206 protein-coding genes, 1 tRNA gene, 1 other RNA gene and 1 riboswitch are annotated in these 230,686 nt (G+C 38.0%); of the genes, 116 read left to right on the plus strand and 92 right to left on the minus strand.

Features of this window, described 5'->3' with window-relative positions; translation table 11 throughout:
• The first annotated feature begins 338 nt into the window (after positions 1-338).
• Genes cobW through cobJ form a run of 7 tightly spaced genes read left to right on the plus strand, consistent with a single transcriptional unit; the run spans position 339 to position 8,606 of the window.
• Positions 339-1,370, plus strand: a complete 1,032-nt coding sequence (cobW, locus tag CIN_RS00375) for a cobalamin biosynthesis protein CobW (protein WP_008853064.1) — start codon at positions 339-341, stop codon at positions 1,368-1,370.
• Positions 1,371-1,418: 48 nt separating this feature from the next.
• A complete protein-coding gene (locus CIN_RS00380) occupies positions 1,419-1,895 on the plus strand; it encodes a hypothetical protein (protein ID WP_040363631.1) in 477 nt (158 codons plus the stop codon).
• 33 nt (positions 1,896-1,928) lie between these two features.
• The gene (cobN, locus tag CIN_RS00385; RefSeq protein WP_008853066.1) at positions 1,929-5,270 is read left to right on the plus strand and encodes a cobaltochelatase subunit CobN; all 3,342 of its coding nucleotides are present in this window, start codon (positions 1,929-1,931) and stop codon (positions 5,268-5,270) included.
• 3 nt (positions 5,271-5,273) lie between these two features.
• Entirely contained in the window at positions 5,274-6,479 is a 1,206-nt protein-coding gene (gene cobG / locus CIN_RS00390) for a precorrin-3B synthase (RefSeq protein WP_008853067.1), read from the plus strand.
• 15 nt (positions 6,480-6,494) lie between these two features.
• Entirely contained in the window at positions 6,495-7,130 is a 636-nt protein-coding gene (locus CIN_RS00395; protein ID WP_008853068.1) for a precorrin-8X methylmutase, read from the plus strand.
• Positions 7,131-7,134: 4 nt separating this feature from the next.
• Entirely contained in the window at positions 7,135-7,848 is a 714-nt protein-coding gene (locus CIN_RS00400; protein ID WP_008853069.1) for a precorrin-2 C(20)-methyltransferase, read from the plus strand.
• Between the two features lie 5 nt (positions 7,849-7,853).
• The gene (gene cobJ / locus CIN_RS00405; RefSeq protein WP_008853070.1) at positions 7,854-8,606 is read left to right on the plus strand and encodes a precorrin-3B C(17)-methyltransferase; all 753 of its coding nucleotides are present in this window, start codon (positions 7,854-7,856) and stop codon (positions 8,604-8,606) included.
• A 52-nt stretch (positions 8,607-8,658) separates the two neighbouring features.
• Here the strand turns inward: cobJ and CIN_RS00410 are convergent, their stop codons facing one another.
• A complete protein-coding gene (locus CIN_RS00410) occupies positions 8,659-9,693 on the minus strand; it encodes a HoxN/HupN/NixA family nickel/cobalt transporter (RefSeq protein WP_040363632.1) in 1,035 nt (344 codons plus the stop codon).
• A gap of 101 nt (positions 9,694-9,794) precedes the next feature.
• A riboswitch (cobalamin riboswitch) is annotated at positions 9,795-9,976 on the minus strand.
• A gap of 209 nt (positions 9,977-10,185) precedes the next feature.
• On the opposite strand from CIN_RS00410, the gene CIN_RS00415 reads away from it, so the two are divergent.
• The 3 genes from CIN_RS00415 to yiaY all read left to right on the plus strand — a co-directional run bounded on the left by CIN_RS00415 (position 10,186) and on the right by yiaY (position 13,800).
• Positions 10,186-10,734, plus strand: a complete 549-nt coding sequence (locus CIN_RS00415; RefSeq protein WP_008853073.1) for a hypothetical protein — start codon at positions 10,186-10,188, stop codon at positions 10,732-10,734.
• Positions 10,735-11,116: 382 nt separating this feature from the next.
• Positions 11,117-12,565 carry a catalase gene (locus CIN_RS00420; protein ID WP_008853074.1) on the plus strand — a complete coding sequence of 483 codons (1,449 nt, stop codon included), beginning with the start codon at positions 11,117-11,119 and terminating at the stop codon, positions 12,563-12,565.
• An 86-nt stretch (positions 12,566-12,651) separates the two neighbouring features.
• A complete protein-coding gene (yiaY, locus tag CIN_RS00425; RefSeq protein ID WP_008853075.1) occupies positions 12,652-13,800 on the plus strand; it encodes an L-threonine dehydrogenase in 1,149 nt (382 codons plus the stop codon).
• A 577-nt stretch (positions 13,801-14,377) separates the two neighbouring features.
• On the opposite strand, the gene ligA is transcribed toward yiaY, so the two are convergent.
• The 21 genes from ligA to rnpB all read right to left on the minus strand — a co-directional run bounded on the left by ligA (position 14,378) and on the right by rnpB (position 40,705).
• On the minus strand, positions 14,378-16,492 hold the full coding sequence (gene ligA, locus CIN_RS00435; protein ID WP_008853076.1) for an NAD-dependent DNA ligase LigA: 2,115 nt from the start codon (positions 16,490-16,492) through the stop codon (positions 14,378-14,380).
• Positions 16,492-18,213, minus strand: coding sequence for a DNA repair protein RecN (gene recN, locus CIN_RS00440; RefSeq protein ID WP_008853077.1), 1,722 nt, complete (start codon positions 18,211-18,213; stop codon positions 16,492-16,494). The genes ligA and recN overlap by 1 nt, the downstream gene beginning before the upstream one ends.
• A gap of 37 nt (positions 18,214-18,250) precedes the next feature.
• Positions 18,251-19,117, minus strand: coding sequence for an outer membrane protein assembly factor BamD (locus tag CIN_RS00445; RefSeq protein WP_083813327.1), 867 nt, complete (start codon positions 19,115-19,117; stop codon positions 18,251-18,253).
• 162 nt (positions 19,118-19,279) lie between these two features.
• Positions 19,280-20,305, minus strand: coding sequence for a UDP-3-O-acyl-N-acetylglucosamine deacetylase (lpxC, locus tag CIN_RS00450; protein WP_008853079.1), 1,026 nt, complete (start codon positions 20,303-20,305; stop codon positions 19,280-19,282).
• Between the two features lie 180 nt (positions 20,306-20,485).
• The gene (gene ftsZ / locus CIN_RS00455; RefSeq protein ID WP_008853080.1) at positions 20,486-22,024 is read right to left on the minus strand and encodes a cell division protein FtsZ; all 1,539 of its coding nucleotides are present in this window, start codon (positions 22,022-22,024) and stop codon (positions 20,486-20,488) included.
• A 94-nt stretch (positions 22,025-22,118) separates the two neighbouring features.
• Positions 22,119-23,501: a cell division protein FtsA gene (ftsA, locus tag CIN_RS00460; RefSeq protein ID WP_008853081.1), complete on the minus strand. Its 1,383-nt coding sequence runs from the start codon at positions 23,499-23,501 to the stop codon at positions 22,119-22,121.
• A 38-nt stretch (positions 23,502-23,539) separates the two neighbouring features.
• A complete protein-coding gene (locus CIN_RS00465) occupies positions 23,540-24,445 on the minus strand; it encodes a cell division protein FtsQ/DivIB (RefSeq protein WP_050798293.1) in 906 nt (301 codons plus the stop codon).
• Positions 24,433-25,386 (minus strand): D-alanine--D-alanine ligase, encoded by a 954-nt coding sequence (locus CIN_RS00470; RefSeq protein ID WP_008853083.1) that lies wholly within the window; start codon positions 25,384-25,386, stop codon positions 24,433-24,435. The genes CIN_RS00465 and CIN_RS00470 overlap by 13 nt, the downstream gene beginning before the upstream one ends.
• Positions 25,387-25,398: 12 nt before the next feature.
• Positions 25,399-26,337: a UDP-N-acetylmuramate dehydrogenase gene (murB, locus tag CIN_RS00475; protein WP_008853084.1), complete on the minus strand. Its 939-nt coding sequence runs from the start codon at positions 26,335-26,337 to the stop codon at positions 25,399-25,401.
• Positions 26,338-26,348: 11 nt separating this feature from the next.
• Entirely contained in the window at positions 26,349-27,767 is a 1,419-nt protein-coding gene (gene murC, locus CIN_RS00480; RefSeq protein WP_008853085.1) for a UDP-N-acetylmuramate--L-alanine ligase, read from the minus strand.
• Positions 27,768-27,806: 39 nt separating this feature from the next.
• Complete coding sequence (gene murG / locus CIN_RS00485) at positions 27,807-28,904, minus strand: undecaprenyldiphospho-muramoylpentapeptide beta-N-acetylglucosaminyltransferase (RefSeq protein WP_008853086.1); 1,098 nt, start codon at positions 28,902-28,904, stop codon at positions 27,807-27,809.
• The gene (locus tag CIN_RS00490) at positions 28,901-30,067 is read right to left on the minus strand and encodes an FtsW/RodA/SpoVE family cell cycle protein (RefSeq protein WP_008853087.1); all 1,167 of its coding nucleotides are present in this window, start codon (positions 30,065-30,067) and stop codon (positions 28,901-28,903) included. The genes murG and CIN_RS00490 overlap by 4 nt, the downstream gene beginning before the upstream one ends.
• A gap of 12 nt (positions 30,068-30,079) precedes the next feature.
• A complete protein-coding gene (murD, locus tag CIN_RS00495; protein WP_008853088.1) occupies positions 30,080-31,474 on the minus strand; it encodes a UDP-N-acetylmuramoyl-L-alanine--D-glutamate ligase in 1,395 nt (464 codons plus the stop codon).
• Position 31,475: 1 nt separating this feature from the next.
• Positions 31,476-32,567 (minus strand): phospho-N-acetylmuramoyl-pentapeptide-transferase, encoded by a 1,092-nt coding sequence (mraY, locus tag CIN_RS00500; protein WP_008853089.1) that lies wholly within the window; start codon positions 32,565-32,567, stop codon positions 31,476-31,478.
• A complete protein-coding gene (locus CIN_RS00505; protein WP_008853090.1) occupies positions 32,567-33,955 on the minus strand; it encodes a UDP-N-acetylmuramoyl-tripeptide--D-alanyl-D-alanine ligase in 1,389 nt (462 codons plus the stop codon). The genes mraY and CIN_RS00505 overlap by 1 nt, the downstream gene beginning before the upstream one ends.
• Positions 33,952-35,418: a UDP-N-acetylmuramoyl-L-alanyl-D-glutamate--2,6-diaminopimelate ligase gene (locus CIN_RS00510; RefSeq protein WP_008853091.1), complete on the minus strand. Its 1,467-nt coding sequence runs from the start codon at positions 35,416-35,418 to the stop codon at positions 33,952-33,954. The genes CIN_RS00505 and CIN_RS00510 overlap by 4 nt, the downstream gene beginning before the upstream one ends.
• Before the next feature lie 21 nt (positions 35,419-35,439).
• Entirely contained in the window at positions 35,440-37,413 is a 1,974-nt protein-coding gene (locus tag CIN_RS00515; protein ID WP_008853092.1) for a peptidoglycan D,D-transpeptidase FtsI family protein, read from the minus strand.
• Between the two features lie 23 nt (positions 37,414-37,436).
• Complete coding sequence (ftsL, locus tag CIN_RS11270; protein WP_008853093.1) at positions 37,437-38,564, minus strand: cell division protein FtsL; 1,128 nt, start codon at positions 38,562-38,564, stop codon at positions 37,437-37,439.
• Between the two features lie 23 nt (positions 38,565-38,587).
• The gene (gene rsmH, locus CIN_RS00525; RefSeq protein WP_008853094.1) at positions 38,588-39,538 is read right to left on the minus strand and encodes a 16S rRNA (cytosine(1402)-N(4))-methyltransferase RsmH; all 951 of its coding nucleotides are present in this window, start codon (positions 39,536-39,538) and stop codon (positions 38,588-38,590) included.
• Entirely contained in the window at positions 39,535-40,014 is a 480-nt protein-coding gene (mraZ, locus tag CIN_RS00530; protein ID WP_008853095.1) for a division/cell wall cluster transcriptional repressor MraZ, read from the minus strand. Before mraZ ends, rsmH begins: the two co-directional genes overlap by 4 nt.
• A gap of 283 nt (positions 40,015-40,297) precedes the next feature.
• An RNA gene (rnpB, locus tag CIN_RS11365) (RNase P RNA component class A) lies at positions 40,298-40,705 on the minus strand.
• Positions 40,706-40,817: 112 nt separating this feature from the next.
• Here rnpB and CIN_RS00535 point away from each other — a divergent pair.
• A complete protein-coding gene (locus CIN_RS00535; RefSeq protein WP_008853096.1) occupies positions 40,818-41,594 on the plus strand; it encodes a PhzF family phenazine biosynthesis protein in 777 nt (258 codons plus the stop codon).
• A gap of 12 nt (positions 41,595-41,606) precedes the next feature.
• Here CIN_RS00535 and petA read toward each other — a convergent pair whose 3' ends face one another.
• From petA to zwf, 3 genes are read right to left on the minus strand one after another with little or no spacing between them, the layout of a single operon-like run.
• Positions 41,607-42,218, minus strand: a complete 612-nt coding sequence (gene petA / locus CIN_RS00540) for a ubiquinol-cytochrome c reductase iron-sulfur subunit (RefSeq protein WP_008853097.1) — start codon at positions 42,216-42,218, stop codon at positions 41,607-41,609.
• 25 nt (positions 42,219-42,243) lie between these two features.
• Entirely contained in the window at positions 42,244-42,720 is a 477-nt protein-coding gene (locus CIN_RS00545; protein ID WP_008853098.1) for a hypothetical protein, read from the minus strand.
• A gap of 6 nt (positions 42,721-42,726) precedes the next feature.
• Complete coding sequence (zwf, locus tag CIN_RS00550) at positions 42,727-44,199, minus strand: glucose-6-phosphate dehydrogenase (RefSeq protein ID WP_008853099.1); 1,473 nt, start codon at positions 44,197-44,199, stop codon at positions 42,727-42,729.
• A 280-nt stretch (positions 44,200-44,479) separates the two neighbouring features.
• Here zwf and CIN_RS00555 point away from each other — a divergent pair, with 280 nt between their 5' ends.
• Positions 44,480-44,740, plus strand: coding sequence for a DUF2312 domain-containing protein (locus tag CIN_RS00555; RefSeq protein ID WP_008853100.1), 261 nt, complete (start codon positions 44,480-44,482; stop codon positions 44,738-44,740).
• Between the two features lie 102 nt (positions 44,741-44,842).
• On the plus strand, positions 44,843-45,445 hold the full coding sequence (locus CIN_RS00560; protein ID WP_008853101.1) for a hypothetical protein: 603 nt from the start codon (positions 44,843-44,845) through the stop codon (positions 45,443-45,445).
• Here the strand turns inward: CIN_RS00560 and proB are convergent.
• From proB to rplU, 4 genes are all read right to left on the minus strand, one after another.
• A complete protein-coding gene (gene proB / locus CIN_RS00565) occupies positions 45,420-46,574 on the minus strand; it encodes a glutamate 5-kinase (RefSeq protein WP_008853102.1) in 1,155 nt (384 codons plus the stop codon). The two genes, CIN_RS00560 and proB, sit on opposite strands and share 26 nt — an antisense overlap.
• Entirely contained in the window at positions 46,574-47,608 is a 1,035-nt protein-coding gene (obgE, locus tag CIN_RS00570) for a GTPase ObgE (RefSeq protein WP_008853103.1), read from the minus strand. Before obgE ends, proB begins: the two co-directional genes overlap by 1 nt.
• Positions 47,609-47,700: 92 nt before the next feature.
• Complete coding sequence (gene rpmA / locus CIN_RS00575; protein WP_008853104.1) at positions 47,701-47,970, minus strand: 50S ribosomal protein L27; 270 nt, start codon at positions 47,968-47,970, stop codon at positions 47,701-47,703.
• Between the two features lie 42 nt (positions 47,971-48,012).
• Positions 48,013-48,315 carry a 50S ribosomal protein L21 gene (gene rplU, locus CIN_RS00580; RefSeq protein WP_008853105.1) on the minus strand — a complete coding sequence of 101 codons (303 nt, stop codon included), beginning with the start codon at positions 48,313-48,315 and terminating at the stop codon, positions 48,013-48,015.
• A gap of 751 nt (positions 48,316-49,066) precedes the next feature.
• Between rplU and CIN_RS00585 the strand changes: the two genes are divergently transcribed.
• From CIN_RS00585 to CIN_RS00600, 4 genes are all read left to right on the plus strand, one after another.
• Positions 49,067-49,516 carry a MucR family transcriptional regulator gene (locus CIN_RS00585; RefSeq protein WP_008853106.1) on the plus strand — a complete coding sequence of 150 codons (450 nt, stop codon included), beginning with the start codon at positions 49,067-49,069 and terminating at the stop codon, positions 49,514-49,516.
• A 92-nt stretch (positions 49,517-49,608) separates the two neighbouring features.
• Positions 49,609-50,544, plus strand: coding sequence for a signal peptide peptidase SppA (gene sppA, locus CIN_RS00590; protein ID WP_040363634.1), 936 nt, complete (start codon positions 49,609-49,611; stop codon positions 50,542-50,544).
• Between the two features lie 28 nt (positions 50,545-50,572).
• Positions 50,573-50,875 carry an integration host factor subunit beta gene (locus CIN_RS00595; protein WP_008853109.1) on the plus strand — a complete coding sequence of 101 codons (303 nt, stop codon included), beginning with the start codon at positions 50,573-50,575 and terminating at the stop codon, positions 50,873-50,875.
• A gap of 35 nt (positions 50,876-50,910) precedes the next feature.
• Positions 50,911-52,347: a mannose-1-phosphate guanylyltransferase/mannose-6-phosphate isomerase gene (locus CIN_RS00600; RefSeq protein WP_008853110.1), complete on the plus strand. Its 1,437-nt coding sequence runs from the start codon at positions 50,911-50,913 to the stop codon at positions 52,345-52,347.
• Between the two features lie 106 nt (positions 52,348-52,453).
• Here CIN_RS00600 and CIN_RS00605 read toward each other — a convergent pair whose 3' ends face one another.
• Both CIN_RS00605 and trxB read right to left on the minus strand, forming a co-directional pair.
• Positions 52,454-52,711 carry a hypothetical protein gene (locus CIN_RS00605; protein WP_040363636.1) on the minus strand — a complete coding sequence of 86 codons (258 nt, stop codon included), beginning with the start codon at positions 52,709-52,711 and terminating at the stop codon, positions 52,454-52,456.
• Between the two features lie 307 nt (positions 52,712-53,018).
• A complete protein-coding gene (gene trxB / locus CIN_RS00610; RefSeq protein WP_008853111.1) occupies positions 53,019-53,978 on the minus strand; it encodes a thioredoxin-disulfide reductase in 960 nt (319 codons plus the stop codon).
• A 132-nt stretch (positions 53,979-54,110) separates the two neighbouring features.
• Between trxB and CIN_RS00615 the strand changes: the two genes are divergently transcribed.
• The 3 genes from CIN_RS00615 to CIN_RS00625 all read left to right on the plus strand — a co-directional run bounded on the left by CIN_RS00615 (position 54,111) and on the right by CIN_RS00625 (position 57,014).
• The gene (locus tag CIN_RS00615; RefSeq protein WP_008853112.1) at positions 54,111-54,596 is read left to right on the plus strand and encodes an Lrp/AsnC family transcriptional regulator; all 486 of its coding nucleotides are present in this window, start codon (positions 54,111-54,113) and stop codon (positions 54,594-54,596) included.
• Positions 54,597-54,642: 46 nt separating this feature from the next.
• The gene (locus CIN_RS00620) at positions 54,643-55,386 is read left to right on the plus strand and encodes a polyprenol monophosphomannose synthase (protein ID WP_083813288.1); all 744 of its coding nucleotides are present in this window, start codon (positions 54,643-54,645) and stop codon (positions 55,384-55,386) included.
• Positions 55,387-55,529: 143 nt separating this feature from the next.
• Positions 55,530-57,014 (plus strand): ArnT family glycosyltransferase, encoded by a 1,485-nt coding sequence (locus tag CIN_RS00625; RefSeq protein WP_008853114.1) that lies wholly within the window; start codon positions 55,530-55,532, stop codon positions 57,012-57,014.
• A 24-nt stretch (positions 57,015-57,038) separates the two neighbouring features.
• Here CIN_RS00625 and CIN_RS11275 read toward each other — a convergent pair whose 3' ends face one another.
• The 3 genes from CIN_RS11275 to CIN_RS00640 all read right to left on the minus strand — a co-directional run bounded on the left by CIN_RS11275 (position 57,039) and on the right by CIN_RS00640 (position 58,155).
• The gene (locus tag CIN_RS11275; RefSeq protein WP_008853115.1) at positions 57,039-57,428 is read right to left on the minus strand and encodes a DNA-binding transcriptional response regulator; all 390 of its coding nucleotides are present in this window, start codon (positions 57,426-57,428) and stop codon (positions 57,039-57,041) included.
• 148 nt (positions 57,429-57,576) lie between these two features.
• Positions 57,577-57,653, minus strand: a tRNA-Arg gene (locus CIN_RS00635).
• 64 nt (positions 57,654-57,717) lie between these two features.
• The gene (locus CIN_RS00640) at positions 57,718-58,155 is read right to left on the minus strand and encodes a hypothetical protein (RefSeq protein WP_008853116.1); all 438 of its coding nucleotides are present in this window, start codon (positions 58,153-58,155) and stop codon (positions 57,718-57,720) included.
• Positions 58,156-58,332: 177 nt separating this feature from the next.
• On the opposite strand from CIN_RS00640, the gene guaA reads away from it, so the two are divergent.
• The 4 genes from guaA (at position 58,333) to CIN_RS00660 (ending at position 64,014) form a co-directional block, all read left to right on the plus strand.
• Entirely contained in the window at positions 58,333-59,910 is a 1,578-nt protein-coding gene (guaA, locus tag CIN_RS00645; RefSeq protein WP_008853117.1) for a glutamine-hydrolyzing GMP synthase, read from the plus strand.
• Between the two features lie 128 nt (positions 59,911-60,038).
• A complete protein-coding gene (locus tag CIN_RS00650; RefSeq protein ID WP_008853118.1) occupies positions 60,039-60,809 on the plus strand; it encodes a DUF4145 domain-containing protein in 771 nt (256 codons plus the stop codon).
• A gap of 365 nt (positions 60,810-61,174) precedes the next feature.
• Positions 61,175-63,058, plus strand: a complete 1,884-nt coding sequence (locus tag CIN_RS00655) for a ribonucleoside-diphosphate reductase subunit alpha (RefSeq protein WP_245527814.1) — start codon at positions 61,175-61,177, stop codon at positions 63,056-63,058.
• A gap of 116 nt (positions 63,059-63,174) precedes the next feature.
• Entirely contained in the window at positions 63,175-64,014 is an 840-nt protein-coding gene (locus CIN_RS00660) for an aldo/keto reductase (protein WP_008853120.1), read from the plus strand.
• 56 nt (positions 64,015-64,070) lie between these two features.
• On the opposite strand, the gene CIN_RS00665 is transcribed toward CIN_RS00660, so the two are convergent.
• On the minus strand, positions 64,071-65,039 hold the full coding sequence (locus tag CIN_RS00665) for a ribonucleotide-diphosphate reductase subunit beta (protein WP_008853121.1): 969 nt from the start codon (positions 65,037-65,039) through the stop codon (positions 64,071-64,073).
• Between the two features lie 337 nt (positions 65,040-65,376).
• On the minus strand, positions 65,377-66,177 hold the full coding sequence (locus CIN_RS00670; RefSeq protein WP_050798294.1) for a tRNA1(Val) (adenine(37)-N6)-methyltransferase: 801 nt from the start codon (positions 66,175-66,177) through the stop codon (positions 65,377-65,379).
• Positions 66,178-66,368: 191 nt separating this feature from the next.
• On the opposite strand from CIN_RS00670, the gene CIN_RS00675 reads away from it, so the two are divergent.
• Positions 66,369-67,373 carry a polyprenyl synthetase family protein gene (locus CIN_RS00675; protein WP_008853123.1) on the plus strand — a complete coding sequence of 335 codons (1,005 nt, stop codon included), beginning with the start codon at positions 66,369-66,371 and terminating at the stop codon, positions 67,371-67,373.
• Here the strand turns inward: CIN_RS00675 and murI are convergent.
• Together murI and CIN_RS00685 are read right to left on the minus strand one after the other, a co-directional pair.
• Entirely contained in the window at positions 67,370-68,191 is an 822-nt protein-coding gene (gene murI, locus CIN_RS00680; RefSeq protein WP_008853124.1) for a glutamate racemase, read from the minus strand. The two genes, CIN_RS00675 and murI, sit on opposite strands and share 4 nt — an antisense overlap.
• 20 nt (positions 68,192-68,211) lie before the next feature.
• Entirely contained in the window at positions 68,212-68,922 is a 711-nt protein-coding gene (locus CIN_RS00685) for an orotate phosphoribosyltransferase (protein ID WP_050798339.1), read from the minus strand.
• 262 nt (positions 68,923-69,184) lie between these two features.
• On the opposite strand from CIN_RS00685, the gene CIN_RS00690 reads away from it, so the two are divergent.
• The gene (locus tag CIN_RS00690) at positions 69,185-69,448 is read left to right on the plus strand and encodes a hypothetical protein (RefSeq protein ID WP_040363639.1); all 264 of its coding nucleotides are present in this window, start codon (positions 69,185-69,187) and stop codon (positions 69,446-69,448) included.
• Between the two features lie 23 nt (positions 69,449-69,471).
• Here CIN_RS00690 and CIN_RS00695 read toward each other — a convergent pair whose 3' ends face one another.
• The 4 genes from CIN_RS00695 to CIN_RS00710 all read right to left on the minus strand — a co-directional run bounded on the left by CIN_RS00695 (position 69,472) and on the right by CIN_RS00710 (position 72,488).
• Complete coding sequence (locus CIN_RS00695; protein WP_008853126.1) at positions 69,472-70,800, minus strand: citrate synthase; 1,329 nt, start codon at positions 70,798-70,800, stop codon at positions 69,472-69,474.
• 107 nt (positions 70,801-70,907) lie between these two features.
• Complete coding sequence (locus CIN_RS00700; protein ID WP_008853127.1) at positions 70,908-71,420, minus strand: SixA phosphatase family protein; 513 nt, start codon at positions 71,418-71,420, stop codon at positions 70,908-70,910.
• Complete coding sequence (locus tag CIN_RS00705; protein WP_008853128.1) at positions 71,420-71,737, minus strand: chorismate mutase; 318 nt, start codon at positions 71,735-71,737, stop codon at positions 71,420-71,422. Before CIN_RS00705 ends, CIN_RS00700 begins: the two co-directional genes overlap by 1 nt.
• A 55-nt stretch (positions 71,738-71,792) precedes the next feature.
• Complete coding sequence (locus CIN_RS00710) at positions 71,793-72,488, minus strand: metallophosphoesterase (RefSeq protein ID WP_008853129.1); 696 nt, start codon at positions 72,486-72,488, stop codon at positions 71,793-71,795.
• Positions 72,489-72,649: 161 nt separating this feature from the next.
• On the opposite strand from CIN_RS00710, the gene CIN_RS00715 reads away from it, so the two are divergent.
• A complete protein-coding gene (locus CIN_RS00715) occupies positions 72,650-74,170 on the plus strand; it encodes an acetyl-CoA hydrolase/transferase family protein (protein WP_008853130.1) in 1,521 nt (506 codons plus the stop codon).
• Positions 74,171-74,172: 2 nt separating this feature from the next.
• Here CIN_RS00715 and CIN_RS00720 read toward each other — a convergent pair whose 3' ends face one another.
• Positions 74,173-75,588 (minus strand): glucosyltransferase domain-containing protein, encoded by a 1,416-nt coding sequence (locus tag CIN_RS00720; protein ID WP_008853131.1) that lies wholly within the window; start codon positions 75,586-75,588, stop codon positions 74,173-74,175.
• Between the two features lie 43 nt (positions 75,589-75,631).
• On the minus strand, positions 75,632-76,249 hold the full coding sequence (locus CIN_RS00725) for a hypothetical protein (RefSeq protein ID WP_008853132.1): 618 nt from the start codon (positions 76,247-76,249) through the stop codon (positions 75,632-75,634).
• 174 nt (positions 76,250-76,423) lie between these two features.
• Here CIN_RS00725 and ispH point away from each other — a divergent pair, with 174 nt between their 5' ends.
• Genes ispH through rnhA form a run of 3 tightly spaced genes read left to right on the plus strand, consistent with a single transcriptional unit; the run spans position 76,424 to position 78,843 of the window.
• Entirely contained in the window at positions 76,424-77,419 is a 996-nt protein-coding gene (ispH, locus tag CIN_RS00730; protein ID WP_008853133.1) for a 4-hydroxy-3-methylbut-2-enyl diphosphate reductase, read from the plus strand.
• 10 nt (positions 77,420-77,429) lie between these two features.
• Positions 77,430-78,392: a homoserine kinase gene (locus CIN_RS00735; protein ID WP_008853134.1), complete on the plus strand. Its 963-nt coding sequence runs from the start codon at positions 77,430-77,432 to the stop codon at positions 78,390-78,392.
• On the plus strand, positions 78,382-78,843 hold the full coding sequence (rnhA, locus tag CIN_RS00740) for a ribonuclease HI (protein ID WP_008853135.1): 462 nt from the start codon (positions 78,382-78,384) through the stop codon (positions 78,841-78,843). Before CIN_RS00735 ends, rnhA begins: the two co-directional genes overlap by 11 nt.
• Positions 78,844-79,061: 218 nt before the next feature.
• Here the strand turns inward: rnhA and CIN_RS00745 are convergent, their stop codons facing one another.
• A complete protein-coding gene (locus tag CIN_RS00745) occupies positions 79,062-79,481 on the minus strand; it encodes a hypothetical protein (protein WP_008853136.1) in 420 nt (139 codons plus the stop codon).
• Positions 79,482-79,725: 244 nt separating this feature from the next.
• On the opposite strand from CIN_RS00745, the gene CIN_RS00750 reads away from it, so the two are divergent.
• Genes CIN_RS00750 through CIN_RS11280 form a run of 3 tightly spaced genes read left to right on the plus strand, consistent with a single transcriptional unit; the run spans position 79,726 to position 82,514 of the window.
• The gene (locus tag CIN_RS00750) at positions 79,726-80,565 is read left to right on the plus strand and encodes an EcsC family protein (protein ID WP_008853137.1); all 840 of its coding nucleotides are present in this window, start codon (positions 79,726-79,728) and stop codon (positions 80,563-80,565) included.
• A gap of 3 nt (positions 80,566-80,568) precedes the next feature.
• Positions 80,569-81,237 (plus strand): leucyl/phenylalanyl-tRNA--protein transferase, encoded by a 669-nt coding sequence (gene aat / locus CIN_RS00755; protein ID WP_008853138.1) that lies wholly within the window; start codon positions 80,569-80,571, stop codon positions 81,235-81,237.
• Between the two features lie 50 nt (positions 81,238-81,287).
• Complete coding sequence (locus CIN_RS11280; protein WP_008853139.1) at positions 81,288-82,514, plus strand: DUF4412 domain-containing protein; 1,227 nt, start codon at positions 81,288-81,290, stop codon at positions 82,512-82,514.
• A gap of 13 nt (positions 82,515-82,527) precedes the next feature.
• Here CIN_RS11280 and bcp read toward each other — a convergent pair whose 3' ends face one another.
• Entirely contained in the window at positions 82,528-83,004 is a 477-nt protein-coding gene (gene bcp / locus CIN_RS00765) for a thioredoxin-dependent thiol peroxidase (RefSeq protein WP_008853140.1), read from the minus strand.
• A gap of 48 nt (positions 83,005-83,052) precedes the next feature.
• Complete coding sequence (locus CIN_RS00770) at positions 83,053-86,064, minus strand: bifunctional [glutamine synthetase] adenylyltransferase/[glutamine synthetase]-adenylyl-L-tyrosine phosphorylase (protein WP_008853141.1); 3,012 nt, start codon at positions 86,062-86,064, stop codon at positions 83,053-83,055.
• Between the two features lie 50 nt (positions 86,065-86,114).
• Here CIN_RS00770 and CIN_RS00775 point away from each other — a divergent pair, with 50 nt between their 5' ends.
• From CIN_RS00775 to CIN_RS00790, 4 genes are all read left to right on the plus strand, one after another.
• Entirely contained in the window at positions 86,115-89,444 is a 3,330-nt protein-coding gene (locus CIN_RS00775) for an AsmA-like C-terminal region-containing protein (RefSeq protein ID WP_083813292.1), read from the plus strand.
• Between the two features lie 608 nt (positions 89,445-90,052).
• Positions 90,053-93,202, plus strand: a complete 3,150-nt coding sequence (locus tag CIN_RS00780; RefSeq protein ID WP_008853143.1) for an efflux RND transporter permease subunit — start codon at positions 90,053-90,055, stop codon at positions 93,200-93,202.
• Positions 93,202-94,452 (plus strand): efflux RND transporter periplasmic adaptor subunit, encoded by a 1,251-nt coding sequence (locus CIN_RS00785; protein WP_008853144.1) that lies wholly within the window; start codon positions 93,202-93,204, stop codon positions 94,450-94,452. The genes CIN_RS00780 and CIN_RS00785 overlap by 1 nt, the downstream gene beginning before the upstream one ends.
• Before the next feature lie 3 nt (positions 94,453-94,455).
• The gene (locus CIN_RS00790; protein WP_008853145.1) at positions 94,456-95,958 is read left to right on the plus strand and encodes an efflux transporter outer membrane subunit; all 1,503 of its coding nucleotides are present in this window, start codon (positions 94,456-94,458) and stop codon (positions 95,956-95,958) included.
• Positions 95,959-96,028: 70 nt separating this feature from the next.
• Here the strand turns inward: CIN_RS00790 and CIN_RS00795 are convergent, their stop codons facing one another.
• Positions 96,029-97,216, minus strand: coding sequence for a hypothetical protein (locus CIN_RS00795; RefSeq protein WP_008853146.1), 1,188 nt, complete (start codon positions 97,214-97,216; stop codon positions 96,029-96,031).
• Between the two features lie 269 nt (positions 97,217-97,485).
• Between CIN_RS00795 and rplK the strand changes: the two genes are divergently transcribed.
• The 37 genes from rplK (at position 97,486) to CIN_RS00980 (ending at position 126,854) form a co-directional block, all read left to right on the plus strand.
• Complete coding sequence (gene rplK / locus CIN_RS00800; RefSeq protein WP_008853147.1) at positions 97,486-97,920, plus strand: 50S ribosomal protein L11; 435 nt, start codon at positions 97,486-97,488, stop codon at positions 97,918-97,920.
• Between the two features lie 3 nt (positions 97,921-97,923).
• Positions 97,924-98,619: a 50S ribosomal protein L1 gene (rplA, locus tag CIN_RS00805; RefSeq protein WP_008853148.1), complete on the plus strand. Its 696-nt coding sequence runs from the start codon at positions 97,924-97,926 to the stop codon at positions 98,617-98,619.
• Between the two features lie 276 nt (positions 98,620-98,895).
• The gene (gene rplJ / locus CIN_RS00810) at positions 98,896-99,414 is read left to right on the plus strand and encodes a 50S ribosomal protein L10 (protein ID WP_008853149.1); all 519 of its coding nucleotides are present in this window, start codon (positions 98,896-98,898) and stop codon (positions 99,412-99,414) included.
• A 91-nt stretch (positions 99,415-99,505) separates the two neighbouring features.
• Positions 99,506-99,880 (plus strand): 50S ribosomal protein L7/L12, encoded by a 375-nt coding sequence (rplL, locus tag CIN_RS00815; RefSeq protein ID WP_008853150.1) that lies wholly within the window; start codon positions 99,506-99,508, stop codon positions 99,878-99,880.
• Between the two features lie 274 nt (positions 99,881-100,154).
• Positions 100,155-104,327, plus strand: coding sequence for a DNA-directed RNA polymerase subunit beta (rpoB, locus tag CIN_RS00820; RefSeq protein WP_040363641.1), 4,173 nt, complete (start codon positions 100,155-100,157; stop codon positions 104,325-104,327).
• An 84-nt stretch (positions 104,328-104,411) separates the two neighbouring features.
• A complete protein-coding gene (rpoC, locus tag CIN_RS00825) occupies positions 104,412-108,662 on the plus strand; it encodes a DNA-directed RNA polymerase subunit beta' (RefSeq protein ID WP_008853152.1) in 4,251 nt (1,416 codons plus the stop codon).
• Positions 108,663-109,055: 393 nt separating this feature from the next.
• Positions 109,056-109,427, plus strand: coding sequence for a 30S ribosomal protein S12 (gene rpsL / locus CIN_RS00830; RefSeq protein ID WP_003621118.1), 372 nt, complete (start codon positions 109,056-109,058; stop codon positions 109,425-109,427).
• A gap of 14 nt (positions 109,428-109,441) precedes the next feature.
• Positions 109,442-109,918, plus strand: coding sequence for a 30S ribosomal protein S7 (rpsG, locus tag CIN_RS00835; RefSeq protein ID WP_040363642.1), 477 nt, complete (start codon positions 109,442-109,444; stop codon positions 109,916-109,918).
• 65 nt (positions 109,919-109,983) lie between these two features.
• Positions 109,984-111,174: an elongation factor Tu gene (gene tuf / locus CIN_RS00840; protein ID WP_008853154.1), complete on the plus strand. Its 1,191-nt coding sequence runs from the start codon at positions 109,984-109,986 to the stop codon at positions 111,172-111,174.
• A gap of 106 nt (positions 111,175-111,280) precedes the next feature.
• A complete protein-coding gene (gene rpsJ, locus CIN_RS00845) occupies positions 111,281-111,589 on the plus strand; it encodes a 30S ribosomal protein S10 (RefSeq protein ID WP_040363643.1) in 309 nt (102 codons plus the stop codon).
• 10 nt (positions 111,590-111,599) lie between these two features.
• Complete coding sequence (gene rplC, locus CIN_RS00850; RefSeq protein ID WP_008853155.1) at positions 111,600-112,289, plus strand: 50S ribosomal protein L3; 690 nt, start codon at positions 111,600-111,602, stop codon at positions 112,287-112,289.
• 5 nt (positions 112,290-112,294) lie between these two features.
• Positions 112,295-112,909, plus strand: a complete 615-nt coding sequence (gene rplD, locus CIN_RS00855; RefSeq protein ID WP_008853156.1) for a 50S ribosomal protein L4 — start codon at positions 112,295-112,297, stop codon at positions 112,907-112,909.
• 35 nt (positions 112,910-112,944) lie between these two features.
• Positions 112,945-113,241 carry a 50S ribosomal protein L23 gene (locus tag CIN_RS00860; protein ID WP_170314027.1) on the plus strand — a complete coding sequence of 99 codons (297 nt, stop codon included), beginning with the start codon at positions 112,945-112,947 and terminating at the stop codon, positions 113,239-113,241.
• 17 nt (positions 113,242-113,258) lie between these two features.
• Entirely contained in the window at positions 113,259-114,089 is an 831-nt protein-coding gene (gene rplB, locus CIN_RS00865) for a 50S ribosomal protein L2 (protein WP_008853158.1), read from the plus strand.
• A 15-nt stretch (positions 114,090-114,104) separates the two neighbouring features.
• On the plus strand, positions 114,105-114,383 hold the full coding sequence (gene rpsS / locus CIN_RS00870; protein WP_008853159.1) for a 30S ribosomal protein S19: 279 nt from the start codon (positions 114,105-114,107) through the stop codon (positions 114,381-114,383).
• Between the two features lie 2 nt (positions 114,384-114,385).
• Positions 114,386-114,781 carry a 50S ribosomal protein L22 gene (rplV, locus tag CIN_RS00875; RefSeq protein ID WP_008853160.1) on the plus strand — a complete coding sequence of 132 codons (396 nt, stop codon included), beginning with the start codon at positions 114,386-114,388 and terminating at the stop codon, positions 114,779-114,781.
• A complete protein-coding gene (gene rpsC, locus CIN_RS00880) occupies positions 114,781-115,458 on the plus strand; it encodes a 30S ribosomal protein S3 (RefSeq protein WP_008853161.1) in 678 nt (225 codons plus the stop codon). The genes rplV and rpsC overlap by 1 nt, the downstream gene beginning before the upstream one ends.
• A 60-nt stretch (positions 115,459-115,518) precedes the next feature.
• Positions 115,519-115,935: a 50S ribosomal protein L16 gene (gene rplP / locus CIN_RS00885; RefSeq protein WP_008853162.1), complete on the plus strand. Its 417-nt coding sequence runs from the start codon at positions 115,519-115,521 to the stop codon at positions 115,933-115,935.
• 4 nt (positions 115,936-115,939) lie between these two features.
• Positions 115,940-116,176 carry a 50S ribosomal protein L29 gene (rpmC, locus tag CIN_RS00890; protein WP_008853163.1) on the plus strand — a complete coding sequence of 79 codons (237 nt, stop codon included), beginning with the start codon at positions 115,940-115,942 and terminating at the stop codon, positions 116,174-116,176.
• A gap of 14 nt (positions 116,177-116,190) precedes the next feature.
• Positions 116,191-116,469 carry a 30S ribosomal protein S17 gene (gene rpsQ, locus CIN_RS00895; RefSeq protein ID WP_040363644.1) on the plus strand — a complete coding sequence of 93 codons (279 nt, stop codon included), beginning with the start codon at positions 116,191-116,193 and terminating at the stop codon, positions 116,467-116,469.
• 14 nt (positions 116,470-116,483) lie between these two features.
• Positions 116,484-116,852: a 50S ribosomal protein L14 gene (rplN, locus tag CIN_RS00900; RefSeq protein WP_034335786.1), complete on the plus strand. Its 369-nt coding sequence runs from the start codon at positions 116,484-116,486 to the stop codon at positions 116,850-116,852.
• Positions 116,852-117,172 (plus strand): 50S ribosomal protein L24, encoded by a 321-nt coding sequence (gene rplX / locus CIN_RS00905; protein ID WP_008853166.1) that lies wholly within the window; start codon positions 116,852-116,854, stop codon positions 117,170-117,172. Before rplN ends, rplX begins: the two co-directional genes overlap by 1 nt.
• 11 nt (positions 117,173-117,183) lie before the next feature.
• Positions 117,184-117,753: a 50S ribosomal protein L5 gene (gene rplE / locus CIN_RS00910; protein ID WP_008853167.1), complete on the plus strand. Its 570-nt coding sequence runs from the start codon at positions 117,184-117,186 to the stop codon at positions 117,751-117,753.
• A gap of 106 nt (positions 117,754-117,859) precedes the next feature.
• Positions 117,860-118,165: a 30S ribosomal protein S14 gene (rpsN, locus tag CIN_RS00915; protein WP_008853168.1), complete on the plus strand. Its 306-nt coding sequence runs from the start codon at positions 117,860-117,862 to the stop codon at positions 118,163-118,165.
• 10 nt (positions 118,166-118,175) lie between these two features.
• Positions 118,176-118,574 (plus strand): 30S ribosomal protein S8, encoded by a 399-nt coding sequence (rpsH, locus tag CIN_RS00920; RefSeq protein WP_008853169.1) that lies wholly within the window; start codon positions 118,176-118,178, stop codon positions 118,572-118,574.
• A 10-nt stretch (positions 118,575-118,584) separates the two neighbouring features.
• Positions 118,585-119,118, plus strand: a complete 534-nt coding sequence (rplF, locus tag CIN_RS00925; RefSeq protein ID WP_008853170.1) for a 50S ribosomal protein L6 — start codon at positions 118,585-118,587, stop codon at positions 119,116-119,118.
• Positions 119,118-119,480, plus strand: a complete 363-nt coding sequence (gene rplR / locus CIN_RS00930; RefSeq protein ID WP_008853171.1) for a 50S ribosomal protein L18 — start codon at positions 119,118-119,120, stop codon at positions 119,478-119,480. Before rplF ends, rplR begins: the two co-directional genes overlap by 1 nt.
• A 12-nt stretch (positions 119,481-119,492) precedes the next feature.
• Complete coding sequence (rpsE, locus tag CIN_RS00935; protein ID WP_008853172.1) at positions 119,493-120,071, plus strand: 30S ribosomal protein S5; 579 nt, start codon at positions 119,493-119,495, stop codon at positions 120,069-120,071.
• The gene (rpmD, locus tag CIN_RS00940) at positions 120,064-120,255 is read left to right on the plus strand and encodes a 50S ribosomal protein L30 (protein ID WP_008853173.1); all 192 of its coding nucleotides are present in this window, start codon (positions 120,064-120,066) and stop codon (positions 120,253-120,255) included. Before rpsE ends, rpmD begins: the two co-directional genes overlap by 8 nt.
• A gap of 4 nt (positions 120,256-120,259) precedes the next feature.
• Positions 120,260-120,748: a 50S ribosomal protein L15 gene (gene rplO, locus CIN_RS00945; RefSeq protein ID WP_008853174.1), complete on the plus strand. Its 489-nt coding sequence runs from the start codon at positions 120,260-120,262 to the stop codon at positions 120,746-120,748.
• Between the two features lie 136 nt (positions 120,749-120,884).
• On the plus strand, positions 120,885-122,237 hold the full coding sequence (gene secY / locus CIN_RS00950) for a preprotein translocase subunit SecY (RefSeq protein WP_008853175.1): 1,353 nt from the start codon (positions 120,885-120,887) through the stop codon (positions 122,235-122,237).
• Positions 122,234-122,896: an adenylate kinase gene (locus CIN_RS00955; RefSeq protein ID WP_008853176.1), complete on the plus strand. Its 663-nt coding sequence runs from the start codon at positions 122,234-122,236 to the stop codon at positions 122,894-122,896. The genes secY and CIN_RS00955 overlap by 4 nt, the downstream gene beginning before the upstream one ends.
• 206 nt (positions 122,897-123,102) lie before the next feature.
• Positions 123,103-123,480 (plus strand): 30S ribosomal protein S13, encoded by a 378-nt coding sequence (gene rpsM / locus CIN_RS00960; RefSeq protein WP_008853177.1) that lies wholly within the window; start codon positions 123,103-123,105, stop codon positions 123,478-123,480.
• Positions 123,481-123,531: 51 nt separating this feature from the next.
• Positions 123,532-123,924, plus strand: coding sequence for a 30S ribosomal protein S11 (rpsK, locus tag CIN_RS00965; protein ID WP_008853178.1), 393 nt, complete (start codon positions 123,532-123,534; stop codon positions 123,922-123,924).
• Positions 123,925-124,040: 116 nt separating this feature from the next.
• Positions 124,041-125,060 (plus strand): DNA-directed RNA polymerase subunit alpha, encoded by a 1,020-nt coding sequence (locus CIN_RS00970; RefSeq protein WP_040363645.1) that lies wholly within the window; start codon positions 124,041-124,043, stop codon positions 125,058-125,060.
• A 28-nt stretch (positions 125,061-125,088) separates the two neighbouring features.
• On the plus strand, positions 125,089-125,514 hold the full coding sequence (gene rplQ / locus CIN_RS00975) for a 50S ribosomal protein L17 (RefSeq protein ID WP_040363646.1): 426 nt from the start codon (positions 125,089-125,091) through the stop codon (positions 125,512-125,514).
• Positions 125,515-125,678: 164 nt separating this feature from the next.
• Positions 125,679-126,854, plus strand: coding sequence for an MFS transporter (locus tag CIN_RS00980; protein ID WP_008853181.1), 1,176 nt, complete (start codon positions 125,679-125,681; stop codon positions 126,852-126,854).
• Between the two features lie 55 nt (positions 126,855-126,909).
• On the opposite strand, the gene CIN_RS00985 is transcribed toward CIN_RS00980, so the two are convergent.
• From CIN_RS00985 to CIN_RS01000, 4 genes are read right to left on the minus strand one after another with little or no spacing between them, the layout of a single operon-like run.
• The gene (locus CIN_RS00985) at positions 126,910-128,412 is read right to left on the minus strand and encodes an efflux transporter outer membrane subunit (RefSeq protein ID WP_040363809.1); all 1,503 of its coding nucleotides are present in this window, start codon (positions 128,410-128,412) and stop codon (positions 126,910-126,912) included.
• A gap of 37 nt (positions 128,413-128,449) precedes the next feature.
• Positions 128,450-131,734, minus strand: a complete 3,285-nt coding sequence (locus CIN_RS00990; protein WP_040363647.1) for an efflux RND transporter permease subunit — start codon at positions 131,732-131,734, stop codon at positions 128,450-128,452.
• Positions 131,731-134,892: an efflux RND transporter permease subunit gene (locus CIN_RS00995; protein ID WP_050798295.1), complete on the minus strand. Its 3,162-nt coding sequence runs from the start codon at positions 134,890-134,892 to the stop codon at positions 131,731-131,733. Before CIN_RS00995 ends, CIN_RS00990 begins: the two co-directional genes overlap by 4 nt.
• Positions 134,893-134,928: 36 nt before the next feature.
• Entirely contained in the window at positions 134,929-136,125 is a 1,197-nt protein-coding gene (locus tag CIN_RS01000) for an efflux RND transporter periplasmic adaptor subunit (RefSeq protein ID WP_008853185.1), read from the minus strand.
• Between the two features lie 304 nt (positions 136,126-136,429).
• On the opposite strand from CIN_RS01000, the gene CIN_RS11285 reads away from it, so the two are divergent.
• The 3 genes from CIN_RS11285 (at position 136,430) to CIN_RS01015 (ending at position 138,724) form a co-directional block, all read left to right on the plus strand.
• The gene (locus tag CIN_RS11285) at positions 136,430-136,840 is read left to right on the plus strand and encodes a DUF883 family protein (RefSeq protein ID WP_008853186.1); all 411 of its coding nucleotides are present in this window, start codon (positions 136,430-136,432) and stop codon (positions 136,838-136,840) included.
• Positions 136,841-136,997: 157 nt separating this feature from the next.
• On the plus strand, positions 136,998-137,630 hold the full coding sequence (locus tag CIN_RS01010) for a ribonuclease HII (RefSeq protein ID WP_008853187.1): 633 nt from the start codon (positions 136,998-137,000) through the stop codon (positions 137,628-137,630).
• Positions 137,627-138,724 (plus strand): site-specific DNA-methyltransferase, encoded by a 1,098-nt coding sequence (locus CIN_RS01015; protein ID WP_008853188.1) that lies wholly within the window; start codon positions 137,627-137,629, stop codon positions 138,722-138,724. Before CIN_RS01010 ends, CIN_RS01015 begins: the two co-directional genes overlap by 4 nt.
• Before the next feature lie 16 nt (positions 138,725-138,740).
• Here CIN_RS01015 and CIN_RS01020 read toward each other — a convergent pair whose 3' ends face one another.
• The 5 genes from CIN_RS01020 to CIN_RS01040 all read right to left on the minus strand — a co-directional run bounded on the left by CIN_RS01020 (position 138,741) and on the right by CIN_RS01040 (position 146,264).
• Entirely contained in the window at positions 138,741-139,325 is a 585-nt protein-coding gene (locus tag CIN_RS01020; RefSeq protein WP_008853189.1) for a hypothetical protein, read from the minus strand.
• Between the two features lie 84 nt (positions 139,326-139,409).
• Complete coding sequence (locus CIN_RS01025; protein ID WP_040363648.1) at positions 139,410-141,506, minus strand: glutamine amidotransferase; 2,097 nt, start codon at positions 141,504-141,506, stop codon at positions 139,410-139,412.
• On the minus strand, positions 141,506-144,244 hold the full coding sequence (locus tag CIN_RS01030; protein WP_040363649.1) for a DUF4159 domain-containing protein: 2,739 nt from the start codon (positions 144,242-144,244) through the stop codon (positions 141,506-141,508). The genes CIN_RS01025 and CIN_RS01030 overlap by 1 nt, the downstream gene beginning before the upstream one ends.
• Positions 144,241-145,236: a DUF58 domain-containing protein gene (locus CIN_RS01035; protein WP_050798296.1), complete on the minus strand. Its 996-nt coding sequence runs from the start codon at positions 145,234-145,236 to the stop codon at positions 144,241-144,243. The genes CIN_RS01030 and CIN_RS01035 overlap by 4 nt, the downstream gene beginning before the upstream one ends.
• 2 nt (positions 145,237-145,238) lie before the next feature.
• Positions 145,239-146,264: an AAA family ATPase gene (locus CIN_RS01040; protein WP_008853193.1), complete on the minus strand. Its 1,026-nt coding sequence runs from the start codon at positions 146,262-146,264 to the stop codon at positions 145,239-145,241.
• Positions 146,265-146,561: 297 nt separating this feature from the next.
• Between CIN_RS01040 and CIN_RS01045 the strand changes: the two genes are divergently transcribed.
• From CIN_RS01045 to CIN_RS01065, 5 genes are all read left to right on the plus strand, one after another.
• Positions 146,562-147,032, plus strand: coding sequence for a hypothetical protein (locus CIN_RS01045; RefSeq protein ID WP_008853194.1), 471 nt, complete (start codon positions 146,562-146,564; stop codon positions 147,030-147,032).
• A 72-nt stretch (positions 147,033-147,104) separates the two neighbouring features.
• A complete protein-coding gene (locus CIN_RS01050; RefSeq protein ID WP_008853195.1) occupies positions 147,105-148,301 on the plus strand; it encodes a CCA tRNA nucleotidyltransferase in 1,197 nt (398 codons plus the stop codon).
• 179 nt (positions 148,302-148,480) lie between these two features.
• Positions 148,481-150,193, plus strand: coding sequence for an ABC transporter ATP-binding protein (locus tag CIN_RS01055; protein ID WP_083813329.1), 1,713 nt, complete (start codon positions 148,481-148,483; stop codon positions 150,191-150,193).
• 62 nt (positions 150,194-150,255) lie between these two features.
• Complete coding sequence (locus CIN_RS01060) at positions 150,256-151,356, plus strand: HlyD family secretion protein (RefSeq protein ID WP_008853197.1); 1,101 nt, start codon at positions 150,256-150,258, stop codon at positions 151,354-151,356.
• Positions 151,353-152,936: a DHA2 family efflux MFS transporter permease subunit gene (locus tag CIN_RS01065; RefSeq protein WP_008853198.1), complete on the plus strand. Its 1,584-nt coding sequence runs from the start codon at positions 151,353-151,355 to the stop codon at positions 152,934-152,936. The genes CIN_RS01060 and CIN_RS01065 overlap by 4 nt, the downstream gene beginning before the upstream one ends.
• 68 nt (positions 152,937-153,004) lie before the next feature.
• On the opposite strand, the gene CIN_RS01070 is transcribed toward CIN_RS01065, so the two are convergent.
• From CIN_RS01070 to gpmI, 4 genes are all read right to left on the minus strand, one after another.
• The gene (locus tag CIN_RS01070; protein WP_008853199.1) at positions 153,005-153,478 is read right to left on the minus strand and encodes an RNA pyrophosphohydrolase; all 474 of its coding nucleotides are present in this window, start codon (positions 153,476-153,478) and stop codon (positions 153,005-153,007) included.
• A 35-nt stretch (positions 153,479-153,513) separates the two neighbouring features.
• A complete protein-coding gene (locus CIN_RS01075) occupies positions 153,514-155,049 on the minus strand; it encodes a S41 family peptidase (protein ID WP_008853200.1) in 1,536 nt (511 codons plus the stop codon).
• A gap of 123 nt (positions 155,050-155,172) precedes the next feature.
• On the minus strand, positions 155,173-156,345 hold the full coding sequence (locus CIN_RS01080) for a murein hydrolase activator EnvC family protein (protein ID WP_008853201.1): 1,173 nt from the start codon (positions 156,343-156,345) through the stop codon (positions 155,173-155,175).
• A gap of 165 nt (positions 156,346-156,510) precedes the next feature.
• Positions 156,511-158,037, minus strand: a complete 1,527-nt coding sequence (gpmI, locus tag CIN_RS01085; protein ID WP_008853202.1) for a 2,3-bisphosphoglycerate-independent phosphoglycerate mutase — start codon at positions 158,035-158,037, stop codon at positions 156,511-156,513.
• 203 nt (positions 158,038-158,240) lie between these two features.
• On the opposite strand from gpmI, the gene msrB reads away from it, so the two are divergent.
• A complete protein-coding gene (gene msrB / locus CIN_RS01090) occupies positions 158,241-158,639 on the plus strand; it encodes a peptide-methionine (R)-S-oxide reductase MsrB (RefSeq protein ID WP_008853203.1) in 399 nt (132 codons plus the stop codon).
• Positions 158,640-158,766: 127 nt separating this feature from the next.
• Here msrB and CIN_RS01095 read toward each other — a convergent pair whose 3' ends face one another.
• Positions 158,767-161,046, minus strand: a complete 2,280-nt coding sequence (locus CIN_RS01095; RefSeq protein WP_008853204.1) for a Hint domain-containing protein — start codon at positions 161,044-161,046, stop codon at positions 158,767-158,769.
• Between the two features lie 306 nt (positions 161,047-161,352).
• Between CIN_RS01095 and nirB the strand changes: the two genes are divergently transcribed.
• Together nirB and nirD are read left to right on the plus strand one after the other, a co-directional pair.
• A complete protein-coding gene (gene nirB / locus CIN_RS01100) occupies positions 161,353-163,866 on the plus strand; it encodes a nitrite reductase large subunit NirB (RefSeq protein WP_008853205.1) in 2,514 nt (837 codons plus the stop codon).
• Between the two features lie 17 nt (positions 163,867-163,883).
• Entirely contained in the window at positions 163,884-164,213 is a 330-nt protein-coding gene (nirD, locus tag CIN_RS12185) for a nitrite reductase small subunit NirD (protein WP_040363651.1), read from the plus strand.
• Positions 164,214-164,404: 191 nt separating this feature from the next.
• Here nirD and CIN_RS11290 read toward each other — a convergent pair whose 3' ends face one another.
• From CIN_RS11290 to greA, 3 genes are all read right to left on the minus strand, one after another.
• On the minus strand, positions 164,405-165,127 hold the full coding sequence (locus tag CIN_RS11290) for a hypothetical protein (protein WP_008853207.1): 723 nt from the start codon (positions 165,125-165,127) through the stop codon (positions 164,405-164,407).
• Positions 165,128-165,189: 62 nt separating this feature from the next.
• Positions 165,190-166,392 (minus strand): threonine ammonia-lyase, encoded by a 1,203-nt coding sequence (locus CIN_RS01115; protein ID WP_008853208.1) that lies wholly within the window; start codon positions 166,390-166,392, stop codon positions 165,190-165,192.
• 15 nt (positions 166,393-166,407) lie between these two features.
• On the minus strand, positions 166,408-166,884 hold the full coding sequence (greA, locus tag CIN_RS01120) for a transcription elongation factor GreA (RefSeq protein WP_040363652.1): 477 nt from the start codon (positions 166,882-166,884) through the stop codon (positions 166,408-166,410).
• A 171-nt stretch (positions 166,885-167,055) separates the two neighbouring features.
• Between greA and CIN_RS01125 the strand changes: the two genes are divergently transcribed.
• Positions 167,056-168,114 carry a DUF1176 domain-containing protein gene (locus CIN_RS01125; protein ID WP_211475698.1) on the plus strand — a complete coding sequence of 353 codons (1,059 nt, stop codon included), beginning with the start codon at positions 167,056-167,058 and terminating at the stop codon, positions 168,112-168,114.
• 9 nt (positions 168,115-168,123) lie between these two features.
• Positions 168,124-168,561 (plus strand): chorismate--pyruvate lyase family protein, encoded by a 438-nt coding sequence (locus CIN_RS01130; protein ID WP_050798298.1) that lies wholly within the window; start codon positions 168,124-168,126, stop codon positions 168,559-168,561.
• 100 nt (positions 168,562-168,661) lie between these two features.
• Here CIN_RS01130 and CIN_RS01135 read toward each other — a convergent pair whose 3' ends face one another.
• From CIN_RS01135 to carA, 3 genes are all read right to left on the minus strand, one after another.
• A complete protein-coding gene (locus CIN_RS01135; RefSeq protein WP_008853212.1) occupies positions 168,662-169,177 on the minus strand; it encodes a phenolic acid decarboxylase in 516 nt (171 codons plus the stop codon).
• A 250-nt stretch (positions 169,178-169,427) separates the two neighbouring features.
• A complete protein-coding gene (carB, locus tag CIN_RS01140; protein ID WP_040363654.1) occupies positions 169,428-172,676 on the minus strand; it encodes a carbamoyl-phosphate synthase large subunit in 3,249 nt (1,082 codons plus the stop codon).
• A gap of 9 nt (positions 172,677-172,685) precedes the next feature.
• A complete protein-coding gene (carA, locus tag CIN_RS01145; RefSeq protein WP_008853214.1) occupies positions 172,686-174,059 on the minus strand; it encodes a glutamine-hydrolyzing carbamoyl-phosphate synthase small subunit in 1,374 nt (457 codons plus the stop codon).
• 158 nt (positions 174,060-174,217) lie between these two features.
• On the opposite strand from carA, the gene CIN_RS01150 reads away from it, so the two are divergent.
• The 7 genes from CIN_RS01150 to rplI all read left to right on the plus strand — a co-directional run bounded on the left by CIN_RS01150 (position 174,218) and on the right by rplI (position 180,962).
• Positions 174,218-174,673, plus strand: coding sequence for a GatB/YqeY domain-containing protein (locus tag CIN_RS01150; protein ID WP_008853215.1), 456 nt, complete (start codon positions 174,218-174,220; stop codon positions 174,671-174,673).
• A 24-nt stretch (positions 174,674-174,697) separates the two neighbouring features.
• Entirely contained in the window at positions 174,698-176,518 is a 1,821-nt protein-coding gene (dnaG, locus tag CIN_RS01155; protein ID WP_040363655.1) for a DNA primase, read from the plus strand.
• A gap of 259 nt (positions 176,519-176,777) precedes the next feature.
• Positions 176,778-178,781: an RNA polymerase sigma factor RpoD gene (gene rpoD, locus CIN_RS01160; protein WP_008853217.1), complete on the plus strand. Its 2,004-nt coding sequence runs from the start codon at positions 176,778-176,780 to the stop codon at positions 178,779-178,781.
• A gap of 69 nt (positions 178,782-178,850) precedes the next feature.
• A complete protein-coding gene (locus CIN_RS01165; protein WP_008853218.1) occupies positions 178,851-179,432 on the plus strand; it encodes a GNAT family protein in 582 nt (193 codons plus the stop codon).
• A gap of 152 nt (positions 179,433-179,584) precedes the next feature.
• Positions 179,585-180,070 carry a 30S ribosomal protein S6 gene (gene rpsF, locus CIN_RS01170; protein ID WP_040363657.1) on the plus strand — a complete coding sequence of 162 codons (486 nt, stop codon included), beginning with the start codon at positions 179,585-179,587 and terminating at the stop codon, positions 180,068-180,070.
• 3 nt (positions 180,071-180,073) lie between these two features.
• Positions 180,074-180,349, plus strand: a complete 276-nt coding sequence (gene rpsR / locus CIN_RS01175; RefSeq protein ID WP_008853220.1) for a 30S ribosomal protein S18 — start codon at positions 180,074-180,076, stop codon at positions 180,347-180,349.
• Positions 180,350-180,362: 13 nt separating this feature from the next.
• The gene (gene rplI, locus CIN_RS01180) at positions 180,363-180,962 is read left to right on the plus strand and encodes a 50S ribosomal protein L9 (protein ID WP_008853221.1); all 600 of its coding nucleotides are present in this window, start codon (positions 180,363-180,365) and stop codon (positions 180,960-180,962) included.
• Between the two features lie 147 nt (positions 180,963-181,109).
• Here the strand turns inward: rplI and rsmA are convergent, their stop codons facing one another.
• From rsmA to cysQ, 9 genes are all read right to left on the minus strand, one after another.
• Positions 181,110-181,946 carry a 16S rRNA (adenine(1518)-N(6)/adenine(1519)-N(6))-dimethyltransferase RsmA gene (gene rsmA, locus CIN_RS01185; RefSeq protein WP_040363658.1) on the minus strand — a complete coding sequence of 279 codons (837 nt, stop codon included), beginning with the start codon at positions 181,944-181,946 and terminating at the stop codon, positions 181,110-181,112.
• The gene (locus CIN_RS01190; protein WP_008853223.1) at positions 181,897-183,345 is read right to left on the minus strand and encodes a peptidylprolyl isomerase; all 1,449 of its coding nucleotides are present in this window, start codon (positions 183,343-183,345) and stop codon (positions 181,897-181,899) included. Before CIN_RS01190 ends, rsmA begins: the two co-directional genes overlap by 50 nt.
• Positions 183,342-185,603, minus strand: a complete 2,262-nt coding sequence (locus CIN_RS01195; protein ID WP_008853224.1) for an LPS-assembly protein LptD — start codon at positions 185,601-185,603, stop codon at positions 183,342-183,344. Before CIN_RS01195 ends, CIN_RS01190 begins: the two co-directional genes overlap by 4 nt.
• Positions 185,604-185,716: 113 nt before the next feature.
• Positions 185,717-186,835, minus strand: coding sequence for an LPS export ABC transporter permease LptG (gene lptG, locus CIN_RS01200; protein WP_040363659.1), 1,119 nt, complete (start codon positions 186,833-186,835; stop codon positions 185,717-185,719).
• Between the two features lie 3 nt (positions 186,836-186,838).
• A complete protein-coding gene (lptF, locus tag CIN_RS01205) occupies positions 186,839-187,993 on the minus strand; it encodes an LPS export ABC transporter permease LptF (protein WP_008853226.1) in 1,155 nt (384 codons plus the stop codon).
• Positions 187,994-188,200: 207 nt separating this feature from the next.
• The gene (locus tag CIN_RS01210; RefSeq protein WP_008853227.1) at positions 188,201-189,628 is read right to left on the minus strand and encodes an FAD-binding oxidoreductase; all 1,428 of its coding nucleotides are present in this window, start codon (positions 189,626-189,628) and stop codon (positions 188,201-188,203) included.
• Positions 189,629-189,641: 13 nt separating this feature from the next.
• Positions 189,642-190,178, minus strand: coding sequence for a hypothetical protein (locus tag CIN_RS01215; RefSeq protein WP_008853228.1), 537 nt, complete (start codon positions 190,176-190,178; stop codon positions 189,642-189,644).
• Between the two features lie 2 nt (positions 190,179-190,180).
• Positions 190,181-191,164: an L-threonylcarbamoyladenylate synthase gene (locus CIN_RS01220; RefSeq protein ID WP_008853229.1), complete on the minus strand. Its 984-nt coding sequence runs from the start codon at positions 191,162-191,164 to the stop codon at positions 190,181-190,183.
• Between the two features lie 6 nt (positions 191,165-191,170).
• Complete coding sequence (gene cysQ / locus CIN_RS01225) at positions 191,171-191,974, minus strand: 3'(2'),5'-bisphosphate nucleotidase CysQ (RefSeq protein WP_008853230.1); 804 nt, start codon at positions 191,972-191,974, stop codon at positions 191,171-191,173.
• Positions 191,975-192,261: 287 nt separating this feature from the next.
• Here cysQ and CIN_RS01230 point away from each other — a divergent pair, with 287 nt between their 5' ends.
• From CIN_RS01230 to CIN_RS01270, 9 genes are all read left to right on the plus strand, one after another.
• Entirely contained in the window at positions 192,262-192,627 is a 366-nt protein-coding gene (locus CIN_RS01230) for a TM2 domain-containing protein (protein WP_008853231.1), read from the plus strand.
• A gap of 212 nt (positions 192,628-192,839) precedes the next feature.
• A complete protein-coding gene (locus CIN_RS01235) occupies positions 192,840-194,315 on the plus strand; it encodes a leucyl aminopeptidase (RefSeq protein WP_408734803.1) in 1,476 nt (491 codons plus the stop codon).
• Positions 194,316-194,327: 12 nt separating this feature from the next.
• Positions 194,328-194,789, plus strand: coding sequence for a DNA polymerase III subunit chi (locus CIN_RS01240; RefSeq protein ID WP_008853233.1), 462 nt, complete (start codon positions 194,328-194,330; stop codon positions 194,787-194,789).
• Between the two features lie 155 nt (positions 194,790-194,944).
• Positions 194,945-196,807: an LTA synthase family protein gene (locus CIN_RS01245; protein ID WP_040363660.1), complete on the plus strand. Its 1,863-nt coding sequence runs from the start codon at positions 194,945-194,947 to the stop codon at positions 196,805-196,807.
• Positions 196,808-196,812: 5 nt separating this feature from the next.
• Positions 196,813-197,757 carry a hypothetical protein gene (locus CIN_RS01250; RefSeq protein WP_040363661.1) on the plus strand — a complete coding sequence of 315 codons (945 nt, stop codon included), beginning with the start codon at positions 196,813-196,815 and terminating at the stop codon, positions 197,755-197,757.
• A 2-nt stretch (positions 197,758-197,759) separates the two neighbouring features.
• Positions 197,760-198,293: a hypothetical protein gene (locus CIN_RS01255; RefSeq protein ID WP_008853236.1), complete on the plus strand. Its 534-nt coding sequence runs from the start codon at positions 197,760-197,762 to the stop codon at positions 198,291-198,293.
• A 2-nt stretch (positions 198,294-198,295) separates the two neighbouring features.
• A complete protein-coding gene (locus CIN_RS01260; RefSeq protein WP_008853237.1) occupies positions 198,296-199,621 on the plus strand; it encodes a hypothetical protein in 1,326 nt (441 codons plus the stop codon).
• Positions 199,618-201,153, plus strand: coding sequence for an NADH-quinone oxidoreductase subunit D-related protein (locus CIN_RS01265; protein WP_040363662.1), 1,536 nt, complete (start codon positions 199,618-199,620; stop codon positions 201,151-201,153). Before CIN_RS01260 ends, CIN_RS01265 begins: the two co-directional genes overlap by 4 nt.
• Positions 201,154-201,164: 11 nt before the next feature.
• On the plus strand, positions 201,165-201,635 hold the full coding sequence (locus CIN_RS01270; protein WP_008853239.1) for an NADH-quinone oxidoreductase subunit B family protein: 471 nt from the start codon (positions 201,165-201,167) through the stop codon (positions 201,633-201,635).
• On the opposite strand, the gene CIN_RS01275 is transcribed toward CIN_RS01270, so the two are convergent.
• From CIN_RS01275 to CIN_RS01285, 3 genes are read right to left on the minus strand one after another with little or no spacing between them, the layout of a single operon-like run.
• Positions 201,592-202,530: a CDP-alcohol phosphatidyltransferase family protein gene (locus CIN_RS01275; RefSeq protein ID WP_083813333.1), complete on the minus strand. Its 939-nt coding sequence runs from the start codon at positions 202,528-202,530 to the stop codon at positions 201,592-201,594. The two genes, CIN_RS01270 and CIN_RS01275, sit on opposite strands and share 44 nt — an antisense overlap.
• Positions 202,502-203,179 carry a phosphatidylserine decarboxylase gene (locus tag CIN_RS01280; protein ID WP_008853241.1) on the minus strand — a complete coding sequence of 226 codons (678 nt, stop codon included), beginning with the start codon at positions 203,177-203,179 and terminating at the stop codon, positions 202,502-202,504. The genes CIN_RS01275 and CIN_RS01280 overlap by 29 nt, the downstream gene beginning before the upstream one ends.
• 28 nt (positions 203,180-203,207) lie before the next feature.
• Positions 203,208-203,960, minus strand: a complete 753-nt coding sequence (locus CIN_RS01285; RefSeq protein WP_008853242.1) for a hypothetical protein — start codon at positions 203,958-203,960, stop codon at positions 203,208-203,210.
• A gap of 66 nt (positions 203,961-204,026) precedes the next feature.
• Between CIN_RS01285 and gloB the strand changes: the two genes are divergently transcribed.
• A complete protein-coding gene (gene gloB / locus CIN_RS01290) occupies positions 204,027-204,758 on the plus strand; it encodes a hydroxyacylglutathione hydrolase (RefSeq protein WP_008853243.1) in 732 nt (243 codons plus the stop codon).
• Here gloB and CIN_RS01295 read toward each other — a convergent pair.
• The 6 genes from CIN_RS01295 to CIN_RS01320 all read right to left on the minus strand — a co-directional run bounded on the left by CIN_RS01295 (position 204,746) and on the right by CIN_RS01320 (position 209,471).
• Positions 204,746-205,861, minus strand: a complete 1,116-nt coding sequence (locus tag CIN_RS01295) for a hypothetical protein (RefSeq protein ID WP_008853244.1) — start codon at positions 205,859-205,861, stop codon at positions 204,746-204,748. The two genes, gloB and CIN_RS01295, sit on opposite strands and share 13 nt — an antisense overlap.
• A 167-nt stretch (positions 205,862-206,028) precedes the next feature.
• Positions 206,029-206,724 carry a lysophospholipid acyltransferase family protein gene (locus tag CIN_RS01300; RefSeq protein WP_040363664.1) on the minus strand — a complete coding sequence of 232 codons (696 nt, stop codon included), beginning with the start codon at positions 206,722-206,724 and terminating at the stop codon, positions 206,029-206,031.
• A 17-nt stretch (positions 206,725-206,741) separates the two neighbouring features.
• Positions 206,742-207,365 (minus strand): YdcF family protein, encoded by a 624-nt coding sequence (locus CIN_RS01305; RefSeq protein ID WP_008853246.1) that lies wholly within the window; start codon positions 207,363-207,365, stop codon positions 206,742-206,744.
• Positions 207,366-207,368: 3 nt separating this feature from the next.
• Positions 207,369-208,319, minus strand: coding sequence for a cell division protein FtsX (locus CIN_RS01310; protein ID WP_050798301.1), 951 nt, complete (start codon positions 208,317-208,319; stop codon positions 207,369-207,371).
• The gene (locus CIN_RS01315) at positions 208,309-208,974 is read right to left on the minus strand and encodes a cell division ATP-binding protein FtsE (RefSeq protein ID WP_008853248.1); all 666 of its coding nucleotides are present in this window, start codon (positions 208,972-208,974) and stop codon (positions 208,309-208,311) included. Before CIN_RS01315 ends, CIN_RS01310 begins: the two co-directional genes overlap by 11 nt.
• Before the next feature lie 62 nt (positions 208,975-209,036).
• A complete protein-coding gene (locus CIN_RS01320) occupies positions 209,037-209,471 on the minus strand; it encodes a hypothetical protein (RefSeq protein WP_050798302.1) in 435 nt (144 codons plus the stop codon).
• Between the two features lie 272 nt (positions 209,472-209,743).
• Between CIN_RS01320 and CIN_RS01325 the strand changes: the two genes are divergently transcribed.
• The 6 genes from CIN_RS01325 (at position 209,744) to CIN_RS01350 (ending at position 216,147) form a co-directional block, all read left to right on the plus strand.
• On the plus strand, positions 209,744-211,330 hold the full coding sequence (locus CIN_RS01325) for an ATP-binding response regulator (protein ID WP_008853250.1): 1,587 nt from the start codon (positions 209,744-209,746) through the stop codon (positions 211,328-211,330).
• A gap of 154 nt (positions 211,331-211,484) precedes the next feature.
• Positions 211,485-211,877: a response regulator gene (locus tag CIN_RS01330; protein WP_008853251.1), complete on the plus strand. Its 393-nt coding sequence runs from the start codon at positions 211,485-211,487 to the stop codon at positions 211,875-211,877.
• A 48-nt stretch (positions 211,878-211,925) separates the two neighbouring features.
• Entirely contained in the window at positions 211,926-212,504 is a 579-nt protein-coding gene (gene hslV, locus CIN_RS01335; RefSeq protein WP_008853252.1) for an ATP-dependent protease subunit HslV, read from the plus strand.
• Complete coding sequence (gene hslU / locus CIN_RS01340) at positions 212,504-213,838, plus strand: ATP-dependent protease ATPase subunit HslU (protein ID WP_008853253.1); 1,335 nt, start codon at positions 212,504-212,506, stop codon at positions 213,836-213,838. Before hslV ends, hslU begins: the two co-directional genes overlap by 1 nt.
• A 42-nt stretch (positions 213,839-213,880) precedes the next feature.
• Positions 213,881-214,321: a SufE family protein gene (locus CIN_RS01345; protein ID WP_008853254.1), complete on the plus strand. Its 441-nt coding sequence runs from the start codon at positions 213,881-213,883 to the stop codon at positions 214,319-214,321.
• A 128-nt stretch (positions 214,322-214,449) separates the two neighbouring features.
• A complete protein-coding gene (locus tag CIN_RS01350) occupies positions 214,450-216,147 on the plus strand; it encodes an alpha-keto acid decarboxylase family protein (protein WP_008853255.1) in 1,698 nt (565 codons plus the stop codon).
• Positions 216,148-216,236: 89 nt separating this feature from the next.
• On the opposite strand, the gene minE is transcribed toward CIN_RS01350, so the two are convergent.
• The 3 genes from minE to minC form a co-directional block, all read right to left on the minus strand.
• Positions 216,237-216,506 (minus strand): cell division topological specificity factor MinE, encoded by a 270-nt coding sequence (minE, locus tag CIN_RS01355; RefSeq protein ID WP_008853256.1) that lies wholly within the window; start codon positions 216,504-216,506, stop codon positions 216,237-216,239.
• Complete coding sequence (gene minD / locus CIN_RS01360; protein WP_008853257.1) at positions 216,503-217,318, minus strand: septum site-determining protein MinD; 816 nt, start codon at positions 217,316-217,318, stop codon at positions 216,503-216,505. Before minD ends, minE begins: the two co-directional genes overlap by 4 nt.
• A gap of 86 nt (positions 217,319-217,404) precedes the next feature.
• A complete protein-coding gene (minC, locus tag CIN_RS01365) occupies positions 217,405-218,112 on the minus strand; it encodes a septum site-determining protein MinC (RefSeq protein ID WP_008853258.1) in 708 nt (235 codons plus the stop codon).
• A 301-nt stretch (positions 218,113-218,413) separates the two neighbouring features.
• Between minC and fzlA the strand changes: the two genes are divergently transcribed.
• From fzlA to CIN_RS01395, 6 genes are all read left to right on the plus strand, one after another.
• Positions 218,414-219,082: an FtsZ-binding protein FzlA gene (gene fzlA / locus CIN_RS01370; RefSeq protein ID WP_040363666.1), complete on the plus strand. Its 669-nt coding sequence runs from the start codon at positions 218,414-218,416 to the stop codon at positions 219,080-219,082.
• A gap of 20 nt (positions 219,083-219,102) precedes the next feature.
• On the plus strand, positions 219,103-220,269 hold the full coding sequence (locus tag CIN_RS01375; RefSeq protein ID WP_170314016.1) for a glycosyltransferase family 4 protein: 1,167 nt from the start codon (positions 219,103-219,105) through the stop codon (positions 220,267-220,269).
• Entirely contained in the window at positions 220,266-221,177 is a 912-nt protein-coding gene (locus CIN_RS01380; protein ID WP_008853261.1) for a glycosyltransferase family 9 protein, read from the plus strand. Before CIN_RS01375 ends, CIN_RS01380 begins: the two co-directional genes overlap by 4 nt.
• A gap of 57 nt (positions 221,178-221,234) precedes the next feature.
• On the plus strand, positions 221,235-223,202 hold the full coding sequence (thrS, locus tag CIN_RS01385) for a threonine--tRNA ligase (protein WP_008853262.1): 1,968 nt from the start codon (positions 221,235-221,237) through the stop codon (positions 223,200-223,202).
• Positions 223,203-223,342: 140 nt separating this feature from the next.
• Positions 223,343-223,882: a translation initiation factor IF-3 gene (gene infC / locus CIN_RS01390; RefSeq protein ID WP_040363668.1), complete on the plus strand. Its 540-nt coding sequence runs from the start codon at positions 223,343-223,345 to the stop codon at positions 223,880-223,882.
• Positions 223,883-224,029: 147 nt separating this feature from the next.
• A complete protein-coding gene (locus tag CIN_RS01395) occupies positions 224,030-226,564 on the plus strand; it encodes a glycosyltransferase family 2 protein (RefSeq protein ID WP_008853264.1) in 2,535 nt (844 codons plus the stop codon).
• Positions 226,565-226,568: 4 nt separating this feature from the next.
• Here the strand turns inward: CIN_RS01395 and glyS are convergent, their stop codons facing one another.
• From glyS to CIN_RS01410, 3 genes are all read right to left on the minus strand, one after another.
• On the minus strand, positions 226,569-228,629 hold the full coding sequence (glyS, locus tag CIN_RS01400; protein WP_008853265.1) for a glycine--tRNA ligase subunit beta: 2,061 nt from the start codon (positions 228,627-228,629) through the stop codon (positions 226,569-226,571).
• A 1-nt stretch (position 228,630) separates the two neighbouring features.
• Positions 228,631-229,518 carry a glycine--tRNA ligase subunit alpha gene (locus CIN_RS01405; protein ID WP_008853266.1) on the minus strand — a complete coding sequence of 296 codons (888 nt, stop codon included), beginning with the start codon at positions 229,516-229,518 and terminating at the stop codon, positions 228,631-228,633.
• A gap of 159 nt (positions 229,519-229,677) precedes the next feature.
• The gene (locus CIN_RS01410; protein ID WP_008853267.1) at positions 229,678-230,541 is read right to left on the minus strand and encodes a 3-hydroxyacyl-CoA dehydrogenase family protein; all 864 of its coding nucleotides are present in this window, start codon (positions 230,539-230,541) and stop codon (positions 229,678-229,680) included.
• Positions 230,542-230,686 lie beyond the last annotated feature (145 nt).

Consider the following 230,686-nt stretch of genomic DNA (forward strand, 5'->3'; position numbering starts at 1 on the left):
TGATTTATATAAATCAACAAACGCGTCACACTAACTAGTTTTTTTCTTGAGCTCGTCTGTGAAAGTTTTACTTTAATTCTTCAGAATTTATTTATTTTGAATAAATTTAATCAAATCATTTAATGAACTATTGAATCTAAAGAATGTCAGTGTGAACAATATGGTGATTTATTCGCTTTTTTGATGTTATAAATAACGGCTTTAAACTTCATAATACAAAGCGAATATTTCACTATAATTTTGTTATAAAATAGCATCATAATCAGTTCTTTTCTTATCTGGATAAACACAGTAAGCTGTTTAACAATTACCCTTTTTGTTGAACATAGGATCAATCGATGCAATCTACACGTATTCCAGCGACTATTATTTCTGGCTTTTTAGGTGCAGGGAAAACCACACTTCTTCGCTCTTTAATGGAACAATCTTCTCATAAAAAAATTGCAATTATTGTAAATGAATTTGGTTCTTTGGGCATTGATGGGGATATTTTAAAAAATTGTGGTGTTCCAGGATGCACCGAGGATAATATTGTAGAGCTTGCCAATGGTTGTATTTGCTGCACGGTTGCGGATGAGTTTTTACCAACGATGGAGGCTTTGCTAGACCGTAAAGATCCACCAGAGCATATTATTATTGAAACTTCTGGATTGGCATTGCCAAAACCTTTAATCAAAGCGTTTAATTGGCCCAGTATCAAAACAAGAATGACGGTTGATGGGGTTGTGACTTTGGTGGACTCTCCCGCAGTATTGGCAGGACAATTTGCAGATGATCCTGACGCTGTGGCACAGCAACGCGCAGCAGATCAATCTTTAGATCATGATAATCCTTTGCATGAAGTTTTTGAAGATCAACTTTGCTCAGCAGATCTAGTGATTTTAAATAAAATCGATTTAGTCACATCAGAACAAGCAGAACAACTGACAAAAGATATTCAAAAAGAACTTCCTAAAGCCGTAAAAATTATTCAAGTTGCGAATGGGAAAATTGATCCTGAAATTATTTTAGGAATTAATGCAAAGGCAGAGGATGATTTACAGTCACGTCCGTCTCATCATGATGGAGAAGGCGAAGATCATGAACATGATGATTTTACCAGTTTTGTGGTAACGATCCCGACCGCAGATAATCCAGAAACGCTTGTTCAAAAATTAATTCAAGTTGCAAATACGCATGATATTTTACGGATAAAAGGTTATGTGAATATTGCCAATAAACCGATGCGTTTGGAAATTCATGGCGTAGGTCAACGATTTAACTATCACTTTGATCGTGCATGGCGTGCAGATGAAAGCCGTGAGAGTAAGTTGATTGTTATTGGAGAAACTGGGATTGATCAAGAGGCGATTCAAGCTGCGTTGCAATAGATTTGAGCAAAAACTTTATAATCACTTAAAGACAAAGCAACTTAGACAATGAATAGTTATTTTACGTATGCCATATCAATTTTGACTGTTTTAGTTGCTTGTTCTACTTTTGTTGTTGGGTATTCTCAAGCGAAAATAGCGAGCGCAAAAGTAAAGCTTGATTTATATGAACGGCGTTTTAATGTTTATATATCTGCCTTAAATTTTTGTCGTGCATTTTATACAAAAGAACCTGAAGAGATAAAAGAATATATGTTTGAATTAGTAAGATCATGTAGAGAATCAAAATTTCTCTTTAAAGAAGAGGATGGTATCTATGAAATTTTAAATACAATAAAAGAAACAGGTGATCTATTTAATTCATATACAGCTTACGTAAAATCAAATGGTATACTCGATTTAAATAACCCTTATAAAGAGGCATTGAAAAATGCAGAAATTTTTGAGAAAAATCTTAAAGATCTCGAAGAAAAAATAAAACCTTATATTCAATTTAAAACAATCCAAGGTTGGACATTTTTATAAACGTGTTACTAAATATTTTAAAAGAGATCTCTAATGCATTTACTGGTTCGTGAAATTAAAACTTTGGATGAGCAAGCGCCTGCTGAGGATTTGCAACACGAGCCCGCGGATATTTTGTTTTTATCTTTTTCAAACAGTGACCTCAATATTATGGCGCATTGTTTAGAAAAACCAGAGTTTCAAAAGACTTCCATTCGATTGGTGCCTTTACAACGGCTGCGTCATCCTATGTCCGTTGATATTTATATTGAAGACACATTAAAAAAAGCAAAATTTGTTCTCCTTCGCCTGTTGGGTGGGATTGAATATTGGCGATATGGCACAGAGGAAGTTGTCGCTACGTGTAAAGCACATAATATTCCTTTACTGGTTCTTTCTGGTGAGGGATATGACGATCCCAGTTTAGACAGGCTTTGCACGCTTCCTTCCTTACTTTTAGCACAATATAAAAGTTTTTTTTATGAAGGTGGTGCTGATAATTTTACGCATATATTGCAATTAACGACGCATTATCTAGCACAAAAAGCCTATCAAGCTGATCCTGAAACATTACCAATGGTTGGGGAGTATCCTTTTGCGTTGCCTCAAAAAGAGGGGCAGCCGACCGTTATTATTATCTTTTATCGCACGCATGTGTTGGCTGATAATATTGAACCAATTACCGTATTAGCTTCTCAGCTTTCGGAAAAGAATATTAATATTAAAGGCGTTTATGTTTCTTCTTTAAAAGATCCTGCGGTTTCTTGTTGGGTTGCGGATTTTTTTCAAAAAAACAATCCACAAGTCATTTTAAATGCAACGTATTTTTCAATCCAGCAAGATTCACAATTCTCGATTTTTAAGCAAAGCAACGTGCCTGTTTTACAGCTTTTACAACCTGGAAATACAAAAGAGTTATGGGAAAAAAGTTTTCGTGGTTTATCGCAAACAGACCTCGCGATGCAAGTGGTTTTGCCAGAGTTGGATGGCAAGTTATTAACGACGGCCATTGGGTTCAAAAAAGAGATAAATGGTCAAGTTCATTATGATCCTTATCCTGCTGGCATAGCACTTGTTGTTGATCGTGTGAAAGGATGGACTAACCTTGCGTCAAAACCAAATAAAGATAAAAAAATAGCGTTATTTTTATCGAATTATCCTGGGGTTGGTGGACAAGAAGGGCATGCCGTTGGGTTGGATAGTTTTGCCAGCCTGTATCATATTTTACAATGGTTAAAAGAAGCGCATTATGATCTTCCTCCATCTATTCCTTCGGTGACTGAATTAACGCAGATTTTATGTCAGAAAAAATCTTCTCAGACTTTCAGGATAGAAACATATAAAAAGCTTTTTTCTGAACTCCCTATTGGTTTTCAAGAAATAGTTTTAAAAAACTGGCCTCAGATTGAAGATGATGAAACAATACAAGATGGGTATTTTACGTTACGTTATTTAACCCTTGGGCATATTACGATTGCTATTCAACCTGAACGTTCTTCGTTGATTGATCATAAGTCTTTATATCATGATCCTGATACGCCACCATCTCATGGATATATTGCGACCTATTTATGGTTACGCCATTATCAATTGATTGATGCAATGATTCATTTAGGAACGCATGGCACAATGGAATGGTTGCCAGGTAAAGCAACGGCTTTATCAGAAGATTGTGCTCCTGCCGTTCTATTGCGTGGATTGCCTGTGATTTATCCATTTATCGTGAATAATCCTGGTGAGGCAGCTTGTGCAAAAAGAAGATTGGGGGCGGTAACCATTGGTCATTTAACGCCTCCTATGAATAAAGCGGTTTTAAGTGGACCAGCGGCAGAGTTAGAACGTTTAATTGATGATTATGCAGAGGCAGATGGATTAGATCGCAGACGCAGTCAGCTCTTGGTTGGTGCGATTTTAGATAAAGCAGAAATTTGTGGTTTATTGGCTGAAACAGGAATTAATCGTAAAGAAACTGGTGATGAAATTGCTTTAAGTCATCTGGATGCGTATTTATGTGATGTCAAAGATTTACAGATCAGAGAAGGGTTGCATATTTTTGGAATGCCTCCCGTTAAAAAACAACAGCTGTTAGAGAATATAAAAGCTTATGCTCCTGATAAAATAGGCGAATTGGAACAAAAGCTTGATCGTTGTGCAGAGCAAGAAAAAGCTGCTTTATTAAACGCATTATCAGGGCAATTTATAGAGCCTGGCCCTGCGGGTGCGCCGACGCGTGGACGGCTAGACGTCTTACCAACAGGGCGCAATTTATATACAGTTGATCCTAGATCTATTCCAACCCAAACCGCTTATTTATTGGCTCAAAAAGCAGCAGATCAATTGCTTTTAAGATATATGCAAGAAAATGGCGATCATTTACGTCATTTGGTGATTGATTTATGGGGTAGCACGAACCTGAGAACTGGTGGAGAAGATCTTGCTTTGGCTTATATTTTAATGGGTGCAAAACCTTTATGGGATCCAACATCAGGCAGAGTGCATGCCATAGAAATTATTCCTTTGCCAGAGATGGATCGTCCTCGTGCGGATGTAACGCTGCGGATTTCTGGTTTTTTCAGAGATGCGTTTGAATCACAAATTAACAGTTTTGATCAAACGGTTGAGGCAATAGCAAAACGCGAAGAGCCTGCAGAATGGAATCCTTTGGCAGGCCTTTATCAGATAACACCAGCTGAGGAGCAATATCAGGTTTTGACGCGTATTTACGGAACGGCTCAAGGGACGTATGGAACAGGGATTGAACAACCTTTGGCGACAGGGAGTTGGCAGGATCAAAAAGAGTTAGGGGAGTTGTGGTTAAAGAACTCGGCTTATGCCTATGGTCGCGATAAGGCAGGTGAATATAATCAAAAAGGACTTTCTGAACGTTTAAAAGAAACGCAGGCGTTTTTTCATAGTCAAGATCATGCAGAAATTGATTTATTAGACAGTCCTGATTATGCTGCACATGAAGGTGGATTTGCAGCTGCAGCTGAACTTTTTAATAATCGCCCGACATTATATCATGCGGATACATCCAAAGCTGAAACCTCTAAAATTCGATTGTTGGTTGAGGAAGTAAACCGCATAACGCGTGGACGTGCAGCCAATCCTGTGTGGATTAGTTCTATGATGAATCATTCTTATCGAGGTGCTGCTGAAATGGCACGTTCAGTTGATGCATTATTTGGGTTTGCAGCGACTTTGTCCAATCGTTTTGATCAGCAGTTTAATTTAGTTTTTGAAGCTACCTTAGGAAATGAAACGGTTAATGAGTTTTTAGAGCAAGCCAATAAAGAAGCTAAAAAATCAATGCAAAATCGTTTTAAAGAAGCACGTGATCGTGGATTGTGGCATCCTCGTTCAAACAGTGCAGCAATGATCTTGGATGAGGAATAAAGCATGAACAATATTCGTCGTGGATGGTGTCCTTCTCTGTTTAAGCCTATGGAAACGGGAGATGGATTTTTATGTCGCATTAAACCGTTTTTTTCTTCGATTACTAGTGATCAAGCACGCTTTATTGCAGAACTCTCTGAACAATATGGAAATGGATATATTAATCTTTCTCAAAAAGGGAACTTACAATTGCGTGGGTTTACACGCGAGAATGTAGATATTGCGATACCCAAAGTGATTCAGGCACATTTAGGATCTAATGATGCCAATATGGAGGAAAAACGCAATATTATGATTGCGCCTTTGTGGGATCTTGATCCTTCTCGGAATGCTGATGTTTACCATATTGCGCATGAATTACAGAACGCACTAGAAGCACGTCCAGAGATCCATCCGTTAACAGGAAAATTTAGCTTCTTGATCGATGGAGGTGAAGAATATGGGCTACGTAATGTGTATGCGGATGTAAATATTCGTGCTTATGACAAAAGTTGGATTATTCAGCTGGGGCATGATGAGAATGTTATTATTTGTGATCGACAAGATTTGGTTAAAATGGCTTTGGAAATCACACAATTTTGTAAGAATCATCAATTAAAAAGATTATTAAATCCAGAAAATACAAAACTATATTTACAGCAAATTTCTTATCCAACGATTGATTATAAAAACAACGATCATTATCATTCTCTACCTATCGGATATGTTCAACTTCCTACTTCTTCGATCGTTCATGTTGGTGTGCCTTTTGGATTGTTAAAAGCAAGCCAGTTATTTCATCTTGCGGATGTTGCGGATCAATTTGGAAATGGGACTGTTCGATTTACACCGTGGCGTAGTATTATTTTACCGCATTGTTCTAAAGAGGCTTTATTAGACTTGTCTGATTTTATAGTGACAGCAGAAGATCCAAGATTACGGATTATTTTATGCCCAGGAAAACCGTTTTGTATGCAAGGGCAACAGGCAACGATCGAGGATGTTGTTTCTTTGTTTCTAATTTGGAAGAAGCAGACAAGGATTTTACATATGTCTGGATGTGCTAAAGGCTGTGCATCGCCTCAAATAAACGCTGTTACGCTTTGTGCAACGCAAGAAGGATATAATCTTGTGTTTGATGGAAAAGCAGATCAAGATACATCGTATCAAAATCTAAAATTGACAGAAATTATCAATTTGCTACAAAAAGACTCTCAATCACTTCATTAAGAAAAGCTCTCGCTGATGTCTTTATATGACTATATTCATGATGGCCAAGCAATTTATAAGCAATCTTTTGCGACTATTCGTCGTGAAGCTGATTTATCAAAATTGACAGAGGATCAAGCACGCATAGCAGTGCGGATTATTCATGCTTGTGGTCGCATTGAAGTCACGGAACAACTTGTTTTTCATCCTGATGTGATTGAAGCAACTGAGAAAGCTTTACAGCAAGGTAAACCAATTTTTTGTGATGCAGAGATGGTGGCTTATGGGATTACAAAACGTAGACTACCGAAAAATAATGCTATTATTTGCACGTTAAACCATCCTGATACACCACAACTTGCCCAAGAAATGCAGAATACGCGTTCGGCAGCCGCCATTCATTTATGGGGGGATGCGTTAGAGGGTGCAGTGGTTGTGATTGGTAATGCGCCAACAACATTATTTCATTTAATTAATCTCTTGGAAGAAAATAAACTTCCTTATCCTGCAGCGATTATTGGTGTTCCAGTAGGATTTGTTGGGGCTGTTGAATCTAAGGATGCGTTGGTTGAATGGGGTAAGGTTCCTTATCTCATTGTGAAAGGACGTCAAGGAGGCAGTGCAATGGCGGTTGCTGCAATTAATGCCTTGGCACAGAAACAGGAAATATAACGAAATGAATGGGCATTTATATATTCTTGGGATGGGGCCAGGTGATCCTGAACTTGTGACACGTAAGTCAGAGCGGATTTTACGACAAACTGTGGTCTATGCGTATTTTGCTAAAAAGGGGGAAGTGGGTCACGCAAGAAAAATTGCGGACGATATGCTAAGTTCACAACATCAAGAATTACGTTTTGAATATCCGATTACGACGGAAATTCCGCATCAAAGTAATGAATATAAAGAAGCGCTTGCGTTGTTTTACGATCAATCGGCAAAGATAATAGAGCAACATTTACAAGATGGACAAGATGTTGCGTTATTATGTGAGGGAGATCCTTTATTATATGGCTCAGCCATGTATATTTTAGAGCGATTACAACCTAATTATTTAACTCATATTGTCCCTGGTATTACAGCGATGAGTGGGTGTTGGAGTGCCGCCCAATTGCCGATTGTAAAATATGAACAAACGCTTACCGTTTTACCCGCAACCTTACCTTTAGAACAGTTGGTTACCAAACTTCGTCTTTGTAATGCGGCTGTGATTATGAAAATAGGGCGTAATTTATCCAAAGTAAAACAAGCATTACAATCAGCAGGTTTATTGGATAATGCTATCTATATTGAACGGGGTACTCAAACCGAAGAAAAAATGATGCCCTTAACGCAGTTTAAGGACTCTAAAGCTCCGTATTTTTCTTTAATTCTTATTGCTGGATCGTAATGCTTATGAGTGGACATGTATATATCATTGGCCTTGGCCCTGGAGATCAAAATTTACAAACGATCGAAGTGGCTCATTTATTGCCCACATTAACGGATTTAGTTGGATATGGTCCTTATGTTCAACGTGTTCAGGCTCCTGATACGATTTGCAAACATATTTCGGATAATCGTGAAGAATTAGATCGTGCACGCCATGCACTGATGCTTGCGCAGCAAGGTCATCGTGTGGGTGTTGTTTCCTCTGGGGATGCTGGTGTTTTTGCAATGGCTAGCGCTGTTTTCGAGGCTATTGAGTATGGAGAACCATCCTTTAAAGAAGTTGAGGTCACGGTTTTACCCGGTATCTCTGCAATGTTTGCTGCTGCTTCTCGGTTAGGGGCTCCTTTAGGACATGATTTTTGTGCGATTTCATTGTCGGATAATTTAAAGCCGTGGGAAATTATTCTTAAGCGGTTAAGGTTGGCAGCACAGGCCGATTTTGTGATTGCGCTTTATAATGCGGTTTCTAAAGCACGCCCTTGGCAGCTTGATACCGCTTTTGATTTGTTAAGAGAAGAACTTCCTTTGGATATTCCTGTTGCATTTTGCCAAGCAATTTCAAGAGAAAATGAGCATATTGAAATTACAAATCTGAAAGAAGCAAAGGCATCAATGGGGAATATGCAGACCCTTGTTCTAATTGGTAGTCGATATAGCAAGTTGCTGACAACACAGAAAAAAACGTGGTTTTATACGCCAAGGTCGTTGAAATTATAAATGATTTTATACAGGATAAATTGATATCTATCCTGTATCATTCAATATTTGATTATTCTATATTTTGTTGTTTATAAATGGCGTAAGAAATTAACCAAGCTAAAGCAAATAATCCAATAATAGCATAACCAAGATCATTAAAATTATTGCCTAATTCAGTAATCCAATTCCAGAAAGTGCCTGTTAATTGAAGTTGGTCTGAAAGTAGTCCGAGTGCTTCAACACCACCGATAAAAATGGCGACCATGATTGAAACAAGGGTAATAGACATATTATAAAATAATTTACGCATGGGTTTTACAAAAGCCCAGTCATAAGCTTTAAGCATCATAATTCCATCGGATGTATCGACCAAAGACATCCCCGCAGCAAATAGGACTGGAAAGACCAGAATAGAGCTAATAGGCACTCCTTGGCTTGCTTGCGCGGCAGAGACCCCAAACATAGAGACTTCAGTGGCTGTATCAAAGCTAAGACCAAATAAAACTCCTAAAGGAAACATGTGCCATCCTTTAGTGACCAGTTTAAACATTGGACGGAAAATGCGAGATAAAAATCCTCGGTTATTTAATAAAAGATCTAAATCTTCATCCATATAATTGCCACCAGCTTTAACCCGTTTATAGGTCTTATAGATAGAGACAAAAATGCAAATATTCATAATGGCAATGATTAGCAAAAATGTTGAAGATACTAAGGTGCCAATGATGCCTGAAATGCGTTGAAAATCTCCAAAACTATTTAATGTATTTGCAGCAATTGCTACTAAACCAGCGGCAATAAAAACAACGGTAGAATGTCCCATGGCAAAGAAAAATCCAACAGTCACAGGTCGTTGATTCATTTGCATCAGTTTGCGGGTCACGTTATCGATAGCGGCAATATGGTCAGCATCTACAGCATGTCGTAATCCAAGACCATAAATAAGTAAGGAGACACCGAGTAATGCGGGTTTGTCATAAAAAGCGATAAATGCCCAGACCCATGCGCCAATATTAATAATGGCTAAGATTGTATAAATGGTGATGATGCGCACCTTTAAATTAGGTGAGCTCTCATCAAAGAGATGTTTAATAGCGGTAAACATGAATAGTGCCTTACGGTAATGTTCATGTCATTATGAAAAGAAAAAAGAAGCATGAATAGCATCTTTTTTATTGCATTGAGGCACCCCGCCCAATGTTTTCACGTTGACGAATACTGATGGCAGGTCTCCTGACTTCATAGTATACACATTATTTCACCCTTCCCAGAAAAAGCACTCCAGTGAGATTATAGAAATAACCAACTATTTACAGTTGCGGGGGCAGCTATAGATTTGCACTATATTCCCTATTATTCTTAAAGGAACCATCGTAACCTTTATAATCAAAACTTTACAAAAAGACTATAGGGTTAATGGAGATATATTTATAGAATTATGCTGATAAAGAAGAATGTTTTGTATAAGAAAGATATATAAAACAAACTTTTAATATTATTTAGGTTGTTTAGTCATTAGATTACATATGTAAACGATTAGTTTTTACCAAATTTTCTAATAGCTTGAGTGGGGAAGATTTATTAATTAGGTCTCTAAATGAGAGAAAAAATTATCATTATTTTAGTTATTTTATTAAGTTTAAATCAAACTATTAAAGTTTACGCGCAACTCAAATCTAGTGAAATTATTCAGGGTCCTTTTAAAATAGATTTATATCCAGATGGTAAAATATATATTGAACAAAACAATGACGAAATATCAACAGGAGGATGTCCAACTACGTTATTGATTTTAGAATATCAAAAAAATAATCAAATAAAAAAAGAAACTATTGATGAGTATTATGAAGATGGTGCTTGTGTAAAAATTGCATCTATATTTTTTAGTAAAATACACAATAAAGAGTATGTATTTGTAATGCAAAAATGGGAACAGAATATGCCAGCTATTAATATTTATGATAATAGTTATGACACCATAGCTTATACTAAAAACAAAGATGGAAAGTTATGTATCGATTTAAATATTTCTAAGGATCATAACTTGTCCGGGATCGATGGTACTGTGGCTGATGGTAAAAAGGTTCATTATAAATATAAAACTGCTGCGGTGATTAAAAAATATTTAGAGCAAAAATATCAATAAATGATATATTTTTTGAAAAATTTTAATGAGTAAGTTTAAAATTTAAATCTTTGAATATTATAATAATGAAATGTTAAGCTACAAAAAACTAAATAATTTAAGGTATTGAATTTACTATTATTTTATTAATATGTAGGGGGCTTTTGTCACTTGGTTGCGAAAAAATGAAATAACTAACGTTTTTTTGAACTCAAAGAATATATTTATATTGCTATATTACTTTTTATTATATGTAATTATCGTAGTGTAATGGTTTTGTTTATAGATAATAATATATAGAAATAATCGATAATCGATAATCGATATTTGTTTTTTTCGTTTGATTAACCTTTGTAAACATTTATCATTACAAGCAATATTATATTACCAAAGGAGCATATCAATGAGTAAAAATCTTACAGGTGCTAATGGTGCCCCCATTGCAGATAATCAAAATTCACGTACTGCTGGTCCAAGAGGCCCTGTATTGTTAGATGATTTTAACCTCGTCGAAAAACTTGCCCATTTTAACCGTGAAAATATTCCAGAGCGTCGCGTTCATGCTAAAGGTGCTGCAGCACATGGTACATTTACAGTAACAAAAGATATTTCAAAATATAGTTTTGCCAAACTCTTTGATACCATTGGTAAACAGACACCAGTATTTCTACGTTTTTCTACTGTTGGTGGGGAAAGAGGTTCTGCGGATACTGCTCGTGATCCACGTGGGTTTGCCTTGAAATTTTATACCGAAGAAGGCAATTGGGATATTGTCGGGAATAATACACCAGTATTCTTTATTCGCGATTCAATCAAATTCCCAGATTTTATTCACACTCAAAAAAGAGATCCGAAAAGCAATCTTAAAGATGCTAATATGATGTGGGATTTCTGGTCTCATTCTCCTGAAGCATTACATCAAGTCACTATCTTATTTTCTGATCGCGGTATTCCTGATGGATTTAGATTTATGCATGGTTATGGCAGTCATACCTACAGCTTGATTAATAAGGATGGTGTTAGAACATGGGTAAAATGGCATTACAGAACCCAACAAGGTATTAAAAATCTTGATCCAGCAAAAGCGGGGGAATTAGCGGGTAGCAACCCAGATTATGCAACTGAAGATTTGTTCAACGCGATTGAAAGAAAAGAATTCCCTCGATGGAATGTCTACATTCAAGTTATGACCGAAGAGCAAGCTCGCACTTATAAAGAAAATCCTTTTGACGTTACCAAAGTTTGGTCTCAAAAAGAATTCCCACTGCACGAGGTTGGTTATTTTGAATTGAACCGTAATCCTGAAAACTACTTTGCTGAAGTTGAGCAAGCTGCGTTCGCACCAAGCAATGTTGTTCCTGGAACGGGCCTATCCCCTGATAAAATGCTACAAGGGCGCGTCTTTGCATATGCTGATGCACAACGCTATCGTGTAGGGACAAACTATCAACTGCTTCCAATCAACGCACCGAAATGTCCTTATGCAAATCACCAACGTGATGGGGCTATGCGTTTAGATAGTAATGGTGGCGGATCGCTCAATTATGATCCAAATAGCAACACCGACTCTCCGAAACAAACCAATCAAAGAGAGCCATTATTTCCTTCTGATTTATCTGGTGCTGCGGGACAATATGATCACAGAACAGATGAGGATTACTACAGCCAACCTGCGGCACTTTACAAACTAATGAATAAAGAGCAAAAAGAATTGTTAATCAGTAATTTAGCCGCATCTATGCAAGGTGTTAAAGAAGATATTCTTCAGCGTGCTTTGGCTCATTTTGTAAAAATTGACCCTGAATATGGACAATCGCTAGCAGCCAAAGTTGGCATAAAAATTAAAGCATAAAAAGAATTTGTTATTTTATGAAAAAAGGCTTTTAATATATTACATGATCACATGGTGATTATAGTAAATATAAAAGGAAAGTATCTATGAGTACCACATTTTTTATTCCTTCAATCAATGTTGTTGGGGAAAATGCTTTAAACGATGCAGTTCCACACATCTTGGGACATGGTTTTAAACATGGTTTAATTGTTACCGATGAGTTCATGAACAAATCTGGTGTCGCTCAAAAGGTTTCTGATTTATTAGCAAAATCTGGCATTAACACTAGCATTTTTGATGGAACACATCCAAATCCAACTGTATCTAACGTTAATGATGGCTTAAAAATCCTAAAAGCAAATAACTGTGATTTCGTTATCTCTCTTGGGGGTGGTTCTCCACATGACTGTGCAAAAGGGATTGCTCTTCTTGCATCAAATGGCGGGGAAATCAAAGATTATGAAGGCCTAGATGTTCCTAAAAAGCCTCAATTACCTTTAGTATCTATTAATACCACAGCTGGTACAGCCAGTGAAATCACTCGTTTTTGTATTATTACAGATGAAGTTCGTCATATTAAAATGGCGATTGTAACCTCAATGGTAACACCAATTCTGTCAGTTAATGATCCTGCATTAATGGCTGCGATGCCTCCTGGGTTAACAGCTGCAACAGGTATGGATGCACTGACACATGCTATTGAAGCTTATGTTTCAACTGCGGCATCTCCGATTACAGATGCTTGTGCATTAAAAGCTGCAACCATGATTTCTGAAAATCTACGTACTGCTGTCAAAGACGGTAAAAACATGGCTGCTCGTGAAAGCATGGCTTATGCACAATTATTAGCTGGTATGGCATTTAACAATGCTTCTCTTGGCTATGTTCATGCGATGGCTCACCAATTGGGTGGTTTCTATGGTCTTCCTCATGGGGTTTGTAACGCTGTATTGTTACCTCATGTTCAAGAATATAACTTACCAACATGTGCTGGTCGCCTAAAAGATATGGCAAAAGCAATGGGTGTTAATGTTGATAAGATGAGCGACGAAGAAGGCGGTAAAGCTTGTATTGCTGCTATTCGTGCATTATCAAAAGATGTTAATATTCCTGCAAACTTAACAGAACTTAAAGTTAAAGCAGAAGACATCCCAACATTGGCAGCAAATGCTCTTAAAGATGCTTGTGGTGTGACCAACCCACGCCAAGGCCCACAATCAGAAGTGGAAGCAATCTTCAAATCTGCTATGTAATTTTAATTACATAACTTAGTAAAAAGCGTCATATTCGTGAGGATATGGCGTTTTTTATTTGAATGGCTCTCTAGATGTAGACTTGTGTTGTTCTGATCTAGTTTCTTTGTGAAGATTAGGCTGTTTATATAAATATTTAATGCTGAGAATTGATGGCACAATAAAGACCAAACTTCTTCCTATTGCTTTAGGGAACAACTCTATCTCTGGATTATTAGTGCCACAGTAAGCGACTAAAAGAAATGCAAATACAAGAAAAGAAAGAATGAAAAAAGTTATACCTAGAAAAATACTGACAATAACTTTTTTATTTCCATTTAAATCAAAAGTAAAAAAACGTTTGAGAATAAATGCGATTGCACACGTAGTGGGCATAATAATGATTAAATAAAAGCGTAGCAGATATTTACAAAAATTAAAGCATTATAACTGCCATAAATGCTAAGCAGGTATGTATAATCACTTTGGTTATTCTGAACAAAATACGTGCTTAGTAAACCACCCAAGATTGGAGTAAGAAATAGGAAGCCTATAAATTTTATAAATAGGAGGATATGTGTATCGTTGAGTTTTTGCATTATACTTCGTTTATTTCTGGATACCCGATTAATGCACGCCACTCTTTTTCATCTAAACATTTGATATTGAGTTCTTTGGCTTTGCGAGCCTTACTGCCGCCATCGACACCTTCAATAACATAATCTGTTTTTGCAGAGACAGAACTTGTTACTTTTGCTCCTAATCGTTCAGCAATATCTTTGGCTTCGGATCGGGTCATGGTAGATAATGTGCCAGTAAATACTAGAATTTTTCCAACCAAAATGCCTTCTTGTGTGGTTTCTACATCTTGGATGTTGAGAACATCGTGCAGATCCTTTAAGGCCTGTTGGTTATGGCTTTCGCTGAAAAATGCAACCAACTCATCCGCAATGGCGGGGCCAATGCCTTCAATAGAACCTAATGTTAGTCGTTCATCTGATCCGATTTGTCGTGCTGCCAACATTTGCTCACCCCAGTTGGTATAAGAAGTATAATGTTTGGCTAGGACTTTTGCAGTGGCAATGCCAATACGACGAATACCTAACGCATAAATAAAACGATCCAGAGAAATTGTTTTTTTATTCTCAATAGCGGCTAAGAGGTTTTTAAGAGAAAGTTCTGCCCATCCTTCAGCATGTAAGATTTTTTCCTGATGATTTTGTAAATGAAAAATATCTGCAGGCTGATGGATTAATCCTTCATGAAAGAATTCAGAAACGGTTTTATTTCCCATTCCTTCAATATCAAAAGCATCTTTAGAGCAGAAATGGATTAAGCGTTCTTCAATTTGTGCATTACAAGTAAGACCACCTGTGCAACGCCTTACCACTTCATTTGCAGGCTTTTCAGCATGAGCGCCACAAACTGGACAATGTGTAGGGAATTGATAAGGTTCAGAACGTGGTGTTTCTAATGTTGATGGATCTACGCCGACAATTTGTGGAATTACATCGCCTGCACGTTGTAAAATAACGAGATCATTTTCACGTACATCTTTACGGATAATTTCATCTTCATTATGTAGAGTGGCTCTTGTAACGATTACGCCACCTACGTTAATGGGTTCTAATAAGGCAACAGGGGTTAAAGCACCTGTTCTTCCAACTTGAATATCAATTTTCTTTAAACGCGTGATGGCTTGTTCAGCTGGGAATTTCCAAGCCGTGGCCCAACGAGGGGAGCGTCCGATAAATCCAAGTCGATTTTGGAGGGCAATGGTGTTTACCTTATAAACAATGCCATCAATATCATAAGGCAAACCAGAACGTTTGGTCATTAAATCCTGTTGAAATTTTTCTGCTTCATCAGCATTTTTAACCACTTGATATAAGGGATTAACGTCAAATCCCCAAGCTTCTAATTTCTTTAAAAAATGATCATGAGTATCAGCGATAGATTGGCTGGAATATCCTTGAGCGTAAACGAATAAGGATAAAGGACGTGCACGGGTGACTTCTGGGTCAAGTTGTCGTAAAGAGCCGGCTGCTGCATTACGTGGATTTGCAAAGATGCGTTTATTCGCTTGTTCTTGTTCTTGGTTAAGTTTTAGGAAGTTTTCTTTTGAGATATAGACTTCCCCACGGATCTCCATGACATCAGGAACATTACCCGTAAGTTGTTGAGGTAAAGAAGCAATTGTTTTGATATTAGCCGTCACATCCTCACCAACTGTACCATCACCACGTGTGCTTGCTTGGGTTAATATACCTTTTTCGTAGGTTAAATTGATAGAAAGTCCATCAATTTTAGGTTCTGCAACAAAAGTAAAATGCTCTAAATCGTGAAGTTTAAGATCCAAATAACGCTGGATACGATTAATGAAATCTTGGAACTCTTCACCATTAAACACGTTATCCAAAGAAAGCATTGGAACACGATGTTTGATCTTGTTTAGCCCACTTGTAGGTTGACTGCCGACAGTTTGACTGGGGCTATTTTGTTCGATCAGTTCTGGAAAATGCGCTTCGATCTCTTTATGCCTGCGACGTAGTTGGTCATAAGTTGCATCATCTGCTACAGGATTATCTTGGTTATAATAAGCATCGTCACACTGATGGAGATAATCTGATAATGTAGAGAGTTCCTCTTTGGCTTGGTCGAGGGTAAGATCTTGGAAGGCAATGGTAGAAAATGGTGTTTGGAAAGAATTCATTAATTTGATCTATGTAATAAACTATCTGCTGCGGCGCGAGCCGCGTCGGTAACATGATTTCCCGCCAGCATACGGGCAATCTCTTCGCGCCTTTCTTCAGCACTTAATTGTTTGGTATGGGTTAAAGTCACACCTTTTTCAATAGTTTTGCTGATTTTTAATTGTGTATCCCCACTCGCTGCAACTTGTGGGCTGTGTGTTACCACAAAAACTTGTAAATTTTGAGCCACGCGATGTAAACGATCCCCAATAGCAGTGGCCGTTGATCCACCAACGCCAGAATCGATTTCATCAAAGACCAAGGCTGACAAAGTAGATTGTTGGCTTAAAACAACTTTGAGTGCCAAAAGTAAACGAGAGAGTTCACCACCTGATGCGGCTTTATTTAAAGGAGCAGGAGGAACGCCAGGGTTCGCAGCAATTAAAAATTGCACTTGATCTTTGCCAGTATGGTTCCAAGCATCAGAGGATAAAGGCGTAATCGATACAAAGAATTTAGCACGATCTAGCTTTAAAGGGGTTAGCTCTTGTGTAATTGCGGTTTCTAGCTTTTTCGCAATTTTTTGTCGATCTGCTGATAATTTTTCTGCAGCCTCTTCGAATGCAGCACGACAAGTCGCAACTTCTTGTTCTAATTCTTGGATTTGATGATTGCCAAGATCAAGATTTAATAAGCGCGTTTCAAAATCTTGTAACAAACTGGAAAGTTCATCGATATTAACACCATATTTGCGCCCTGCAGCTCGTAGTGTAAAGAGACGCTCTTCGATATCATCTAGAAGTTGTGGATCCAGTTGAATATCATTAATGATATGATTTAAAATATTTTCAGCTTCACCTAAAGCTTCTTCAGAGCGGATGATCGCCTCTAATGCTTCTTGCACAGCTTGATCAGTTGAACTTAATTCAGTTTGCTCATCAAAACTTGATGGCAGTAATTTCTGTAATGATTTGCTAGCATTTAAGAGCGCCTGAGCAGGTTGAAATGCACGGCGATCTTGTGGGGAAAGGATTGTTAAAGCAGAGGTTAGTGCTTCTTGACGGCGTTCATCTTGTTGTAAATTTTTGCGTTTTTCGACAAGATCTAACTCTTCATCTCCTTGAGGCGCGAGTTGCTTCAGTTCCTCTACAGATTCTCGTAACCATTCTTCTTCATGTGCAGTCGCCTCAATGGTTGCTTTCAGTGCAGAGAGTTTGGCTGTGGCTTCAATCCATTTAGAATAAAGTAATTTTATTTTTTGTAAGAGCGTTGTGGATACACCAAAGTTATCTAAGATAGATAAATGGCCTCTGGGATCCATTAAGCCAACTTGTTCATGTTGCCCTTGCATTTCTACAAGGTTTTGTGAAATTTCTTTTAAGAAACTCAGACTGACAGGTTGATCGTTAATATAAGCGCGCGAACGTCCATCGGCTGCAATAATGCGGCGGATGACTAAGGCAGCATCTGCTAGATCAGACGCTTCAAAGCCTTGTTCTTCTAGTTGTTTATATATTGGATGAGAAAGAGGGATTTCAAAGCAAGCTGTGACTGTGGCTTGATTGGTTCCTACACGAACTAAAGAGCTACTAGCTCTTTCGCCAAGAGCTAAGCCAAGACTGTCTAATAAGATAGACTTGCCTGCGCCAGTTTCCCCTGTAAAAACAGTGAGTCCTCGATTAAAGAATAAATCGAGTTTTTCTATTAAAACAACATTACGTATGGAGAGTTGTGTTAACATTTAGGAAACTGATACACGGCATAAAAGTAAATATTGACTAGAAAAGAGACGTAAAAGAATTCCATGTACGACTGAAGAAGCCAGGTCTATGCGCTGTAGGTTTTTCAGTTTGATTGGAAGTCAATTTATATTTCTTTAAATCATTATAAGTATAACGATACCAAACACTGTTTGGATAGTTATATCCAAGGATTGATGCTGTTTTACGAGCCTGATCGGTCAAGCCAAGTTTTAGGTAAACTTCAACAGAACGATGTAACGCTTCAGCAACGTGGTTTGTCGTTTGATAATCTAAAATGACACGTTGGAAACGGGTAATTGCAGCTTCATAATTCTTTTGTTGCTCATAAAAACGACCTACAAGCATCTCTTTACCAGCTAAATGGTCACGACAAAGATCGATCTTTAACTGAGCATCACGAGCATAAGAAGTGCCAGGGAAACGATTGACAACATCGTTTAAAGCTGTAAGCGCTTCTAATGTACTTTGTTGATCGCGTGTTACGTCAGAAATACGTTCATAGTAACATAATGCACGGAGATAGAATGCATAAGGTGCATCTGGGCTGTTTGGATGTAACTGTAAGAATGTTTCTAACTGTTTCACAGCATCTGGATATTTGTTTTGTAGATAATAGGCATATCCCTGCATTAACTGTGCATTAGGTGCATATCCAGAATATGGGAAATTTTCTTGTAGCGTTTCAAACTGTTTGGTCGCTAGTTTGTAATGCTTTGTTTTAATTGCATCTATACCATTATTATAGAGTTGCTCTGGGGTTCCTTGCTTCATATTAGCATCGGAATTTATATCGGCTGATTTCTTACCACTATCACTGCCGCATGCAACCATACTGGTCACTAACAGGACAGAAAAAAAACCGCGTGATATATGTTTAACCATACGTGAGTTTGATTTTGGATTCACTGTAACCACAGTTTGACAACTTTCTGCTTTAATAAAAATGGCACAACACTTGATAAACGAAGTATTTTTATATCATGTCGTAAGAGAAGTTGAAGAGTTTTATTTCACAAATTTGAATTTTAATTTGAAGTGAGGTTTTTAAGCCTCTTGTTTTTGTTGACTTTGATAAAAAAAGTTTGGGAAAATTTCAGGTGTGTTCATGCGTGTAGAAGTTGGTAAATAACACCAAGAGGTTGGGTCAGCCATTAATTTACGTAACAAAAGGTTGTTCAGTGTATGGCCAGATTTGTGACCAATAAATTCTCCATGTATGCGAGCATTGGCTAAAGATAAATCACCAATAGCATCTAACATTTTATGTTTTACAAATTCATTTTCACAACGTAAACCGTTTGGATTCAAAATAACATTGTCTTCGACAACGATTGCGTTTTCAAGGCTTCCACCTTGTGCAAGGCCCATTTTATGTAATGTATCGATTTCTTTTTTTAATGCAAAAGTACGGCAATGAGCAAGCTCTGTTTTGAAATTCTCAGGTGTTAGCTTCATCTTAAAAAGTTGTTTGCCAATGGCTGCAACAGGAAAGTCAATTGATAAAGTTAAAGATAAACCATCTTCAGAAGACGGGTTGAGCTCTGCAAAAGCATCATTTGATTCAACACGAACTGTTTTGAGGATTTTAATGCTAGGCATAATTGCAAGTAAGGTTTGTGTTCCTGCTTGTTCTAACAAAGTATTAAAGTGAGCAGAGGATCCATCTAACACAGGAAGTTCAGGTCCATCGCATTCAACGATTACATTATCTATTTGATTCCCAGCTAAAGCTGCCATTAAATGTTCGATTGTTGCAATTCTGACAGAAGGATCGTTTTTGCATGCAATAACGGTGCTGAGTGTTGTATCAACGACGGTATCATAATTTGCTTTAATGAATGCATTATTGAGATCAGTTCTATGGAATACGACACCTGTACCAGCCGGGGCTGGAAGCAAACGTAAATTAATATATTTCCCAGAGTGTAGTCCAATACCAGAACAAGACATAGAATTGGAGATTGTATGTTCTGGTGCGATATGAGGTTGAGCAGACGAAAAAGAGGACCATACAGAACGACGAGCTGCATTTGCTGATCTTGCTAAAGATTTTGTTTGTATTCCATTCATCGTCTTTGTCCCGTATATAAATATGATTGTATAAAGGTGTCGCTATACTTAAAATCATTTAAAGAGGAAATAAAAAGAATACCAGTCAAAGATTATTGCATAGTGTTACGAAGAAATGCAAATAAGGTAAAAAAAAAGACCTCTAAAATATTCTAGAGGCCTTTTAAAAATATTATTTTTTTATGACTTTCTTCTTAAAAAAGCCGGAATATCAAGACCTTCCTCATCGATTTTGTTAGAATCGTTTTTGGATTTTATTTGATTTAATTCTGCATTTGTTGCAATAGAAGGTTCATTTTTCCCTTGTTCAGTTTGTGAAGTAGGATAGTTTTTATTTCCACGTAGTGCCCCAGTTACAATACCAAATAAGCTTCTAGATGGCGGAGGAGGGGTATCATCTTGGCGATGGTGTGGATCAGAGAATAATCCGGAACGAGGGGAGGTTTTTGAAGCACGTTCTGGAATTGCATCAGGGGAGGGTGCCCGAGGTTCATCAGTATGACGTGAAGGAATAGCTTTTTCTTCTTCTGTTACTTGTGCGGTTTTATGTGAAGCAATAGGAGGCTCTTGATATTGAATATGTTCAGGTTTCTGTTGCTGTGCAGTAGGTTGTTGTATTGTTTCAGCTACTGGAGCACTCGCTGTTTTGGGAGCTACCGTTTCTTTATGCTGCGTCGCTTCTGATGTAGGTGCTTTTTCAGGTTCTACTGGATGTTGAGCGGAAGGAGACTGTTTTTCATATTGAACAGGGCTGTCAATACCTGTAGCGACAACAGAAACTCTAATTTTTCCAGTTAAATTTTCATCAATTGCAGAACCAAAAATAATATTTGCATCTTCTGCGACTTCTTCACGAATACGATTGGCAGCTTGATCTACTTCGAAGAGTGTAAGATCTGAACCACCTGTAATATTGATTAACAAACCACGAGCGCCAGACATAGAGGTGTCTTCTAACAAAGGATTCGATATAGCTGATTCAGCAGCACGAATAGCTCTGTTTTCCCCTTCGACTTCACCCGTTCCCATCATGGCTTTTCCCATTTCCGCCATTACAGTACGAATATCGGCAAAATCAAGATTAACAAGCCCAGGGGACATCATCAGATCAGTTACGCCTTTAACACCCATATACAAAACTTCATCAGCCATTTTAAAGGCATCTTGCCAAGTTGTATTTTCGGTTGCTGTACGGAAAAGATTTTGGTTTGGAATAACAATTAAGGTATCAACAAACTGTTGAAGTTCAGCAATACCTGTTTCTGCTAAACGTGCTCTTCTTGCGCCTTCAAAGGTAAACGGTTTTGTGACAACACCAACCGTTAAAATGCCGCGTTCACGAGCCATACGTGCAATGACAGGGGCAGCACCAGTACCAGTGCCTCCTCCCATACCTGCAGTGATGAATACCATGTGTACATTTTCCATATGGCGAGCTATTTCTTCAGCAGCTTCTTCTGCTGCTGCACGACCAATGTCAGGTTTTGCACCAGCACCTAGCCCTTGGGTTAAATGTGGTCCTAGTTGAATACGATTATCTGAACAGCTTTTCATCAATTGTTGGGCGTCTGTATTCGCAACAACGAATTCTACGCCTTTTAATTGTAAAAGAATCATATTATCAACGGCATTTGTACCGCCACCACCGACACCAAAAACTGTAATACGAGGTGTAAAATCAGCATAAGTAGGTTGTGGAATTGTCAAGTTGAGTGTCATGAATATCCTCGAAGCAAGTATAGCTTTTTATTTTAGAAATACGATACATTAGAAATACGATACATTAGAAAAGCGTTAGAATCCAAAGAAATATTTACATATGTGTGCGAATAAACTCGATTAATTTTTTCAAAAAGCCTTCTGATTTTTTGTCTGCGAAGTCAAGATCAGCCAAAGTTCGACCATCCCCTGCTGCCCAAGCTAATAATCCTGCTGCTGTCGAGAACGCTGCAGAATTTGCAGTGTCATCTGGTAACCCTATGATATTATTTGGTTTTCCAAGTCGAATTTGACGGTTTAAAATGCGAGCAGCCAGTGGGCCTAGGCCATCGAGTAAAGATCCTCCCCCTGTTAGGATGACTCTTCCGTTTGCTGCATTGCCAACATTTGCGTTGTCAAGACGATCACGAACAAGCTCTAAAGTTTCTTCGATTCTTGGTCGAATAATAGAAATAACTCGAGATAGTGGTATTTTTGTCACAACCTCATAGTCATCATCGCCGATCATTTGAATCGGAAGTTGTTGATATTCATCATCATATGAGTATTCAGCACTTCCCCACATGGTTTTTAGCCATTCGGCAGTATCAATAGAGGTTGATAGAATTCCAGCAATATCTCTAGTAATATGTGATCCGCCAATTGGTATTTGAGAGGAGTAAAGAAGTTGTCCTTCTCCAAAAATACCAATAGACGTTGTTCCTCCACCCATATCTACAATTGTTGCACCTAAATCGCGTTCATCTGGAGCCATAACAGCAAGGCCTGCTGCTAAAGGGGAGGAGATAATGGCTTCTATCTCTAATTCTGCGCGTGTTAATACGGTTGCTAAATTTCTTAGTGCTGTTGCAGAAGTGTCAATAATATGTAGGCGTGTGCTTAGTAATTCACATTGATGGCCGCGAGGATCCTCAACGCCAGAAGTTTCATCAACATCAAATGCTAGAGGTAAAGCATGGATGATTTCTCTGCCATCGATTTGTGCGCGTAACACGCCTTCATTGACGAGTCGATAAATATCATGATTATTGACTTCGCGACCACCAATGGGCCAATCGACATTAAACAATTGACTTTGAGGTTTGCCACCAGAAAGATTGACGTAGATTTTACTTAAACGTCGTTCGGCTGATTCTTCGGCTTGACCAACGGCAGAACGAATAGCGCGTTCTGCCGCTTGGAGATTGACAATGCCACCTTGTTTGACGCCGTGAGACCTGCGCCAACCATATCCCAAAATTTGTAGTTGGCCATTAGATTTCCCTTGGCCAATTAAACAGGTGATTTTATTACTGCCAATATCTAAAACACCAAAAACACCAGGTAACCAGTCTTTTTTATAAGGAAGATCATCAGGGGGAAATACACGGCTTTTTACAAGTTGCCTTGATTGAGCCAATGTCAAAGCATTTTTGTCATGACTAGAATTCTGATTTTTACTTTTTGCTTTTTTCTGAGAAGAGGTTAGCTTACCCATGACCTTTGACCCTGTTTATAAAGCTGAATAATTCAACTTTAATTGTTTTGTGGTGTTGATGTTGGCGGCGTATTTGAATCGTCTTTATTCTCTGTGTTATCATTAGTTTGCGATTGATTCATGTAATTTTTATCTTCTTGGATAATTAATCGATCAGCTAATCGTAAATCAATGACTTTGATCGGACGATCCAAAAGCTGAATATCTTTTTGCAAACGGTTTAAGCGTTGAATAGCGGGGAGTTCCTGATTTTCTGGTAACAAGACGATAGTACCATTTTTTAGATCTAGATTCCATCGTCTATTTCCAACGCGAACGGCTGCGACAACATGTTTTTTAATATCAGGTTGTGTGGAGATAATATCTAGTAATTCTGCAGCACTTATATTTGCACCATATCCGACTACCAAAGGAAGTCGTAAAAAGGCTTTTCCATCTTTACCGCTCATTCCATGATCATCAACAATATTTCCTTGACGATCAATGAGTTTAAACTGACCATTATGTTGCCATACTGCAAAAGGAGTGCGTTCGGTAATATGAATAGTAATCGTATTAGGAAGCTGACGTTTTAATAAAGCATGATCAACGAAAGGAAGTTCATCTAAGCGTTGTTGAGCATCTTTTACTGAAAAATTAAAAATGGAATCCCCGATGTGGATACCTAAGGCATCTTTGACCTCATCTTCGCTAGTTAAGTTACATCCTGTAATGAGAATCTTAGTGATCTTCATAGGGATAAGGTTAGCAACTTTTTCACGAATCACCGAGAATTGTTGATCTCCGGCCATTCTGAAGACAACCCAACCGCCGCCAATAAATAATCCTATAATTAAAAGTAGTAAGATAAAAGGTCGCAAAAAACGCTTAGAGCGACGAATAGCAATCGAGCTCTTTGAGGGGCGATCATTTTGATATTCGGGTCGTTTCTTTATGTACGACATCTTGCTTTTTCCACTAACCAAGAACAGAGTTCTGGGTAAGATATGTTACAATATGCTGCTTGCTCAGGTAGCAAAGAAGTTTTCGTCATCCCTGGTTGCGTATTTATTTCTAAGATATAAAGTTTACCAGGATTGTCTTTGGTCTCGTTGGTATTGTCATATCTAAAATCTGTGCGAGACGTTGGATAACATCCTAATATTTTATGCGCTTGCTTTGCATAGTTTAAAGCGTCTTCAAATGCTTTAGGGTGTATTTGTGCTGGTAATGTATGTTGTGATTCACCAGCTGTATATTTAGAGGCATAATCATAAAATACATGCGCACCAGAAGAAATATCGGTGATAGTTAACGCTTTATCTTCCATCACACAAATCGTAAGTTCTTTTCCTGGAATAAACTGCTCAATTAAAGCATTTTCACCAAAGTGCCATTCTTTAACTATGTCTTTACGTTTTTGTTGACGTGCATTGGCATCTGTTTCTGTAATAATATACACTCCAACGGAAGAACCTTCTTCAATAGGTTTTACAACGTAAGGAACAGGAAGAGGGTCTTGTGAGGCAAGTTCTTGAATAGGAATAACTTTTCCCGTCGCAACAGGAAGTCCAGCATCTGCCAGTAAAATCCGTGTCATTTGCTTATTCATCGCAATTGCAGAAGAACAAATGCCCCCATGTGTATAAGGAATGTTCATCCATTCTAAAACACCTTGTATGGCACCATCTTCACCAAAACGTCCATGTAAAGCGTTAAAGACGACATCAGGCTTTTGCTCTTTTAGGGATTGGACAAGATGCCCTAAATCATCATTGACAATTAGATCACTGACTTGATAACCAGCTTCTTTGAGTGCATCGATAACATTACTACCACTGGCAAGGCTGACTTCACGTTCAGAAGAAATTCCACCACGAAGGACGGTGACATGCTTTTGGGACATTTTATATCTTTCTTATTTTTCTAGTGGACGACCAACACGTTTAATTTCCCAGTGAAGCGAAATTCCAAACTGATTCATAACACGATTTTTAACTTCTTCACCTAAATTCTCAATATTCGCAGCAGTTGCTGTGCCAGTGTTAATTAAGAAATTACAATGTTTTTCACTCACTTGAGCGCCACCTATGGTTAAGCCTCTACCCCCAACCATATCAATGAGTTGCCATGCTTTATGCTCGGTCTCAGAAGGATCTGGGTTGCGGAAGGTTGATCCTCCTGTGCGAGAACGAATAGGTTGAGAATCTTCTCGTTGCTTTTTAATAGCATTCATTGCTTGCGTGATTTTCTCTTTATCCGCAGGCGTGCCTTGTAAACGTGCCTTGGTAACAATAGCATCTTGAGGCAAAGAAGAATGGCGATAACTTAGTCCTAGCTCACTCACAGATAAACGGTGTAACTCACCATCTCTTGTAATGATTTCTACCCAATCAAGAATATTCGAAAGTTCTGAACCATGTGCGCCAGCATTCATTTTGACGGCACCACCAATAGAGCCAGGAATACCAATTAAAAACTCTAATCCAGCAATCCCAGTGGCAGCAGCATGTTCAGCAACGGTGGTGTCTAAACAAGCCGCACCAACAATAAACCCGTCTTGATCTGGAATGATTTCATTAAACCCTTTGCGGAGTTGAAAGTTAACACCAGGAATGCCTCCGTCACGGATTAAGAGGTTAGAGGTCGCACCTAAGGTAAAAATAGGCCATTCTAAAGGAAGGGCATTTAAAATATAGGCAAGGTCTTCATCATTCACAGGATTGATTAAAACTTCTGCATTTCCACCAACTCTAAACCAGCTGCGTGCATGCAGAGGAACATCAAAATTGATCTTTCCTTGCAGCTTTGGCAATAAATCAGAAAGTGCTTCTGGAGTAAAAAGACCTTGTTGCATATTCTATCCTTTTAAGCGCTTTCTTGTTGTAGTTTTTTGAGTTGCTCTGGCAAAGCATGTGCCCAATGCGTAACGGATCCTGCCCCAAGGCAAATTACCACATCACCAGGTTCTGCAATGGCATTAATCATTTCTGCCAGTTGATCTGGATGAGGAAGCGCAACAACAGATTGATGCCCGTGAGCGCGTAACCCTTCGATTAAGGTATCACGATTAAATTCTGGAATAGGTTCTTCACCTGCTGCATAGACATCTGCCACAATAACGGTGCTGGCATCATTCATACAAGAGCAAAATTCAGTGAATAAATCACGAAGACGCGTATAACGGTGTGGTTGAACCACAGCAATAACGTTATTCGATGTTGCTTGGCGCGCTGCTTTTAAGACCGCAGAAATTTCAACAGGGTGATGTCCATAATCATCAATAATACTAATTTTTCCAACTTCTCCCACTCTGGTAAAGCGGCGTTGAACCCCTTTAAATGCGGCAAAAGCAGAACGAATATTATCTTCACTAATATCCATTTCTAGTGCAACGGCGATTGCAGCCAATGCATTTTGAACATTATGTTGACCCAGCATTGGTAAACGGAATGGCCCAATGCGACGATTAATTTGTTTATGACGATTTGTGACAACGACGTCAAAAGTGGTTCCGAGTTTATCAGTAATGATTTTATCAGCACGAATATCGGCTTGAGGGGAAAAACCGTAAGTAATTAAGCGACGATCAGAAAGGTTCGGTAGCATTTTTTGCACAGCAGGATGGTCGATGCATAAAACGCCAAAGCCATAAAAAGGAATATTGGAAACGAATTGATGAAATGCGTTTTCCATGGCTTCAGGTGTGCCCCAATGATCCATATGTTCTGGATCCATATTGGTTACAATGGCAATGACCACAGGAAGATGTAAGAAAGAGCCATCGCTTTCATCAGCCTCAACAACCATCCAATCCCCAGAGCCCATACGGGTATTCGTGCCATAAGCTTCGATAATCCCACCATTAATAACAGTTGGATCCAGTTTGGCATATTCTAACAAGGTCGCAATTAAGCTGGTTGTTGTTGTTTTTCCATGTGTTCCCCCAACTGCAATGGACCAGCGCAAACGCATGAGTTCCGCCAACATTTCTGCACGACGAACGACAGGAATAAAACGAGAACGTGCATCAACAACTTCTGGATTGTCTTTTTTAATGGCAGAAGAAACGACAACGACTTGGGCTTGTCCTACATTTTCGGCTTTATGTCCGATGTGAACAGCAATGCCTAGTTTGCGTAAACGTAATACATTCGCGTTTTCTGACATATCTGACCCTTGGATTTTATATCCGAGGTAATGCAAAGTCTCGGCAATACCAGACATACCAATACCACCAATACCAACAAAGTGAATGGTGCCAATTGAAAGGGGAAGAGATCTCATTATTACAGTTCTTTCTTTATCAAAGGATCAGAGAGGGTGTTATACGTTGATATAATATTCTATCAAATCTGCCAATTCTTTTGCAGCATTGGGATAGACTAAATGATGTGCTGCTGCAGCTTTACTTAATTTTTCAGGATTGCTGAATAGCTCGTTTAACAGAGCCGTCAGAGGCGTGACAGAAAATTCTTTTTGATCAATGACCCATGCTGAACCTTCTTGCTCTAAAGCTTTGGCATTATAATCTTGTTCTTTATTCGCAGCAAAAGGGTAAGGAACTAATATCGCAGGCTTTCCAGCTAAGGAAAGTTCTGAAACAGAAGAGCCCCCGGCACGTCCAATGACAAGATGTGCTTGTTTTAATAAATCAGAGACGTTGTTTAAGAATGGAGCAAGTGTTGCTTTGATTTCTGCTTTATCATAAATCTGAGCCACACGATTTAAATCTTCTTGGCGTACTTGCTGTGTGATGCGTAGCTTTTGTTTTATTTCTTTGGGTAGGTTTTCCAAAGCATAAGGAACAATTTCTCCGAATATCTTGGCACCTAAAGACCCTCCCCAAATCAGCAAAGAGATTTCATCTGTTGGTGCTTGATAAGGCGCAGGATAAAGTGCGGTAATATCAGGGCGAACAGGAAGGCCTGTTGCTTTGACTGGAATATGTTTGGAAATCCCTGTAACTTCAGGATAAGAAGTCGCTATCACATTGGCAAAATGGGATAACATTGCATTTGCTTTCCCAATAATGGCATTGCCTTCATGTAGAATAATTTTAGGACGTTTTTTCTTTGATATCAGGCGTGCTGCTGTCAAAGGAGGAATAGAAGGGTATCCACCAAAACCAATAATAGCAGTAACAGGATTCTCTTTTAGGATTTTATGAGACTGTGAAATCCCTTTGAGAAGCTCAAAACCATTACTAATTTTTTTACCAAAAGATTTTTTTGCAATACCACCGCCATCAATAATAAATTGCTGCGTATCATTCCATTCAGCTAACTGAGGATCTTCAATACGTTTATCTGTCATGAATAAGATCGGATAATTACGTTCTCTTAACTGTATAGCTAATGCTTTGGCAGGGAAAAAGTGCCCTCCAGTTCCTCCAGCAACAATGGCGATTGTAGGTTTATTCATCGTAAAATGTTTCTTTTGCTAAAAGGTTGGTTATTATTTTTAAAGAATTGAGGCGGTTCGACACGTTTACGCGTTAATGCTAGAACCATTCCAATGGTTAGAGCAACGGAAATCGCTGAAGATCCTCCGTAAGAAATAAATGGAAGCGTCATTCCTTTGGTAGGGATTAAATGCAAGGTTGATCCCATATTAATAAATGCTTGTAATCCAAAACCTGTGATTAATCCAGAAGTAGCAAGGATAATAAAAGGATCATCTTCTTTGATCATTTTGAGTAAAGTTCTGGTGACCATGAAACAGAAAATTAAGATAATACAACAACAGATTACCATTCCATATTCTTCACCAGCCACAGCAAACACAAAGTCAGCATGAGCATCGGGTAATAGGTCTTTAACACGGCCTTCACCAGGCCCGCGTCCCCATAAGCCACCGTTTCCAAAGGCACGTAAAGCAGTATCAATTTGGTAATGATCCCCAACATCAGGATGTAAAAAACGTTCTACACGAGATCTTACGTGGGGAAGCGCAATAAAGGCACCAATAAAAGCGGCAACCATCCCGCCAATACCAGAGAAAATCCAAAATACATTTAACCCATTGATAAACAACTGTGTGAATAAAACCGCAGTAATAACGGCTAACATTCCGATATCAGGCTGGGACTTTAAGATAAAAAGGATAACGCCATAAATGCCCAACGCAATAAAAACACCAGGGATATAAAGGCGTTTCTTCCATTGTGTTAAAAGCCAAGCCGTTAAAATAGCAAAACAAGGTTTGAGGAATTCAGAAGGTTGCAAGGACATAATCGGTAAAGCAATCCAACGTTTTGCCCCTTTAATATCCATTCCATGTACTAAGGTATAAGCAGTGGCCAGAATGGCAATAAAAGTGCCAATAATACTCAGCTTTTTAATTCCTTCAACGGACAACATCGAGATGATAAGAATGGTAAAGCCTGCGATACTAAGGAACATGACTTGTTTAAAAATAAACATGTCCCTTGATGCCCCAATACGCTGTGCCACAGCAGGGCTGGCAGCCATCATCAAAATATATCCAAAACCAATCAATAATCCAACAGAACCAAGCATCCAATGGTCAACATTACGCCACCAACGTGCAAGCAACGAATTATCAGAGCGAGAAATTCCTGACATTGATTTGAATCCTTAATTCTTTGATTGCAAAGGAAGCGAAGATGAAAGCTTCATGACAAGCTCAGCAAAACGATTGCCTCTTTCTTCAAAACTGCTAAATTGATCAAAACTAGCACAAGCTGGAGAAAGTAAAATCGTTTGAATATGATATTGCTGGGCAAATTTATAAGCCTCAGGAACAGCACATTCAAGGGTATGGACAATTTTATAAGGGACTTGATACTGTTTTAATGTTTTTTCTAGGATAGGCGCATCTTTGCCAATCAGTAAAGCGAATTTCATGCGAGGGAAATAAGGGGCTAAATCATCAATTCCATTAGACTTTGCCATTCCGCCAGCAATCCATACTAATTCATCATAACAGGTTAGTGCTTTTGAAGCTGCATCAGCATTGGTTGCTTTGCTATCATTGATAAAGGTTACGTTATTCAAGGTTGCAACAGGTCTTTGACGATGTGCTAGTCCTTGGTAAGAGGTTAGTCCTGATTGGATTTGCTCTTTATTGAGACCTAAATGTAAAGCCATGGCTGTCGCTGCCGCTGCATTTTGGGCATTATGATCGCCTGGTAACAGAGGGGCTTTGGTAAGATCCGCAATTATGCCGTGTTGATCTTGTAATTGTCGGTTGTTTACCCAAAAATCAGCATTGATATTCGTTCCAGCAATTGTTTCGACTTGAACATTCTGTTGGCTGCGAAGTTCTTTGGCAATATTGGCACAAATAGGATCTTCAACTCCAATAACAGCCAGTTGGTTTGAGGATTGTCGATCAAAAATATGATGCTTTGCTGTGATATATCCTTGCATATCTCCATGACGCTCTAAATGATCTGGGGTCATATTGAGTAAACATGAAATATCAGCTGTAAATTCTACAAAACGTTCCAACATGTAAGAAGACATTTCTAGAATATATACGCCTTGATCGTCCAGTAAAGGGAGAGCTAATGCAGCAGGGCCTAAGTTCCCTCCAGCCATTGCAGGAATACCAGCTTCGTTTAAAAGATGTGTTAATAAAACGGTTGTTGTAGATTTTCCGTTTGTGCCTGTGATAGCAACAAAACGTGCTTTTGATCCTGAGGCCTTGACAGCACGGTATAAGAGTTCCGCGTCAGATAAAATTTGTATGTTTTGTTCAATCGCAAGTTGAGCAACCGGATGAGGTTTTGGTAAATAATGCGGGATTCCAGGGGACATTACTAATGCATCAAATTGATGTAAGTCTTCAAAGGGTGCGACGAATGGGATGAGCTCGTTAGGGACTTCATTTCTTTTCTTTTCTTGGTCATCCCAAATTTGAATTGTTGCACCCATAGCCAGTAAACGTTCAGCAGCAACAATTCCGTTTTTGCCTAGACCTAAGATTGCATAACGATAAGTGTGGAAAAGAGTAGATGAGAAATTCATATTAACGCAACTTTAATGTGGCTAGACCAATGAGACCTAGCATAATCGCAACAATCCAAAAACGAATAACAATTTTTGACTCTGAAAGCCCTTTTTTTTCAAAATGATGATGTAAAGGAGCCATTAAAAATACACGTGTTTTGGTGCGTTTATACCAAGCAACTTGTATAATAACGGATAGAGTTTCAACAACAAAAAGCCCACCAACAATACATAAAACTAATTCATGCTTGACGGCTACAGCTACGGCACCTAATGCTCCGCCTAAAGCTAATGAACCTGTATCTCCCATAAATACGGAAGCAGGAGGAGCATTAAACCATAAGAAACCTAGTCCAGCACCAATAACAGCGGCACAGAAAATACCTAATTCGGCGGACTGCGGGACAAAAGGAAGAAATAGATATTTTGCAAAAATAGCATTGCCAACAATATAAGCAATTAATGCAAAAACAAGGAACGCAATGACAACGGGAACAATAGCAAGCCCATCTAGACCATCAGTAAAATTAACAGCATTTCCAAAGCCTGCAATCACGACCATCCCAAAAATAGGAAAGAAATATCCTAAGGGGATCATAAGATTTTGGAAAAAAGGTATAGCTACTTGATTAGCAATTTCAGGAGGTGTGAGATGTTGTAACGCGAAAGAAGCGATAACAGAAATTAAAAATTCGCCTCCTAAGCGTGTGCGTTTTGACAATCCATCTGTATTTTTCTTTGCTAATTTTTGATAGTCATCAAAAAAACCAATAAGTCCAAACCCTAATGTGACGAGTAAAACAATCCAAATAAATCCATTGGAAAGATCACTCCATAAAAGAGTAGAGAATGTCAGTGTTAAAAGCATCATAATGCCCCCCATTGTTGGAGTGCCTGCTTTTTCTTTGATATGACGCTCTGGCCCTAATGCACGAATAGGCTGACCATCACGTTGAATTTTATGTAACTTTGCGATGACATACGGACCGATCCATAGGCTCAGGAAAAAGGCAGTAAAGCACGCTGCTCCAGCGCGAAAAGTAATATAGCGAAATAGGTTGAATGGAGAAAGATATTCCAACCCAAAACGCGTAATCAAATCATATAGCATTAGTTTTTCCTTATCGCTGGAGCAGTTAAAGTCGTTACAATTGCACTCATACGCATGCTGTTGCTGCCTTTGACTAAAAGCGTATCATTATCTTGTAAGATACTTTGAATCAAAGGAATGAGTTCTTGCGCAGAGGCGCACCAAGCCCCTTGTAATGGGGGTGGTAATTGTTCAAATACAATTTTCATCATCGAACCACAACAAAAAACAAGATCAGCATTTGAAGTAATATTTGGTAACAAAGAAAGATGTTCTTGTTCGCTATACTCTCCGAGTTCCATAATATCACCTAAGACCACAATTTTTCTGGCAGGAGCTAATAGAGATAGTGTTTGTAAGGCAGTGCGAATTGATAAAGTTGATGCGTTGTAACTTTCGTCTAAGACAAGGCCGTTTTGCTCTTGTAAAGGTAAGATTTTTCCTCTGCCATTTCCTGTTTGGAACGAAGCGAGTGCTGAAATGGCGTGTTGGATGTCTACCCCTAATGCATTGATGGCGCCAATGACTAGTCCAGCATTGCGAACTAAATGCCCACCTGGTGAGGATAACGAAAATGTAAGATGTTGTTTATTTATAGTTGCTTGAAACGCTGATTTTTGAGCTCCAAGATGAATATCACTGATTTGTATAGACGCAGCTGAAGTCGTTCCAACTGTTTGTAAATGGACTTGCTGCTGTTTCGCAGTTTCTTTGAATATTTCCAACCCATAAATGCTCTCAGGAACCAAAGCAACGCCTTGCACAGGAATAGCGGTGATAATTTGGCTTTTTTCTTTGGCAATATTATCGAGATTTTGCATATATCCTAAATGTGAAGAAGCAACCTCAGTAATAATTGCAATATGAGGACTGACGAGTTCTGCTAAAGGTGCGATTTCACCAATATGATTCATCCCAATTTCACAAACGCAAAAATTGGTATTGATTGGTAAACGTGCCAAGGTCAAAGGAACGCCAAGATGATTATTATGAGATCCTGCCGCCGCATGAACAGTGCCAAAAGCAGATAAAGTCGTTTTTAGCATTTCTTTGGTGGTTGTTTTTCCAACGCTACCAGTAATGGCAATAACTTTTCCAGTAAAGCGGTGACGTGCATAGCGTCCCATATCTGTTAACGCTTGCAAAGTATCTTTGACATATAGAACAGGTGCGTTTTCTGGTAATCCTGCAATTGGATTACTTGCAATGGCACAGGCAGCACCTGCTTCTAAAGCTTTTTGAATATGAGCGTGCCCATCGCTATTTTCACCAATAATGGCGATAAAAATATCGCCTTTTTCGATTGTGCGTGTGTCTATGGAAATTCCGGTGCCTTTAATTGGCATAGCACAAGGAAAAGATCCACCCGTTGCGTGGGTCAGGTCGGTTTCAGTCCATAAAACACTCATAAACAACTCGCATGTTTTTTAATAATAGTAACATCGTCAAAGGGATGGACAACAGAGCCAATAATTTGTCCTTGTTCATGACCTTTTCCTGCTACAACCAAGATATCGCCTGTTTGTAGCTTTTTTATGGTTTGAGCAATGGCTTCTTCTCGTCCTGCAATTTCTAAAGCGGTGGGAGCACCAGTTTTTACTTCTTGACGAATAAGATTAGGATTTTCTGTGCGTGGATTATCATCGGTAATAATGACATAATCCGCATATTTATCTGCTTCTTGAGCCATCAATGGTCGTTTTCCTGTATCACGATCTCCACCAGCGCCAAAAATAACATATAAATTATGATGTGTATGCGGGCGTAAAGATTGTAATAAATGTGCCAGAGCATCAGGGGTATGCGCATAATCAACGTAGATTGCAGCACCATTTGATAAAATTGCGGCTTGCTCCATTCGACCTCTGACCCCTTTAAGGTGAGGTAATAAAGGGACAAAGTTAGCAATGTCATGCTCATTTTTGGCAATGAGTGCCATAGCTAGCAAAATATTATCGACTTGATACCGTCCTAATAAAGGAATAGTGACCGAGAAAATTTCATTATATACAGTTTTAATTTCTAATTTTTGCCCTTCAGGTAAAGGCGTTACTGAAAGAAGCTTTAAAAATTGTCCTTGTTCACCAACTAATCGTAACTCTTGTTTATGCTCCAAAATAGCTTGCGTAATTTGTTTCAGTGCATTTTGATCCATATCAGCATTGATGGCGGCAATGCCATCAATAGGGAGAATATGTTTAAATAATCTTAGTTTTGCTTCTAAATAATGCTGAAAATCATGATGATAATCTAAATGATCACGGGTTAGATTGGTAAAGCCAGCGGCTTCTATGGTTAAGCCATCTAAACGATATTGATCCAAACCATGAGACGAGGCTTCTAACGCAAGATGTTGCACATCATGGTTGACTAAATCGGTTAGGATTTCATGTACCATAATACTATCGGGGGTAGTCAATACAGGCCCTGTATAGTGATAATCAGTGTTACTGATAACCCCTAAAGTGCCAATCGTAGCAGATTTATAGTTCTGTAGTTGCCAAATTTGTCTGATAAAGTCAGCAGTGCTTGTTTTTCCATTGGTGCCCGTAATAGCCACTTGATGTTTGGGATGTTTGGGGAAGAAAAAAGCAGCTATTAATGATAAAATATAACGTGGATTGTCACAGTGAATTGGAATGCAACTATTGGTTTCAGGAAAAGTTACACCTGTTGGCAAAAGAATGGCTTGTGCGCCTTTTTGAATAGCCACATCAATATAATCACATCCGTTAGATTTTGCTCCAGGCAGCGCTGCAAAAAGATATCCTTTTTGCACTTTTCGGCTATCTAGCGTGATTCCTGTAATCTCAGCATCGTTAGGAACGAGTGGTAATTGAACATGATGTAAGAGGCTATTCAGAGAGGTCATCGTTTAAAAGAGCCTTTATTCTTATCGGGTTGCGGTAGCTTTAACTGTAGATTTCTTTTTTGCTTTTTCTTTAGATTGCTGTTGTGGACGATTTAAACGAGGGTCGCCTGGATCATTCCCTGGCCCTAATGCTCTGAAACCTCTGGGAACAGGAGGACGTAGCGGAATAGCTAACTGTGCATCAATGGTTGCGGCATCTTTTGTATTGGGGAATAGGTTCAAAATAGGTCCAATACGTCCAATAATTTTAGATACGGTTGGTGCAGCATTCCATCCAGCAGTTGTCCAGCCATGTGTTTCTTTGGTTGGTTTTGGGCTATCCAACATAACATAGACTGCGTATTTCGGGTCATTCATCGGGAATACAGCGGTAAAGGCAGAAACGTTGACATGTTTTAAATAGCCACCTGTTTTACTAACTTTTTCACTGGTGCCTGTTTTCCCACCAACAAAATATCCTGGAACTTCTGCATTTTTACCTGTTCCTTTGGCAACGTCTAAGCGTAAAATCCTTCGTAAAAGCGCTGATGTTTTTTCAGAAAGAACGCGCTCGCCTTGTGCTTGAGGTTTTGGAGTAGGATCATTGGCATCTTGTGGATCTTGGGAAGGGTCACTGTTACTGATATCTTGTAATGATAACAAAGTCGGTTTCAATAGAATTCCGCCATTGACTGTAGCTGCTGTTCCACGAACAATAGCTAATGGAGATTCAGCAATACCATGACCAAATGCAACCGTCATGACTGTTGAAATTCCCCAGTTTTTTACTGAAGGTACAATTGGACGTCCAGATTCAGGGAGCTCTATTGGAACTCGAGCAAAAAATCCCATTCTTGCCATCCATGCCCTTTGTTTTTCTCCGCCTACATCCAATGCGATATGAGCAGAGGCTGGGTTGGAGGAATAAGCCATGACTTCTGGTAAAGAAAGATAAGGTGGAAAATGATCTGTCTTCAAATCTTTGATGGTAAAGCGCCCAACACGAATAGGTGCTGTGGCAAAGCGATCCCAAATATGAACAACGCCTAGTTCGAGTGCCATTGCAACATTTTGAAGTTTAAATGTTGACCCAGGCTCATACATTCCTGTGGTTGCTCGGTTAAAACGAGAGTCTGGAGGAGCTCTATTAAATTGGTTCGCATCATAGTCAGGTAAACTAATCATTGCGATAATTTCACCTGTATGAACATCCATCACAATTCCACAGGCAGCCTCGGCTTGGAACTTATTTTTGGCAGCTTCAACTTCTTCTTGCACAACAGTTTGAACATGGGTGTCTAACGATAATCTTAAAGGGTGACGTGTTTCCATCAAACGTTGGTCAAAAAACTTTTCAACTCCTGCAATGCCGTGATCGTCAATATCAACACTCCCTAAAATATGAGAGGCTAATCTTCCTAGAGGATAACGACGACGTTCGCCAGCTTCAAAATATAAGCCTGGAATACCCAGATTATTAATGGCGACTTCTTGTTGAGGGGAAATATCTCGAGCAAGATACACAAATTGCTTTTTAGAAGATAAACGTTGATACGTTACATTCATATCAAGTTTTGGTAAAATCTCTTTTAGTTTTCTAGTAACGTCAGCAGCATCAATAATTTCTAAAGGGTTGGCATATACTTGTGCAACCGGTAAAGAAATAGCTAAAATTTGACCGTTACGATCAATAATAGAGGCTCTTTTGATTTGTGGCAGAGAGAAATCACCAGACATGACCCCTTTAGGGTCACTTTTAGGAATCGCAGGAACTTGTGGCCCAATTTGCTGTTTTTGAGGTGCAAGAGGCATTAAAATTGTTGCAAAAGTTAGTTTAAAAGTAACTGCTCCATATAAAGCACAAAAACCGCATGCTGTGATTAACAGACGCGTTCTTGTCTTATCCATTTTATTATAGTTTTTTTTCTTTTTTCTTTTGCTTACATTTGGCTCAGACGGCTTTTCCTGCACCTTACTACGAGGAGAAGCTTGCTTCCGATCATCTCTATATTGCATCTTTTTTATACAACCTTTGATAATTAATGACCGAAAGGAACAGGTGCAGGGAGAGCATCGTCAGCACCTCCACCTAAAGCAGATTCTGATGTGTTGTTTCTTTTGATATCGTTACGAGCAACCTTAACGGCTGCAGGGCGTTTTTTAGGAACGGTTGTTGCCACTTGCTGTGTAGGTTTAACAGCTTTTTTCTCTGTAGCAGTATTTCCCAGGCTGGTAGATGCAGTTTTATTATGAGAAAAAGGATTACCACTCTGAATATTATAAGAAACATTTTCAATATGATTTCTTTTGATGGGTTGTGGTATGATATTTGCTGTTTCAGCCGAATCAGCCACTTCTGTTGTTTGAACTTTTTTATGACGAGTAGGTTGTACAGCATCAGAGTTATTATTCTGTGTTGTTGCAACAGGTGCTTTTTTAGCGAGTTGTGGCTTCACATCTGCTGTTTCGACAACTTCAGCAGCATCAGCGATTTCCGTTGTTTTAACTTTTTTACGTCGAATGGGCTTTATAGTATTTGATTTGTTATTTTGTGTTATTGTAACGGGTGCTTTTTTAGTGGGTTGTGGCGTTACATCTGTTGTTTCAACAGTTTCAGCAGCACTAGCGATTTCTGTTGTTTTAACTTTTTTATAATTTGCAGGACGAGGAGGTACAGCAGGGTTTGTTACAGTGTTATCTGTAGAAGCTGTTGGTTGTTGTGGCCGTATGGCAGCAGCTGCATTTTGAGAAACGATAATAGGAGGCTCATTATTAGCACCTGTTGCTTCAGCAATTATACTCGGAGATTGCCCATGGCTTTGAGCAACGTTTTGAACCAATTGTTCACGAGTTTTATCTTTTGCTTGATCTTGTTGAACAGGAGGTAAAGCACTTGTTGCTGAAGCCATTTGAACAAACTGTGTTGGATTAAGTGCTCGTAGTCCTGGAATAAATTTTGCGGAAAGATCTTTTAGACGATCAGGTTGATTTAATAGCGTCCATTCAGTGCGTAACATCGCTGTTTGTGATTTTATTTTATTTGTATCATAAACAATTTTGGTGATTTCTTTATCCAGCAAGGTTGTTTTATGCTTTTGAGCATATAAAACCATACCAGAAACCCCAGCGAAAAGAGCACAAAATAAAGTAAATGGACGGATCATCATTTGGAAGTTTTCCTTTTTTCAGATCATAAATTACGTTTGATGGCACGTAGTCTGGCACTACGTGAACGAGAATTTATATGACATTCCTGCTCAGAAGGACGTTGTGGTTTTGTCGTTAGTAATTCAAAGCTGGTGATATCTTGTGATGGAGACAAAGAAAGTGGAAGATATCGGGAAGGTTTTGCAACGCGTCCGGCAGCTTTATTCATAATATCTTTAACAATTCTGTCTTCAAGAGAGTGAAAAGAGACAACAATTAATTTTCCACCAGGTTTTAATAATTTTAAAGCAGCATTAAGTGCTGTATGAATTTGTTCTAGCTCATTATTTACTGCAATCCGTAGTCCTTGGAAAGAACGCGTTGCTGGGTTAATCTTGCTTTTATCTGTTGGAATGGTTCTTTGAATCAAGCTTGCTAAATCTTGCGTTGTTTCAAAGGGAGCTTCTAAACGTCTATTTACGATTGCTTTTGCTATTCGACGAGAAAAACGCTCTTCACCATAATGAAATAAAACATCTGCCAATTCTGTTTCAGAGAGGGAGTTAACAAGGTCAGCAGCAGTCTTTCCTGTGCGGCTCATCCGCATATCTAAAGGTCCATCAAAACGGAAAGAAAAGCCACGATCAGCTTGATCTATTTGAAAAGAGGAAACACCTAAATCTAAGACAATACCATCACATTGAGTGATATTTTGTGATTTTAATAAAGAATCGATATTTTCAAAATCACCTTGTAATAGATGCAAAGAAGGAAATTGCTTTTGAATTTCTCGGCCGCGTGCAATTGCATCTGGATCACGATCAATTCCCAAAACTTCACAAGGTGCAGCAGAAAGAATGGCTTTACTATATCCACCACCACCAAAAGTGCCATCAACATAGATACTATTAGGCTGAGGATTTAACAAAGTCATTACCTCGTTTAACATGACGGAAAAATGTCCTTCATGTGCAGGATAGGCTTGTTGTGTCATGATTCTATCCTTTTTTTGTTAAGTTTCGGGGTAATAGACAGTTTTTTTTGTTGTACTTTTTGACGTGCGGCTTTACATCTTTCCGCAGCAGCAGATGGTTCCCAAATTTGGAAGATTGTACCTAGTCCCATAAAGGTAACGGCATCAGTTAGATTAGCGTGTTCTTTTAAAATATCAGGTAATAAAATGCGGCCTTCGCGATCTGGATCAATAGGCCAGGCCTCTGCATATAGAGTAGTCGCAATATCGTCATGCTCTTCAGAGAAAAGTTCTAAATTATCTAAAGAATTGGTTAGCTCAGAAAAAATGGATAGAGGCCAAGCTTCGATACATGGCATTTTATGGGAAGGACGGAAAATAAGAGAGTGACTTTCTTTTGATTGTTCTTTGCGTAATGCAGAACGGAAGTTTGCAGGCACAGAAACTCTTCCTTTGACATCAAGTCTATTTTGATGTGTGCCAAGGAATAAGCTCATTCTGGTATAATCTCCTAAAACGTCCAGTATTAAATAAAAAAGAAAAAATAAATCTAAGAATCGATGCTACATCATTATGGGCAAATTATGTTTTTTATGGGATAGCATGGGTAATCATGGGAGGTCAAATGTTAGAATGAAAATTTCTTCTATTTTCAGTAACTTTTGTTTAGAAATTAATGTTTTACTTTTAAAACAATGTGAAAATTCTGATTAAATATTAAACAAATAAGTAAGAAATAATGACCTTAAATGGATAAAATGATGATTTTGGTAAATATTTAAAGTCAGATAGCGTATAAGCCGGGTTCTGTGAATGTCGTAAGACAAGCGATGATCATTCATCTATAATACGATTCGCATCGTATTTCATGCAACCAACCCGGATAACAAGACGGAAATTCTTCGATTACCTTGCGATAACCCGTTATCCCTATTAGGTTTTGCTCCTGGTGGGGTTTACCCTGCCATTCTTGTTACCAAGAACGCGGTGTGCTCTTACCACACCATTTCACCCTGACTTGTAATTTATTGAAAATCAATAAATTCCGACAAGCGGTTTATTTTCTGTGGCACTTTCCCTAAGGTTACCCTTGCCAGCCATTAACTGGCACCATTTTTCCGTGGAGCCCGGACTTTCCTCCCTTTACACGACAAAAGTCGTATAAACAGCGATCATCTGGCTATCTGACATGTTCATAGGGACTGTTTTTTGTATTAAAAGTCAAGGGAAAAGTCGATTTTATATGTATGATTGAGATTGTGTATCAGTGTAATAGTTAGTTTAGAGAAGGGAGACCATAATGAAATGTTATGTCGTTGATGCGTTTAGTGATAAAATTTTTAAAGGGAACCCCGCTGCAATCTGCGTGCTTGAAGAATGGATCGCTGATGATCTAATGCAGAAAATTGCCCAAGAGAATAATTTGTCTGAAACTGCTTTTACTGTAAAGCAGGAGGATAATGTATATGCCTTGAGATGGTTTACACCAGAAGATGAGATTGATCTTTGTGGGCATGCAACTTTGGCAACGGCATTTGTTTTAATGTCTTTTTTTGAAAAAGAATTAGAGCAAATTTCATTTCAAACGAAAAGTGGCGTTTTGATTGTATCTAAAAAAGAAGATTTATATGAGTTAGATATGCCAGCCTATCATTTGGAGCAGATGAATATCGTTGATGAAATAAAAGAGGCAATTGGTGTTTGCCCAATCGAGGTGTGGAAAGGTAGAGATTTAGTTTGCGTTTTGGAAAATGAAAAGCAAGTCAACGCTGTGATGATTAATGAGCAAAAAGTTAAAGCGTTAGATGGATTGTTGTTGCATGTTACGGCGAAGTCTAAGGAGTATGATTGTGTAACGCGCAGTTTTGCTCCTAAGTTAGGTGTATTAGAAGATCCTGTTTGTGGATCTGGGCATTGTCATGTGGTGCCTTTATGGGCGGATAAGTTAAACAAGACAAACTTAACCGCTTTTCAAGCGTCTCGGAGGTCAGGCACTTTATATTGTCGCTATGAGAACAATCGCGTTTATCTTGCAGGAAAAGCAGTTTTATATTCAATTAATCAATTGTTTATTTAGTAAAAGAACAAATTATATTTGAATAATTTTAGTGAAATCGAACTCTTGCCCTTTAGGGTTTGCACCAATACGAATAATATTATGTTTTAAATACATATATGGCGGGATAGGTAAGTTATAAGGGGCAGGCATTGATTTAAAGACGCGTCCAGCTAAATCAAAGCGAGAGCCATGACAGGCACAATTATAAAGCCCCCCGAGCTTACTGCCTAATTTTAACGTAGGGACACATCCTAAATGGGTGCAGGAACCAATCAATACAGCGGTCTCTGGATGAATAGAGCGGTGCCAATTTTGAGTATAGGGTGGTTGTTGTAATTCTTTACTGTCAGGATCACGTAGGCGCGTTAATAAAGCAGTCTCTTGTAAAGATTTTAACGTTTCATCAGGACGATTTAAAATAAAAACAGGATGTCCCTGCCAAGTAATTGTAATTTGTTGCCCAGCTTTTAGAGATGAAATATCCACGTCAACATAACTATTTTCTATCGTTGTGTTTTGTACATTCAGACTATTTAAAAAAGGCCAAGTAACAGCAATCCCTCCTACAGTTACAGAGCTTGCTGTCAATAATGTTAAAAAACTACGACGTGTTTGTGGAGGAGGTGATGCTTCATCCGTCATTGCTTAGCCTTGTGAACAAACCATTTTAATGGATAGGATAAAAATGGTTAGGGGTTCCTTTATCAATTTGTATATTACCATCAGTTCGGTTTACACGAAAGGTAAATAACAAAGGAAAATCGCTGCGTGTATTTGTGCATAAGTTATTATGTTGCTCTCTGACCTGCATATCGACAATGTCTCCACCATTGTCATTATTAATGACAAAGACAAGACATTTCGAAGGCGTATCACTGAGTTTTTGATCGTTAATCACTTCACGCAAATATTGGGTGACTTGTTTATTATCTAACCAATTAACTTTTTGTTTTGTTAATTGCTGAGAAATATTATTCAACCATCCCATTTCGTTGGCCCCAATAACCCCCGCAGAAAAAAGCAATGCGACTAATACACGTTGTATAATTCTGCGCTTCACAGAGCGATGGGGACGACCCGTTAAACGAGAAGATTGCTCATTCTGTTTAACGGTGTCTTTAGATGTTTTGTTTAAATCAGACATGTAGGTTTAAGGCATATCTTCGTGCCAAATGTGACCTTCTTTGGCAAGGAGTTCATTTGCTTCTTGGGGCCCCCAAGAACCAGCTTTATATTGAGAAAGTGGCACAACTCCACGGGCCCAACCATCTAAAATAGGTTCTATCCATTTCCAAGCAGCATCCACTTCGTCACGACGAATGAATAATAAAGGATCGCCTTTAACAGCATCCATTAACAAACCCTCGTATGAGTCTGGATAACGAATATGGAACGCAGGGGAGAAGTCAATATCAATAAAAGTGCTGCGTAAGCTTGTATGAGATTTACTTGGATCTTTAACTTGCATTGACAAAGAAACACCTTCATCAGGTTGAATGCGAATATGCAAACGATTAGGTTCTGGTGCAGTTGGGAATAAAGACCATGCAGATTTTTTAAATTGAATAACGATTTCGCTCGTTTTTTCGGCCATTCTTTTGCCTGTTCTTAGGTAAAAAGGAACGCCGCTCCAACGAGAGGTGTTAATTTGAGCTTTAATTGCAACAAATGTTTCTGTGTTACTACTGTCTTTGTTCAGTTCTTCTAAATATCCAGGAATATGCTCACCATTTTGCTCATTAGTGGTATATTGTCCTCTGACCGTATCTGTTTTGATCATATCTTCGGTCATTGGTTTTAAAGAACGTAAAACTTTTAATTTTTCATTACGTAAATCGTCTTCACTTAATGAAATTGGTGGATCCATAGCAACCATACATAAAACTTGTAATAGATGGTTTTGAACCATGTCTCTTAACGCACCAGCACCATCATAATAACCTCCACGTTTGCCAACGCCAACGGTTTCTGCAGCAGTAATTTCGATAAAGTCAATCGAATCAGAGCTCCATAAACGTTCAAAAACAGGATTTGCAAAGCGGAGCGCAAGAATGTTTTGAACAGTTTCTTTGCCTAAATAATGATCGATACGGAAAATATGGTTTTCTGGTAAGTGTTTACCGACGCGATTATTAATTTCTTGTGCGGTTTCTAAAGAAGTACCGATTGGTTTTTCAAGAACAACACGCGTGTCTTTGGTAAGTAATTTTTTATTAGATAGATTATCACAAATATCACCATAGAGGCGAGGAGCTGTAGCAAAGTAAAAGATTCGAACGGGATTAGCTTGTTTTGAATTCAATAGGTCCTCTATTGAGGACCATTTGCCATTTGGATCAGCACCATCTAAGCTCACATAATGAATTTTTGTAAGGAATTCTTCTATTTTTTCAGGGTTGCGATCTGCTTCTTGAATAAATTGGTTTAATCCATCACGAGCACGTCCTCTGAAATCTTCATCTGTTAAAGGAGAGCGAGCAGCACCAATAATACGAGTTTCTGCTGGAATTTGTTTGTCTAGATAACGATAAAACAGCGCTGGGAGAAGCTTTCTTGTTGTTAAATCCCCAGTTGCACCAAAAATGATAAAATCAAAAGGGGAATAAGTTTGTGGCTGTTCCATAAAAAAATGAACCTTTCAGATTATTTTGTTTAATCATATGACTGACAGTAAAAATATATTGAGAAAAATATACATAAAAATATAATTAAGTATTTAATCAGTTGTCTTACTTATTAGCATGATTTTTAATTAACTTAATATCATATTTGCGTTTTTCAAACTTTTAATTATGGTTGAATAAAATAATATTGCATCAAATAATTGACCATATCAAAAGGATTGCGTAATGCAATATAAGACATGTTAATTATTTCATAGCATAAAAAAGTTAGGAATTGAAATGAGTGATTTTGAAAAGACACCAGAGGTTGGTGGAATAGCAGCAGATCGTTTGCGTAGTATTATTGAGCGTATTGAACGCTTAGAAGAGGAACGTAAAGGGTTGGCCAATGATATCAAAGATATTTATGCCGAAGCAAAATCAGCAGGCTTTGATGTTCCTGTTGTGCGACGAATTATTAGTGCACGTAAAAAAGAGCCTTCAGAAATTGAGGAGCAGGAAACACTTTTTGATATTTATCGTCGTGCTCTTGGGATGTAATGAATGGTTAAGGAGATTTTGACAAAATCTTCAAAATTGGTAAATTCATTAGTTAGTAAAGAATATTAGATTAATTTTTGTAATAAATGGCTGGAATAATTTATGGCGTTTTTTTTTCCTGAATGGATTCCTTGGTGGTTACAATTAGCCATTGTTGGTGTTGTTATTATCTTTGGAATTTGTTTTTTGTTAATGCCGTTTTCTGTTTTTGGGATTAAAAGTCGTTTGACCTATTTGGATCATCAAATGGAAGATATCCAGGCTCAGTTAAGTGTTTTGTTAAAACGGATTCCTGATGCTCGTGAACGTTTGGAATTTAAATTGCAACCTGTTGCGACGCCAGAAAGTGATGTTGCTCGTGAAGAGATTGCTGTAAAAGAGAAAAAAATAGTAAATCCTTCTGAGTATTACTCTGCGGTACCTTCGACTAAAAGTCGCCCGACACGTTTTGATCCGCCATCATCGTCAGAAGCAGCACCAGTTAATACGCCATCTAAAACATCTGTCTATGAGGATACTCATGATTCCATAGCAGAGAATAGGGGAAGGGTTCGCTCTGCTGAGGTTGGATCAGAAAGAATGTCTGTTCCGAGAAGGCGAGATGAACAAATTTACAACCCACCTTCACCAGTTCGTGAAGAACGTCAAGAAGAGCCACAGCAGCGTCGTCGTGCAGAACCTATTCTGCGTTGGCCTCCGCGCTAGTAGAGGAAGGAGAGGGAAGAACCATATCGTCGTGATGAATAACTTCATCAGGGCCTTCCCATCCTAAAGAGTTATTAATCTCTTCTGTGTGTAATCCAATAATTTGGTTTAATTCAGAAGAGTCATAAGCAGTAACACCGCTGCCGATAATTAGACCCTCTTTATTGGCAATTTTAATCAAATCGCCTCTTTGGAAATATCCATCAATTTTTTTAATGCCTACGGGTAATAAGGATTTTCCAGCATAAAGGGCGTTTTGGGCGCCTTGGTCTATGTAAACAATACCCTTAGTGGTAATGCCACCTGCAATCCATCGTTTACGTGCTGAATATGTAGATGTGTTTGGTAAGAACCAAGAGCATCTGGCACCTTCTTGCAGCGCTTTTAAAGGATGTTGTAACTTTCCAAAAGCAATTGCCATAGCACAGCCTGCTGTTGTAGCAATATTTCCAGCTGCTAGTTTAGTCGCCATCCCACCAGAAGAGTATCCAGTAGGGGCTTTACCGCCCATTGCCATGATCTCAGGGGTAATTTCTTTGATAATAGGAAGGTGTTTGGCATTTGGATCTGTTTTTGGGTCAGCTGTATATAAGCCATCAATATCAGATAAGAGAATGAGCTGATCTGCCCCAACCATTTCAGCAACACGTGCTGCAAGGCGATCATTATCTCCAAAGCGAATCTCTGACGTAGCAACTGTATCATTTTCATTAATGATAGGAATGCAGCCAAGTTTTAATAACGTGTCCAGAGCTGAGCGAGCATTTAGATAATGTAAGCGTGTTTCAGTATCTTCTAATGTTAATAGAATTTGTGCAGTGGTAATGTCATGAACTGAAAAATTTTCACTCCATGCCTGTGCCAGTTTAATTTGTCCAATAGCTGCAGCTGCTTGTTTTTCAGCTAAGCGTAACTTGTGACGGTTTAAGTTGAATGTATACCGTGCCAGCGCAATGGCACCCGAAGAAACCACTAAAACATCACAATTTTGTTGGCGTAATTTGGCAATATCTTTGATAACACTTTGTAACCAAGATTGGCGAATACAAGCATTTTGTCCATCGACAAGCAAAGCACTGCCAATTTTAATAACGATTCTACGAGCTTTGTTTAGTTGAGGAGTTTGCATTATATTGGACTGAATGGTTTTTGATAAGAAGCGTCATTTAGTTTATGGTTAGTAATATAATTTTGTAAATAATATAAAATATCTTTTACGCCTTGGTGTGTCGCAGCAGATAGTAAAAAGACTTTTTGTCCAGTTGCTTTCTCTAAAAGATGTTGTTTTTCTAAAGCTTCTTCTGGAGATAAAAGATCTGCTTTATTTAACCCGATAATTTCGTGTTTTTTGCTCAAGTCATCTTGGTATGCTTCTAACTCATGACGAATGGTTTTCCAAGTTTGGACAACGTCTTCAGAGGTAATATCAACTAAATGAAGTAATAAAGCACAGCGTTCAACGTGCCCAAGGAAGCGATCACCCAAACCATTCCCCATATGTGCGCCTTCGATAAGACCAGGGATGTCTGCAAGAACGAATTCCTCTGTGGAAGATAAACGAACCATTCCTAACTGAGGATGTAATGTTGTAAACGGATAATCAGCAATTTTAGGACGAGCAGCTGAGGCTACAGATAAAAATGTAGATTTTCCTGCATTTGGTAATCCAACCAATCCAGCGTCTGCAATAAGTTTTAAACGTAACCAGATCCAGCGTTCTTCACCAGGCCATCCTTCATCTGCACGGCGAGGGGCTCTGTTCGTGCTGGATTTAAAGCGTGCATTCCCAAAACCACCATCGCCACCACGGCATAAAGTGATTGTTTTGCCAACTTCATCTAAATCTGCAAGTAATGTCTCTTTGTCATTGTCAAAAATTTGTGTGCCAACAGGAACTTTGATGATGACATTTTCAGATGCAGCACCTGTTCTATTTGAGCCAGAACCATTTCCACCTTTTCTGGCGCGAAAATGTTGGGTGTAACGAAAGTCGATTAAAGTGTTTAAGTTATCAACAGCCTTAAAGATGATATCACCACCACGACCACCATCGCCACCATCAGGGCCACCATATTCGATGAATTTCTCTCTTCTAAAAGCGACAACGCCGTTACCGCCGTCACCTGATTTTACATAAATTTTAGCTTGATCGAGAAATTTCATCGTTTATCTATACCTTAAAAATATAAAGGGTCGATTCAAAACGAATCGACCCTTTATTGAATAACAAAGACCAAAAAGGTGCAATGATTACTTTATTCAGCAGCGTTGCTTAGTGCTTCAACAGAAACGGTTACGTTTCCTTTTGCACGGCTTTCGAAACGCACGTTACCATCAATAAGGGCAAAAATTGTATGGTCACGGCCTAAACCAACGTTTGTGCCTGGTTTAATTTTTGTTCCACGTTGACGAACGATAATGTTACCAGCGATAACAGATTGTCCACCAAACTTTTTCACTCCAAGACGACGACCTTCTGTGTCGCGTCCGTTTCTGGAGGAACCGCCTGCTTTTTTATGTGCCATGATTTATCTCCTGTTTAAAATCAATATGAATAAGTTTATGAATTACGCAGCGTTAATTTCGGTAATGCGCAAAACAGTTACAGGTTGGCGATGACCATTTTTACGACGGCTGTTTTGGCGACGACGTTTTTTAAAGATAATTACTTTTTTCAAACGATCTTGTGCGATAACAGTTGCTTTTACAGAAGCGCCAGCAACAGTTGGTAAACCAATTTTACCATCAACAGCTAATATTTCTGAAAAAGTAACGGTGCTTCCTGCTTCAGCATCAAGTTTTTCAACTTTTAATACCATATCAGGGGTAACGCGATATTGTTTTCCACCAGTGCGGATAATTGCAAACATTATAAACTCTCTATCATGTCAAACTCTTGTGAGGATTATTTCACAGAATTTCTTTTTGTTATAATTGGTTTCAGATCAATTAAGCTTCTGAATTCTCACTTATATCATCTTTTTTACATAAAAAGTCAATCATTAACTCATTTAAAAAAGCGTTTTTGTTTATTTTGTTGAATAAAATAAGTAATTTATATGTTGTTTAGATATGGCAAGTTCATTTTGATCATGTGTTAACTATATAAGTTAAGAATAAAGAATTTTTATTTGCAATAAATGATTTAAGTATAATTTTATTAATATTACTTGAAATATCTTGGAACTATCGATAAATCTATTTTTATATTTGTTATTTTAAAAATTTAATAAGATTTAACGTATAGATCCACCCGAACCAATTTGTAAATATGATCCATTCACGTAATGATGGTTATTATTATTTTGAGTACAATTAGATAAAGAGAATAAGCTGATTATACAAATAATATAAATAGTTTTTATTTTGATCATTATTGTTATCTTTATGTTTGCTAAAATTGGATTTTATTAAAAGATATTTTATATTAAATAGCAAACAATAAAAGAAGTTAAATGTGTTTAGGGTGGATAGTTATTTTTTGTATTTTTTTATAGTAATTATTTTGAATAATGTTAAAAATGTTGTGTATTTATTGTATAAAAGAACGTCTATTATATAGATTTATTTGTGTTTTATGAATGTCGTTCAATTATTTAGTGTAGTATTTTGGATAATATAATGGAATTAGAAGAAAAAAAAATATCATTATTAGAATTAACAGTAAAAGTGGTTTCGTCTCATATCTCCAATAATTCTGTTGGCTCTGATCAATTGCCAGACTTGATTAAGCAAGTTTATCAAACTTTAAATTCAATAGAAAAAAATGGGTCAGAGGCTGAAAAGTTGCAGCCTGTTGTGCCGATTAAACGTTCAGTATTTCCCGATTATATTGTTTGTTTAGAGGATGGTAAAAAATTAAAAATGTTAAAACGTCACTTGCAGAGTGCTTACGGTTTAACACCTGAACAATATCGAGACCGTTGGAATTTGCCTGCAGACTATCCTATGGTTGCACCAAATTATGCAGAGTGTAGGTCTGCGCTTGCGCGTGAAATTGGGCTAGGGCGTAAAAGTGTTGCAAGAGGTAAAAGCGATGGGCGTGGCCGTCGTGGCCGTAAAGAAGAATAAGTAATTTCTCTTTGACATGATATATCTTGGTAATTATATAACCATATATTTAGAGACATAAAAACGATTTTTTTGTTCGGGATACGCATTAGATGCAATTAGAAAGCGATTTATTATTAGAACGTCAAAAAATACGACGTCGGTTGGTTTTTTGGCGCTGTATAGCACTCGTCATTTTTGTAATATCTATTGTGTCGGTCGTAGCTGCTTTTTCACCTAAAATGGGACGTGATAGTGACCATTTGGTTAAATTAAAGATAGAGGGCGTCATAGGATCGGATGTATCTAAAAAAGTAAAACTGATTGACGATGCTTTGACTGATAAAACCGTTAAAGGGATGATTCTTTATGTGAATAGTCCTGGAGGAGCTGTTACGGGTGGAGAGCAGTTGCATGATGCTATTCTGAATTTTGCACAGAAAAAACCAGTGGTAGTGAGTATGGGAGGAGTAGCGGCTTCGGCTGGTTATATGATTTCCGTGCCTGCTAATCGAATTTTTGCTTTAAATTCGACATTAACAGGGTCTATTGGGGTCATTATGCAGGCACCGGATATTTCTGGTTTGTTAGACAAAGTGGGTATTACTGTTGATCAGTTGGTTTCTGGGCCATTAAAAGGGCAACCTTCCATGGTGAAGCCGCTTTCTTCTCAAGGCAGAGAAATGTTACAAGGATTGATTGAGAACTTTTATGATCAATTTGTTGTAATGGTTGCGCACGGAAGACATATGGATGTTGCAAAAGTTAAAGAGCTTGGTGATGGTCGTCCATATAGTGGCCAACAAGCAGTAAAAAATGGATTGGTTGATCAAATTGGCACAGAGCAAGATGCTAAAAAATGGTTAACTCAGTATTTGAAATTACCTTCTGATATTAAAGTAATAGAATTAAAAGATAAAAAATCTTCTAAGTGGTTTTCTAGATTTTTGGGTGAAGCATTGGGGGATTCTGTGAATGGTTTTATGCATCAAGTTGTGTATAAAAACCAAGAAAACCTTGATGGTGCGATCGCGATTTGGAAACCTTAGATAAAACTTAAAAAACGAGTATAAATTAATGACTAAATCTGAACTTATTTTAGAGATTGCTGCAGCACATCCAAATTTATTAATTAAAGATATTGATTTGATAGTTTCTACTATTTTTGATGAAATTGAAGGAGCTTTGGCTCAAGGTGGTAGGGTTGAGTTGCGTGGTTTTGGTGCTTTTTTTGTAAAAAATCGCAAAGCGCGTATTGGTCGTAACCCAAGAACTGGAGATACTGTGGATGTTCAAGAAAAACATGTCCCATTTTTTAAAACGGGAAAAGAATTAAGAAAGCGGGCAAATAATCAGTTAGAAGATACTGTTTCTAACTAAGCTTTTGGATTGAAGATCGCACAAAGGGATACGAAATGAGCGGAACTGAATCGATTAAAATTGTTCCAGTAATCTTATCAGGTGGAACGGGTAGCCGTTTATGGCCGGTATCTCGTGCGAGTTTTCCGAAGCAGCTGTGGCCATTATTATCAGAAAATTCGATGCTACAGGATACAGCATTACGTGCAATAGGGTCTATATTTACAGACCCTATTATCATTTGTAATAATGACCATCGCTTTTTAATTGCTGAGCAGCTACGTGAAATTGGAATTGAAAAAGCGCGTATTGTACTGGAGCCTCTTGGTAGGAATTCTGCTCCAGCAATTGCTGCAGCTAGCCTGTTAATCGCAGAAGAAAATCCTAATCATATTCTATGGGTTATGGCTGCAGATGCCGTTGTGGAAGAAACGGAACGGTTAATTCAGTTTGTTGAAGAGGCTGCAAATCTTGCTCAGCAAGGAAAAATTTTAACCTTTGGAATACAACCTACCAGTCCAGAGACAGGTTATGGTTATATTGAAAAAGGGAACAAGCTGCAGGAAGCTGAGCATGCGTTTTTTGTGCAAGCATTTATAGAAAAGCCCGATTATCAGCGTGCTTCTCAAATGTTGGAAGCTGGACAATATTTATGGAATTCTGGAATGTTTGTTTTTTCTGCACAGACGATGTTGCAGGAAATGCAAAAATATACGCCCGAGCTTTTGAATTTGGTTCAAGTTGCGGTTCAGAAAAGACAAACAGATTTATATTTTGAACGTTTTCAGTTGGAAGATTTTGTAAAAATTCCTGATATTTCAATTGATTATGCAATTGCCGAGAAAACTGATGTAATGCTGGTTATTGCAGCGGATTTGACGTGGTCAGATATTGGAAGTTGGAATGGACTTTGGGCTATTAGCAAAAAAGATTCAGTAGGCAATGTTGCTATAGGAAATGTATTTTTAGAGAATACGCGTAACAGCTATATTCGCTCTGAAGAAATGGTTGCTGCGGTTAATGGACTTGACGATATTGTTGTTGTTGTTACCAAGGATGCTGTTTTAGTCACGGATCGACGAAAGTCTCAGGATGTTAAAAAGATCGTTGATAAACTTTCTTTAGCCAAACAAAAAGAGGCTTTTTTACATACACGTTGTTATCGCCCTTGGGGATTCTATGAGACTTTAGCTAGCGGACATCGTTTTCAGGTTAAGCAATTGGTTGTAAATGAAGGTGCTCAGCTTTCTTTGCAAAAGCATTATCATCGTTCAGAACATTGGGTTGTTGTGTCTGGGGTTGCAGAAGTAACGCGAGGAGATGAAGTGCTTCTGGTTAAAGAAAATGAGAGCGTTTATTTACCTGTTGGCACGTTGCATCGCCTTACGAATCCTGGACGTATTCCTTTGGTTGTGATTGAAATACAGTCGGGTTCTTATTTAAATGAAGATGATATTATTCGTGTAGAAGATAATTATAATCGTTTAGATTAATATTATATGAATGTTGCCTCATACAGTATTGTTTGAATGGTTTAAGAATGTGATGGTTCAGTTTTGTAAAAGTAATGAGGCGGTATATACTTAGTATTTATATCGATCAAGGTTTCAAACAAGCTGAGCAGTTACCGTTTGTTTCTTTATATAATTTACTTTCATCATTTATTACTATTTTAACCGTGTTAGATAAATATGTAGCAAATTCAGGTGTAGTATAATTTCTGAATTTAGAGGTATTCTCTCTAAATTGACGAGCACGTTGAGCCATTCTGATATAAGTAAAAGGTATATTGTATTGAGGTGTTTGGCTTAATTCGATAGCTTTTTTATTAGCATTAGTTGTTGTGGTTGTTACCATATTATCAGCAATTAAACATTCTTCTTACTTAGAGTCAGGGCTTTTGATTTATTGATAACAATCATAAACATCTGCTGCTCATCCTTCTATCCCTTGTGCACAATAGTTTGATAAAAACTTTCTTTCTGTCGCTTGAATTATTGCCTCAGAAGCGTGTTGCTTTGCCTGCTGCTTGCGCAATCAAAGGAAATACCAAGATAGGTAGTGCAAGTAGGAACTTGTTCATCAATTTAATTTTAAATCAAAATTTTTTAAACATATTATCGTTACGATCTGGTGAACCATATAGTTCACCAGATGATAAATTTTATTCAGTTTCACCTAAATAACGTTCGGCTTCCAAGGCTGCCATACAACCTGTTCCAGCTGCGGTAATGGCTTGGCGATAGGTTTTGTCTTGTACATCACCAGCTGCAAAAATACCTGGGATAGAGGTTTTTGGGGTGCCTGGTTGCGTAATAATATACCCTTCAGAATCCAGTTCAACTTGCCCTTTGAATAACTCTGTATTGGGGTTGTGACCAATCGCGATGAAAACACCATCAATATCTAATGTTGATTTTTCGTTGGTTTTTACATTTTTCAACGCAAGCTCTGTAACTGCCTCTGGTTTTCCTCCAGAAAGAATATCCTCAACAACACTATCCCAAATAACGGTCACTTTAGGATTGTTCAGTAAACGATCTTGTTGGATTTTTTCAGCTCTTAAACTATCACGACGGTGAATGAGTGTCACATGAGATGCATGGTGGGTAAGATATAATGCTTCTTCTACAGCAGTATTTCCTCCGCCGATAACTGCAACCTTTTTACCGCGATAAAAGAATCCATCACAAGTCGCGCAAGCAGAAACACCATAACCTTGTAAGCGTTCTTCTGCTTCTAGCCCTAACCAACGTGCTTGCGCGCCTGTTGCAATGATTGCGGTGCGGGCTTTGTAAATATTTCCTGTATCGGTATGAAAGATGAAATAACCATCTTCTTTTTGTGGATCAAGTAATGAACATTTAGAAACGCTGTCCATAACGATTTCTGCACCGACATGTTTTGCTTGTGCAGCCATTTGTTCCATTAACCAAGGGCCTTGAATTGCTTCTGCAAATCCAGGATAATTTTCAACATCATTGGTGATGGTTAACTGTCCACCAGGTTGTAAGCCTGTTAATAGAACAGGTTTCATATTGGCTCTGGCACCATAAATTGCAGCGGTATAACCGGCTGGGCCTGCGCCAATGATAAGCATATTTGTAATAAAAGTTTCTGTCATATTGTTATATCCTGATTTAATCGTAGCGATTTTTATAATTATATATATATATGGTGTTTATTGTATAAGAAGAAGGTTTCGTTTAACAACACCTTTTATATATCGAAAAAACGCTAAGGCGGATAAAGGCATATGGCACAATTAGTAGAACTTGATAAAATTGACTGGCTGATTCTCGACGAACTACAAAAAGATGGCCGAATCACAAACATAGAGTTGGCTCAGCGTGTTGGCATTTCGGCACCACCTTGTTTACGTCGTGTAAGACGACTAGAAACGATGGGAGTGATTAAAAGTTATCATGCTGTGATTGATACAGTATCGGTAGGTTGGTCTTTGTCAGTGTTTGTTTTGGTTGGATTAGATAGCCAAAAAGAATCTGTTTTAATTGAATTTGAGGCGCAGATGGCAGCAATGCCAGAAGTTAGAGAGTGTCATATGGTTCGAGGTGGCGTTGATTTTCTGATTCGATTCATTGCCAGAGATGCTGAAGATGAAAACAGATTGACACATGAGTTAACCAGTAATCCTCATGTTGCCAGAGTGCAAACGTTACAAATAATTAGAACCAGTTTGCAACGTGAAGGGGTTCCTTTGGACGGTGGGGCCGAAGGATAGTCTTTCTCATCTTATTTTGAATTATAGATAGATTGTTAATATTGTTATGAATATTCCTTGTCCATCAAATGATAGCTTAGAATTGAGTATCATTATCCCTTGCTATAATGAGAGAGATAATGTGGAGCGTTTGTTTCAAGCGCTCGATAAAGCATTAGAAGGACGACGATGGGAAGGAATTTTTGTCGATGATAATTCGCCTGATGGGACGATCGATCATATTTGGGCTTTGGCACAAAAAGATCGACGCATCAGGGGGGTCTTGCGTGTCGGTAGGCGCGGTCTTTCAACGGCCGTGATTGAAGGTATATTATCATCTTCCGCGCCTTGTGTTGCAGTTATTGATGGCGATATGCAGCATGATGAAACGCGCTTGCCTTTGATGCTGGATGCTGTCTTACAGAATGATTATGATATTGCTGTTGGCAGTCGTCACGTAGAAGGTGGTGCTAATACAGGCTTAGCCAATCGTTGGCGGCTTTTTTTATCCAATACAGGGATTCGAATTGCTCAACAATTTTTACCTGTGGCATTAAACGATCCAATGAGTGGTTTTTTCTTATTAAAGCGGTCTTTATTTATAGAGCTCTTGCCTCAATTATCAGGGACAGGATTTAAGATTTTATTAGATTTAGTGATGTCTGCGCCGAATTCTGTGCGTATAAAAGAAATACCATTCCAATTTCGTCAAAGATTATTTGGTGAAAGTAAGTTAGATTTTAAAGTGATGATGCAGTTTATATGGATGCTGATAGAAAAGATCTTTAAGTCATCATTAAAGAAAAAATGATTTATATTGAGTATAATCGTGAATTATTATCTGTTTATTATAAGCCCTTAAGATATTTATACTGATTTCTTAGGGCTTTTATTTTATTACAATATGATGAGAACATTTCTTTTATGTGATGATAAAAATCAGGGTATATATTGGTGAAAAATAATTTATTTTTAAAACTATCTATTGGATTAGTATTGCTAACAATGATTCGTATGATTGTAGCCGTTTCTATTCCATTATCTCCTGATGAAGCTTATTACTGGATGTGGTCTCAGGCTTTGGATTATAGTTTTTATGATCATCCCCCTATGATTGCACTATGGATTAAAGCAGGATGTTTGTTGTGGGGAAATACAGAATTAGGTATTCGCTTTTTAGGTCCTTTGGCGGCTTTATTAGGCAGTATTTTTGTATTTTTCACGGTAAAAGATTTTAATAATCATCAGGCTGATTCGGATCAAAAAGGCGTTATTGCTGTTTTATTATTAAATGCAACGCTTACTGTTGGTGTTGGTGGCATTATTGTCACCCCTGATACTCCTTTATTATTCTTTGTGTGTGTTTTTCTGTGGGCGTGTGGTCGATTATTATATACGAAATCAGCTCAATATTGGTGGGTCATTGGTGCCAGTGCTGGTTTGGCGCTTTTAAGTAAATATACAGCTTTATTATTAATTGGTGCCTTAGGGCTTTGGTGTTTATTAACCAAAGAGGGGCGTGGATATTTAAAAACAAAATCTCTATGGGGAGGGGCTTTTCTATCTGTTGCTATTTTTTCTCCAGTGATTTTCTGGAATGCACATCATCATTGGATTAGTTTTGCAAAACAAGGTGGCCGTACAACAGACTGGAATCCTCATCGTGCTTTACAATTTTTGTCTGAGCTACTTGGAGGGCAAATCGGTTTATCCTCGCCAGTGATTTTTATTTGTTTTGTTATCGGGCTATTTTATTTAACGCGCTCAGTGATCCAAAGGAAATGTAATGCATCATCATTTTTACTTTGGTTAATGATTCTTCTACCAACAAGTGTTTTTGTTCAGCATGCTTTTGGCGATAGAGTGCAGGCAAATTGGGTTGGGTTACTTTATCCTGTTTTGGCGGTTATTACTGGGCTGTATGTGAGTAAGTTTCTTAAAACGGCCATTATCCTTGGTTTTGCAATTGTTTCTTTTGTATATATACAAACAATATTTGCTGTTGTGCCTTTGCCGGCCCAAAAAGATATACTGTTAAAGCAACTAGGGGGATGGGCAAGTTTTGCTCAGTTAGTCAATAAGAGTGTTCCTCAGGATATGCCCATTATTTCTGATAATTATGGATTGGCATCAGAGCTAAAATTTTATCTTCCACATCGACAAATTATGGTTATAGGGGATCGTTGGCAATATTTTAACTTACCGACAAGTGCTGTAACGCAAGGGTATTTTATTCGTCGTCAGCGCACAAAAAAAGTATCTTTTTTATCTGTTGGACAGGATGATTATTTTGTTCAACCTACCGATTCTAATGGATATGCACCTTTACAGGAGATTGTTCGTGCTAAAGGGGGCAGGGTAGCTCAATATTATGAGTTATATGATGTTAATTTGCGTTCTAATCTTGTTATTACGGGACAGAGTAAATTTTTGCCTTAGTAAATACAAAAATAGAACGACGTATTAGGCTCTTACAGTTGCTAAAGCTTCAGTAGTTGAATATTGGAAGGCTTGTTCAATGGAGCTTAATAACGTTGTTAAACGAAAAGGTTTTTCGACTTTAGGGAGAGGGAGTTGCATTAGGCGTTTATTGAGCTCGAAATTACCACTCATGAGTAAAATCTTACATTGTTGAGCTAATAACTCTTTAACTAAAGGGTAAGGATCGCCGTCTGGTAAACATGAATCAACAATGGCCATATCAAATCGGAATTGTGATTGAAAACAACATGCTTGAGCAACAGAATGGGCAATATAAATCTTTTCTACTTTATCGAGTAAACTTAATTCGATTAAATCGCATATTTCTGGTTGGTCTTCTATAATCAGAAGAGAGGCAGAAGAGGGTATCATCAACTAATTAACCGTATAGTTTATTATTACAAAAGATTTACTTTATATAACAATAAATTGATTAGTTGTATAATATTTTTTTAGATTTTTGTGGTTTTTGAAAGTGTATATTGCTTTTATATCAACATAAAAATGTTGAACTTTATAATGGCGCACCCGACAGGAATCGAACCCATAACCCCCAGATTCGTAGTCTGGTGCTCTATCCAGTTGAGCTACGGGTGCGTCTTGCTTAGGCTTTTAACCCGTTTAAATTTGGATTGCAAGCCTTTTTTTTATTTTTTATGAGTTAATGTGCAATAGCGTCAGATAGTCCGTAATGTTTTGGACGATAAAACGTGATATGAGCCCGACAATCCGGCGTTCCGTAGGTGCCAATAATATTTTCGTTTTGTGCTTTTCCTTCGAAAACAAGATCATAAGGTTTATGATCCATATCGATTCTATGAAGGTTTGCGACAAGGTGAACTGGTTTTTCTTTTTTATTAAAAACGCCTCTTAGGATCAACGCACCATCATCAGGGGAGAACAGAACCATTTTTTTATCAACACGTAAGGCAGCTAATCGATCTGTAGGGCAAGTGCCTTGATCGACTTCTAATTTTCCAAGCCATACGCCTTGTGGATGATCTTCTGCTAATTTGCTGGCACAAGCGTTAAGGGCTAGACATGCAAGGCCTAGGAATAGTGTATTTGTAAAAAAATATCCTATTTTCTTTTTAATCATAGAAAGCTCCGACAAGATTCGATAAAAGAAGTATTTAAATATCAGTATAAAACTGATTTAGTCTTATAAACGAGAAAGATAAAATTTTTTAGATAATTCCCTTTTTATCTGAATGTTTTTCGCTTATGTGATATGGAAACATGTTTTTTCGATCAGTACAATGAAGAAGTTGGTATAATGACCCAAGTAAGTGACTTAGAACAATCTTTACACGAAGAAAAGATTCTTATTCTTGATTTCGGTAGCCAAGTAACCCAATTAATCGCACGGCGCGTTCGGGAAAGTGGTGTTTATTGTGAAATTTGGCCTTATACCAGCAAAGGTGAAAAGATTCGCTCTTTTGAACCGAAAGGTATTATTTTATCGGGTGGCCCTTCTAGTGTTGCAGATGAAAATGCCCCACGTATTCCTGAAGATGTATTTGCACTGAATATTCCTGTTTTAGGAATTTGTTATGGTGAACAGGCAATGTGCCAGCAATTAGGTGGACAGGTCGAATCTAGTGATCATCGTGAATTTGGTCGTGCACATGTTGAAGTTGTTGAAGATAGTGCGCTTTGTCGTGGTGTTTGGGCTCGTGGTAGTCGCGAACAAGTTTGGATGAGCCATGGTGATCGTGTGGTGAAATTACCTCCTGGGTTTAAAGTGATTGGAACCAGTGAAGGTGCGCCTTATGCAATGATTGCAGATGAAGGTCGTCGTTTATATGGGGTGCAATTCCATCCAGAAGTTGTGCATACGCCTCATGGTGCTGCGTTATTAAAAAACTTCACACATAATATTGCGGGTTGTCACGGTAATTGGACAATGGCTGGTTTCCGTGATTTGGAAATCGAACGGATTCGTCAGCAAGTTGGCGATAAAAAAGTGATTTGTGGGTTATCTGGTGGTGTGGATTCTGCAGTAGCAGCGGTTTTGATCCATAAAGCCATTGGTGAACAATTAACTTGTATTTTCGTTGATCACGGTATGTTACGCCAAGGTGAAGTTGACGAAGTTGTTAAAACCTTTACTGGCCAGTTTAATATTCCTTTAATTAAACGGGATGCTTCTGATCTGTTCTTAAAAGAACTAGCAGGCGTCACAGATCCTGAAATTAAACGCAAAACAATTGGTCGTTTGTTCGTTGAAGTCTTTGAAGAAGAGGCTAAGAAACTAGGTGGTGCAGACTTCCTTGCTCAAGGCACTTTATATCCTGATGTGATTGAGAGCGTCAGTGTTACGGGATCATCTGTTACCATTAAATCTCATCATAATGTTGGTGGATTGCCAGAACGGATGAATATGCAGCTGGTTGAGCCACTTCGTGATTTGTTTAAAGATGAAGTTCGTGACTTAGGTCGTGAAATGGATATTCCAGAGAATATTGTTGGTCGTCATCCTTTTCCTGGGCCTGGATTGGCTATTCGTATTCTTAGTGACATTACGCGTGATAAACTCGATTTATTGCGTAAGATTGACGCTGTTTATTTAGAAGAAATTCGCAGTGCAGGGCTATATGATGCAATCTGGCAAGCGTTTGCTGTGTTATTACCTGTTCGTACGGTTGGGGTGATGGGTGATGGTCGTACTTATGACCATGCTTGTGCATTACGCGCGGTTACCAGTGTTGATGGTATGACCGCTGATGTCTATCCATTCGATATGGCGTTTTTGACTCGTGTTGCGGGACGTATCGTTAATGAAGTTCGTGGTGTAAATCGTGTGACTTACGATATTACTTCAAAACCACCAGGGACGATTGAGTGGGAATAAGGTTTTTATTCGTATAGATTATATAGAGCCCGATAGAATTTATTCTATCGGGTTTTTTTAATGGTATATCATAATGATTGTTATTATTTTGATTAGTAATTTTTTATTATATATAATGGGACTATGGTATGGGGTTATTAATTAAAGGATCGATACTATTAAGCTATAAATTTTCTTCTGATATTAAAGGATCTCTATTGGTTTGCCCAACATGTAAACAAAATTTATTGCAAATAGACAATGATAGTTTTAAACATGACTTAAATAAACAAGGGAGACAGTTAGAAAGAGTGGCGACTTTACTAGATGGCGATGAATCATTAACGTTTTCTTGTTTGTTGAGATGCACAAATTCTTTATGTTTAGAAGTTGTTGCTTGTGGTGGTTATGGTGCTTTTAATGATGAATATTACGAGGATCAGTTTGGGAACTATCATATGGTAGGTTACAAGGATTATTATTATCCAAAATATTTTCACCCTCATTTATGTTTATTTAATATTCCTGAGTTATGTCCTAACAGTGTTAAGCAAGCAATTGAAGAATCTTTTGCTACTTTTTTCTCATCAATAACAGCAACAACGAATAGCATTCGGATATCAATAGAAGCGTTATTAAGAGAGCATGAAATTTCTTCTACAAATGAAAGAGGTAAATTTATTCCTTTACATCGTAGAATAGAGAATATTTCTGAAACTTCAGAATTATATTCATTTAAAGATCAATTATTAACTTTAAAAGATATGGGTAATGATGGTAGTCATAATGAATCAGAAGTATCAAAAGAAGATATTGTTGATGCATATGAAGTGCTGAGTGATATCTTAGAAAAAAGATACGCTCAAAAACAAGATATTAGTAACATTCTTAAAAGACTAAATAATAAATTTAAGAAGTAATTATAGTTTTTGATTGAATATGTAAGTCAAGAGTAATTAAAAATATTTAAATCTTTCCATTTTATTGATCCAGTTATACATAATGGAGACAGCTCTTGTTTTATCGTAATCGTAGATCAAATTTAACCTGTGTAGCGATTACACACGAACAAAAATATTTTCTGTCAAGACTATTGTTCTGTTGATTTTGTATCATCATATAGGTATGTATATTCCTTAAATATACTATATATAGAAAATAACTATTTCATTGAACAATTTATGGTGTATCTTTTAGGGATATCAAACCCCTAAGCCTTTAATCTTGTTTTACGAGGATATGAGTCGTGAGCCCAGTTGATGTACTTGAAAAAAAACCTTCTACTATTGCTAAAAGTAAAGTCGAACAGCCAAATTTAGATTTTACCGATACATTAGCAGGAAATGTCCAGCTTTACGGGCATTATCAGGTAAGGCTCAACCATTCTCGTGATGATTTGTTGACCCCATTTGGAAAAGCGACATTGGATGATCGCTATTTGATGGAAGGCGAATCTTATCAAGATTTATTTGCTCGCGTTGCTTCTTATTACGGTAGTGATGCAGCGCACGCTCAGCGTTTATATGATTATATGTCTCAACATTGGTTTATGCCTGCGACACCTGTGTTATCGAATGGTGGAACGTCTCGTGGCTTACCAATTTCTTGTTTCTTAAATGAAGCAGAAGATAGTCTGAAAGGGATTGTTGAGCTTTGGAACGAAAATGTTTGGTTAGCATCTCGCGGTGGTGGGATTGGTTCCTATTGGGGAAATCTTCGTTCTATTGGTGAAAATGTAAAGCGTAATGGTAAAACTTCTGGGGTAATTCCATTCATTCGCGTGATGGATAGTTTAACATTGGCGATCAGCCAAGGGTCTTTGCGTCGTGGATCTGCTGCAGTTTACTTACCGATTTGGCATCCTGAAATCGAAGAATTTATTGAATTACGCAGACCAACTGGTGGTGATCCTAATCGTAAAGCATTGAACTTACATCATGGTGTCTTGGTTTCTGATGCGTTTATGCGTGCCGTAGAGAAAAACGAAGAATGGGCGTTATTGTCTCCGAAAGATCAATCTGTGATTCGTACCGTTTCAGCACGTTCTTTATGGATTAGACTCCTAACCACTCGGATTGAACAGGGCGAACCATATATTGTTTATTCAGATACTGTAAATAATGCACGTCCAGAGCATCATAAACTTGCAGGGTTGGAAGTAAAAACTTCTAATCTTTGTGCAGAAATTACATTGCCTACAGGCATTGATCATAAGGGCAAAGAAAGAACAGCTGTTTGTTGTTTATCTTCTTTGAATCTAGAGTATTGGGATCAATGGTCTAAAGAGCCTCAATTTATTCCAGACGTAATGTTGTTCTTAGATAATGTCTTACAAGATTTTATTGATAATGCACCAGATGAAATGGAACGTGCTCGTTATGCAGCAATGCAAGAGCGTTCCGTCGGCATGGGCGTGATGGGATTCCATTCGTTTCTGCAAGCGAAGAATATTCCTTTTGAAAGTGCGATGGCGAAAGTTTGGAATACGAAAATGTTTAAGCATATTCGCGAGCAAGCTGACGTCGCTTCTGTTTTATTGGCGAACGAAAGAGGACCATGTCCTGATGCCAAAGATTATGGTATTAATGAACGCTTTTCTAATAAAATGGCGATTGCTCCAACAGCATCGATTTCTATTATTGCTGGAAATGCAAGTCCAGGGATTGAACCTATTAATGCAAATGTTTTCTTACAGAAAACATTGTCAGGATCTTTTACAGTTCGTAATCGTCATTTGCGTAAATTATTACAAACTAAAGGGCAAGATACGGATGAGGTCTGGTCTTCTATTACCTTGAACAAAGGGAGCGTGCAGCATTTAGAGTTTTTAACTCAAGATGAAAAAGATGTGTTTAAAACAGCATTTGAACTCGATCAACGTTGGATTATTGAACACGCAGCAGATCGCTCTCCATTCATTTGTCAGTCACAGTCTATTAATTTGTTTGTGCCAGCCAATATTCATAAACGTGATTTACATCAAATCCATTATCAAGCATGGAAAAAAGGTGTTAAATCTTTGTATTATTGCCGTTCGCTATCTTTACAACGTGCTGATGATGTCAGTAACGTTGCAGTTAAGGCAGATATTTTGTCTCCGATTACGCCATCAACGCCGATTGATAATACAACAACGACTGATTATGAAGAATGTTTAGCTTGTCAGTAAAAATTTAACTATTGGTAATTTTTTAGAAAACCCTTATCTTTAAAAGAAGATGAGGGTTTTTATTTATGCTCATACACTGCGTGGCTATAAAATAAATAGAATAGAAAGGATATAAAATGACGGCTATTCCTACGCTTCGGTTGAATAACGGAACGATTATTCCTGCTGTTGGATTTGGTACTTATAAGCTCAATGGCAGAGAAGGTGTGAAAGATATCGTTAGAGCGATTCATAATGGGTATCATTTTTTAGATTCTGCATTTAATTATGAAAATGAAGGTGCAGTCGGAGAGGCTATTCGTCAAAGTGGTTTGTCGAGAGATAAGATCCAAGTGACCTCAAAACTTCCTGGACGTCATCATCAATATGATCAAGCATTGGTAACTATTGAAGAATCTTTATATAGAGCCCAGTTGGATTATTATGATTTTTATTTGGTTCACTGGCCAAATCCGATTACAGGAAAATATGTAGAAGCATGGCAAGCACTGATTGAAGCTCGTAAAAGAGGAATGGTTAAAGCAATTGGTGTGTGTAACTTCTTACCCGAGCATTTGGATACTATTATCAAAGAAACAGGTGTAACACCTTGTTTAAATCAAGTAGAGCTGCATCCTTACTTCGCACAAGAAACACAACGTGCATATAATAAAAAACTTGGGATTGTAACACAATCTTGGAGCCCACTAGGCAGAGCTAATCATATTTTACAAGAGCATGTTTTATTGGAAATTTCTGAACGTTATAAAAAGTCTATTGCTCAGGTTATTTTGCGTTGGCACACACAATTAGGAGCGATGCCGATCCCTAAAGCAACGTCTGATGCGCGACAAAAAGAAAATCTTGCAATATTTGATTTTGAATTAACACAAGCAGATATGGATAAAATTAAAACACTTAGTAAACCAGATGGGCGAACAAAAGATCAAGATCCATCTCGATATGAAGAGTTCTAATGTTAAATAGATAATAATAAAAAGAGGTTAGATTTTCTAACCTCTTTTTATTTGGCTTATTCTGCTAAAATCATGTCTTCGAAAGCGTCTTCCCATGTGCCTTCTGTTGCAGCACGGCTATATTCTGTAGAACGATTTTCAAAGAAGTTGGTATGTTCGACAGCATTCAACATTTCATCCATCCAAGGGAGAGGATTCTTATCAATATCATAAAGCGTATCGACACCGAGTTGTGTTAAACGACGATTAGCAATGAAACGAATATATTGTTTAACAGTTGCAGCATCTAAACCTTCGATATCTCCCATTTCAAATGCGAGATCAATAAATGCATCTTCGTGTTCAACAATTGTTCCGCAGATATCGCGTAATTCATGTTGGAATTCAGGTGTCCATAAATATGGGTTTTCTTGAATGAAGGTGCGGAATAGTTTGATAATTGATAAGCAATGGAGTGTTTCATCACGAACAGACCATGAAACAATTTGTCCCATTCCTTTGAGCTTATTAAAGCGTGGGAAATTCATTAAAATTGCAAAAGTTGCAAATAGTTGTAATCCTTCGGTAAAGGCACCGAAAACAGCCATTGTTTTAGCTATTTCATAAGGGTTATCAACGGTGAAATTTTGCATATAATCATATTTATCTTTCATCGCCTTATAGTTTAAGAACGCAGAATATTCGACTTCTGGCATTCCAATAGTATCTAAAAGATAACTATATGCAGCAATATGAACAGTTTCGATATTAGAGAATGCAGAAAGCATCATCAGGACTTCGATGGGTTTAAAGACCTGACTATAATATTTCATATAAACATTATTGACCTCGACGTCTGATTGAGTGAAGAAACGGAAAATTTGAGTAATCAAATGTCTTTCAGATTCATTGAGTTTTTTGTGCCAATCTTTGACGTCTTCAGCCAAAGGAACTTCTTCTGGGATCCAGTGAAGGCGTTGTTGAGTTGACCATGCATCATATGCCCATGGATAATGAAATGGCTTATAAACAGGGTTATAGGTCATTAAATTATGTGGCTTTTGAGTATCTTTCGTGTCGTTGCTCAACGAACTTCTCCTTGGTAAATAGTGCTGATGATGAAGAGTAGTCATTCATCAGAAAAAACAATCTAAGTATGTGCAATTTATAGAAAAATGCTTTGGTAGAAAGTTATGAGTTGTTGGATAGATATTGTATATATGGTGTATAAAAAAATGTAAATATACTATATGTAGTTTTTAAGGGAGATATTAAAAATATTTATATATTGTTTTGAGGGCGTGATTTTTATCCCAATAACAAGCTTAGGATTGTACAATAAATGATTATATGAATGGATATCAAGTAGAATTTCTTCAGCCATTAAGAAAGTAAATGAAGTCTCTGGCCGTCTCTAAGAACATGATTGGCACCTGTAGAAAATTCTCCATTTTCATTATGTAATACCAAACCAGGAGCAACATGACTGCCTCCAGTAGAGCCCATGCGTCCTTGAAGTAAAATAATACGTGCGGGACGATTCACTTTTGGCCATAAAGGAAATAAAGTAATCGATCCGAATTTATAAGAATGCATGATTGCGCTAGCCTCTGCGTGTAGAGATGCAGAGAGTGCTAGGGTTAATGTTCCGCCTTGGCGCAATGGTCGACTGAGAGAATAGATCCATTCATCAAGAAAACCTTTGGGGAGTCTTTTGGCTAAATCCTTTTTTGGATCAGGGGAAGGAGAGGTATTATGAGAATGCCAAGGTGGGTTGGCAAAGACATGATCCACATGTTCTTGTCCTTTTGGTAAGAATTCAAAAGGACGTTTTGGAAGTTTTGGAAGGGTTACTTCAATGGCTTTTAAACCATGCATTTGATTAAGGTGAAAATTTTCGTTTGCCAAACTTAGCATTTCTGGATTTTTTTCAAAACCGATTCCCGTAATATTGGGTACTCGATAGTGCAAACACATTAATCCAGCCCCAGCGCCACAGCCTCCTTCAATAATGGTTTGTCCTGTTTTTGCTGGAACAGAGGCCGCCATTAAGATGGGTTCAAGTGCAGTTCTGTAACCTTCTTGATATTGCCTATAAAAAATCTTTCCCTCAAGAAGCGTTCCATCAGATGTATTTTTTGATTTATGGTGTATAAGAGAAGGAGTAGAAGACGGCAATTGCATAAATCACGGACCATAAGATGTTTTAACAAAAGAAAATGTATTCTAGCTTAATAATAAGTGAAGTGTTAATGATAAAAATGTTCTATAGTCTTGTTTTCGGATGAAATAAGAATATTTTCAGTGTTACACATAGTCGGTTGGAATTGAAAGTAACAATTCTATAAAAAGGTAGAGAGTAAGAACCCACTTCCATGGATAAAGAAGAGCCGTTACAAAAATTATTAAATTACTTAGCTGACGATATGGAGCTTTGTAATCGCGTTATTATGGATAGAATGCAAAGCTCTGTGGATTTGGTTTCACAGTTAGCTGCTCATTTGATAGTCGCAGGCGGTAAACGATTGCGTCCGTTATTGACATTGGCCTCTGCAAGATTATGTGGGTATGAAGAACAACCTCATGACACAATGCCACGTCATGTTCGTTTGGCAACCTGTATTGAATTCTTACATACGGCAACTTTGCTTCATGATGATGTTGTAGATGAAAGTATGTTACGCCGTGGTACGGACAGTGCCAATGTGGTCTTTGGAAATGCAGCCTCTGTATTGGGTGGAGATTTCTTGTTCTCTAGAGCTTTTCAAATTATGACAGAAGATGGCTCTTTGGAAGTTATGCGAATTATCTCTCAAGCATCAGCAACGATCGCGGAGGGAGAGTTGCTGCAAATGACAACGCAAAATGATTTATCTACATCGATTGCACGTTATTACGAAGTGATTCATGGAAAAACAGCGGCATTATTCGCAGCCTCTTGTCGAGTCGGTGCAATTGTTGCAGAGCGCTCTGTTCAAGATGAGGAAGCTCTTGAAGCTTATGGTATGAATTTAGGAATGGCTTTTCAACTTGTTGATGATGCTTTGGATTATTCAGCGAAGCAAGAGGAGCTAGGGAAAACGGTTGGTGATGATTTTCGTGAAGGAAAAATCACTTATCCTATTTTGATTGCTTACCAAAAAGCTGATGCGGAAGAAAAGAAATTTTGGGAACGTGTGATTGAAGCTGGTGACCAAAACGAACAAGACTTACAGCACGCATTGTCTTTAATTCACAAACACCAAGCGTTAGAAGCAACATTGCAAGAAGCAATGTCCTTTGCAAATAAAGCATGTGATGCTATTCGTCATTTCCCAGAAGGGGAATTACACAGTTTATTTGAAGAAACAGCCAAATATACTGTGAATCGTCACTTTTAAGAAGGGAAGTGGACGCGTTCTGTATATCCCATTGGAGTAATTTGTTTTAATAATGCCTTATCTTCTTGAGGTAAGGCTGTATAATAAAAATTATTTTGTTTGGGTGTGTTAATATGGAATGTAATTTCTTGTTGCAAAATTAGATCTAATGCATGTTTTGCTACAGCATTAGCAGGGTCAAGCCATTGGATATTGCGTGGTGAGAGACTTTGTAAGTGTGGTAACACAAACGTATAATGTGTACAGCCTAAACACACCGTATCAATTTGTGCTGCGTGAGGCATTTGCAAGAGGTTATTGATTTCTTGCTCAATATCTTTTGGATCATAGGTTTCTTGGCGAAAAACTTGTTCCGCGATTTTCGCCAATATTGGCGAACCATAACCAATTAATTGACAATCTGCGGCAAATTGCTCTTTTAAACTTTTTAGGTAAGGGCGTTGAACTGTTGCACGCGTTGCAAGGAGCCCAATATGTTTTGTTTGACTAATCCGTGCTGCCCAACGAATAGGAGGGACACAACCAACAAAAGTCGTATTTGGATAATGTTCTCTTAAAGCTTCTAAAGCAATGGTGCTGGCTGTATTACAAGCAATAATCACCAAATCAGGTTCTAGCCTATCAATCGCAATACCAATCAAATGAACGATTCTTTGAATTAAAAAGGCGTCTTCTTGCTCACCATAAGGGAAGATTAAATTATCTTCTAGGTAATCGATGGATAGATTCAAAGATGTATTGAGACTCTGTTGTTGGAGGCTTTGGACAATTCCAAGTCCCCCAATACCAGAATCAAATGCAAGAATATGATATGGCATGTCGATGATAAAATGATGAATTACAAACGAGATTGCTTATAAGCAAGCGCTTCTTGTTCGTTGCTAACACCACCATGTTTAGCAGACCAAGCGCAAGGATCTTCTAGGAAGCGTCTAATTTCAGAAGTGTCGCCATTAGAAAAATATGGATATTCAGAGCTAACTTCTAAGATATCCCACCATGTGCAAAGAGAATGGAGGGTAATCCCAATTTCACTTAATGTTTGATAAGCACTTGAAAATACGCCATAGAAAAAGACAACAAAAGCATGATCAACAATTGCACCGGCTTCACGTAAAGCTTTAGCAAAACCAATTTTTGACATCCCATCTGTGGTTAAATCTTCAACCAACAAAGTGCGCATATTTTCAGGAACATCGCCTTCGATTTGCGCATTCCGTCCAAACCCTTTTGGTTTTTTACGAACATAAGCCATAGGGGTCATCATACGATCAGCAAACCATGCTGCGAAAGGAATCCCTGCGGTTTCACCACCAACAACAGCATCAAAAGATTCGTAACCTACATGACGGCAGATTTTTTCCACACCTAATTCGATAATTTTTGCTCTTGCTCTAGGGAAGAAAATAATTTTGCGGCAATCAATATATACAGGAGATTTCCAACCAGCAGTTAAAAGATAAGGATCATTTGGACGATAATTTACAGCTTTAATTTCAAGTAATAATCTTGCTGTGATTAAAGCAGCATCACGATCCCATTCTGTCATACGAGGAGAGCGAGGTTGTTTTCTTGGGGAAGAAGAAGAGATAGTTGTTTGAGACATAATTCGTGCCTTAGTTTAATAAAAAGCTTATTTTGTGATGTTATGCCTTTTATATATGGTTTTTTATAAAAAATCAGTAATTATCGTGTCAAAAATGTCAAAATTAGTAAAGAATAATCCATAGTATGTCATAAGTGACTTTACTAGAATGCTATTGCTTCTTATTCTTAGCTGATTATTGCTAATTTATAGATGGGAACAGCTTGTGGCTATTCAGACAAATAATATACAACGTCGTTGTGAACGCTCTGTTATTACGGCTTATCAAGAGTTAAAATCTGCTGGCATAGACGAGGTTCAGATTTTTCAAAGTTGTACGAATCTATACCGAATCTATCATCCAGAATCCTCGATAACAGAAGCACGCCTTCTGGTTTCCGAATGGATTGATCATCATTTTTATAGCAACTCGATAGGCATAACCCGTGGATGCGATTGCCCTGATACTTCAGGAAGCTTAAATCATTAATTTAAACTTCCTGGTATTATGATTTAATTATGTTTAGCGCCTTTTAAATCACGTTCTTCTGGGCCAGTGTAAAGTTGGCGTGGACGATAGATTCTGCGTAAAGGATCGTTAAACGCTTCTTTCCATTGACTGACCCAGCCAACGGTACGAGCAACAGCGAATAATGCTGTAAACATGTTTTCAGGAATTCCTAATGCTTTAAAAATAATTCCTGAATAGAAATCAACATTAGGATAGAGCTTACGTTGTACAAAATAATCATCTTGTAATGCGTATTTTTCTAACTCCATTGCGAGTTCTAATAATGGGTCATGTTCGCCCAGTTCAGCTAAGACTTCATCACAAGTTCTTTTCATAATGCTGGCACGAGGATCAAAGTTTTTATAAACACGATGTCCAAAGCCCATTAATCGAACATCACTATTTTTATCTTTGACCTTTGCGATAAACTCAGGAATATTTTCCTTTGATCCAATAGAACGGAGCATTTTTAAAACAGCTTCATTTGCCCCACCATGTGCAGGTCCCCATAACGCTGCAATTCCAGCAGCAATACATGCAAATGGATGTGCTCCTGTTGATCCTGTCAAACGTACCGTAGAGGTCGAAGCATTTTGTTCATGATCAGCATGCAGAATAAGAATGCGGTCTAATGCACGACTAAAAATAGGATTGACTTTGTAGGGGGCATCAGGGCGAGCAAAGAGCATATTCAGAAAATTTTCTGAATATGAATAGTCTGCTCTTGGATAAACAAAGGGTTCGCCACGTGAATATTTATAAGCCCAAGCCGCGATTGTCGGAATTTTTGCAATTAAATGTACTGCCGAAACATCACGACTTTCTTCGTTGGAGGTATCAGTACCTTCTGGATAGAAAGCAGACAAACCGGCAACTGTTCCACAAAGGATAGACATCGGATGTGCATCTCGACGGAATCCATTGAAGAAGTTACGGATTTGTTCGTGTAATAAGGACTTTTCTTCTAGTCGATTCACGAATTCATTATACTCATGTCGTGTTGGCAAATTGCCGTACAAAAGTAAGAAAGCAATTTCTGGAAATGTTGAATGCTCAGCAAGTTGTGCAATGGGATATCCACGATAAAGTAAAATGCCTTTGTCACCATCAATAAAAGTAATTTTACTTTCACAAGATGCTGTTGTACCCAATCCAGGATCAAAGGTAAATAAATCTAAATCATTTTGTAGATTACGAATGTCAATGACATTATTTCCCGTACTGCCTGATAAAACAGGCAACTTAGAAGTTTTACCTTTATAAGTGACCTTTACACACCCTTCGTCTTGAGGAGGACTAAAAGATGGAGTGGATGGTGTGGATTGTGTCATACACTTACTCCTGAAAAAATGTACAATAAAATTGATATGTTTATTACAGTGAATATAACAAAAAAAAGAAAGATAGCTTGTCACGTCTATGCGAGGCGGACAAGTTTTTATTCGTGGTAAGAGATTAGTGTTCCTTGGTGCCAGCGTATATCAGACCAACTTTTACAATAAAATTGGAATTCAGCCAAAGCACAAGTTGGAAAGGATACTGATAAAGCATCAATTGTTTGATCTTGAGCAGATTGATTTCTTGATAATAAATCATAGGCAAATTGATGCAATCCAGGATTATGCCCAATCAGCAAAATAGATTTTGCATGTTGAACTTGCTGAATTTGCATTAATAGTGTTTCTGGATCACAAAGATAGAGTTCTTTATCTGTAATGATTTGAGTTTGTTTTAAGTCAAGATTGAGATATTTCAAAGTCTCGCGCGTGCGTAATGCTTCACTACAAAGGATTGTATTAATGGAAGAGGTTCTCTGTTTTAGAAGAAGACCTTTTTCGATTGCCTGTTGTTGCCCTCTTGATGTTAAAGGGCGATCAAAATCGGTATTTGCTTGATCGCTTGCTTTACCATGTCTTAAAATAAAAAGGGTTAATGGAGCATTTGAAGACATTAATTTTTATCTTGTTGCTCAGCAATTGCCTTGTGATGTTGAATGACTTCTTTAATAATAAAATTAAGAAATTTTTCTGCAAAATCAGGGTTTAAACGTGCAGATTGAGCCATTTCACGTAAGCGAGCAATTTGTTGTGATTCTCTTTGAGGATCAGCTGCGGGCAAGTGATAAGCAGCTTTGAGTTCTCCAACAGTTTGAGTTAAGCGAAAACGTTCTGCTAAAATATGAATTAAGGCATTATCAATATTATCAATACTTTGGCGAAGGTTTTGTAGTTGTTCTAAAACTTCTGTAGAAGAAGGCGAAGAGCTCATTCGATGTGATCCTTTTTTAAATAGAAATAAAAGAATAAAATATAATTAATGATGTTTATAAAGTGATATCAACCCAAGATAAATGTCCGCCTTTACTGGCACCAGTATCCATAAAAATAGCGGTCCCACCAGAGTATCCTTTGCGAACCCAAGGTCTACCATCCGTAGAGCGACAATCGTGTCCACAATATAACGTATATCCTTCAGGGATATGATTAACCCATTTTAATCGACGGACAGGATAGCCACTTTTATACATTTTATTACTGGTTTCACCGTATAATGCTCGGGATAAGAGTGGGTTAATATGTGCTAATGGATTTGCAGGAGGCTCTTCAGTTAACATTCTGGTATGAAACCCAGCATGAACAAAAATTAATTTATTAAGTACAATCCACGCAGGTGCTTGCTCTAATGCGTGAATAATTTTCTCTGGCAAGTCTTTGTCAGGGTGGCTGTGTATCTGTTCTATAGTTTCGTTAAGTGCATTATCTGTACGGGGTTTTAACCCTTTTAAAACCATTCCTAATTTACGGTCATGGTTGCCAATGATGAATACCCCTCTTTTTTCTTCAATGACTTGTAACATTAGCGCCATAACTTTTGCGCTATCTGCACCATAATCAACTAAATCGCCTAATTGTATAATAAAATGGTTTGTATGTACAGCATGACGGAAGGCGTGCCAATCACCATGCACGTCGCCAATAATACGTAAAGATTTAGGTTTAGAAGAAAATAAATTAGACATAGTAAGTTATTTTAAACATAAAGTTTAAAATTTGCATCATATATTTCTAAAAAGGACAGAGGGAAATTATTTGTCTGATTTTGTATTATTTATTTTTCTTTTTTTCTTTATGTAAAAACAAACAAGTTATATATAAAAAGCATAAGATTAAGGGGAGCATTATGCATCAGGATAAACGTATTCATCATGTAGGACTACAACGTAAATTATGTGGCGCAGAAGAGGCCGCACAATGGATTCATCATGGTGATACGGTCGGAGCTAGTGGTTTTACAGGTTCTGGTTATCCTAAAGCGGTTCCTATGGCGTTGGCTGATCGAATACAGCAAGCTCATGATGACGGTAAACTATTCCAAATACAGTTATTAACAGGAGCTTCAACAGGCCCAGAGTTAGACGGTGCATTGGCTAAAGTGAATGGTGTTTCTTATCGTGCTCCTTTTAATACTGACCCGAATATGCGCCAACGCATTAATGCAGGGGATACAAATTATTTAGATATGCATCTTAGTCATGTTGCACCTTTATTTCGTAGTGGTGCTTTGGGTGATATGGATGTTGCGATTATAGAAGTCTCTGCCATTCGTGAAGATGGTACCTTAATTGCCTCTACAGCGGTGGGTAATAATCAATTATGGTTAGATAGTGCTAAAAAAGTTATTTTAGAAGTTAATGACTGGCAATGTCGTGAACTAGAAAGCATGCATGATATTTGGGAAGTATCCTCGACATTCCCTCATCAGATTATTCCTATTGTTAATGTTTCTGATCGAATTGGAAAGCATTATATGAGCGTTGATTTGGACAAGGTCGTTGCCGTTGTTAAAACACATGCGTCAGATCGCAATGCGCCGTTTAGTCCATCTGATGATAATGCTCGTGCAATTGCGGGGCATTTATTAGAATTTTTTGATTATGAAATTAAAAAAGGAAAAATGCCATCTCAACTATTACCGTTACAATCTGGGATTGGGAATGTCGCAAACGCGGTAATGGAAGCGTTGAATGAAGGTCATTTTGAGAATCTCTGTGCTTATACTGAGGTCATTCAAGATGGAATGCTGACGATGCTGGAAGATGGAAAAATGAGCAGTGCATCCGCAACAGCGTTTTCATTGAGTCCAGAGAAAGCAAAATATTTTAATGAAAACATTGGGATATTTTTAAATAAAATTGTCTTGAGGTCTCAAGAAATCAGTAATCATCCAGAGGTTATTCGTCGTATTGGATGTATTGCAATGAATGGTGCTATTGAGGCAGATATTTTTGGCAATGTTAACTCTACCCATATTATGGGGACTAGAATGATGAATGGTATTGGAGGGTCTGGTGATTTTGCAAGAAATGCTTATCTTTCAATCTTTATGACCCCTTCTTTGGCAAAAGGAGGAAATATTTCTTCTATTGTTCCGATGATTTCTCGGGTAGATCATATTTCTCAAGATGTACAAGTCATTGTTACAGAGCAAGGTCTAGCCGATTTAAGAGGACTATCACCCAGAAGTCGTGCTCAAGTGATTATCGAGAATTGTGCACATCCTACTTATAGACCATTACTAAAAGAATATTATAGACTAGGCCTAGAGAATGTTTCTATGCAAACGCCTCATTTGTTAAAAGAGGCGCTTTCTTGGCATGATCAATTTGTTGCCACGGGTAGCATGTTATCAGAATTAAAGTAATTTTATAGGCAAATAATTACTTTCTGATTAATAATATGTATGGAATCTTTTTGTGGCCATATAGAGGATTTTATACATTGATTGTGGTCGTTTTGGTTTGCTGGAACAAAATTAAACAAGTTTCCAGTATAGGTATAAAAGATACCTCTAAAGGCCCAGTCTGCGCTTTTTAGACGTTGATGGTTATCAACAATTGTAACTTCTTTTTTGTCCTCATCATTAATTTGTAATAAGGCAATAGTGATATTTGAGGATAACCAACGATCTTGTTCATTTTTAAGGTGTAACTTATATAGAAAAGCATTAGAAATAATGATCGAGAATATAATTATACTTGTGGCAAAAGTATAATTTATAATTTTAATCACTGTATTATTGCATACGTAGAGAAATGCAATACCATAGCAAAACGCCATCCCTATTATTGATCTTGCTGTAGGGGCCCATATTTTAATAATAGAAATAGGAAGTAGCGTGATGATGATAGATGCAAAAACAGCTAGTAGAAAAAGTAAAGATCGTATTAATGACTGTTTGCGATAAGATATTGCAAATATTGTTATATTTATGGCTATAAGCAATCCTATTTTTTTTAGAATAATCTGATTTTTAGTTAAAGCATCTAATGCAAAGGAAGTAATAACGGTATGAATTCTATCTAGGAAACCTTGTAATGTTATTAGACCTACTCTAGGGTCCCAGTTATTCAGGCCTGCGGCATTTTTTGTAGATGCATATAAAATTGCATAAAGTGTTATGCCGATTATGATGGGTAAATATAGACGACATAAATTATATTTAGAATAATTTTTATAGTGAATTAGTGTATAAAAAATACTCCAAATAATAGCAATTGGCACGCAAGATTGGTAAGAACCACAAACTAGAGTAAGAGAAACAGATGCAATTATCAAATCTTTTATTGAAGAAAACTCTAGGAATTGTTTAGAGTAATAGAAAAAAAATGTTAAAAATAAAAAAGAAAAAGTGTAGTCGATGACTGTTCCATGGTAGGCAGCCATTGTGCTAAAAATGGGATTGCTAATGATAATAGCTGTTGAAAGAATAAATGAAATAAGGAAATTGTTTTTATTTGTTAAGTAATATACGAAGTACGTCGTGCATATAGAGAAGGATGCAAAGAAAAGGACTTCAAAAGCAAATCCTGATGATGTTAAAGAAATATTTAACTGATTAAAGATAAAAGAAATTGCCCCCTGAATAAAACGGCCTTGTTGTAGAAAAAAGGCCAGAGGAATTTTTTGAACGTTATATAGGTAATCATCAGGAGTATATGCAGAAAAGAAGGTTCTTCCATAACATAGAATAGAGATTATGAAACATGTAATAAACGAGATTATTATATTTGTACGTTCTTTAAATTGATTCAATGTTAATTGGAAAAACTCTTTATGCATTTTTTATTTTCAACTTGTTGAATATAATGGATTTAAAATGAAATTAATAACTTTTATATTGAACAGGTCTAAAATGATCACGATTAAATGCTAGTTGTTCTGGTGATAGTTGGAAACCAATAAAGAGCTCATACCCATCTGGGACGCGGTCTAATGTTGATGGGATTTTGAGTAATATTTTATCAGATTTTAAAGTCACTTGATCGATATTATCTGGGAAATTAACATCAGCAACAAATTGTTGTTTATCTGTAATTTGTCCATTTCTAATTGTTGTAATAAAATATGGAATTTTATAGTGACGATCTTGTGCAGCAGGGCCACGGGATACTTGAATAACAACATTCATAGTGGTATCAATTTTATCTGTTACCTCTTTATGACGTTTTCTTTTTTGTTTATTATCTTCATTTTTAGGGTCGTCAATACAGTTTCCTTCGACTCCTAAAATGCTGGCTCTAGTAACTAAATGTGCTAGATCATCTTCATTATTTGAGAATTGATAAGCATCAGAGGCAGATGGCAGAACGGTTGCTTTTGGGCAAGCCGGAGGAAAATCGTAGGTTTCTTTTGCATTACATCCCAACAGGAAAAGGCTAGCACTCATTGGAACGAACAAAGATTTTAACGGTGATTGACGAAGAACGTTTGAAAGAATCATATTTTTTCTGCCATTATAGATAATAAAGATCACTAGGTTTGCATAACATAAAGCAAAATGATTAAATGTGGAATATACTCTATATTTAAATTCTAATGTGAAATGGTATCTTGCTTACGTGTCAAACTATAAATATATAGTATACAATATTTTTATCATTTGTTTGGGAAAGTTATGCCTAGTCAAAATTTAGATACTGCTAAGACGCATTCTCGTGCATTAAAACTCTTGTTGGCTGGGCCTCGTGGGTTTTGTGCGGGTGTTGATCGTGCCATTCGTGTGGTTGAAGAAGCATTGCGCAGGTATGGTGCTCCTGTTTATGTACGTCATGAAATTGTCCATAATAGAACGGTTGTTGAAAATCTAGAAAAACAAGGTGCTATTTTTGTTGAGGAACTTGATGAAGTTCCTGAAGATGCACATGTTGTTTTTTCTGCACATGGTGTGCCAAAAACGGTTCCACTTGAGGCAGAACGTCGTAATTTGCTATATCTTGATGCGACTTGTCCGTTGGTATCTAAGGTTCATAGAGAGGCAGAGCGTCATTTCGCTAATGGTGGAGAGAATGCTCGTCATATTTTAATGATTGGTCATGCTGGGCATCCTGAGGTTGTTGGAACCATGGGGCAATTGCCTGTTGGTGCTGTAACTTTAATTAATGATGCAGATGAAGCCAGAGCAGTACAGCCAGAAAATCCTGACCGGTTGGCTTTTATTACGCAAACAACACTTTCTGTGGATGATACCAGAGAGATTGTTGATATTCTTCGTGAACGTTTCCCACAAATTGAAGGGCCAAAACGTGAAGATATTTGTTATGCAACGACGAATCGTCAGGATGCAGTCAAAAAAATCGCTGCTGAATGTGATTTAGTATTGGTGATTGGCTCTCCTAATTCTTCGAACTCTCAGCGTTTACGTGAAGTAGCAGAACGTTCTGGTGCCCCTAAAGCATTATTAATTCCAAAATTGCAGGATCTTGACTGGAGTGCATTGGACGGTGTGAATGTATTAGGGATTACGGCAGGTGCGTCTGCTCCTGAAACGTTAGTTCAAGAAATTATTGAAGCATTATCTAAGCGTTTTAGCCTTGATATTGAGGAACGGATTGTAAAAGAAGAACATGTTACGTTCAGCTTGCCCGCACCTTTAGGACAACAAGAAGCGTAGGTCTTTATTAATGGCTGTTTATACACAAGTCACTGAACTAGAAGTTTCTAATTGTTTAAAAAATTATGAAATTGGCGAGCTTGTAACCCTTAAAGGGATTGCTCAAGGCGTTGAAAATAGTAATTTTTTACTGGTCACGACAATAGGGAAATATATTTTAACGCTTTATGAGAAAAGAATTAAAGCAGAGGAACTTCCTTGGTATTTAGATCTTATGGGGCATTTAGTACAACAAGGTATTTCATGCCCTTTGCCTGTTTTAGATAAGCAAGGGGTTGCCTTAACTGTATTGGCGGAACGGCCAGCAGCGATTGTGACTTTTTTGGATGGTAAAGAAGCCCCAGAAATTACAGATAATCATTGTTTTTTGTTGGGTAAGGCAATCGCGGATTTACATCATGCGGGTGAAAGCTTTGCTCAATATAGAAAAAATAATGTTGGACCAGATTCTTGGCAGGAGTTGCTAACAAAAAGCACTGGCTATGATCAAGATGAAATGGTTCACGAGATTCAACCTGTTTTACAAGAGATTTTAAAGCAGTGGCCAACAGAAAAAGATAATTTGCCTGTTGGACAAATCCATGCTGATATTTTTCCTGATAATGTATTCTTTAAGGCTCCATATCATCTCAGTGGTTTTATTGATTTTTATTTTGCCTGCACAGATTTTCTAGCTTATGATTTAGCAATTGCGTTGAATGCATGGTGTTTTACAGATGATGGACAGTGTTTAACAGGGCGTGTTAACGCTTTGATGAAAGGTTATGAAGCCGTTCGTCCTTTGACAGATCAAGAAAAACGTTTCTTTCCAATATTAAATATGGGCGCAGCAGTACGCTTTTTATTGACACGCTTGCATGATTGGATTCATACGCCTGCAGATGCATTGGTTACTCCTAAAAATCCTAATCCTTATCTTTATCGATTACGATATCACCAACAAACATTTGTAGCATCTTCTGATGACAGATGATGTGATTTCTAATCCGTCTTTAATTCAGGTTGATGTTTGGACTGATGGTGGGTGTAGTCCCAATCCTGGTGCAGGTGGATGGGGTGTTTTGTTACGTTGTCGTGGAAAAGAACGTGAATTAATGGGGGGGGAACCCGAAACAACGAATAATCGTATGGAATTGACTGCTGCGGCTATGGCGCTGGAAACATTAACGCGTCCTTGTTTGGTGAACTTATATACAGATAGTGAGTATGTTCGTAAGGGAATCACAGAGTGGATGGCAGGTTGGAAGCGTAATGGCTGGAAAACCGCTGCGAAAAAGCCAGTTGCAAATGCAGACTTATGGCAAAGGTTGGAAAGTGCTGCAGAAAAACATCAAGTCCATTGGCATTGGGTTAAGGGACATTCAGGTCATCCTGAAAATGAACGTGTTGATCAACTCGCTACAGATGGGCGTAAAGCTTTATAAGCTAGAATATTAAAGTGTAAATTTTAATATTATGTTTGTGGTGGGTTAGGTTCTGACAGCAAATAATTATTTTTATATCTGGGAAAACATCCCAAGTGATTATGCATTATAAAAAAGATGCATAATCACGATGACTTACGAATATAAAAAGGATTTTACAAAAACTATTTTATCAATTCATACCGTATGTAAGGGAAGTCAACGGTAAAACGCTTATATTAATATCCTTTTCCAACACTTTGTTGTAAAATTGCGTTTCTGTTTCCACCAGGTTGTCCAGCATAGGTATCATAAGAAGCTGCTGCATTATAAGGTGGGGATACAGGTGCATTAAAGTAAGCAGGAATATGTGTTCCTGGAATATTAATAGAAGGGCCGTTATAAGGTCTATTTGGAGATTGGCTTGGGTTTGAACCAGGCATTCCAGGACCTTTTTGTGAAGTCACGCTGTCAGACTGAGTGGTAGTCATGGAGCCAGTATAGTCTTGAACGGGTTGATATTGAGACATACCAGGGCCAGGTGTTGGACGAGGTTGTTCAGTTTGTGCATAAGCAGAGGCTGCTAATCCAACGCTACCGATGAGAATAGAAAAAGATAAAAATGTTTGAGCTATTGTTTTTTTTGTAAAGTTAATCATGTCGAAATCCTTTTTCCGTAATTATATTACAAATAAATCTTTTTAGACATCAATCAATGGTAAAAAATAGAATAGAAGAAATTTTTAAAAAAATGGTTTTTATGCCATATAGTTAAAGTATAGAATATTTTGCTAATGATGAAGTCGATCCGTATCATTTATGAAAGAATATGATAGGGTAAGTATAAATTAAATTGTTGGTTATCCGTAATATAATGATACCAAGAAAGAGAAGGTTCTGCAAATGACCACACAAGATCATACAAGTTTAACGCCACTTTCTTTGAATGATCAAGAAATCGATCAATTGACCACTGCGTTGGACAAGTTAGAATCTGGTCGAGGGGTTTTATTACGTCTTGCTGATGTGATGGGTGGTGCGGTTGGACATGCGGTTAAGCTAGGGGGGCGCACCCTTGGTTTTTCTGCTAATTTTCAAGAAAAAATACAAAATTTAGCCAATAATACCGTGCAACATGCGTTTGACATTGCGATCCTTGGTATGGATCATACAGCAGATCCTCTTAAAGAAGATAAAAAATATAAAAAAATAAGAAATTCTGCTGTGCAAGCGATGGTTGTTGCCTCTGGTGCTGTGGGTGGCTTTACAGGGTTTGCAGGCATGTTCCCTGATATCAGTTTTACGACATTGGCACTAATGCGTGAAATTGCTTCGATTGCGCAAGAGGAAGGTGAAGATCTTTCGAATGAAGAAACAAAGCGTGCATGTTTAGAGGTGTTTGCGCTGCGTTCTTTTGGAAATACAGGACGCTCTACAGAAGAAAATGAGTTAGGTTTTTTCTCTGCTCGTTTAATGCTGCGCGGTCGTCCAATGGTTTTATTAATGGCGGATATTTCTTATCAATATGGACTAAGTTTATCTCACAAATTAAGCTTACAAATGATGCCAGTCGTGAGTGCTTTATGTGGCGCTTCTTTGAATGCGGCATTTTTATCGCATTATCGTGCGTTGGCAAGGGTGCATTTTGTTGCTCGTCGTTTAGAAAGAGAGCATGGGCCTTTGGCAAGGGAAACGATTGAATATATTCGTAAGCAACGTTTCGAAGAATACGCAGCTTCCTAGGATATGTCAGATCATCAAGAAGAAATTACTGCGGAGATTTTATTAGAAGCTTATAGGCAAGGTGTTTTTCCTATGGCGGATGATAAAGAGGATCCAAGGTTATATTGGTATCGTCCAGAAGAAAGAGGTATTCTTCCTTTGGACGATTTTCATTTATCTAGACGGCTAGCTAGAACGGTTTTAGCCGATCAGTACGATGTTAAAGTCGATACCGATTTTTTGGCAGTGATTGATGCTTGTGCGCATCCTACCCCTCAAAGAGAGCAAACATGGATTAATCAACCGATACGCACGTTGTTTTTTGAGCTTTTCCAATTAGGACATGCACATACAGTTGAAGTATGGGACCAAGATCAGTTGGTTGGTGGTTTATATGGGTTGGCAATTGGTCAGGCTTTTTTTGGGGAAAGTATGTTTTCGATAAAAACGGATACTTCAAAAATAGCTCTGGTTCATTTGGTTGCACGATTAAGGTTAGGACATTTTCAATTACTAGATACACAATTTATGACGTCTCATCTCGCCCAATTTGGTGGTATGGAAATTAATGAATTAGAGTATGAAAATCGTTTACATCAAGCAATTATAGAACCTGCACAATGGTTAGATAATAGTTGGAAAGCAGATATATTCCAAGAGATTAAAGCAATGCGTGCATCAAAAACATTTTAAGCATATATTGCAACGTTGAATATTTTAAATAAATGAAGGTTAAGGAAAGAATGTCGTCTTTTTTTAAAAAGAATTATCAATTGCCTTTATGTAAAGGGGCGATACTGGGGCTTGGTTCTGTTGCAATGGTATCAGGGGCATGGGCTCAGGATACCAATTCTGAAAAACCTTTATTTATGCCTAAACGGGATGTGACGGTATTATATGCGATTAAACCAGAGAATTCTTCTTTACTGCAAAGTAGAAAGATTATTTTTTCTGGTGATGGAAATACATTGCGTGTTGATGGACCTGATAATATGGGCATGGTCATTGTTGATTCTGCAAAAAAGACAGCAACAGTGATTTCTCATAAAAGTAGAATATATACTGTTGTTCCTAGTAAATCTGATCAGTCTGGTTTGTTTTTAGATCAAAATATGACCTTTAAAAAGAAAGGTACAGAGCGGATTGCTGGTATCATTTGTCGTGATTGGAAAGTGAAAGGGCCTCAAGGCTCTGCGGATGTTTGTATAACCGATGACGGTGTTTTATTAAAACAAGAGGGGGCTGATGCTGATGGTGTCGAAGGGCAAACAGTTGCTTTGTCTGTAGATTACAGTAAATTATCTCCTTCAACGTTTCAAGTTCCTGTAGGGTATCAGCAAGTTAAATTGCCTCAAAACAAAGGGGATAAGCCTTCTTTGGTAACACCTGACAGTAATGCCCAACCGTTAATACCAATGAAAGCACAACCTGCTGATGCTTCAAAGGGATTGAAGGTCGATACGGATGAAAATCCTTATATTACTCCGCAAAAAGATGTGGATGTTGTTTATGCAATTGCAGGGGCGATGCCAGGATTACCACCATTCCATCAAAGAATGCGTTGGTCTGTCGGGGAATGGAAGCAACGAATTGATTCTCAAGGGGTCGATACGTATATGATTACGGATTATCATCAAAAACAATTGGTTGTATTAAACCCTGAACTCAAGAAAAAAACGACGATGCCAGCACCAGGGGATGCAATTTTGGCACCAGGTCAAAAGCCTTCTGGAGACTATTTGAAAGTTGGAGAAGCAACGGTAGCAGGGCAACATTGTAATGAGTGGGAAATGGTCGATAGTGAAGGAAATACGAACGATATTTGCTATACGGATGATGGGGTAATGTTACGTGTTGTGCGTAACAATATTCCTTTGGTGGTAGCATTAAAAGTTGTTTATGCCCCACAAGATCCAAAACTATTTCAGGTGCCCTCTAATTTAACAGAATTGGCACCTGCACATCCATAATATAGACTAGAGTTTACTGGCCGAGCTCTTCGATTGCTTTAAGAACAGCATCAACATGGCCAGTAACTTTTACTTTTGGCCAGATTTTAACGATGGTGCCCTCTTTATCGACTAAAAAAGTAGCGCGCTCAATGCCCATATATTTACGGCCATACATTGATTTTTCTACCCATACGCCATAGGCCTCTGTCACATGGCCTTCTTCATCAGAAGCAAGAGGGAAAGTCAGATTATATTTATCAGCAAATGCTTTTAATTTTTTGACTGGATCTCTTGAAACACCAATGACTGGAATATTAATTTTTTTAAGCGTAGAGAGGTTTTCTTCAAAAGCACAAGCTTCTTTAGTGCAACCAGAAGTGTCTGCTTTAGGGTAAAAGTAAAGAATAAATTTCTTTCCTTTTAACTCAGCTAAAGAAATTGTTTTATCCAACTGTGTTTGCATTTCAAAGTTTGGTGCTTTTGCACCTTCGGTTAATTGTGTCATCATATACCTTATCTTATTTTAGAGAAAAAGAATTAAGTTTAGCATAGCATTTTATGGAAGTGAGCCAATATATTTTATGAAAATTGTTCTAACTTGCTCGCCTATTTTTTCTGCTTTCTTTTGAATTTGTTCGATGGCATGAACATCTTGTGTTGATGTTTTTAAGAGGTCTCTGGCCATGATTTCAATAATTGCAGGCGTCAGCTCCGTTGTAATATCTTTAGGAGGAAGTTTTCCAAAAAATATTCTTAAGAGACTTTGTAAATTCCGCCAGAAGAAATCAGCTTGAATTAATAGTTTCGCATCTTTTGGATCTAAAGCACCGTGTTTTGCTAGACGTCGGAAAGCAATTCGCGTGCATGGATGATAGACCTCGGGATCTTTTACGATAAGTTGTAAGGTCTGAGCAATAAATTCCACTTCCATTAGCCCGCCTGTGAGGTACTTAACATCCCAAGGGCTGCAAGGTGGTGCATCTCTTAATAAACGTTTTCTCATATCCGTCGTGTCTTTGAGAATCGATTCATTGCTTAAGTCATGAGGGGCATGGGATAAAGCGTGTTGAATGCTTTCTTGAATACGTTTTTGTAATTTGACTGGGCCACCAATGACTCTTGCTCTGGTTAAAGCCATTCTTTCCCACGTCCAAGCTTCTTCTTTGTGATATCGGTTAAATGACGCTAAAGAAACAGCGACGGGACCCTTGCTACCAGAAGGACGTAACCGCATATCTACTTCATATAAAGATCCAGCAGAGCCTGCACTGGTAATGGCTGAAATAAATGCTTGGGTTAATCGAATATAGTAGTTATTTACAGAAATAGAACGCTGGGATGACGCTTGTTGCTTGTCATGAGGGTGGTTGCAAACGCTTTCATAAATTTCAGGAGGATGATCGAAAATTAGCATTAAGTCCAGATCAGATCCTGAGGTCATTTCCCAAGAACCAGCTTTACCTAAGACAACAATACAGATCCCACCTTCTGGGATAATTCCGTACTTTCTTTGATGTTCTTTAGTAACTTGCTCTAGCAAAGATTTCATAATGCTATTGGCCATAGAAGTGCGTAAAATCTGTGCTTTATTTAAACTAAGCTGATTGTCTAAATGAGCAACAGATAGTCGAAATTCTTCACTATGCACTAGGCTATGCAAAGCAGGCATGACATCCATATAATATTCAGCGTTTTTTAGATAATCACGGATGGTTTTTTGTAAATTAAAACGATTTTTTACAAGATTTGTTTCTAATAAAGCATCAATTGCTGCGGGATTGCTGGCGATATGTTCAGCAATAAAATGAGAGGTGCCAATAACGGCCGATAATCTTTTAATTAAGGCTGGGTTTCGTTCAAATAAGGATAAGAGCTGAATACCAGCGCGATGGCGTGCCAATAAGGTATCAAAACGCTGTAAAACAAGGAGTGAATTACGTTGGTTGGAGAAAGCATCCAATAATTTAGGTAAGACATTGGTTAGAATAGTGCGTGCTTTTGAGGTTCGTAATGCTCTGGGGCCACTATCATTCCAAGATTGTAAAATAGCAGCAGCTTCATCAGGAAAGCCTTTTTGATTGAGATAATCTTTAAGCTCTGAGGGAGACATATCTAGAATATATTGCTCATCATTTTCTGGGGTGGCAAATAGACCTTCAAATGTTTGTCTAACAAATTGCATTAAAGGGAATAAATCACGCGCAAATTTGTTTGGTGTTTCATATCCCATAAAAATAGAAAATTGTTCTAACTCTTCTAAACTATTGGGTAAAGAATGTGTTTGATAATCATTCTGCATTTGCAAGCGATGCTCTGTTTGACGCAGTAGTGTATAAGCTTCAATGAGCTTTTGTGTTTGAGAAGATGTTAGAAGTTCTTTTTCGGTAAGTTTTGTTAAGCCACCTACCGTTGTTGAATCTTGTAATTCTGGGAAACGTCCAGCCCAAACGAGTTGCATCGTTTGAGGACAAAATTCAATCTCCCTGATTCCTCCATGCCCCAGCTTAATATTTTGTCCAACCAGCCAATTTAAAGCCTCTTCATCTGGGATATTTGGAGGGAGTTTTGATAGATTTTGTTTTCCTGTTTTTTTATACTGATCAATTCGCTTTTTCATCGCATGAATATCGTCAATAACGGTAAAATCAAGGTGTCTACGCCAAATAAAAGGACGAATAGCTTCTAAAAAAGCATATCCCGCAGGAATATCGCCTGCAATCGGTCTGGCTTTACTCATCGCGGTTCTTTCCCATGTTTGACCGAGGCTTTCATAGTAAGTAATAGCTGCAGGTAAAGAAACTGCTAAAGGAGAAGAGGATGGGTCGGGACGTAGTCGTAAATCAGTACGGAAGACATATCCATTTTCGTCGCGTTCTTCCATTAAAGAGACCAGTTGACGGGTTAGTCTTACAAAAATCGTATTTAAGTCGTCATTATCTGGATAAATATCAGGATCATATAAAATGATTAGGTCAATATCTGAAGAATAATTAAGTTCTTTGGCACCAAGTTTTCCCATTCCAAGTACAACAAAACCGCAGTTTTTTTCTGGGTTTTCTGGGTGTTGTAAATTTAATTTATTGTTTTGATGCGCATGGAGTAACAGATGATTAATGGCAAGAGTTAATGTCGTTTCTGCCAAATTGCTGAGGGTCAGGGTAATTTGTTGTAAAGACCAAACATTACCAATATCTGCCAAAGCACAGCTTAAGGCGATTTTTTGTTTTGTAATGCGTAATATTTTTGCCGTTGCTTGGCGAGATTCTTGTATTGAGAATTGATGTAAGTTATCAAAGGTTACTTTACATGCTTCATCAGGGCCATTTTTTAAGAGGAATTCAAAGAAATGGATATTGCGTAAAATCAAATCAGATAGGTAAGGGCTATTGCCGCCTATCGCATGAAGTAGTTGCACAATATTTTCTTGTTGCAAAAAAAATGGATCTTTTTCATGCTGTATCCATAGTTTAAGAAGATCTTCTTGAAATGAATCGGCAGATTTTTGATCTGCTGGTTTAGGCCAGTTTTGATTAAACCACGGAACGTGTATAGAATGGGGTGTAGACATGTAAATGTTCCCTGTTTTTTCTAAGTCATTGATGAGTAGTTATATAAAATATGCAACCCGATACAGACCAAGAGCCACAAATGACAATAAAGCAGAATAATATTATACGATGGATAAAGAAGTTTCTATTCATTATTCTGGGAGTGTTTGGTTTTTTTAGTGCTATGATCGTGGGATTTGGTGTGTATCTTGCCTTTAATCCTGTGAATATAACGCCTCTTGTAAAGTCTTGGTTGCCCCTTCCTGTGATTAAAGGAGTGGAGAAACATCATCCAGCAGGCATGTTGAATTTTGAGAAACTTTTAATTGCTTGGCCTGTGCGACAACAAGGTTTTTCAGCACCTTTAGAAATAGAAATACAAAAAGCAGAGATTTTAGATCAACAAAAACAAGTGCAGGGGCATATTGAATATGCCAAATTAGAGTTGGCAATTTCCCCTTTATTTCATCATATTATAGAGCCACTATCTTTACGTTTAATTGGTGCAGAATTACATTTAAAAAGAACAGCCGATCAGCGTATTCAATTAGACTTGCCAGATCAAAAAACAAGTTCCTCTAAGTCACATTTTCATTTTAACTTTAAGCATTTTAATGAAGTAACTATTCGTGACAGTCATATTAAATTAACGGATGAAATTGATCATAAAGTTATTCAGTTAAAACAAATTGATATGAGTCTTTTGCCATTTTTTGTTCAGAATACATTGGCAGCAGTTGGACATGTGATGGCACAGCTTGATGTTGATGGTCGTCTTGTCAATATCAGTGCGCAAAGTGGTGCTGATGAGAATATTCAAATTGCTCGTCAGATGCTGGATAAAACAGGGGGGTTGAAATGGCATATACAAATTGATCAAGTTAATCCAGCAGATTTTTCAGGTTTAAGCCCATCTTTAAAAGTATTAGAACAATTTAATTTACCGATTTCGGTAATGGCTGATATTGGGCTTAAAGTTAGGAAAAAACAAGCAACTATTGAACCTTATGAAACGCATTTAACAATCAAAATGGGTGAAGGAACCATTAATGTAAAAGGTCAAGAGTTATATCCTTCTTCAATTAATGCTCATATTAATGCTAATTTTTCAACAGACCTACAAAAGCCTGTTGAAGTTAAGATTGATCAGATGGCTTTACAATTGCGTTCTCCAATCGCATTGGATCAAGATCAAAGTGGTCCATTATTTAATTTTACAGGTTCTTTATTTTTATCCAGTTTAACGAATACAAAAGAAATTAAAGCTAATTTTGTGGCGAGTAGTCCAGCACTTGATTTTGCGACTATTAAAAATTATTGGCCGGCGACAATAGCCAAAGGTGCTCATGCTTGGGTCACGGAGAATATTACGTCAGGTCAAGTAACAGGCTTTAAAATTGAAGCAGGATTAGCCAGTCAAAATGGATGGGAGCATTTGGATTTAGTTCATTTAGGCGGTGGAATAGAACAGGCTGAACATGCTGAAATTCATTGGTTACGTCCAGTTCCTCCCTTGCAAGATATGAAAGCGTCAATGAAATTCGTTGATCCTAGTCGGATTTATATTCAGTTCCAAGGTGGTTATCAGGTTGTATATCCTCATAACAAACCTGCAGAGCAATCTCATAAGTTATCTGTTCCTAAGGGAGATATGTGGATTACAGGATTGAATGATCATGAAGAATCAGCAGTTATTACCACAGATATAAAAGGTCAATTGCAAGATATCATTGCACTGTTATATGAGCCACGATTACGGCTACTGTCACGTCATCCTGTGCCTTTTAAACATCCTTCTGGTGATGTGTATACGACTTTAAAAGTAGCTCTTCCTTTAAAGAAAAAAGTAAAAATCGAACAGATCTCAATTAATGCACATAATGAAATACGTAATGCTTATTTAGATAATGTTGCGTTAGAAAGGCCGTTTAAAAATGCTTCTTTGACGGTAGATGTGGATACAGAACATTTACTTTTAACAGGAAAGGGAATTTTTTCTGTATTTCCAACGACGCTGAAATATACGCAACAATTTTCTCATAAGAATGATCAAAGTATTGTAGAAACAGCAGATGCAAAGTTGGATATTACGCCAGATAATTTAAAACAGATGAAAGTCGATACCTCTGGTGACCTTCAAGGGCGTACATCATTATCTGTTGGATATCGTAAATCACACGATGGGCAAGCAACGATAAAATTAAAATTTAATTTATTAAATGCAGGGGTTAATTTGCCAATATGGCAAAAAAATATTGGACAACCAGCACAGTTGGTCGGTGAAGTTGCACTTAATCAAAATAAATTGGTAGCTATTCGTAATGTGTCTGCTCAAGGGCAGGATCTTTCAGTTCACGCCAACATTGAAGTGATTAAAAATATACCTCAACAATTAAACATTACGTCTTTTCAAATTGGGCGTTCGGTTGGTTATGCGAGTTTAAATTTTCCAATGACCAAAGATGCGATGGATAATCCTCAAAATGGAGATATCCGTTTATCTATTAATGCAAAAACATTAGATGCAGTTCCTTTTGTTAAGAAATATGCAGGTAAAGATAAGCAACAAGATAATGATAAAAAACTGCAAAAAAAGACAGAGCAATTTCAATTACCGATTGCTGCAACGGGACGTTACTCTGGGCCAAGAGGGCGTAAATGGATTGTGAATTTGCAAGCTCAAAAAATCTATTATCGTCAAAATGAATTTCTTGGAAATGTTACGGCTTATATGGAATATAATGGTGTACGTTTGATGCGTTTATCTTATGGGATGCGTCAACCATTTTTGCTAACAGCGTCCTTATTTCCGAAAGATCATTTTCGATATTTTCATTTAGAAGCACAAAATTTTGGACGTATTTTAGAAACAGTCGGTGTTTCAACGCAGCTTGAAGGTGGTCGAGTCGTTTTTAAAGGGAGGTTTGATGATTCTCAACCTTCAGCTCCTTTTTCTGGGCAAGTGGATATTCGAAATATTGTGCTGCAAAATGCTCCTTCAGCGATGCGGAAACTAAGTGATGCATCAATTTATGGTCTTTTCAAAACACGGAAAGATAAGGAAATTGTTTTAGATGTTATCAAAGGTAATTTAACGCTTAATGAAGGTATTTTAAATATTACCGATGGTTTGGTGCATAATCCAGAATTAGGTGCGACTATACAAGGACAAATCAATTTAAATAAATCATTGTTAGATTTAAAAGGAACGATAGTTCCTGTATATGCAGTGAATAAATTATTAGGATATATTCCAGGAATAGGAAAATTATTTAGTCCAGAGAAGGGGGGTGGATTTGTTGCCATTCCATTTGTCCTAAATGGAGATTTTAAGAAACTGATTTTTGATATCTTTCCATCTAGAATCTTTACACCAGGTGCTTTAAGAGATTTGTTTTAGATTCATTACATGAATGATTTTGAATAGATTATGTTTTTTTAAGGATTAAAGGGATAAATATTGTTCTTTAATAATAATAATTGAAGAATGTTTATTCTTATATTTGATCCGATTTATACTAAAAATAATAGTGCATTATTGACGTGTGATTATTATGCAACTCATTAATTTTATTTGTTATTTTTTAAGATTGTGTTTTTATAGTTCATTGTTCAATAAATATTTGAATTATTTACTTTATATAATGAACAGCTTTCATTGTTTTTGAACGATAAATTTTGCCTTATTCCTGCCTTAATCGGCACTTATTGACTTTGGTTACATTTTTTGATTTAGAGGGAAAAGACTCAATCTTTACAGTTTGTTCGCTCTAATTATGATAGAAATGAATTCGAATAAATACCATCTTTAAATAATTACTGTTTTCTAAAAAGTAATGAATATTATAAATATTTTATAAAAATCAATGATTATTTTATAAAGTGTTTTTTCATTATTAATTCAGTGATTTTTTTTAATCTACTCTATTGTTCAGCAAATTGTTTTATCTCAATTTGCTGTTTATGTTTTATGTTATACAAACTTAAAGAAATGGAGCATTTAGTCACGTGAATGCGATTGTTATTACGGCTTTAAAGCGTCCGTATACTTTTGTTGTTTTGGCAATTTTAATCTTGGTATTTGGGGTTCTTTCTATTTTTAGAACGCCAACAGACATTTTCCCTGATATTAAAATTCCTGTTGTTGCAGTGGTTTGGAATTATACTGGCTTAATGCCAGAAGATATGTCGGGAAGGGTGGTTTATTATTATGAACGTGCTCTGACCGCGACGGTTGATAATATCGATCATATTGAAAGTAACTCTTTTTATGGGCGCGGTATTGTTAAAATTTTCTTTCAGCCAGGTACGGATATTGCCGAGGCTCAAACTCAAATCACTTCTGTCTCACAAACTGTTTTAAAACAAATGCCTAAGGGAATGACGCCTCCCTTAATTTTAAAATATGATGCGTCTTCTATTCCTGTTTTAATGTTAAAAGTGTCTTCAGACAGCATTACAGGCTCTCAGCTATTTGATATGGCATCTAACTTGATTAGGCCTTCTTTAGTCTCGGTTCCTGGTGCGGCTTTACCATCTCCTTATGGTGGAACGGGAAATAACGTTCAAGTTTCTTTAAATCAAAAACGATTGCTTGCTTATGGGTTGACCGCGACAGATGTTGCGAATGCGTTGGGGCAGCAAAATATTGTGCTGCCTGCTGGGGATCAAAAAATTGGCGCTGTTGATTTTATGGTGCAAACGAATGCGACCCCGAGGAAAATTGAAGAATTTAACAATATTCCTATTAAGCAAGTAGGTAATGCAACGGTTTATTTAAAAGATGTTGCTTGGGTTGCTCGTGGAGGGAGCCCTTTAACAAACTCTGTTTTGGTGAATGGTCACAATTCTATTTTGATGGTTGTGATGAAAACAGGGAATGTTTCAACGTTAAATGTTGTTTCTGGAATTAAAAAACTCTTACCGCAGATTCAGGATACATTACCGCCAGGGGTGCATATTGATGTGATCTCTGATGCATCAAATTTCGTTAAAGAATCAGTATCTGATGTGGTTCATGAAATGCTGATGGCGGCATTGCTAACCAGTATTGTGGTGATTTTATTTTTAGGTTCTTGGCGATCAACATTAATCATCGCGACTTCAATTCCCTTGGCGATTTTGTCTTCGTTAATTGGTCTTGAACTTGTGGGGCAAACGATTAACGTGATGACTCTGGGTGGTTTGGCTCTGGCTGTTGGTATTTTAGTTGATGATGCTACGGTGATGATCGAAAATATTGATACTCATTTAGAAATGGGAAAAAATCTTTATGATGCGATTGTCGATGCGGCTAATCAGATTGTTATTCCAACATTTGTTTCTACGCTTTGTATTTGTATTGTCTGGTTACCTTTATTTGGTTTGACGGGTGTTGGTGGTTGGTTATTTATGCCAATGGCTGAAGCAATTATTTTTGCGATGTTGGCTTCTTTCATTCTATCCAGAACACTTGTTCCTACGATGGCTTATTATTTATTGCCTGGTCAGATTGCTGAACACCATAATCCAAATCCAAAGAATGGTTTTTTCAAACGGTTTCAAAAAGGGTTTGATGCATCTTTTGAGCGTTTTCGTCAAAGTTATAAAGATTTATTATCGCATTTATTATCGATCAGAAAAACTTTTATTGCTGGCTTTTTAGGTCTATCCGTTCTGTCTTTAGGGTTGTTATATTTTGCAGGTGAGAATTTCTTTCCTGAAATTAAATCGGGTGAACTAGACTTACATATGCGTGCGCCTCTTGGTACAAGATTGGAGGAAACTGGTAAAATAGCTTCTTTAGTAAATGATGAAATTAAAGCGTTATTACCAGGGCAAGTAAAAGGCATTGTGAATAACTGTGGTCTGCCATTTAGTAGTTTGAACCAAGCGTTTATTGCAACTCCGACAATTGGGTCTCAGGATTGCGATATGACAATTTCTTTGAAGAATTCTGAATCTCCAATTGCAGATTATCGACGTATTTTAAGGGCCGGCTTAACAACTAAATTCCCAGGAACAGATTTTGCATTTACGCCAGGAGACGTGACAGCGAAGATTTTGAATTTTGGATTGCCAGCGCCGATTAATGTTCAGATTGTAGGACGCAATCTAGCGAACAACTATGAGTTTGCAAAAAAGCTTTCTGCTAAATTAAAACGTATTCCTGGAATTGCAGATGTTAGAGTGCAGCAAACAACGACAACACCAACCTTGATGATTAATACAAACCGTACTTTTGCTTTAAATACTGGGTTAACAGAAGCTGATATTGCAAATAATGCGTTAACGACATTGTCAGGGAGTGGTCAAGTTGCGCCAACCTATTGGTTAGATCCAAAGACTGGTGTTTCGCATATGGTGAATATTCAAACACCACAGTCTAACTTGCAAACGATGAATGATTTAGAAACAATCCCTGTGAATGGTCCAGATGGTGCATCTGGAAAAACGAAAACTCAAATTCTAGGATCGATCAGTCGTATTTCTCAGACGGGTACTGGTGGAGAAATTTCCCATTATAATATTATGCCCGTGTTTGAAATTTATGCGAGTAATGATGGGCGTGATTTGGGTGCGGTAACAGATGATGTTAAGAAGATTGTTAAAGAAGTAACGCCAGAACTCCCTAGAGGCTCCACGATTGCAATTCGTGGACAAGCAACGACGATGTATGATGCTTATGATCAGTTGTTAGGTGGATTGGCGATGGCTATTTTGTTGATTTATTTAATTATCGTGGTTAATTTTCAATCTTGGCTTGATCCTTTTATTATTATTACGGCGTTACCAGGGGCGTTGGCTGGAATTTCTTGGAGTTTGTTTATTACCCATACCTCACTTTCCGTGCCGGCATTGACTGGAGCCATTATGTGTATGGGAACGGCAACAGCGAATTCTATTTTGGTTGTCTCTTATGCCAGAGAGCGTTTGGCAGAACATGGTGATGCAATCTTGGCAGCTTTAGAGGCTGGGTATGGGCGTATTCGTCCTGTTATTATGACCGCTTCTGCGATGATTATTGGGATGTTACCAATGTCGCTGAGTAACACACAAAATGCGCCGTTGGGACGTGCTGTGATGGGTGGGTTAACGGTTGCCACAGTATCTACTTTGTTATTTGTTCCTTGTGTTTTTGCACTTTTATATTATCGCCGTAAAAAGGTAGTTGAATAATGTCGGGCTTTTCTAAAAAAACTAAAGTTATTTTTGGGGTAATCGTCATTGGGGCGGTTGTATATACAGGGGTTGAAATTTTTCAACGCGAACAAAATGTGCATCATTTGGTCAAAGAGGCAAAGAAAGACTTTATTCCAAAAGTGCAGTTTATTAACCCACAAACAGGCCCAACAGTTCGTAACTTAACTTTGCCTGGTAATATTACTGCTTGGTATCAAGCACCTATTTATGCACAAGTTTCTGGGTATGTGCAAAGGTGGAATAAAGACTTTGGTGCTGATGTTAAAGGCGGAGATTTATTGGCAACAATTGATACGCCAGGTTTGGATGCTGAATACGCTGCGGCAAAAGCGAATTTAAAGGTTGCTCAAACAAGAGCTCAGTTAGCCAAAGTAACTGCACAGCGTTGGAAAGCTTTATCTGGAACGAAAGCAGTTTCTCAACAAGAAGTAGATGTCCAAATTGCGAATGCAAAAGTGCAAGATGCTTTGGTTGATGCAGCAAGTCATCAAGTGGCAAGATTTGAGGCGTTGCAAGGGTTTAAAAGTATACGAGCACCTTTTGATGGTGTGGTAACGTCTCGGTTAACAGACGTTGGTGATTTTGTGAATGATAATGGTGATCTTAGCCGTTCTGGTAAAGCGACAGAATTATTCACCGTCGCAGATATTCATCGTTTGCGTGTGTTTGTTGATGTGCCACAAGATTATTCGTCTATTTTAAAGCCAGGGGTTACTGCTGAAGTAACAGCGATTCAATATCCTGATAAAGTCTTTAAAGCGAATTATTTAACTTCTGCTAGAGCGTTTAATACAACAACTCGTACGGTGACAACAGAACTAACGGTCGATAATGCTTCCCATTTATTGTGGCCAGGAACCTTTGTGAATGTGCATTTTGTTGCACCATCAGATCCAAATATTTTAATTCTGCCAGAACAAGCATTGATTTTTAGAGCTCAAGGAATGCAAGTCGCGGTGATCGGTGCTGATAATCGGGTTAGAATGCATAATGTAACGCTAGGGAATAATTTAGGGAATTCTGTTCAAGTTTTATCGGGTATTACTAAAAATGATCGTATCGTTAATAATCCCTCTGCTGGTTTATTAGATGGACAGCTAGTGCAAGTCGTTGATAGCACGCCTGGATATAATGATGGTTTTAAAAATACAGATAAAATTGTAACCAAGCATGAAAATGATTCTTTGAAAAAAAATGCTGCACAACCAGAAGAGGTGCAACAGTAAAATATGGGGAAGATTGGAAATAGATATACACGTGCTGGGACTTGCTTATTTGCAGGTATGTTCTTTTTAACAGCATGTGATTTGGCACCAGATTATAAACCTGTGAAATTTGCTTTGCCAGATACATGGCAAGGCACTGCACCTTTTCATGTTGCACAACCTACGGATCAAATTCCCAAAGGGCAGTGGTGGACGCTATTTAATGATCCAGTCTTAAATCAGCTTGAAGAGCAGTTAGATAAAAATAATCCTGATTTGCAAGCTGCTGCAGAAACTTTCTTGCAAAGTCGTGCGATTTTAGGAGAAGTAAAGTCCCAGTTATATCCTCAGCTTAGTTTAGAAGCAGGTGGAGGAAAGTATAAAGAGTCGCATAACCGTTTATTCAGAAGTAAAACAAGCTCATCTCCGATTAGTGAAACCAATACAGAGTATCAAGCTTCTGCGATGTGGGAAGCTGATTTATGGGGTAAAATCCGTAATCAAATTCGGATGCAAAAGAATCTAGCTCAAGCAAGTGCTGCTGACTATCAATCTGCGAAATTAAGTTTGGAAGCAGATTTGGCTCGTAATTACATGTTATTACGAGGGTATGATGCACAAAATGAGGTGTTAAAGCAGTCAATTCAGTATTATACAGCCGCGGTTGATATTACTCGTATGCGTGAAATGGGTGCGATTGCTGCTGGTATTGATGTTTCTCGTGCAGAAACCCAGTTGGAAATGACCAAAGCACAACAAACAGATGTGCAGGCTCAACGGGATATTGTCGAGCATGCGATTGCTGTATTAGTCAATCAAGTGCCAATGGGCTTTCATATTGCTCCTGTTGAAACCAACGAAGCAATGGTTGTTCCAAATGTACCTTTGGGAGTTCCATCTACTTTATTACAGCGACGTCCTGATATTGCAAGCGCAGAGCGTCAAATGGCAGCAGCTAATCGTTCAATTGGTGTTTCTAAAGCTGCATTTTATCCTGATATTACCATTAACGCATTAAGTGGTTTCGAAGATAAAGGGTTCGGCTTAGCTGACATGCCAAATAGTATGTGGTCTGCTGCTGTTCAAGCAGCTTTACCTTTGTTTCAAGGCGGATTGCGTCGTGCAACTTTGCAAAGAAGTTGGTCTCAATATCGTGAAACTAGAGATAATTATCGTTCTGTTGTGTTGAATTCTTTTAAAGAAGTCGCAGATAATTTAACGTTAACTCAAAAAATGGCAGAGAAACTTAAAGAAAATAAAGCTGCTGTTGATGCTGCATTAAGAACGCAAAGTATGACAATGTCTTTGTATACAGGTGGATTAACGAATTACTTGGATGTTGTTGTTGCACAAAATGCTGCGCTAACAGCTCAAATTGCTGAGGTCGATAGTAAAACGCGATTGATGCTGGCTTCTGTTGAGTTAGTCAGAGCACTGGGTGGCGGTTGGAGTGCTAATGAAATTCCACAAAAGAATTTGTCGTCTGTAGGTGTGTTCCAGTATAGTAATTTAGGTTTACATGAATAAGTGAATTATGAAATACTTTATAGCATAAGGTATTTGTATCTTACTGCTATAAAGTATGGTTGGTTATATATTAATGGTGTCCTTCACGTAAGTATAAGATATTGTCGGTAGAGTGGGCGTGCAGTCCTGTTAGTAATATTTTGCCATCAACAACTTCTTGTTTATTAAAAACTGTTGTAATCTCGTTATCTTTTGATAGTAAAACAAAATTTCCATCTATAATTTTCCAATAATATTCATTAGGATGATGATAATTCATTACATATCCATCTAAACTGAACCTCATATTATGGCACCAAACAGAATTTTCTTTATAATCTCCAAAGAGCCAGTCTCTAGTAAGTATATTGCTTACTTGAGGGGAGGCCTCTTGAAATAGTAACTTTTTTAGTTTTGGAAATGCTAAAAATTGAGAAAATAAGGTATTATGGTAGTTGGTTGAATTAAGTATAGAGCCAAAAGTTGTAATCCCATATGATCCATACATTGTTTCAAGATTTTTTCGAGTTGGGGTTATTGTTTCTCTCAGTTTTGAGGTAGTAAGTAGCGTGGGAGGTATTAATTCTTCAATCCCAAATAAGATATTCGTTAATGTAGACCCAAATTTATTAGAGTATAATTCTGAAGCGCGAGCATCGTCCTTTAAGAAGTCGATTTTTCTTTCTGCTGCTACTGTGTATAAAGAGCCAGCTCCCATGCGTCTGGTATGGGTAATTGGCCATTTGTCATATATAAAAGCGACTTCTTGCATTTCCCATAAAAGATGCTTCCAATATTTTTCGATTCCCCATATTGGAAAATCCATAAATTGTTCAATAGTATTTATTAAGAATGCTTGACTCATAATAGGAGACATGCATTCCACATAGTCACAACCTCTTAATAGTAAAGGGTTACATTGTAATGTGATTGGGTGTGAAAAAAAACTTTCATGTGTTAAAGACGGGGCTGATAAACTTGGTTTAAAGGTGTTAATAAAATTAATGATGCCTTGTGCGCTTTGGTAAGTAATATACAAATCATCTTCAAATAACCAAAAAAAATCGTATTGATTAATGATATCTGGATGGTTAATCACAAAATCATGGACACCTGTTAATTTTGTTCCTTCATACTTACATGAATACGTGGGCATATCGTCTGAAAAATTACTATCATCATAATAAACAAATGCGATGTCCATTATATTGCGAATATAATGTATCCATGATTTGTGAATTGAGTTTTTTCCACATCGAAGAATCATGAGGTGTTTCATTAACCATCTACCTAAGAATAATTATTAAATCAGTATATATGTATTTAAAGCCTTATAGTTTTTTATGATAATTTTAAGAAAAAGTGAAGAATAATAATTATTTTGTTTATTCGTAATTACAAATAAGGTCTTGACAGGTTGTTGGAAAAATAGCTAGAAGACAAGTTCTTATCGGAACGTGGGAGATGAATTGTAAGGTTAAGATGTCTTAATCTTATAGTTTTCGTGTGAACCGCGGTCTGGGTAGATTTTATTAAGGAGACCCGGATATGGCCAAAAAGATTGTTGGCTACATTAAATTACAAATTCCTGCGGGGAAGGCAAATCCATCCCCACCAGTTGGTCCAGCATTGGGTCAACGTGGTTTGAATATTATGCAATTCTGTAAAGAGTTCAATGCTGCGACTCAAAATCTTGAGCCAGGAATGCCGATTCCTGTCGTGATTACTGCATATGCAGATCGCACATTCAGCTTTATTACAAAAACACCACCAAATACTTATTTCCTATTGAAAGCTGCAAAAGTTTCAAAAGGTGCATCAGTTATTGGTAAAGGTGCAACTGTTGGTACAGTGAAAATTAGCCAATTGCGTGAAATTGCTGCTGAAAAAATGAAAGACATGAATGCGAATGACGTCGATGGCGCAGTTCGTATGTTGGTTGGTTCAGCACGCTCAATGGGCTTGAAAGTAGAGGAGTCTTAAGACATGGCGAAAAATAAACGTCTTACTGCGGCTCATGCTACTCTAGAGCGTCATAAAGTTTATACTCTACAAGAAGCGATTGCTCTTGTTGTTGGTAATGCTAAAGCTAAATTTGATGAAACCATTGAAATTGCAATTAACTTGGGTGTAGATCCTCGTTATGCAGATCAAATGGTTCGTGGCTTGATGTCACTTCCTCACGGAACAGGTAAAACATTACGCGTTGGTGTTTTTGCTCGCGGCGATAAAGCTGAAGAAGCAAAGGCAGCTGGTGCTGATGTCGTTGGTGATGAAGATCTAGCTGAAAAAATTCAAGCTGGTCAAATTGACTTTGATCGTTGTATTGCAACTCCTGACATGATGGCATTAGTTGGTCGTTTAGGTAAAGTGCTTGGTCCACGTGGATTAATGCCAAACCCTAAATTGGGAACTGTGACAATGGATGTTAAGGGTGCAGTAAGTGCAGCTAAATCTGGTCAAGTAGAATACCGTGCTGAAAAGGGCGGTGTTGTGCATGCTGGTATTGGTAAAGCATCTTTTACAGCAACCAATCTTGTGGAAAATATCCGTGCATTTGTTGATGCTGTGCAAAAAGCACGTCCAACAGGTGTAAAAGGTACCTATATGAAGAAAATTTATCTTTCTTCAACAATGGGGCCTGGGATTGAAATCGATATTGCTAGCGTTAACGCTGGTTAATATGATATAGAGTTATCATTGTCTTATTTTCTAATAAGGCAATGAATATTTAGGGTAAGCTTGCTTGCCCTAAACCTGTCCAAGACCGTACGTAACTTTGTTTTAAAAGTTATCTTAACTGCGAACGGGAGGCGGGGCTGGTATGTATAGATTTTTAAAATCTGTTTATGTGCTAGTGTAACCGTTTAGGACAGGCGAACCGGATTGTATTTTTAAATATAATCTTAATGGTAACCTGAAAAGTCAATATTTGACTGATCAAAATGGAGACGGGATTTGGACCGCACGGAAAAACAAGCGTTTGTTGCTTCCATGGCATCTGTTTTCGCAAATACGTCAATGCTTGTTGTTACACGTAACAAAGGATTGACTGTTGCTGCTGTTACAGACTTGCGTCGTCGTATGCGCGCTGCTGAGGCAACTTACCGAGTTGGAAAAAACCGCTTGGTCACCCTTGCTGCAAAAGGTACCCCATTCGAAGGTATTACCCCATTGTTAACTGGCCCTACTGCTCTTGCATGGGCACAAGATCCAGTTGCAGTTGCGAAAGTAGCCGTCGAGTTCGCCAAAACCAATGATAAACTTGAAATCCTTGGTGGTAATTTAGATGGGCAAATGCTTGATGTAAATCAAGTTAAAGCTCTTGCTGAACTACCTTCATTGGATGTATTGCGTGCACAGTTGGTTGGACTTATTTCTACACCTGCTACACGTATTGCTGGTGTTGTTCAAGCTCCTGCTGGACAATTGGCACGGGTTTTTGGCGCTTATGCGGACAAAGGTGAAGCGGCTTAATACAACTAAGCCTTTTATTGTTATTGATTTGCTAAGTAACTTAGTAAATTTGTATTGAAACACTGATTAGTATATAAATAGGATAAATATCATGGCTGATTTAGCTAAAATTGTTGACGAATTATCTGCATTGACTGTTTTGGAAGCTGCTGAGCTTTCTAAATTATTAGAAGAAAAATGGGGCGTTTCTGCTGCTGCTCCTGTTGCTGTTGCTGCTGCTCCTGCAGCTGGTGGTGGCGCTGCTGCTGAAGAAAAAACAGAATTTGACGTAGTTCTTGCTAAATCTGGTGACAAAAAAATTAACGTCATTAAAGAAGTTCGCGCAATTACAGGTCTTGGCTTGAAAGAAGCTAAAGACATCGTTGAAGGTGCACCAAAAACTCTTAAAGAAGGTGTAAATAAAGACGAAGCTGAAAAAATCAAAAAGACCCTTGAAGAACAAGGTGCTACAGTCGAACTTAAATAGTACGATGAATCAAGCGAGTATAGAGACTTCTCTATATCGTTGGATTTAAGATTATGGTAGGGCGGAACCCAAGGTTTGGGTATCCGCCTACTTGGTCGTTAAAGAGAAAATCTTTTGACGACAGACGTAAAGTATGTTTCCCTATAGGTTTAGGGATAGGCGTAACTCTTAGGTTGAGAGTTATATTTTAGTTATCATTAGCCGATTATTTGTTTTACAGATGATTAAATAGTAGCAAATATATCTGGCAGCAAGCGATGGGGCACAATACACGATGAACGCGGTAAGCAAATCGTTCACGGGACGCAAGCGCATTCGCAAAAATTTTGGACGGATTCCAGAAATCGCACCGATGCCGAATCTTATTGATGTGCAGCGGGCGAGTTATGAGGCTTTTTTACAGCGCGATGTAAAGCCAGAGAACCGTTCCTTAATGGGGTTGGAAGAAGTATTTCGTTCGATTTTTCCAATCAATGATTTTGCGGGTAATGGTCGTCTCGAATTTGTAAATTACGAATTTGAAGAACCGAAATATGATGTTGAGGAATGCCTTCAGCGTGGATTGACCTATGCGGCACCGTTAAGAGTCGTCCTTCGTTTGATTGTTTGGGACATTGACGAAGATACAGGTTCACGTTCTATTCGTGATATTAAAGAGCAACCCGTATATATGGGTGATATGCCTTTAATGACTGAAAATGGTACATTTATTGTAAATGGTACAGAACGCGTTATCGTATCGCAAATGCATCGTAGTCCTGGTGTATTTTTCGATCATGATGGTGGTAAGACGCATTCTTCTGGTAAGTTTTTATTTACAGCCAGAATTATTCCTTATCGTGGTTCATGGTTAGATTTTGAATTTGATAGTAAAGATTTGATTTACGTTCGTATTGATCGTAAAAGAAAATTCCCTGTTACAACATTATTGTATGCCCTTGAAGGTGAAAATTCGATTGCGTTGCGTGATGCAAAAGCAAAAGAAGGTGGGGATGTAGATTCTATTCCAATGCGTGGAATGGATGATGATGAAATTCTTTCTTATTTCTATAAGACCGTTACCTTTAAAAAGATTGACGGCGGTTGGGCGCGTTCTTTTGAACCAGACGCTTTCCGTAATATGAAATTATTGGCTCCTTTGGTGGATGCTGATACTGGTGAAGTTGTTGCTGATGTTAATGCTAAATTAACCGCACGTGCAGTTCGTAAAATTGCTGAAAATACCAAAAATGTTTTGGTTAGAAGAGAAGAATTATTAGGCCGTTATTTCGCGCATGATTTAGTAAACGAAAATACGGGTGAAATTTACGCTGAAGCAGGTGAAGAGTTAACTGATGCCACATTGGATCAGTTTGAAGCACTAGGTTTGGATGAAATTCCAACATTGGCAGTTGATAATGTTACGGGTCCTTGGATCAGAAATACATTAATTACGGATAAAAATACTTCCAGAGACGATGCTTTGGTTGATATTTATCGTGTAATGCGTCCTGGTGAGCCACCAACAGCTGAAACTGCAGACGCTTTATTGCGTGGCTTATTCTTTGATTATGACCGTTATGATTTATCTGCGGTTGGTCGTGTAAAAATGAATATACGTTTAGGTGTCCCTGGGGATGATACTATTCGTGTATTACGCAAAGTTGATATTCTTCGCGCAATTAAGATTATGTGCGAATTAAAAGATGGTCAAGGTAGCGTCGATGATATTGATAACCTAGGTAACCGTCGTGTGCGTTCTGTTGGTGAATTGATGGAAAATCAATATCGCCTTGGTTTGTTAAGAATGGAACGTGCGATTCGTGAGCGTATGGGGTCTGTTGATATTGATACAGTCATGCCTCATGACTTGATTAATGCGAAGCCTGCTGTTGCTGCGGTTAGAGAATTCTTTGGTTCGTCTCAATTGTCACAGTTTATGGATCAAACCAATCCATTATCTGAAGTAACACATAAGCGTCGTTTATCAGCATTAGGGCCAGGTGGTTTAACACGTGAGCGTGCTGGGTTCGAAGTTCGTGACGTGCATCCAACACATTATGGTCGTATCTGTCCGATTGAAACACCTGAAGGTCCAAATATTGGATTGATTAACTCTTTATCAACTTATGCTAAAGTGAATAAATATGGGTTTATCGAAACCCCTTATCGCTTGGTAGAAGATGGAAAGTTGCAAGATGGATGGAAATATCTATCTGCAATGGAAGAAGATAAGTTAATTGTTGCGCAAGCTGATGCAAAACAAGATGCTGCGGGTAAATTAACGGATGAGTTAGTTTCTGTTCGTAAGAGTGGTGACTTCTTGCTTGTTAAACCAGAAGATGTAACTGCGTGTGACGTTTCTCCTAAACAATTGGTGTCTGTTGCAGCTGCGTTGATTCCATTCTTGGAAAACGATGATGCGAACCGTGCATTGATGGGTTCAAACATGCAACGTCAAGCTGTGCCATTGATTCGTTCTGATGCTCCATTAGTTGGTACTGGTATGGAAGCAGCAGTTGCACGAGATTCTGGCGCAACGATTGTTGCTAAACGTGGTGGTATTGTTGATCAAATTGACGGTGCGCGTATCGTTGTTCGTGCAACAGATGAAAATGGTTCAACGCAAGGTGTTGATATTTATCGCTTACGTAAATACACACGTTCAAATCAATCTACTTGTATTAACCAGCGTCCATTAGTTTACGTTGGGGATTATATTCAAGCTGGCGATATTATTGCTGATGGTCCATCAACAGAGTTGGGCGAATTGGCTTTGGGTCGCAACGTGTTGGTCGCGTTTATGCCATGGAATGGGTATAACTTCGAAGATTCAATCTTGATCTCTGAACGTATTGCTCGTGATGATGTGTTTACTTCAATTCATATTGAAGAATTCGAAGTCATGGCTCGTGATACCAAATTGGGTCAAGAAGAAATTACACGTGATATTCCAAACGTTGGTGAAGAAGCGCTTCGTAACCTTGATGAAGCAGGTATCGTTTATATCGGTGCAGAAGTAAATCCTGGAGATATTTTAGTTGGTAAAATCACCCCTAAAGGTGAAAGCCCAATGACTCCAGAAGAAAAACTTCTTCGCTCTATTTTTGGTGAAAAAGCTTCTGACGTTCGTGATACTTCATTAAAACTTCCTCCTGGAACTAGTGGTACGATCGTTGATGTTCGTGTGTTCTCTCGTCGTGGTATTGACAAAGATGAACGTGCAATGGCAATTGAACGTGCAGAAATTGAACGTTTAAGTAAAGACCGTGATGACGAGCTAGCTATTCAAGATCGTTCTTTCTATAACCGTTTAAGAGAAAACTTGTTAGATCAAACTGCAGGTGTTGGTTTTAAAGGGATTCCATCTGGAACTGTATTGACACTTGATGTGTTATCAGAACATCCAAAAGGTGCATGGCGTAATATTGTTGTTGCTGATGATACAGTCATGGCAAATATTGAAGCTGTAAAACGTGATTTTGATCGTGAAGTTGCTGGTGTTCAAGCGCGCTTTAATAATAAAGTTGAAAAATTACAGCGTGGGGATGAATTACCTCCTGGTGTGATGAAAATGGTTAAAGTTTTCATCGCGGTAAAACGTAAATTACAACCTGGGGATAAAATGGCTGGTCGTCATGGTAACAAAGGGGTTGTTTCCCGTGTTGTTCCTGTCGAAGATATGCCATTTCTTGAAGATGGAACTTCAGTTGATCTCGTTTTGAATCCATTGGGTGTGCCGTCTCGTATGAACGTCGGACAAATTTTGGAAACGCATTTAGGTTGGGCTTGTGCCAATGTCGGTAAACAAGTGAGCCAAGTGGTTGATGAATATGTTCGTCAAGGTGAGAAAAAACAAGAACTCTTAGATCGTTTAAAGACAATCTATGGTGATGCAACTTACAATGAAAAAATTGCTGACTTGTCAGATAGTGAGTTAATTGATTTCTGTAAGGATATCCGTAAGGGTGTCTCAATTATGACACCTGTGTTTGATGGTGCAAGTATTCCTGATATTGAAGGAATGTTGACTCAAGCAGGATTAAATCCGTCTGGGCAAAGTACATTGATTGATGGTCGTACGGGGGAGGTTTTTGAACGTCCTGTAACCGTTGGTTATATTTATATGCTTAAATTGCATCACTTGGTTGATGATAAGATCCATGCACGTTCTATTGGTCCTTATTCGTTGGTTACTCAACAACCATTGGGTGGTAAAGCTCAATTTGGTGGGCAACGCTTCGGGGAAATGGAAGTTTGGGCATTGGAAGCTTATGGTGCTGCGTATACGTTACAAGAAATGTTGACGGTTAAGTCCGACGACGTTTCTGGTAGAACAAAAGTGTATGAAGCGATTGTTAAAGATCAAGATGATTTTGAAGCAGGTATTCCAGAGAGCTTTAATGTATTGATTAAAGAGCTAAAATCGCTCGGTTTGAATGTTGAACTAGAACAAAACGCTGAATAAGCGTATTGGTTTGGTTTGTAAGTATTTTATTAAAGAGGTGCCATTTTTTAATGGTGCCTCAATCCCCCAAAGGGTTTTCGGCGAATGAATGAACTTATGAAAATTCTTGGTCAATCAGGCCAAGCAATGACGTTTGATCAAATTAAAATTCAATTAGCCTCGTCTGAGCAAATACGGTCATGGTCTTATGGTGAAGTAAAAAAGCCAGAGACCATTAATTATCGTACATTTAAACCAGAACGAGATGGACTATTCTGTGCCCGTATCTTCGGGCCTATCAAAGATTATGAATGCTTGTGCGGAAAATATAAACGGATGAAATTCCGTGGTATTGTCTGCGAAAAATGCGGTGTTGAAGTTACACTTGCTAAAGTACGTCGTGAACGTATGGGGCATATTGAACTTGCAAGTCCTGTTGCACATATTTGGTTTTTGAAATCCCTACCAAGCCGTATCGGTTTAATGGTCGATATGACTTTAAAAGATCTTGAACGCGTGCTTTATTTTGAAAATTATGTTGTTTTAGAATCTGGAACATCTCCATTAAAGCAATATAGTTTGTTATCTGAGGAACAATATCTTGATGCCATGGATGAGTATGGGCATGAAGGTGTTGAGATCAGTATCGGTGCAGAAGCCGTTAAGAAAATTTTGATCAATATTGATTGTGATGTTGATAAAGTAGACTTGCGTGCTGAACTGAAAGAAACAACATCAGAAGTAAAACGTAAAAAACTTGTTAAACGTTTAAAGCTTGTTGAAGCTTTTTCAGAAAGTGGTTGTCGTCCAGAGTGGATGATTATGGATGTTGTTCCTGTTATTCCACCTGAATTACGTCCATTGGTTCCTTTGGATGGTGGTCGTTTTGCGACATCAGATTTGAACGACTTATATCGTCGTGTGATTAACCGTAATAACCGTTTAAAACGGTTAATGGAACTTCGCGCGCCAGATATTATTGTTCGTAATGAAAAACGTATGTTGCAAGAATCTGTGGATGCATTATTTGATAATGGACGCAGAGGTCGTGCGATTACAGGGGCGAATAAACGTCCGTTAAAATCACTAGCAGACATGCTTAAAGGGAAACAAGGTCGTTTCCGTCAGAACTTGCTTGGTAAACGTGTTGACTATTCTGGTCGTTCCGTTATCGTTGTTGGTCCTGAATTAAAGCTACATCAATGTGGTTTGCCAAAGAAAATGGCATTAGAGCTATTTAAGCCATTTATTTATTCTAAACTTGAAAAATATGGACATGCAACAACCATTAAAGCTGCGAAGCGTATGGTTGAAAAAGAACGTCCAGAAGTTTGGGATATTATCGAAGAAGTTATTCGTGAACATCCAGTAATGTTGAATCGTGCGCCTACATTGCACCGTTTGGGTATTCAAGCTTTTGAACCAGTATTGGTTGAAGGTAAGGCTATTCAATTACATCCATTGGTTTGTACTGCGTTTAACGCTGACTTTGATGGCGACCAAATGGCTGTTCACGTGCCATTGAGCCTTGAAGCTCAATTAGAAGCACGTGTATTAATGATGTCTACGAATAACATCTTGAGTCCTGCAAGTGGTAAGCCGATTATTGTGCCTTCACAAGATATCGTTTTGGGCTTGTATTACTTAAGTTTGGACATTCCTGAATTTAAATTAACACCTGATCAAGCTGAATATGATACAGAAGGGCACTTAGTTAAAGAAGGTGCACCTGTTTTTGCAAATATTGGTGAAATTGAGCATGCTTTATCTGCAAAAGCAATTAAGCTGCATGATAAAATTCGTACGCGTTATAACACAAAAGATGTAGATGGTAATCCTATTACTCAGCGTGTTGTTACAACTGCTGGTCGTATGTTGATTTCTCAGATTCTACCAAAACATGCTTCAATTAGCTTTGAGTTGATTAATCAACAATTAACTAAGAAATCAATTTCTGATATTATTGATATGGTTTATCGTCATTGTGGTCAGAAAGAATGTGTGATTTTTGCTGATCGTATGATGGGACTTGGTTTTGCTTATGCTGCTCGTGCAGGGATTTCTTTTGGTAAGGATGATATGATCATTCCTGATGCCAAAAAGGAATTAGTTGCGAAAACTTCTGAGGAAGTTAAAGAGTTTGAACAACAATACCAAGATGGTTTGATTACTGCGGGTGAGCGCTATAACAAAGTGGTTGATGCATGGTCACGTTGTACTGATGAAGTGCAAGCTGCGATGATGAAAGAAATTTCACGGGTAGAACCAGGTCAAAGAATCAACTCTGTATGGATGATGAGCCACTCTGGGGCTCGTGGGTCACCGGCTCAAATGAAACAGCTTGCTGGTATGCGTGGTTTGATGGCGAAACCTTCTGGTGAAATTATTGAACAACCAATTATCGCAAACTTTAAAGAAGGCTTATCCGTTCTAGATTACTTTACGTCTACCCATGGTGCACGTAAAGGTCTTGCAGATACAGCGTTGAAAACAGCGAACTCTGGATATTTGACGCGTCGTTTGGTTGATGTTGCTCAAGATTGTATTATCATTGATCGTGATTGTGAAACAGAACGTGGGTTAACCGTACGTGCAGTTATGGATGGTGGAGAAGTGATTTCTTCTCTTTCTGAACGTATCTTGGGACGTACATTAGCTGCTGATGTTTTAGATCCTGCATCTGGTAAAGTCTTATATCCTCGCAACACGTTGCTTGAAGAATCTGAATCTGAAGCGATCGAGAAAGCTGGTGTTGAAAGCGTTATGATTCGTTCAGTCTTAACTTGTGATAGTCAAGTTGGGGTTTGTGGATATTGTTATGGTCGTGATCTTTCTCGTGGAACACCTGTCAATATTGGTGAAGCTGTTGGTGTTATCGCAGCTCAGTCAATTGGTGAGCCTGGAACACAGTTAACCATGCGTACGTTCCATATTGGTGGTGCTGCTCAAAGAGGGGCAGAACAATCAATGGTCGAGGCGTCTCGTGATGGTAGTATCAAAATTGTAAACTTGAATGTGGTTCAAAATAGTCAAGGTTTTGATATCGTGATGTCCAGAAACTGCGAAATCATTCTTGTGGATGAAAACAAAGTTGAACGGGCTCGCTATCGTATTCCTTACGGTGCAAGACTACTTGTTAAGCAAGATGCAAAAGTCACTCGTAACTTGAAAATGGCAGAATGGGATCCGTATACACTTCCAATTATTACTGAAAAATCAGGAACGATTGAATATCAAGACCTGATTGAAGGTATTACCTTGGTTGAGCGTATGGATGAAGTCACAGGCTTGTCTTCTAAAGTTGTGGTGGATTACAAACAAACCAGTAAATCTCGTGATTTAAGACCGAGACTCCAATTGAAAGATTCAAATGGAGAAGTGATGAAGCTCGCGAACGGTAATGATGCTCGTTACTTCTTATCACCAGATTCTTTGCTGTCTGTTGAAGATGGTGTAGAAGTTAATGCTGGTGATGTGTTGGCTCGTATTCCTCGTGAAGGTTCAAAAACTCGTGATATTACGGGGGGCTTGCCTCGTGTTGCTGAGTTGTTTGAAGCGCGTCGTCCAAAGGATCATGCGATTATTGCAGAAAATGATGGTATTGTTGAATTTGGTAAGGATTACAAAGCAAAACGTCGTATCGTTGTTCGTAATGAAGAAACTGGCGATGAAACAGAGTATTTAATTCCAAAAGGAAAGCATATTTCTGTTCAAGAAGGTGACTTTGTTCGTAGAGGTGATCCGTTAGTTGATGGTCCTCGAGTTCCGCACGATATCTTGAAGGTTATGGGTGTTGAAGCTCTTTCTGACTATTTGATTGATGAAATTCAAAGTGTTTATCGCCTCCAAGGGGTGAAGATTAATGATAAGCATATTGAAGTTATCGTTCGTCAAATGTTGCAAAAAGTTGAAATTACCGATCCTGGCGATACAACCTATTTGGTTGGTGAAACAATTGATCGTTTGGAATTTGAGCAAGAAAATATCAAACGGATGAATTCGAATGAACGTCCAGCTGTGGCATCTCCTGTTCTTCAAGGGATTACGAAAGCTGCGTTACAGACGAAATCATTTATTTCTGCGGCATCCTTCCAAGAGACAACACGTGTGTTAACTGAAGCAGCTTCAGCTGGTAAAGTTGATACTTTGATGGGTCTTAAAGAGAATGTGATCGTGGGACGCTTGATCCCTGCAGGAACAGGTAGTGTGATGAATCGTTTCCGTGCTTTGGCTTATTCTCGTGATAAACAGAGATTGGCAGATGCTCGGATGCAAATTCAATCTAAAGAATCGTTAGATTCTTTGGCTGCTACACAAGAAAATGAAATGGAAGACGTGACAGGGCCTGCTAAATAGGTTATAAAGAAACGATTCTATTAATTTCATATTGATTGAGTGGAGAAAGCTTCACTCAATCAATTTAAAATACGGGTTATTTTCGTCTTTTGGCGGAAATAAAATGCTTTGTTTTTTAACAAAGTCTTCAGTGATTTGCTGTGCTTAAAAGTCTTTACTTTTTTCTTGCTTTCTCTGAGGATTTGTAGTAAACAAAGCATCATTGTTCGTTGAATTAAATACATTCTTATAATATATAAACTTTAAAAGAAAATGACTTTTATTTTTTTTGTATTAGATGTATTCAGTAAGAAGTATCTAAGATTAATTAGATGCAAGAGTGTTGTAAATGACCGTTAAGTTAATGATTGATACATTACTTAACCTAGAAATAGTAAGGATCGGGAAAGGCGAATGCCGACCATTAACCAATTAATCGCTAAAGGCCGCGAACCTGCAGCCAAGCGCAATAAGGTTCCTGCTTTGCAGGGATGTCCGCAAAAACGAGGGGTATGTACTCGTGTTTATACAACAACACCTAAGAAGCCGAACTCAGCATTGCGTAAAGTTGCAAAGGTACGTCTGACAAATGGTTACGAGGTGGTGAGTTATATTCCTGGTGAAGGTCATAACTTGCAAGAACATAGTGTGGTCTTAATACGCGGCGGGCGTGTTAAAGATTTACCAGGTGTACGTTATCATATTTTACGTGGTGTCCTGGATACACAAGGTATTGCAAAGCGACGTCAACGTCGTTCTTTGTATGGTGCTAAACGTCCAAAATAAGAGGAATAATAGGCATGAGTCGCCGACACCGCGCAGTAAAGCGTGAGATACTTCCCGATCCTAAATTTGGTGATGTAGTCATCACGCGTTTCATGAACGCGCTGATGTATGATGGAAAAAAATCTGTTGCTGAAAAAATCGTTTACGGAGCATTGGAAACATTGCGTGTTCGTGGCGGTGAAGAAGCAGATCCAGTACGTTTGTTTCATGAAGCTTTAGATAACGTAAAGCCAGCTGTTGAAGTTCGCTCTCGCCGTGTAGGTGGTGCAACTTATCAGGTGCCTGTTGAGGTTCGTGCAGATCGACGTCAAGCATTGGCTATTCGCTGGTTAATTGATTCTTCACGTAAACGTGGTGAAAACACCATGGAAGAAAGATTATCTAACGAATTGTTGGATGCAATCAACAATCGTGGATCCGCTGTTAAGAAGCGGGAAGATACTCACCGTATGGCTGAAGCAAATAAAGCATTCAGTCATTATCGCTGGTAAGTAATGAATTTAGGTTAAACTTTTAACCGAAAATCTTGGGCATGTCCAAGTAACGGAGAGAGAGAATGGCAAAGGCTAAATTTGAGCGGAATAAACCGCACTGTAATATTGGAACCATTGGTCACGTTGACCATGGTAAAACCTCACTAACTGCTGCAATTACAAAAGTATTGGCGGAAGCTGGTGGTGCAGAATTTACTGCATATGATATGATTGATAAAGCACCTGAAGAACGTGCTCGTGGTATTACCATTTCTACAGCTCACGTTGAGTATCAAACTGACAAACGTCACTATGCTCACGTTGACTGTCCAGGCCATGCTGATTATGTTAAAAACATGATCACTGGTGCTGCTCAAATGGATGGTGGTATTCTTGTTGTTTCTGCAGCAGATGGCCCAATGCCACAAACTCGTGAACACATTTTGTTGGCACGTCAAGTTGGCGTTCCTGCACTTGTTGTGTTTATGAATAAATGTGACCAAGTTGACGATCCAGAACTTCTTGAATTGGTTGAAATGGAAATTCGTGAACTTCTTTCTTCATATGATTTCCCTGGTGATGATATCCCCATTATTAAAGGGTCTGCATTAGTAGCTCTTGAAGATGGTGATGCTGAGTTAGGTAAAAACCGTATTCTTGAACTTATGGCTGCTGTTGATGATTATATTCCTCAACCAGAACGTCCGGTTGATCGTCCGTTCTTGATGCCAATTGAAGATGTGTTCTCTATTTCTGGTCGTGGTACGGTTGTTACTGGCCGTGTAGAACGTGGTGAAGTAAACGTTGGTGAAGAAGTTGAAATTGTGGGTATTCATCCTACAACTAAAACAACTGTTACTGGTGTTGAAATGTTCCGTAAACTTCTTGATCGTGGGGAAGCTGGGGACAACATTGGTGCACTTCTTCGTGGTACAAAACGTGAAGATGTTGAACGTGGTCAAGTTCTTGCTAAACCAGGAAGCATTAAGCCACATAATAAGTTCAAAGCAGAAGCATATATTCTTACAAAAGAAGAAGGTGGACGTCATACTCCATTCTTTACCAATTATCGTCCACAGTTCTACTTCCGTACAACTGACGTAACTGGTGTTGTGCATTTGCCAGAAGGCATCGAAATGGTTATGCCTGGTGATAATGCTGCTATGGATGTTGAATTGATTGCTCCTATTGCTATGGATGAAGGTCTACGTTTCGCTATTCGTGAAGGTGGACGTACAGTTGGAGCTGGTGTGGTTGCTAAAATCACAGAATAATCATAGCTCTTAAGTTTGGATTCTCAGTCAGGTAACTGGCTGAGAATCTTGTTGCTATATAGGGTCTGGCTTTTTAGATCCGTTATTAAGATTAGGCAAATAGAAGATGGAAAGCCAAAATATCCGTATTCGCCTCAAAGCTTACGATTACAGAGTACTTGACAACAGTACTAAAGAAATTGTAAATACAGCGAAGCGTACGGGGGCGCAAGTAAGGGGGCCTATTCCTTTACCAACGCATATTGAACGATTTACAGTTAATCGTTCTCCCCATATCGATAAGAAGAGTCGTGAACAGTTCGAAATTAGAACTCATCGACGTTTGTTAGATATTGTTGAGCCTAACCCGCAGACCGTGGATGCTCTCATGAAACTTGACCTCGCCGCTGGTGTGGATGTCGAGATAAAGCTATAAGGTCCAGACGATGCGTACAGGATTGATCGCAAAAAAGTTGGGGATGACCCGACTATTTAAAGAGGACGGCACTCATGTGCCAGTCACTGTTTTGCACTTAGATGAAGTGCAAGTTGTTGACACTCGTACACAAGACCGTGACGGCTATACAGCTGTACAACTAGGTATTGGTAAAGCTAAAGTGAAAAACGTTAGTCAACCAAACCGTGGTCATTTTGCACGAGTTAAAGTTGAGCCAAAACAGAAGCTTGTTGAATTTAGAGTTTCTGAAGACGCTTTACTTGAATCAGGTTCAGCATTGACTGCTGCTCATTTTGTAGTAGGTCAAAAAGTTGACGTAACGGGAACCAGTAAAGGTAAAGGTTTTGCTGGTGCGATGAAACGTTGGAATTTCCGTGGTTTGGAAGCAACCCATGGTGTTTCAGTTAGTCACCGTTCACATGGTTCTACAGGTAATCGTCAAGATCCTGGTAAAACTTTTAAAAATAAGAAAATGGCAGGTCATTTAGGTGATGAGAGAGTAACTACTCAGAACTTAGAAATTGCTGCTGTAGATGTTGAGAAAAATTTGATCATGATTAAAGGTTCAGTGCCTGGTGCAAAGAATGGCTTTGTCCTCGTACGTGATGCGATCAAGAAAGCCCGTCATGCGGATGCGCCGTTTCCGGCTGCGTTAGCAACGGTTGCAGAGAAAGGTTGAGGGAAATGGATGTAGAAATCAAAACCCTCGATAATGGAAGCGTTGGTAATATCACTCTTCCTGCTGAGTTGTTTGAAGTTCAACCTCGTGCAGATATTATGGCGAGAGTAGTTCATTGGCAGCTTGCAAAACGTCGTGCTGGTACGCACAAAGTCAAGGGGCGTGGTGAAGTTTCAGGAACAACCAAAAAACCATTCCGTCAAAAAGGTACAGGTAATGCGCGTCAAGGTTCTTTGCGCGGTCCACATTTTCGTACTGGTGGCGTGGTTCATGGTCCAGTTGTTCGTGATCACGGATATAGCCTTCCTAAGCAAATTAGAAGACTTGGATTAATTTCTGCTTTATCTCAGAAGTTATCAGAAGGTAAATTGGTCGTTATCGATCAAGCTAATGGTGTTGCAAAAACAGCTGAGCTTGCTGCTAAATTAAAAGTTCTTGGTTGGAAATCTGCATTAATTGTAGATACAGCTGTTGATGAAAATTTTGGCCATGCTGTAAGAAATATTCATTCTGTGGATATTCTTCCAACGATCGGTGCTAATGTTTATGATATTTTAAATCATGAAGTGTTGGCAATTACTCGTGCAGCAGTTGATGGATTGAAGGAGCGCTTAGTATGACAAATATTCTAGCTCTTCGTCGCAAAGCAGCAACAATGTCTCGCGAAGCGATGTTTAATATCATTCGTGCGCCTTTGATTACTGAAAAAGCAACAATGCTATCTGAACAAAATCAGATTGCTTTTAAAGTTGCTCCTAATGCAACAAAAACACAAATTAAAGTGGCAGTTGAAACTTTATTTGATGTTAAAGTGTTGGGTGTTAATACTCTTGTATTAAAGGGTAAAACTAAAAGATTCAAAGGTCGTTTAGGGCGCCGTTCTGATATTAAAAAGGCGTTTGTTCAGCTTGCTGAGGGTCAATCAATTGATTTGACCACTAAGCTGTCTTAAGCGCAAGGTAGGAATTAATGGCATTAAAGCATTTTAATCCAGTTACTCCAAGTCTTCGTGGAACGATCTTAATTGATCGTAAGGAGCTTTGGAAAGGGAAGCCAGTAAAAACTCTTACCGAAGGTAAGAATAAAACTGGTGGTCGTAATAATAATGGTCGCATAACATCACGTTTTATTGGTGGTGGACATAAGCAATCTTATCGATATGTTGATTTTAAACGTCGTAAGTTTGATATGCCTGCAACAGTAGAGCGTTTGGAATATGATCCAAACCGTACTGCCTTCATTGCTTTGATTAAGTATGAAGATGGTGAGCTATCTTATATTTTAGCACCTCAACGATTAAAAGTTGGTGATGTTGTTATTGCTGGTCAACGTGTGGACGTTAAACCTGGGAATGCGATGCCTTTGGCTTCTATTCCTGTTGGAACGATTGTTCATAATATTGAACTTAAAGAAGGTGCTGGTGGTAAGCTAGTTCGTTCTGCTGGTACTTATGCGCAGTTGGTTGGTAAAGACGCTGGTTATGCACAAATTAAATTGCAATCTAATGAGTTGCGTTTAGTTCGTGGTGAATGTATGGCAACTGTTGGAGCGGTATCTAACCCAGACAACATGAACCAACATTTTGGTAAAGCTGGTCGTACTCGTTGGAAAGGTCGTCGTCCTCATAACCGTGGTGTTGTGATGAACCCTGTTGACCATCCACATGGTGGTGGTGAAGGCCGTACTTCTGGTGGTCGTCATCCAGTTACTCCTTGGGGTAAACCAACTAAAGGTTATAAAACTAGAGTTAATAAACGTACGGATAGCCTAATTATCCGTCGTCGTAAGACTGGCAAATAAAGGGGCGAATAAAAGATGGCAAGATCCGTCTGGAAAGGCCCGTTTGTAGACGGGTATCTATTAAAAAAAGCTGAAGCAGCTCGTGCTTCTGGTCGTAATGATGTGATTAAAATTTGGTCACGCCGTTCAACTATTTTACCACAATTTATTGGTTTAGTGTTCGGTGTCTATAATGGTCACAAATTTTTACCAGTTCAAGTTAGTGAGAATATGGTAGGTCATAAATTCGGTGAATTTTCTCCTACACGTACTTACAATGGGCATGCTGCAGATAAGAAAGCAAAGCGGGGCTAGTTATGAGTAAACCAAAGCATGCACGTGCACTTTCTGAAAGCGAAGCTCAAGCTGTAGGTCGCAATATCAGAACAAGTCCGCGTAAATTAAATTTAGTTGCAGGTTTAATTCGTAATGAACCTGTATCTCAAGCATTAGCAAAACTAAGTTTTTCAAAACGTAGAATTGCTCAACAAGTAAAAACAATACTTGAAAGTGCAATTGCAAATGCAGAAAACAACCATCAGTTAGATGTTGATCGTTTAGTCGTGTCTAGAGCTGAAGTTGGAAAAGCAATGGTTATGCGTCGTTTTCATGCGAGAGGTCGTGGACGTTCAGCACAAATCGAAAAATTCTTTAGTCACATAAAGATCGTAGTTGCAGAACGCAAAGACAACGATGAAGGAAAGGCAGCATAATGGGTCAAAAAGTTAATCCAATTGGTTTGCGTTTAGGTATTAATCGCACTTGGGATAGTCGTTGGTATGCTGATGAAGATTATACCAGATTATTGTTTGAAGATTTCAAGTTGCGTGATCACTTACGTAAAAAATTAGCTGGAGCTGGCGTTTCACGTGTTGTTATAGAGCGTCCTGCCAAAAAACCTCGTGTTACTATTTATGCTGCACGTCCTGGAATTGTTATTGGTAAAAAAGGCCAAGACATTGACAGTTTACGTAAAGAGTTAGCAACAATGGCAAATGCAGATGTTGCTTTGAATATTGTTGAAATTCGCAAGCCTGAAATTGATGCGACACTTGTTGCTGAAAATATTGCACAACAATTAGAAAGACGTGTTGCTTTCCGTCGTGCGATGAAACGTGCTGTTCAGTCTGCAATGCGTTTAGGTGCACAAGGTATTCGTATTAACTGTAGTGGTCGTTTAGGTGGTGCTGAGATTGCTCGTGTTGAATGGTATCGTGAAGGACGTGTGCCTTTGCATACGTTAAGAGCAGATATCGATTACGGTGTTGCCGCAGCACAAACTACTTATGGTAAATGTGGTGTGAAGGTTTGGATCTTTAAGGGCGAGATTATGGCTCATGATCCATTGGCACAAGATCGCCGTGCAGCTGATCAAGTTCCACAACGGTAATTGATTTATTGGAGTTTAATAGTTATAAGAAACTATTACAACGCATGAGGATATTAAATAATGCTATCTCCGCGGCGGACTAAATTCCGCAAAGCTCATAAAGGTCGTATCCACGGCAATGCGAAAGGTGGAACAGAGTTAAATTTCGGTACTTATGGTCTGAAAGCTTTGCAACCTGAACGTATTACTGCACGTCAAATTGAAGCTTCTCGTCGTGCGATTACTCGTGCTATGAAGCGTATGGGACGTGTATGGATTCGTGTATTCCCAGATCTTCCTGTTTCAAGTAAACCTGCTGAAGTTCGTATGGGATCTGGTAAAGGGTCTCCTGAATTTTGGGTTGCTCGTGTTAAACCTGGTCGTATTTTGTTTGAAATCGAAGGTGTTTCACCTGAGATTGCTAAAGAAGCATTGACACTTGGTGCAGCTAAGTTGCCAATTAAAACAAAATTTATAACCCGTATTGGGGAGGCTTAAGTAAATGGCAAAGGCATATAAGCCAGCTGATCTGCGCGCCAAAACCATTGATGAATTGAAAAGGTTGTTAGTAGATCTACGACGTGAGCAATTCAACTTACGTTTTCAACGTGCGACAGGTCAAAATGAAGGTGTCAGCCGTGTTGGTGTGATTCGTCGTGATATTGCACGTATTAAAACCATCATGGGTGAAGTAAACAAAAACGCCGTGGATGCAGCTGCATCCACCAGCAAGTCCTAAGGAGTTCGTGGGCAATGCCAAGGCGCGTTCTGACTGGTCGGGTGACAAGCGATAAAATGGACAAAACAGTAACAGTACTGGTTGTTCGTCGTGTTATGCATCCGCTTTATAAAAAATTCATTCGTCGTTCTAAAAAATATGCGGCGCATGATGAGTTAAATGAATGTAAAATTGGAGATACAGTTCGTATTATCGAATCTCCTCCAATTTCTAAAAGAAAATCATGGGCTGTGACTACTCGTAATGGTGCTCCTCTTGGGGCAGCAACACCAGTATCCAGCGTAGAAGTTTAAGGGGGGCTTAAGACATGATCCATCCCGAGACCAACCTTACCGTGGCTGATAATTCAGGCGCAAGAGAGGTGCAGTGCATTAAGGTGCTGGGCGGTTCAAAGCGGAAAACCGCTTCGGTCGGCGACGTGATTGTCGTTTCTGTCAAAGAGGCTATTCCTCGTGGCAAAGTAAAGAAAGGTGAAGTTCATCAAGCAGTAATCGTACGTACAAGTTATCCTGTACGTCGTGCTGATGGCACATCTATTCGTTTCGATAAAAATGCAGCTGTGCTGATTAATAAACAAAGCGAACCTATTGGAACACGTATTTTTGGCCCAGTGGTCAGAGAGTTACGTGCTCGTAAGTTCATGAAAATTATCTCCTTAGCTCCGGAGGTTCTATAATGGCTGCACGCATTAAAAAAGGTGATCAAGTTATCGTGATTACTGGCCCTTACAAAGGGGTTAAAGGTGAAGTCCTTTCTGTTAATCCAACAGATGATAAAGCAGTTGTACGTGGTGTGGCTGTGGCTAAACACCATAAAAAACCAACTCGTATGGGCGAGCCTGGTGGGATTATTGAACAAGAAAAACCTGTTCATTTATCCAATCTAAAACTTGTTGATCCAAAATCTGGTAAACCAACACGTGTTGGATTCAGAGTTTTGGAAGATGGTCGTAAAGTTCGTATCGCCAAGGCTACTGGCGAAGTGATTGAAAATTAGGAGAGAGAGGAATGTCAGAAAATAATCAAGCTGCATCTGAAGCTCGCCTTTATACACTTTATAAAAACGAGCTACGCAAAACTCTTCGTGAACAGTTCTCATATGCAAATGAGATGCAAATTCCACGCCTAGAAAAAATCGTTTTGAATATGGGTGTTGGTGAAGCTGTTGGCGATCAAAAGAAGTTAGATAACGCAACTGAAGAAATGACCTTGATTGCAGGTCAAAAAGCAGTTAAAACATTAAGTAAGAAAGCTATTGCTGGCTTCAAGATCCGTGCTGGTTTACCAATTGGTTGTAAAGTTACACTACGTAGTCGCCGTATGTATGAGTTTTTAGACCGTTTAGTAACAATTGCGCTACCTAGAGTTCGTGACTTTAGAGGATTACCTGCGAACAAAGGTTTTGATGGCAATGGTAACTTTGCAATGGGTTTGAAGGAACAAATTGTATTCCCTGAAATCGTTTACGATAAAGTAGATGATGTTCGTGGTATGGATATTATTTTTGTGACCTCTGCTAAAACAAATGAAGAAGCTAAAGCCTTATTAAAAGCTTTCTCTTTACCATTTGTTGGGTAAGAAACTGGTTCTTTTCGCTGCAAGGTAATGTAAATTACCTTGCAAATCTGTTTATTTTTGGAAAACGGTCGAATTTTTCGACAAGTTCCGGAGGGTAAAATAAAGCATGGCAAAAACTTCCGCCATCTATCGCAATGCGAAACGTGCAAATATGTCTGCACGTGATAAAGAAAAACGCATTGCATTAAAAAATATTGTAATGGATAGAGCGTTGCCTGTTGAAGAGCGTTTTGATGCGTCTTTAAAATTGGCAAAACTTCCACGTAATGGTTCTCGTATTAGAGTGCGTTTGCGTTGTAAGTTAACCGGACGTTCTCGTGGTAATTATCGTAAATTCGAGCTATGCCGTATTGCATTGCGTGAATTAGCATCTACTGGGCAAATCCCCGGTATGGTTAAGTCAAGTTGGTAAGGGGCTGTAGATGTCATTATCTGATCCATTAGGTGATATGCTCACCCGTATTCGTAATGCGCAGTCTGCTCGTCATACATCTTGTGTAGCGCCTGCATCTAACTTACGTGTAAATGTTCTAGAAGCATTGAAACGTGAAGGTTATATTCGCGGTTACAAAAAAGAAGAGTTGCGTAAAGGTATTAGCCAGCTTCATATCGAATTGAAATATTCTGATGGTGAACCTGTAATTAAAGAAATTCATAGAGTTTCTAAGCCTGGTCGTCGTGTATATTCAAAAATCAAAGAATTGCCACGTGTTTATGCTGGTCTTGGTGTATCTATTCTTTCAACACCTCATGGTGTTTTATCTGATGTTGAAGCGCGCGCTGCTAATGTTGGTGGCGAAGTTCTTTGTCGTGTATTCTAAGGGGAATTAAATGTCACGCGTAGGCAAAAACCCCGTACAGATCACACAAGGGGTACAAGTTACTTTAGCAAACGGTATCATTTCAGTAAAAGGTAAAAGAGGCGAGCTCTCTATTCCTGTATCTGAGCATGTTGATACTAAAATTGAAGATAACCAAGTTGTTGTTAGCCCAAAAGGTAAGGCTATTATTGCACGTGCTATGTGGGGAACAACAAGAGCGTTAATCGCGAATATGGTTCATGGTGTTTCTGAAGGTTATAGTAAAACTTTAGAAATAACTGGAACAGGGTTTCGTGCATCTGTGCAAGGTTCTAATTTGGTTATGAATCTTGGGTATTCACATGATATTGTTTATCCAATTCCTGCTGATATTAAAATTACAACGCCTCGCCCTACTGCTATTACTGTAGAGGGAAATGATAAGCAACGTGTTGGTCAAGTTGCTTTGGATATTCGTAATTTTAGAAAACCTGAACCTTACAAAGGTAAGGGTGTTCGTTATGACAATGAAGTCATACGTCGCAAAGAAGGCAAGAAGAAATAATGGGTACGCAACGTGAATTACAAACGCGCCGGCGTAGACGGTTGCGTTTTCAACTTCGTCAAAAAGGAAATGGACGTCCTCGTCTTTCAGTCTTCCGTTCTAGCAAAAATATTTATGCTCAGGTTATTGACGATGTTGCTGGTAAAACCTTAGCTGCGGCTTCTACTTTAGATGCTGCAGTAAAAGGACAATTGAAAACTGGAGCTGATATTGAAGCTGCTCGTGCTGTTGGCAAACTAGTTGCTGAACGTGCAAAAGCTGCTGGGTTGGAACAGGTCGTGTTTGATCGTGGCTCTTACATTTATCATGGGCGTGTAAAAGCGCTTGCTGAGGCTGCCCGTGAGGGCGGGCTTGCGTTCTAAGGGAGATTGCGAATGGCACGTGAAGTTAAAGAAGGCGGTCGCGCAGGACGTGAACGTGAAAATGATGATTTGGTTGACAAACTCGTAACGATTAACCGCGTTGCAAAAGTTGTAAAAGGCGGTCGCCGTTTTGCTTTTGCTGCATTGGTTGTTGTTGGAGATCAACGTGGTCGCGTTGGTTACGGCTCTGGTAAAGCTAGAGAAGTTCCTGAAGCGATTCGTAAAGCAACTGAACAAGCTAAAAAAACGATGATTCGAGTTCCAATGAAAGAAGGCAGAACATTACATCATGATGTTCAAGGTTGTTTTGGAGCTGGTAAAGTGATTTTAAGATCAGCAGAAGCTGGAACTGGTATTATTGCTGGTGGTCCAATGCGCGCTGTTTTTGAAAGCCTTGGGATTAATGATGTTGTTGCTAAATCAACAGGTTCACGTAATCCTCATAACATGGTTAAAGCAACTTTTGATGCTTTACGTCGTTGTGCAAGCCCTCGGGTTGTTGCTGCAAGACGTGGTAAGAAAGTTTCTGAAATCTTGGGTCGTCGTGATGCTCCAACTAATGCTCAAAATGCGGAGGTTGTAAATGGTTGATTCTAAAGCTGCAACAGTTAAAGTTACGCAAGTAGCTTCTGCGATTGGTCGTCAAAAATATCAAAAGCAAACATTAGTTGGTTTAGGGTTGAATCGTATTGGGGCAACTCGTGAGTTGGAAAATACTCCAGCTGTTCAAGGAATGATCAATAAGGTTCGCCACCTTGTGAAGGTGGAAGGATAATCTAATGGATTTAAATGAACTTCGTGACAATCTGGGCTCTAGATACCGTAAAAAGCGCTTAGGCCGTGGTATTGGTTCAGGTAAAGGTAAGACATCTGGTAAAGGTCATAAAGGTCAGCACGCAAGATCTGGTGTTGCGATTAATGGCTTTGAAGGTGGACAACTTCCTCTTTATCGTCGTTTACCTAAAAGAGGGTTTAAAAATATTTTCCGTAAATTATATGCGGAGGTTAATTTAGACACTTTATCTGTGGCGATTGAAAGCGGAAAATTAAATGCATCTTCTGTGATTAATGAAGAAGCTCTACGTAATATCGGTTTATTTAAAGGTAAAAAATATGCTGGTGTTCGTTTGCTTGCCAAAGGTGCTTTGAATCAAGCAGTTAATATTGAAGTCTCTGGTGCTTCAGTTGCAGCGGTTGAAGCTGTTAAAAAAGCTGGTGGTTCTGTTAAGCTATTAGTGCCTTCTGGGGATGTATCTGCAGATGCCTAAAGTATAATTGTAATATATCTTGCATTATTTGATGATAATTACCTGCAAGTTTATGTTACATAATAGATCTTAAGGTTAAAAAATACAGCGTCCCGTATTCTTGCGGTGACGCTGTTTTTTGTGAAAGGATAAGGTTATGGCCTCTATGGCCGAGCAATTAGCATCTAATGTTAATCTCAGTGCGTTCTCGAAAGCGACTGAATTAAAAAAGCGTATTTGGTTTACGCTAGGAGCTTTGATTATCTACCGTTTAGGTACATATATCCCGGTTCCTGGAGTTGATGCTGCGATTATGGCTGAATTACTTGCAAAACACCAAGGCGGTATTTTGGGTATGTTTGACATGTTTAGTGGTGGTGCGTTAGGTCGTATGACGATTTTTGCTCTAAACATTATGCCATATATTAGTGCGTCCATCATCATTCAGTTAATGTCTTCGGCGATGCCTTCGCTTGAGGCGTTAAAAAAAGAAGGTGAGCAAGGCCGTAAGAAGCTTAATCAATATACGCGTTATTTAACTGTTTTTATTGCCTTATTTCAAGCTTACGGCATTGCCGTCGGGCTTGAGAGTATGCAAGGCCCTAATGGTGTCTCTCCTGTTATTCATCCTGGTATGTTCTTTATTGCAACTGCTGTGATTACGCTTGTTGGTGGTACAATGTTCTTGATGTGGCTTGGAGAGCAGATTACTTCCAGAGGTGTAGGAAATGGTATTTCATTAATTATCTTTGCTGGTATTGTTGCAAACTTGCCTGGAGCGTTAGTTAGTCTGTTTAATTTAGGTTATACAGGTGCGTTATCTCCAATTTTTGTTGCGATATTTTTGATACTCGCAGCAGTTACGATTGCTTTCATTGTGTTTATGGAGCAAGCGCAACGGCGGGTTGTTATTCAATATCCTAAAAGGCAAGTTGGTCAACGTCAATATGGTGGTGATTCTACGCATATGCCGTTAAAGGTTAATACAGCAGGGGTTATTCCTCCAATTTTTGCATCTTCTGTATTATTAATTCCAGTGACTATTGCAGGCTTTTTATCAAGTGACTCCACACCAAGTTGGTTAGCATTTTTAGGACAAGAATTTGGTCAAGGTCGTATTTTATATATGCTCTTTTATGCGGCAATGATTATTTTCTTTTCATTTTTTTATGCTGCTGTGAGTTTCAATCCAAAAGAAACTGCTGATAATTTACGTAAGCAAGGTGGGTTTATTCCAGGGATTCGTCCTGGAGCAAATACAGCTACTTATTTTGATACGATTTTAACCAGATTAACAACAATTGGTGCCTTATATCTTGTTGCTGTTTGTTTGTTACCGCAATTTTTAATTAATCATTATAACGTTCCGTTTTATTTCGGTGGAACAAGTTTGATTATTATTGTTTCTGTAACGATTGATACGGTTACTCAAGTTCAATCTCATTTGGTTGCACATCAGTATCAAGGTTTATTAAGAAAATCTCGTGGTGCTAAAGGGAAAAAACGATGAAACTAGTCTTTTTAGGCCCTCCAGGGGCGGGTAAAGGAACACAATCCCAGCATCTTGCACAAGAATATCATATTGCTCAGATTTCAACAGGTGATATGTTACGTGCAGAAGTAAAAGCAGAATCTGAAATTGGTAAATTGGCAAAAAAGATTATGGATAATGGGGAACTTGTTCCTGATGATCTTATTGTTTCTATGATACAAAATAGAATCCAAGCAGACGATTGTAAAAATGGTTTTATTTTAGATGGCTTTCCAAGAAGTTTGGGGCAAGCAGAAGCTTTAAATAAAATGTTTGTGAGCCAAGGACTAAAACTTGATGCTGTGCTTTCTCTGGATGTGGATGAGGAAGTGCTCGCAGAGCGTATTTCTGGTCGTTATAGCTGTGCTAAGTGTGGTGCTAGTTATCACAAACAGTTTAAGCATCCAAAAGTAATCGGTGTTTGTGATAGTTGTGGCTCGACGGAATTTGTGTCTCGTGCTGATGATAATAAAGAAACCGTTTTGGCTCGATTGGAAACATATCGCAAACAAACTGCGCCATTATTGCCATACTATCAAGAAAAAAACTGTTTATATGCAATAAATGGGATGAAAAGCGTGGAAGATGTTACAAAAGACATTGACCAAGTGCTAAAAAAAATTAAAGTAAGCAACTAGAATTCTTTATACAAAATAAATTTTTTGTGTTGCGGTATTGACTCTAAGGGCAGTAAGGTTATATTGCTGCCTTTATAGATATTTTAGGTCGTTAGCTATTATATTTGATAAACATTACTTTTATTAATAGTAGTTGTGTTTTTGTTTAGTAGCTGATTGTTAAAGAAATAAGCCTGAGTTTTTAGGTTAATTGAGGAGTAACAGGCGTGGCGCGTATTGCCGGCGTAAACATCCCGACAAATAAACGGGTAGCAATTGGTCTGCGTTATATTTATGGCATTGGGCCAACAAAAGCACAGGAAATTTGTAATAAACTTTCAATTCCTGAAGCACGCAGAGTAAACGAACTTTCAGATGATGAAATCCTGAAAATTCGTGAGTTAATTGATAGTGAATATCAAGTTGAAGGTGATCTTCGTCGTGAAGTCGCGATGAATATTAAACGTTTAATGGATTTAGGATGCTACCGTGGCTTACGTCACCGTCGTGGTTTACCTGTAAGAGGGCAAAGAACCCATACTAATGCGCGTACGCGTAAGGGTAAGGCGGTTGCTATTGCTGGTAAGAAAAAAGCAACACGTTAGTCCCTAGGTTGGTTTTTATTTGTGTAACTAAACAACAGGATAAAAAAAGTCATGGCGAAACCCGCCGCTCCGCGTCTTAGAAAAAAAGAACGCAAAAACATTATTTCAGGCGTAGCACATGTATTGTCTACGTTTAATAATACGATGATTACAATCTCTGATGTTCAAGGAAATGCTATTTCTTGGTCTTCAGCAGGTGCACAAGGCTTTAAAGGTTCTCGTAAATCTACACCTTATGCAGCACAAATGGCTGCAGAAGATGCAGGTAAAAAAGCACGTGAACATGGTATGGAAACTCTTGAAATTGAAGTTTCAGGTCCAGGATCGGGGCGTGAAAGTGCACTTCGTGCATTACAGGCTGTTGGTTTTACCGTGACTTCTATTCGGGATATGACCCCTGTGCCACATAACGGATGTCGTCCACGTAAACGACGTCGCGTTTAATGAGTTCCTTTGTTATTTTTCTTGTGATTTAGAAAAATAACTGGAGATTAATCCTAATCTTTTGGTTAGGATTTTGTCGCCTCTATGGCAAGATTCTGAATTGAAAGGCCACCACCTTGGTCCTCCAAAAAAACTGGCAATCTCTTATAAAACCAGAGAAGCTAGAAGTCGAACCGGGCTCGGCGTCATCTAATGTGGCGACCGTGGTGGCGGAGCCACTTGAACGTGGCTTCGGCATGACGCTCGGTAATGCGCTTCGGCGAATACTTCTTTCTTCCCTTCAAGGGGCAGCTGTTACAGCGCTTCGTATTGATGGTGTGCTTCATGAGTTCTCATCTGTGAATGGGGTTCGTGAAGATGTTACTGATATTGTGTTGAACGTAAAACAACTTGCGATTCGTATGCATAGTGAAGGTCCAAAACGTATGATTTTATCAGCCGTTGGACCTGGACAAGTGACAGCAGGGCAAATTCAAACAGATCATGATATTGAAATCATGAATCCTGATTTAGTAATTTGTACACTTGATGATGGTGTAAAACTTGGGATGGAATTTACCGTAAGTATGGGTAAAGGCTATGTTCCAGCTGCAGCAAATCGTCAAGAAGATGCACCAATTGGAATGATCCCTATTGATGCAATTTATTCTCCTGTTCGTCGTGTTTCTTATAAAGTTGAGCCAACACGTGTCGGTCAGGTGACTGATTTTGACAAATTGTTATTAACTTTGGAAACAGATGGTTCTGTAACTCCTGAAAATGCGGTTGCTTTAGCAGCACGTATTTTACAAGATCAGTTACAACTCTTTATCAATTTTGATGAACCAAAACCTGTTCAAGCCGAAGAACCTCAAGAAGATCTTCCATTTAATCGTAATCTATTGCGTAAAGTGGATGAGCTTGAGTTATCAGTACGTAGTGCTAATTGCTTGAAAAACGATAATATCGTATATATTGGTGATTTAGTACAAAGAACTGAACAGGAAATGTTGCGTACACCAAACTTTGGACGTAAGTCATTGAATGAAATTAAAGAAGTTCTTTCATCAATGGGCTTGTCTTTAGGGATGAACGTGCCTGCATGGCCACCTGAAAATATTGAAGAGTTAGCAAAGCGGCTAGATGAGCTGTTTTAGCATTGTGAATAAAAAAGGATAGAATATTATGCGTCACGGTATGTCTGGCCGTAAGCTTGGTGTTACAAGTTCTCATCGTAAAGCGATGTTCCGTAACATGGCTGTTGCTTTAATCAAGCATGAACAAATTACAACAACTTTGCCAAAAGCAAAAGAATTACGTCCTGTTGTAGAAAAATTAATTACCCTTGGTAAACGTGGTGATTTACATGCACGTAGACAAGCTTTTGCTTTATTACGTGATGAAACAATTGTTTCTAAATTGTTCTCAACAATTGCAGAACGTTATAAAGCACGTCAAGGTGGTTATAGCCGCGTATTAAAAGCAGGCGTTCGTTACGGAGATGCAGCAAATATGGCTGTAATCGAACTGATTGAACGTGATGTAAATGCAAAAGGTTTAGACAGTGGTCCAAAACCTGAAGTAGAAGATGCAGAAGATTTTGCTGCATAAATCTTTGCTTTATTGCATTGAGTTTTAAAAGAGAGGTAGGTTTTCCTGCCTCTTTTTTTATGTGTTTTATCATAAAATAATTTGTTTATTTGGTATAGATAGCTTGTGGATGTTTGTTGTCATTCTTATTTCATATGATTAACAAGGTTAAAAAGGGGGCAACTATGCCATTAGCGATATGGGCGTTGGCAATGATGACTTTTGGTATTGGAATTACAGAATTTTCAATATCAGGTTTATTGCCTTTTATTTCTCATGATTTTTCAATTTCGATTGATGATGCTGGGTATGCTGCAACAGTTTATGCATTAGGTGTTTTTATATTTACCCCGATTATTGTGATTTTAGGAGCTAAAGTTCCTCAGAAGAAAATGTTGTTGATATTAGTCAGTTTTTTTATCATAGGGAACCTCGTAACTGCTTGGTCACCATATTTTTTTGTAACATTAATTGGACGCTTTATTACCTCTCTTGCTCATGGAGCATTTATTGGTATTGGTTCTCTGATTGCCGTTGAGCTATGTAAAGGAAGAGAGACTGCAGCAATTTCTTTTATGTTTAGTGGGTTAACTTTATCTACTTTGATAGGTACTCCTTTAGTAACTTATTTAGGTTATAAAATATCATGGCATTTTGTGTTTTATATGATTACATTTATTGGAGTTGTGGCATTTATTGCTGTTGCTAAACTAGTTCCTAGTGATATTAAAAAAGAGGATGAAGCTGATTTTAATTTGGCTCGTGAATTTGCAGTTTTTAAAGATATGGATGTCTTAATTGCATTGGCTATTACGGTTTTAGGGCCTGCAGCTTTTTTTACTTCAATTACTTATATTGCTCCTGTGGTTACACATGTTGCTGGTCTGCATGATACGACTGTATCCATCGTTCTTTTTGTATTCGGATTGGGGTTATGTATAGGTAATACTTTAGGGGGGAAGTTGGCGGTTAAATCGCTGATGCCTGTCTTATTATTTAGTTTACTGTTACAAGCGATCATGTTGCTGATTTTATATTTTATGGCTGCAAATCAATGGGTTTTATTTATTAGTGTCTTTTTAATAGCAGCATTTGGTTTTGCAACTGTTTCGCCAATTCAGCATTTGGTTATGACAAAAGCACGTCAAGCCGGAGCAGCTAATCTTATTTCTTCTTTTAATATTGGAATGTTTAATTTGGGGAATGCTTTAGGAGCATGGATAGGGGGGCTTACTATTGCCTATCAGTTTGGGTATTCATCTCCGAATTTTGCAGGTGCTATTTTATCGATTGCTGCTTTTTTATTAGCATTAGTTTCTTATTATAGAGGTCGTATAAGAAATACATCTTCCGTTGTATAAATGATATTAGGATAAATTTTTGATATTTATATTAAAAATTTATCCTTTTAAAAGGTTAGTTTGGATTTTTTTGGATAAAAGGAGGAACAAAAGGCAAGTTAGATGTTAATGAAGATCGGCTTGGTAGTCGTTTTTCATCCCATCCGCCACCTAGATTTTGGATTAAGATAACACTGTCGATCATACGTTGTTGTTGGATGCCAAGAGCAGTCTGTTGATTGCTAAGTGATGTTACTTGTTGGGTGACGACTGTTGTATAGTCTTCAGTTCCAAATTTATATTGATTCAGGGCAATATTAACTGTTTGATTTGCAAGTTTTACAGCATCTTGTTGTTGATTATATTGTTGTTCTAAGATACGAAGATTGGAAAGTTGATCTTCTACGTTTTGGATAGCTTCTAAGACGGTCTGGCGGTAAGTTGCCACAGACATGTCGTATTGTGCTTCTGCTTGTTTGACAAGAGAAGTTCTGGAACCGCCATCAAATAAAGTTTCAGAAGCAGATGCGCCTAAAGACCAGATACGATTTGCAACTTGTACTAAACTACCTACCGGATCTCCACTATAGCTTAAATCTGCGCTGAGTGTTACATCGGGATAAAAGGCTGCAATAGCGGCACCGATTTGTGCATTTTGTTCTTGCATTTTTCTTTCTGCTGAGGCGATATCAGGTCTACGTTGTAAAAGTGTAGATGGAACACCAACTGGAATAGCTGGAACGGTAAAACTTAGTTTTCCATGTGGAATACTGACTTCTGCAGGAGGTTTACCGATTAAAATTGCAATAGCATGTTCATATTGAGCTCTGGCAATTCCTGCTTGTGTTAGTTCTGCTTTAGTTTGTTGTAGTTGAGTTTTAGCTTGTAAAAAAGCTGTGGGTTCAATGGTGCCTGCATAATGTTGGTTTTGTGTAACACGTAATGAGGCTGCATAAAAATCAACATTTTGTTGGAGAAGGTCAATTAAAGAGTCTTGATAGCGCAAATTAAAGTAAGCTTGTGCAAGTTGACTTTGGTAAGAAAGACGAGCATTTGCTAAATCTGCCGCACTTGCTTGTGCTGACGCTACTTGACTTTCTGTATTTCTACGAATTTTACCCCATAAGTCTAGATCCCAACTCGCCGCAGTTTGCAGAGCATATGTATTTTGTGTTTGACCTTTTGCATAGCTAATATTTCCACCACTGCTGATGCTTGTTGCTCCGCCGCCATTTCCTTGACGATTAAAGCTAGGGCTCATGGTAAGTGTTGGGAAAAAACCAGCTCTGGTTTGATCAATCAAAGCACGTGCGTAGCGATATGAGGCTTCGTATTGTTTTAAATTTTGGTTGGAAATATCAATTTGTTCTTCCAGTTGATTTAATAAAGGGTCGTTATATACAGTCCACCATTCGCCTTTAGACGCAGAGGCTAGGCTAGGATCTGCAGCAACCCACCCTGATGCAGGTTGCAATTCTTTAAATTGTGGAGAGACAATTGCTGAGGGACGATGATAGTTTGGACCAGCCATACAACTGCTTAACGAGAGGACACAAGCGATCGATAAATTCTTGAAGATAGAATTTCGATAGAGAGATGATAACGAAAAAGATAGGTTACGCACGTTGTTGCCCTTTGTGTTTGGAGAAGAAACGTTTAAAAGGACGCCATTGACGCAATTTATCCATATAAAGATAAATGACAGGCGTTGTATATAGAGTGAGAGCTTGGCTCATAATTAGTCCACCAACAATTGCAATACCAAGAGGTCGACGTAGTTCACTGGCATAACCAGTGGTAATGATCAAAGGGATACTACCAAATGCTGCAGCAATTGTTGTCATCATAATAGGACGAAAGCGTAGTTTACATGCGAGAATAATGGCTTCTCTTGCGCTCATATTATCCATTTGTTCCGCATTAATAGCAAAGTCGACTAATAAAATGGCATTCTTTTTCACTATGCCGATTAAAAGAATAATACCAATTAACGCGATAATTGAGAATTCTTCTCCAAATAGATCTAAGGCAAGTAGGGCGCCAACTCCAGCAGAAGGAAGTGTTGAAAGAATGGTAATGGGATGAATATAACTTTCATATAAAATCCCTAAAGTCACATAAACAGCAAGAATAGCTGCAAAAATTAGAGCAACACTACTATTATTATTTTTTTGGAATTGTGCAGCATTTCCAGCAAAGCTACCTGAAATATTTTTAGGAAGATGGATTCTAACAGTTTCAGATTTTATCAGTTTCACGGCGTCGCTAAGAGATTTTCCTTTTGTGAGGTTAAAAGAGAGGGTTGCAGCAACGAATAAACTTTGATGGTTAACGCTTAAGGAAGTTAAAGCTGGCTTTTTGTGGCTGACAATGGATAAAGGAACCATTGTTTCACTGCTTGTAGAAACAGCAGATCCATTGGATGCTCCATTTCCTCCAGCTAATTGGTTAGCAATTTGATTTTTAAAGTTGAGTTGATTAACTTGGTCTTGCTGACTTACGGTGTTGTTTGTAGACACACGAATAGTGTTAGATGTTGCGCCACCTCCAGCAGTGCCTCCAGAAACGCTCACCCAAGTACGTTGTAAAATATTGGCGTTTTGTGAAAATTTAGGATCAACTTCCATAATAACGCGATATTGGTTTAAAGGATTATAGATAATGGAAGCTGCTCTTTGCCCAAAAGCATCATAGAGTGTGTTGGAAATTAATTGAGGAGTAATTTGAACACGTGCTGCAGTATCTCTTAAAATATCAACATCGATAGCTTCTCCGCCTTGTTGGACGTCAGAAGAAACATCACGGAGAATGTCAGGATGTTTTTGAAGAGCTTGCACCAGTTTAGGCATCCATTCATATAAATTTTTTGATGAGTCGCTTTGTAATGTATACTGATATTCAGCGTTACTAGAACGTCCTCCTGAGCGAATTAGACCTGGAATAGTAATATAAAATTTTGCACCAACTAAATTTTGTAATTGTTTAGAAAGACGAGCAACTGTTTCTTGAATAGAATCTTTACGAACATTTTTATCTTTAAGTTGGATAAAAATATTAGCCTGATTAACGGCTCTTCCTCCAGTAAAAGCAGAAATAGATTGAATATCTTTATCATTAAGAATTTTTTCTTGTACTTCGATAACTTTATTTCTCATATTCTGGAAAGAAATTGATTGATCTGCTTGTAAATGACAAATCAATATGCCTGTATCACCGTCAGGAAAAAAACCTTTTGGCATTGTTATAAAAAGAAAAATCATTAAAATAATTGTCGCAGGGAGAGAAAGGACAATTGATAAAGGATGTTTTAAAGCAACTTTTAATGTTTCTTGATAGAAAACACTCATTGCGTCTAGAAAGGATTCACATGCATTATTTATTTTTTCTTTGAATGTATTTTGTGACGATTTCTTTTTATCAGATGGGCGTGATAACATGTAGGCGCACATCATTGGGGTAAGCGTTAATGATAGTACCATTGATGCTAATAATGCTATGGATAAGGTCATGGCGAATTCATGAAATAATTTGCCGACCATGCCGCCCATAAAAAGAATAGGCAAAAAAACTGCAATTAAAGAAATTGTAATTGAAATAATGGTAAAAGAAACTTCTTTTGCACCATAAAGTGCAGCTCTTTTGGGAGATATTCCTGCCTCTATATGACGATTAATATTTTCTAAGACAACAATAGCATCATCAACAACAAATCCAGTCGAAATTGTTAAAGCCATAAGCGAGAAATTATTTAAAGAGAAATCTAATAACTTCATCATGGCAAACGTGGCAATAATAGAGGTTGGCACAACAATCGCTGGGATGGTTAGGGCACTAAGATTTCTTAAAAAGAATAGTACAACGAATACAACTAATACAACAGACATAATGAGTGTCATTTGTGTATCTGCGAGTGATGCACGAATAGTTACAGAGCGATCAATTGCGACATGAATTTCAGTATCAGCCGGTAAAGCAGACTGTAAAACGGGGAGTTTTGCATTAATTGCATCAGTTGTTTCAATAACATTGGCCCCAGCTTGTGGAAAAACAATAGCAATAATTGCGGGAATATTATTAAAATAGCCAGCATTATTAATATTTTCGACACTATCGATGATATTAGCGACGTTTTTGAGCATAACAGGAGAGTTATTCCGATATGCAATAACGATGCTTTCGTAATCTTTTGCATGGGGTGCTTGGTCATTAGTCGCTATTTGATAGCGTTTATTTCCTTCATCAATAAAACCTTTAGGAGTATGGGCGTTAGTTGACGCAAGAGCCGCTCTGACATCTTCAAAACCAATTCCGTATTTGAATAAAGGAAAAGGATTTAACTCAATACGAACTGCAGGGAGAGCACTGCCACCAATTTCGACTTCACCAACGCCTGCTACAGCTGAGATCTGTTGTTGTAAAACATTAGTTGTATAGTCATAAAGTTGGGCTAAAGTTTTAGTTTTTGAAGTAATCGCAATCACCATAATGGGTGCTGAGGCAGGGTTCATTTTAAAATAAGAAGGATTTGATCGCATAGATGTTGGTAAATCAGCTCTTGCTGCTTGTAAGGCAGCTTCAACATCTCGAGCAGCACTATTGACATCTCGAGACAGATCAAATTGCATGATAATTCTGACTTGTCCTTGAGTTGATTGAGACGTCATCTCATTAGTTCCAGGGATTTGTCCTAATCGTTTCTCAAGTGGACCTGCAATAGAGGATGCAATTTGTTCTGGTGTTCCCCCAGCTTGTTGTGCCATGACCATAATAACAGGCATATCCACGTTGGGTAAATCTGCAATTGGTAAGAGGCGATACCCTAATATACCGCTAATTACCAAAGCAATTGTTAAGAGAATAGTGGCAATTGGTCGTTTAATGAAAAGCTTGGATATATTCATTGTCCAGCTTTCTGATTAAGTTGTTTTTGGCGATAACGTGATACAGTGCGTTTACGAAGCCATAGGCTTAAGCGTTCCATATATAAATATACAACTGGAATTGTAAATAATGTTAATAGTTGGCTGGCAACCAATCCCCAGAAAATACAAATTCCTAAAGGATGACGTAATTCAGATCCAGTTCCTGTGCCTAACATCATTGGGATAGCTGCGAACATAGCAGCAAGTGTGGTCATTAGAATTGGACGGAATCTTAATAAGGCAGCTTGATGAATGGCTTCCAGAGATGATTTTTTTTCTACTCTTTCGGCTTCCAAAGCAAAGTCAATCATCATAATAGCGTTCTTTTTAACAATTCCAATTAAAAGAACAATCCCAATAATACCCATAATATCCAAGTTGCTGCCATCTACCCATAAAGCAAATAACGCACCAATAGCAGCAGAAGGGAGTGTTGAAAGAATGGTAATTGGGTGAATAAAACTTTCGTATAAAATTCCTAAGACAATATAGACAGCGACAACAGCAGCAATAATTAAGAATAGTTCATTGCTAAGACTTTTTTCAAAAGCTGATGCAACGCCTTGGAAATTTATTACAAAACTTGAAGGTAGGTGAATGTCTTGCTCTGCTTGCTTAATTGCTTTTGTTGCATCTCCTAAAGAAGCATGTTTAGCAATGTTAAAAGAAATCGTTGTTGCAGGGAATTGCTTGTAATGTGTGATTAATAATGGGGCAGTTGAGTATTTGACAGTGGTTACCTCAAGCAGCGGAACAAGACCTGCAGTTGGATTACGTGTAGGGCCGCTTGTATTATCAGAAGCAGAGTTACCACTAATTCCAGGAAGATAAAGTTGATTTAAAGATTTAATTTGTTTCTGAAATTGGGGTTCAGCTTCTAAAATAATACGATATTGGTTAGACTGTGTATAAATTGTAGAAACTTGACGTTGCCCAAAGGAATCATAAAGAACGTTATCAATAGTTTGAGGTGTAATTGAGTATCTGGCGCCTGTCGTACGGTCTAAGATTACATTGGCAACTGGTCCCTCTGCTTGTAAGTCAGAGGTTACATCAGCAAGAATTGGATTTTGTTTTAATTTTGCAATTAAACGAGGCACCCAAATTTGAAATTGTTCGTAATTTGGGTTTTCTAGCAAAAATTGATATTGAGTCGCACTAAAGGAGGACTCTAATGCAAGGTCTTGTACTGGTTGTAAGTAGAGTTGAGCACCAATGACGCTATGAGCGGCTGTGGTAATTCTTTTTGCAATTTTATCTGCAGTTGCTGAGCGTTGACTACGTTCTTTTAAATTAATTAAAAAGCGCCCTTGGTTGATGGTCATGTTTTGCCCATCAATGCCAACAAAAGAAGATAAACTAACGACATCAGGATCTTTTAAAATAATATTCGCTAATTCTTGTTGTTTTTTTGAAACAACCTGCAAAGAAGATGTCTGAGACATGACAGACATTCCTTGTAAAATACCATTATCTTGTGTTGGAAAAAAACCTTTTGGAATATAGTATGCCAAAACACAAGTAAGTACGAAGGTGCAGCCTGTTAGAAAAAAAGTTATTGCTTGATGTCTAAAGACAAACTGTAAACCTTTGTCATAGAGTGCGATGATTTTATGAATGATTTTATCAAAAAAATGTATTTTTTGATTTTCTTTTGTTTGTTCTTGTAACATGCGAGCACATAACATAGGCACAAGTGTTAAAGAAACAATGGCAGAAATAATAATGGTAACGGATAAAGTAACAGCGAATTCATAGAATAGCCGACCAATAACGTCTCCCATAAATAATAAAGGAATTAAAACAGCAATTAATGAAATGGTTAATGAGATAATTGTGAAACCAATTTCTTCTGATCCTTTAAGGGCTGCCGTCATACGATCTTCACCCATTTCAATATAACGGCTGATATTTTCAATCATCACGATGGCATCATCAACAACAAATCCCGTTGCGATGGTTAATGCCATTAAAGAAAGATTATCGAGTGAAAAGTCTAGTAAATACATAATAGCAGCTGAACCAATGATAGACAAAGGAACAGAAAGACTTGGAATAATGGTCGCTGAAATATTTTTTAAGAAAACAAAAATAACACCAATAACAAGAATAATTGCCAAAAGTAACTCGAGTTTAACATCATGAACAGATGCACGGATAGTGACAGTACGATCTGTTAATGGTGTTAAAGAAATACCAGAGGGTAAAGAGCTTTCTAATTGAGGAAGAATGGCTTGGATATTATCCACAACGTCGATCACATTTGCACTGGGCTGCCGTTGTACATTTAAAATTAGAGCAGGAGTTTTGTTTGCCCAAGCTTGTAGTTGTGTGTTTTCTGGTCCTTGAACAACTGTTGCTACATCTTTTAATCGAACAGGCCCGTTATTACTATAAGCAATAATTTGATTGAGTAATTGTTCAACGCTTTGAATTTGTCCATTGACTTGTAAAGTGATAGCACGTTGTGGGCCATCAAAAGTCCCTGTAGGCGAGTTGACGTTTACATTGCCAATAGTTGTACGAACGCTATCTAAATCTATTCCAAAAGATGTTAGTTTTGGAATATTCATTTGAACACGAATAGCTTTGCGTTGTCCACCTGATAGGGTAACTAGTCCTACGCCAGAAATTTGACTGATTTTTGAAGCTAATCTTGTATTTACATAATCCTCAACTTCCGTCAAAGGGAGTGTAGAGGACGTTATCCCTAGAGTAAAAATAGGCGTGTCTGCAGGATTAACTTTTGCATAAATTGGTGGTGTAGGCAGATCAGTAGGTAGTAATGAGTTGGCCTGGTTAATACCCTCTTGTACCTCTTGTGCTGCAACATCCATAGACATCGTCAGATTAAAACGTAATGTAATTACGGATGCTCCACCTGACGATTGCGAGGTCATTTCGTCTAAACCAGGGATTTTCCCTAATTGTGTTTCTAAAGGTGCAGTCACAGAGGTCATCATTACCTCTGCACTGGCGCCAGGATAAAAGGTGCTGACTGTAATGGTTGGATAGTCTACTTGTGGTAAGGCGGAAAGAGGTAACAAGCGATAGCCTAATATTCCGCAAATAAGAATAGCAAGCATGAGTAGGGTAGTTGCTACAGGGCGCAGAATAAAGAGGCGTGAAGGATTCATCAGAACTTATCCAAATTTAAAGAAAAGTAAAAAAAACTATTGTGGGTTATTTGGAATAACAACGTTGGCACCATCACGAAGTTGATCAATACCATCTGTTACTACTTTATCTTCGGGTTTTAATCCTGTTTCAATAACAGTATGTTCACCGTCATCATATCCAGTAGTAACATTTTGTAGTTTCACAGTAGAATTCTTTTGTACAATATAGACGAAAGAACCATTAGGACCTGTTTGAATAGCATTATTAGGGACTGTGAGAACCTGATTTAGGGTTTTTACTAAAATATGTGCATTGACGAATTGGTTCGGGAACAATTCCCAATTTGCATTTGGAAAAATTGCCCGCATACGTACAGTTCCTGTGGATGTGTCAATTTGACTATCGACAACACTGGTCGTGCCGTTCGCTAGTTTTGTTGTGTTATCACTGTTCCAGGCTTCAACAGAAAGTTTTGGTTGTTTTTTTAAGGCTTCTAAAATCATGCTTAGCTTATTCTCAGGAACTGTTAAGATAACAGAGATTGGAGTCATTTGTGTTAACGTTGCAATCCCGTTACTTTGGCCTTCAGTGACATAGTTTCCAGCATCTACTTGTCTAATTCCAATACGACCATCAACAGGTGCTATAATATGAGAATACATCACATTCAATTTTTGTTGTCGAATAAGCGCTTGATCTGCTTTGATTTGTCCCTCAAGTTGGGCGACTTTATATTGTTGATCTTGCGCAGTCATTGGTGCGATACTATTTTGTTTTAACAGCTGTTGATAACGTGTATTATCTAATTTAGCTTGTTTTAATGAGGCTTCATCAGATTTTAATGTGCCTTCGTATTGAGCTTGAAGAGCCTCATAGGGACGTGGATCAATTAATGCTAGTAAATCGCCTTTTTTAACCTTTTGTCCTTCGGTAAAATATACATCTTGTAAATATCCTGAGGTTCTTGCTGGAACGGTAATATTTGCAATCGGAATAACGGTTCCAAGCTCTGTAAATACAACAGGGACATCTTGATTTTTTGCAATTGCTATAGCAACAGGTTTTGGTAACTCAGCTGCTTTTTTTTCTGATGTAAAAAAAGTAGTGTGTACAAAACGATATCCAATAACTAAAACAATAATAAGAATCAAAATTAAAAAAAATCTTTTGATCCATGGATAACTTTTAGGAGAAGAGGATAGAGTATCTGCTGTATTATGATCATTGTTTGATGAAGGAGGGGACTGCATTATTTCACGATCTTTTTATGAGTTTAACCAAAGCAACTATTATTGAATATGTTTTACAAGTCTTATCTGTAGTTAAAATATGATTATTTTATGACATATACAAAAAAAGGAATAATTAGGCTTATAGCTCAAATTTGAAAATATGTAATCTCCTTTATATATATATATCATCAAAGATTTATTAATTCTTTTTTTATATTGCATATAAAGGTTTTTGGGATTTTGTATGGACTTTATAGGATAGTGTTGTCATACTTGAATAGTTCAGAATATATAAAATTTTGTTAAATAAAGGATATTTCTTATGAGTAAAGATCTAAAAGATTCAGTAAAAGATGTAAGTGAAAAAGTCGAAGCTGCGATAGATCAAGGCAAAGAGCAACTGAAAGGCAATACCAATCAAGCAAAAGATGATCTGCATGATTTAAAAAATGATGCAAAAGATAAATTTCATGATGCTAAGAATAGTGCCAAAGATAGTTTTCATGATATAAAAAATAAAGCAGATGATCATTTTTCTGGGCTTAATGGTAAAGCTGAAGATTTTGCTGCGACAGCTGAGGACGAATTTAATCGTCTATATGGTGAAGAAGGCAAAATGGAATCATTGGTAAATTTCGTTCGTGATCGTCCTATTCTTTCTTTAGGTGCAGCAGCAGTTGTTGGGATTATTTTGACAAAATTATTAAAATGTTGTTGTCGTAAGCATCGTTAATTTTTATCGATAATGTCGAATAATGAAAAGCTATTTTTTCTATTAAAAAAAGAAAAAATAGCTTTTTTTTTAAATTTCATATTTTCCCTCTATTTTTTGCGACTCGTTGAGTATATTATGGTTTCGTTTAAAACCGATACAGAGTATTTAATTACAAATGCATTATGCAATAGAAATCGCAGGCGTTGATGAAGTGGGAATTGGATGTATTGCTGGGCCCGTTGTGGCAGCAGCAGTCATGTTTCAAGGGCTTGTACCCAAAGATTTGCTGCACCACCTAGATGATTCAAAAAAGGTCAAACCGCTTTTAAGAGAACAAATTTTTACACGTCTTATGAGTTTACCACAGACTTTTGTTGGAATTGCTGCTGCTTCTGTTTCTGAAATTTTGGTTTTAAACATTAAAAATGCAGCAGGATTGGCAATGCAAAGAGCTGTTCGTAAACTTTCTTTGCTGCCTAAACTTGTTTTGGTTGATGGGAATTCATCTCCAGACTTTTTATGTATGACACAACCAATTGTCAAAGGGGATGGGCTTTCCTTTTCGATTGCAGCTGCATCCATCGTGGCAAAAGTTATTCGAGATCGTTTAATGTCTCGTTTATCTAAAAGATGGCCCGCGTATGGATGGGATAAAAATGTTGGTTACCCAACGGCGCATCATCGTCAAGCTCTGACTACGCACGGGTGTTCCCCGCATCATCGTCAGGGATTTGTAACGGTTAAACAACTTTCTTTTAAAATGAACTTTCAAAATAATGGGGCGGCATTCGTGTCGAAAAAAATATGAGCGGTGCTGTTATGTTGGATCTTCCTTTGGATCAAATTTTAAAGGGAGAATGTGTTCAGATGATGAAAAAGTTACCTTCAGCATCGATTGATTGTATCTTTGCTGATCCGCCATATAATTTGCAGTTACAAGGAGAGTTACGTAGACCTGATGATACAATCGTTGATGGTGTAACCGAGGAATGGGATAAATTCCAAAGTTTTGCTGTGTATGATCAGTTTTGTCGAGATTGGTTAAAAGAATGTCATCGCTTATTACGTAAAGACGGCACAATTTGGGTTATTGGTTCGTATCATAATATTTTTCGTATAGGCACGATCCTACAGGATTTAGGCTTTTGGATTTTAAATGATATTATTTGGCGTAAATCTAATCCAATGCCGAATTTTAAAGGACGTCGTTTTACGAATGCGCATGAAACATTGATTTGGGCTGCCAAAGGTGCGGACAGTAAATATCGTTTTAATTATCAGGCAATGAAAACATTGAATGATGATATTCAAATGCGTTCAGATTGGTTTTTACCATTGTGTACAGGAAATGAGCGCCTTCGAAATGAGCACGGGTTAAAGTTACACCCAACCCAAAAACCTGAGAGCTTGTTGTATCGTGTGCTTTTATCATCGACGAATATTGATGATGTTGTTTTAGATCCTTTTGCAGGAACAGGAACAACGTTAGCCGTTGCTAAGCGTTTGCAACGTCGTTTTATTGGTATTGAACGTCATCCAGATTATCTGAAAGCAGTGAAGGCACGCTTAGAATCAGAAACACCATTGCCTGTTAAAGATATTAAGCTTTCACCCGCAAAACGTGAAATCCCACGAGTTCCTTTTGGGAATTTAATTGAGCAAGGATTTATTCAGCCAGGCACTGTTTTAATGGATCGTCAAAGACGTGTTTTTGCAACAGTTACTTCTGATAGTACGATTATTAGTGGAAATCAAAGAGGGTCTATTCATAAAATAGGGGCTGTTGTCACTAATGCGCCATCTTGTAATGGATGGACATTCTGGCATTTTGAAAAAGACGGTGCGTTACATGCATTGGACGTATTACGCACCGAATATAATCAAGCCACGGAAAAGAAATAGATTACTATTAAAATAATTATCTATTTTGGAATCCTAAAAACCCGATTTCTGGTTTAGGGGTTCCACCTTTTTGGGCAATATAAGTAGCTTCATTTGAAGCCGTCATTGTACCACGTTTATTTTTACCTTTAACAGACATGCTTGCTTTGCCGTTTTTAACGGTAACGCCTGAAGATTCTGTAGAAACACTCGCTAATTGTTGTGGAGAGTTATTATATCCACGCATAGATAATAATAAGAACGTAATACGGTCTCTGTTAAGATCGACAGACATTTCCAATGGTGTTTGTCCTAAGACATTCTCAGCGTGTAAATCTGCACCTCGACCCACAGCCTCTTGAGCTTGGCGTAAATTACCAACATTAATTGCATTAAATAGCATTTTTGTTGGATTTACATCTTTATCCCCTGGATTGGCATTATCATCATCGTCATCAGAATTTTGCTGTGCTTTGGGCTGATGTTGTTGGGGCTGCTTTGATGTATGAGGATGTCCTGTAACTGTTTGTGCGTTTGCAGAAACAGGTGAAAGAAGCATCGCCATACAGGCAGATCCCAGCAATAAAGAGAAGAAAGGCAATAAACGAGGTTGAGAGTTCATGATGCTATTTCCCGTGGCATTAAAATCGATCCTAGACAGTAGTTTTTTCCGTGTATCAAATCAAGTCCTAATATGATTATCTATTTAAGAAAAACTTTCTCGGTACCATGCCATAAAAATGCTTCCTAATCCAATGATTAAGGCTAACCAAGGGGATAGAATGTGATGAATTGATTGCTTTGTTGTTGTATAAGTGACATGTTCAGGGAAATCCATTACAGATGAATTGCCATTAACCTTATCGTGTTTGACGACATGTATGTCAGGAACCTTTAAATGATTTGGAGTATCTCCCAGCCAATACATGCGCCCATACTGCTGTAATAAAGGATCAAGTTTTTGTCCTGTAACGGCGATATCTGTCATTTCTACTGGATCAGAGGTTTGAGGTGCTGCATAAGCAGTTAAAGAACCATTCGTAATTTTCCATATTCCATCTTCTTTTGCTGGAATGGTCGCGGTGGCCTCACCATTTTCTATTGTTTTAAATTGTAAAGGTTGCACAACACCAGAAGGGGACGTAACAGTAAAATCTTGATTATTGATATTATTTGTTAACGTATGCCATTCGACAGTTAATTTTTGATCTTTAATAAATGCAGAAAGTTGCTCTTCTTCTAACTCTGGCTCTTTCATTAACCAATGAGAAAGACGACGAAGTAATTCTGCTTGAGGCCCATTTTTATTACTGCCTTTTGACCATAGCCAGATTTGATCTGATAATAGGAGCGCTACACGACCTTTATCTACATGATTTAAGATCAGTAATGGAGATTGACCTGGGGTTTGCATTAAGACTTCACCCTCTGTGTGATCGGCTTTGAGATAACGATACCAAGATCCCCATATGGAATTATCTTTGTTAAGTCCTTTTGTGACCGGATGTTTTTGACCTAAATTGGTAAGTTCAGGTTTGAACTTTTGTTCTATCACATCTGTGGGTGATAAAACCGTTGCAGGTAATATAGAACGTAAGGGAGAGTTCTGTAGTGAAAATTGTTGTGCGAATTCTGGCCCTGAAATGAGTAGTAAACCACCACCATTTTTTACGTAATTTGCAATGCTGGCAATATAGTAAGACGGTAATGTATAGCGATTTTCGAAGCTATCCAAGATGATTAAATCAAATTGGTTAATCTTTTGCATAAATAATTCATTGACTGGAAAAGGAATTAAAGCCAACTCTGAATCAGGAATATTTTCATTTTGTTCGGCTGAACGTAAAATTGTAAAATGAACAAGATCTACAGATGGATCGGATTTAAGTAAACTTCTCCATGCACGTTCACCTTGATTAGGTGCACTGGAAACTAATAATACACGTAATTTATCGCGAATACCGTGAATATAAAGGGTTTGATGATTATTAATTTCTGAGATTTCACCTTTTAAAGGAGAGGCCGATAAGCCCACAAGGTTTTTCCCTGTATGGGTCACAGGAATAGTAATATTCTGTGGTTTACCAACGGGAACTTGCATGGTGATGGGTTGCTTATCTTCTTGCATAATGGTTAAGGTTGCATCTCCGCTTTGTGGAGAGCCTGTATCATTTACCTGAACTTGAATAGTCGCTTCTTTACCTACAATTGTATAGGCAGGAGCATGAAGAATTTTTAAAGAACGATCCGTTTGCTCTTTTGATGCAGGGAGTAACGCATAAATAGGAACAGTTTTCTGATTAGGAAGTGTTAAAAATTTAGGGAATTTTTTTGGCACGTCATTCACTTGCCCATCCGTAATTAAGACAACACCGCCTAGTTGAGACGCTGGAATTTCATCCGTTGCTTTTTGAATTGATTGAAAAAGTTGTGTGCCTTGTTGATATGCATTATGAACCGTAACAATTTTTGTTCTGACATTTTTCGGCACTTTATTTTGTAGCTGTTGTAAAGCCTCATTTGCAATTTTAGTGCGATTACCAATCGACATAGAGTCTGATTGATCCATCATGATGAGAATGGTTTCAGGTAAAATTTGCTGATGATTTTTGAAGATCATTGGCCCTGACAACCAGAGGAGTAAGATTGAAAATGCAAAAAAACGCCAGATTAGCCCTTTATAAGATTTATTAACTAAGCTGAACAGCAATACGATTATGCAGAGTCCTGCGAGTACAAGAATTCCCCAAAAAGGCAATAATGGATCAAAATGAAGGTTCAATGAAGAAAAAGATTGAGACATTATTGTTGTTTCCCTAGTTGCTTTAGCAAGGCAGAAACATGAACTTGATCTGCTTTATAGCTGCCTGTTAATGCATACATCACCAAGTTTAATCCAAAACGATAGCTTAAATTACGTTGTTGATCGGTGTTTGGAAAAATTGGATATACAGGGTTATTATCTGCTGTTATTGCCCAAGCATGTGCCCAATCATTTTCCCCAACGATGACAGAGCTCACCCCATCATTGACCAAAGGGTTACTTTGAGCAATCCAGACAGGCATGGCATCATATCGTCCAGGAAAATCATGTAGGATATAGAATGTTCTGCTGAGTAAATCTTTATCAGATAATTGTGATAAAGCAGGGATTTTAAGCCCCTCAGTTGCATTCTTTAACGCTTGCGACGTGCCAGAGGCTTCACCGGCGAATTGATCAGGGTGTGATGCTTCGATGCTAGAACTTGCATCATGACCTTGTGTATCTAAAATCAGTAACCCGCCATGTGCAAGATAGTCGTTTAATGCGTCGTTTCGTTTAGGATCAGGCTGTAATTCCGCTGTGATTGGCCAATAAAGAAGAGGATAAAAGGCTAGTTTATCTTTGGTTGGATCAACACCTTCGGGGGAGGATAGCTGTAGAGAAGTTTTTTCATTAATAAATTGAGATAAGCCTTCTAACCCTTGTTTTGAAGCTAAATTAACCGCAGGATCAGGGGTCAGAATATATGCTAATCGTGTATTTAACGCAGCTGGTGGAACGGATGTAGAAGTCGTAGATTGAGCGAAAGTATTGTTGCTAAGACAACTCAAAGCAAGGATCATAATCATTGTTGAGCTTTTAATTTTATTGATATAGCCACGTAAGAATAGGCTGGCTAGAATATCTGCTAAAATCAAAATAATACTCATGATAATGAATAAACTACCCAACGTATATGATAGAGAAACACTGCCTAATGTAATGACTTTTCCAATAGGTTTAGAAGCTTTTAGGCTAGAAATATGATCCCCTAAATTAACAGCAATATTGGTTCCTGTATTGCCGTATAATCCTGGTGGATGCTCAGGGGAAATGACAAGATTTTGCAATTTATCAAAAGAGATCGATTTTGTATAAGGGGACGGGGCTTGTAACGCACCATGACCATTTAAAGTTAAAATAGGATTTAAGACTTCTCCAGTCTGTGTGGATTGCACACCAAAAGAGAGTTCAATTAAACGATCTAACATATCTTCGAATAAACTAGAAAGTGGTAAGGAAGACCAGTCAGGAGTACTATTTGTGTGAAATAAAATGATTTGCCCTTTACCAACAGAACGGTGGGTAACTAGAGGAGTGCCATCTTCTAACTTTGCCCAAACATATTTATCATTGTCTAAAGCTGGCTTAACCAAGATTTGTCTATTAATGGTTACATCTTGAGGAATGGTTAAGCCATTAAAAGGAGAATCTTTGGAGAAAGAGGCTATTTTTTGAGGCTTTTCCCAAGTCATTGCTCCGCCTAATTCTCTGGTGCCTTGCAACAAAGGAAGCGGAATTAAAGGTGTTTCTTGTTGATTTAAGGTGCTGCCGGCCAGTAAGTCACCAGAGAAACGAATGAGCATTCCTCCATTTTCTACCCAGCTTTGGAGTTCTTTTTCAGATTGTGGATCGGAAAAAACTGTATCTGGCGCAATAATGACTGATAAAGGTTGGGATAAGAGTTGATGGATAGAGCCTTCTTTAAGATCTCCCAAAGGTGTCAGTGCTTTTTTAAGATAATATAAAGAGCCAGTAAAAGGGGTATTGGTATTATTCGAAGCAGAGATAAAACCAATAATATGTTTTCGGTTATGTGCGTCTAAAAGGTAAACACCACCAGCTCCAGCATAATTTGCAATTTGTAGATAATCGACTTTATTTCGAGCTTCTAAAGGAAGGGTCAGGTCAATATCACTCTGTGATGTATTGGCAGGAATAGATTTTTGTATAGAGGTGAGTAACATTCCTTGTTGCGTATAAGCTTGCAAGGTTATTTGTTGTGGAATAGGGCGAGGGAGTAATGAAATAGATTGCATAAAGCCATTTTGTGTAGGGCTATTTTTAGTCAATAAAAGTGTTGATATATTACCCTCTTGAGGACGAATTTCGTATAAATTTGTATGGTCTGTTAGTTTCTTTTGAAAAGCTTGATCATCCTGATGTTGAATGCCATCAGAGAAATAATAAATTGTTTGATAATGGTTGGCTTTATTTAAAATTTCCGCTGCTTTTTGATGCTCAACAGGCCAAGCCATGGGTTGCAATCCGTTAAATTGCACGGCAGCAGAGGTATTATCAGATAAAGTTGTGATTTTTAACGCTGTATTTTGTTCATTCGGTGCGGTTAAGAGTAAATGCACAGGTGTATTTTTTTGTTGAGCTTGCGTTAAAACTTGTGCTGCATCGTCAATCAATTGAGACCATTGTGGGGCAGATGCCCATCCATTATCGATAACCAGTAAAATAGGATCTTTTGAGTGTTGTAAAGCAAGATTTTTTGAAGGTAAAACTGGTCTAGCCAAACCAATAATTAACAAAGCCACAGCAAGCAAGCGTAATAAAATTAACCACCAAGGTGCATGCACGGACTCTTGAGCCTTGGTTTGCAGTTGGTGCAATAATTGAATAGGCGGAAAAGATTGCTCTTTTGGGCGTGGAGGTGTCGCTCTTAAAAAGAACCAAATCAGAGGAAGAACGAGCAATGCGAATAAGAGGTAAGGGGTCAGAAAGATCATGTTAATCTTGGATTGCTTTTATTTGATAAAATATTCCATGCTTGCAGCAAAGTCTGCGCAGCATTACGATCAGAAAAATCACAAAGCATAGGAATACCTACATTTTGACTCAGTTTTTTTAGCTTATTTTGATGGTCAGTCCATAACGCTTCATAATCAATAGAAGATTGCGTAGAGTTAGATAAAATCAGCCCTTCTTCGCCTTCCATTCCTGTGAATTGTAAGCGTCCTTTGAAAGGTAACTCTTTTTCTGCGGGATCAGCGACTTGTATTAATAAAAGATGACTTGGACGTTGTGCCATTTTCTTTAAAAACTCAGCAAGTTCTTCATAAGGATATAAAAAATCGCTGATTAATACCGTCCATGAATGAGGGGAAACATGTTCTGGCATCGGAAAAGGGGTGGCCGATGGACTGTGAACAGAGCGCGTTAATTGTTCAGCCAATGGATAGAGTTGATGCGTGCCTCTGAAACTATTTATTTGTTGGTTAGGAAGCAATAAACGCACTCGTTCCCCGCCATTTAAAAGCAAAGAACTGAGGGTTAGTCCTAATAAAAAAGCTCTATTTTGTTTAGTTGGTAAATCGGATTTGGAATGCCACTGCATAGATCCAGACACGTCACACCATAAATATAAAGTTTGTGTGTTTTCTTCTTCTGTTTCTTTGACGTAGGCTTTGTTGCCTTTGGCAGATTTACGCCAATCGATCGCTTGAATAGATTCCCCAGGCAGAGCATGGCGATATTGCCAAAATTGACTGCCTTGACCTGCACGTTTACATCCATGACTGCCTGCCAATACGGTTCTGGCGATTTTATGAGAAGCCAGTAATAAGTCAGGCAAGCTATGGGCAAGATGCTCTGAGGAAGGAACAATTGAACTGAGTGCTGTGGTCTGATGAGGTCGTGATGGCGCATCAGAGGAGGAGCCTCTTAAATGGTGAGAAGCCCCTTTGTGAAAGAGTCGTGACCACCAAGAACCTGTCATCATGATTAGACTGCTTTTTGTAGAAGATTTTGGATAATATCATCCAATTGTATATTTTCTGCTCTAGCGGCAAAGGTTAGGGCAATACGATGTCTTAATACCGCAGGGGCAAGGGCGATCAGATCTTCTTGGTTGGGTGCTAAACGGCCATTTAACAAAGCACGCGCACGGACGAGTAACATTAATGCTTGAGCTGCTCTGGAACCAGGCCCCCATGCGATATTTTGTTGAATAAATGGATCTTCGCTGCTTTCTGGTCGAGCATTCCGAACAAGGCGTAAAATACTATCGACTAAGTTTTCCCCGATAGGTAGTCGTCTGACCAATGATTGTGCTTGAATAAGCATTTCTGAGGTTATAACAGGTTGTGCTTTTGCTTCATTGGCGCCAGTTGTTGCCAATAGCATTGCTTTTTCAGTATTAAGGTCTGGATAAGAGAGGTTTACTTGCACCATAAAACGATCTAATTGAGCTTCAGGTAAAGGGTAAGTTCCTTCTTGCTCAATAGGGTTTTGTGTTGCTAAAACATGAAAAGGTGCAGGAAGAGGGTAATCTTTTCCAGCAATTGAAATATATTTTTCTTGCATGGCTTGCAGCAAAGCAGATTGTGTCCGAGGGCTGGCACGGTTAATTTCATCAGCCATTAATAGCTGACAAAAAACAGGGCCGGGAACAAATCGGAAACTACGTTTACCTTCTGCATCTTCGTCTAAAATCTCACTTCCTGTAATATCCGCAGGCATCAAGTCTGGGGTAAATTGTACACGCTTCGCGGACAATCCCATAACCGTTGCCAATGTGCTGACCAGTTTTGTTTTTCCAAGCCCAGGGGCTCCGACCAAGAGCGCATGTCCACCACTTAAAACACTGGCAATAATTTGCTTGATTTCTTCTTGTTGTCCATAAATGACACGACTGGTTTCTGTCAGAACATTCGCCAGATGAGGCCCAAGCGTATCGGCAAGGTGTGTATCATCAGAAAGAGGATCATTATGCTTAGCGTCAATGGGAGTATTTTCTAAAGAAGTCATGTGCACTCAATTAAAGGGTTAAGATTAAAACAAATAGCGAATAAGAAAGTTGCATTTTGCAGTATAAAATATAGTAAGAGCATACTGCAAGTTTTGTAAAATATTTTAAAGCAATTTATTAAGAAAAATGAATTATTTGAGCTTTCAGGTCGCCTGTATCAATATTAATCTTTGTATTCTGTGTCGTTATATTCCTTTACCATTCTAATGCTCTAATAATAAATTTGTCATATATTTATAGAAATGATCATTTATGATAAATTGAGTTAATTCTCATCATATGTAATGAAGGTAAAAATGAAAAAACTCTTACTTGCGCTCTCTATTATTGCTTTACCTTTAACCGCTATGGCTGCTGATAAACCAGACAGAATGTCAGATGCCACGATTGATGCTGCTGTTAAAAAATTTGGCCCAAGCTTTTGTGCTAAAACAGTCAATGGTATTAAAGATGCTGCTGAAAAAGTATATGATTGTTATCAAAAAACACCAAAAGATAGCCCAAATTTGGAAATTTGTTTCTTAGGTGATGGAGCCGTAAGATCAATAATACGACCACTAACAGAAAAAGCTGAAGCCTTAGGAAAAACTAACCCTTTTGAAAAAATTACTTATTTTTCAAAACCAAACATTACAAAAAGAATAGAAGAAAAATATAATTTTCCAAAATATAAAAATTATACAAATGAAGAAAAATTAGATTATCAGGTTAATTCTATAAGATTATTTGCTAATAAAGCTAATGCATCCTGTAATCCTTCACATTAATTAATTATAAAAATGCTAATTTAGTAAAATAGTATTATTTTATAAAGCTCAGTGCGTGGAAAAAGGTTGTTAATGAGTATCTTGGAAAAACTATCTTGTATCAACGCACTCAATCAATTGTGGGATTATTTACCTCAGGCGCGTTTAGTCGGCGGGGTTGTCAGGGACTTATTAGCCAATAAACCAATTGCAGATATTGATATTGCAACCCCAGAGCCACCAGAAACTGTGATGGCAATTTTACAAAAAGCTGGAATAACAGTTATTCCTACGGGACTGTCTCATGGAACAGTCACTGCGTTGATTGATCATACGCCTTATGAAATTACCACGTTACGTAAAGATATCGTCACAGATGGTCGGCATGCTCAAGTCGTATGGACTGATGATTGGCAAGAAGATGCTGCGCGTCGAGATTTTACGATGAATGCGATGTTTTGTGATCGAGATGGAAAGATCTGGGACTTTTATCAAGGGCAACAAGATCTTTTGTCTGGAACAGTGCGTTTTGTAGGGAACGCAAAGGAACGTATTGAAGAGGATGTTCTTCGTTCTCTACGTTTTTTTCGTTTTTATGCACGTTATGGAAAAGAGCCCATTGATACAGAAGCCGTAATAGCAATTCAACAAACAACATATTTGTTGAAAACGCTTTCTGCGGAACGTGTGTGGTCTGAAATACAGCGGATATTAATTGGGCCTATGGCGGATGGTATCGTGCAGCAGATGGATCAATATGGTGTGTTGAAAGAGATATTACCTTCTGGATATCAGCTTCCTTTTTTTCAAAAACTGGTTCAGTTAGGTGCTCCTCAGGATGCGGTGTTACGGTTGGCTAGACTAGTTTCTGCATCAAGTCAGATTGTTGCTAAACAATTACGATTATCTCGGAAACAAGAAAAATTATTATGGGCATTTCAACAAGATTCTGAGGTAAGTCTCGAGAATACAGAGATTCAAAAACGTCAATTAAGAGCAGAATATGATTTGGAAGTTTTAATCGGGCAAAGTTGGATAAAACAAACCGCTTCCGTCATAGTAGAGGATTCTGAAAAATGGAACCAATGGAGGCATTCTGTTTCGTTAATTGAACGTCCTATATTTCCTGTGATGGGGCAGGATTTAATCCAATTGGGAGTTCAGCCAGGGCCTGTCATCGGTAATACTTTAAAAATCATTAAAGATTGGTGGTTACAGAATGGTTGTTATTCTTCCCAAGAAGAATGTTTAAAGTGGTTTAAAAGCCACAAAAATGAAAGAATAAATTAAATCATTTAATTCTTGTCAATAAAGAGGTAAATAAGTGACAACGACATCGTAAGACACGGTGATTTTGTAATTATATTTAAAGAAAATATATAGTGACTGCTATTTCAGACAAACCAATCCCAAAGAATAAAAAGACGATTTTATCACGCTTATTAGGGAATAATCCAAGCTGGCCATATATGCAGCGTTTGTGGAAGGAAGAAATTCGCCTTCATCCCAAACGTATTCTTGTTATTTTTATCTTAACGATGATCATGGCAGGATTAACGGCTTTGTATCCATTGGTGATTAAACGTGCTTTGGATATGTTTAGGGATAATGACCCTAGGATTTTGTATCAAGTTCCGTTACTTGTGGTAATGGTTACGGCTGCAAAGGCAGCTTCACAATATGGTCAAACGTTGGCTATTCAAGGGTTAGTACTAGTTGTTATCCGTGGATTGCAAAAAAAGATGTTTTTGCATCTAGTGCGCTCGGATATTGCTAAAGTTGAAAGAGAAGCCCCAGCACAATTAGCATCACGATTTACAACGGATGCTTTGTCTATACGTGAGGCAATGATTAGAGTTGTAAATGCTTTTGGTGATAGTATTACGGTTGTTGGCTTGATTGCTTCTATGTTCTATATGGATTGGGAACTAAGTTTAATTGCAGCTTTGCTTTACCCCATTGCAGCAGTTCCAATCCAAAAGCTTGGAAAAAAAGTTCGTCGTGCGTCTGGTAATATGCAAGAGCAAGTTGGGAAGACCGCAGCGTTATTAAATGAAACATTTGCTCAGTCCAGGACCGTGCGCGTTTATGGGATGGAAGAACGTGAGATTGAGCGTGCAGGAAAATCTTTTGAGCAGCTTTATGATGCGACTTTAAAAATTATTAGTGGTAGAGCTAGAGTAGATCCAATTATGGAAGTTCTAGGAGGCACGGCTGTTGCTGCTGTATTAGGATTTGCTGGATGGCGTGCTGCGATGGGTGGAGCAACCCTAGGGGATTTCTCTGGTTTTGTTGCTGCGTTATTGTTGGCTGCAAGACCATTGCGTGCTTTGGGCTCTTTAAATGCAGCGATGCAAGAAGGAATTTCAGGGTTAGATCGTATCTTTAAAGTGATTGATGATCCAATTGAAATTATTAACAAACCGAATGCTATTTCCTTACCTGAAGGAAAAGGAAATCTTAAGTTTGATGATGTACATTTCATTCATCCTGGCCGTCATTTGGGATTGCAAGGATTGGATTTTGATGTTGAACCTGGATTGACAGTGGCTTTGGTGGGCCCTTCTGGAGCTGGAAAGTCAACGGCACTGACATTAATTCCTAGATTACATGATGTTCAAAAAGGACGAATTTTGTTTGATGGAGTAGATTTGCGAGATCTTAAGATTAGTGAGTTGCGCTCTGAGATCGCTTATGTTCCACAAGATCCACTTTTGTTTGATATGTCCATCATTGATAATATTTTGATTGGTAAGCCACATGCATCTGAAGCAGAAATACAAGAAGTGTTAGATGGTGCTGCGATTAATCAATTTGTTCACAATTTACCTAACGGATTAAATACGAGAGTAGGACATGGTGGACAACTCTTATCAGGCGGACAAAGACAACGTGTTGCGTTGGCCAGAGCGTTATTAAGAAATCCCCGTTTATTACTCTTAGATGAAGCAACCAGTGCTTTGGATACAGAGAGTGAATATATGGTGCAACAAGCTTTGGCCAAGTTACGAAAAAATCGTACAACGCTGATTGTTGCCCATCGTTTATCTACGGTACGTTCTGCAGATTTAATTTTTGTAATGTGCGATGGTATGGTTGCTGAATCTGGTAGTCATGAAGTATTAATGGATCAAAATGGATTATATGCAAGATTAGTACAGACACAGGATTTAAATCGTTAAAGTACGATCATATATCATTATGTAACTTATTCAAAATTACCGAAGGCTGAAAAGGAAAATCAATGGCGGATGCAGGGGAAGTGATGGATCAACAGTCCGTTTCTGCAAATGAAGAGACTGGGAAAAGCAAAGCTAATCCTTTGAAAAAGTTTCTGATTATTGGAGTATGTTGCTTATTAGTCATTGGCGCAGGCATCTATTGGTGGCTAACCCGTGATGACATTGATACAGATGATGCGTTTACAGCAGGACGAATTGTTTATATCGCACCACATGTCAATGGATATGTAACGGATCTTTTGATCAATGATAATCAATTTGTGCATAAAGGTGATTTGTTATTAAAAATTGATTCCAGAGATTATGAAGCTGCTAAAAAAGAAGCCGAAGGGAATTTAATTCGTGCTCAAGGGCAGTATATTGCGTCTCAATATATGTTAGAAGTTGCTAAGAAGAACTATCCTGGTCAGTTGAAAGTTGCTCAAGGTCAATTGGGAATTGCTAAAGCTCAGGCGTTTAAAGCAAAAACGGAATATGTCAGACAGCATAGTATTGTCAAAGCTGCCACTACACAACAAGCCATTGATAATGCAACAGCAGCGTATGAACAAGCAAAAGCTGAAATTATTAAAGCAGAAGGTAATTTATTAATTGCTCAACCTGTGGAAGCGAACATTCAAACAAGCAATAGCCAAATTAATGAGCAAAAAGGAGCATTAGAAGCCGCTGAAGCGAAATTAAGACAGGCTGAGTTAAATGTAGGATGGACAGAAGTCAGAGCACCTCATGATGGTTGGATTTCAAAGCGGAATGTTGAGCAAGGAAATTATGTAACAACAGGTCAGTCAATTTTGGCGATTGTAGAGCCTGAAGTGTGGGTGATTGCGAATTATAAAGAAACACAAATTACTAATATGAGACCTGGACAAAAAGTAAAAATTGAAGTGGATGCTTATCCATTCTTAAAATTAAAAGGGCATATTGATTCTTTACAAGCAGGTACAGGTGCTGTCTTTAGTGCGTTTCCTCCTGAAAATGCAACGGGGAACTATGTTAAAATTGTTCAACGTGTTCCTGTTAAAATTTTAATTGATGAAGGGTTAGATCCAAAGATTCCATTGGCATTAGGATTATCTGTTACTCCAACGGTTTATACAAAATGAGTGAAATGGTCGTTGCAGATGATGGGATTGATCGCAGTGGTTGGAAACCAAAATATAATCCTTGGTTAATTGCTGTTGTCGTTACGCTAGCAGCGTTTATGGAGATCTTAGATACAACGATTGTAAATGTGTCTTTGCCTCATATCGCGGGTAGTCTTTCGACAACATATGACAATGCAACCTGGGCGTTAACGTCATATCTTGCAGCGAATGCTGTCGTTTTAACGATTTCTGGTTGGTTAGGAAGAGTGTTAGGGCGCAAGCGTTATTTCATTATTTGTATTTTAATGTTTACGGTATCCTCTTTTTTATGTGGAATGGCAGGAAGCCTTGGTGAGTTAATTATTTTCCGATTGATGCAAGGTTTCTTTGGCGGTGGATTACAGCCAAATCAGCAATCGATTATTCTAGATATTTTTCCACCTGAAAAGAGAGGTGCTGCTTTTGGCTTAACTGCCATGGCAACGGTGGTTGCACCGATTTTGGGGCCATCATTAGGAGGGTGGATTACGGATAATTATTCTTGGCGGTGGGTGTTTTACCTAAATGTGCCTATTGGTATTTTTACCGTTTTTGCTGTGCTGATGTTGTTGGAAGACCCACCTTGGGAGAAAAAACGTAAAGAGCGTGTCGATGTTATTGGATTGACATTAATTACGATGGGCTTAGGTTGCCTTGAAGTAATGGTTGATCGTGGTGAAAACGCAGATTGGTTTGGATCTTTTGACATTCGTTTGATGGGTGTGTTTGCATTTATTGGGATTGTCGGAGCTATTTTCTGGTTATTAAAAGCGAAAAATCCCGTGGTTGATCTGCATGTTTTTAAAGATCGCAATTTTGCCGTTAGTTCTATATTAATGGCGGGGCTTGGTGGATGTTTATATGCATCTGCTATTATTGTTCCACAATTCTCACAACAAGTGGTTGGATATACGGCATTTTTATCAGGGTTGGTTTTGACACCAGGTGGGATTGTGATTATCTTTTTGCTTCCTATTGTTGGTCGTATTATTAATGTCGTGCCAATGCGGTATGTGATTGCCTTTGGATTCTTTTGGATGGGAAGTGCGATGTTCTTTTCTGCGCATTTAACCCCAACTTTAGATTTTGATCATTTGGTTTTGTTTAGAGTTGCTCAAACTGCGTGTTTGGCATTTTTGTTTGTTCCATTGTCAACGATCGCCTTTATGACTATTCCAGCCAAATATAATGCAGATGCTGCGGCGCTTTTTAGTATGGTTCGAAATGTTTTGGGGGCTTTATGTATTTCTGGTGCAACGGCTTTGGTTACACAAACAAGGCAAGCTGATCAAGCTCGGATCGTTCATACGATGAGTCCACTAAATCAGCCTTTTAATGAATATTTAGCTCATATGAAAGCTGTTGCTCAGCAAGCAGGTTATGCAGCTCAGGATCAAGCCAGTGTTGCAATGCGGTATTTATATACGGACTTTCAAAAGCAAGTTGCGATTTTGGCTTATAATGATGTGTTTATGATTATAGGTTTTTGTGCATTTCTTTTAGTGCCAATTTGCTTTTTATTAGATGGCTACACAGCCAAGAAGAAAAAAGAAAAATAAAGTATAAAAAAAGACATTCCTTTTAATAAGAGAATGTCTTTTTTTTATAATGAAAGAGTATAAATAAATTAAGCGTTCGAATATTTTTTAAAATACTCAGATATTTTGGCATATAGATCGCGCTTATATCCTGTCTTAATTTCTTTTAGTTCGGTAATATCAATCCATTTCCAATCATCGAATTCTTTTTCGACATCATTATCCAGATTAATATCAAAATCGTTACCGATAAAACGAACAGCAAACCACTTTTGAGTTTGCCCTTTATATTTCCCTTTTAAAGGATTTTTTAGAACATCGGGAGGGAAGTCATAAGACAACCACTCTGGATATTCTTCTAATATTTCGATTTGATCAGAACCGATTTCTTCTGAAAGCTCTCTTTTTATCGCATCGCGAGGATCTTCATGCTGGTCAATTCCTCCTTGAGGAAAGGACCAGATACCTTCCTTAGCAAGATCATGTCGCAGCGCAATAAAGATTTTCCCTTTAGGGTTAAAAATGATTGCCGCTACATTACGACGATAAGGAAGGTCGCTCATCAATGATATCCTTTAATAATTAGCTAATTAGAAACTTATTTCTTTTGAATCTTTTGCTCTTGAGGTGCCGGACTATTCTCATTCGCTGGTTTTTGAGGTGTTGTCGCAGGCTTTTCAGGCGTTGTTTGAGCAGGTTTTGGAGCTTCTGTTGGTTTAGCTGCAGGAACTGGGGTTTCTTTTTCAACAGGTAATCCAGCCATAGAGCGCACAACTTTTAACCCTTGTTGTAATTGGAAGTCTGTTGCTGGATTATTATAATCATATTTAGGCCAGTTTTTAGGTGGCTGTTTAGGAATAGAGCTTGCAATAGCAGGTAAATCATTTCTGACTGGTGGCTTCGCTTTATTTCCGCCTTCATTTTTAATCACGTGATCTAAATCTGCTTCACGAATGCTGAATTCTGGCTCATCGTAACTATCTTGAACGTCAATATCTGGTGTAATTCCTAACCCTTGGATTGAACGACCAGAAGGGGTATAATAACGTGCAATGGTTAAACGTACTGCACCATTGCCAGGGATTGGCATAATAGACTGTACAGAACCTTTACCGAAAGTTTTACCGCCAAGAATAATCGCTCTACGATGATCTTGGAGAGCACCAGAAACGATTTCACTTGCAGAAGCAGATCCACCATTGGTTAAGACAACGATTGGTAAGCCATTGGTAATATCGGTACCTTTAGCATTCCAAAGTTGATTATCTTTTGGATCACGGGCTTTGGTAGAAACAATTGCACCATCTTTGATAAAGTCACGACAAACTGCAATTGCTTGATCCAATAATCCACCGGGATCATTACGAAGATCAATAATAAGGCCAGCAAGTTTTCCACCAGCTTCCTTTTGAAGCTTATCAAATGCTTTGTGCATGCCTTTTTCAGTTTCTTCGTTGAACTGAGAAATGCGGATATATCCAATTTTTCCATAAAGTGCAGATTTAATTACTTGAATATGGATAATTTCACGTGTCATCGTGACTTTGATCGGTTTTGGAGTTTTTAATCTGAGCAAAGTCAATGTGATTGGTGTATTTGGTTTACCACGCATTTTATCAACAGCGGTATTTAAGGGCATACCATCAATATTTTTACCGTCAATTGCAATAATATAATCACCAGATTTAATTCCAGCTTTTGCAGCAGGGGTTCCATCAATAGGGGACACAACTTTAATATGTCCGTCCTCAGCCTGGACTTCTAATCCTAAACCGCCAAACTCACCTTTGGTTTGGATTTCCATATTATGATATTGCTTTTCAGTCATATAGGAACTGTGGGGGTCAAGGCCTGTCAACATTCCATTTAATGCATTAGTAATCAAATCACGATCAGAAACAGGCTCAACATAATTTGCCCGAACACGCTCAAAAACATCTCCAAACAATGTCAGTAAACGATATGTTTCTGCGCTTTTATCAGCATTAGTTTGATCTTTTTTAACATCTTCAGCAAGTGCTTGTACCACTAAACTATTGCTAGAAAAAGAAGACCATTGTCCTAATTGGGAACCAAGCCCAACACCAGCGACTAAAAATGCGGTACCTACAAGCAGTCCTTTACGGAACTTCATGCTGATTTTCTCCTGACAATCTATCCCTTATGGGGAGAGCATTAAAGTAAATGACGAAAAGTAAAAATATCATCTTAATCTTTGTATATATTTTTTCTAGTATAAAAATAGAAAAAAAGCGATTTATAAAAATGGTGACGGGTTAATGGTTCTTTCTCCACGTCGTAATTGAACGAATAATGTTGGACGCCCAGTTGTAGAGTTCCCCGACCATGCTGGCATTCGTCCAATCATAACACCTTTACTAACGCTTTGTCCGGCACCCACGTTGAGTTCTCCCATGCCTGCTAAAACAAAGCGATAGCTTTTTCCACAATTTAGGATAACCATTTGACCATATCCACGAAAAGAGCTGGCAAATTCAATTTGTCCGCTACATGGTGCACGCACAGAAGCCATTGATTGAGGCGCGTAGGTTGTGCCTTGTGCAGGGCCAGCATCGGTTGAGCTTCCCCACAAAGAAACAATACGTCCAGCAACAGGAGCTCCTTTACTGTTTGAGCTAAGTCCAGGCCCATCATTGCTTTGGGTAACGCTTCTAATTTCTTTTTTTGTGCTTTCTGCTTTTACTTGATTGCGAGCACGTTCGGCAGCAAGTGCTTCAGCTTGTAAGCGTCGCTCTGCTGCTTGTCTTGATGCTGTGATTTGTCGGATAGCATCATTAATACTGCTGGCTTTTGCAGCTGCTTTTGCAGCATCTTGTGAGACTTTAAATGCAGTAGAGGCAGAACGTTGTTGAATGGCTCTGGCTTCCTTGGTTGCTTTGGCTAGATCATCTCTTTGTTGGGTTTGATCTTTGTGTAAAGCTTCTAACTTACTGGTTTGATCTGCTAATTTAGCTTGTAATGCATCTAACTCCACTTTGTGTTGTTTAATAACTTGAGCTTTTTGTTCTAACTGAGCAGATATTCCTTTAATGACTGATAATCCAATCGTAGAGCGAGATGAATTAATCGGAGCAGCAAGTAATGTATCTGTTGGATATAAAGAAAGTCGTTCAATCACAGGTAGGAATTTAGAGAACTGTTTTGATTCTTCTTGGAGTTTTTGATTAAGAGCATCAGCTTGTTTTTTTAGTTGATCAATTTGTTCGGTTAATTGTGCTGATTTTGTTTCTGTGAGTTGCAGCGCTTGGGTTGCTTTTAGCATATCACGATTGAGTTGATCTGCTTTTTTACGGTCGTCAGCTGCTCTTTTGACAGCACTATCTTTTTGTTGCTGTAAGTTTTTTAATTGGCTAGCAGCTTGTTGCTTTTGTGCTTGTAAACGTTGCTGAGCTTCTTTGGCTTGTTGCAAGGCTTCTTTAGCAGAATTTGTTTTCTCTGCTTTGACGGGATAGCCATTTAAAAAAAAGACAGAAGAGGAAAAGAAAAAGACGCAACTCCCCCTTAAAGCGATTTTTGATAATCGCTTTGACCAAAAAGGGGAGTATCGTAACGTCTCTTTCAGAAAATCCTCGTCTTATTCTTTAATGAGTGTTTTACCTGTCATTTCTTTAGGCTGAGGTAAATTCATTAAGTGTAATAGTGTTGGCGCTAGATCAGCCAATCTACCATCACGTAATTGAACCCCAGAAACACCTTCTAAAATTACAGGCACTTTGTCCAAAGTATGTTGTGTGTGTGGTTCACCTGTTACGGGATCAACCATAATTTCACAGTTACCATGATCTGCAGTAATGATCAAAGCACCATTTTGTTGTTTAATCGCATTAACGACTTCACCTAAGGCTTTATCGACAGCTTCAACAGCTTCGATGGCAGCTTTTAGTATTCCTGTATGACCGACCATGTCAGGATTTGCAAAGTTTACAACAATCAAATCATATTTTTTGCTGTTAATAGCTTCAACAATTTTAGAGGTTAGCTCTGGTGCAGACATTGCAGGTTGCAAGTCATAAGTTGCAACTTTTGGAGAATTGACCAAAATACGATCTTCACCAGGGAAAGGCTCTTCACGTCCACCATTTAAGAAATATGTTACATGAGGATATTTTTCTGTTTCAGCAGAGCGGAGTTGTTTTAACCCAGCCTTAGAAACAACTTCACCTAAAACATTTTCAAAAGATTCAGGTGGGAATAAAACACCCATATATTTAGTAAGAACGTCACTATATTGCGTCATTCCGACAACGTCAGAGAATTTAACAATTTTAGAGCGTTCAAATCCGTCAAAATCAGGGAATAAGAAAGCATCCATTAATTGGCGAATACGATCAGCACGGAAGTTGAAAGATAGAATTGCATCTCCATCTTTCATGCCTTGATAATCTCCGACTACGGTTGGAAGGATGAATTCATCAGTGACTTTTTCTTTATAAGCACCTGTAATAACAGAAAGCGCATCAGCACTATGTGGGCCTTTTGCTGAAATAAGTGCATCATAAGCTTTTTGTACGCGATCCCAACGTTTATCACGATCCATAGCGTAATAACGTCCTGAAACAGTAGCAATTCTCACTTCTTTAGGAAGCTCTTTTAATGCTTCTTCAACAAATCCTTTTGCTGATTCTGGAGGGGTGTCACGACCATCGGTAAAGACGTGTAAAGCAACTTTAACGCCGGCTTGATGTAATAGTTTAGCTAAACCAACGGCATGTTCTTGATGAGCATGCACACCACCAGGAGAGAACAAACCAAGTAAATGGCAAGTTCCATCATTGCTTTTTAAAGTTTCAATGAACTTCACCATTAATGGATTTTTAATAATGCTGCCATCTTTGACAGCTTTTCCAATTTTAGGAAGTTCTTGCATGATGATGCGACCAGCACCAATATTCATATGGCCGACTTCAGAGTTCCCCATTTGTCCATCAGGTAAGCCAACATCTTCACCACTTGCATCTAACAAAGCATGAGGGCAATCTTTTAATAGACGATCTAAATTAGGAGTATTTGCGTTTGCAACCGCATTATTTTTATGTTCTGGATTATACCCGAAACCATCCAGAATGGTTAACATCACGGGACGATATTTTTGTTGTGTCATTTTTTATCCTATTCATGAAACAATTAAAATTAAATAAATGTTTTGTAATGCACGTTATATAATGAGCTAATATGAATATTATGGATACGACTATATCATAATAACAGATATTGATTATGATTTTTTTATATAAAAATAGTAAATGTTTTTAAATAGTTGATATTATTAATCGTTCAGACAAAATAAATCGGATATGGAATAAAGTGACAGAAAAAACAAAAAATGACTTTCTATGGCTTTCTAATTTATCACCAGAACAGTTGCGAGTGATGAGAGATCATGGAACTGAACCACCAGGCAGCAGTCCTTTAAATTATGAAATGCGTTCTGGCACATATTCTTGTGCAGGATGTCACAGCCCTTTGTTTCATGGTGATATGAAATATGATAGTGGTTGTGGATGGCCTGCTTTTTTTACGGTCATTGATGGAGCCGTTGAAACAGAGATCGATCACAGTCATCATATGGTCAGGACAGAAGTGCATTGTTCGCGTTGTAAAGCACATTTAGGCCATGTTTTCCCTGATGGCCCGAAACCAACAGGGGAGCGTTATTGTATTAATGGGGTTTCGTTGAAATTTAAAAAGGAAGAGAGTGAATAGCGGTATAGCTTTTAGTATAATACAGTATATTTTTGTTCATTCATCATAAAGTTATAAGGAGAGATGATTATAACATCTCTCCCTATAATATTTAGACTATTATAACTATTTAACTGCTTATAAAATCTTAAGCTACTTTTTGCTCTAAAGAGCTTTCTTTAAGAAGATAAGGTCCAGCATTTAAAACTTCAATCACAAGAACTGCAACATTGTTAGATGGTTCTAGGCGAATGTTTAGTGCGCCATCGCCATTTGTCCAACGACAATTCATTGGCTCTTTGACATCCCACCCTTGCAAAGTTTCAGATGTGAAATGTTCTGTAATAGAATATGCCGTATGTTTTTCTAAAAGAGTAACTTTGCCAACTAATACTCCAAGATCACGGCGATCATCTATATAAGGACCAATAGCTTGACTTGGGCGACTAGAACGAGAAATTAACTGAACATGAGTAGTATCTTCTGGAATAGGAAAAAAGAAACGTCCGTTATTTTTGTTTGTACTATGAATAATTTCACCAGTATCAGTTAATAAATGTAAGTTGCTTTCATGAGTTGTAACAGCATTAGATTCGCAAAGTTCAAATCCTAATTGAGAAAAACGTTGTATGAGTCGTGTAAAGATGGGTTCAACAACGTCTCTATTTGTGGTCAAAGGTGCAGCTGAATCTACATTCCATTCTTTGTGATGGTTAACAATACTGACAATGTTTTCATCAGAAATAAAACCAGAACGATTCCCTGTATCAAGATAACTTTCTGTTAAAACACCATCTGCGGTAATGATAGAATGTTGTTCGGTTTCAATATGATAGTAGGTATATTCTGTAATAGAGGTATCATAAAAAATACTACCATTATTAACCAACATTCTTGCAGGAATAAATTGTCCATCAAGCACAATGCAATGTTCTGGGGTCACTAGTAAGTCTTTGAAAGGAACGCCATCAGAAATTGCATTTTTCAAAATACGAATAGGATAATTTGCCTCGTCTTTAGAGGCATCAGTATTGACTGCTACTGTATTCTGACCAACCCAAATAACGGAACGAATTTCTTCTTTACCATCAACAACTGCAATGATTTGATCGCCGACGTTAATATTTTCAACAGCAACTAATCCATTGACTGTATTAATTAAAGTGCCAGCAAGAAAACAGCCAACAGTAGCAGTGCCCGAGCTAGTAACGGTGAGTGTATAGTTGCTAGAATTCGCATTGTAAGGTGCCATTCCTGCATATGAATCAAAAGAAGCTGTACCATTTAGTGTAATCGTGCTAGTGGCATTCATAACCATACTAAGTTCAGAATCAGCGTCAGAAATGTCAACTGCTAGCTGCATAACCCCGCCTTGCAACATATAGTCCCCCTGACTTATAGATCCAGATGCTCCTGTATATGTAGGGTTAAGATATGTGTTATTTAATGATGTTCCATTATTAACAATGGTAGCAGCACCGATGAACGAGTTTTGTATAACACCACCGGCCTCGATGGTAATGCTTGGAACAGTTAGATAGTATCCTGTGTTTATCATGACCAACCCATCAACGACCGCACCATCTTTAACTGTTAAAGAGGTAATATTGAATAAATTAAGGGGGCCATCAAAAACAGCTCCAGTATTAGAAACATATACTGTTTTGCCATCTACAAGTTGTGCGGTCCAAGTTGAAGCCACTGTTGTGCCAACTTTATTACTATTTTTTACGGTATATCCGTTAATTGTCGTATATTTTTGAACAGGTTGATTTGTTGCAATGCTATTATCACCTATATAACTTCCTTTACTAAGAGAGATCGAGTTTGTTGACGTCGACACCCCATTTCCATAAATATTTGGGTTGTTCATTGAGCTAGCTATTCCCACGCTAGTCTTACCAGTGCCGTCTGAGGTTTGGAAAGAAGCCGTTGAATTGCCGAGTGAAATTAACGTACCACTTGAAGTTGATGTTGTGCTTGGTATATAAAATGAATCATTAGTTGATGTACCGCCTGTTGTAGTTACGTTTCCTTGTACATTGATTGTACCTGATCTTAAAGATACATCAGAAGAAACATAACTGTTTTCTTCTGATGTCGCACCATATGAAATATAAACCTTTGATGTAAAAACCGTTGAATTAGATAAGGTACCACCTTCAGAAACAGTGATAGATGGAGCAGATGTTTGTGTTGCACTTTTTATAACAACGATATTATCAGCAACAGCACCACTAGAAATAGTTAAAGAGGTAATTCCAACAAAATTAATTGGTCCCGCATAACTTTCACCAGTAGCACTGTTAGTATACATAGTGGTGCCATTGACAAGTTTTGCAGTCCATGCCCCCCCGACAACAATTCTGTTACTATTGATAATTACAACATTACTAAAATCTGTATCTGAATCTATATATGTACCCATGAAAAGGAATCTTTCTTAACGTCTTTAACTTTTTTTGATTTTGTTTATTTACTAAGTATGAATCAGTAAAAACAATATATTCAATTTTGTCATTATATTTAAGCATCTATTGTAAATAAACAACAGCCTTTTAATATGTAGTTTTGTTTTTTAATTTCAAGAGTTCTAGTAAAAAAATAAATAAAAATATTCCTCATAACTAATACTTTGTGATTATTGTGATCATTCCGTTCGGGTGGTAGTGTTATAGCCGTTATAATTTAATAAGAGACACAGATTTATATTTTCAGTCAAAGCGAGGCAGTTATGGATCCCATTCGATTAGTGATTATTGGAAACGGAATGGTAGGGCATAAATTTGTTGAAGAGCTAAGCAATAAAGCGGATATCAGCCAATTTAATGTGACTATATTTTGTGCAGAACCACATGTTGCTTATGATCGAGTGCATCTGTCGTCTTATTTTTTAGATTATCAAGCGTCATCATTATCTTTGGTTGTTCAAGGGTTTTATGAAGATAATAAAGTTAATCTTTTGCTTGGCGAAGAGGCAACAGTCATTGATTGTCAAAAGAAAGAAGTGCATGGAGCTTCAGGGAAAATTGTTCCTTATGATAAACTCATCATTGCAACGGGCTCTCATGTTTTTGTTCCGCCTATTCCAGGATCAGATGGGAAAGATTGTTTTGTTTATCGGACGTTAACAGATTTAGATGCGATTTCTGCTTGTGCGAAACGTAGTAAAAGAGGTGCCGTTGTTGGTGGTGGTTTGTTGGGGTTAGAAGCTGCGGGTGCTTTAAGAAATCTTAATGTTGAAACGCATGTCGTTGAGTTTGCACCTGTTTTAATGGCTGAGCAGCTTGATAAAATGGGTGGAGATTTGCTTCGTAAAAAAATTGAAGCAATGGGTATTACTATTCATACTCAAAAAAATACTAAGCAAATTATCGATACGGATCATGGTAAAGCCATGGAATTTGCCGATGGTTCTTCATTAGAGTTGGATTTCATCGTGTTTGCAACGGGTATTCGTCCGAATGATGCTTTGGCTAAAAAATCTAATTTAACTTTGGGGACAAGAGGCGGTATTCAAATTAATGAATATTGTCAAACATCTGATCCTAATATTTACGCGATTGGTGAATGCGCTGTTTGGAATGGTAAAGTTTTTGGATTAGTTGCGCCAGGTTATAAAATGGCACAGATTGCGATTAGCCATTTATTAGGCAAAGAAGTTGATCCATTTATTGGCGCAGATATGAGTGCTAAATTAAAATTATTAGGGGTTGATGTCGGTAGTATTGGTGATGCAAAAGGAATTACACCAAACGCAAATAGTTATGTCTATTTAGATGAAAAAGCAGAGATTTATAAACGATTAATTGTTAGTGAAGATAATACAAAATTATTAGGTGCTGTGTTAGTCGGAGATACTTCTGACTATGGTAATTTATTACAGTTGATGTTGAATCAAATGGATTTGCCAGAACATCCTGATGCATTGATTTTACCTTCTTATACAGGTAGCAAACCTGTTTTGGGAGTGGATTCCTTACCTGATTCAGCAACGATTTGCTCTTGTCTTGATGTTAGTAAAAGAGAGATCGTTGAAGCTGTTCAAGCAGGTTGTCATACGGTTGATGCAATTAAAGCGACAACCAAAGCGGGAACAGGATGTGGTGGATGTATTCCAATGATTACTCAAGTTTTGAATGCAGAACTTAGTAAACAAGGAATAGAAGTTAAAAAACAACTATGCGAGCATTTTGCTTATACCAGACAAGAGCTTTATCATTTAATTAAAGTGGGTAAGATTAAAACGTTCCAAGAGCTTCTTAAAAAACATGGTCAAGGATATGGATGTGAAATCTGTAAGCCTACAGCAGCTTCTTTGTTAGCCTCTTGTTGGAATGAATATATTTTGAAACCTGAGTTGGTGTCATTGCAAGAAACAAATGATAGTTTCTTGGGAAATCTTCAAAAAGACGGTACATATTCTGTGATTCCACGTTCAGCTGGTGGAGAAATCACTCCTGATGGGTTAATTGCTGTGGGGCAAATTGCTAAGAAATATAATCTATATTCTAAAATTACAGGCTCTCAACGGATTGCGCTTTTCGGTGCTAAATTACATGAATTACCAGATATATGGAAAGCATTAATTGCAGCAGGTTTTGAAACAGGACATGCTTATGCCAAAGCATTACGGATGGCAAAGACATGTGTTGGTAGTGAGTGGTGTCGATATGGTGTAGGTGACAGTGTTGCTTTTGGCGTTGAAATTGAAAATCGCTATAAAGGGATCAGAACACCTCACAAAGTTAAAATCGGTGTATCAGGCTGTACACGTGAATGTTCAGAAGCTCAAGGTAAAGATATTGGTTTAATTGCAACCGACAAAGGTTGGAATTTATATGTTTGCGGTAATGGAGGAATGACACCTCGTCATGCAGACTTGTTGGCTAGTAATTTAGATCGTGAAACAGCTTTAAAATATATGGATCGCTTTATGATGTTCTATATTCGTACAGCTGATAAATTACAAAGAACATCTGTTTGGTTGCAAACTTTAGATGGTGGTATCGATTACGTTCGTAGTGTTGTTATTGATGATAAATTGGGCATTAACGCAGAGCTTGAACAAGATATTACAGAGTTGCGTGAACAGTTTAAATGCGAGTGGAAAGAAACTGTAGAAAATCCAGAATATCAAAAACGATTTACACATTTTGTGAATAGTGATGCCCCTGATGAGAATGTGCAAATGGTGTCTGAACGTCAACAACATCGTCCAGCAAAACCAGAAGAACGTATTTTTTAGTTAAAGAGGAAAAAACAATGAGCGAATGGGTAACAATCTGTCAACTTAGTGATGTTTTACCTCAGACAGGCATATGTGCTTTGGTAAATAAAGAACATGTGGCGATTTTTCGACCAACAGAAGAAAAACAACTCTATGCGATTAGCAATATTGATCCTTTTGCAAAGGCAAGTGTTTTATCAAGAGGATTAATAGCTGAGCATCAAGGGGATTTATGGGTCGCCAGTCCTCTCAAAAAACAACGTTTTCGTTTGAAAGATGGTGTTTGTTTGGAAGATAAGACATATAACGTTAAATCTTATGATGTGCGGGTGCATGAAGATACGATTGAGATCAGAGTAGGATAAGTTATAATACTGCTCATTTCATAAAAAGCGCTATATTTTGGGTAGGAGACACTACGTAATCGATGTAGTGTCTCCTATTTTTTTGTTATAGTGGCTTTATTAATGAATAATGTATTGATTTTTGGATAGCAAAGCGAATGAGGATACAAAAAGTATCGCTTCCAAATTTATCATAATAATTTAAGGTGAAGTTATTCTTTTTCGATTAAATCTTCAGAGAAAATTTCGTTACTAGAGTCTTTTATAGGCATAACATCTAAAGAGGGTTTAGTTACAAATGTTAAATTTAAATTATATTGAAACATTCCACTAGTCATAATATAGCCCAAGAAATCGTAATTGCTAGGGCGGCTCATTGTTTCCGTATTAACGATGATCTGACGCTTATTTTGTTTATTAATAACATTCATCTTCATGCCATTACAACTGACATTTCCTTCGATACAGCTATTCAGTAGAAAGAATTTGTAAGTTTTTGATTCATAAAGCTCACCTTTATCGTAGTTCCACTTGCCGTTTTCTTGTAAAATTATTTTTGGTGCAGTGGTTTTACTTTTTTTAATAATTGTTAACGTCCAAGTATCTAAATCTTTTGAATCAGCAGAAGGAGATAGAGTATACATGTGATTTTGATTAATAAAAGAATATCCTTTGAAATTATATGAAGGGCTTTCATTGAGCGTAGCACCTTTTAGCATAATTTTTTGTTGGTTTTTTTTGTTAATACCAGTGTAAATCACATTGTCACAAACATTGGCATATAAAGGGCAGGGATCTTTTATATAGATTTTAAATTTTTCTGTTTCAAAAAAAGGAGCTTGGAATGGTGTTGCTTGGGCATTCGCTTTTAGTGGCATTATGCTTGATATGGATAATATTATAGAGGTGAAGCTAAAAATATCTTTAAACAGCATTGCATGTTACCATATAAAAATGGAGTTATTGGTAAATTAATAACTCCATTTATTGGAAAATATTATATTCTTTCGACTTTATATTTTTCTTGCAAGCAGTTCAGGATTTCTTGAGAATGTTCAGCACTTCGTGCTTCGATCATAATTTCTAGAACTGCAGATTGAACGCTAGACGTGGTGAATAGACGTTGATGGGAGACCTCAATAATATTGCCGTTCATTTCGGTGCCAATAATATGAGAAATATCCGCGAGTAATCCAGGACGATCGGGAATAAAGAAACGTAATCTTAATAAGCGTCCTTCACGTAATAGGGTGCGTAAGAGTGTATTTGCTAAAATACGTGTATCAATATTCGCGCCACTAATCGGGAAGGCAATATTCTTGTTTTTGAAGCGTTCTGGATAGGTTAAAATCGCAGCCAAAGCATTTGCGCCAGATCCTTCTGTGACTTGCTTTGCATGCTCTGCGGTTAACGTAATGGCATCCTCAATGGCTTGTTCAGGGACAGAGATAATGTCATGAACATATTTCTTAATTACTTCAGATGTATGATGTCCCAATTGACGAACAGCCGTACCTTCAGCAATCGTGGCTCCACCCAAAACAGGTAAGTCTTTGTTTTGAGCTATAGAGTAAGAGAAGAATTGCTCACTTTGAACGCCAATAATTTTGGTATAAGGACGCAGCGCGGCTGCAGCGACGGCAAAGCCAGAAATTAATCCGCCGCCACCCACTGGAACCAGTAAGTAATCTAAATCTCCAGGAGCATCTTCAAAGATTTCCAAAGCTGCTGTGCCTTGCCCTGCCATGACGGCAAGATCATCATAAGGATGCACAAAAACACGACCATCTTTGGCAGCTAAATCATCCGCGAATAAAGAAGCTTGTGTAAAATCTTCACCTTCTAGGATGATTTTGGCACCCCATGCAGCCGTACGGTTGACTTTGGAGACAGGGGTAAATTTAGGCATAACAATAATGGCATCAATGCCGAGTAACTGAGCGTGACGGGCAACGCCTTGAGCATGGTTTCCCGCTGATACGGTAATTACACCACGTTTTTTTTCATCTTCAGTTAACATAGCCAAACGGTTGGCAGCGCCTCTTTCTTTGAAAGAACCCACAGATTGTAGGTTTTCCAGTTTTAAGGTAACGTTTGCATTAACGCGTTTGGATAAAGATTGGCAAGTAATGGTAGGGGTGCGAGTAACGCGCCCTTTGATCCGTTCTGCTGCGGCATAGATATCATCAATTGAAAGCATTGTTTTTACCAGACCTTAGGCACCATAAGTGATTTCAAGGATTTCATAAGAGCGGTCTCCGCCTGGTGCGGGAACGGAAACGGTGGCACCTTTTTCTTTTCCGATTAAGGCTTTTGCCAAAGGTGAGGAAATTGAAAGTAAACCAAGTTTAATATCAGCTTCATGCACACCGACAATTTGAAATTCTTTTTCTTTATCTGTTTCTTCGTCTACTAATAAAACTTTTGCACCGAATTTTACGGTATTTCCAGACAAAGTTGATGGATCAATGACTTGTGCAGAAGAAATGATTTGTTCAAGCTCTAAAATACGTCCTTCAGTAAAAGATTGACGATCACGAGCTGCATCATATTCTGCGTTTTCAGATAAGTCACCATGGCTACGTGCTTCTGCAATTGCACGAATAATTTCAGGGCGTTCTTTATCTTTAAGTCGGCGAAGCTCTTCTTCCAAACGTTGGAGCCCTTGAGCCGTCATTGGAAATTTTTGCAAGATCAATATCCTTTAAAAAACGAACAAGCAGATACTATAGCGAATACAGCAATGATAATAAACATATTTCTATATAAACGAGGTTTTTTGTAAAAAATACTGAATTATTGTGATTTTCGAAAGAGAATTTATTATAAAGTAAATGTAAAGCTGAAAGCAGGATAAGGTGTTATGATGTATAAAACAATGCTGATGAGTATGGCATTAGGAATGATGGTGGGAACGTCAGTTTTTGCTCAAGGGATTTCATTCGAACATAAAGATTGGCAAATTAATTGTGATAATACACGCACATGTCGTGCTGCGGGCTACTCGCCTGAGGATGATGCTAATCGTGTGACGGTTTTACTTACCCGCAAAGCGGGTAAAGGGCAGGAGGTTTCCGCATTAGTGCAATTGTCTGATATAGCAAATGATAATGAGAAAAAGGTTGTTTTACCTGATAAAATGATTTTGAAAATTGGAGATCAATCTTATGGAGATATTCAATTACCTTCTGTTAAAGACTCAGATGATGATTTGCCCTCAGTTCTTTTAACAGCAGCACAAACAAAAGCATTGCTTCATGCACTGAAAGGAACTGCTAAGATTTCATTTGTTGGAGGAAATCAAGAGTGGGTTTTACCAGGAAATGGGGCTTCTGCAGTTTTACTCAAAATGGATGCTGAGCAAGGGCGGGTTGGAACACCTTCTGCATTGATCAAACAAGGAAATAAATCAGAAGATAGCGTCTTACCAGCATTGCCTACGCCAGTTATTTATCAAAAACTCTTACCTAAAGGTGATGTGAAGGTTTGGCAATCAAAAATAGACTGGGTGTTACTTCAGAAAGAGTTGGTTAAAATTAAGGGAGATTATTGTGATGCATTAGAAAATTCTGATGCTAGCTTCGAACCTAAAGTAGTGGAAGTGCTCACATATAATCGTTTATTAATCACTGGGTTCTGCTCATCTGGAGCTTATCATACGAACTATGGATATTGGATTATTCACCAAGAGCAACCATATCAACCAAAATTGATTACGATGATAGGTGAAGATGAAATGGAAGATAATACTATTGTGTTTCGTATGAAAGAAGATGTGTTAGGAGACTGTTGGTCGCACCAATCTTGGGTTTGGAATGGAAAGGATTTTGTTCAAGCTTCTAACATTCCCTCTGCAATGTGTCGTATGATTGCGATGGGTGGTGCGTGGGATCTTCCTACTTATGTATCAATAGTCAAATAGTTTATACACATGGATTCTTGTCTATTTAATTGGCAGAAATGTCATAGATTACAAAAACAACTTTCTGAGCTAGAGATAGATTGGCTATTTGGTGAAGGGTCTTTGACGCAACGACTAACATTGCTTAGTAATCATCATTTTTCTTTAGCAGTTCTCTCGGAAAAAGAGACATATCTTAGAGAAGATGAATATGTATATTTAAATATTGCTTCCTCACGAAAAGAACGGGTGAGGGAGGTTGTTTTAAAAGGGCATAATGAACCTTGGGTTTATGCTCGTAGTGTCATTATCCCTGATGATAAAACTTCTGATACATTAATAGATATTGGCCAGAAACCGCTTGGGGCTATCTTATTTACCAGTAACCATTTTCAAAGGTCAGAATTAGAAGCTGCATCCTATCCAATCCATTTGATGCCATCATTATATCGTTATGACAATTTATAGGCAAGACGTTCTTGTTTTACAAGCCATCAACAAAAAATACTTGTACAAGAAATATTCTTGCCACAATTTTGGTCTCAAACAAAATAGATATCTGGTTGAATTACATTGCTAGCTTTAAATGTTCGCGAGCTTCTTTTGAGAGTTCGCTAGATGGGCACGCAATGATGGTTTCATCATCAACACCACAATCTTCAATAAATGTAATTCTTGCAAATTCGTCTACGATTTCAATTGGGTAAGTTGGACCAGCTTCGCGATATAGTTCGATCAACGGGATTGTATCATTGATAGCATGAGCAGCTTTTTCAGGGTGTTTAATAATCCAGTGTGGGAAAAATAAAGTCCCTTGGTAACAATGATCGACCAAATTAATAATAATACTGACGTTTGTTCCAGTTCTTTCAGTCCATGATAATTTACAGATATCTTTGGAAATTAGTGCCATATAAACATGTTGGTTTTTAATCCAACGATCGCCAATAACGCCATGATGAACGCGATAATCAACTCGGCCTGTATTTTTTATGTAAAGTTCATAACTCCAGCCACTATTATAAGTAAATACAAAGCGTTTACCTATAAATTTTGAAAGATCATTTTTATCAAAGCCAAACATAAAAAATTTCCTTGTACTAACGCGTATATTGATATTTTACAGATAAATGAGAAATGATTGAAAAGTTAATAATTTCAAAAATACAGTCGTTATTATTGTAAAATATTAAAGGTTTTGTAAAGAAAAATAATAAATCTTTTTAGAAATAATTTAAAGGTCAGTAATAAAAAAAAGATCTTAAGAATTGAATCCTAAGATCTTTTACAAGTTAGTTTTAGTAGTAATTAATTTTGTTTAAAAAGAATAAATTTTAATGTCTAAAGTAAGATTGTAATGGAGCAACGTCTGATTGCCCTTCACGTAATGCAGAGATCGCATGAACGGCAGCAATCGCACCAGCCATTGTGGTATAATAAGGGATACCATGTGTTAATGCAGAGTGACGAATATCAAAACTATCTGCAGCTGCTTGCGCACCTTGGACAGTGTTAATAATCAACTGAACTTCTCCAGAAAGAATAGCATCAATACAGTGAGGGCGTCCTTCTAGCACTTTATTAACAACTTTAGCTTCAATGCCTGCTTGCTTTAATGTTTCAGCAGTGCCTCTGGTTGCTAAAATGGTAAAGCCCATTTCAGTTAATTTACGTCCTAATGAAGGTAAAGAAACACGATCATTTTGGCGCACAGAAAGGAAAACATTGCCTGATAAAGGTAAGCTTACACCAGCTCCTAATTGTGATTTTGCAAACGCGCGTTCAAAGGAAGTATCAATGCCCATGACTTCACCTGTAGAGCGCATTTCTGGACCTAAGATAATATCAACATTTGGGAAACGTGCGAATGGGAAGACGGCTTCTTTAACAGCAACGTGACCAGAAATTGAACGTTCGGTAAGAGCGAAAGATTTTAATTTTTCGCCAGCCATTACGCGAGCCCCAATTTTTGCGACAGGAACGCCTGTTGCTTTTGCCACAAAAGGAACTGTTCTAGATGCGCGAGGATTGACCTCTAAAATAAAGATCTCATTATTTTTAATCGCATATTGAACGTTCATTAACCCAACAATACCCAATGCTTTGGCTAAGGTTGAAGTTTGTGCTTTGAGTTCCGTTACAATGGCAGGCGATAACGTATAGGGTGGGATTGAACATGCACTGTCACCAGAGTGAATACCTGCTTGCTCAATATGTTCCATAACCCCAGCAACATAGACATCTTCGCCATCAGCAACACAATCAACATCTGTTTCAATTGCGTCGCTTAAATATTGATCAATCAATAATGGGCCAGAAGTTACGTCAATACCAGCTGATTGTAGAACTTCACGCAGATAACGATGTAAGCTTGGTTTATCGTAAACGATTTCCATTGCGCGACCACCTAAAACATAAGATGGACGAATAACAACAGGATATCCAATTTTTTCTGCAATTTGTTCAGCTTCATCACCGTTGCGAGCAATTCCATTGGAAGGCTGGCGTAGGCCAAGTTTTTGTAACAATACTTGGAAACGTTCGCGATCTTCAGCTAAATCAATAGCATCAGCAGGGGTGCCAAGTAATGGAATGCCAGCTTCCTCCAATGCTTTGGAAAGTTTTAATGGTGTTTGACCACCATATTGAACGATACATCCTTTAACTTTGCCGTTTTGTTGTTCACGACGGATTAAAGAAATGACATCTTCATTGGTTAATGGCTCGAAATACAAACGGTCAGAAGTATCATAGTCTGTTGAAACAGTTTCTGGGTTACAATTAACCATGATGGTTTCGTAACCAGCTTCTCTAAGTGCATAAGAGGCATGAACACAGCAATAATCGAACTCAATCCCTTGTCCAATACGGTTTGGCCCACCACCTAAGATGATGATTTTTTCACGATCTGTAGGGTTGCTTTCACAAACAGGAGTATTAAAGCTGCCTTCATATGTTGAGTACATATATGAAGTCGAAGATGCGAACTCACCTGCACAGGTATCGATACGTCTGTAAACAGCATGAACGTCCAAGCTGTCACGTAATTGGGTGACATCAGCTTCGGTTGTGTTTGTTAATACGGCAAGTTGTTTATCAGAGAAGCCAAGTGCTTTGATCGCTCTGAGCTGGTAAGTATCTTTTGGTAAACCATGTGCTTTTAAATCATTTTCAGTTTGAATGATTTTTTCTAGTTCACGTAGGAACCAAAAATCAAAACGGCAAGCTTCATGAATGCGTTCCAAAGATAATCCTGCACGGATTGCTTGGGCTGCCATTAAAATACGATTTGGACGAGGTTGAGAAAGTGCTGCACGGAATGCATCTTCATCACCATCCCCGGGGATTTCAACAGGATCCAATCCAGCAAGACCGATTTCCATAGAGCGAAGCCCTTTTTGTAAAGCTTCTGGGAAGCTACGTCCAATAGCCATTGCTTCACCAACAGATTTCATGCTGGTGCTGAGAAGAGCAGGGGTTCCAGGGAATTTTTCGAATGTAAAGCGAGGGATTTTAATAACTACATAATCAATCGTAGGTTCGAATGATGCTGGTGTTGTTTTGGTAATATCGTTCTTTAATTCGTCTAACGTATAACCAACCGCTAATTTTGCAGCAATTTTAGCAATTGGGAAACCGGTTGCTTTGGAAGCAAGAGCTGATGAGCGAGAAACACGAGGGTTCATTTCGATGACAACCATACGGCCATCAACAGGGTTTAAGCCAAATTGTACGTTTGATCCGCCTGTATCTACACCAATTGCTCGTAAACATGCAATGGAGGCATCACGCATCCGTTGATATTCTTTATCTGTTAAGGTTAATGCAGGAGCAACCGTGATTGAATCGCCTGTATGAATTCCCATCGGATCAATATTTTCGATCGAACAAATAATGATACAGTTATCTGCACTGTCGCGGACAACTTCCATTTCATATTCTTTCCAACCCAAAATGCTTTCTTCAATAAGCACTTCTGTTGTTGGTGACGCGTCTAATCCAGAGGTAACAATTTGCTCAAATTCATCTTTGTTATAAGCAATACCGCCACCAGAACCACCTAACGTAAAAGATGGACGAATAACAGCTGGAAGCCCTGTGAATTTTAAAGCTTCTCTAGCTTCTTCTAGGGTATGAGCGATTGTGCTGCGTGGGCTTTCAATGCCGATTTTTTCCATGGTTTCACGGAATTTTAAACGATCTTCAGCACGATCAATGACGTCTGCTTTTGCGCCGATCAGTTCGACATTATGCTTTTGTAAGAAACCAGATTTATCCAATGCCATCGCTGTATTTAAAGCAGTTTGCCCACCCATTGTTGGTAGAATTGCATCAGGTTTTTCTTTAAGAATAATTTTTTCAACGGTTTCTGGGGTGATTGGCTCAATATAAGTTGCATCGGCCATATCTGGATCTGTCATGATTGTGGCTGGGTTAGAGTTAACCAAAATCACGCGATAGCCTTCTTCTCTCAACGCTTTACACGCTTGAGCACCAGAATAATCGAATTCACATGCCTGACCGATCACAATCGGTCCAGCACCAATAATCATAATAGAGGATATGTCTGTCCGTTTAGGCATAGGAACACCTTATTGTTTTTTGTGAGGAGAATGTTGATCCATTAATTCCGCAAAGCGTTGGAATAAATAATGGCTATCGGTTGGGCCAGGGCTGGCTTCTGGATGGTATTGCACAGAGAATGCAGGATACTTGTCCGAAGCAATCCCTTCGTTTGATCCATCAAATAAATTAATATGAGTTGCATGCGCATCAGAAGGAAGGCTGTTAGGATCCACAGCAAAGCCATGATTTTGACTGGTGATTTCAACTTTTCCTGTTTTTAGATCTTTTACAGGTTGGTTTGCCCCACGATGTCCTTGTTCTAATTTGTAGGTTTTACCACCTAAAGCATGGGCTAATAGTTGATGTCCAAGGCAAATACCAAAAATAGGAATTCTTTTTTCAAGAAGTTCTTTTAACACAGGAACTGTATAATGAGTTGTTGCTGCAGGATCTGCAGGGCCATTGGATAAGAAAACACCATCAGGATTATGACTAAGAATTTCTTCAGCAGAGGTAGTGGCTGGTACAACGGTAAGGTTACAACCAACTTCAATTAGGTTGCGGAAAATATTATATTTTGCACCATAATCAATTGCAACGACATTATATGTTTTGCTAGGTTTGGGAGATGTTTCGTCGCCCCAATGCCAAACGCCATCTTTCCATTGGTGTGGTTTTGCGCAAGTGACTTCCTTGGCTAAATCCATTCCTTGCAATCCAGGCCATGCTTTTACTTTTGCTTGTAAAGCATCAATGTCAAAGATGCCATCTTCAGGGAAGTATAATAAAGCACTTTGAGGGCCGTGGTCGCGGATGCGTAAGGTTAATGTGCGTGTATCAATGCCGCAAATACCTGTAACATTTTGTTCTTTCAACCAATTTTGCAAAGATTCACTTGAACGCCAATTTCCAGGCTCAGTGACTTGTTGTTTAACAATTAAGCCTTTTGCAACAATTTTATTGTCTTCATTATCATCAATATTTGTGCCAACATTTCCGATGTGAGGAAAAGTAAAAGTAATTAATTGTCCAGCAAAAGAAGGATCAGTTAAAGTTTCTTGGTATCCCGTCATGCTGGTTGAAAAGCAGATTTCTCCAATGGCAAGATTGTTTTTTGAAGAATATGCACCAAATCCAATTCCCCATAAAATAGTACCGTCCTCCAGAAGAAGAACGGCATTTGCACCTGCTGGGCAGGTATGAGGAGTCGAATCGTTAATTTCGTTTGGTTGTAAATCAGACAATGTTAGACCCGTTTCTTGAATAATAGTTGCCCAATGTTTGGATGGAATGGCACGGGCTTGTTTCCATTTGCGGATGGCCTCGGTGCTTACTTTTGTGATGCGGGCGGCTTGTTCAATCCCCCCAAGGCGAGAAATAATTGTATCAATATCCATCATGTCCTTATGTCCTTTGCTGGACGAATGTCGTATACTCTATATAATCGATTGGGAAAAAAATTCCCAGAGTAATTGTGAAAAATTTTTACATGGAAAAAATTTCCTATTTTCAGTAAAGATTAAAAGAATATTTTAATTAAAAAGGATGGAGGATCCACATGGATTTACGTGAACGTTTTAAAGAAGAACTTAAAACAGCAATGAAAGCAAAAGAAGCTGAAAAAGTTTCAACCTTGCGTATGATTGGTGCGAAATTAAAGGATTTAGATATCGGTGCTCGTCCAAAAGGGATTGAGCAAGTGGGTGAAGAAGAGATCATTGCAATGTTAAAAGGCATGATTAAATCTCGTCGCGAATCCATGGAAATGTATCAACAAGCTAATCGTAGCGACTTAGCTGACAAAGAAGAAAGTGAAATTGTTGTGATTGAAACGTTTCTTCCAGCTCAGCTTGATGATGCAGGAATTGCAAAAGCTGTTGACGAAGCGATGGCACAAACAGGTGCAGCCTCTGTAAAAGATATGGGGAAAGTTATGGCTTTCTTAAAAGAAAATTATGGTGCAGTCATTGATTTCTCAAAGGTAAATCCTTTAGTTAAAGCAAAACTTTCTTAAGATTTATAATGAAGCAGGTGACTTGTGGCGTTTGATCAACGATTTCTTGAGGAGTTACGGCAACGTCTTCCTTTACACAGTATCATTTCAAGAAAAGTAAAGGTTGCACGCTCAGGTCGTCACTGGAAAGCTTGTTGTCCTTTTCACGGTGAAAAGACACCTTCTTTTTATATTTATGATGATCACTTTCATTGCTATGGCTGTGGTGTGCATGGAGATGTGATTTCCTTTGTTATGCAAAGTGAAGGACGTAGTTTTAATGAAGCGGTATCAGAATTAGCATCATTAGCAGGCATAGAAGTTCCTGAACAAACACCACAGCAAAAACAACGTCAAGAACAACAGCATAACTTATATGAGCTAATGACTGCAGCTCATGAATATTATTTATCTGAGTTTCAAACGCCCAAAGCAAGAGTGGCACGCGAGTATTTATTAAATCGTGGGATTACGCAGCAAACTATTCGCGAGTTTGGTTTGTGTTGGTCTGGTGATGGTCGTGGTGGACTAGTTGAATATCTAAAAACAAAAGGATATGAGTTAAAGCATATCGGTGAAGCTGGTTTATTAAGGCGGCAAGCAGATGGTCAATGGGGAGGGGAGCTCTTCTTTAACCGTGTTATGTATCCGATATGTGATAAGCGTGGCAGAGTGATTGCCTTTGGTGGGCGTATTATTGGTGATGGTCAGCCAAAATATTTGAACAGCCCAGAAACCCCTTTATTTTCCAAACGACGTGTTTTGTTTGGGTTAAATCACTTATCCTCTGTTTTTTCTCGGAAAGATATTGATCCTTTGTATAATACAGTAATCGTCGTTGAGGGATATATGGATGTTATTGCGTTATATCAGGCGGGTTTTCATGGTGCTGTTGCTCCTTTAGGGACGGCATTAACTCAAGATCAATTAGGATTATTGTGGAGGGCAAGTTCTCAACCTGTATTATGTTTTGATGGAGATGGTGCAGGTCGTAGAGCAATGTTGCATGCTGCTGAAGAGGCTCTGCCAATTTTAACGTCTGAGCAAACATTAAATTTTATTTCACTTCCTGATGGTGAAGATCCAGATAGTTTTGTGCAGCGTTATGGATCGGAAGCATTTATTAACATTATTCGTCAGAGAAAAAATCTAAGTGAAACATTGTATACGCTTTCGGTGAATGCAATGACCGATCAATCGCCAGAACAGAGAGCAGCACTGAAAGCGCGTTTGACTTTTATTGCACAGCAAATTACAGATCAAAATTTATCCAAAGAATATCGTAAGGTACTGATGGATCGGTTTTATGAACAGTTTTATCCTCGTAATGGTAAATTTGATCGTAAGTCCCTATCTAATAAACAGAAAAGTCTAGTGTTGAATACGCAGCTCGTGCGTCCGACTATACATAAAAATCAGGTTGATTATGAACGGATGTGTATTTTAATTGCTTTATTGTTGTATTGTCCTATAATTATAGCGAGTGTTGAAGAAGCACTTTGTCGTTTAGAGTTGCCAGAAGATCTGGCTCAAATAAGAGAGGCTTTATTAGATTTGCCCTATGAGCATGAAGATATTTCGCTGTATTTAAAGCAAAAAAACATATTTGAATTAGCAGAAAAAATTAAAAAAAGCTCTAATTTAACCTTGTTAAATCATAATAATTACGATAAAAATTCTGATTTTCAACAGGTTGAAAAGCAATGGTGGCATTTTTATGGATGGTTAAATATCCAAGAGCTAGAAGATCAAGTTGTTCAAGCACAACAAGCATGGATACAGTCACCAGATGAAAAAAATCAACGCACCTTAATCGCTCGGTTAAATGCTTTGGAGGCTGTTAAACGTGGTGAAATTGATACATGAGTAACATATTATATAAAGATTTAAGAAGATTTTTGATTTAAATCTTGATTTATCCTAATAAAACATCATTTCTATGTAATGATTTATTTTTGGCTATAACAGTTGTTCCGCTAACCCTTCGTAATATACAAGTATAGGGTTTAAAAGAGCCAATAAAAGAGTCAGTGAGTTGTAGTTTTATTTATTGATCAGTTGTTTGTTAATATTTAAAAAAATAGCGCTATATTAAGTAGTATCTATTTATTCTTTGAGGCGGAAAATGGCAGTAAAACCAGCAGGAAAAAATGACGGAAATGCAAATGATCGTGAAAATGACACGGCGTTGTTGGATGTCAGATCTGCAGATGTAAAAAAATTAATCAGCAAAGGTAAGGAAAGAGGATACGTTACCTTAGATGAACTAAATGCGATTCTTCCTCAAGATAAAATGTCTTCCGAACAGATTGAAGATGTGATGTCTGCATTTTCTGAAATGAATATTCAAATCATTGAGAATGAAGAAACAGAAGACGATAGTAGTGATGAAAGTGGTGAAGAGGTTGATACAGATGCCGAAGCTGCTGAAAGTGATGAAGACGGTGAAAGTGAAGGTGCCGTTGTCGCTGCTGAATCGACTGCAGGTCGCACTGATGATCCGGTTCGAATGTATTTACGTGAAATGGGAGCGGTTGAGCTTTTGTCACGTGAAGGCGAAATTGCTATTGCTAAACGGATTGAAGCTGGTCGTAATCAAATGATCGGCGGGCTTTGTGAAAGTCCGTTAACATTTAAAGCAATCATTGGTTGGCATGAACAGTTAAAAGTTGGTGATGTTCTTCTGAGAGATATTGTTGATTTAGAAGCTACGCAAACTGAGTACGATCAGTCTGATTTATCAGAGATGGAAAACTCTTTGAGTGTATCAGGGGCTGAAAGTAATGATGAAAATGATAGTGAAAATGAGAACGATGAAGAGGGAGATGAAAGTGGAGAGGATTCTAATGAAGAGAATAGTCTTTCTTTATCTGCCTTAGAAGAAAAGTATAAAGATGAAATTTTCGGTCATTTTGATGAGATCGAAAAGATTTATACAAAACTATATCAACTTCAAGTTCAACGTTTAGATGTAATTCAAGCTGGTGAAAAATTAACACCAGTTTTTGAAAATGAATATGAAGACCTTCGGAATAAATTAATTATAGAGGTTCAGCAAGTTCATCTACAGAGTAGTAAAATCGATTTTTTAGTTGAGCAACTGAAAACTGTTTCTAAGAAATTAGCTACTTTAGAAGGTAGTATGCTTCGTATGGCAGAGAAATGTAAAATTTCTCGTGATGACTTTTTATCAAAATATCATGGTTATGAACTGAATCCAGATTGGATGGATGCGGTTCGTGGTTTGCCCGGAAAGTATTGGAAGCTCTTTGTCGAACGATATGAAGACGATGTGAATAAATGTCGTGATGAGATTGCTGAGCTTTCTCAAAGAGTTGGTTTGCCGATTAGTGAGTTTCGTCGTGTGTTCTCTACAGTTTCTTATGGCGAAAGAGATGCATCTCGTGCTAAAAAAGAAATGATTGAAGCAAATTTACGTTTGGTTATTTCTATTGCTAAAAAATATACAAATTGTGGATTGCAATTCTTGGATTTAATTCAAGAAGGAAATATTGGGTTGATGAAAGCGGTTGATAAATTTGAATATCGCCGTGGTTATAAATTCTCAACTTATGCAACTTGGTGGATTCGTCAGGCGATTACTCGCTCGATTGCAGATCAAGCCAGAACGATTCGTATTCCTGTGCATATGATTGAAACAATCAATAAATTGGTTCGTACGTCTCGTCAAATGCTTCATGAAATTGGCAGAGAGCCTACTCCGGAAGAATTAGCTGAGAAGTTAGGCATGCCTTTAGAAAAAGTCAGAAAAGTTCTGAAGATTGCTAAAGAACCTATTTCTTTGGAAATTCCGATTGGGGATGAAGAAGACAGTCACTTAGGTGATTTTATCGAAGATAAAAGTGCTGTTATTCCTTTGGATGCTGCTATTCAAACCAATTTAAGAGAAGCAACAACTCGTGTGTTGGCCTCTTTAACCCCAAGAGAAGAACGTGTTTTACGGATGCGTTTTGGTATTGGGATGAATACAGATCATACATTGGAAGAAGTTGGACAACAGTTCAATGTGACTCGTGAGCGTATTCGTCAGATTGAGGCAAAAGCGTTACGCAAGTTAAAACATCCAAGTAGAAGCCGTAAATTACGTTCTTTCTTGGATGATAATTGATCTTATTCTAATTTTTAAGATATAAGGAAAGAGGGGATTTGCCCCTCTTTCTTTTTTTATGTTGAGATAATGTCTGCAATTAATAATATTCGCCCAGCTACGCCAGTCACGGTTGCCATTACTTTTTTAAGAATGGATCATCCGCCTAAGTATACATTATTGGATTTGCCTGAGGGATATGTGTTAGAGAAGCTTTCTTTTATTCCGATCCCTTTATATCGATATATTTATGGAACGGTGGGTAGAGAATGTTGTTGGTGGATGCGCAGGGTATTATCTGATCAATATTTAGAACAGTTATTCTCTGATCCTTTTGTTGAAGTTTATGTGCTTAAAGATCCAAAGGATATTATTTCTGGTTTTTTTGAACTGGATTGTCGTTTAAAATCAAATGTAAATATTGCCTATTTTGGGTTAATGCCGCATTTGGTGGGTAAAGGGATGGGAACGGCTTTTTTTCATCAAGTTTTACGATATGCTTGGGGTAAACATCCTCGCTGTTTACGGATTAATACGTGTAATTTGGATCATCCAAGAGCTCTGAAGCTTTATAAAAAAGCTGGTTTTGAGCAATTTAAAGTAGAAACAGAACTCTGGAATATCCCTGATGTTTTAAACCTTCCTATTCCTAAAAAATTTCTAAAAAAATAAGATAAACACTTGCATTCTTTACCTGTTTGTGCTTTTAAGAGAGTTCTTCCCTGCCAAGGTTTTACGGCTATACCTTGGCTATACCCAAAAGATGGAAGAATAATCAGTTTTGACTGATTTTATTGGGTTGAAGTCAGCCGAAGGGAGATAGTATGCCATTATACGAATGCGTGTTTATTGCACGTAATGATGTCACTCAACAACAAGTTGAAGATATCGCTAATGGAGTTGCTTCTTTAATCGAAAGTGAAGAAGGCTCCGTACAAAAGCGCGAATATTGGGGATTACGTAACTTAGCATATCGTGTTAAGAAAAATCGTAAAGGCCATTATATGCTTTTAGGTGTTGATGCAAAAGCAACAACCATTAAAGAAATCGAACGTCAATTGAACTTGAATGAAGATGTTCTTCGTTTCATGACATTGCGTATTGATGCTATTGATGAAGCACCATCTGCAATTCTTTCTCGTAAAGGGGATGACAGCAGAGATCGTTCTGATCGTTCTGACAGATCTTCAAGCAATCGTTCTTCTAAATCATCAGGACGCTATGAAAGCGGCCGTAAGAATGTAGAAGATGATTTAGGTTCTGATGACAGCAGTTTTGCTGTTGATCAAGCTGATGAAGTGGAGGCATAGTCAATGTCAGAAACAGCTCAAGTAAATCCAGCTGCACGTCGTGTTGCGGTGGGGGCACGTCGTCCTTTCCATCGTAGACGTAAAACATGTCCTTTTTCATCTGCGAATGCACCAAAGATCGATTATAAGGATATTCGTTTATTGTCTCGTTTTCTTTCAGAAAGAGGCAAGATCGTTCCAAGTCGTATCACAGCAGTTTCTGCAAAGAAACAACGTGAATTGGCACAGGCAATCAAACGTGCTCGCTTTTTAGCATTATTGCCTTACGTTCAAGACTGAGGGAGAAGAGATTATGGCTGCAACTGAAGTTATTCTACTTCAAAGAGTAGAAAAACTAGGGCACATGGGTGATATCGTTAAGGTAAAACCTGGTTTTGCTCGTAACTATTTGCTTCCTCAAGGTAAAGCAATCCGTGCGACGGCTGCTAATCGTGAACGTTTCGAAAGAGAACGTGGACAATTAGAAGTGCAAAACGTTAAACGTCGTGAAGAGGCAGAACGTCTCTTGGAACGTTTAGAAGGTCTTGCAGTAGTTATTATTCGTCAAGCTGGCGAAAGTGGAAACCTTTATGGTTCTGTAACTGCGCGTGATATTTCTGAAGCTGCTGCGAAAGATGGTGTATCTTTCTCTCGTCAGCAAGTTGAAATTGCACACCCAATTAAATCATTAGGTTTGTATCAAGTTAAAGTTCAACTTCATCCAGAAGTTCACTTGGATGCAAAAGTTAATGTTGCTCGTTCTGTTGAAGAAGCTGAACGTCAAGCACAAGGCGAAGTGACACAAGTTGAAGTAGCACATACACATGTGGATGCTGAAGCTGTTGAACATGCTAATGCTGAAATGTTAGAAAATGCACCTGTTGCTGAAGAAGCTGCTGCTACAGCAGAATAATCAAAACAGCATTTGAATATTGAAAAAGCGGAGGCAATTGCTTCCGCTTTTTTTATGTTATTTATATTTAAATTATTATGACGATATAAATTTTAGCTGTGTATTGAACTAAGATAGATAATAAAATTAAAGAATAAATAGTTATTGTTAGGCGTTAATTGCTAGATGTAAGCGAGCAAGTTGGTCAAATTCAGCAATCGTTAATGTTTCTGCTCTTCTTGTGCTATCAATATTTGCAGCAGAAAGTAAAGTTTCTCCACCAATATTTTTTAATGCACCTTTTAGCATTTTCCGCCTTTGACCGAAAGCAGCAGCAGTCACTTGTTCCATAGCTTTAAAAAGCTCTGGAGATGGTTGCTCAGCTTTTGGTAGTACATTAATGACCGCTGAATAAACTTTCGGAGGAGGAGCAAAAGCGCCCGGAGGAATACGCTTCATAATCATACATTCCGCAACCCATTGTGCAATCACAGACAATCTACCATAATATTCGGTATTGGGAGCCGCACAAATACGCTCAGCAACCTCTTGTTGGAACATTAAGGTCAAACGTGTCCATTGCTGTCCTTGCTTTAACCAGCCTAATAACAGAGATGTGCCAATATTATATGGAAGGTTTGCAATAATTTGACGAGGTGAATCACAAAGCGTTGTTAAATCTAATTTTAAAGCATCATGTTCAACAACTTGAAAACGTTCGGGGTAGAAAGGTTGTAGTTCATGTAGTAACTGCAAAGCTCGTTGGTCAACTTCAATGCCAATAACCTTTTGAGCAGGACTATCCAACAAAGCCCTCGTTAAACCACCAGGGCCAGGACCAACTTCGACAACGTTTTTGTTGGTTAAATCTCCAGCCAAGGCAATAATTTGCTGATTAATCATGGGGTCTAACAAAAAATGTTGCCCCAATGATTTTTTGGCGTGAAGATTATACTTATTTATGCTTTCTTTTAGGCTGGGTAGCTGGTTTTGCTGTAGAGTCATCAGGTGTATTTTGCATTTGAATAATCGCTTGACGATGTAAGTCGCGATCTAATTGTTGAGATACTTGTTCGACACGTTGGCTGAGAAGTTGGTTTGCAATTTCACTTGTAGAAATATCTGCAAGGTTTTTCTTTTCACGAGAGCAAACCATAATTAAAGCAATCCCGTCAATGGAAACTAATGGTTTACTAACTTGTCCAGGTTGTAGACCTTGTAAAACACCAGCCATTTCAGGATTCATACGTTCTAATTGCATTTCACCAGGATCAGAAGGGTGTACATTGCCTGCTTTCTGGTTTGCTGCTTCTACTTGTTGGCAAGTATGTAAAGAATTTTTTAATTGATTGACTTGATTTAACACGCTTACTTGTTGAGGAGTTGGGTGTTTAGGATCTAACTTAGAAGAGAATGGGAGGAATAATTGTCGGATATTCATTAATGTTCCCATTTCATTACCAATGGTACGCTTTCCGCTAAGCATTGCAATAATATATCCGCCTGCAACTTTAATAGGATTAGAAATTGCTCCAATAGGCATTTTATTGACTAAAGCAACCACTTCTGGGTCTAAACTATCTGGTTGTACCCACCCTAAAGATCCCCCTTGTAAAGCACTTTGTGCTTGAGAGAATTGTGCCGCCACAATTGGGAATGGGGCACCATTTCTTAATTGTTGAATAATGGTTTGAGTAAATTGAAGTTCTTGTTCTGGATGGCGTGCATTTTCAACAGGAACAAAAATTTCATTTAATAAATATTCAGGCTGACCAACTTCTTGTTTAAGTGCCTTTTGTCTTTGTTCAACATCTTGGGCAGTTATACGGTTTTGACTGCCGAGTTCTTGTTGAATGACTCTACCCCAGCCGAGTTGAAGGCGAATTTGATCAATGAGTGTGCTCATTGATACACCATCTGCAGAAAGACGATTCCTTAGTGCATTTGGTGGCATACCATTGCGTTTCTCGATGTCTGCAATGGCTGTAGCGATTTGCTCAGGAGAAATATTTACGTTTCGTCTAAGCATTTCTTGAGTATGGAGGCGTTCTGTAATTAATTGTTTAATTAATTGTGGACGCATGCGTTGTAACACTTCAGGGGTTAAGTGAACGCCAGCCGTAAGTTGGAATAGTTGTTCTCTATTGTTAATGTCTCTTTGTGTTAAAAGTTGACCATTAATAATTGCAACAATTTTACTTTCTGTATCAACTTGCGCATCAGGTATAGAATACCCTTTTCCCATTGCATGAGAGTTAATGCTAGAAGATGTAGCTTGAGGATGTTTATGCGTGGTAGTGATTGCAAATGCAGCTGTACTTAAAAAAGTACTAGCTACTGCCAAACAAATGCCTAGCTTATATTGAGAGCGTAAAAAGGAAACTTTATGTTTTGTATAGATCATCCGTTAATTCCAAAGGTTCCAAGCGTTTTAAAGGTTAGCATAAACAATATAGTATCCACATTGTCTTCACCATTAATCATTGTGTATTGTTTAAGATAGATGACATCCATGCTGAAACAGTCATTTTTATAACCAGCAGAGCCCCCCATAGCAACATTTTCTTTTCTAGATAAACTACGACGGCCAAAAGCTGAGGCGTGCCAATGATCCCAATCTGTAGATGCTCCTAAGGTTAGTTCGCTTGTTCTTTCTTTATATAAATAAGATGGACCATTCTTTGTAAAAGGATTTCCAAAATAATAATAATATGGCGTAATAGGCTCGTAAAGATAACCCCCATTAATACCAAAGTGACGGAAACCGGCATTGAAAACGCCTTCACCATAGGTGATATCACCACTATAAGGATCTACACGCCCTCTAACTGTTGTGCTGAAAAATTGAGTGGGTGAAAAGCGTAACCGAGCAACAACGTCTGACATATGGCGACTAACCCCAGAGTTCTGAGGAAGATTTTTATTGACATGTTCTAGGTAACTTTGCCCAGCTAAGAAATCAACTTGATGTCCATTCCAAGACCAATTGCTGTGAATACCCACGTTGGCTCTTGCACCACCATCTAAACGATCTGTTCCTTGATAACGGTTTAGAGCAAATAATGTTGTATCAGAAAATTCATAGGCCAAGCTGTCCTCGTTTGGCATAGCCCAGTTTCTTCCGCCTTTTGCATGAGGAGCTGCAATGAGTTGAACAATAGGTTCAATAATTTGTGTGCCAGAAGAATCACCTAGTTTAAATTCTCTGAGGAAAGGCCAATTCATTTTTACAGCAAGGGTAGGGAGTGCCTGACCACTAACATTTGTTCCTCGTTTATTTAGATAAAGAGGCATTTCATTTAGGTCTGTTGCTCTATAAATATTAGAATCAACATGGAGGGTAACTAACCATTTTTGTCCGAAATCCGTGTCAAATGGACGATCCCAATTGAGTGTAGCTTGTCCTCTTTGATCTGAAGCACCCGTTGGTCGGTAAATGACAAAATCAGTTGTATTAAAAGAGAAACGTCCCCCTAAGGCATCTGGTTGTCCTAAAAAGCTGTAGGTATAGCGAGGTAATACAAAAGGTAAGTCTGAATCGTTAATAACACCACGATTTAGCCCTTGATATCCTTGCATGGTGATTTTTGAGTAAGCACCTTCACCAAAACCTTCTAAATAGAGGTTAGATCCTAATGTATCTTGACCATATCCATTAATACGATAATCACGCATATAATCCGCAGAAGTTGCAACGTTAATATTTGCACCATATCGCCAGTTTTGATTTAATGCCCATTCGGTTTTAAGGAATAAATATCCTTGAGCACCATTTCCGTTATTGTAAATGGTGTCGCCTACAGCATTTTTCCAAGAACCTTTGTTAACTGTATCGTCAGCAACCCCACCTTCGACGCGTAGCATGCCTTGATTGAAGCGTGCGCGATAAATTGCACTCAATTGAGGTCCTGTTTTGGTTGCGAATAAAGGGATAAAGGTTAAATCAGACCATTTATTCATTGCCCAGTAATACGGGATTGTGGTGTAAGCTCCCATATACTTACCGCTAAAGTTAATGCTGGGGATTAATAAACCACTTTTACGTTTAACAGATGGGTCAACAATAGAGAAGAATGGCATGTAAAAAACAGGAACACCAAAGAAATCGATGAATGTATCAGAAAAATCAATGCGTTGATTTTCCATATCTCGAATAGCTTGGTAAGAGCGCAGTTGCCAAAAAGGAGCTTTTTTAGGATCTTTTTCACAAATAGGGCAGGCCGTATAAACAGATCTACTGAAATCGTGTACTTTTCCACCTGTGCGACGTGCACCGTTTGCAGCAAGTTTTCCATTGTCTGCAAGAAGCGCATAGACTTGGTCCATAACGCCTTCGCGCATATTTTCACCCAATTGCACATGTTGGGTAAATAAAATCTCCCCATCAGGTTCAATCATAGACACATTACCATCGGCATTTGCTATATTTGTTGTGCGGTTATACGTTACTTTATCTGCACGTAGGACGTGATCATTTTGCCAAATATGGACATCACCTGTCCATGTTACTTCACCTGTTTTAGCATTATAAGAAACATTATCTGCTTGGAAAGTAATAGGGTCTTTTCCTGTAAAAGGAGCGCCATTAGATTTTCCAATATTAGAAGTCGCAATTTGCATTTGTTGTTGTGCAAAGGCATTTTGGTCAATAAAAAAGCTCATACTCCCTACGGATCCGCTGATAACGCTGATCAAAAGTAAGGTTTGATGCTTATTTTTGCGTGCTAATTTTCGAGCTAATTTTTTAAAGAGTGAAGGTGAAGTGTAATTGCGCATTAACCATCTTCCAGGTGAATAAGAAGAGAAATTGCTAAACAAAGTCCAGCAGCAGTAGGAGCCCAAGCAGCGATAAGTGCAGGAAGAGCACCAGATTCACCAAATTGCTCAGCAACTTTTGAAATGGTGAACAAAGCAAATCCAGCAGCAACTCCAGAACCAATCATTCGTGCAACCCCACCTCTGCGTGTAGAGCGTGTCGCAAACCCAGCAGCAACCAAAGCCATTGTGCTTGCCAATAAAGGCTGAGCCAATAATGCTTGGAAACGTAAACGGTGACTAATAGAAGAAAAGCCAGATTCGTTTAATAAATGAATAAATCCTGGTAAAGACCAAAACGATAACGTATCAGGAGATGAAAAGCTTTCTTCTATGTTTAATAATGACAGATTTGTTGGCAATTTCATGGTTCCTAAATTGACAGGAAGTTTATCTGGTTTAATAGAAGTCGCATTATTCAATACCCAATATTGATTATGTTCTAAATATCCCGAAGGTGATTCAATACGAACCAGTAAATGGTCGTTATCGTCAAGTCTGAAAATGCTAATTCCGTCCATATGTAGGATCTTATCTTGCACTTTCACTGATTGAGCATGTAAAATTGCAACACCTTTTTGGTCTAATTCTTGATCTGACTGCCGAACCCAAAGAGAGCCTCCAGATAAATTAGTAAGTTTTCCACCATTAGTATTAAGGTAAGTTTGATCAAGAATTTCAGCTTGGCGGTATAGGTTTGATGAAATAGGGGAAATTATCATAATAGAGAATAAACCTAATCCAAAAGCGCATGTTACAGGTGCCATTAGAAATTGCCATGCAGAAATTCCTGCTGCACGTGTAACAATAAGTTCAGAGGAGCGCGTCAGTCTCCAAAAGCAAATAATGCCGCCTAATAAAATACCAAAAGGTAAAATTTGCATACAGAAATTAGGGATATGATAAAGCGCGATAGAGGTCGCGATACTCGTTGATACATGTGGTTTTGTTGCAACGCGACGTAATAGGTCAATAAAGTCAAATAAAGAGACCAAAGCTGTCAGCGCTAAGATCATAGAAATTGATGCGAAACAAAACTGTTTAGCGATATAAATGGAAATAGTACGAGCAGTGAACATATTTTATCTTTCCTTTCTAGGGGAAGATAATGGAATAGGTTTATTATTCTTTGAATTGATGTCTGGTAAGAACAAAATGCATGAGGCAATAATTCCAGGAAGAATGGCAACAATCCATATAACAGGAATGACTGCCATATTTCTGGTTGCAACATTTTGAACGATAAGAATTAACGACATTAACCCTACAATGGTAAAAATAGCGCCTAAGGGTCTTACAATATTTCCATATCGTGCAAATCCTCCTCTTAAAACGCTGACTAATGCGATCATTGTAAAGGAGAGAATAGTTAAGGGAGAAGTTAACCGTCGATGTGCCTCAACAGCGAGTTTTCCGTAATCTCGGTCGAAGACTTCTTGTGCGTTCGGATGTAATAACTCATAGAGTGACATCTCTGTTGCGTCTTTAAGGCGTGCAGATTGTTCTTTATTTGAAGATAGATCGATTGTATTACGCTCAAAATTTAAGACATTTAAACGTCCTGTTTTTTTATCAATAACTTCTCTGGACCCGTTTAAAAGAACAACTTGGGGTTTATCGTTAATGATAACAATATTACCGCTTTCTGCTAAAATAGTGGCTTTATTCGTTGGTTGTCGATCGTCTTCAACAAGAATACCTTTTAGGATACCGTTATGATCTTTTGATTTAATATAAACAGTTAAATTATCGGATACATTTGTAAAAACACCCTCTTGTAACATGAAGGCAGCCATCTTATTTCTAATCTTATATTCAAATTTTCTGAAAGAATGGTAAGAGGCGGGAACAATCCAAATATTCAGTAAGTAGCATAAAATAGTGGCAATGAGAGCACAAATCATTCCTGGTTTTGCAAGTGCAAATGAGGACATGCCCGCGGCTCGCATAACGATAATTTCTCTGTCTCCAGCTAAACGATGGTAAACAAATTGCACCACAACAAATGTTGTAATTGGTAAAATAACAGCAATAAAAGAAGGTACTAACAATCCTGTTAGTTCAAGGAATACGCCAAGCGACAAACCTCGATCTACAACAAGCGATACGAACCGTAAAGATTGTGTAAGCCAAATTAATGCTGCCAGCCCTCCTGTTGTGGCCACTAACGCAATCAATAATTGATGTAAAATGTAGCGGTCAAACATAGGGAGACGCAAGGAAGTAAATAAACGCATATGAAAATTATCCTACCTTGTTCCCTAGATATTTCTTCTTTACTATTAATATGGCGAAAAAGAAAATAAAAACTGTAAATAACATGATGAAATAGAGATATTTCACTATTGCGTTTTATTACATCAACAGTGAAATATCTTTATTTTTTGTCAAATAGATTAGATTAACAATTTATGTATATCGTTCAAATTAAGACATTATTATGATTAATGCTCTTTATTTGGAAAAATTTTCTCAGGATTGAAAATATTTTGAGGATCTAAGCTTTGCTTAATTTTTTGCATGAGTTCAAGTTCCACACCACCTCGCCATGACGGCATCATATAATTTTTTAGTTGTCCGATGCCATGTTCTGCTGAGAAAGAACCTTCTAGGTCATAGACAACTGCACAAACGGCATCCATAAGGTTATGACTTTTATTCATAAAATCCTCGCCGTCACCATTTTCTGGTTGAACAAGGTTAAAGTGGATGTTGCCATCCCCTAAATGTCCAAAAGGAGCCACTTGTATTCCTTCACACAACTCCTCACATGCTTTGGTTGCACGTTCGATAAATTCAGGAATGGAGGAAATAGGAACGGAAACATCGTTTTTAATATTTGCTCCAGACAGTTTTTGAGATTCAGCTTGTTCCTCTCTAAAACGCCATAGATTAAGACGTTGGGTTTCGCTTTCAGCTAGGACAGCGTCAAGAACGATTTCGTCTTCAAAAGCTTTTTCTAAAACCGTTTCAAATAATTCTCTTAATCCATCTCCTTGTGCTGGAATGGCAAGTTCGACAACAATATATACAGGTGCTTTTGTTTCTAAAGGAAATTTAAGTTCAGGGAAGTGCTTACAGACAAGATCCATACCTTTTTGAGAGATATATTCAAAAGCTTGTAAGGCTGCAGGGTTATAACTGTTAAACAGGTGCAGTAAACGTAAAGCATGTTGTAAGTCTGGAACAGCACAAAGAGCAACTTCTGTTGAGCGCGGGTAGGGGTGTAGATGTAAAACAGCAGCTGTAATAATCCCTAATGTACCTTCAGATCCAATGAAAATTTGTTTTAATGCATAGCCTGTATTGTCTTTTCTAAGGCGGCGTAAATTATGTAAAATTTGACCATCAGCAGTAACGACTTCTAAGCCAAGAACAAATTCTCTGGCATTTCCATATCGCAATGTATTGTTGCCACCTGCGTTGGTTGCAATGACGCCACCAATTTGAGCTGAACCTTGAGAGGAAATAACAATCGGTAGATATAACCCAGCATTTTTTGCTGCATTTTGAGCTTCTTCTAAAATTACACCAGCTTCTAAAGTAATCGTAGAGTCAATGGTATCAATATTACGGATTTTATTCATACGGCTAAGGCTAAGCACAATCTGATTGCCTTGTTTGGGTGGGGTTGCACCACCAACAAGGCTTGTATTACCACCTTGAGGAACAATAGCAACATCATGTTGAGCGCATAGCTTGACAATATTAGCCACTTCTTGAGTGGTCTGTGGTCTTAATACAGCAATACTATTTCCCTGGAAAATTTGTCGCCAATCTGTGTTATATATTTCTGTATCTTTGGGATCAGTAATAATTCCTTGAGAGCCGACAATATCGGTCAGGGCATGAATAAAACTATTAGTATCCATAAAAATTAATCCATTAATGAAGGTAAATCGTATTATCGGGTAGATGTGCTGTAGAGGTAAGGTTGGTAATAACTAGAGCACCAGCAATTCCACAAAATAAGCCGCAAAGTAAAGCAACAAGAATAATAATATTTCTAAAAGGAAATTTTTCTGCAGCAGCAGAAAGGGAAGCTTGCATTTCTGCTCTTGAGCGTTGTGTTAGAAGAAGTTCTGAGCGTAGCGCCTCATTTTGTCGTCTTAGATTTCGAAGGCTTGCATCAAGTTGATTGATGCTTTGAGTAAGGTTTGAAATTTGAGAACGTGCTTTCAGTAAATCTTCAGAATTATTGGCTTTTCTAGATTGTGTGCTACTAGCTCTACTTTGAGTCGGTGGGTTATTGGCAATATTTGTAAAAAGATTTTTTAGTGCGCCACCTGTGGTGCCGTTTTTTTTCGCCCTTTTTTTTATGGCTTCTAAGGCATTAGCAGATTGTCCTGGCTGATCCTCTAAAACCAAAGCAAGAATATCAGCAAGGACTTTAAGCTCTTTTGGGTCTAATTTTTGATTCATCTTTACTTATTTAATCTCGGAGCTGCAGCACGTGTAAGTCGATCACAAATAGCTAATCCTAAACCAGAGGTTGGAATGGGCATAACAGCTATTCTTTTTAATCCTAATTCTTTTCCATGAATATCTAAAAAACGTAAATATGCAAACAAATTTTGAGCTGCCTCTTCTAGATTGGCAGTAATACTTAGATTTTTACATAAGCCAGTATGTTCGATTGGTTGACCAAATGCAAGTAGGGCTTCATCACGGGCAACGTTTTTACAATTTAATCGAACAGGTAGAGACGGAGCATAGTGAGAGCTTAATTGACCTGGAGCAATAATTTTAGTTTCAATAGGTTGGCTTTGTGTGATTGGGCCACAAATAGGGATTAGTTGCTCCAAAGAAATCCCTCCAGGACGTAAAAGTTTAGGTGTATCAGTGCTTAAATCTAGAATAGTACTTTCTACACCGACTTGGCAGGGGCCAGAATCAATAATTGCATCAATTTTATTGTTAAGTTCTTGGAATACATGTTGTGCTGTTGAGGGGCTAATTTTTCCAGAACTGTTAGCAGAGGGGGCAGCTATTGGTTTTTTGCTATAATGTATGAGTTGTCGAGCAACGTGTGTATTGGGAATACGAACGGCCATGGTGGATAGGCTAGCAGTTGCTACAGGGCTAATTTTTACAGGGTTATCAAGTTTTTGATTAAGTACTAGGGTTAAAGCGCCTGGCCAAAATTTTAAGGAAAGTTCGAGAGCAAGTTCAGTTTTTTGTACGAATTGAAACAGATGATCGGTGTCAGAAAAATGAATAATTAAAGGATTAAAACTGGGTCTGCCTTTAGCTTTATATATTTTTTGCACAGCCAATGTATTGGTTGCGTCAGCGCCCAATCCATAAACCGTTTCTGTTCCAAAAGAGACAAGTCCACCTTGATTAATCAGGGTCGCAGCATGTTGAATATCAGAGTTTGAATCAGAAAGAAAAAGGGTTGTTGTCATCTTTTATTAAACGTTAAAATTATTTAAATAATTATCGATTAGGCTGCCAGAGCAAAAATAAGGCGGAATACGCCTTCCTTCTTTACCATATTGTAAGGGTTGGTTGTCAAATGTTCTTAGGTAACCCCCAGCAGCCTCTAAAATGGCTTGAGGTGCAGCAGTATCCCATTCCATAATGGAGTTAAAGCGGAAGTGTAAATCTGCTTTACCTTCTGCGATGCGTAAGATTTTAGAAGCTGATCCCATACTATGAATAGAATGGGCAGGAAATCCTTGTAATGCTTTGCTGAGTTGAGCATCGTTGGCGTGATTATGAGAAGTTATAATACGAAATCCATCTTTGGGTACTGGGCTGACATGAATAGGAATGTGCTGTCCATCTGGATCAATACGCCAAGCGCCTTGACCAACGATTCCACAAAAAATTTCATGATAAGCAGGTAAAGCAACGACGCCCATTACGGGTTTATGATTGCGAATAAGGCCAATATTGACGGTAAAATTCTTGCTGCCTCGGATAAACCCTTTGGTTCCATCAAGAGGATCAACAAGCCAGAACTCGGACTGTGTCTGAGTTCTGATCCCTTGAGACATTTCTTCTTCGGCAATCACAGGGATAGAGGGTGCATATTCTCTTAATCCATGAAGGATGAGACTTTCAGAGGCTTGATCGGCTTGGGTTACAGGACTAGCGTCTGATTTTGTAGTAACTTCGATGCCTTTGTTGCGGATTTTATTAATGGTGGTTGCAGCTTGTTTTGCAAGATCAATGGCTAGCGTCATGAGTTGTTGATCAGAAAATTGGTGCATAATTCAAATCCGAACTTAAATAATTACAAGCAGTTTTACTTAAACTAATATGATTATCAAATTTAAGTGAATGTTATTTTTATAGTTGAATTATTACTTGGAGAATATATCAAAAATATCACTGCGATTAGATATTTGGTGAATATTGTATAATTTAATGAGTTTATGCCATAATAACGAGTATATGACAGTTGTTGTTGATTTTATCAAATATTTGATTAATTCGCTTATAAAACCGTAATAAAGCAAATAAATATCATTTAGTCGCAGTCAAAAGAGAAGCAAGTATGGATAATATGGTTTATTGTAGAAAATGTGGAAAGCAAATTTATGAAACAGATGCTTTCTGTCCGCATTGTGGAGCTTCACAAAAAGGGGGTGATGCTCCTGTTACGTCTAATACTGACGCCAATGCGAATGTGAATACAAATCCTCAAGTTGGTGGAATGTCTCAAAAAAGACTAGCCGCCGCGTTATTTGCTTTCTTCTTGGGTGGGCTAGGGATTCATAAGTTCTTTTTAGGACAAATAGGGATGGGAATTGTCTATTTGCTATTTTGTTGGACATTGATTCCTGCTCTTATAGGCCTTATTGAGGGTATTCTCTATATTTGTATGTCTGATGCTGATTTTGAAGCTAAATATGGTAAATAAAGCATAAATCACTAGATTGTTATAAAGTTTATTAGAAGGATCATTATTATTTATAATGATCCTTTTTTTATTGAGATAGCCTTTATAATTTGATCTTAGAAAATAAATTTCTTTGCTCTTTGATACACATGTTAGATATTTTTGATATAGTGAAGATAATATAGATTAATTTAATTGAATTATATTTGAAATTTACAAGGATTATATTGATGATTCCAACAGTCAGTTTTGCTAGTTTAAAGAAACCTGAAAAAGGGGATGTTGTTCTTTTTGTTTTTGAAGGCAGAGAGCATGGTGATTCCTTTCGGGTAATCAATAAAGCATTAGATGAAGCGTTAACACGTGCTATGGATGCTGAAGATTTCACAGGGAAGCATGGGCAAGTTTGTAAGCTTGTTGCTCCAACAAAAGATTACACACATGTTGTGATTGTTGGTTTGGGTGTACAAGAAGAGTTTTCTAATGATAAAGCTCGTCAAGTGGGTGGTGTTGCAGCAAAAACCTTAAAACATAAAACAACAGCTTTAACTGTGATGGTTGATTGGGAAATTGCAGAATATGCGACTTACGTTGCGTTAGGTGCTTTGTTAAGTGTTTATGAATTTAATAAATATGCTACTGAGAAAAATAAAAAAACAGATGTGAAACATTTGAAAGAGATTCATGTGTTAACTTCTGATTTTGAAGGCGCACAAAAAGGATGGGGCAATATTTCAGCCGTTGCCGAAGGATCTTATTTAACTAGAGATTTAGTGAATGAGCCTGCTAATCATTTAACACCTCCAGTATTTGCAAAGCGTATTAAAGAGCTTGAAGCATTAGGGATTTCTGTTGAAGTGTTAAACAGAGCAAAAATGCAAGAATTAGGATTTGGTGCATTATTAGGGGTTGCTCAAGGTAGTGATGCAGAACCTCAAACGGTAATTATGCAGTGGAAAGGTAATCCAGAAGATAAAGAGGCTCCAGTAGCATTCCTTGGAAAAGGGGTTACTTTTGACTCTGGTGGGATTTCCATTAAGCCAGCTGGCGGTATGGAAGACATGAAAATGGATATGGCTGGGGCTGCAACCGTTGTTGGGTTAATGAAGGCACTGGCAACTCGTAAAGCCAAAGCAAACGTGATTGGTGTTGTTGGACTGGTTGAAAATATGTTGTCTGGGAATGCTCAGCGTCCTGGAGATATTGTCACCAGTGCATCAGGTCAAACCATTGAAGTTTTAAATACAGATGCTGAAGGGCGTTTAGTATTGGCTGATATCCTTTGGTATACTCAAGACCGCTTTAAACCTCGCTTCATGATCAACCTTGCGACTTTAACAGGTGCAATTGTTGTTGCTCTTGGATATGAACATGCAGGATTATTCTCTAATAACGATGAATTATCTGAACGTTTATTAACGATTGGAAATGATATTGGTGAGAAAGTATGGCGTATGCCAATGGGGCCTGCATATGATAAAGCATTAGATTCACAATTCGCGGATATGCAAAATATTGGTGGACGTGATGGAGGTTCTATTACAGCGGCTCAGTTCTTGCAACGTTTTGTCAATAAAACACCTTGGGTACATTTGGATATTGCTGGCACAGCTTATACTGGCAAAGGCACAAATAATGGTCCTAAAGGAGCAACTTCTTTTGGCGTATGTTTGTTAAACCAATTGGTTAAAGAACATTACGAAGCTTAAGGGTTCCTAAATATGGCCTCTGTTGGCTTTTATCACTTAACTAAAACAAGTTTGGATCAAGCATTGCCAGCTCTTTTAACCCGCACGATGCAGGTAAAAGAGCATGGCTTAGTGCTGTGTAAAGATGATCAACAGGTAAAGTTATTAACAGAGGCTTTATGGCGTGTGACGCATCCCGTGTGGTTGCCACATGGGTGTCATACTTCCAAACACCAAGATATTTCTCCTGAATGGCAACCAATATGGTTGACAGTATTTGAAGAAAATTTAAATGAGGCTGCTTTTTTGTTTGTAGTCAAAGGGCAGTCCTCTATTTCTTTATCTCCTTTTAAACGTGTCTTTGATTTATTTGATGGCAATGATGAGCAAGCCGTGCAGCAAGCACGCGAGCGGTGGCGCTCTTTGAAACAAGATGGGCACGAGCTGACCTACTGGAAGCAAACAGACAAAGGGTGGGAACAAGGAGGCAAGTAGCCTTCTATGTTTTTTGTTTATTTCTTTAACAAAATCTGTATATTCTTGCATTTTTTTACGTTAGTGAATAACAAGTTATTTTATTCATGAGTCAATGAAGTGTTTCCTAAGGATAAAGGAATAAGGCCCTGTCTTTATTTGTATTGTGCTTATTATTGTTATTCGTCACGTTGATCGGGGTGCAAGGGGGCATAGCAGCAAAAAGATACTATCGAGGATCGATCTTAACAGATTTAGAAAATGTTCCTTTGATTGCATCTGTTGTTAGCTGTTTCTTTCTTTCGATTTATTTAGTTTTTTCCTTTGCGACAACATCATTATCTCTTCCTATCATAGGAAAACTCTTTGGGGTTAGTTTCTATCTGGATACATTAAACGCCTTTTGTTTGCTTTGTGTCTTTCTCTGCGGTGGGTTATTCGTTTTTTTTAAACGCTCTTTAGGGTGCTCTCATTACTTTCTTCTCCCTTATGTTAATGTGCTTTTCCTACTTTTATCAGGGAATTTGTATTTTTTTACAGGTCTTTTATCTGTTCTTATTTTAATGACTTATGGGTTATCTGTTGGGCGAAGTCTTTCACCATTTATTGCTTTGGCAAGTTTGTTGATTGTAGTGGTGTTATTACCTGGGCAAGTAGGAGATAAAGGGAATTTTGCACCATTATCTTTTGACGTTTTAAGACAATCTTCTTTTTCTCCAGTTATTTTATTTTTTATCTTAGTAACGAGCTGTGTTCTGATTGGTTTATTGCCGTTTTCTCAATGGAGAATGAATATTTCTCGTCAAGGAAAGGGTGATGCTGTTTATAGCTTTATGCATCTTTTATTATCCATGACAGGGATTTATTTACTTCTACGGTTTTATGTTGATTTAGGTAGAAATAACGAAATGTTATTGTTTTCGTTTTTAGTCGAAGTCATTGGTGTGTTCGCAGCGTGCTATGCTGGATGGCAGAGCTTGGTTGTGAAGACATTTCAAGAACGGATAAGCTGTTTGTATGTGTTAAGTAATGGTGTTTTGGTGCAAACGATCGGAATGATGACATTCTTTATTGCACCAGAACAACAAGAATGGTTTTCTTTTGCGAATGATATTCTTGGTTATGGAATGTTCATTCAATTTATTGGATTCACGTTTGTTTTTTTACTTTCTAATTTTCTTAAAGAAACGCAAGAAAATCAAGGAACAGAAGTTATTTATGCACCTATTTTAATTTCGTTATTATTATTGAGTTTTTTGCTGTCTGGCCTTCCTCCATTTGCAGGGTTTTCTGTGTTGTGGGGAAATCTACAGTTACTTTTAGCCATGCCATCAGGACATCATTTGGTAGAAACTTTGCTAACGACGATGCTGATTGGGTTCAATGCGGTTATTCTTGTGTTGTCTTTATTAGGATGGATGAGGACAATTTTAACAGGAGGAATAGCCTCTTTACAAAAAGCAGTTTATGAGTTGCCTGATTATTTTTCTTCAAAGACATTTGTAGAAGTTAAAATTGGTATTGCGTTTTTGTTTATCACTGCGTTGCTGCCAGGGTTTATATTTTTATTAGTGCATTCAGTGCCAACGAATGTCATGGGGTTATCAGATATATCTCATAGTTTCTTTAGTTTTAGCCTCGTGGGGCAACAAGCAAGGTTGATGCCTTGGATGATTGCGCTTTTATTTACGTTGATTGTGATGATTGTTGGATGGATTGCACATAGAGAAAGAAAAAAAGCACCAACTTTCTCTTTAAGAGATTCCTGTGCGGAGACAACCCATCACCATTCTGTTGTTGAGGAAACAAGTTTTTCTTTTGGACAGGCTAGTTTTCAAGCCATGTTGGAAAGACGTTTTTCATTTATTAATGCTTTGACGACTGTGAATTATACAATTGGAAAATATTGGTTGTTAATAAAGAAAAGATGCTTGAAATATACGCATGTTCTTAACGTCTTCCTCTGGCAATATCAGAATGCGTGTTTATTATTGATGATTGCGCTTGTTTTACTTTCTATCAGTGTGATTGCAAGGTGATTTCAATGTTATTTTGGTTGTTAACCTTTGTGGTCACTTTTCTGCATATTATGATGGTTTTATTCTTGGCGCCTTGGGTCATGGGATTCCAAAAATGGTTGGAAGCCAAAATTCAAGGTGTTCCAGCCGTCCCCTTTTGGTTTTATTGGGGAGAGATATATTCTGTAAATATTAAACGTTTATCGAGTTTTTTAACCAGCACTTATTCTTATACATCCTTATTGCCCTTTATTGCCTTAGGGGCAGCAATTATCGCAGCATTATTAGTTCCTACCTTTACTACTGGAATGATGATAGCGTCTCTTTCTGATTTTTTACTGGTTATTGCTCTGTTAATGATGGTTCCTGTATCATTTTTCTTAATCGCGTTACGATATCCATCTTTAAAAAGCCTTAAGTTGCTACAAACCACTTTAGTTGATTCCCTTTTATTTTTGCCTGTTTTATTTTTTATTTTAACGATTATTCGTTTTATTACAGGTGGCACTTCTTTGGATGGGGTGGTGATATTCTTTCATCAAGTTGGCGAGTTACCTTTGATGGCTTATTGTCCATTGCTAGTCGCAGCTTTTTCTTTGTTATTTGTTGTTTGGGATATTCCCAACTTTTCACAAAGAGAAGGAATGGATGGATTTGGTGGGGCAGATAGAGGTTTATTGCTTTATATTAATGATGTGCAATTTTTGGTTTGGTTATCGTTAATTGCGATCTTGATGTGGCCACAAAGTTTAGCCATTTTACAGCCTGGGAATGATCATATTACGGTTTGGTTACGTGCGGTTCCTTTTGGTTTTTTGGCGTGGGTCACAAAGATTTTTACTGAGTGTTTGCTCTTGGCAATGATGCGTAGTTTACTATTATTTTCAAATGGAATTTATCGTGTTGGAATTGCTGTTGTTTTAAGCTTCTTGGCGATTATTCTTTATTTTGCTGGTTTAAGTGGAGCATAATCATGTGGTTGTCTCTCTTTGTTAGCATTTTATTACTTGCAACGATTGGTGGGATTTCTCATCCATCTGCACAAAGTTTTTGTCATGCGATTTTAACAGTTATCTGTATTATAACGGGGATGGATAATGCACTTGATCCTGAAATTGCAGTGGCGAGTATTGCATTGTCTTTTGCATCAGGAATGTTTTTAAGTGTTTTATTAAGGCATCAATCTTTTTCTCGTTCTTTTAAAGAGCTATTCTCAGGCTTGTTCTTTATTATTTTAATGGTTGCATTGATTGTTTATATCTTACCGCCCTCTTTACCGAGGTTAGAATACGGCATTGTTTTATCTATTATTTTAATTGGTATGGTTTATAGCGTGCTTGGAAAAACAATTGGCGGGCAAATTATGGGGATTACGTGTGCATTAAATGCATTAACTTTGATCGTTGGGTTGAATGGTCAAGGCATGGCTTTTATTGCATTATTGGCGTTTTATAGCGTTTTCTTAATCATGTCCTATATTATTGTTTCTAGATTAGGGCGGTTTTAATTGTGGCTACGTTAAATGATTTAGCAAAATTATTATATTGGGGCTGTGTAATTTGGCCATTAGTTGGCATGATTGGTATTTTTGCGTGCCAAGGTCAGGCTGCGAGAGCGCGATGTCACTTTGTCGTTTCAATTATTTTAATTGTTATTGCAGCTTGCTCGGCTTGTTTAGCGGATGATTTCTTTGTTTCAGTCGTGTGGAGCAGCGATGGATTTACGCGCTTTTTACGACTGACGATTGCTATAGGGGCAGGCCTATCAACCCTTTTACTTACTTTTTGGGCCCCGAGAAATTTATTCTTTGTCAAAGAAGATAAACGATTATTGTGGAATTTATTACTATTCCATTTCTTAGTGGCGATATCGATGCTGGCTGTGGCAGCGAATAATTTATTTATAGCGTTGTTATTTATTGTTATCTTGGCGGCATTGCTGATGTTGGGATGTATTTTAAATCAAGGAGAAAGCGGTATTAAAGCAGGGTGGAGTTACTTTCGCTTTGTTTTATTATTTGCGGTTCTGGCATTGGTTGCTGCCTTTTTATTGGCCTCCGTACCTGTAGATAATGCACCGTTTTTGGCACAATTTAGCAGTATTTTGCTGAGCGTTTCTATTGTATTCATTGCAGGTTTATTTCCAATGTCTATTTTCTTTTTAGGAATAACCTTAGAGCTTCCCTTAACCTTGCGAGGAATAGGATCTTTTATTATTTCTGTGCCTACAATCGCGACGTTTTTACGTTTATATCAAATTCCAAATTATCAACCCTCTGAAAATCTCTTAATTATTTTAGCAATTACAAGTGTTATTTTTGTTATTTTAAATGAACAAAATCGTCAACGTTCGTCATTATGCCTTTGTTCAATTCTATTAATATCCATGACTATTTTAGGAGGCGTTTTTGCTAACCATATTGAAGGGATTTATAGTGCTTGTTTATTTATAATGGCATTGGTTGTGTTTGCTCCTTTGGGATATATGATGAGCCAAAATCAAAAAGAAGACCAAGGTTCTTGTGAAGGATGGGTCATGTTGGCATTATCAGGGCTACCTCCGATGGGGATTTTCTGGGCTTGTTCCGTCTTGTTTGCTTATTTAATGCAAATCATGCCGATTGTTGGGGGAATAGTTCTGGCTTTACTGTTAATTAGAGGGTATGTGCTATTTCAAAAAGGCAGAACAATTTTCTTTACACAGGATGTGTCTAAGCAAGAGATTAAATTGATATTTAGCATTATTGCGATGCAAACAGTTTTATTTCCTTTGTTTATGTCTAGCTGGGTTTATCAAATTGCGTCTGAATTTGTGAAAAGATATGGTGGGGCATGATGGAATCTGAAATACCTCTTATTACCCATACCAAAGCAGCAGATTTAATTAAAAAGCATAAAAGAGAAACGAAATTCTTTTTCAGAGTAGAGGAAGAGGAGTGGAGAGAAATCGTTTCAAAGTTGCCTCATGATCGTTTGGTATTTCTAGCGATGTGGTGTAGTGGCGAGGACATTAACGTTCTTTTCTTAGAAAATGGTTTTCGTCCTTTAGGGGTAAAAGTTACTTTTTCAGTGGATCGTTACTTTGCGCTTTCTCAGGCTAGACCTGCGGCAATTATTTATGAACGGATGATTTGGGAATTATGCGGTAAAGAGGCAATGTATGCGATAGATCTTCGTCCTTGGATCGATCGTGGTTTGTGGAAGCATTCATGGCCATTATCTGAAAATAAAGCCCCTGTAAGTTGGCCTCCTGAAAAATATGAATATGAGATGCCCGCTGATATTGTGCAAAAAGGAGGAGAGTTCGCAACGATTGATCCTTCTTCTTGCCAAGGAGTATCCCCTTCATTATGGCGTTTTGCGATGATGGGGGAAACCATTTTAAAAGCGGAATCTCTTTATGGTTATACGCATCGCAGTGTGCTTTCTAATCTATTAAATAAAAATGTATTAGAGGTTTTGCCGTTAATTAGTCGGATTAATGCGGTAGATAGTACGGCTCATCAGATCGCATTTTCTCATGCGATTGAAGATATGGCGCAATTTGTTCCAAGCGTGCATGTGCTACGTAAGCGGGTTATTTTATCAGAGCTTTCTAAAGTATTGGCGCATTTATTATATTTATCTCAGTTATTTAGAGAGTTAGGAATTGGGATTATTGCGTCTCGATGTGAAATCGCCAGAGAACTCTTAATGCGTTGGAGTGCGCATTATTATGGCCATCGTTGGCTGATGGATTGCGTGTTTCCTGGTGCAGTTCGCTCTATAGAAGAAATGGGCGAGGGAACAGCAGATTATTTGCCTAAGAAAGTAAAATATTTATGTTCTGAAGCGTATAGGCTAATGCATAGTTTTCCTGGATTAAGTGATACATTGCAAGGGGTAGGTGTGTTAAGCATAGAGCAAGCCATTCAATTTAATATTGGTGGGATTATTGGGCGAGCTTCTGGTCGAGATATTGATATTCGTCGGTATATGCCTGAATATCGCTTAGAATGGCTTTCTCCGCGTAATTTTACAAGCGGAGATGTTTATGCACGAATGCAATTACGTTTTCAAGAAATTGAAAATGCTTTTCAAATTATTGAAACAATTTTGCAAGATGTAAGGAATGAAGATTCTCAAGAAGATCAAAAAATCATTATTGAAACGCTTTCTGGCGAAGGGATAGGCGTTTGTGAAGGCGTTCAAGGTGATTTATGGTATTACGTAAAAGTTCAAGCTGGCATTATTAAAGATATTTTTATTCGGGATCCAGCTGCTAATCAGGCTTATGTTTTGCAAGATATATTGCAAGGAGAGCTATTTGAAAATCAATCATTGATTAGAAGTTCATTTGGAATTCTATCAACAGGCGTTGATTTATAAAAGGATAAGAAATGGCTGTTATACGTGCGTTGTTTGATTCTGTTTTTGGAAGAGTGAAACCCTTAGATCAAAAAACAGGCCATACTGATCAAATTTTACATTTATTTCCTGTGCCTTGTGGGGATTGTAGTGGATGTATTTTGGAAATAACGGCATTACGAGGGGCGGCCTTTGATATTTCAGCAAGTGGTTTGGCTTTTGTAGATCATCCAGCAATTGCAAATATCTTATTGATAACAGGTGTTTTAACACGCTCAATGCTTCCGTATTTAGAAAAAAACTGGGAACTAATGCCAGAGCCAAAAGCGATCGTGACCGTTGGTGCTTGTGCGATTGATAAAGGTGTTTTTGAAGAGAATTATACTGTTTTAAAGGAGACTACTGGGGGGGAAGATTGTGTTTTACAAATCGAAGGCTGCCCCCCGTCACCTCAACAAATTATGGAGGGGTTATTGGAGTTGTTGGGACTTCGTTCTCAATAGTCTCAGTCTGGTCTTCCTCATCACTCTCCTCCGTCTCCTTATGAAGCGCCTCAGCATCCGCCCTCAACAAACGAAAGCTTCGATAGCTTAGAGGAATAGTGCATAAATAGAGTAATCCACTAAATGCTAATGTTCCCCAAGGATCAGCAACGAGTACCGTTGCGTAAATCGCTGTTCCCAAAAGAAGTGGTAAGACGTAAGTTGTGGGGATTTTGAAATTTTTAAACGACCAAATTGGAATGGTTGAAACCAGAAGAAAAGAAGTTGTTACTAACATGACTAATGTTAAGATTTGTGAGTGAGCAATTTCTATTAGGAAATCCCATTGTAACTTTTGAGCTTCTAGTCCTAAGAAAATAGGGAAAAGAACGATTCCTGCCCCGGCAGGTGCAGGAACGCCTGTAAAGAAGTTGCTTGCATATTTTGGTTTATCTTCATCCTCTAGGGAAGCATTAAATCGTGCTAATCTTAGAGACATACAAACCGTAAACATTGCGCATGGAACAAAAGCATAGCCACCGCTATCTTTTAATGTCCACATATAAAGAATAAAGCTAGGCGTAATCCCAAAAGATAAGAAGTCTGCTAAACTATCTAATTCAGCACCAAAACGGCTGGTACCTCGCAGTAAACGGGCAATACGTCCATCTAAACCATCGAAACAAGCGGCAACTAATACGGCAATAGCTGCTTCTGCAAAGTCACCATGGATCGCACTACGAATACCAATCAGCCCTGCACATAATCCCAATAAGGTTAAAAGGTTAGGAATAATGCGATTAAAAGAAATACCTTTAACTCTGGGGCGTATTTTTTGTCGTAACAAACTCTTACGTCGTGATCGCAAAGATAAAGGTTTGGATGGCTTAGAGTTTTGAGACAATGGTTTCCCCACCAATCATAGTTTGCCCAACTTGTACGTTTGGCTGACAGCCTTCAGGTAAGTATAAGTCGACACGAGATCCGAAACGAATTAATCCATAAAGATCACCAGCTTCATATTGTTTTTCAACAACAGCATCACAAACGATACGTCTTGCAATTAGTCCAGCGATTTGAACGACGATTAATTTTTGACCATTAGGTAATGTCATACAAATTGCATTACGTTCATTATGTTCAGAAGCTTTATCTAAAGAAGCATTAAAGAATTTTCCTGGGATATAAACGCGACTGGTTACGGTTCCTTTTGTAGGAATACGTTGTAAGTGCACATTTAACACAGATAAGAATATAGAAACGCGCCATACGGGTTTTTCATCCATTCCAAGATTTGCAGGAGGCATAATGCACTCAATTGAGGAAACGGTTCCATCTGCGGGAGAAATGATAAGATTGTCGTCTGTAGGAATAACGCGTTTAGGGTTTCGGAAAAAATACCAACAAAAACCAGCGAATAATAAACTAAGTTTACCAATAAAGCGTGTAATACGCCAAGGGGTCATTCGTGCCAAAACAGTTACAACTGTAGAAATAATTAAAAAAGGGTGGCTGGCAGGATGAGGTTTGCAAAGACTGGATTGAATAGATTTTAAAATAGACATGTAAATGTAACCTTTGGACGTAATATTCTTATGAGTCGGAATCTCTGAGGTTCAAACTGGTTTTTGATAATTTCTTTCGTAGTATATAGTTTTTTTTCAAAGGCGCTACTGTAATCGGCGCATAAAGATTCTTTTCAATTTCTATTAAATGATAACCTCCCCCAAAAGGAACGAAGAATAACCCTATAAATTCTAGAATTCTATTCGTACGTAAAGAGGCAATATTCATTATTCTGGGTGGAAAATATAACACTTTTTCATAATGGCTGATTCGAAACATTTGTTGTTTTAGAACAATATTTAACTTTTGAATAAAAAAAGTGTTTCTGTAGCGTAGAGAAATATTCTCAATCACAGACCACCATCCTAATTTATTAGGAAGGAGTAAAATAATTTTGCCATCATCACTTAATGTTTTCCAGCATGAGCGTAGGAATAAATCAAACTGTTCTTTTGTGATCGTTTTATCATGAATATATAAAATACGATCAATACTACAATCTTGGAAAGGAAAGGAAACTATTGAAAAACAACATATTTGTGGATTGTAACCGGTTAGATATTTTAAATAGTTATTTTCGGTTATATTGAATATACCATGAATATGATCATGAGGGTACCATATATTTCGTGGAATTAAAGGGAGTGTTTGACCAGTGCTAAGAAAAGACAAACCATATAAATCAGGCCATATTTGTGCTAATTTATGTTGGAGATAGGTTGTAATCCCTTGTTTTTTTTCATGTTTATGAATAAGAATAGAATTAATATCGTAGACCATTGCAACCTTTTCTTGAAACTTGTTTCTTAATTTAAAAAAGGATTGTGATGAAATCAAGGAGAAAGTATGTCTATTATCATTGAACCTATTCCATGCTTTGAAACAAACTATGTCTGGTTAATATATGATGAAGTATATAAAAACGCAGTCGTTGTTGATCCAGGAGATGCTAAATCTGTATTACAAGTCTTAGAAGAGAAACAACTTTCTTTGAAAACGATACTGATTACTCATTTTCATAATGATCATATCGGAGGAATTGGAGAATTAAAAAGCACTTTTCAGTGTGAAGTAGTTGCTCCAGAAAAAGAGGCTGCACATATTCCGGATGTGGATAGATTTCTTCATGAAGGGGATTATGTTTCTTTAGGAAATATTGGTAAAGCACAAGTGTTAGAAACTCCTGGGCATACATTAGGTTCTATCTGTTATTATCTTTCTGATTTAAAGGTCGTTTTTACAGGGGATACTTTATTTAGTTTAGGGTGTGGCCGTTTATTTGAAGGCTCTCCTGCGATGATGTATCACAGCTTAAATCGTCTTGCGACTTTACCAGATGAAACAATGGTATATTGTGCGCATGAATATACGTTGGATAATGGGCGTTTTGCGACTTCTGTTTTACCAAATTATCAACCTTTAAAAAATAGATTAGAGCAAGTTAAACAATTGCGACAAAATCATTTGCCAACATTACCAGTTTCTTTGGGAGAAGAGAAAAAAACAAATCCTTTTTTATTGGCAAAGAATGTAACTGAATTTACAGATTATCGAAAAGCAAAAGATCATTTTGCGTAAGTTTGCATAAGTGTTTTCAGTGTGCCATACAAGTTTTCTTGTAAGGGGAGAGTTCCTAAATAAAAGTCTCCTTCACGAATTAAGAGAGTAAAATTGAGTTGAGAAGGAAGAGGGGTTTTTATTAACTCCTCTTTTAGTTTTTGACAGCAAGTTGATGGAATGAGTTCTTGGTAAATTGTTTGATTTACACCGTTCAAATGTACAGTTAACTCTCCAGTTGGGATAATTTGGGGGTAGGGAATATATAGTTTTCCTGAAACATTTGCTGATAGATTATTGGCTGAAAAATTAGCTTTTTGAATTAATAACTTATATAAATTATTTGATGTGTTTCGAGGATTGTTTTTTTGTATTAGTGCTGCTTGGAATTTAATATGTTTGAGCTGTTGAGGAGGGAGTGCAACTAAGTTAATCATTACTTTATGAATATTAATTTTTGAGAAGGCAAGACTATTATTCGTTTGTTCTAAATTATTATTCCAATATAAATTTGCTGTTATTTTTGTTAATTGTAGAGACTGAAGCGTCCCTGAGGATTTAGTGTTGTTGGTATAAAATGTCTCATCGCATTGTAATGCAAAAGATTTATTTATACGATTGTCTATTAAAGGTAAGTAAATTTGCCATGGTTTTCCATGAATTTGAAGGCACGTAGTCGAGTTTTTATCATTACAAAAAAGCTGGTCACCGTCAATTTGAATAACAATACTTAGAGGGTGCCATAAAGAATATGTAATTTTCGCCTCTTTTGCTTGCCAGAAAAATTGTATTGTCGTATCTAAATTATTCTTTTGTAATATCGGGTATATTATAGTGAGATATGGCCATACTTCCCATGATGAATGAGATATAGACTGGAATTTTAAAGAGATATTTTGTTTTTGTAAAAAAGATTGTTGTCTTTCTAAAAACATAGAAATTTTTTGTTGTAAAAAATGATTAATAGAACAATACGCTATGGTTAAACTCAAAGCAGAAATTAATAAAAAAAAGAAACTTTTATGTGTTTTCTTTTTGTGGGTAAATAAATATCTGGAACGTTTAAACATAGTATATCCAAGTATCTTTATATAAAATTTAGAGTTGATGTTTAAAACATCCACAAGATAGATTCGTTAAAAATCAAGAAAAAAAATAAATATTTTTTTGTTTGACTGTTGCAAAAACATAGGAAAGTCAACTTGTGTAGAGAATCTATTAAAACTGCCAACGAATCTAGTTATAAAGTTTTTTTTAAAAAAGCCCACCAAGTTATCCACAGGGTTGTGAACTACGATTCCACCTTCCTCCAACTGCGCTCTATGGCAGCTAAAGTTTCTTTGCGGTTGCTGGTATCGACAATCGGGGGATGAATAGTGATGTGGATGGTTCCTGGATATTTGAAAAAAGAATTTCTTGGCCAACAATATCCAGAGTCGATACTAACAGGCACAATTTTTAAATTAAGTTGATTGGCAATGGCCACGGTTCCTGCATGTAATTTTACTTTTTCACCAACAGCTGTGCGAGTACCTTCTGGGAAAATGATAATTTGTCTGAAATCATCAATGGCTTTTTGGCAATCTTGAATTAAGCTCTTAAGTGCTTTAACACCACCTTGTCGATCTAAAGGGATCATCCCTGCCAATAATAACATTGGACCAACCAAAGGAATACGCGTTAATTCACGCTTCATAATATATGCAGGGCGTTCCAATAAGTTCATCCATACGAACGTATCAAAGGCTGATTGGTGCTGTGATGCGATTAAGAAAGAATGTTCTTGTGGTAAATTTTCTTTGCCAATAACTTGGGTTGAGATTTTACAAATTTTTTCTAACCCTTTTAAAGAAAGTCGTGTCCATAATTGCGCATAAGATAGTGCATGTTTTTTCGCGATAAACCGAATACCCAAAGCAGCGATTCCCATGATAAAGGTCAGTGAAAAAAAATAGATTGCAAAAGAAACAGAGCGTATGAAAGTCATAAGAAATCAGCTTTTATTTATGGAATGTTTTTAAGTAAGTCTTCTTTAGGGCGGGTTGTATGAATTAATCCCGTATAAGCCGCAATAAATTTATTATATTCAAGAAATAACAACCTTATAGAATGTAGGTGTGATAAAGTTTCTTGTTTATCACTACGAGAGACATACGGGTAAATATCAACATTATCAAGCAAAGATTGTATTTCTACAATGGCACGGCGAATATGATAGCTAGAGGTGACAACAATCAGTGAGTCTAGGTGGTGATAATGCACCCATGCGGCAGTTTCAACAGCGTTTCCCATGGTAGAGGTTGCATTATGCCCCAATGTAATATGATTTCGATTTGATTGAGTCAGTTTAATAGATGAGACTCTTTCAATATCTTGTAAGGTTGTTGTTGGTTGGACTCCAGAAATCAAAAGGTATTTCCCATGATTGGATTGTAACAATTGAATAGCGGTATCAATTCGTTTTGCTCCTCCAGTCAAGACAACGATTCCTTGGGCTGTAGGGGTAGGTGGATAGTAGGTTAATGTATCGATGACGAATAGAACGAAACCACCACTCCATGCGAGGAAAGTGGTTAACATTCCCCATAATAGTAAAATCCATTTTGATTTGGAGCGTGGTTTATCCATATTTTACGTTAAATTCCGTAACCAAACATAAACGATTCCAGTGGTTGTAATCCATCCGATAAAATAGTTGCATATTGGTAGAAAAATAAAAAGAACAAAAAGTTGAAATGGGGTAGTAATTAAAAAGTAAAACCAACTGGCGTTGGACAAGGATTGCCAATTTGGATCGCTACTAAATGGCAAACAAAGATAGGTTAAAAATAATAACAATGGGATTGAAAAAAAACTTCCTATCGCTCCACCAATGCAAGCAAGGTAAGCACTTCTTTTGGCAAATCGGAATGCAATGTAAAAATCTGATGCACCAAGATTATGAAGAATTTCGATGGTTTGTCGACATTGCATTAACCCAGTTCTCGTTGCTAGTGCAATGACTGCTGCTGCAACAGAAATCACAATGGCTAATGCAAGAAAAGCGCTAGTTTGTAGACTGTTTGCTAAGGTGTTTAATCGTTGATTCCAAAAATTACTTTGTTCAATAGAAATATCAGGAACAATTTGCCTAAGGGATTTTTGCATAGTTTCTGATAAAGGAGGATTGTTTTTTAAGTGCAACTCTATAACTGCGGGAATAGGCAGTGCAAATGCTTGAACACTTTCATGTAACCAAGGAGCTAGCAATTCATCGATTTCTTTATCTGTCATTTGATGAAAAGAATCTAACTCTTTAGAAGTGGATAATAGGGCTGTAACGAGTTGTATCTTCGTTTGATTAGCAAGTGTTGAAGCTATTTTATCATTAGAGGGAGATGGATCATTCGGCATCGGAATTTGCAAAATAACCGTAGAGGCAGCTCCAGCACTCCAACGTTGAGCAAGCTGTTGACTGGCATAAGCACCAGCAATGGATAAGGCTGCAAGAAAAGTCATTGCTGCAACAAGAGGTATGAGGAATTCTCCAGGTAAAGCTCGATGCAGTTTTAGACCATCAGATGTTTTATATTTAAACAGCATTATTTACCCATAATCGTCCATTTTCCAATTTCAAGCGTGTAGCAGGGAATTGGCGAATTAATGCGTCATTGTGTGTTGCCATAATGATTGTGCATCCCAGATCGTTTAAATCATAAAAGAGATCCATTAGCCGTTTAACTTGGTAATCATCTAATGCGTTAGTAGGTTCATCAGCAAGAAGTAAATCTGGTCTATGAATCACAGCACGAGCAATCGCAACACGTTGTTGTTCACCGCCTGATAATGTTTTTGGATAAGTATATTGTTTATGCTCTAATCCAATCCAATCCAAAATACGTGCTGTCCAGCGTTGAACTGTTGTTTCATCAGCATTTTGTAAACGTAGAGGTAAAGCGATATTATCAAAAACAGTTAAATTAGGTATCAGTCTAAAATCTTGATAGACAATACCAATACGTTGTTTTAAACGACAAATAGTAGATCTGCGTGCATGATTGGTGGGAGTATCTAGAATAGTTACTAGTCCTGTATTAGATTTTTTTTCTAGATGTAACAGACGTAATAGAGTAGATTTTCCAACACCAGATGGGCCTGTTAACCAGCAAAATCCACCTTGAGGAATATGTAAATCTACATTATCCAAAAGGGTAACATCATTTTTATAGTTTAAACTTACACCATCGAGTTGAATCATTCGTTACGCTTCACGTCTTTCCTGTATTGAATATAAATTTAGTAAAAGAGTAACTTATTTTTTTAAAGTCGTCTTCCTAAAAAAGCAGTAATGGTTGCGCAAAGTGCGGTTAAAGCGATTAGCAATAGCCCATCAAAAATTAGAGAGGATGCAGAGATTGTGTGGCCAGCAACAGTTAGAGAGGTTGGAATAAGATCTGTTCCACGTCCCACCATGTCACGTATTTGTGGATCAGAGGCATCTACCATGCCAACGGCAGAATGTGCCAAACTGGGCAAAATTTTCCAAATAATTCCAATTATTAATAAAAGAGGAGCGAAGATTTCAGCAACTTGTTGGATAAAGAAAAAAGCAAAGTGACACACCGCCCAAACGATTGTCAGAATCATTTTAAACAAAGGATTTTCTTGAAAACTGTTTCTGTTTGTATGGTGCTCTTGTTGAACCGAGGTTGTTAGTCGTTCGTTAGTGCGTGTAGTATCTGTTGGTATATTCACGAAATAATCCTCAAATAGGGAATGAATTTAGGACTGATTATCATTCTGTTCGGAGTAATATGCAAGATCATAAAAAGCAATAATTTTTATATTTTTGTTTTGATAATATCAATTTTGTTTATTTAATGAGAAAGATAAGGTTTATATCTTAATCGTTTTTTAAGAGATTGTTTAATGTAAGCGTTAAATTATCATTTGATAAAAAACTATATTCATATAAAAATATTGTAACTTATAAGAACGTTCTTAAAGAAATGCGAGGAATAACAAGCATGGGTGCGTTACCAGCTGTTTTAATTGTGGATGATGATCCTCTGGTTTTGCATGCGTTAAAGCAGATTTTGGAAGGGCAGTTTTCTGTAAAAATTACGGAATCTCCGCATTGTGCTTTGGACATGATCAAAAGAGGAGTGCATTTTTCAGCAATTTTATATAATTACTGTATGCCTTCGATGTATGGAAATGTTTTTTTTGCTCGTGTTAGGAATATTACCGTTGCAACACGTATTTTATTAGCCTCTAAAGATCGCACAGATTTTTTGATTTCTGCTCTTAATCAAGGAGGGATATCTTTTTTTATTTCAAAGCCCTTTGATCCATTTACAGTTAAAGAAATTGTACAGCGCGCAGTATTACGTTCTGAATATCGTCGGCAGCTTAGGCATGAGCAACTTTTGTTGCAAGGATTATTAGATCACTTACCTTATGGGTTGGCCTTTAAAGATGAGCAAGGTAAATTTACCAGAATGAATGAGTTGGCGGCAACACGTAGAGGGTTAACCGTTCAGGAATGTTTGGGAAAAACCGAAGAAGAGATTGAGCCTTCTTTTAAACCAGAAGAGTTAATAGCTTTTAAGCAGAGGCTTCAAAAAGAAGAACGTTTTGTTGCTACTTTAGAAGTTCCTGCACACGCCTCTCATGAAGAGGCACAATGGTTTGTGATTACGAGATTATTGCTGGGAAGAGCAAAAGGAGAAGTCGCTCGTCCTTCTGTTATTATGGAGTTGGATATTACTGAACAGAAAAATCTTGAAGCAAAGTTGCAGCAAGCTGAAAAGCTACAAGCTTTAGGAACGATGGCAGGTAGTATTGCACATGATTTTAATAATCTTTTAACGACAATAATGGGGTCGTTGGAGTTGTCAGAGCAAATGTTAGCTGTAGAGCATCTGGCAGATAAACAAGTGACCTCTATAAAAAGATTACTTGTCAACGCGTTAGCCGCGGCTCAGAAAGGGTCGGTTTTAACAGAAAGATTATTAAGTTTTAGTCGCCGAAAGAAGCTTGCGTTGCAAGAGGTTGATGTGGTGAAGCAACTGCAAGAAAATTATGAATTATTGTCTCAAACGCTATCTATGCGACATGCTTCTCGTTCAAAAGGTATTAAAGGTGCAGGTATCAAAGAAAGTATTTATTTAGATGTAAAATATCAGATTTCTACAGGTGCTTTCGTAAAAACAGATCCTTCACAGCTAGAGTTGGCAGTTATGAATTTATGTATTAACTCGTCTGATGCTATGCCACATGGCGGAAAAATTATGGTGATTGTTCATAAAGAAACTGTCTCAGAGGGATCTAATCATAATAGCCAGCTTTCCTTTGGGGAATATGTTGTGGTAACCGTTAAAGACGAAGGTGAAGGAATGTCTGCAGAAACGATTGCTCATATTTTTGAACCTTTTTTTACAACCAAAGAAGTTGGTTGGGGAACTGGTTTAGGGTTAGCAATGGTTTATGGTTTTGCCCAGCAATCTGGTGGTGATATTATGGTTAAGAGTCAACTTGGTGTTGGGACAGCAATTAGTATTTATTTACCTATTTTAAATCAAAAAAATAACGCATTATATCAAGATATATAGCTACTGAAAAAGTGACTGTATATATAATATTATTGTGTTGATTTTGTAGATTTTTTATCCAAAATGATACAGGTTAATATTTTGAATTGGATTAAGATAAAGATGATTTCCGTTGCGGTTACGCTTTCTCTTCAGAATTACAAGGGTTAGAATTATGAATGAAGAAAAAGATAAAAGCAAAAAATTAATTTTAGTGGTTGAAGATGACTCTGTTTTGCGTCCATTGTTGGTGGAGTTGCTTAATGAAATGGAGTATAATGTTCTCGTGGCAGAAGATGGGCAGCAAGCATTATCTTTGCTGCAAGACTTGAATGATAAGCAAAATAATATAGATTTATTACTGACGGATATTGGGCTTCCAGGTATGAATGGAAATGATCTGGCTAAAACAGCCCGAGAAATGTGGCCCAATCTGTCAATATTATTCATTACAGGTTATTCTCATGGTGTTGGTAAATTACCAATAGATGATAATATTAAACTGATTACAAAGCCTTTTTCTCTGGGCGTTTTGACGAAGAGAGTTGAAGAGCTCGTCGCCAGATAATAAAAAGGTAAGTCAGACTATTTTTAATAAAAAGGCTATTTAATATACATGCAAAATCATATTTCATCTCCACATGATCCCGTTCAATGGCATGGGACAACTATTTTATGCGTGCGTCGAGATGGTCAAGTAACCATTGCTGGTGATGGCCAAGTCACATTAGGACATACTGTTGTCAAAGGAAATGCAAAGAAAGTCAGAAGAATAGGCGCTGGTGGTAATATTCTTGCTGGATTTGCTGGTGCAACGGCTGATGCATTTACGTTGCTAGAAAGATTAGAAAAAAAATTGGAGCGTTACCCCAATCAATTAGAGCGTGCTTGTGTAGAGTTGGCTCAAGATTGGCGTACAGATCGTTATTTGCGCAGATTAGAAGCAATGTTGTTGGTCGCCGATCACACACATTCTTATACATTAACAGGAAATGGGGATGTATTAGAACCAGAAGATGGCGTCGTAGCCATTGGTTCAGGTGGAAATTATGCGTTAGCTGCTGCTCGTGCTTTGTTGGGAGTGGATGGGTTAACTTCCGAAGAAATAGCACGTCGTGCAATGAAAATTGCTGGTGATATTTGTATTTATACGAATTCCTCCCTTACCGTAGAGACATTGTCAGCTAAAGGTTAATGATTATGAGTGATATTATTCCTACTTATTCCCCAAAAGAAATCGTAGCGGAATTAGACCGCTATATTGTTGGTCAAGATGATGCGAAACGTGCTGTTTCTATTGCTTTACGTAATCGTTGGAGACGTGCGAAGCTAGCTGATGGTATTCGTGAAGAAGTGGTTCCTAAGAACATTCTTATGATAGGCCCAACGGGTTGCGGTAAAACAGAAATAGCTCGTCGCTTGGCTCGCTTATCACAAGCACCATTTTTGAAAGTGGAAGCAACTAAATTTACAGAAGTTGGCTATGTGGGGCGTGATGTTGAAAGTATTATCAGAGATCTAGTTGAGGCTTCTTTGGTGATGTTGCGTGATATTAAACGTCGTGATGTCAAAGAAAAAGCAAAAGATGAAGCTAATCAACGTTTAGTTGTCGCATTAGTTGGTGAGAGTGCTTCTGCGGAAACAAAGAATAAATTCTTACAAATGTTGTTAAGCGGAGAGCTTGAAGACAAAGAAATCGAAATTAGCCTTGCGGATGTTTCTGCGCCTGTTAATCAATTTGATATTCCTGGTATACCTTCTGCTCAGGTCATTAACTTTACGGATATGATGAAAGGGTTAATGAATAAATCAGAAAAAACACGTCGTTTAACGGTTGCTAAGGCAAGAGAAGCGTTAATCAAAGAAGAATCTGATAAGTTATTGGATAATGATGCTTTAGTACAAGAGGCTATTAATCGTACCCAAAACCATGGTATCGTTTTCTTAGATGAAATAGATAAAGTTTGTGCACGCTCTTCTGAAGGCGGTAGTGGACGTGGTGGTGCGGATGTGTCTCGTGAAGGGGTGCAACGTGATTTATTACCTTTGATTGAAGGCACTACGGTTTCTACAAAATATGGATTAGTAAAAACGGATCATATCTTGTTTATTGCATCTGGTGCATTTCATATTGCGAAACCTTCTGATTTATTACCAGAGCTACAAGGGCGTTTGCCTATTCGTGTTGAGTTATCTGCGCTGACATGTGAAGATATGCGTCGTATTTTAACAGAGCCAGAACATTCTTTGTTAAAACAATATATTGCATTAATGGCGACCGAAGGGGTGACTTTAACCTTCACGGAAGCTGCAATTGATGCAATTGCACAATTAGCAACGGATATCAATGAACGTGTTGAAAATATTGGTGCTAGACGTTTGGCAACTGTGATGGAAAAATTGCTAGAAGAAGTCTCATTTACGGCTTCTGAACGATCTGGTGATTCAATTGAAATTACCCCTCAAGATGTTGAGGAACGTGTTGCGTCATTGGCAAATAAGAGTGATTTGAGTCGCTTTATCCTTTAATTTATAGTGACCTTACCGATTTTATAAGATTGATAGAGTAAAATGACTGATCCTTTTATAATACCAGAAGAAGAAAGTGCGTCTGAAGCGATTGAGGCAATTCGTGATGAATTAGAATTGTTTGATGACTGGATGCAACGTTATCGTTACCTGATTGATTTGGGGGAGAAGCTACCTGACTTTCCTCAAGAATGGCAAAATGATCATTTTCGAGTTATGGGATGTCAAAGCCAAGTTTGGCTTAATTTCCGTGAAAAAGATGGCACTATATTTTTCGCAGGAAGCTCTGATGCTGCGATTGTAAAAGGGTTGGTTGCCTTATTATTGCGTATTTATTCAGGACGTAACTTTCCTGAAATTTTGGCAGTTGATCCTATTTTTATTACGGATCTTGGGTTGGCAGGTGCTTTATCTGCTAATCGCAGTAACGGGGTGGCATCAATGGTTCAAGCGATACAAAAAATAGCGCAAAGTTATTTATAAATTAATGAATAAATGACAAAACAATCTGTATAAGCGCGGAATTGTGATTTTCCTTTATTTTAAGACGAGCGTAAAATAAAGGAAATCAAATTTCTTCTATGTAAAGAAAAAATATAGAGAGGCTATACATGAAACGGACTGTAGGCGACTTCCTACTTGATAGATTATCCCAAATTGGTGTTAAAGATATCCTTGGTGTTCCTGGAGATTATAATCTTCAACTTCTGATTCAAGCAGAAAGAAGAAAAGATATTAGATTTGTTGGCACACGTAATGAGCTTAATGGTGGTTACGCTGCAGATGGGTATTCCAGAGTCAATGGAATATCAGCATTATTAACAACCTATGGTGTTGGCGATCTTAGTGCAATTAATGCAATCGCGGGTGCTTATGCTGAATATGTTCCTATTGTTTGTATCACGGGTGCGCCTCCATTAAATAGTATGTATAGACGTCGCTTTTTGCATCATACAACTGCAGAAGGTAACTTCGAAGACGTGATGAACTGCTATCGTCCATTTACAGTGGCTCAAGCACGTATTGCCCCACAAAATGCAGTTGAAGAAATAGACCGTGTATTACGTGCATGTGTTCGTAAGAAACGCCCTGTTTATTTGCAAATACCTTCTGATATTACCTTTTTTGAGATCGATGTTTGTAATGAAAAGCTATCATTATGTCAGCAAACTAGTGATGCTCGGCAGTTAGGTGCAGTATTAGAACGTATTGAGGAAAAGTTAGCAAAAGCAAAAAATCCTTCTGCATTGTTGGGTATGGCATTAGATCGTTTTGGATTGAGTGATTCAACACAGGCTATGATTGAGAATTTTAATATTCCATTTGCAACATTATCTGCCGCACAATGTGTATTAGATGGCGATCATCCTCAGTGGATTGGTGGATATAGTGGACGTTCATCTTCTGATCAGGTAAAGGCAGCGATTGAAGAATCTGATTGTTTATTTGGATTAAATGTTAAATTTACAGATAGTAATTCAAGCTATTTTACTCAAAAAATTCCAGAAGATATGATTGATATTCGTCCTTTTAGGACGATTATTGGTCATGAAGTCTTTGAAGGTGTTTCAGCAGTTGAATTGTTAGAGGCGTTGTCCAAAATAACACCTCCGAAGAAATATCAAAATATTCCAGCAAAAATTGCTAAAACCGAGAATAATTGGGTTTCTAAGGGAAGTGAAAAGCTTATTCAAGATCGTTTTTGGAAGCGTGTTGAGAAATTTATTAAGCCAAATGATGTGGTGGTTACTGAAGCAGGAACTTCTATGCGTGGAGTAAAAATTCTGGATATGCCATCTGGAATTACGATTATCAGTCAGCCTTTATGGTTATCTATTGGATATTCGTTACCAGCACTTTTTGGATCTTCTTTGGCGCAGCCTAATCGTCGTCAAGTAATCTTTATCGGGGATGGTTCATTTCAGTTAACAGCTCAAGAGGTTTCTTCATTTTTTGAGCATGATTTAAAACCTATTATTTTCCTGATTAATAATAGAGGATATACCATTGAGCGCGCGATTATGGGCTTTCATTCAGCTTATAATGATATTCCAAATTGGAATTATAAACAGTTATTTGAAGCATTTAGTGATGGAAAGCCGTTCTTTGCGCGTCAGGTTGTGACAGAAGATGATTTTGAAAGTGTTCTACAAGACGCAGAAAAGGCATCTGATCAATTATGCTTAATTGAAGTGATGTTTGATCCATTGGATATTCCAAAAGCGGTTCAATCTTCTGCGAATATGGTGGCGTCTTTTAATTATGGTCCAAGAGGGTTAAAAGAGTTAGATAAAAATGTAGATGATTAATTCATCTCATGATGAGTAAAAGAAAAGCCAGATAAATACTAGTATTTATCTGGCTTTTTATTGTTGATTTAATCAGAAGAAAAGATTAGTTATTTCTCGTCGGCTTGATTAGTTTGAGGCACTTCAATATCAATTTCTAACGTAGAAAAATCATTACCTCTATCAACTTTGACTTGGATTTTTTCTTGGTCAATAGAAATATGTTTTTGAATAACTTCCATAATTTCTTTTTGCAGTTTTTGTAATAAATCTGAATTTCCAGCCATAGAAGAGCGTTCATGAGCAAGGAGGATTTGTAAGCGATCTTTAGCAACTGGGGCACTATTTTTTTTAGCAAAGAAATTTGAAAAAAAGCTCATGATCCGCTCCTTCCAAGCAACCAGTCAAAGAAACCTTTTTTATCAGTAGGAATTGTAACTTCAATTTTTTCGCCTTGTAGGCGTTTAACAGCTTCTGTATAGGCGCGTGCAGCAGCAGAATTTGGGGATGATAAAGTGATTGGGGATCCTAAGTTAGATGCTTTTAATACATCTTCACTTTCGGGAATAATTCCGATGAGGGGAATAGAAAGAATGTCAAGGATATCATCTGTATTGAGCATATCACCACGATTGGCACGGTTGGCAGCATAACGGGTAATTAAAAGATGTTTTACGATTTTTTCACCTTTTAGAGCCTTTTCAGTGGTGCTGTCTAAAATACCGATAATACGATCACTATCACGAACGGAAGAAACTTCTGGGTTTGTGATGATGATGGCTTCATCAGCAAAATGCATTGCCATTTTAGCGCCGCGTTCAATACCAGCAGGACTGTCACAGATAATCCAATCGAATTTTTCTTTTAATTCTGTGATGATTTTTCCTACGCCTGCTTCGGTTAAGGCGTCTTTGTCACGAGTTTGGGATGCTGCAAGAATATAAAGTGTTTCAACACGTTTATCTTTAATTAATGCTTGAGATAAAGACGCTTCGCCTTGAATGACATTTACAAAGTCAAATACAACGCGTCGTTCAGCACCCATAACCAGATCAAGATTTCTGAGACCAACGTCGAAATCGATCACAACAACGCGTTGCCCTGTTTGTGCTAAGGCAGCACCAATTGCAGCTGTTGATGTTGTTTTACCAACCCCACCTTTTCCGGAGGTAACAACAATTACCTTTGCCATATTATTTCCCTTAAATTCTTACAGTTTAGAAACTTATTATTTTATATAGACCTATTAATACTAGAGATTAATATAAAATATAGATATTATTTGATTTTTGATAAAGGTGCTACAGTCATGACATCATTATCTAAATATACTTGTGCGGCTTTCATGCTTAAGCCATGTTCAATTTCTTCTGCAGTCATATAATAACCATCGATTGCCATGAGTTCTGCTTCTAATTGATAAGCAAATATTCTAGCTTTTGGTTGCCCACTAATACCTGCGATGGCTCTGCCTCGTAATGCACCGTAAACATGAATAGATCCTCCAGCAACAATTTCTGTACCAGAAGCAACAGAGTTTGTGACGATTACATCTCCTTCTGGAAATAAAATACTTTGTCCAGATCTGATTTGTTCATCAACAATAAGGCAAGGTGTTGGTGTGTTAGGTGCAGGAGGATTGTTTGGCATATCTAAATTATCGATATTTTTTCCATTGCCAAAAATAAATGTTTTGGGCCAACTTTGTACAGCTTTCCATGTTGAAGACCCACCTTCAACAGAGATGATTTGGATATTTCTTTTACTTAAAGCAATATGTAAATCTTCTAATCCTTCTTCTTCTCCAGAAAGAAGTTCAAGGTTAAGAATGACAGGTTTACCTAAGAAAAAAAATGAAGAGCGTTCAAGTTGTTTATCTAGGCTGGCAATCCAGTCAGATAAAGGGGTCTCAGGTGTCAGTACTAAGGATAAGAAAGAACGACCTCGGATACGGATTTGAGGAAGGGATGGGGAAGTGTCTGGCACGAATAATAATTCCTATTATACAAGCAGAAAAAACGATGTAATCAATCTATAATGTTTTATTATGGATGAAAATTAGAAATTAATGTTTATATTCATTTTACAATTTTTGTCACTTAAATATCTATTTTTTTTGTAAATTATAAAAAATAGTGACTTTTATAACATTTTTGTGTTGTAAATCTTATTCTTATTAATATTTCTATAGATTGGTAAGAATAACAATGATAATGATATTAATTTTAAGAGTAAAATGCTAAGTGTTGTTCATTTGTGATATTTTTAGAAACAATGGCTAAATTATATGCGTATATTATATCATCTACCTCTTTGTCCTTTTAGTCGCAAAATTCGCCTGATTATGGCTGAAAAACGCTTGTCATTTGAATTGATGACAGAGACGGTATGGAAAAGAAGACCAGAATTTTTTGAAATTAATCCTGCGGGCATGGTTCCCGTTCTTGTAGAAGAGACAGGATTAACTATTCCAGACTCTTATGCCATTTGTGAGTATTTGGAAGAAGCATATCCTGATACGTCTTTGATGGGGCGCACACTTGCTGAGCGAGTAGAAGTTCGTCGGTTAACAGCATGGTTTGATGATAAATTTAATCGTGAAGTAACGAATAATTTGCTCTATGAAAAAACATTTAAACGTTTTTTTGGAAATAATAATCCAAATGCACAGGCATTAAGAGAAGGGTATGAGAACATCAAAACACATCTGAATTATATTGCAGAGTTAACGGAAAATAGGGTTTGGTTGGCTGGTAGTAATTTATCTATGGCTGATTTTGCAGCAGCGGCACATTTGTCTTCGTTGGATTTTATTGGTGACGTGAACTGGGATAAAAATCCCATTGTTAAAGACTGGTATGCTCGTATTAAATCCCGTCCAAGTTTTCGTGCATTATTAAACGATCGTGTTAGTGGTGTTGTTCCTCCTAAACATTATGCAGATTTAGATTTTTAGCCTATATGGGATCAAGGAGCATGATGTCTGATAAACCTGTTATTTTACAAGTGTTACCTGCATTAGGCACAGGCGGTGTTGAGCGTGGTACGGTTGATATGGCACAGGGGATTATCGCAGCAGGTGGTATTGCTATTGTTGCAAGTGCAGATGGTATTTGGAAAAATTCTTTAGAGAGAATGGGGGCAATTTATATTGATTTGCCTTTAAATTCTAAAAAGCCTTGGGTTATTTGGAAAAATCAGTTTGCGTTAGAAAAAGTTATTAGAGAATATCGTGTTGATATTGTGCATGTGCGGTCCAGAGCGCCTGCATGGTCGGCTTGGTTAGCAATAAAAAAGACAAAAGCACATTTTATTACGACTTGGCATGGTGTGTTTAGTGAAACTTGGCGTGGCAAGCGCTGGTATAATCAAGTCATGACAAAAGGCGAGCGTGTTATTGCGATTAGTCATTATATTGCAGATCGATTGAAGACGCATTATGGGGTAAAAGAGCAACAGTTAAGAATTGTTCCTAGAGGTGTTGATTTAACAAATTTTGACCCTAACCTTTCTTTTGGAGAGAGAGTTGCTGATCTTGCGAAGAAATGGGGAATTGTTGAAACACAAAAGGTTATTTTACTACCTGGACGTTTGACAGAGTGGAAAGGGCATGAGCTATTGGTTCTTGCAATGGCAAAGTTACAGCAACAATATCAAGAGTGGATCTGTGTGTTTGTTGGGCCATCAAAAGGTAAAGATAAATTTACGCAAAGATTATTAACCTTAGCCAATCAATTACATGTACGCGATCGGTTATATTTTGTTGGTAATTGTCAGGATATGCCAGCGGCTTTTATGCTGGCAAATATCGTTGTTGTTCCGTCATTAAAACCAGAACCTTTTGGTCGGGTGGTTATTGAAGCACAAGCAATGGAAAGATCTGTAGTCGTTGCGAATCATGGTGGTGCTGCGGAAACGGTTAAGGATAAAAAGACAGGCTATGTTTTTGAGCCTGGGAACTCTGATGATTTAGCAAAAATATTGCAAGAGTTGATGGAAGCATCTGAAGCAGACTTACAATGGGTCGGACGACTAGCAAGAGAAGATGTGCAAGAAAGTTATACGTTGGAGCAAATGCAACAAGCGACATTGCGTGTTTACAATGAATTATTGCCTGAAACAAAGCAATTAAATTGCTTATGACGAAGCCCTTGAAAATCTTGGTGATTCGTTTGGGTGCTTTCGGAGATTTTGTACAGAGTTTTTATCCGTTTGAAGCTATTCGTCATCATCATTTAAAAGATGAAATTACATTACTAACGACAGAGCCTTTCGCTGATTTGGCATCACATAGTCCGTGGTTTGATCGTGTGATCATAGACTATAAACCGCATATATTAAATATTGCAGGATGGCTCGAGTTAAAGAAAAAACTACAAGGTTATGATTTTGTTTATGACTTGCAAACTTCTGGGCGTTCCAGTCGTTATTTTAAGTGGGCAGGTCAACCACAATGGTCTGGGATTGCAAAAGGCGCATCGCATCCTCATGATAATCCTAATCGTAATGATATGCATACGATTGATCGTCAGAAGGATCAGTTGCAACGCGCAAGGGTTTCTATTTTTCCGCAGCCTCATTTATCTTGGTTATATAAAGAGACGCTATCTCTTCCACAACCTTATGCAATATTGGTTCCAGGTTGCTCTATTAAACGTCCTGAAAAGCGCTGGCCTGTGGAGTATTATGGTCAAATTGCACAGCTTTGTATTGATAAAGGGATACAGCCAGTAATTATTGGTAGTCCTTCTGAAGCTAACCTTGTTGAAATAATAAAAACGCAGTGCCCGCAAATAATTAGTTTAATTGGACAAACAACTTTGTTACAATTGGGAGGTATTATGAAACATGCAGAGTTTGCATTGGGGAATGATACGGGGCCAATGCATCTAGCTGCGATGGTGGGTTGTCCAAGTGTGGTTTTATTCTCTTCAAGTAGTGATCCGTTGCTAACGGCACCACGTGGGGATGATGTGAAGATAATATGCCAAGAAAATTTAAAAGATCTGACTGTAAAAAAGGTTGCACAAGCCTTGAAGTGGGTTCATTAGTTTTCTTGTTATTTTAATATAAAGATTAGATTTGTTTTTTGTTCTGGAGATTTGATTATGCTTTCTATTACTTTGCCTGATGGTTCCGTTCGACAATATGAAGGGTCAGTAACAGGCTTAACGATTGCACAATCTATTGGTGCTGGGCTTGCTAAAGCAGCGTTGGCAATGGAAGTTAATGGTGAATTGGTTGATTTATCTTTGGAAATTACCGAAGATTCAGCTGTTAAATTTATCACTAGAAAAGATGAAGCCGCGTTAGAACTTATCCGTCATGATACTGCTCATATTTTAGCTCAGGCCGTTCAAGAACTTTATCCGAACACACAAGTCACCATTGGTCCATCAATTGACAATGGATTTTATTATGATTTTGCACGTGATGAACCATTCAAACCTGAAGATTTAGAAGGTATTGAGCGTCGTATGCATGAAATCGTGGCACGTAATGAGGCTTTTATTCGTCAAGTCATGCCTCGTGATGAAGCTATTCAGCATTTTGAAAAAGCTGGTGAGCATTATAAGGCAGAGTTGATCCGTGATTTGCCAGAAACAGAAACGATTTCTATTTATCAGCAAGGGCCTTGGTTAGACCTTTGTCGTGGCCCACATATGCGTACAACTGCGGATGTTGGTTCTGCGTTTAAGTTAACCAAAGTTGCTGGGGCTTATTGGCGTGGTGATTCTAAAAATGCGATGTTATCACGTATTTATGGAACGGCTTGGCGTGATAAAAAAGAACTTGATGCGTATTTAACTCAATTAGAAGAAGCTGCGCGTCGTGACCATCGTCGTATTGGTAAAGAAATGGATTTGTTCCATTTGCAAGATGATGCAGCAGGTTCTATTTTCTGGCATCCAAAAGGCTGGCAGCTTTATACAACATTACAAAATTATATTCAAAGAATCCAACGTCGTTATGGATATGTTGAAGTGCGGACTCCACAATTATTAGATCGCTCTTTGTGGGAAGCTTCTGGACATTGGGAAAAATTCAGAGAGAATATGTTTATCGCAACGGTCGAAGATGAAGATCGTACCTATGCTTTAAAACCAATGAACTGTCCTTGTCATATTCAGATTTTCAATCATACCTTGCGTTCTTATCGTGAGCTTCCATTGCGTATGGCTGAATTTGGTGCATGTCATCGTTATGAACCTTCTGGTGCTTTACATGGGATTATGCGTGTGCGTTCATTCGTTCAAGATGATGCGCATATTTTCTGTAGTGAAGATCAGATCACAGCTGAGACTGCTTTATTTGTGCATATGTTATCTGAGGTTTATAAGGATCTTGGGTTTGAAAGCTTCCGTGTTAAATTCTCTGATCGCCCTGAAAAACGTGCAGGGGACGATGCGACATGGGACAAAGCAGAAAATAGTTTGAAGGATGCTTGTAAACAGGTTGGTGTTGAATTTGAATTGAACCAAGGTGAAGGGGCTTTCTATGGTCCTAAGCTTGAATTTGTTTTACGTGATGCGATTGGTCGTGATTGGCAATGTGGTACATTACAAGTTGATTATGTATTACCAGAACGTTTGAAAGCATCTTATATTGGTGAAGATAGTGCCAGACATCGTCCTGTTATGTTGCACCGTGCGATTGTTGGCTCTTTTGAACGTTTCCTTGGGATTCTTATTGAACAATATGCTGGATCTTTCCCGTTATGGTTAGCACCAGTGCAAGTTGTAGTGGCAACGATTGTTAATGATGCTGAAGAATATGCCCAAGAAGTGGTCGAGTTATTACAATCAAGAGGAATGAATGTAGAACTTGACGCTAGAAACGAAAAAATTAATGCAAAAATTCGTGAACATAGCCTTCAACATGTTCCAGCAATTTTGGTTGTTGGGCGTAAAGAAGTCGAAGAACGAAAAGTAGCTATTCGTAGGCTAGGCGGTGCTGCACAGGAAGTTCTTGGTTTAGAGGAAGCTATTGCGTTATTAAGCAAAGAAGCAACACCTCCAGATCATAATCGTGTTCCTGTTGCAAAACAAAAGTCAAAACTTCAATGTGAAGGCTAGATCGTTCGAGAAAAATAGACTATAATAGTAATCAAATTATTTTTATACCTTTAGAAAGAGTCTCATACAGAATATATGTGCATTTATTGCCAAATAGGGTTATGTCTTTCTAAGGTAAACAGTTAGAAGGAAAACTAACCATAGTAGTAAAGACATCTACTCCTCCCACAACAAACCGCGAAGGTCCGCTTGTTGATGAGGAGATTCGTGCACCTCAGGTTCGTCTCGTTGGTGCTGAAGGCGAAATGTTAGGTATTGTTGCAACTCGTGAAGCGTTGAAAATGGCGCATGCGGTTGGGTTAAACTTGTTAGAAGTAAGTCCAAATGCAGAACCACCAGTTGCAAAAATTCTTGATTACGGCAAGTTCAAATACGAACAGCAAAAAAAGAAAAACGAAGCGCGTAAAAAGCAAAAAGTTATCGAGATTAAAGAACTGAAAGTTCGTCCTAATATCGATGCAAACGACTATCAGGTAAAGTTAAATGCTGCAAAGCGTTTTCTTGCTAGTGGTGACAAGGTTAAATTAACTCTTCGTTTTCGTGGTCGTGAAATGGCCCACCAAGAATTGGGTGTTCAACTTTTAGAGCGTTTCCGTTTAGATTTGGAAGCTGAGACAAAAGTAGAGCAAATGCCAAAGCTTGAAAATCGTCAGATGGTTATGGTTTTAGCTCCACGTTAAAACAAAAAAAGGTATGTAAGAGATTACATACCTTTTTTATTATTTACATGAATAAAAGAACTCGCTTTTCTAGTAATGATCGATTAAATTTCCTTTATCATTTTTGATGTTTTAAAATACTCTTAGTTGTATAAAGGATAGTTTTTGATGACAACACAATCTCGCTTTACGGGTTTTTGCCAAGAAGTCAGAAACGATGTTATCCTGGGCTGGGCTATTAATGTTTCTTCTCCTCGAGATTATGTAACTGTATTGGCATTTATTGATGATCAACAGGTTGCAGAGATAAAATGCGATCAAAGTAGAGAAGATATTCAGGAAAAGATCAATTTTTTCCGTAGTGATATCGGATTCCAATTTGCTATCCCCAATGCATTTAGAGATGGAAAAGCGCATAAGCTTTCTTTTCGTTTCCCAGATAATAATGTTATTTCCATTCTAACCAAAAAGAATCCTACAGAAGGCATTGCAGCATTTCCTTTCCAGCTTGAAGAGCAACCACAAGATAAAGTTAAAATATTATCTTGTATGGATGGTTGGAAAAATGGAGCTATTCACGGTTGGGTTTTAAAACAAGATACGTCTACAGGAAAATATTCTGGTAAGTGTCAAGTAATGGTGACGATGGATGGTCGTCATTTAAAAACTGTGGAGGCTAATCAGTTCCGTGGTGATGTTGCCAGTGCAGTTAACGCAGATGCACGGTGTGGTTTTGCTGTTGTTGTTCCTAGGGCATTACGTAAACGGGTTCGATCTGTTTTTCGTGTTTATGTTATGCCAGAGCAAATAGAGCTGCAAGGTAGCCCTTATGAGACGACATTAATTGATGATTTATTAGAGCAACAGCTTTTGGTAGTGAATAATCAGATTGACTTCCTTTACAAAGAAATGGCAACGCTGCGATCTCAATTAAAACGTTTAATCAGTGGTTCTGAATATGTGATTAATGAGTATGGTTCGTGGGCAAAGAAGTATTATTCTTTATTGCCTAAACGGTTAGAGAAGTTGCATTTGGATCTGGCGATCAAAAATATCGAGTTTCAAACACCATTAATTTCAATTATTTGTCCTGTATATCAGCCAGAAATTAAATTTTTTAAAGAAGCTGTCGAGTCTGTGGTAAAGCAAACTTATCAAAATTGGGAATTGATCCTTGTTGATGATGGTGGGAAGTCCGTTGATATCCAAAAAGAAATTAAACAACTCGTTAAACAAGATGCTCGAATTAAGTCTGTTGCTTTAAAAACAAATAAAGGGATTTCAGCAGCTACGAATGCTGGGATTAAAAAAGCAACAGGGGAGTGGATTGCTTTTTTTGATCATGATGATGTGCTAGTTCCCCAGGCTTTAGAAATCATGATTGGTTCTGCGCAGTTGCATAAAACACAAATGCTTTATTCTGATGAGGATAAAGTTGATGATCTTGGAGCTTTTGTTGAGCCTCACTTTAAACCAGATTTTAATTATCGTTATTTGCTTGGATTAAATTATATTTGCCACTTTGTGATGGTGCATGCCGATGTGGTCAAGCAAGCAGGAGCATTGGATTCTAAATATGATGGGGCTCAAGATCATGATTTCTTATTACGATTAACGGAAATTATTCCTCATCAACAAATTCATCACGTTCCTGAAGTTTTATATCATTGGCGTAAAACAGCAGGTTCTACTGCGGAAACCGTAGATAATAAAGATTATGCGATTAAGGCTGGGGTTGCTTGCGTTCAGGATCATTTAAAACGAATTAAAAAATCGGCTAAAGTTGGGTCTATTAAAGGATTTACTGCATATCAAGTAGAGTGGAAAAAAGCGCAATCTGATTTGGTTACGATTATTATTCCTTTTAAAGATCAAGTGCATACAACGAAAGAATGTGTTGATCGTTTACTAGAATATACAGATTACAAAAATTATCAGATTATATTGGTTGATAATGCTTCTCATGAGGCTGAAACGTTAGCGTTTTTAGAAGAATACTCTAAATATGAAAGGATTGAAGTTTTACCGGTTTATGAAGAATTTAATTTTTCTCGGTTGAATAACCTTGCAACTCAACAATTCAAAAGTGACTTTTATTTATTTTTAAATAATGATGTTTTTGTTAACGATTCTAAGTGGCTGCATATTTTAGTAAATGAAGCCTTATTATCCGAGGATGTTGGAATCGTTGGTGCAAAATTATTATATCCCGATGGTAGGGTACAACATGGAGGTGTTGTTGTCGGCCCTGAAGTCATTGGTGATCATATGAATAGAGGTTTAGAGGCTGAAGAATTTGGCTATGCTTGTCGTTCTGTTTTATCTCAAGAGCTAACAGCGGTCACAGCAGCGATGATGTTGATTAAAGCGAGTGTTTTTGAAGCGCTAAATGGCTTTAATGAAAATCATTTGAAGATTGCGTTCAATGATGTTGATTTATGCTTACGTGCCAGAGAGGCTGGGTACAAAGTGATTTTCAGTGCAGATTGTATGGCTGTACATCATGAGAGCCTCTCAAGAGGAACGGATGATTGTCCAGAGCACGAAGAGCGTTTTTCTTATGAAAAAGAATATATGAACAATAGCTGGGGGCGTAAAGCGATTTACACCTGTGATCCTGCATATTCACCTAATTTTGTGGTAAGACCTCCGCTTTTTTATGAATTAAGTAATCCAGAAAAAACGGAGGCCACAGAGAAATAAGAATTTATTTCTCGATTTGATTAAAATCAGCGATCAGGCTAGCAGCCTGGTCGATTTGAGAAAGTAACTTTAGACGATTGCTGCGAATGGCAGGATTTTCATCATTAATGGTTACGTTTTCAAAGAATAGATCCAAAGTGCCTTTCAGGGTTGCAATGCTGTTCATCGCTTCACTAAATTGCTCTTGTTGTAAGGTGGTATTGATCTGGGCAACTACTTTTTCTAAAGCAGAAGCAAGATTTTTTTCTTCACCTTTGGTAAATAAGCTTTGATCAGATTTTCCTTGATGAGGCCCATCTTTTTTATCTTCAATACGTAGAATATTGCTGGCGCGTTTCACTGCAGCAAGTAAGTCTTTGCCATCTGTGGTTTCCAAGAAGGAAGTGATAGCTTCAACTTTCTTTAACAACTCAACAAGGTCAATAAATTGTTTAGTTGGTGCAACGGCGGAAAGGATATCATAACGCGATCCTTCACTTCGTAATTGAACATAAAGGCGTTCATAAATAAATTCTGCCAAGGCACCAAGATCACTGGATGCTTGTAAAGCATCTGGTAAGCCAGCAATAGCGAATTCAAAGAGTGCTTTGATATCTAAACGTAGTTGATTCTCACGAATAATACGAATGATTCCCAAAGCTGCACGACGAAGCGCATAAGGGTCACCAGAACCACTTGGTTTTTCACCAATTGCAAAGAAAGCTGTAAGCAGATCAATCTTGTCTGATAAAGCCGCAATCATAGAGGTCGGTGCAGTAGGTACGCTATCACTTGGGCCTGCGGGTTTATAATGCTCAGAAATAGCTAGAGCGACTTCAGCAGCTTCTTTGTCATGTTTGGCGTAATATCCGCCCATAATTCCTTGAACTTCAGGGAACTCACCAACCATACCTGTGGTTAAATCGGCTTTACAAAGGAGTGCTGCACGTTTTGCGAGTTTCTCATCATGTTTTAATTGTTGTGCAAGATATCCTGCTAACCGTTCTAAGCGTTGAATACGTTCATGCTGGCTGCCAAGCTTCGCATGGAAGATCACATTTTGAAGTTGTTGGTTGCGTTGTTCTAAAGATGTTTTGCGATCCTGATCCCAGAAATAACGCGCATCTGCAAAACGAGCGCGTAAAACACGTTCATTTCCTGCAATGATCAATTTACCTTCATCATCAGGGGTAATATTGGCAACGAATGCAAAAGCATTGGCAGGGGAGCCATCTTTATTTTTTAGAGCAAAATAACGTTGGTTCACGCGCATAGACACTTGCATTACTTCAGGAGGTAAATCCATGAAAAGCTCGTCGATTTTACCTAATAAAGGCACTGGCCATTCTACTAATCCTGTGACTTCGTTTAACAAGCCTTCATCAGGAACAAGTTGTAAATTTGCTTTTTCGGTTAATGCTGTAATTTCACTGAGGATTTTTTCACGACGTTTATCGACATCAGCAATAACAAATTGAGAAAGTAATGTTTCTTCCCATTGTTTAGTATTTTGGATTTCGAAAATTTGTGGAGCAAGAAAACGATGGCCTTCGCTTTTATTATCACAAACCAAACCATGAGCATCATCGTCTGCAGTGGCAAGCACTAATGGAATGACTTTTCCATCTAAAAGGCAAGTAATGTGATGCAAAGGTCTTACCCATGTGAATTGACTACCGCAGCCCCAACGCTGAGATTTTGGCCAAGGAAATTTCCATAGAATTTGAGGGAAAATTTGTGCAATAAAATGAGTTGCAGAGACTTCAGCAATTTTCTTTTGTAAAACCCAGAAACCGTTTTCTTCGATCAGATCAGATTTCTGAGCTTGATGCTTACGTAAGAAGCCATCTAATGCTTTTTTAGGTGCCGTTGTGCGTGGGCCACGTTCTTGCACTTCTTGAGCAGGGATCGTGTTTTGAATATCTAAACGAATAGCAATTCGACGAGGGGTGCTGAAGGTTTTAATATTTTCAGGGGATAAATTATCCAGAGCATCACAGAGAAGGCGTTGTAAATTCTCTGTCGCTTGTCGTTGCATGCGTGCTGGAATTTCTTCGGAAAAGAGCTCGATAAAAAGTTCTGACATCTTATTTCTCCTCCGCTAACCAAGTTTCGCAACAATGTTTGGCCAAGTTACGAATACGACCAATGTAAGAAGCTCTTTCATTGACACTGATTACGCCACGAGCATCTAATAAATTAAATAAATGACTGGCTTTTAAACAGTAATCATAAGCAGGTTGTGCAAGTTTTTGATTAGCTAAAGCTTCAGATTCTTTTTCTGCATCTTTGAAATGGCTAAAGAGGATTTCTGTATCTGCACATTCAAAATTAAAACGAGAATAATCTTGTTCAGCTCTAAGGAATACTTCACCATAGGTTAATCCATGATCGTTAAAAGCAAGATCATAGACATTTTCAACGCCTTGGATATACATTGCCAATCGTTCCAAACCATAGGTTAATTCGGTTGATGGAATGCTGGTGGCAATGCCTCCGACTTGTTGGAAATAAGTGAATTGAGTGACTTCCATTCCATCACACCAAACTTCCCAACCTAATCCCCAAGCACCAATGGTTGGGTTTTCCCAATCATCTTCAACAAAACGAATATCATGTTTTTTAGGATCAATGCCAATGGCTTTATAGCTTTCTAAGAGGAGCTCTTGGCTATCTTTTGGGGATGGTTTTAATAAAACTTGATACTGATAATAATGTTGTAAGCGGTTTGGGTTTTCCCCATAACGTCCATCGGTTGGTCGGCGGCAAGGTTGTACATAGGCAGCTTTCCACGGTTTATTTCCTAAAGCCCGTAACGTGGTATGAGGGGAAAGCGTACCTGCACCAATCTCAAGGTCATAAGGTTGTAAGATCGCACAGCCTTTTGAATCCCAAAAATCATGAAGTTTTAAAATAAGCCCTTGAAAAGATAAGGCACCATTTTTGGATGGTGGAGAAGTTGTGTTTGAAGGCATAAAAAATAGTGTCCTCAGAAAACATTATAAAAATTAAAACGTATTTTATAATGTTTTCTGGAAAAAAATAAGAGCAATCTGATCCTTCAGAAGGAATAAATTAAATTATTTAACGAATTTTGCTCTTTATACATAAAAAGTAGTCAATTTCTTTGTATATTATTTGATATTTTTGTCTTTATACTGATAAAAACCAGAACCTGATTTAACGCCCAATTTATTTTTAGAAAGGAAGTTGTCTTGTAAATATTGGCGAGGTTCTTTTGGGATGTCTTGTCGAGCTTCGGCATAATGGTTTTCAATATCATAGACAACGTCCAAGCCAACTTCATCCATCAAATGGAATGCACCATGTCTAAAGTCTCCAAGGTAAGAGAAAATTTGATCAATTTCTTCTGGGGTAGAAACACCTTCAGCAGCAACATATAAGGATTCTCTTTTAATTGCAGCCCAGATACGATTGAAAATAAATCCAATACTTTCTTTCCTGACATGGAAAGGATTTAGATGAAATTCAGTAAAGACTTTCATCATGAAATCAATGACCTTCGGGTCTGTATGCCCACAGCCCATCACTTCTACGACTTTGGTAATGGGGGGACGATAAAAATGTGTGTTGATAAAACGATGTGTATTTTTAACGTTTTTAGTGAGTTGGCTTGATGGGAAAGAAGAGGAATTTGTGGTTAAAATTGCATCTTGAGGGATGAGCTGATCAAGCTTCTCTAATAAATCGAGCTTTGCATCTAAGATTTCAGGGATAGATTCAATGGCAAGCCAAACATTCTCACACGCTTTTTCTAAATCATTAAAAACTTTTACTGTTGCTTGCTTTCCATTCGGGGTTTCTTTGACAAGTTCAGGAAGATATTCATTGATATATTGAATGGATAAATCTGTTTGTTCAGAAGAGGAATCATATAAATGAACCATATTTCCTTGGGTAGCAAGAACAGTGGCTATTCTGCGTCCCATATTCCCAGAGCCACAGATTAAAAGAGGGCGATGGATATAATCTAACATTTTGTATTCTTTCAATAAGTAATGAAATTAAGTGCTAAGCTTAAAACAGTTTCAATCTTTAAATGATGTGTCAATATTGAGCTATTCTTTTTAGTTTACGAATAATTCTATTTTTGTGAAAAGAGTAAAGTCAAATGAATTGAGT

The sequence above is a fragment of the Commensalibacter intestini A911 genome (genome assembly GCF_000231445.1).
Lineage (GTDB): Bacteria > Pseudomonadota > Alphaproteobacteria > Acetobacterales > Acetobacteraceae > Commensalibacter > Commensalibacter intestini.

Coding starts and splice junctions, on each gene's coding strand:
- CIN_RS00700 (WP_008853127.1), bottom strand. CDS start 71,420: ATGTCTTCAAATGCTCCATTAACCCTTTTTATTTTAAGACATGGTAAA.
- CIN_RS01240 (WP_008853233.1), top strand. CDS start 194,328: ATGGCCTCTGTTGGCTTTTATCACTTAACTAAAACAAGTTTGGATCAA.
- CIN_RS00675 (WP_008853123.1), top strand. CDS start 66,369: ATGGATAAAGAAGAGCCGTTACAAAAATTATTAAATTACTTAGCTGAC.
- CIN_RS01325 (WP_008853250.1), top strand. CDS start 209,744: ATGGGTGCGTTACCAGCTGTTTTAATTGTGGATGATGATCCTCTGGTT.
- ligA (WP_008853076.1), bottom strand. CDS start 16,492: ATGAATTCTTTCCAAACACCATTTTCTACCATTGCCTTCCAAGATCTT.
- cobG (WP_008853067.1), top strand. CDS start 5,274: ATGAACAATATTCGTCGTGGATGGTGTCCTTCTCTGTTTAAGCCTATG.
- CIN_RS01040 (WP_008853193.1), bottom strand. CDS start 146,264: ATGACTTCTTTAGAAAATACTCCCATTGACGCTAAGCATAATGATCCT.
- CIN_RS00560 (WP_008853101.1), top strand. CDS start 44,843: ATGGCGTTTTTTTTTCCTGAATGGATTCCTTGGTGGTTACAATTAGCC.
- mraY (WP_008853089.1), bottom strand. CDS start 32,567: ATGCTATATGATTTGATTACGCGTTTTGGGTTGGAATATCTTTCTCCA.
- rpsS (WP_008853159.1), top strand. CDS start 114,105: ATGGCAAGATCCGTCTGGAAAGGCCCGTTTGTAGACGGGTATCTATTA.
- murI (WP_008853124.1), bottom strand. CDS start 68,191: ATGCCATATCATATTCTTGCATTTGATTCTGGTATTGGGGGACTTGGA.
- CIN_RS01315 (WP_008853248.1), bottom strand. CDS start 208,974: ATGATTCAACTCGATGGTGTAAGTTTAAACTATAAAAATGATGTTACC.
- CIN_RS00720 (WP_008853131.1), bottom strand. CDS start 75,588: ATGCATAAAGAGTTTTTCCAATTAACATTGAATCAATTTAAAGAACGT.
- rpsN (WP_008853168.1), top strand. CDS start 117,860: ATGGCAAAAACTTCCGCCATCTATCGCAATGCGAAACGTGCAAATATG.
- CIN_RS00990 (WP_040363647.1), bottom strand. CDS start 131,734: ATGAATATATCCAAGCTTTTCATTAAACGACCAATTGCCACTATTCTC.
- rplN (WP_034335786.1), top strand. CDS start 116,484: ATGATCCATCCCGAGACCAACCTTACCGTGGCTGATAATTCAGGCGCA.
- petA (WP_008853097.1), bottom strand. CDS start 42,218: ATGACGGATGAAGCATCACCTCCTCCACAAACACGTCGTAGTTTTTTA.
- rplU (WP_008853105.1), bottom strand. CDS start 48,315: ATGTTTGCAATTATCCGCACTGGTGGAAAACAATATCGCGTTACCCCT.
- rpsH (WP_008853169.1), top strand. CDS start 118,176: ATGTCATTATCTGATCCATTAGGTGATATGCTCACCCGTATTCGTAAT.
- CIN_RS00470 (WP_008853083.1), bottom strand. CDS start 25,386: ATGTCCCAAAAGCATGTCACCGTCCTTCGTGGTGGAATTTCTTCTGAA.
- CIN_RS00710 (WP_008853129.1), bottom strand. CDS start 72,488: ATGTCTAATTTATTTTCTTCTAAACCTAAATCTTTACGTATTATTGGC.
- rplD (WP_008853156.1), top strand. CDS start 112,295: ATGGATGTAGAAATCAAAACCCTCGATAATGGAAGCGTTGGTAATATC.
- CIN_RS00395 (WP_008853068.1), top strand. CDS start 6,495: ATGTCTTTATATGACTATATTCATGATGGCCAAGCAATTTATAAGCAA.
- CIN_RS01270 (WP_008853239.1), top strand. CDS start 201,165: ATGGCTGTTATACGTGCGTTGTTTGATTCTGTTTTTGGAAGAGTGAAA.
- bcp (WP_008853140.1), bottom strand. CDS start 83,004: ATGATGACACAATTAACCGAAGGTGCAAAAGCACCAAACTTTGAAATG.
- CIN_RS00705 (WP_008853128.1), bottom strand. CDS start 71,737: ATGAGCTCTTCGCCTTCTTCTACAGAAGTTTTAGAACAACTACAAAAC.
- CIN_RS11290 (WP_008853207.1), bottom strand. CDS start 165,127: ATGCTGTTTAAAGATATTTTTAGCTTCACCTCTATAATATTATCCATA.
- rpmC (WP_008853163.1), top strand. CDS start 115,940: ATGGCAAAGGCATATAAGCCAGCTGATCTGCGCGCCAAAACCATTGAT.
- lpxC (WP_008853079.1), bottom strand. CDS start 20,305: ATGAATGGAATACAAACAAAATCTTTAGCAAGATCAGCAAATGCAGCT.
- minE (WP_008853256.1), bottom strand. CDS start 216,506: ATGAGCTTTTTTTCAAATTTCTTTGCTAAAAAAAATAGTGCCCCAGTT.
- CIN_RS01010 (WP_008853187.1), top strand. CDS start 136,998: ATGCATTATGCAATAGAAATCGCAGGCGTTGATGAAGTGGGAATTGGA.
- CIN_RS01115 (WP_008853208.1), bottom strand. CDS start 166,392: ATGCTTTCAATTGATGATATCTATGCCGCAGCAGAACGGATCAAAGGG.
- murB (WP_008853084.1), bottom strand. CDS start 26,337: ATGCAACAAGGTCTTTTTACTCCAGAAGCACTTTCTGATTTATTGCCA.
- proB (WP_008853102.1), bottom strand. CDS start 46,574: ATGCAAACTCCTCAACTAAACAAAGCTCGTAGAATCGTTATTAAAATT.
- CIN_RS01210 (WP_008853227.1), bottom strand. CDS start 189,628: ATGGATACTAATAGTTTTATTCATGCCCTGACCGATATTGTCGGCTCT.
- CIN_RS00595 (WP_008853109.1), top strand. CDS start 50,573: ATGACTAAATCTGAACTTATTTTAGAGATTGCTGCAGCACATCCAAAT.
- CIN_RS01165 (WP_008853218.1), top strand. CDS start 178,851: ATGTCTGCAATTAATAATATTCGCCCAGCTACGCCAGTCACGGTTGCC.
- tuf (WP_008853154.1), top strand. CDS start 109,984: ATGGCAAAGGCTAAATTTGAGCGGAATAAACCGCACTGTAATATTGGA.
- CIN_RS11285 (WP_008853186.1), top strand. CDS start 136,430: ATGAGTAAAGATCTAAAAGATTCAGTAAAAGATGTAAGTGAAAAAGTC.
- CIN_RS01075 (WP_008853200.1), bottom strand. CDS start 155,049: ATGAAGTTCCGTAAAGGACTGCTTGTAGGTACCGCATTTTTAGTCGCT.
- CIN_RS01025 (WP_040363648.1), bottom strand. CDS start 141,506: ATGTCTCAATCTTTTTCTTCATTGAACCTTCATTTTGATCCATTATTG.
- rpsG (WP_040363642.1), top strand. CDS start 109,442: ATGAGTCGCCGACACCGCGCAGTAAAGCGTGAGATACTTCCCGATCCT.
- CIN_RS01375 (WP_170314016.1), top strand. CDS start 219,103: ATGATGTCTGATAAACCTGTTATTTTACAAGTGTTACCTGCATTAGGC.
- rsmA (WP_040363658.1), bottom strand. CDS start 181,946: ATGACTCTACAGCAAAACCAGCTACCCAGCCTAAAAGAAAGCATAAAT.
- CIN_RS11280 (WP_008853139.1), top strand. CDS start 81,288: ATGTCGTCTTTTTTTAAAAAGAATTATCAATTGCCTTTATGTAAAGGG.
- CIN_RS00445 (WP_083813327.1), bottom strand. CDS start 19,117: ATGGTTAAACATATATCACGCGGTTTTTTTTCTGTCCTGTTAGTGACC.
- minD (WP_008853257.1), bottom strand. CDS start 217,318: ATGGCAAAGGTAATTGTTGTTACCTCCGGAAAAGGTGGGGTTGGTAAA.
- CIN_RS00695 (WP_008853126.1), bottom strand. CDS start 70,800: ATGACACAATCCACACCATCCACTCCATCTTTTAGTCCTCCTCAAGAC.
- CIN_RS01285 (WP_008853242.1), bottom strand. CDS start 203,960: ATGGTCTACGATATTAATTCTATTCTTATTCATAAACATGAAAAAAAA.
- rpsF (WP_040363657.1), top strand. CDS start 179,585: ATGCCATTATACGAATGCGTGTTTATTGCACGTAATGATGTCACTCAA.
- CIN_RS01310 (WP_050798301.1), bottom strand. CDS start 208,319: ATGCTGTTTAAATATAAAACATCTGATGGTCTAAAACTGCATCGAGCT.
- CIN_RS01405 (WP_008853266.1), bottom strand. CDS start 229,518: ATGCCTTCAAACACAACTTCTCCACCATCCAAAAATGGTGCCTTATCT.
- murG (WP_008853086.1), bottom strand. CDS start 28,904: ATGAATAAACCTACAATCGCCATTGTTGCTGGAGGAACTGGAGGGCAC.
- CIN_RS01250 (WP_040363661.1), top strand. CDS start 196,813: ATGTTATTTTGGTTGTTAACCTTTGTGGTCACTTTTCTGCATATTATG.
- rplV (WP_008853160.1), top strand. CDS start 114,386: ATGAGTAAACCAAAGCATGCACGTGCACTTTCTGAAAGCGAAGCTCAA.
- hslU (WP_008853253.1), top strand. CDS start 212,504: ATGATTATGAGTGATATTATTCCTACTTATTCCCCAAAAGAAATCGTA.
- zwf (WP_008853099.1), bottom strand. CDS start 44,199: ATGGAACAGCCACAAACTTATTCCCCTTTTGATTTTATCATTTTTGGT.
- gloB (WP_008853243.1), top strand. CDS start 204,027: ATGTCTATTATCATTGAACCTATTCCATGCTTTGAAACAAACTATGTC.
- CIN_RS01220 (WP_008853229.1), bottom strand. CDS start 191,164: ATGACAACAACCCTTTTTCTTTCTGATTCAAACTCTGATATTCAACAT.
- CIN_RS00600 (WP_008853110.1), top strand. CDS start 50,911: ATGAGCGGAACTGAATCGATTAAAATTGTTCCAGTAATCTTATCAGGT.
- CIN_RS00660 (WP_008853120.1), top strand. CDS start 63,175: ATGACGGCTATTCCTACGCTTCGGTTGAATAACGGAACGATTATTCCT.
- aat (WP_008853138.1), top strand. CDS start 80,569: ATGTCAGATCATCAAGAAGAAATTACTGCGGAGATTTTATTAGAAGCT.
- CIN_RS01230 (WP_008853231.1), top strand. CDS start 192,262: ATGGATAATATGGTTTATTGTAGAAAATGTGGAAAGCAAATTTATGAA.
- CIN_RS01255 (WP_008853236.1), top strand. CDS start 197,760: ATGTGGTTGTCTCTCTTTGTTAGCATTTTATTACTTGCAACGATTGGT.
- rplE (WP_008853167.1), top strand. CDS start 117,184: ATGTCAGAAAATAATCAAGCTGCATCTGAAGCTCGCCTTTATACACTT.
- ftsZ (WP_008853080.1), bottom strand. CDS start 22,024: ATGACACTCAACTTGACAATTCCACAACCTACTTATGCTGATTTTACA.
- rpsC (WP_008853161.1), top strand. CDS start 114,781: ATGGGTCAAAAAGTTAATCCAATTGGTTTGCGTTTAGGTATTAATCGC.
- lptF (WP_008853226.1), bottom strand. CDS start 187,993: ATGCGTTTATTTACTTCCTTGCGTCTCCCTATGTTTGACCGCTACATT.
- CIN_RS01380 (WP_008853261.1), top strand. CDS start 220,266: ATGACGAAGCCCTTGAAAATCTTGGTGATTCGTTTGGGTGCTTTCGGA.
- rplP (WP_008853162.1), top strand. CDS start 115,519: ATGCTATCTCCGCGGCGGACTAAATTCCGCAAAGCTCATAAAGGTCGT.
- lptG (WP_040363659.1), bottom strand. CDS start 186,835: ATGTTCACTGCTCGTACTATTTCCATTTATATCGCTAAACAGTTTTGT.
- murD (WP_008853088.1), bottom strand. CDS start 31,474: ATGAATTTCTCATCTACTCTTTTCCACACTTATCGTTATGCAATCTTA.
- CIN_RS01000 (WP_008853185.1), bottom strand. CDS start 136,125: ATGCAGTCCCCTCCTTCATCAAACAATGATCATAATACAGCAGATACT.
- CIN_RS00745 (WP_008853136.1), bottom strand. CDS start 79,481: ATGATTAACTTTACAAAAAAAACAATAGCTCAAACATTTTTATCTTTT.
- rpoC (WP_008853152.1), top strand. CDS start 104,412: ATGAATGAACTTATGAAAATTCTTGGTCAATCAGGCCAAGCAATGACG.
- CIN_RS00955 (WP_008853176.1), top strand. CDS start 122,234: ATGAAACTAGTCTTTTTAGGCCCTCCAGGGGCGGGTAAAGGAACACAA.
- rnhA (WP_008853135.1), top strand. CDS start 78,382: ATGACAGATGATGTGATTTCTAATCCGTCTTTAATTCAGGTTGATGTT.
- CIN_RS01055 (WP_083813329.1), top strand. CDS start 148,481: ATGCAGCGTTTGTGGAAGGAAGAAATTCGCCTTCATCCCAAACGTATT.
- rplO (WP_008853174.1), top strand. CDS start 120,260: ATGGATTTAAATGAACTTCGTGACAATCTGGGCTCTAGATACCGTAAA.
- CIN_RS00380 (WP_040363631.1), top strand. CDS start 1,419: ATGAATAGTTATTTTACGTATGCCATATCAATTTTGACTGTTTTAGTT.
- carB (WP_040363654.1), bottom strand. CDS start 172,676: ATGCCTAAACGGACAGACATATCCTCTATTATGATTATTGGTGCTGGA.
- CIN_RS00860 (WP_170314027.1), top strand. CDS start 112,945: ATGTCTCGCGAAGCGATGTTTAATATCATTCGTGCGCCTTTGATTACT.
- CIN_RS01065 (WP_008853198.1), top strand. CDS start 151,353: ATGAGTGAAATGGTCGTTGCAGATGATGGGATTGATCGCAGTGGTTGG.
- CIN_RS01265 (WP_040363662.1), top strand. CDS start 199,618: ATGATGGAATCTGAAATACCTCTTATTACCCATACCAAAGCAGCAGAT.
- rplK (WP_008853147.1), top strand. CDS start 97,486: ATGGCCAAAAAGATTGTTGGCTACATTAAATTACAAATTCCTGCGGGG.
- CIN_RS01305 (WP_008853246.1), bottom strand. CDS start 207,365: ATGGATAAACCACGCTCCAAATCAAAATGGATTTTACTATTATGGGGA.
- rplB (WP_008853158.1), top strand. CDS start 113,259: ATGGCATTAAAGCATTTTAATCCAGTTACTCCAAGTCTTCGTGGAACG.
- CIN_RS01395 (WP_008853264.1), top strand. CDS start 224,030: ATGACAACACAATCTCGCTTTACGGGTTTTTGCCAAGAAGTCAGAAAC.
- gpmI (WP_008853202.1), bottom strand. CDS start 158,037: ATGACACAACAAAAATATCGTCCCGTGATGTTAACCATTCTGGATGGT.
- CIN_RS00770 (WP_008853141.1), bottom strand. CDS start 86,064: ATGTCTACACCCCATTCTATACACGTTCCGTGGTTTAATCAAAACTGG.
- CIN_RS01015 (WP_008853188.1), top strand. CDS start 137,627: ATGAGCGGTGCTGTTATGTTGGATCTTCCTTTGGATCAAATTTTAAAG.
- CIN_RS00490 (WP_008853087.1), bottom strand. CDS start 30,067: ATGTCAGGAATTTCTCGCTCTGATAATTCGTTGCTTGCACGTTGGTGG.
- rpmA (WP_008853104.1), bottom strand. CDS start 47,970: ATGGCACATAAAAAAGCAGGCGGTTCCTCCAGAAACGGACGCGACACA.
- CIN_RS00685 (WP_050798339.1), bottom strand. CDS start 68,922: ATGACAGAATGGGATCGTGATGCTGCTTTAATCACAGCAAGATTATTA.
- CIN_RS00790 (WP_008853145.1), top strand. CDS start 94,456: ATGGGGAAGATTGGAAATAGATATACACGTGCTGGGACTTGCTTATTT.
- CIN_RS00515 (WP_008853092.1), bottom strand. CDS start 37,413: ATGCAATATAGAGATGATCGGAAGCAAGCTTCTCCTCGTAGTAAGGTG.
- CIN_RS01410 (WP_008853267.1), bottom strand. CDS start 230,541: ATGTTAGATTATATCCATCGCCCTCTTTTAATCTGTGGCTCTGGGAAT.
- obgE (WP_008853103.1), bottom strand. CDS start 47,608: ATGAAATTTCTCGATCAAGCTAAAATTTATGTAAAATCAGGTGACGGC.
- CIN_RS01190 (WP_008853223.1), bottom strand. CDS start 183,345: ATGATCTATACAAAACATAAAGTTTCCTTTTTACGCTCTCAATATAAG.
- CIN_RS01045 (WP_008853194.1), top strand. CDS start 146,562: ATGAAAAAACTCTTACTTGCGCTCTCTATTATTGCTTTACCTTTAACC.
- CIN_RS00650 (WP_008853118.1), top strand. CDS start 60,039: ATGGGGTTATTAATTAAAGGATCGATACTATTAAGCTATAAATTTTCT.
- CIN_RS00535 (WP_008853096.1), top strand. CDS start 40,818: ATGAAATGTTATGTCGTTGATGCGTTTAGTGATAAAATTTTTAAAGGG.
- CIN_RS00420 (WP_008853074.1), top strand. CDS start 11,117: ATGAGTAAAAATCTTACAGGTGCTAATGGTGCCCCCATTGCAGATAAT.
- rpsE (WP_008853172.1), top strand. CDS start 119,493: ATGGCACGTGAAGTTAAAGAAGGCGGTCGCGCAGGACGTGAACGTGAA.
- CIN_RS00410 (WP_040363632.1), bottom strand. CDS start 9,693: ATGTTTACCGCTATTAAACATCTCTTTGATGAGAGCTCACCTAATTTA.
- CIN_RS00775 (WP_083813292.1), top strand. CDS start 86,115: ATGCAACCCGATACAGACCAAGAGCCACAAATGACAATAAAGCAGAAT.
- CIN_RS01020 (WP_008853189.1), bottom strand. CDS start 139,325: ATGAACTCTCAACCTCGTTTATTGCCTTTCTTCTCTTTATTGCTGGGA.
- CIN_RS01350 (WP_008853255.1), top strand. CDS start 214,450: ATGAAACGGACTGTAGGCGACTTCCTACTTGATAGATTATCCCAAATT.
- hslV (WP_008853252.1), top strand. CDS start 211,926: ATGCAAAATCATATTTCATCTCCACATGATCCCGTTCAATGGCATGGG.
- rpoD (WP_008853217.1), top strand. CDS start 176,778: ATGGCAGTAAAACCAGCAGGAAAAAATGACGGAAATGCAAATGATCGT.
- CIN_RS01060 (WP_008853197.1), top strand. CDS start 150,256: ATGGCGGATGCAGGGGAAGTGATGGATCAACAGTCCGTTTCTGCAAAT.
- cysQ (WP_008853230.1), bottom strand. CDS start 191,974: ATGCACCAATTTTCTGATCAACAACTCATGACGCTAGCCATTGATCTT.
- CIN_RS00505 (WP_008853090.1), bottom strand. CDS start 33,955: ATGAGTGTTTTATGGACTGAAACCGACCTGACCCACGCAACGGGTGGA.
- rplA (WP_008853148.1), top strand. CDS start 97,924: ATGGCGAAAAATAAACGTCTTACTGCGGCTCATGCTACTCTAGAGCGT.
- CIN_RS01130 (WP_050798298.1), top strand. CDS start 168,124: ATGGATTCTTGTCTATTTAATTGGCAGAAATGTCATAGATTACAAAAA.
- rpmD (WP_008853173.1), top strand. CDS start 120,064: ATGGTTGATTCTAAAGCTGCAACAGTTAAAGTTACGCAAGTAGCTTCT.
- CIN_RS01330 (WP_008853251.1), top strand. CDS start 211,485: ATGAATGAAGAAAAAGATAAAAGCAAAAAATTAATTTTAGTGGTTGAA.
- CIN_RS01050 (WP_008853195.1), top strand. CDS start 147,105: ATGAGTATCTTGGAAAAACTATCTTGTATCAACGCACTCAATCAATTG.
- glyS (WP_008853265.1), bottom strand. CDS start 228,629: ATGTCAGAACTTTTTATCGAGCTCTTTTCCGAAGAAATTCCAGCACGC.
- CIN_RS00670 (WP_050798294.1), bottom strand. CDS start 66,177: ATGCAATTGCCGTCTTCTACTCCTTCTCTTATACACCATAAATCAAAA.
- carA (WP_008853214.1), bottom strand. CDS start 174,059: ATGATGGATATTGATACAATTATTTCTCGCCTTGGGGGGATTGAACAA.
- CIN_RS00605 (WP_040363636.1), bottom strand. CDS start 52,711: ATGGTAACAACCACAACAACTAATGCTAATAAAAAAGCTATCGAATTA.
- rplR (WP_008853171.1), top strand. CDS start 119,118: ATGGGTACGCAACGTGAATTACAAACGCGCCGGCGTAGACGGTTGCGT.
- CIN_RS01280 (WP_008853241.1), bottom strand. CDS start 203,179: ATGTCTATTTTAAAATCTATTCAATCCAGTCTTTGCAAACCTCATCCT.
- rsmH (WP_008853094.1), bottom strand. CDS start 39,538: ATGACACAACAAGCCTATCCTGCACATGAAGGACATTTTTCCGTCATG.
- CIN_RS00640 (WP_008853116.1), bottom strand. CDS start 58,155: ATGATTAAAAAGAAAATAGGATATTTTTTTACAAATACACTATTCCTA.
- CIN_RS00980 (WP_008853181.1), top strand. CDS start 125,679: ATGCCATTAGCGATATGGGCGTTGGCAATGATGACTTTTGGTATTGGA.
- CIN_RS01300 (WP_040363664.1), bottom strand. CDS start 206,724: ATGACTTTCATACGCTCTGTTTCTTTTGCAATCTATTTTTTTTCACTG.
- nirD (WP_040363651.1), top strand. CDS start 163,884: ATGAGCGAATGGGTAACAATCTGTCAACTTAGTGATGTTTTACCTCAG.
- CIN_RS00665 (WP_008853121.1), bottom strand. CDS start 65,039: ATGACCTATAACCCTGTTTATAAGCCATTTCATTATCCATGGGCATAT.
- rpsQ (WP_040363644.1), top strand. CDS start 116,191: ATGCCAAGGCGCGTTCTGACTGGTCGGGTGACAAGCGATAAAATGGAC.
- CIN_RS00615 (WP_008853112.1), top strand. CDS start 54,111: ATGGCACAATTAGTAGAACTTGATAAAATTGACTGGCTGATTCTCGAC.
- rpsL (WP_003621118.1), top strand. CDS start 109,056: ATGCCGACCATTAACCAATTAATCGCTAAAGGCCGCGAACCTGCAGCC.
- CIN_RS01345 (WP_008853254.1), top strand. CDS start 213,881: ATGACTGATCCTTTTATAATACCAGAAGAAGAAAGTGCGTCTGAAGCG.
- trxB (WP_008853111.1), bottom strand. CDS start 53,978: ATGACAGAAACTTTTATTACAAATATGCTTATCATTGGCGCAGGCCCA.
- rplX (WP_008853166.1), top strand. CDS start 116,852: ATGGCTGCACGCATTAAAAAAGGTGATCAAGTTATCGTGATTACTGGC.
- CIN_RS00465 (WP_050798293.1), bottom strand. CDS start 24,445: ATGTCGTACATAAAGAAACGACCCGAATATCAAAATGATCGCCCCTCA.
- CIN_RS00995 (WP_050798295.1), bottom strand. CDS start 134,892: ATGAATCCTTCACGCCTCTTTATTCTGCGCCCTGTAGCAACTACCCTA.
- guaA (WP_008853117.1), top strand. CDS start 58,333: ATGACCCAAGTAAGTGACTTAGAACAATCTTTACACGAAGAAAAGATT.
- cobJ (WP_008853070.1), top strand. CDS start 7,854: ATGAGTGGACATGTATATATCATTGGCCTTGGCCCTGGAGATCAAAAT.
- cobN (WP_008853066.1), top strand. CDS start 1,929: ATGCATTTACTGGTTCGTGAAATTAAAACTTTGGATGAGCAAGCGCCT.
- rpsK (WP_008853178.1), top strand. CDS start 123,532: ATGGCGAAACCCGCCGCTCCGCGTCTTAGAAAAAAAGAACGCAAAAAC.
- rpsR (WP_008853220.1), top strand. CDS start 180,074: ATGTCAGAAACAGCTCAAGTAAATCCAGCTGCACGTCGTGTTGCGGTG.
- CIN_RS01215 (WP_008853228.1), bottom strand. CDS start 190,178: ATGAATCAAAAATTAGACCCAAAAGAGCTTAAAGTCCTTGCTGATATT.
- CIN_RS01125 (WP_211475698.1), top strand. CDS start 167,056: ATGATGTATAAAACAATGCTGATGAGTATGGCATTAGGAATGATGGTG.
- nirB (WP_008853205.1), top strand. CDS start 161,353: ATGGATCCCATTCGATTAGTGATTATTGGAAACGGAATGGTAGGGCAT.
- ispH (WP_008853133.1), top strand. CDS start 76,424: ATGCCTAGTCAAAATTTAGATACTGCTAAGACGCATTCTCGTGCATTA.
- CIN_RS00620 (WP_083813288.1), top strand. CDS start 54,643: ATGAATATTCCTTGTCCATCAAATGATAGCTTAGAATTGAGTATCATT.
- CIN_RS00715 (WP_008853130.1), top strand. CDS start 72,650: ATGCATCAGGATAAACGTATTCATCATGTAGGACTACAACGTAAATTA.
- CIN_RS00555 (WP_008853100.1), top strand. CDS start 44,480: ATGAGTGATTTTGAAAAGACACCAGAGGTTGGTGGAATAGCAGCAGAT.
- CIN_RS00795 (WP_008853146.1), bottom strand. CDS start 97,216: ATGAAACACCTCATGATTCTTCGATGTGGAAAAAACTCAATTCACAAA.
- sppA (WP_040363634.1), top strand. CDS start 49,609: ATGCAATTAGAAAGCGATTTATTATTAGAACGTCAAAAAATACGACGT.
- CIN_RS01030 (WP_040363649.1), bottom strand. CDS start 144,244: ATGATCTTTCTGACCCCTTACCTCTTATTCGCATTGCTCGTTCTTCCT.
- CIN_RS00400 (WP_008853069.1), top strand. CDS start 7,135: ATGAATGGGCATTTATATATTCTTGGGATGGGGCCAGGTGATCCTGAA.
- rpsJ (WP_040363643.1), top strand. CDS start 111,281: ATGGAAAGCCAAAATATCCGTATTCGCCTCAAAGCTTACGATTACAGA.
- rplL (WP_008853150.1), top strand. CDS start 99,506: ATGGCTGATTTAGCTAAAATTGTTGACGAATTATCTGCATTGACTGTT.
- thrS (WP_008853262.1), top strand. CDS start 221,235: ATGCTTTCTATTACTTTGCCTGATGGTTCCGTTCGACAATATGAAGGG.
- fzlA (WP_040363666.1), top strand. CDS start 218,414: ATGCGTATATTATATCATCTACCTCTTTGTCCTTTTAGTCGCAAAATT.
- secY (WP_008853175.1), top strand. CDS start 120,885: ATGGCCTCTATGGCCGAGCAATTAGCATCTAATGTTAATCTCAGTGCG.
- rplC (WP_008853155.1), top strand. CDS start 111,600: ATGCGTACAGGATTGATCGCAAAAAAGTTGGGGATGACCCGACTATTT.
- rpoB (WP_040363641.1), top strand. CDS start 100,155: ATGAACGCGGTAAGCAAATCGTTCACGGGACGCAAGCGCATTCGCAAA.
- rplQ (WP_040363646.1), top strand. CDS start 125,089: ATGCGTCACGGTATGTCTGGCCGTAAGCTTGGTGTTACAAGTTCTCAT.
- CIN_RS01035 (WP_050798296.1), bottom strand. CDS start 145,236: ATGATGACAGGTTCTTGGTGGTCACGACTCTTTCACAAAGGGGCTTCT.
- CIN_RS01150 (WP_008853215.1), top strand. CDS start 174,218: ATGGATTTACGTGAACGTTTTAAAGAAGAACTTAAAACAGCAATGAAA.
- CIN_RS01070 (WP_008853199.1), bottom strand. CDS start 153,478: ATGAGCGACCTTCCTTATCGTCGTAATGTAGCGGCAATCATTTTTAAC.
- CIN_RS00725 (WP_008853132.1), bottom strand. CDS start 76,249: ATGATTCTTTCAAACGTTCTTCGTCAATCACCGTTAAAATCTTTGTTC.
- murC (WP_008853085.1), bottom strand. CDS start 27,767: ATGAGATCTCTTCCCCTTTCAATTGGCACCATTCACTTTGTTGGTATT.
- CIN_RS00510 (WP_008853091.1), bottom strand. CDS start 35,418: ATGACCTCTCTGAATAGCCTCTTACATCATGTTCAATTACCACTCGTT.
- ftsL (WP_008853093.1), bottom strand. CDS start 38,564: ATGATGATCCGTCCATTTACTTTATTTTGTGCTCTTTTCGCTGGGGTT.
- CIN_RS00785 (WP_008853144.1), top strand. CDS start 93,202: ATGTCGGGCTTTTCTAAAAAAACTAAAGTTATTTTTGGGGTAATCGTC.
- CIN_RS11275 (WP_008853115.1), bottom strand. CDS start 57,428: ATGATACCCTCTTCTGCCTCTCTTCTGATTATAGAAGACCAACCAGAA.
- CIN_RS00750 (WP_008853137.1), top strand. CDS start 79,726: ATGACCACACAAGATCATACAAGTTTAACGCCACTTTCTTTGAATGAT.
- CIN_RS01195 (WP_008853224.1), bottom strand. CDS start 185,603: ATGAGCTTTTTTATTGACCAAAATGCCTTTGCACAACAACAAATGCAA.
- rplF (WP_008853170.1), top strand. CDS start 118,585: ATGTCACGCGTAGGCAAAAACCCCGTACAGATCACACAAGGGGTACAA.
- recN (WP_008853077.1), bottom strand. CDS start 18,213: ATGTTAACACAACTCTCCATACGTAATGTTGTTTTAATAGAAAAACTC.
- CIN_RS01095 (WP_008853204.1), bottom strand. CDS start 161,046: ATGGGTACATATATAGATTCAGATACAGATTTTAGTAATGTTGTAATT.
- CIN_RS00735 (WP_008853134.1), top strand. CDS start 77,430: ATGGCTGTTTATACACAAGTCACTGAACTAGAAGTTTCTAATTGTTTA.
- yiaY (WP_008853075.1), top strand. CDS start 12,652: ATGAGTACCACATTTTTTATTCCTTCAATCAATGTTGTTGGGGAAAAT.
- cobW (WP_008853064.1), top strand. CDS start 339: ATGCAATCTACACGTATTCCAGCGACTATTATTTCTGGCTTTTTAGGT.
- ftsA (WP_008853081.1), bottom strand. CDS start 23,501: ATGGGTAAGCTAACCTCTTCTCAGAAAAAAGCAAAAAGTAAAAATCAG.
- CIN_RS00545 (WP_008853098.1), bottom strand. CDS start 42,720: ATGTCTGATTTAAACAAAACATCTAAAGACACCGTTAAACAGAATGAG.
- CIN_RS00415 (WP_008853073.1), top strand. CDS start 10,186: ATGAGAGAAAAAATTATCATTATTTTAGTTATTTTATTAAGTTTAAAT.
- CIN_RS00585 (WP_008853106.1), top strand. CDS start 49,067: ATGGAATTAGAAGAAAAAAAAATATCATTATTAGAATTAACAGTAAAA.
- CIN_RS01135 (WP_008853212.1), bottom strand. CDS start 169,177: ATGTTTGGCTTTGATAAAAATGATCTTTCAAAATTTATAGGTAAACGC.
- mraZ (WP_008853095.1), bottom strand. CDS start 40,014: ATGAGCTTATTCCTTGGCACACATCAAAATAGACTTGATGTCAAAGGA.
- rplI (WP_008853221.1), top strand. CDS start 180,363: ATGGCTGCAACTGAAGTTATTCTACTTCAAAGAGTAGAAAAACTAGGG.